This is a genomic window from Haladaptatus sp. SPP-AMP-3, assembly GCF_049568665.1.
Lineage (GTDB): Archaea > Halobacteriota > Halobacteria > Halobacteriales > Haladaptataceae > Haladaptatus > Haladaptatus paucihalophilus.
Map to the genome: position 1 here is coordinate 1 of NZ_CP145900.1, position 230686 is coordinate 230686.

Below are 230686 nucleotides of genomic sequence, written 5' to 3' on the forward strand. Positions count from 1 at the left end.
AGCACGTTGCGGAACATCTTATCGCGATTTTTTACGTTCCGGAGGATGATCCCAATCGAGTGGCTGGCAATCCAGATGTCTTCGGTTTCAGTGTCTTCCGGTGACTCTACATCTCGCAATTTGATGGCCGATTACTGGTCTTGCTGTGCTTCGAGTTCGTCTATTCGCTCGTCTTTCTCGGCGGCTTCTTCTTCGAGGTCGTCAACACGGTCGGTGAGCGATTGAACGTGCTTGGCGAGGTCGCTGATCGAGACAATCTCAGTACTGGACGCACCGGACGTGGTAGTGTCACTCATCGGCACTCACTTCCACTGTAGCCGCAGCATCGTCTCTTGGCGTGGAGAGTCGCGGCAAGTGGCCAATGGTAATGAGTGACTCGATACAATGGGTAGCCATGTCAGTGGCGGTGTGAGTGTACTCAGGAAAAGTTATAGAGGAATTGGGCTGACTGATATAGTGGGAAATGGCTTACCGCAGTTCGTTTTGTGCCGTCATGTGATGATCGGTGGAACGGTTAGGATGAACTGTGGTGCGTTCTGTGTTGGTGGGTTCGTCTTCCTGAACGTAAGAACCATCCGCGAAAATACGGCTGTCGTATGTTTGACTTCTTATTCATCTTCGTGTAGCTTTCGTCTCGAGCCTGTCTGGTGGTATATTCCTTTGTAGGCCATTACGACTGGTATGGTTCAACTCTCAAATTTAGCTCTTGTCGTCTCTCCACTTGATCAGCGACTACTCGATAATCGGGTGATTTATATACTGACAAAATGTTCAGCTAGCCTGATGGTAAGTCAACTGAAGAACAAAACCGCAATCGTTACCGGCGCAAGCAGCGGTATCGGACGAGTGTCGGCTAAACGCTTCGCTGAGGAGGGTGCAGACGTAGTGGTCGCTGACGTTGATTCCGATGGCGGACAAACCACGGTCGAACAAATCGAAGCAGCGGGCGGCAACGCAACATTCGTGAACGTCGATGTTACCGACGAAGAGGACATCAAACAGATGGTCGAAACCGCTTGCGATACCTACGGCGGACTCGATATCGCACACAACAACGCTGGAATCGAAGGTGACAATTCCCCGCTCACCGAGCAGACGAAAGCGAACTGGCACCAAGTCCTCGATATCAATCTGACCGGCGTGTGGCTCGCCATGAAATACGAACTTCCGGAACTCGTGAAGGGTGGGGAAGGTGCCATTATCAACACATCGTCGATTGCGGGCCTCTCGGCCGATGGAAGTGCACCGTATGTGGCGAGCAAACATGGCGTCGTTGGCCTTACAAAGACAGCAGCAGTCCAATACGCACAGGAGAATGTCCGTGTCAACGCGGTCTGTCCTGGCGTTGTTAGGACACCAATGGTGGAACGGTCGCTCGAGAAACATCCCGATGCGGTCGAGACGATAACTGGCGACCAACCACTCGGCAGAATGGCAGAGCCCGAAGAAATAGCCAGCACCGTCGCTTGGTTGGCATCCGATGACGCGTCGTTCGTAAATGGCCACGCGCTTCCGGTCGACGGTGGTATGCTCGCGTAACGTTTACTGCCCGAGACAGAAGAGCGATTTACTACATGGGCTTTTACGGAACGGCAGTTAGCTAGATGGCACCGATAATCGCATCAAAAAGTCAGCGAACTAGTTACTGTTGTGTCTCTCCTCCGTCGATAGGTAGCGCTTGTCCGGTAATGAATGACGCCTCATTCGAGCAGAGCCACACGATTGCGCTCGCTACTTCGCCCGGTTCCGCTGGCCGTCCCATCGGGACGTTCGAGGTGACTGCCTCTTGCTCCTCGTCAGTCATCGATCGGAGGGCGGGCGTTTCGACGATAGTTGGGCACACGGCGTTTACTCGGACGCCATCGCTGGCAAATTCGAGCGCAGTCGTGCGAGTTAATCCAATGACGCCGTGTTTGCTTGCACCGTAGGGTGTTCGCCCAGGACTGCCACGGATTCCTGCCATCGAAGCCACGTTGACGATTGCTCCACCACCTGATTCGAGCAGGACTGGAAGTTCGTGTTTCATTCCTGCCCAAACGCCCTTCTGATTGATGTCTATGATTCGGTCCCACTCTGTTTCTTCGATATCTGTTATTGGAGCAGGAGTATTTCCAGTTGCGGCGTTGTTGATCGCATAATCGAGTCGGCCGTACTCCTCGACGGTTGCTTCGACCATCGTGGCAATTGAGGATGGTTGTCCGGTGTCGACCTCGAGAAACGTCGCGGTTCCACCCGTTTCCTCGATTTGCTGTACCGTTTCCCGTCCACTGTCGATATCGATATCTGCGATTACGACGTTCGCGCCTTCATTTGCGAACCGTTTAGCAGTTGCTCGACCGATGCCGGAGCCGGCACCGGTAACGAGAGCTACGGTATCCGAGAGTTCGTACATCCTACCATTATATATTGAATATATGTTCAAATAGTTTCTGGCAACTGTATTTCAAACCCACTAGTAGCCCTCAAAACGAAGATTAACATCAGATCTATATCTATACACTTAAATAATAACTTACTATTCAACTAGTCACGGATGACTACTCAGCCGCCCTCCCGATTCAGGTGTCGTCTTTCGATCGAGTTCGACAGGGACAACCTACATTTCGATCGATGACAGTATCCGAATCTTCCACCTTCCCCGATCACGATTTGTCGTACTGTCATGATGCCGTTCAGGATGTCTCTCGAACATTCGCCCTCACGATTGACCTCCTTGAATCGCCACTCGCAGACCAGATCTGTGTGGGATATCTCCTTTGCCGAATCGCCGATACCATCGAAGACGCGGCCCATATCCCGTCCACAGTGCAAACAACGCTTCTCGGCTCGTACGACGCAGTGTTAGACCCCACTGATCGAACGACCGTACTGGATTTTCAGGCCGTCGTCGAACCGTGGCTTCCGAGGAACACCACTGACGAGATGTACTCAACTGCGGATTGGAGTGTTGTTGCTAACGCACCGATCGTCGTTGCTACTTTCGAAACTTTCGACCGTCGGATACAATCCGCTATGCTGCCGTCCGTCCGCGAGATGATCAGAGGGATGATCACCTTTATCGAACGGTATCGCGACCACGAGGGTCTCAGGATTGGGACTGAAACAGAACTCAAACGGTACTGTCACTATGTCGCCGGTACCGTCGGGACGCTCATCACAAACCTTCTTGTGCACCACGACGTCTCGACGACCCAGGAACGGATTTTGACGACGAATGCGGAACATTTCGGTCGGTTGTTGCAATTCGTGAATATCGCTAAAGACGTCCATGATGACTACATACACGAGAACAATGTCTATCTCCCACAGGCCTGGCTCACCGACGAAGGTGTGCCGCAGGATGCACTTCTTGCGGACGAGAATCGGCAGGCCACTGCTCGCGTTGTTACACGACTGACGCGTTGTGCGAAGTCTTATCAACCACCTACCAGAGCGTACATCGAGGCGATGCCGCTACAAGGTGGAAACACGATCGCTGCATGGGCTGTACCCTATCTCCTCGCAGTCGGTACCCTTCGTGAAATCGAACGAAATCCGATTGATACGCTGACAGACACACCGGTCAAACTCTCGCGGGAAGAAGTCGGTGCGATAGTTGCAACGGTCACCAATCGGGGGCACAAAGCGATTTCCGAACTCCAAAGGACGGTTTCCCAAACGCCGTATCGTCAGGCGATATCCCGGACCGAAGAGTAATCGCGATCGAGTATTTTCTCGGATAATTCCTTTGTACGAGTGGTGGACCGAGAACTGACTACGTTCGTGGCAGGCAATCGGTTCGAAGTTACTTCTCGTTCACCGAAATGCGGTCGATATGTGTCTGTATCGCTTGTCTGAGCGTGTGAATCGACTCGTCTGGATCGTATACGGTAAGTCGGCGTGCTCTCGTTCCGGTCAAAAGGGAGAGCAATAGCTCCGATTCGATGTCGGGATCGACGTCCTCGAATTCACCGGCTTCGACCCCACGGACGAGAATATCCTTAAGTAATTTTTTGAGTTCAGTATCGACATCGAGATATTGGTCTCGGCAGTCTGCATCGTGTGGGGCATTCACCCGCAATTCGAACATTGCGAGCTGGACCCGATACGGCTCCTCGTCGAGTGTCTCAGGGAGGAGGGCATCGATGAGTGTTTCTAGCTCTGTTCGTGGCGATTGCTCGCCCCTGGGAAGGGTAGCTAAGAACTGGTGGAGTACGTACTCGAGAAAATCGACCAATAGCTCGTCTTTTCCATCGTAATGATAGTAGAGCAGTGCCTTACTATTCTTAAACTCGTCAGCGATTCGTTGAATAGTGAGATTACCGTATCCGTGTTTGCTCAAGGCTTTATATGTCGCTTCCATGATTTCCCGTTCCCCGGGACTGAATTCGCGAAGCTTACTCTCGTGGTCCATCGATTCAGTCGTTTGGCTCCAACGGAAGTGTCCCTTTCGGATTATCCACCGTTTGTGGCTTGCTGTGTCCCTGTTATCAGTCTCATGAGTCGGTCTGAATAACTAACCGGCTGTTCACCGGTATTCTCTCACGGTTCCGAGTTAGTGCGTCGTCATCGGAACCGTTATGGGATTCTGAACAAAAATTCAATATATGAATACAACGACCCGCAAACGTCCGTGGTTCGCGGCATTGCTTTCTTCTTTGGTCGTGGGGCTCGGTCATTTTTACCTCCGCCGTTGGAAGCGCGCGCTCGCTTGGATCACGATTCTTGCAGGTGTCGTCCTTCTTAGCGATCCGCATGCGGTGACGACCTATCGCAACCTCAGCGACCCTCACGTCCTTACTCCACAAATTGATGGCACCGACAACCTCTGGGGTACAGTCCCCATCTTCGTGATATCCTTCCTCGCCGCTGTGGACGCTTACACAATCGCTTACGTCCAGAATCAGGAACTGGCTACTCCGGTCGAAACTGATGACCGTGATCAGTGTCCGTATTGCGGTCACGATATCGATCCTTCGCTCGAATTTTGTCACTGGTGCACCACTGAGCTCGAACAGATGAATGATACGGACGGAAGGGAAAATCGCCGGTGACTTGCCACCGCTACAGAAACTGAGCCATATAGTATTCCTCTTGGTGAATCTCTCGTTTTCTTCGTTAGTTCCTAGCTATACGGTCCTGCTAGAACGTGGCGAGTCCCCCGATCGAACCTTGGTCAGTGTAACACTTTTTCCTTGAAACTACGTCAGTAGTGGAGATATTATGTCTAGCTATATTTTCAGCTGTACAGACGAAATTATTTTCTGTCTCCTGTTCTCTACAGTACCTGAGTGCTCGGCCACTCGGCTTTGACCAGTACACTGGTTGATATCATATCGTAGGACACCGAGTTGCCTTGCGCTCTCGAAAAAGGAAGCTGGGACTGATAACTCTCCACGCTTCTCTTTCGCTCCTTCTTTGCCTAGCTAAGCGTCCGTTCCCATCGTCGGAAATGGGTCTCTAACGACACCAGCCTATTTCGTTCAGACAGCGGTACGCAACACCAGTCTTAGTGCTTCGGCTATCTGGGTACAAGAGTGTCGAAGTAGTTCTCTCACGACTCATCTTTAGTTCGTGCAGCAGCGAGTGTTGTCACCACTTGGGTGGCGTGAGAAACGCATTGAGCAGCTCCTTTCGAGTCATAGCGAAATCAGCCTCACATCGTTTTTCTAAAGAAAATGCAGAGAGAGTTCCACGGGTCACCCGACCCGTGGTACTTCACCGATAACACGTTTAGAGGAGGGATTTGGTACATACTTGTACCTCCATAGAAACAAAAATCACATCCTGTTGAAAACTTTAATCAGTGATGTGCTTCTGTGGTCGTGCTGAATATAGGGCGCGTATCTTGCACGGCGTCGTGTTCGCACCGGTAGAGTGGCGGATACTGGTAGTTGAGTAGATGCGTTGACCGTTCAGCACTGTGTTACCCATCAAGAGCTAAGGGCTGAATGTCGTTGCTGTACGATCTCGGTGGACAATGGTCTCTCGGCACGTGCATTGTGACGTTTGAACTCGTTTCCATCAACAGAATTCTTTTGTCTCCATGGGACTTCCTGAGTGTATGACTTCTTCCGCTATCTCACCAGCCAGGGTGCTGGAGGTTGTCGACACGCTCGAGCCTCCCGGTACGCCATTGACGACTCCGGAAGTTGCCGCTGAGTTCGACTGTACCGACCGGACGGTCTACAACAAACTAGAGGCGCTCGTCGCGGACGGGCCACTCAAGACGAAGAAGGTCGGCGCGCGCGGACGTGTGTGGTGGCGACCCGTCAGTAATGAAACGGAAGGGATTAGGAACTCGAATGGGCCGCGAGAACAAGTTCGCTCTCACCCCGTATTCGACTCCGAGATGGTCGGCGTCATCGTCTGGGGAAGCGACTTCACCATCAGGGACGCGAATGACGCTTTCCTAAAAATGGCCGGCATGGAATATGAAGAGGCGCTGGGCACATCGTGGCGCGACCTCACTCCCGAGGAGTTCTACCTGGATTCAGAACGCCACATTGAGCAAGTCGAGGAGACCGGTAGCGGCGTCCCCTACGAGAAGCAGTACTACCACAGCGACGGTTCATGCTGGTGGGGACTGTTCGAATCGCGATTGCTGAACGACAGCGAGAAGGTGGAGTTTGTCATCGACATCACCGACCGCAAGGAGAGTGAAGTAGCGCTCGAACGGCTCAACGACGCGTCGCGGAAGCTAATCGACACCAATACGGAGACCATCGCTGACCGCGTTGCCTCGCTCGCACTCGCGATACTCGATGTCGAGTACGCCGCACTCTGGCGGTACGACGATCAGAGGGGGACCTCGAAGAACACGCTGCCGACGCGGCCGGGGACGGAGACGCTGACGCGTTCTGTGTCCCGTCCGAGGTTTCCGACTGGGTCTGGCAGACATTCATCGGCACCGACGTCCACGTGGAGAACGATATCGACGGCCAGATGGGCGAGTCGTTGCCGTTGCGAAGCTGCGCGTTCGTTCCGCTGGGCCGACACGGCGTTGTGTCGTTCGGCTCGACGCAAGTCGACACCTTCGACGAGCGCACGGTCGAGATCGCAGAGACAATTGCCGCGACCGTCGAAACAGCGTGGAATCGGGCCCAAGGCGAACAACAGTTGAGCGAGCGCAACGAGGAACTTGAACGTCTTGACAGGCTGAACGCGCTCATTCGAGGTGTCCACCAGCACCTGGTGGACGCCGACAGTCGCGAGACCATCGAACAGGCCGTCGTGGGGCAACTCGCCGACTCTGCCCTTTACGAGTTCGCGTGGATTGGTACGCGTGACCCGGGAACGGGCACCGTCACACCCCGGGAGTGGGCCGGCGTCGACGACGGCTACCTCGACATGCTTTCGATTTCGACGGAGAGAACGGGTCCCAACGAGGATCCTATCGCCGCCGCCATACGAACGACCGACCTACAGGTTGTCGCGGACGTCGCCATCGACCCACGCACCGCCCCATGGCGCGAGGCCACGCTCGATCGCGGGGCGCGATCGTGTATTGCTATCCCGCTCCGATACAACAGATCGAGATACGGCGTGCTGGCGGTGTACACCTCTAGTCCTCAATCCGACGAGCGCGATCACGCCGTGCTCAAAGAGCTGGGAGAGACGATCGCTCACGCCATCGACGCCGTCGAGACCAAGCGGACGCTACTGTCTGATAGCGTCACCGAACTCATGTTCGAAATCCACGACGGGGACGACGTACTCACCGCGCTCGCCCGGGCGTCCGACTGCGAGATCACGTTCGACGGCCTCGTGCCCCAGCACGACGGCGCGGCCCGCCTGTTCTTCGCGACGGAGGACGTGAACGCCAAGGAGGTACTGGACGAGGCCCGACGCTTGCCGAGCATCGCTGAGGTAACGCTACTCCGTGAGACGGAGACCGAGAGCGTCTTCGAGGCGACGGTCACTGAATCAACAGTCGCGTCACACGTCATCGAGAATGGCGGCCTCGTCCGCTCGCTCACCGTCACCGCCGAGACGACTACCGTCGTCATCGACCAGCCCGCTGGTACGACCGTTCGGAAGTTCGTCGAGACGATACAGAGTGTGTATCCGAGTGCTGACCTCGTGGCTCGGCACTCGCACGACCGCCCGATCAGGACACGCGAGGATATGCGAGCGATCCTCTCGGAGCGACTCACGGCCCGGCAACGCGAAATCCTCGAAACAGCGTACCGGAGTGGGTACTTCGAGTCTCCGCGCGTCCAAACTGGCAGGGACCTCTCGGAAGCGCTCGATATCACACAGTCGACGTTTTCCCACCACCTCCGAGAGGGCGAGCGGCGGCTCTGTGAGCTGGTATTCGACTCGGCTTAACTATCTAGTTCGGCTATGAACAGGCCTGGAAACGCCGTTCCAATACTTTTAGTGACCGGCATCACTCAGGTGTCTTCTAGATAATACCCATCGAGTTACGACGCGACCGAAAAGGTTCGAATACACGCTTTCCCTCCCGTCGCTTCAATGGGCACCCATGGTTCACCGAAGCGGGGGATTCGTGAACGCTGAACGCCTCTCGTCAGAACTCTCACTGGACGACGTACTGGACGTGCTCGCGAACAGGTATCGACGTCGGCTCCTTTTTGCCTTGATTGACCAGAATGACCAGGACGACGATACACAGGGTCCCGGCGACGTCACTATCGAGGACGAGGAATTAAATCTCCCTAAGATCCAGATGATTCACACCCACTTACCGAAGCTCGAGGACATGGGGTTGATCGAATGGAACCGGGACAGCAATGAGGTGAAAAAAGGTCCCAAGTTTGAGGACATCCGGCCGCTGCTTGAGTCGATGAGCGACCATGATGACCTCCCCGACGACTGGTTCTGAGTCCTGTCACCGAGTTCGACTGGGACGTCGGATCGTGCTGCCACGTGGCTGCATCTGTGCCAGATCGACCCGCCAGTTCAGACATACCGAACAGGGAGAGGTGATGTCGCCGTCTGTACTGAATTCATTCCCTTCGTCTAGTACACCATTCCTCAACGATGATTGGACGGTGTCTTCCAACTGCTGACTGGTTACTTTGGAACACGTCGGCACGTTCTCACGCCGGTCGTTCTCGACTGTCGGTAGTGGGAGTCGTCGATTACAACGTTATAATAGAGGGGGATCGCGAACGCGATCCACTCACTTTCGCAGAAAATGACGCACTCCACCGTAACCAACCGATTACTACCACCATGTTTCACCGGCAACGCGGTGTGAATTTCGTGTGGTGGTTTGGTTCGAGAGGGTGTTCGACGAACCTCGTGATTACAACGCTATAATCAGAGTCCTCCGTTCTCTATTTCTGCGTTTGCTTCGTGGGCGCGCATCCACCCCGCCAGATTAGGATGGGCAAACGTGATCTCGATATGATAGCCACCGACACCCATGGCGTCGTCCACACACAGCGTCCGTGACTCTTTGTAGGTCACGCTGGGCACACGTTCGGCCATCTCTTCCATCACTCGGTATCCGTCGTTTTTGTATGCACAGCCATAGTGAGTCGCGACTTCCCGATATCCGAGTCGTGCAACCATCACGTCCTTCGTCTTGGCGACGTTCTTCGCGTGCTTGAGGACGTCAAAGTATTTGCCCTCGACTTGCTGGCTCTCAGCGCGTTTCTCGCGTTGACCTTGACTAGATGTGTATATGGGTACTTGCCACGGCTGTGGGAACAGAGTTATACATACCCACCTACAATCTAATAATGGGTATGTCCGAAATAGCTACTGATGAACGGGGTCGTATCACGATCCCGAAAAAAACACGCGAACGATTTGGCGAGCATTATCGCCTCGTCGAACTAGAGAACGGGATCAAACTCATTCCGATTGATGATGACCCAGTTGAAGGCCTTCGAGACGCTGTCGGGGATGCGTTTGCTGACAAAGACGCCGCCGAGCTGAAAGAAGCGGCTCGAACGTCTGCGACTCAACAGATCAACGAGCGGAATAGCGATCGTAGCAAGACAGAACACGAACAGAGTGAGGAATAGCTTGTGTACGTTGAGACCGATTTTCTCACCGCCTTGGTGAAAGACGACGACTGGCTGCAAGACTCGGCACTGGATGCCCTCAAAGAGTACGATGACATCCACACCTCCATTCTTTCGTACGCCGAGGTTCTGGTCCTCTTCTATGACCACATTGAGGCAGAGTATGAGATCGATGCGCCGCGAGCTATTACGAACTTGCTCGAACTCGTTCCTATCGTCCCAGAAATTCACGAAGATGCGATTCTCGCAGCTGCAACGTATATCGACGAGTATCATATGACGCCATTCGATGCTCTCCACGCTGGTCTCGTCGCGACGAAGGGCGAGCAGATACTTTCAACCGAACTAGATTATGATACTGTTGGTCTTGGTCGGGTACCGCTTGCTCCATCAGAAGTGGATGACTGATTCTACGGTTGGTTCTCGATTGATCGGTTGTTAGTATTAGATACTAACGCAGACGATCTATTGGAGACGAAAGCAGTGCTCGAGGAGAACGGGTGGCGGATTGTACATGGCATCGTCGATAGCGTGTGGGTGACGCCGATCGCAGGCGAGGAACAGATGTCGCTGTCTGCGCTTGTATCAGAGATTTCTGAAGAGGTGAAGATTCGGCTCGAACACGAAGCCCACTACGATTGGATTTCGTTCCGTTGCGTGATTTGGATGCTGGTGCCTTGACGAAGTACTTCGGGAAGGTCGCTGGCGAAGACGAGTACAAGTATCGAGGGATCGAGTGTCGTCAACGGAGTACGCCGTCGTATATCGACGAGGCACAGAAAGCGTTGATTCGAGCAGTGGATGCGTATCGTGATCCAGAGGCAGCTTGTGAGGAATTGCGGTCGTGGATCGATCGGCTTGAGCGGGGAGCGGTTGATCTGTGTGAGTTGGTGATCACGAATCGCGTTTCGAAAAAGCGGGAGGATTACACGCAATCGACGCGGAGTGTGGCGGCATTAGAGCGAGCGGCTGAGTTGGGGTTGACGCGTGCCCCTGGTCAGAGCGTGTCGTACGTGGTGGTGGACGATAACAAGCAGTCGCGAGAGCGGGTGCAGTTGGCAAGTGAGGAGTTGAGTGAGTACGATGTTGGGTTTTATCGGGAGCTGTTGATTCGTGCAGCCGCGAGTGTGGTATCGCCGCTTGGGTGGCGTGAGCAACGCATTGAGCAATTCTTCGCGAGTTATGTCGAAATTAGCCTCAAATCGTATCTCTAACGACCACAGGGTAGAGGCTGGATCAGTTGCACACCTTTACTTCTAACGAACCACAAATTACGGCTTCGCTGAAGATTTTCAATCGATAACCGATTTCGGCGGTCGTGCTGATTGCAGAACACGAATCAAGCCAGCCACGAGCGTACACAGGAGATGGGTAGGTTGTTCAGTACACAGAAAACAGGTTTCATATTAATACTGAATAGATTGTCAACTAGTTCTCACCGCTATTCTGTCTGAAATTTATGTTATTTTAGAGACAGTAATTTGTAGGAGTCCGTCGTATGGAGTGCGAGTCGGGTGGGCAGTGCTGTGGGCATCACGCGAGAGAACGAGAGACACCAACCATGAGCAACGAGACACACGACACGCCGGCTGACGCAGAATCGAATTCTAACCCGCTGCAGGCGACCCGCCGCACCGCGCTTCAAGGGGCAGGGCTCGCCGGGTTACTGGCGATGGGCGTCGGCAGCGCCAATGCTAGCCAAGACATTCCGTTCGCGAATGCCCAGCAGACGACAGACAATGACGAGTCAGTCCCAGTCACGTGGGAGAATTTCCCGCGCGCACAGTTGCATAGCGAGATGGAAAGTCAGGCCGAAAATGGTGCATTCGGCGAATTCTATCATTATCGAACGCTCTTACCCCTCGATGAGCAGATCGAAGCCCTGCCCAACCGAGACACCCTTTACTCGTTTGGGTTCTTCGACCTGACCGAACCAGTTACCATCACCAAACCGGATACTGGTGATCGCTACCAGTCGATGGTTGTCCTCAATGAAGATCAGTACGAAAAGATGTTCGAATACGAGCCTGGCAAGTACACTTTGACCCAGGATGCAATCGGGACGCGGTACGCCAGTGTTCTAGTCCGCACGTTCGTCGACCCGAACGATCCGGACGACGTAGCGACCGCCCATCAATTACAGGACGAACTCGCAGTGAGCCAAGACGCATCGATCACAACCTTCGAAATTCCCAACTGGGACCGCCAATCACGTAAAGAACTCTTTGACGCGCTCGTCACAGTCGGGAAAACGATGGACAACTTCGATGGCGCCTACGGCGACGTCGGTGAGGTCAACCCCGTGAAGTTCTTGCTCGCGAGCGTGTCAACGTTCGGGTTTCCAGAATCTGAAACGACCTTCCTTTCGAGGGTTCCTGACCAGAACGACGGCGAAACGCCACACACACTTACTGTCCAGGGCGTCCCTGTCGACGGATTCTGGTCGGTCACCGTCTATAACAGCGACTGGTATCTTGAGGAGAACAAATACGACGCGTACTCGGTCAACAATGTGACCGCAGAGCGGAACGACAACGGGAGTGTCACGGTGCACTTCGGTGGCAACCCCGACCAACCTAACTTCCTCTACACGCCAGAAAACTGGAACTACCTGGTTCGGCTCTACCAACCACGCAAGCCGATTCTCAATGGGAACTATCAGTTCCCCAAAGCCCAGCCGGTTGGATGAGGGACATAGGCGGATAGCAGCTGTGATTACTATTGGGGATTGGCTTGTTGCACTGTCGACTTGTTTTTCGTCTCATACTGGCGGTCGTGCTGAGCTCATCCTGTTTGCTTCGTGGGCTCGTCTCCACTGCCAAATTAGAATGAGCAAACTTGATCTCGATGTGATGGACAGCGACATCCATGGTGTCGTCCTCGGACAGCATCTCTAACTCCTTATAGCTCACACCAATCACATGCGCGGCTATCTCTTCCATCACCCGATAGCCCCCGTTTGTGTACGCACAGCCATAGTGAGTTGCAACCTCTCGGTAGCCTAACCCGTGCAATCATCATATCGTTCGTCTTGGCGACGTTCTTCGCGTGCTCAAGCACATCGAGATACTTGTCTTCGACGTGCTGACTCTCGGCACATTTCCCGCGGAAGTTGACGAGCTCAGTATACTGTTCTGAGTGTTGACTGTCTCGAAGAGCTGGCGGCCTGCAGTGGCTGCTCAATTGGAATTCGACTGCAGCAGTTGAATCCCACGTTCAACGATCGCATCGGTAGTGAAGAGACTCGTCTCCGTTTGAAGAGCCCGCATAAGCGACGTCGCTTCATCGCTGGATACTACATTCCGATGGTACGCAAGTGCAATCACGCCAATCGAACCCGAACTGTGTCAATTCGGGGCGTCCACATCTGCGATTGTGTGGGTTTTTGTTAGTGTCGTGTTACACCAATTAAGGGCATGGAATCGATATGAAAAAGGCGAATCCTATACAAGGATTCTCGTCTAGACAGTCACATATCGAGATGTCAGTCCGTACAAAGCGAATTTACGAACCTGCCGAGTCAGCGGACGGGACGCGCATATTGGTCGACCGCCTTTGGCCACGCGGTGTCTCAAAAGAAGATGCGGCTTTAGATCGTTGGATCAAAGGTATTGGCCCTTCCGACGAATTACGTCGGTGGTTCGATCATGATCCCGAGCGATGGGATGAATTCAATACCCGATACAAGGATGAATTAGCTCACCAGCAAGATGTCATCGATGAATTGCGTGAATTAGCGGAGGACGAGACTGTAACGCTGCTCTACGCTGCGAAAGATGTAGATCACAATAACGCAATTGTCCTAAAAGAAGTCCTCGAAGCAGGTCGATAATACCATCAGATGCGATGATGAAAATGAAGATCCTGTCCACCGATCATCAAGCAGACACCGGCCACACAGAACGCCAGGGAAAACGTTCTCAACGAAGACATCAACCTGCCCAGTTTGTACCTGAACGAAAAATTAGGAGCGCATATCGATGACAGCCACGACAGTTTCCCGATGGGCACGCCGATACGTCATTGTGAGTGCTCTATTCCTCGCTTTCTGGCAGAGTACCGCACTCATTGGCCTTCCACAACAGACAGAGGTTCTGCTTGGCATCTATGGATTCGTCCTGCACATGATTTTCGGGAAGGCGTATTCGCTGATCCCGTCGTATTTCAATCGGCAGCTAACGCCTGATCCCGCACCGATGATACAGTTTCCGCTCACTGTGGTCGGGACGAGTTGTCTCATTGGTGCGTCACTCACGGACGGCCCCGACTGGGTTGGAGCTGTCGGGGCAATTTTGTGGGGCGTCGGTGTCGCTGTGTTCCTCGGTGCGCTTCTGTGGACGATCCGTGATAACCTAACTGGACGAGAAACTGCAACGGGTCAATCAAATGTGGACCGACGACCGATCGATCGACTTGCGAACGGCTTCATTCCGGTCGCGCTTCTGTACTTGTTCGCCGGATCGTACGAAACCGTCGCGATCTATGGTGGTCTTCCGACACTCTTCGATGGGTATTTCCCTCAAGTAGCACACCTGCTCGCCGCGGGAACAGCGGCACTGCTGATATTTGCCCTTGGATTTCGTCTCCTCCCCCGATTTCTGGTTGCATCGCCACCCCGGTCACTCGTCACCGTCGTCTTACCAGCTGGCGCGTTTGGCCCGGTATTGCTTGCAAGTTATTTATATGACGGTCGCTGGTTCCAACTCGGTGCAATCATTGAAACGATTGCGGTCATTAGCTATGCGCTGACATATGGTATTCTGTTCATGCGCTCTGAACGTCGACGCGTCGGATTTTACGGCGTCCTTGCTGGAGCGGGAAGTGGTGTGCTTGGAGTGTTACTTGGAGTTTCATTTGCGTTTGGCCAGCCGACATCGTCCTTGGTGCGTGCGCACTTTCGCCTGAACGTGCTCGGCTTTCTCGGACTCACTATCATTGGTATCGCATATCAATTCTATCCACCCGCTATCGGAACGCTCCGGGGGGCATCTGACCGTACTGCACTTGTTTCGATCGTGACCATTGCTGGTGGTCTGCTGTTTCAAGTGATCGGTTTTATCGGGCAGCTATCATTCATAATCCAGACCGGCGAGTTACTGACATTCATCGGTGCACTAATGTACGCATACCTACTCATTGCCGTGTTTCAGACACGCTAATCGATGCGCGTGAATCATCTCAATCCACCCATCCAAATCCGATGGTACTTATCAAATCGTTACAAGAGCTGGATGGAGAATCGCATGCGCACGCGTTTCCCAATGAAGAACCGAAGACGATCCGATTGACCCTTTCTGAAGGCGAGCATGTCGAGCCACACAGCCACCCGAATCGTGATATCATCCTCTACCTCATCTCCGGCATCCTTGAACTTCGACTCGATGGAGAACCGCACCACATGATCCAGGGCGACGTGGTACACTTCGATGGGGCACGGGACATCTCTCCGGTCGCCAAATCGGATAGTACAGCGTTGCTCGTTCTTGCTTCGAAACTCGATAATTAGCGGGGAATGCATGAACTCTCAATAGACCCAATCTCGGCGGGAATCCGACGCTGATGACGAGACCAGACCACAGGAGCGACGACTTGAGAGAAAACGAGAGCGAGCACGTGCCAACGAACGTCAAGCCAAATCTGAAGCAGATTCTCTATCCGACGCCAAGGCAGTCCGTCTCCATGTTTTCCGGTACGATCCTGGTATCGAGTCCAAACAGAAACCGCGTTTCGATTCCCTTATTGGGTGCTCTTAATTGGGCTCGGGTGCGCGAAGCGCTAAGAGGACACCGATGAACGCGACCCCACCGGCGACGAGGAACGCTGGTCCGTAGCCGGCACGGTCGATAATGGTGCCGGCGGCGATGGGTGCAGCAAACGCGCCCAACAAGCCAACGCTCGTCAGCAACGAAACAGCTGTGGTTCCCACCGCCGGTGGGACGAGTTCGACGATGTACGAAAAGAGTAGTCCAGTAACGAGCTGGATGGCGAAGCCGACGACAACCACCGCACCGCCGATGAGCCAAAGCTGTGAGACAAACGCGAAGGCGACGACGGCGGGTGTGGCGAATACGAACGACGACACGGCAACGGGGCGACGTTCCCCGCCGAAAACTCGGTTGGAGACGACACCGCTGCTTGACCGTCCAATCGCTCCAATCGCCGGGAACATCGCGGTCAGTAGACCGCTCGCCGCTAGCGAGATACCGAATCTGTTGACAAGGTAGCTCGGTAACCACGTGTTGACAAAGAGATACAGCGAGTAGGCGAGAAAGCAGAGCACACAGACAATCCAGACCGCTTGGTTGGTGAACAATTTGCGCAGCGCTGTGCGGTCCGGCGCAGACGCATCAACGCCGGGAACGTGGCGACGGGTCGCAATCAAGAAAATAGTGACACCAACGACACCCATGGCGGCATACAGTGGAAGGATTGCAGGCCAACCGGCAACGGTTGCGATGAGGGGACTGCCGAACTGGCCGAGCGCGAATCCAACGGGTGCGCTTGCGGTAAACACGCCGACTACGGTTGCCCGATGGTGAGGTGCAACGGCGCTTCCGACGACGTTCGCCCCCGCGTTCCAGAAGATGACATACGCGACCCCGCCGAGCACGCGCGAGACGAGCAACCAGAGAAAGGTACCGGCGGTAGCCGCATACCAACCCCAGACACCCGCGACAATGAGTGCGACAGTGCCGAAAATGATCATCCGACGCACCGAAAAGCGGTCGATAGCGATACCAGCGGGGACGCTGGTGACGACCGCAGTCGCGTACATAATGCTGACAAGCCACCCTGCCGTGCTCGCCTTGAGCTTGAGTGATTCTTGAATCACCGGCAAGACGCTCGCGGGGGCGATCTCATAGGCTGCGGCGGCTGTCGAAAGCAAGAAAAAGCCGATGAGCAGACCGAGCGTCTCCCGTTGAGAACCATCTGTGGTTGGTCGATCATTCACAGTCTGTGTACCCGATTCTTGGAGCGCTGTCAAACCCTTTTTGTTTCTTCGTGAAGACAGAAATTCGAAGACCCGGGAGAGACAAAGACTATGAACTTGCGCCATCTGTTCACAACTGAACGTACTGGCGAATTGCTGTTGGGAGCACCATGTGGTGGATAAAGATTGCATCGAGCGAGGTCACATCCTCTCGAATTCCGCTTCTAGAACTCAACTGCTAACGAATATCCCGTTTTCAATCAAAAACAGTTTCCAGTCTCAAAAAGAGAACTCCATTTTTGGTCGATGGAGCCGTATGTGATCTATGGCTGGTATCATCACTATTTTTGGGACTGGTGAGGGACAGACGGCGAAAGTGTCCGAGCAAATCGACGCCGAACTTCGAGCTCGCGGCCACGAGACGACGACGGTGAACGTAAAGGATATCGACCCCGGTCTTGACATCGACGACTTTGACGCTGTACTTGTCGGGGCGTCAATCCACATGGGCAGACAGCAAAAGGCGGTCCGCAAGTTCGTCAAAGCCAACCAGGCCGTACTGGCGAGAAAGCCGAACGGCTTCTTCCAAGTCTCTGGGTCGTCCGGCGAGGGGACCGAGGAGGGTGCAGCGGAGGCAGCGCGGTACGTCGATGAGTTCATCGAGGCCACGAACTGGCACCCGGATAGAATCGGTCTCTTTGGGGGCGCGCTGCGGTTTTCAGAGTACGGGTTCCTGATGCGTGCGCTGGTTAAATTCGTCGCTCGAGTGGAGTCCTCGGAGGAGAATCCCCTAGCCGACGTTGAGTACACCGACTGGGAGGAGGTTGAGGCGTTTGCCAACGAGTTCGCGACGTTCGTCGAAGAACGGTTGGGCGAGATGGCTGAGGATTGAACAGTATTCATTCTGTACAACGGCGGGTTTACATCGGAGATCCCCGAGCAGATAGAGATCCGACTCGAAGACGAAGCGCACTACGACTTGATTACGTTTGTCTCGTTGCGTGATTCGAATGCTAGTACAATCACTCCGCCCCATCATCCAGCGCGAACGAGCCGTAATCGATCTCTCCTGCTCGGTCAAATCGGAGCATCTGAACTCCCGTACTTGACGTCTCGGCAGTCGTCAGCTCAAGGGCTGCTGGAATCGTTCCGTCCGCGAACAACCCCTTTCCGTCTCCCAAGACTAAGGGGAAGATCCAGAGCCAGAACTCGTCGACGAGATCGTGTGCAAGCAATGTCTGGATCAGATCGTGGCTCCCCTGCACTATGATCACGTCCCCACGTTCCTTCTTGAGGTCCTCGACGGCCTCGGCGACATCGCCCGAGAGGAGCGTCGAGTTGTTCCAGTCTACCGCATCGAGGGTTCTGGAGGCGACGTACTTGGGCATACTGTTCAGTTTCTCCGCCGCGGGGTCGTCTTCCGCATCGACATTGGGCCAGTGTGCAGCGAAGATCTCGTACGTTTTTCTGCCGAGCAGCAACGCGTCAGTCTCTGCGAACTGACCATCCATGACCTCGCCCATCTTCTCATCCCAGTAGTTGACCGACCACCCGCCGTGTTCGAAGCCACCGTCACGGTCCTCGTCCGGACCTCCTGGTGCCTGCATCACTCCATCGAGTGTCAAGAATGTTCCCACCACAAGTTTTCCCGTTGCTTCGTCGGTGTCTGTCTCGTTCGCCATAAGCTCCTAAATCGTTGAGTCTAGTAAAGACCGTTCTGGCTCATCAAGTCGATGTCTGTCCGGTGAATCAATCCTCCCTATCTGGCACACCCGTCCTAACAGATGACGGGGGACGATATCCAGATGCTGACTCGTCGGCTCAGGACACGTTGGCACGGTCTCACTCAGGTCGTCCTCGACTGTCGATAGTGGGCGTAGTTGATTTTACCGTTGTAATAGAGGGGGATCGCGAGAGCGACCCCCTCCATTTCGCAGAAATAGACGCACTCCACCGTAATCAACCGACTAGTACCACCATGTGTCACCGGCAGTGCGGTGTGCATCTCGTGTGGTGGCGTCGCCGAAGTGGGGATTCTGCGAACCCCCGTGATTACAACGCTATAATTAGCGCCCTCCGTTTCCTCCCGCGTTCGCTTCGTGGGCTCGCATCCACCCGGCGAGATCAGGATGGGCGAACGTGATCTCGATGTGATGGCCACCGACACCCATAGCGTCGTCTACACACAGCGTCCGTGACTCTTTGTAGGTCACGCTGGGCACGCGCTCGGCCATCTCTTCCATCACCCGATAGCCGTCGTTCTTGTACGCACAGCCGTAATGCGTCGCCACCTCTCGATAGCCCAACCGTGCGACCATCACGTCGTTCGTCTTGGCGACGTTCTTCGCGTGCTCGAGCACATAGAGGTACTTGTCCTCGACCTGCTGACTCTCTGCTCGCTTCTCACGGAAATTCACGAGTTCGGTGTTTTGTTCCGAACGCTGCACAGTCTCGAAGAGTTGGCGGCCTCACAGACGTACCTGCTGCTTGTTCATGCTCTGAAGAACTGTCTGTGTGGAAAGAAATCACTCTATGTCTGTATCATTTGTCTCTGTTAACGGATCAACACGAAACACATAGTCCGCATAGACGCCATCAAGATTCGTGGGACTTTCTTCAGCTGCATGCCTTTGACAAAGACGAGCCTCTGCCTCAACGGCCCCGTGACCCGTTTCTTCTTGGTAGCGTTCAAGAACGACAAATTTCGCTGGCTCGTCGCACCCACGACGGTGACACGTCGGAGGTGAGTCCGAATTTTCTTCTCTCTCGTCTCGAGATTCATCTGCTTCGTTCTGGTCGTCACGTGGTTCTGTTTCGTCCATACGTTCACGGGCTTGTTCAACTTCCCATGCTCGCTGGCGGTTCTCTTCGTCACGAGCTTGCTTGTTTCGGCTCTTTTTGTTGTCCGCCATATCATCTGTAGGTGAACGAAAGGGATAACGCTGTGGCCGGCACTCGGGACTTTTTCACCAGTGATTCTCGTGTTCTCATACGGACATTGTGAAACGGAAATTCGCCTACCGGAGTAGACTACTTCGCCTCTTTGAGATCCTCGAACGGTCACAGAACATCCGGACGGAATCTAGAAGATGAGATTCATTATGTTGGGTGTCTAATTATACCTGGCATGATGCTCCGTCTGCTCCTTTCAGCCATCGGTCTCACCGAACTGCTTTCACCAAACACACTAATCGATCGTGCTGAGCAGCTCGCACTCGAGAATCCCGATGACTGTGAATTGCGGTCGTGGGTTGTTCCCGGTGCGCGGATTGAAGGACTCCTCATCTTAGTTTCCATGTGGCGAAGCGATCGCTCGTATTCTTCATTGAAGCAATTTCTCGGCGTTATTGGACTTCTTGCGCTGGTGTTCCCACGTGCTTATGTTGACTATGGAAGCCAGCTTGCGTACACCGATACCAGCGACTGTCGATGGAAACCGTGGGTCTACGTCGGTACCCGGTTGGTCGGAGTATTGTACGTGATTATCGCTCTCGACGAACTACGGCACGACTAATCTGGATGTTGGTCATGTGCTGCTCTGTTCTTGGAACCACTGTGCCAGCTCCTGTTGAAACCGCTCAAACCACTGGAGGTCGTCTTGAAGGACGTCAAATACGACTTCCTGATCAACGTCACCGTAACGATGGGCGAGGATATTTTGAAACCCAACTGCTTCTTCCATCTTCACCTGTGTCTCACTCGTGATGATCTCTGCCTCACCAAGGGCCTGTATCTCTTGTTTTGCCGTTTCACTTGATGAGAGATCCTCAGTGGCATGGATGTGCTGGGCAAGATCGATACACGCTTGAATAAGATTCATCAGCGTCCGTTCGACTGCCCGCTGTCGAACCATGTCGTTCAGATACTGGTCTCGTGACTGTCCACGCATCTGCCGTAAATCGTCGGTGTACTGGTTGATGTACTGGAGCTTATCGACGAAAATCTCCTCGTCAACTATTTACACGTCACCGCTCGCAAGACGGTTGATGAATTCCTGACGTTCCCGCTTTCGCTCATCAGCGGTTGCATCGTACTCTTGTTCGATTTGCGTTCGGTAGTCGTCTACGGCTGCTTCATCGCCGACGAGGAGTATTCCATCACGGACTGCTGAATGAACGACGTTCAGTGGGAGCTGTTCAATGTCGCTTACGTCCACAAAGCCCTCTGCATATGCTTGGAGGTCAGCATCGATGCGATTTCGTCGTTGAAACCGCTCACGGGCATCAAGCTGGTCTCGAAAGTGGAGCGCAATATCGACATCGGATGTCGGTGTGGCCGTCCCACGTGCATGGGAGCCAAATAGGAGGGCGAACGTGACTTCAGTCTGCGAAAGATATGACTGGAGCCGAGTGACATCAATGCCGTCGATGTCCGTGTCGCTCGTCCGCTTCATGGGCTAGTGTTTGCGAGCGATGACTAATATACTTACGTTGGTTCGATCTCCGTTGAGTGCATGATACAGAACACGGGGAGATGGGTCTCTCCCAAGCAGAAGACGCGAACACTGTTGTCAGAGCCAAATTGCGCTCTCCTGACGGTGACTTCTCGGTCGATCTATCCTGCTGTCTGTTTAGGGGGTCGATTTGGTCATCGGAGGTTGTAGTCGACGAGGACGGAGCCGTCCTCGAAACGACGTGTCGTGTTGAGAGCGAGGTCGACCCGCGTTGCGTCGGGAAGGGCTCGGGTTCCCCCACCGACAATCGTCGGGACCAAGCGCAGTACATACCGGTCCACCAGACCTACGCGGATGGCCTCGGCAGCGAGATCGGGACCACCGATGGACAGGTCGTGGTCGGCTTGGTCTTTCATGGCCTGTACCACCTCGGGGTCGAACGTCTGTTCCAGGCGGGTCCGCGGTTCCGGCACGGTGTCCAGGGTGGTTGAGTAGACGACCTTGTCGGTATCCCGCCACGCCTCGGCGAACTCGCGTTCTACCGCGGAGAGGTCGTTGAGGAGAAAGGTGTCCCACACTCGCATCGTCTCATACATGCGACGGCCAATAAGGGAGGTGCCGACCGATCGTTGGTGGTCGTTGAAGAAGGCATGGGCGTCTTCGGATGGGTCTGACCAGTCGAAGTTGTCGTTCTCGTCGGCGATGTAGCCGTCGAGTGATGCGTTGATGAAGTAGATGAGGTTGGCCATGGTATCTTCTTGATCGTCGCGTCTATTCAATATAGACGACAAAAGGGCCGGAACCTGCAAGCTCCTCGATTATGTGATTTCATCGATCAAATCGAATCCGTTTTTAAATTCAATCTGTCCTTCAAATCCTCGAGCTTCGATTGCTCTCACCACACCTTTGCCCGCATCGGTGTCTGTCGTGACAACGGTGACAGACGCCGCGTTACTGCTATCGAGGAGCTGCATTGCAACGCCTGCAAGTGCCGTGTCTGCCTTCTCGATCTGATCCTCGCTTCGATTTGACGCCTGTGCAATGAACCGCCGAACGCTGTCCATCACCACTGCGACTGCACTATTTGTATAATCGAGTTCGTCAGCGACCGTCACCCACCCGGCGTCGATCGCACTGTTGATCGGTGTCTGACCTGGTGTACTTCGAGTAGGTGCTCCCCCGAGTTCAGCGTATACTCGTTGGGGAACCACGAACGAAATTCCGTTGCGTTGTGCAAACCGCCTGAGTGCGGTGTACTTGTTGTTTTGCTGTCGTCCACATGCGATGAACAATCCCGAATCTGCAACCCAGGCATCACTCTCGATATCCGAGCCAACATCACTCATTCTTTCCTCTCCTACGTCTCTGCGTCTGGTGGGTGGTCGTGTGCGTTTTGGATCCGATCAAAGTAGGGGTCGTGCGGTTGCATCTCAAGAATGACTTCCCTCAGTGCGTGAAGCACAGCGATCGCGAACGCAACCTGCAGATCAAGCTCTCGAGCAGCAATTCGCTCGGTCATTTCTCCATCAACGTATGGGACTGCGTACGTGAGTGCAGCAGCAAGCTTCCCAAGTCCATACCGCTCGAGTAGGAGGTCGAGGTCTTGATCCTGCGGAATCCGGCCGACTGCTTCGATGAGAGTGGGTGTGATCGTATATTCAGCTCCATCAAGATCTGCGGTCAGCGTAATCGGTGTCGCCGTGTAAGTGTGTGTTTTCTGTGCTTCATCACGAGATAGGACACCTAACTCTACGAGTGTCGCTGTATCCGAATAGGCGGTCGTTCGGGGCGTCTCTAATCCATCGACGATTTCGTCGATCGTCACCGCTTCATTTCGCAGGGTATAGGTATAGAGACGAGCCAGCCGTGGTTCGGATAGCAGCTGAGCAACCGAGAGGAAACCATCGATGACGCGTTCGGGATTGCCTTCGGCTTTTGCCATACAATTCATAATTCATGTGTTGTGTAATAAGACTTGCGTCGGTAATTGACCTATTCTCGTCTTGCTCCTCGAAGGATAGATTACAACATTGTAATAGAGGGGGACCGCGAGAGCGACCCCCTCCGTTTCGCAGAAATAGACGTACTCCACCGTACCCAACCGACTACTACCACCATGTGTCACCGGCAAAGCGGTGTGTATCTCGGGTGGTGGTGTGGTTCGAGCGGAGGTTCTGCGAACCCCCGTGATTACAACGCTATAATTAGCGTCCTCCGTTTCCTCCCGCATTGGCTTCGTGGGCTCGCATCCACCCAGCGAGGTCGGGATGCGCGAACGTGATCTCGATGTGGTGACCACCGACCGTGTTAGAACATCAGGCAGTTCACTCACAGACGCATTCGTGGCGGACTCGAACGAGATCCATAATGTAGCTGTGCGTGTGGGTTGCTAATTTGAGAAGCGCTGTTGCCCGTTCCTGTGTAGCTAGTCCGTCCTGGTAGTACGTTTGCGCTCGATTCATCCGCCACAGATCAACCAGTCGAGTAGCAATTTCGTCACTGATAAATCCAACTTCTGCGCTCCGCTTGATTGCAGTCGTATGTGATTGTGGTGGATTCGAAGGGTCGTGATGCCCTTCGTGAATCAGCCAAAAGAGAAGCGTCTTCTCGATCGATGTGAACGCTGCTTCAATGGTCAGCGTGTAGTATCCATCCGATAGAAGTCGGTCTGCACCTGAGATCGATCGACACGCTTTGCGGAGCTGGATGAGACCGGCATCAGAAATATCGAGCCCTTCTTCTGGTTGCTGTCCGCCCCACCGGAATGCTTCTTCGGCCTCAGTGAGCAAGGGCTCGATGTCGTCGAGTTCAATGGGCATCGATCAGACCTCCTCCGATTCATCAACATACACTGCCGCTCGAACTCGTTGAAAACCCTCTCTTTGATGCAATATGAGGCCTTCATCGAAGATCTCTCGGAGTTTTGCACCATACTGTGTTGCGCTTTCCGGCGTTTCGACAAGCACCTCGAACTCATATCGATCGCCATCAAAGGATTGGTCTTCGAGGCTCCGCGCTATCTGGTTTGCAATCCGTCGTCCGTAAGTGTGGTTCCCGTCGATAATAACGAGGAGGTCGATGTCACTACTTCGATCGGCGGTCCCGCGAGCAACACTGCCGAAAAGGATGACACCCACGAGCGTTTCAACATCGTCTGATTCTGCAACTTGCTGCTGTAACTCGGTGAGAAATGCTTCGATCGGTTTCCGGAACTCACTCTGGGAAACCGAAAGGAGTGGATCCGGTTTGTGAAGGTGGTCGTGATCGATCCGAATTTGAGCGGGTCGGCCAGCATCTTGTGTAACGACACCCAATTGTTCGAGCAGGTCGATTGACCGAGAAACCGTTGAAATATCCGTCTCTGTTACCTTTGCGAGTTCCTTTTGGGTGAAGTCTTGATGAGGCTCATTCACGAGATGGTGGAGAATGTCCTGCATCGCTTGATACCGGAACACTCGCTCATCCGGGAACGGAAAATCGAGGACTACTCCCGACTGTGTTTGCATACTCCACAAGTGTTTGCAGGATATGCAAAAACATTGTGGTCGAATTGTTCTTCGGATGGTTGTCCGAGAACGCTCCTGTTCAGCTACCCTGTCTCTGCATTTCTTGTTCGAGTGAAAGCCCTTCGGTCGCTCGGTGTTTCATACTTCCCGACCACAGACACGGTGGCCGGTACCAGCTCTCCCCCTCCCGCTGGTTTGTAGCCGATAGATGCCGATACAACTGCCGTACTCACGAGTAGCCGTACGGCGTCTGTCTCGAACTGTGTCAATTCGGGACGTCCACGACCGCGTTCGTGGTGGTGATCGTGTTAGAGTTGTGTCCCTCTCGGGCGTGTTTTCGTCCCAGCCACGCTACTCTCCGGCAACCCCGTCTGTGGTCGGATTACCGTCCGCGTTCTCTTTCGTTACCTCGCCGGGAAGCTCGACATCGTCTTTCAACACGAGACGCGTCTCTTGATAGCTCAATCCGTCTTTGGATCGCTGGCGTTTGATTTTCCCGAGCCGATTCTTCGAAAGTTCATGCATCGCGTCCATCGTCCGGCGGGCGAGTTCCTGTGAGTATTTTTTGCTCACGCCAGACTCCTTGAGTCGAATCCACTCGGCGAGGTCAGAGGCGTCTAAGTAGGCCCGAATCTCGCCACTGCCCTTGGACCAGAGTGAATACCGACTCGCATCGTCACGCTCACGCCACGCCTTCCCCGCGAGTTCGTCGGGTTTTCGATTGGTCACCGACGCAAGCATTTCGTCGTCATAGCGGGCTAATCGCTGGAGTGGGAGAAGATCAGCCGTCGAATGGGCAACGCTGCCACCGCGACCGAGCGCATCGTCCTCACCGGGGAGTCGGAAGTAGGTCTTGCCGTCGTCTTTGGTGATGCATTCGAGTTTACTCCCTTCGACACTGATTCGGTCTTCTTCGACGTTTCCTGCGAGCAAATGTGCGCCTTTCTCGAACTCGCGTGCTTGCAGTTCATCGACCCGCTCGTCGCAGGATTGTGTCTTGCGAGTAATCGCCTTCCTGTGCGCTTTCGCTTCGTCCGCCTCGGATTCTAGGTCTTTGATGCGTTGTGCAAGCTCCTCGATTCGGGTAACGCTCTGTTGAACGGTCATACGGAGCTCTGCGATTCGCTGGTTTTTCTGCGTAAGTTTTGCTTCAACCTCGTCGATCTGTTTGTCTTTCTCGGTGACTTGCTGTTCGAGGCCGTCGATGCGGTCGGTGAGCGACTGAACGTGGTTGGCGAGGTCGCTGACCGAGACATCGTTGTCATCGAGAACACTGGACACTCCGGACGTAGTGGTGTCACTCATTGGCAGCCACCTCCACTGCGGCCGCAGTGTCCTCTGTTGGCGTCGAGAGACGCGGCAGGTGGGCGATGGTAGTGAGCGAACCGATACAACGGGCAGTCGTGTCAGTGGCGGTGTGCGTGTACTCGAGAACAGTCATGGCAGAATCGGGCTGACTGGAACAGTGGTAGGTGGCTTGTTGAATGTCGTCCTGTGCAGTCGTGGTGATTGGTGGAGCCGTTAGGACGAGATACGGGCCGCAGTGTGTCGGTGGGTTCGTTGCTTTGACGGTGAGAATTGTCCGTGGCAACTCCGTGGTCGTGATGCGAACGCAATCACTCGGTTCGAGGTGTGCAACGAGTGCCTCGGCATCGCGTGGGTTCAACGGCGCGGGCGCATATCCCCTCACGCCTGTTCACCTCCGGTCGGATTGACGATGCACTCGACCGTGGCGTACGTGCGCAACCAGGCGTACTTGCCGGAGGGCGTTCGACCGTACCGATCGAGATCGGCCTCGGTGTGCTCGTACTCGTCGTAGTAGCGGTACTGCAGCCGGTACAGGTCGTTCGATGGCGTGGCGACGTACAGAACGTGCTCGCCGGGCTCAGGACCACGACAGGAGAGTGTGGGCTCCGAATGCTCACACTGATAGACGATACCCGTGAGCGTACGCTGTTGCGTGTGGATCTGAATCGGGTCTGTACACTCTAACGCGAGGACCGTTCGCTGGTCGGTCATTGGTCGACCTCCTGTTTTTCGCGAATGCGCTCACAGCGCTGGCAGGGTGCGAGGAAGTGGTCGTGGGCGTACTGGCGAGTACGCGTGCAGAACGACTGGCCGGCACCGAGTGAACAAAGCGGTGTGTTGTCGCTATCGGGTTCGTGGTAGGCGTACGTGTTGTACCGTTTGTGTTCACGGACGAGAACTGGATCGTCGTCAGGGAACGGGCTGGTCTCGATGCGGTGTGCGAGTTCCTCTCTGTTTACGCTGTGGAACTGTTTGGCTAGTTTGCAGGAGTGTGCGCCATTGCACTGCACGACGTACGTGCCACAATCGGGGCACTGCTCGAACGTGGCTTCGATCTCGGCTTCGGTGATTTCGTTGTCTGGTGACCACTCGCTGTGGTCGTCTCTAGTGGGAGTGCGCGGTGGCTCACGATTGTGGGCCATTATGCTCGCCTCCACTGGTAGAGATGCTTGTCGGGGATCGGGAGGGCTGTGTGTTCAGGGGTGTGGTCTGTCGGGAGTCGTCGTTGCTTGCTGGGGTTCCGTGGTGTGAGTTTCATGGGGTGGAACCAGGTGTGGCGTTGCCGGTGGCTGGTGCTCGTGGAGTACGGTACGGTATCGCCGCGTTTGGGCCGATAAGGATACGCCCGCTGGCGTTTCAGGCTCGTTTGCCTTGGTTGCAGGTTTTCGACTAGGGAGAAATAGTTTACGCACACACTGACCGATTCTGAGAGGGAATCGTTCTGACTCACGGACAGATCGTCGTGGGTTTGTGTGCCGACAGCTAGCGCTCTTTGGAAAGGGCGTTCGGTGGGGGACATCTACGCGTGCACCTCAGTTGCGGTGGTGTGGGTGGGGGCGTCGATGTCGTAGCATCGCTCGAGGATGTGCTGGTAGTGTGTGCGGGTTTCTGTGTGGGTTTCACCCGGTGGCGTCGAGGGGAGGTTCGGATTGCCCGTTTTGGTGGTGGCGACCGAGCGGTAGGTGTCGGTGTCCTCGGGAATCTGGAAGCCCTCCTCGCCGTAATCGATCGGGAGACGACGTTCGAAGAATTGCTGACAGTCCGACGTGGCGTAGATGCAGTACAAGTAGGGTTCTTTGTTGGTGGTCTTGGTTCGGGTTTGAAAGCCCACGCGGAGTTCGACGAGGTACGCACGAGTGATTGTCTCGTCGCTGGTGGGTGTGGGTTGGTCGGGGTCCTGGGCGGCGGTGTCGGGAGTGGGTTCGAGGCGCTTGACGGGGTGGAAGGTTTTCTCGCCGAATTGGGCCTTGAGGGAGAGCAGCCCGCCGTTGGGTTTCTCGTCGAAGGACGCCATTAGCTGAGTCCTCCGGAAACAGGTGGTTGGTAGTCGATGCGTTTTTCTACGAAAGGGGTATTGCTAGTCATGCTTCTGTGACCTCAGAAGCGCGGTCGGTGTTCCTGCACCGGCCTTTTGAGGCGAGACCGCACTTCCTACTCGGTAGTCTATCCGCATGCACCTTAACACTTGTTGTATAAGACAAGGTTGTCTCATGGGACAAATAATATGAAGGACCGTATCCAACAGGTTGTTATGATGAGTAGACCACTGTCCTCACATATGGCAACAGGTCGAGCACTAACTACCGAGAGTGAGCGCGAATACATTTCTGGAGAACACGGTGAGCAAAGACGGTATGAAGCCATCTCTCGCGTGAAATCTCGTATCAATCAGCCACTCATTGAAGACATACAACTCTTTAAAGAACATGCTCCAAAGCTATTTGATGAACTGCAAGAGGCTGTCTGTGAGGTTAATCAGGAATAATCTTGTCATCTTTACCGTTCGTATGCGTTTTCGAGACCCAATTTCCGCGGATATTGAGTAGAATATGTTCGTACCATAAGCAACCGCCCCACCCGACCTTTGAAGACAGCTCCGATTTTTGCCCAGTCATATCGGTTTGTTAGTGATTAACATAAAAATGGCAAATTGAAAGATTGTTTGGGAGTAAAGGTAGGTGTTTAGGTAAACAGAGGGGTGAAGCGAGGAATCTAAGAAATGTACTGAATATAGTCATCAAAGTGTCTTTTCGAATTTATTACTTTCTCATCAGTTATGAATTCTGGGTTAGTTGCATAATCCTCAAGCTGTGACTCTATTGACTCAGAATCTCTCCCCGAAAAAATTGATAGCTTGACATTATCTCTAAGATTATTTTCTAATGTTTCTATAAATTTTTCATCTTGCTCACGGACTGAGCAACCGATAAACACGACTTCATCTGACTTAGAAAGCATCTCTCCAGCGAATTTCCAGACTCGTTTGTAATCAGATATCTCCTCGAAATTTTTATTTTCTGCTAAGGGAGGTACGATAGCAATCTTGCTCATCGGATTGCTGTTGAGGAATTCTCTATAACTGGTACGTCTCAATCTATCTATTGAATATACCTCAACTGAGGTTTCGGGGTGTGTATACGAGATCCCTTTTAGATGACGTACTTTTATAGAATTCGAGAAACCCTTTTCAGGACGCATATCTGTCGGATTTATCCAATTGATTGAACCATGCACTTTTGCTACTGGAACATAGTCCTTTGGATAGTCTATATCTAATTTATCATGTATCCCTGTATAAATTGCTATCATATCTCTTTTTTGTGCAGCACATTCTAAGAGTACGTCATAATTCAGACTTATAAAATAAGCGTCTTCATTACGGGTTTTGCGTAGCAATTTCCGATAATTATTTCTTATTATTTTATCTGACGATGGATATCTTCTCAGCAGCTCATAAATAAAAAAGTATGTTTCACCAATCACAGAATCAAAAAGAAACAATTCTTCCTCAAGCTCATCACGTCCCTCAAGTATCCTCTCTGACACCAACCTATCGAATCTGTCACTAAATTCATCACGCCGTGAAAACGACCATCCTAAAAATTTCTCTATGTCAATTTTCAAGTCAGCCTCCGAAAGTTGTTCAAACGTTTCTGCATTCAAATTCTCTTTTTCATTAAGATACTTTACGACACCTTCACGAAGACTGGGAAAATTATCCTCTGTTAGAACGTTTTGTTCCCTCGCTTTTACTAAAAATTGCTCAGTTAATGGTGGACAGTCTTTCTCCTCAACATCGCTATTGTATCCATATGACGCACCGGCACCGAAAATATAACAAGTTGCCATCTAACAATACCTATGAATAAATGGTAAATAATTCTTTCTAAAAATATATTATTACTGAATGCTATCTCATAGATTTCTCTTGGAATAAACCCTGTGGGTATAGTCTTTCGAATAGCGTCATTTGAATAACTCATTGTTCTCAGTCCGGACCATAAATACTGAGGGAGATAGAATCTCTGAACTATTGAATTCAAAGCAGGGATTAAGTGGTGTGCGTCTGCGGAGTACTGTATGACTCGCGCTGCGAAGTCGGAGCTAATCGACATTTTCGAGCAGTTCTACCGCGACTATTATGCGGAGGAAATCAGAGAATTCGCTCAAAAGTATCCAACGGAGCCACGATCACTCTATATCGACTGGGCCGACCTCTACCAATACAACGCCGATCTCGCTACTGATCTCCTCGCCCAACCACACCAAGTGCAAGAATACGCCGAAGAAGCACTGCGATTGTATGATCTCCCGGTGGACGTTAGTCTCGATCTAGCGCATGTTCGGATTCACAACCTCGATGAGACAACCGATATCGGTGCTCTCGGTGCCCGACATGTCAATACCTTAGTCGCGGCCGAAGGGATCGTAGTATAGGCATCCGACGTCCAACCTCAAATGCAAGAAGGAGCGTTTGAATGCCAGCGATGTGGTACCCTGACGTATATCTCCCAAACAGGTACTAAAACTCAAGAACCACACGAATGCCAAGGATGCGAGCGACAGGGGCCGTTCCGAATCAACTTCGATCAGTCTGAATTAACCGACGCCCAAGATTTACTGTTGCATGAACTGCCGGGAGCGGCTGCCGGGGGTCTAACCGAACTCTCTGTCCATCTCGAAGACGATATCACAGGTCTCGTCACTGAACAAGAGCGGGTAACAGTGGTCGGCATACTGCGACTCAAACAAGAGGGAGACAGTTCCCGGTTCGATACCTACTTAGATGCTGTTTCTGTTTCAACACAAGACGCTACCAAGTGGGAACAATGGGATGAGTACTTAGACGCGGAACGTCCTGTTGAGCCATTAGAATCGGACACCCTGGAGACATTCGTTACTCGCACCCGGCAGATTCTAGATGAAGGACCAGCACTGGACGAGTTTGGAACACAGACCAAGATCATCACGCCGTTTCTCAACAAATTGGGTTGGAATGTGTACGCACCGGAAGTTCGGATGGAATATCCACGGGACGATGACACAATTGATGATCGAGCGGACTACGTCCTGTTTCGTGATGACAGTCCTGCGGTAACTGTGGAGGCGAAACGCGCTGGTCGCTCGTTGCGTGCTGGTCTCAAGCAGACGAAACGGTACATGCGGCTCATCGGTACGGATTGGGGGCTCGTCACGAATGGCGAACGGTACGTCCTGTTCCGTAGTGATCCAAACAGTGAGGAACCAGCAGAAGAGATTGTATTGGACGCCGAATTAGAGGAGCTACCAAGCCACCAGCATCAATTGGCTGATACCTCGAAGATACCGTCTACCAGTATCGACAATTAATAGACTAAGGCAACCGATACGAGGAATTCTAATGGCAGTGCGTTGGAAGAGAATTGTGCCTCAAGAATACCAACCCTAGAGACAGTTCCATATTCCGCTAGCAAAAGTGTGCTATCGTCGAGTTGATTCAGTTACTAAATTCCTTTATAGGGCCATTTATTTCCTCTTTCAATACTTCTGATCCCTCTCTATATTTATCCAGGATTTCGCGACGGGCGAAATCTGACGGGGCCATATTGCGTTCCTCATAGGCCTGATTAAAAATTGGATTAGCCTCATGAAATTTGTCGAGAGTTTCACTGAGTATCTGTTGCTGATCATTGGTTAGAAAGACACTCGCCTGATTTAGTTTCTGTTCAAACCTCTGCCAAACACTGATGACTTCGTCTACGTCTTCTTTGGTTACGGTTCCATAGCCTATTTTGAGACCCTTTTCAATATAGATCAACTTAGCATGTTCAAGAGCAGCATGTAAATCCATAAGCGATTCTACTTTCCGTTCAAGATAAAATTCAGCGTGCCACCGAATATTCTCCGATTGTTGTTGTAGGTGCGTTTGAAAGAGACTCGCAGCTGCGGTCACAACTGCACCGACGGTTCCGCCGATTGCGGCGGTTATGAGAATATCCGAAACCATATACCAAAGTTTTGCTACTGTGTTGAAAGACTACCGACTATGTGCCCTCTAATGGGTGAGTTCGTATAAACGGCACTGTCTAGATAAGGACGAGCAGGTCGAAGAGCTAGTTGTTCATGCTACTCTCAAACCTGCTCAGGGAGAGTTTAGATACGGCTAGGCTTGAATGTTGGGAGCGTGAGCGGACGGCGAACGCCCGTCAGGGCGTTCGCCGTCCGACTCCACGCGACCGGTTGTTCGCTCAGGGAAACAAAAGGTATTCTCGCGCTCCTCGGCGTAAAACGGTCGCATCAAGCGATTTTTCAATGGGTTCATCGGGTATCTGACAGCGTCTCCGACCCGCCGTCGGCGACGCCGACGTGGGTCGCGGTTGACGAAACCGCTGTCAAAATTAACGGCGAGTGGTCTTGGGTGTACGCTGCAATAGACACAGAAACAAAGTTACTGCTCGATGTCAAAGTGTTTGATCGGCATGGGACCGATCAAGCGGCTGCGTTTCTGTCTGAATTGGCCGAGAAACACGATCTCTCTGACACTGTGTTTCTCGTTGATGGCTATGGCTATCGGACTGCCCTCTTTCGAATTGGATTGAGCGGTCACCTTGATTATACTGAGCGAAACCTTATCGAAAAGTGGTTTCACACGCTCAAACAGCGGATCGACCGCTTTCATACTTCGTGGGTGGGCAGTCGGCCAAGCGTTCAGCAGTGGCTTGAACAATTTGTGCATTACTATAACCATCAGCGACCGCATCAATCGCTCAACAATCGAACACCTGTCGAGGAGGAGCTTAACTAGACAGTGCCAGACGTTATTAATTATTTGAACTACTTCACAAACTAATGGCTTTCGGTGGTGCGACAATCTAAATAGAACTTTGGATCATGCAATCCAGTCGTATTCGAGGATTGATATACGGGAGTTGGCAATTTTTCGCTGTCTAAAGGAACATGATCCCCCGGAAACATTCGGGGTAGTGGAAAATTCCGAGATCGGAGAAAGTGAGAATGAGACAATTCGTGAAGTTTCACAACGGTTAGTAGAGAATCTTATTGAGAATCTAACTGTAGGATAACCACGGAAAACACCGAAATATGATCGGGTAAAGCCCGCCCGAATTCATAAATTATATGTCAACTATGTTGTTGAACGTTAAAATACTTTCGTGACCGAGTCAGTATTAGCCGACCTACGGAATAGCACTGAGCTTGAAGAAAACGGGTCTGCTGTTGCCGACCAAATCTCCAGTGTCGTTAACTGGTCCGGCAGCCGGCTTCGGATGTTTCTATGGAAAATACGATCAATCCGAGTCTTACTTGGAGTAGACCTGATTCAACCTCCGACCACCCACAAAAATATCAGACCATATATTTCTCCCAAGTCATCGAGGAGTGTTGGTTAGGAGACCTCTGTGGATACAGGGACAATGTCCCAACCGATGACTGAATCGTCGTCGTTGAGATTCATGATAATTACACCCTTAGTGTTACGTCCCATCGAGGAGATCCCACTCACCGGCGTGTGGATGAGGTGGCCGTCGCTATTGAGCACAACCAGGTGTTCCTCTTCAGTGACGGTCTCAACGTCTACGAGAGAGCCGTTCCGTTCGTCGATCGCGATGTCTTTTAGTCCACGTCCACCTCGACTTTGGGGCCGGTAGTCGTCTGCATCGGTCCGTTTTCCGTATCCGTTTTTCGTCACAGACAGGATCTGGCTCTCCTCCTCAGGATCGATCACCGACATTCCTGTCACGCCGTCGCCAGACGTCAAATCGATTCCTTTGACACCCCTCGCAGTCCGGCCCATCGGTCGGACTTGGCTCTCGTCGAACCGGATGGTCTGGCCGCCTCGAGACCCGATAATGATGTCACTGTTCCCGTCCGTCCACTTCACGTCACGGAGTTCGTCGTCTTCGAGATCGATCGCGATGATCCCAGTGCTGAGGATATTGTCGAACTCTTCTGCCTTCGTCCGCTTAATATAACCCTTCCGAGTGACTATCGCGAGGAATTCGTGGTCGTCGTCGGTCATCGGAATTGCCACCTCTACCGACTCTCCTTCATCTAAGGGGATGATCTCCGTCAATGGAGTTCCCCCCTCTGAAGTGGTCATATGGGGAATTTCGCACCCATTCAGTTTGTAGACGTTTCCGTGGTCGGTGAATAACAGGACGTGATCGCGTGGGATCGCAACGAACATCGAAGTTGGTTCATCCCCCTCCCCGGCCGGCGTCACCCGTGTCCCCTTCCCGCCCCTGCCTTGAGTCTGAAACTCACTGAGCGACACTCGTTTCATCTTGTTAGATTCAGTAATGACGAACAGGTGTGGCGACCGTGGGACGATTCCGACTCCTTCGATCGCGGCCAACATCGCTTCCATTTCCCCCTTCTCGAAGGACTTGGGGGCCGTCTCTGAATCGTTGATCTCTTCGACTGCTCGACTCAACTTGAAGCGGATCGTCTCCGGGGACCGTTCGAACTTGTGGAACTCGGTGGGGATCGCGTCGAGAATTGCCCCCAGTTCCTCCGCGTCAAAATGGCCAGGATCTAAACCGTCTACTGTGACTTCGGGTACCTGTTCGCGGATCTCCGAACGGAGGTCCTCCATCTGCTCTTCGATTGTCTGAACCCTCGACTCACCAGTGCAGGACTTGCACGGGTCGAGCAGGTCCGGTTCCTGATTGCTCCTTCGGAATTCCAACCCTTTCAAATCGCGGTTACAGAACGTGGTGTGCAGGTCCTTGTATTTGTAGTGATACACTGGCGTCTCGAACCTTATGTACTCGACCTCCAACTGCTCACTCTGGCCCTCTGGGGTGGTATCTGTGTTGACGCTCTCTTCAGTATCTGAACCATCCTCGATCGCCTCTTCTGCAGGGACTGTGCTCGGCTCGGGACGCTGCGGCGTCTCCTCCTCTGGAAGGACATGATGCCAGTTGTCTCCCTGCCGGTCGGCCGATCGCACTTCGGCACCCGACGAGTAGTCGGACACTACTTGGCGACACCTGCCACAGGGGCTGAAGTCCCGATTGTCGGTCACGATGGCGACCTCTGTGACGGGTACCTCACGCTCTGAGTACGCTTTCCACACTGCGAGCTCGAGTGCGTGAATCTCGTGCGAACGCCCCTCTCGGATGGGGAATGCCGAGGAGATGTGTCCGTCTTCCGTACGTGCTGCGACACCGACCTCTCCGACCTCTGCTGCCGTCCTTGCCCACTCGTAGAGTTCTCCCCAGATGTCGATGTCGCTCTGCTCTTCGTCCTTGTCGTCTCCATCAATGGGGATCTCCAACTGCTCTGGAGTGAGTTGACGGACCTTCCCCGTCGTTCGAAGTGCGTTTCGGATGCCGATCGTCGTCTGTATCTGCTTACTCATATTTCTCGAAGGAATCGCGCGTAATTTCTGAGTCGCCGGTCCGGTACAGATGTGAGAACGCCTCGTCACCGAGGTTGTACCCAAATTCCTCGGTGAAGGTCTTTACGACGGTGAACGCCGACGGGTCGTCCACATTGAATCCGTAATCGCGGAGTAAGTAGGCGGCGAGCGATTCTACCGGCAACTTGGTATTACTACATAGTTCCAAACGCGCCAGTTTCCAGTGGTCGTCGATTAACCCCCACTCTGAGTTGTGCCCTCGTTTTTCAATCTCGGCGATCTCCAACAGAGGTGCCGTCGAACGGAGTGACGACGGTGCGTACGTTCCGGCGACGTTCTCGTTGAGCCAGAGCGACTCCAGCGAAGCGTTGGTCGCTTGGGTGAACGGCACAAAGTACGGCGTCTTCGCTCCCTCTGCTTTCACCCGAAGATAGTCGTCAAAGAACTCATTGTATGGGAACGCTAAGCCCGTCGTCTTCCCTTCCAATGCAGCCTGCTGGTGCAGACATAGGTACCCCGGGAACATACGGTGGACGGGCTCATCAATGAGCCGATGGAGGCAGTCTCGGACGACATCGGGTTTCAAGGTATAGGTGGTCATTTCGAGTAGGTTGTTAGCGACTGGTCTTGGTCGATGTTGGATGTGTCCAGGTCGGTCCCAAAGCCGTGGTACCCGAGGCTAAGTGCGACTTGGATCGTGGTGCCGGATCCCGCGAACGGATCGAAGACACGACCTCGCTCCAAGGTGGGCTCGTCGCAATCACACTCCGTCCAGCCAGCCGTTGTCCACTGGGGGAACGTGAACTCTCGGAAGTATCCGCCTAAGATGTCTTTGGCTTCTTTCGCGTACTTTTGGACGTCTTCATCGTTGTTTCCCGCTCCCGATTGGAACTCTTGGGCTTTCCCGACGTCCGAGATCCCAGTCGCCTGGATCGCTCTGATGTGATTGAGTGTAAGCTCGTCGCTCTCTTCGTATATCTCGAGTGCACGCCTTGCCTGTGGCCGATCGGTGTTGAGGTTGGTCAGACCGCGCTTTCGGATACGGCGGCGGGGCGAACCACAGTTCGTGCAGACCGTCGGAGGACAGGCGAGGGTGATTGCTCGCTGAACGAGGTCGCTGGGGAACGGTGCGAGGTGTCCACCCGTGTTCCGGTCGTGACTGATCCGCCAGACATCCCCCGGGTTCGACCCGTTCCCATACAGATTGGAGTACCCGTGTAAGTCGTAGTAGTACTCGTCTTTGTCTAAGACGAGATGGTAGATTGGTTCGTGTCGCGGGACAAGCCTGTCCTTCGCCGACGAGGGTATGCCATTGTCCTTTGCCCACGTGATCTCGTTCCTGATTGTCCAGCCTGCGTCTTGTGCCGCCTTCGCGAAACGACCAGGGATTCCGGTGAGGCTCTTGTTCTTGTAGGTATCCCCGATATTGAGGAAAATCGACCCGGTCGGACGAAGGAATGTCTTCCAGTGTTCCAGTGCGTCGATCAAATTCTCAATATACTCGTTGGGAGTCGACTCCTGTCCGAGTTGGTCTTGAGTGCCGTAGTCGCGTTTCTTCCAGTACGGAGGAGATGTGACAATCAAATCGACCGAGTTCGCTTCGAGATCGATTGCTCCCTCTTCCTCATCATCTGATTCCTCTTTGGGTCGAACGATGCTCGCGTCGGCCTGTTCAACCATCCAATTGGGGTCTGTATGTGGTGGGAACGGTCCTTGCTCGGTTTTGATTTCGTCCGTCGTCGGGAGGTCACCGTTCTCGAAGTAGGCTTCCAGTTCGCCGACGAGAGTGATCGCTTCATCTGGATGCTCATCAAAGTATCCAAAGAGATTGGTCTCGTCGAGTTCGTCGACGTAGTCGGCAAGCGACGTCTCGTTGTCGCCAGTAGAGACATACCGTTCGATGACCTCGATCGCTCCCCGGACTTCCGCGTCGAACTCCGTCATCTTATCTCGACTCCTGTCGCTGATAGCTTGCTGTCCGGACACACTTCTAAACACAAATCCACTTTCCCCATATTATACTTCCTAATATCCATTATACCAGTCGTCCGAGTGACATAGTTTCTGCTCATTATACTTCAGATTTGTAAATATCTTTGACCTCCAGCGTAAGCTCACTGAGGGGGTCGTCTTTGGGGCCGAATACACGGCCGTACAGTTCCTTGACCCCAGCGTTCGCGTATTCCTCTGCTATTTCGTAGACGAGACGCTGATCTCGTAGTACTTGCACGTCGCTCTCTTCGTTGACAGCGACAGCCTCTAAAACGGTCTGTTGTGACTCGGACAGCCGCGACCGACCGAAGAACGCGTGTTCTTCGTTCTCGGTGCTCTGCGGCATCGCCTTTTGCCGACCGTAGCCGACGGTGAACATGAACAGATCGTGATTTTCTGCCTGGTAGAATGGTGAGTCTTCGGAGTTTTGGAGCTGTTTGAACAAATCGTAGCGTTCACTATCGATGTGAACGTCACGCCGGGGATCGGTGTCTTCGTACACACGTTCGCGACCACTACTTCTCATTGCTCGACCACCTCCGTGATACCGTCATGATAGTCTAGATGGTATTCGTACGCGACCTCGTCGGTGATGAACGCACGCACGTCATCGCTGTACTCGACATCGGTCATTAAGAATGTCACTTGGGTGTCTTCGAGGTAGTTCGGGACGTTCTGAGCGATCAGTCTCTTTGGATCACTCGAAATTCGACCGAGCGGGGTGTCAATCACGATCGGAGCGCTGAACCCAGAAATCTTCGACAACGCCGCCATGAACGCCAACGCGAGCACTTGTCGTTCCCCCGCGGCGAGTGATCCGAGGTTCTTTCGTCCGTCCTGATTGTAGAGTTTTACCTCGTAATCTTCGGTTAGGGCCACTTCGTAGTCTTCGTCTTTCCAGATTAGGTCGTTGTAGTACCGCTCGAGTCGGTGCTCCGTCTGCGTGCGAACCTTGTCGAGGATGTCGTGTTTGATGTGCTCAAGGGTGTCTGAGGCGGACTCAACGAACACGCTCTTGTGTACCAGCCGCTCGTTTTTCCGCTGCTTTTTCATCGCCTTCCTCCACTCTTGCCTGCGCTCTTCAATCACACCGTTCTGTTGTTTTATCTCCCCGTTGAGTTCACCAATCTCCATGCTCATCTGATTCACTCGCCCGGAGAGTCGTTGACGCTGCTTCTCTAACTTGACAGCCTCCTCGTTGTCGATAGTATCTTCGTCTTCAAGTTTGAGCGAAATGCGTGACAGCTCGGCCTCCTTGTCGTCGATCCAGTTTCGAATCTCTTCGACTTTGCTCTTATCCGCAATCAGATCGTCGATCAGCGACTCGCCTTGCTTCAATGTCCGTGTCATCCGAAGTCTCCCATCGATCACTTGATGGCCATTCGAGGAGTTCTCTTTAAGGAGGTCTTCGATGTGACCGCGGGCGTCATCGACTTCTGAGAGGTTCGTGCCACAAAGACACTTGCCACGAGTCAGGATGCTGTCCAACAACTCCTCAGTCAGTCCTGGGAGGCCATCCTCTGTTGATTCGTACTCTTCGATGGCCGAGATGGCGTGCGTGAGCGCGTCCGCGTTGTAGGCGACCCCACCAGCCTGTGCAAGACTGGTTCCCACCTGAGCTCTTGCTTCAGTCAATTGGTTCTCTTTCTCGTCCAGCTTACCGTCGAGGAACTCTCTGCGCTGCTGCATGTCACGGACATCTTCGTCACCACTCGCGGAGAGATCGTCGTTAATCCCTTCAACCTTAGTTTTGGCTGTTTCGAGTTCAGAGGTGAGGTCATTCCGCTTCTTCTCGAGTCGACCTAATTCCTGTTCTGCCTTTTCTTTCCGCTTCTGTAGCTCAGCCACGTCGCCACCAATATCCGACGATTCTCGCTCGAAGTCTTGGCGAATGACGTTGAGGTGTTCAACGGCGTTGTTCAGCAACTCGACGTGGGAGACGTCGAGGACTGCCTTTTTTACTCTGGGCGCATAGCCTTCGGCGAAGAACTCGTCGAGCTGTTCCCCGTCGAAGAGGAAGTACTGGTGGACGTGTGTGGGAAGGATCTCCCGGAGAATATTTTCGGGTTGAGGGATGGGTTGCCAGTCATTTCCTCCGAATCGCTGTCTCAGTTTGAGCTCTCCCAGTGAATTGTTATACTGGGGCTCACCCGATTCGTCGTCGTCCGGCTTCCGAGCGGTGGTGAACGATCGACGGAACGCGTACTCCGGATCGTCCTTCCCTAATTTGATCTCGACAAATCCTTCCGCCGACTCTCCAGGTGAGAGACTGTCTAACCTCCGTATGTTCACGTACGGATCGGATTTTAACGAGTCACCACTATGGGCGTCGGTGTGAGCCTCTTCACCGTAGAAACACAGCGTAATCGCATTCAAAATATTTGACTTCCCTGCACCGTTCTGTCCAACGATGACGTTGATGTTCTCGTCATCGGTTGTTTCAAGTGGGATGATAGTCTCTCCTTCGTACTGCCGGTAGTCTTGGAGCTTCAACTCGAATATTTGTACGTTATCCATCATCGAACTCCTCGATCGATTCATCCTCGATGTAGTCTTCGACGAGCGATTTGTATTCATCCTTGTATTTCGCTCGATGCTCATCGAGAATCTTGCGCTCATGTCGAAGAATTGTCGTCAAGAACCGCTGGAGGTCGTCGTCCTCGACCTCCTCCAACCGATCTAAGATGAGGGAATGAACTTCAGAATCGTTCATATACTGGAATACTTATGGCCATGACATAATTAGTTTTCCTAAACTAGATCCCGTACTCTATTCGCACCTCTTCAAGACGGTTGCGTGCCGCGTGCTCATTCTCGGCTGTCGCAGCGAACTCTTCGAATCGACGGAGCTCCTTTTTCAGGATGTTTTCCTCGGATTTGGCGATGGCATCGTCAGGAGTCAAGGTTGGGACCACGACAATGTCGTAAATCGTCGCGAAGTCTTTCCCTTCGGATTGCCGGAGTACCCGTCCACGTCGTTGCACGAACTGCATTGGGTTGCCGCTATTCGACATCAACACTGCGGTCCTCGTCGCTGGGACATCGACGCCTTCGTCGAGACACTTCATCGCCACCAGAGCGTCCCATTCACCCTTTCCGAACCGGTCCAGTAGTTCTTCCCGCAGATTGTCGTCTTCCTTGTAGGTAAATTTGTGGTGGATGATGCCGTATTCGTTGAGAATCTCACCGACCTTCCCAATCTGTTGGGGGTTGGTGTACACCAGGAGGTGCTTTGGGTGCCCAAGTGAGTCGAGTATCTTCCGAAGTGCATCATATTTCCCGATTGCCCGCTTCACAATTGTTGCCCGCTGTGACTGGAGGACTTGCTGGGCTTCTTCATCGGTCTCATCGTCAGCGTAAGCAGCAGCGACCTTTCGAGTCATGATCCGATACTCTTCCAGTTCGTCTTCATCCATCTCAACGATGATAGGATGATATTCGTACGGAGTGAGATACTCTGGGATTGCATCCTCGAGGGTGAATTCGAATGTGACACCGCCGAAGTAATTGAGCAAAAAGTTCGTACCTTCCTCGTCGAAATATCTCTCGGGAGTCGCCGAAAGACCAATACGAGCAGTGTACCCCTCAAGGAGGCCCTCACGCTGATGACTGGAACCGAGTCCATGGACTTCGTCGGCAATAATGATGGCGTTTTTGTCAATATCACCAATCTTCTCCCGGAAATATTCATTCGAGAGTGTGGTATGTGTGGTTATCAGGCAGGTATATTCAGAGATACCGAGTCTGATGTTCGACACGATTCTGGACAGGTCTTGTTTCCAGTCGGGATTGGCCGAACCATAGATATACTTTGGTGTTTCTAAGCCAAAAATCTCCATTTCATTTGCCCATTGTCTAGCGAGATGTTTCTGTGGTACGGCGATCACACAGAGTACCGGACTATCAACCAAATCGATATATTCGCCAAGGGCGGCGAGTGCAGTAAATGTCTTTCCCGTTCCGGTTGCCATCTGAAACAGGCCCTGGCATTCATTTTCAAACCACGCGTCGACTGCCTCCCGCTGATAATCTCGGAGTGTGATCACTGACTTAGCTTCCTTAACCGATGCTGGGGAACTGTATGGTCGGCTGTTTACGTCTCGGAGCTCGGTGATCTCTTCTTTCAGACTTTCAGGTATCGTGTAGATTTCGACATTATTGTCAGCTCCGCTCCAGAGATGATCGAATCTTTTTTCTTGGTAATTAACTCCTTCCTCATCTCGGTTGCTTTCCCAATCGCAGTCGATCGTATACGCCTCGTAGTTTCTCAGGGCTTTCTCGCTGTCATTCTGTGACCCGTGGAAAGCGACTCGGTTCCCTTGGTGATCATACAGTACACCAAATTTGTCGTGAAAATCACCAGATAGATCCCGTGTCGGGACTGCCAACTTTATATCCAGAATTCCATCTGCGATCATCCAGGCGACTGCATTCCTAGTTTCGTACTCGAGATCATAGCGCAGATTGCTTACTGTCTTGCTGAGTGATTCTTTGAGAATGTCGTTTCGCTTTGCTTCATCTCCTCTCTTCAGGGTTTCCCAATCCTTTTTTGTGAGTTTTGGACTTACAATCCACTGCGCAGTCCCCCCACTCTCAGCAAGGTCGACTATCCCTCTGGCTGCCGATTTGACCCAGTTAGTCGTAAAGTAGCCTACACCCCGTTTATACGAAGTAGAACGTGAAAGGAGCGGCACGTAAAAATCCTCAATGAAGTCGTGGGAAGATGTATCGATAACACGGGGTAAGTTGAGGGTCGTGAATGAATCTTTCCCAGTCATTCTTACTGCGAAATGGGAGGTAAGGATATATAAATTTAAAGGACCGCGATAAATTGCCAGACGTAGTTTGATTTCATAGTTTCACAGTCTACCTCATATTATGAACCACACTCATCAGGACGAGCTTATAAAAATCACTACGTCGAAGACCGACGGATTGGCATCCTCCACGAATTCTGCGGGGTGATAATGTACGAGATGGGTGTCAACTACTTAGACTTCAGCGGTGGTTTCAAGGAACGCGGCGTACGAGAGCAGTGGGACGACATCAAGATACGGCTTAAGACCATCGGAGGGGTTGGCATCCCTGAAGCGCACAGCGAACCCGGTGCGCGGTTCTACGTTACTCTGCGAAACCTCCCCCGCCTACGACTCAGCTAATTATGGCGACTGAACGACTGTTGCCAGAGCCAAAATGGCGTAGAACCCGGCTGTAGTCCAGGTTAGGCGGGAAAGGCCGAGGCGTTTGGTTGTATCGTGGCGGTATCCAGAGCCTCGCAGGCTTGCTAGATAGAGCGCAACAAGGAGGAGGATTGCACCATACCACAGGGGATTTCCGAGATATCCCTCCGTAAATGCAGTGAGGCTACAGATCACTATCGTTAGCGGGTGAACTTTAAGAAGGCGCTCATAGTTCGTCTCGCTAATCTGGCGATCCGACGTAACCCCATTCCCGTCGAGACGTGTATCAGCGGGATCAGTATTCCATTCGGCATAGAGGACCATAAGTGCGGAGCCGACGAATGAAAGCCACGTGAGTGACGTGAGATTCATCTATAATAGTGTGAGTTGAATCGTCTCTTGCTTACGGTCGTTCTCCTCGAGTTGGAGGTTCTCGGGGTCAACAACTTTCCGTTCGATATCCGTGGTGATGGTCTCGATGCTAGCATCACCATTCCGATGGAGCTGTTCGTCGTAGATCGCAGTGAACTCGGAGGTGTAGCGTGTTGTTTCGATGTGGGGTTCGATTTCTTCGGCGACTGCCCATTGCATCTCCCGCATATGGCCAAACTCGAGTTGGTGGTCGTTCGGGGTGGATGTGAGTGAAATGTAGATACGGTGTGGCCGGTGATTCTCCACGACCGCTTGGCAGGTTAGTTCGCTGGTTACTGCACAGCGGACAGTATCGGCCTCGTTGAGTGTGCGTACGAATACGGAGACGCCATCCCAGAAACAGTAAGCCTCGCAATCCGCGGTAGTTTGCGCCTTGTGGATGGCTTTATCGATGAGACTACCGATTTGTTTCTGAACATTAACGATTGGGCTTGTCATTCTGCCACCTCCGTTTTCTGCGAGATGTCTGCTATTGTCTCTGCGGCTCGCTTGCTGAACGCTCCTTCAACGGTTTGTTCATATAGTGACGCCAGGTTAGTGCTGTGTACACCTGATATAAGGCCGAAAACACATTGGTTCCCATCACCGGTCGTGTTTGGTTCCCAGGTGAGCGTTTGTTGCTCTCCACCAACGCGGACGAACGTCACATCATTTGGCGGCTCTTCACGAAGGTTAGCCAGTTCGGTGACCGTCGGCGTACCCTCTTCATGATAGGTGATTGTTTGACTATGGCCGTCTAGCTGTTCGGTGGCATGGTCGAGAAATCCCCGGAGTGTTGTGTATCCCTGCCAGGTTGCGGCGGTTCGGTTATCGTAGAATTCGACCCGAATGGGCGCTGTCCCCGGACTCAGAATGCGGTCGAGTGGGGGAGAAAGCATTCGGTCGTAGATTCGAAGCAGTGAGTCGGAAATCTCGAGTTTTGTTTGTTCACTAGGGCGTTGTTGAAAGGTGATACGTCGCTCAAACCAATTAAAAAAGAAGGTTCGTGGGGTCGTGAGAGCGAGGCCGGATGCTTCGACACGTCCGCCGTATATTTTTGTCCCTTCTTCTGAGAGGATGTTTGTGACGTGGGTGCTTTCTTTGGCATTGTTCTGTCCTTCGGCGAGGAATTGGACCTTGTTAAGGACATTATCGGTGGGATAGTCACTGAATGCGATCCAGATTCGGTCATAGCGATCAACGAGGTCAGTTTCGAATTGGGTGTGAAAGCGCCCATCAAACTCTGGTTGGTTCTCTTTGGGGCCGCGGTAATGTTCGGAGGGATCTTGGAAGTCTTCTTTGAGTCGATGAAAGGCAGATGCGGCTTGATCGTCTTCGCGGACTCGGATCGTGAATACATTTGCGTTCGGTCTAAAGACAGCGATCGCTGCAATGTCGTTGTCTGTTCCTTGCTTTGTGAGGAAGATATAAAGATATGTATCGTCGTAGACGCTGGCGGCTAGTTCGAGGGGATGGTCGTGGAAGTTCCCGAGTTCGGTAGTGAAGACGTGTTTTCCGAGTGCTTGGAGATCGTGGTGGTTTGCGCGGGGGGGCTGGTAGTAATGGAGGCGGTTGAGATCATGGGCCAGATTTGTGGTGAGGATTTCGTTCCACTTGTCCCGGCTGAGTGTGAGTCTAGTTAAGTCAGGTCGGAGTTTGGTTTCGGACGTCGAACTTGGGGTTTTGAGCCGATTATATAGTGTATTACTTGGAGGAACGTAGGCGATAGGCTGCATATCTGCGTTGGGCATATCACTACACTCCCATAGGTGACATATAAATCCTTTCACGTGATTGATTGTGTTAGGATGTAGATATCTTGATAAAATTCTCCCAGGGACTTGGCCACCACAACGTCCGGCGGGCCACAGGTGGACTCTCCCAGTTCCACGACCTCTACTCCAAAGCTCTCATCCGCGAACGTGACTACGACCACAACGGCGTCAACACGCCGCTCGTTGACGCTATTGATGCACCGGACGGTGCAACCAACGCCGAGCGGACGGCGTTTGCCGCACTCCTGCTTGACAGGCTCGCATTTGTTCGATTGATGCGCGACCGTGATGTGTTGGAGATCAATCTGCACGAGGAGTGGCGACGAAGCAACGATGGACTGAACCGATTCCAGGGTTCTTTCTATAGTACGTGTCTCCAAGAGCTGTTCTATGATGTATTAGCAAAACCATGGTACGAGCGTGACGAATTGGATGCATTTGGCCGTCCGCCGCAGTTTGCTGGTGGCCTCTTCGAACCAATACTTGATTATGAATCTGAGTATGATGTCAATGACTCGGCGATGCAGGACGCATTGACTGCCTTGATCGAAGGCGAATCACGGACAGTAATCAACGAAGCAGCCCGTGGGTCGCTGGTCGAATCCTACCGACAGACGGATGATGTCGATCTCGCTGGCAGGATTGCCGAGTGGTATTCCGACTTGACGGGGGCGTACGAAGCCGAACGGCAATATGTTGAGGAGAATATCGAGCCCACACTGCGACGCTATTCAGCGTGACCGGCGACATAGTGAGCAATTTCTCGTTAGTATCATATTCTAACCATCACGGTTACTTTCAAGTCACATATCCAGAACCTTCTTCTACTGAGCTTTCATCTCTGCATCCATGATTTTCTCCGTGGACAAAGAGAAAGAAGAACTCACCCACGTCGAAGAAAAAGAGTACCGCGAATTAAACCTCTTCGAACGTCAAGACCTCCAGGAGTGGGCTATCGACGAACCGCGCATTCTCGGCGAGGACCTCTTGGTCATCACATCGGAGTACGCAAATTTCGAGGATACGCGAGATCGATTGGATATCCTCGCACTAGATCCACAAGGAAAGCTTGTTGTCGTCGAACTCAAGCGCGACCAAGCTGACGCAACGACCGACTTACAGGCAATCAAATACGCGAGCTACTGTGCAACGTTGACCGCCGAGGATGTCCAGAAAGACTACCGTGAGTTCTGGAACGACCGGCACGACGATTCACTGACAGCGGACGACGTCGGCGAAAAATTCGATAACTTCCTTACCGACAGCGCCACGATCACCGAGAGCGGATGGGCTGACTTCGACTTAGACGATAAGCCCCGAATTCTCCTCGCTGCGGGAAGCTATGGGACAGAAGTAACAGCACCAGTGATGTGGCTTATCGAAGAGTACGGTATGGACATCACCTGCGCTCGGATTCAAGCCTACGAACACGAGGGACGCGTTTTGCTGAATACCCAGCAAGTCATCCCAGTACCTGAAGCTGAAGAATACATGACGAGGCGTCGTGAGAAACAGGAGAAACAAGCGTCGTCAAGTCGACGTGCTCCAGCGATCAACGTCCTCCTTGATCGTAATGTACTCAGAAAGGGTGATGAGCTGTATTTCGATCCCAACCAAGTACCGGCAGACGCGGAACATCCATGGTCAGAAGAGGACAAGTTTTGGCGAGCGACCGTCACTGGTGATACTGGGCAAAGCGATAACGTTCGTTGGAACCACGATGGCAATGTATACTCGTTCACCGGCTTGACGAAAGAACTCCTTCACGAACTTGTCGAGCGTGATCGCAGTAAGGCGCTGAACGGATACAAATATTGGTGTCATCTTGAGTTCGAAGGTCGGACGTTGAGTGATCTCCGAAACAGCGAGACGCATGGTGAAGATCGAGAGCCGAATATTGAACACGATATTCTACAAAACTAACACCAATCTATCTTCCTGATGATCACCGCTCTACCTGCCATCCCAAGTCTGACTGTTGGGTTTTATGTCATGTCGCTGTGAATCACCAGCAATGGGAAAAAAGCGGGACTTGAGTAATCCAATCACGAGTGAACATAGCGGCATTCACGTCCAGAAATCCTTCCAGCCACAGAAATACCCGCTTCCCGCGATTCAATTCCAAATCCGATCGACTCGCAGTGAACCTGTCCAACTCTCTTTGACCGACTATCTCCCGACAGACTACCCACAAGACAAAGTTGCGTTTCATCCACAATTTGATCAAGAACAGTGGCGCGTCGATACTGGCCACTACGTCAATTATACCTGTCGTCTTACTCCGGGCGAGTCCGTCACTACACTGTATGGAATCACGGTCACTACCATCGAAGAAGCCCGTGAATTTTTAACGCAACCGGAACTCAAAATCACGCCTCTCGCTCAATCTAGCAACCACACAGCGACAACCTCACCCTGTGTCCCACAGATTATCGAGCATCTCGATGGTTATGAGTTCGAGCAGTTTATTGGCGATCTCTGGACCCAATGTGGTTGGACAACAACTGTGACGTCCGGGTCGAATGATCGAGGAGTCGATATCAGGGCTACACGGGACGACTACTACCCACGAAAGCAACTCATCCAAGTCAAATGCTACGATGCATCGAATCCGGTTAGTGGCCCCGATATCCAGCAGTATGCGAGTCTCAAGTTGCAAACCAACAATGTCGACGAAGTCCTAATCATTACTACAAGCAGATTCACCAAACCGGCAACAGAACTTGCGAGGGATCTCAACGTCAAGCTCATCGACGGACAAATCCTTGAACGGATTATCGCTGATCAGCAAGCACATGACATCGTGAACCGATTTCTCACACAAAATCAGAATCGAGCTCGGCAATTTAATTATATTTCTTGATATAGCGAGAACCGATATTTGTCCACAATTTGTTGGAAAATCAACCATATTATTGACGATCGTCGGATGACTACCGATCGGTTCTTTGGTGGGGTCGAGGGCCGACTTGAATATCTTCGCACGATGCTTCATTACGTCGACGAAGAGACGCCAACTCAATCGGAACCCTGGGGTGGCTTCGAGACAACACGAGTGCCGAAAAGGAGACCGTGAAATTCACTAACTGATCAGCGTAGACCCCTTCCGAGATGCAGTCACTATTACTAATCAAAAAATTTTGGTTAAGAAGTACTCAACGTCGGTCGTACTATGAGAATCGAGTTGCTGAAAATATTCGTTGAGTTCTGAAAGTTCATACTCTGTTGGTTTGAATTTTAGTGCTTCTTCTCGTTTGTTTCCATTCTCACAAGGATAGTAATCTTCGAGATCACCACTGAGTAATAGCACGTCCTCCTCTAATAGCTCTTCTACAAGATTCAATCGTTCTATTTCGACATGATCCGACGCCCACGTTTCTGTTGGTGTTCCTCGTTCACACTTTTCTAGTACTTTTTCCAACACAGAAGCAGATTCGGGATCAACTATTTCTCCATCGCTGATCTGCCTATGAATGACTTCTAATTGTAAAAACGCGTCATCCCAGGGCATGAACTCCGTAGACTTGTCTAGTTGATCTATACTGTACGTCTTTTCCTCGGCTACCTCCTCTACTTTTTGAGTTAGGTCATTATTTAGTTCTGAAACACGGTCCAATTTTACTATCTCCTCGACGGTATCATGAACGGCATCTAAGTCGATAATTGCGTACGGAGTAATCCCGAGGCTTTCTAAGAAATGCTTGAAGCGGGTAACATCTCCTTTTCCTCCTGCGTTCAGAATTGGGATACCCTGAAGTTCAAAATCCCAATCAGAATCAAGTCGGCGAGATAGTTTTCGGAAGACAATTTCATCACTCACTCCCTCAACCAAAACAACACAATCAGCAAAAATGTATGACGAGACACTATGTAAATCAGTCAATCGAGATTTTTCTGGTTCTGAGTGGTCTTTAAGAACTCTATTGAACTGTGTTACCGAAGTCCCTTCGACTTCGCCTTTTTGCACAATATTTATAGTATCGATTATATCGTGTTGGATTAGGATAGGGGAATGAGTTGAGAAAATAATTTGGGCACTACTATCCGTGAGCTGCTCAAAGGCAGTGAGTAGTTTTTTCTGAAGACCCGGATGGAGGAACAGCTCCGCTTCTTCAAAAAGAATGAGTAGCGGTCTGTGACTCTCTGCTACGTCTTTATCATCCGAGACTCTAATTCGTCCTTCCCTAATATCTGCCAGTGTCCGCAAAAGACTGAAAATCAACGTTCTTTTGACTCCTTCACCTACATTTTCCTTTGAAAGAGAATCGATATGATTCTCTTTTATTTTCAAATCTGCATTCCTAAACAAGTATTCTGTAGAAAATTTTGGGAAATTAAATTCAACAGATCTATTTTTGAACGTACTCCGGAGATGGTTGCTGATTTGATTTTCAATCTTCGTTATACTAGGATGATCCTGTGGTTGAAACCCATCCAGTTTGTCGTGAAGTTGTTCGTCGAGTTCGTCTTGAATTTCTGACGATATCTGATCAATGAGATTACCGAATTCACCCCCTCGCTTTGTTGTTGATTCTACCTCTTTCACAGCGGGGATCGAGATGACTCTAGGAAGAAGTTCATCCTGAATTGCGGATTTTGCCCCATCGTAATCCGTTGGTTGGAGGGAGAAGTCAATGTCTTCAGGTCTTGATTCGATATATTCTTGGTACTTCTCCATCCATACGTTCTTCTGTTTTTTCTTGCTTTGTGGCACTAAATCCGCAATTTTTGGGTATTTTTCCTCCATCGCATCTCTATAATCTGTTCCCGAAAACTCATCGAGCTCCGACTTTTTATCCCATAATTGATCTCTGAATTCTTGAACGTTATTTTTATCAAGATGGTCATTATCTGGGAGAAACTGGAGTAATCTGGATTTTGTATCAAATTCATCATCAAATGGAATTCGACGGCAAATCCCTAGAGTATTTTCGTACCCCTGTTCATTCAGCAGCTTTTTTCTTATTTCTTCTCTCTTGGTTTCACTCTTCACTCGTGGTATGTCTTCTTCGTTTATCTCAAAAAATCCCCGGACTTCAAGTAACTCATCACTTTCCTTTTTCCAGTATATTTCGTCATCTCTGTTTTTATCTTCTTTGCCAAGTAGGAATTTAATCGCTGATAGAATATTTGTCTTTCCTGCGTTATTTTTCCCCACAAGGCAGTCTAACCCGCCAAATTCTATTGACTGATCTTTTGATTGTTCCTTAATCGAACGGTATCTTTCCACTTCCAATTTGACGAGTTCCATACCTGCTAATTCTTCACAAATATCATTAATTTACCGAATCAGATTGAACTCTACTTTTCGTTATTTGCAACTCGATATCTCAAAACTAACCCCTTGATATTGTACTCTTCCTCCCATTCCAATCCCAGTTTTACCGTCTCAATCTTAGAATCACGGCTCTATTATATATTAAATAGTGACGATTATATTCGATAATATGGCCCTTCCTATCTAACAAAGCATTCGGCCAACTGTTCACCGTTCTCTCCGGGCAGTCCGTACAGCTCCCATACACTAAAGATGGTGAAGAAGTCACTCTCGAACCAGCCAATGGGAATGCTATCTCACAACCCCATGAATATCGAATCCCCGAGTCGTGGACGCTGTTTGCGACACTCAACACCTACGATAAGACGTCACTCTACGAGATGAGCTATGCATTCATGCGTCGCTTTGCCTTTATCCGCGTCCCTGAGCCAGATCTGACCGAACTCGAAACGACCGAACTGCGCTCTCTTCTCGAGAACTACGCGGATGCATGGAGTCTCACGACTGCTGATTTCTACGTTGATGACACCATCGACCCCCTACTGGACGTCGGCTCCGTTTGGAAGGCGGCAAACAGTGCGATCGACGACCGTGCAATCGGCCCAGCGGTCGTCAAGGACATCCTCGCCTACGTGATGCACGGGGCGTTCCCAGAGCGGGCATTCGCGAATGCGATCAAACCCGATGCGCTCGATGAGCGCTTCACCGAGTACGAACTCCTCTTGGATCTCCACTTCATTCTCTCGCCGGACGTCATCGACTTCGTCGAGCAACTCCCCCAACGCGTTCGCAACCTCCAGACCGATACCGAGTCGATCACTCGGACGAGACGCGGGACGATCGACGGGAAGATCAACTGGAGCGCCACCATCAAACAACGCTACACCCAGAATCCCGGTGATCGATCAGTCTTCGTCTGTGACAATCGAACCGAGGAATACGATACTGACGAGAATCTCGTGTTCAAGCGCCTCGCTGCCATCATCTATGAGACGCTGCGGGAAGCAGACGAATACCTGCAGAAAGAGTACGCATGGGTGAACGACCGCTGGGACGGGACGCTCGTCAACCATCTCCGTCGGATCGTCGAACAGAACGTCCACGTCCGTCGGATTCGCAAACCTAAGGCGTACGAACCGACCGATCGGATGGTCGATACCGCTGCCGAATCACGCCAGCCCATCTATCGTGATGCTGCAGCCCTGCTCGAACAGCGCCGCCGATTGTTCGAAGGCGACCGCGAACAACTCGAAAGACTGCTCACCGAGACGGCGATCACACCCGACGATGACGAAACGCTCCTCGAACTCTTCGTCCTCTTTCGGTTCATTGCAACCCTCGAAGAGCTCCACGAGACGAGTGCACAGTTCGAGACCATCAAAACCGGTCGTCAAGAAGTCGCCCAACTCACGAATGAGAGTGGCACTGAAATTGCGGTCTATCACGACAACTCGGCACGAGACCGAGATCTCTCCTTTCGAACGCGTCCAGATGGAGACCAGGACGTCCCCTCTCGAACGGAAAAAGTCCACATGACGGGTTTTGACATCGCGAATGACTACTTCCAAGACCGAGAATTTCAGAATCACACTGGACGCCCAGACATCATCGTCCTCGAAATCACACACCCTGATGGTGAGCATGATTATCTCATCACCGAAGTCAAAAACAGCGCGAACACGAAGACAATTCGGCAAGGAATCAAAGAGACGCTCGAGTATCTCGCCTTCCTCCAGCAGGATGACGAATTCATGTATGGTGATGCAGTCACTGAGGGGTATTTCGGCGATGGCTGGAATGGGCTCTTAGTCATCCAGGACCTCGTCGAAGAGACTGCGTCGCTCGAAGAGCAAGATAACGAGATCAAGATTTTGCAGGCCTCGGAAGTCGCCACAGCACTTGAGAAAGTTCTCAAACAGTTCTTCTAAGACCTGTTATAGTCTAAATCTCGAAGCCGATGAGGGAATACGGCATGGAATCGCTCACCGTATGCGAGCATCCAATCGAGATATTCTTCCCATCGATCCCGATCTTGGAGATCTCCTTCACAAACGACGCGAATGTTACTCCGCATATTTCCGCTGTGAGTTTCCCTTGGCTTTACCCAGATGAGATCTGCCTCCAATTTATTCTCGATCGATTCTTGCTCTGACTTCAATTCCCAAAAGGCCTCTTCGTTGTCTTCAATGATAAGTCCGAGTCGGAGTTGATTATCTTCTGTGTAACTCCGAATGAGATATGAAAACCGCTCTTCCCAATTGGATTGCTATAGTAATGAAGTGGTCTAGGTTTTCGTGGACGTAGTGGTGTGAATAACTCTTGGATACGATCTCGGAACTCGGTCCAGAATTCCTCTTGCAACTGCTCAGTTTCGGCTAACTTCCCCTCACTCCGCTTTGCCTTCTCTTTCCACTCACTGGGTTTTCCAACTGGATTGAGTCTGACTGCAGGTGGCGAGTCTCCGATCCGCCACACCTCAAGGCGAATGGCAATTTGGGTGTCGGATAACGTCGTCCCTTCTGTCGGTACCACCGCCTTCTTCGCCGACCGAAACGTCCGAATCCGCTTCAAAAGAGACCAGAATCTCCAACGTCCTGTGTCGATCAGGTTGATCGAGGATCAACTGAACACTCTACTGGGGCGTAGAAGCGAACGGGTGGTCGTGTCCCAACTTCCTGGTAGCGTTTTGTCTTGGCCGAGACTAACTGTGAACTGCGCGTCGCTTGTGGCGTGTATGGGTAATTGGGTGTGTCCGTTTTCTCGGGGTTACTCTAGACAAGTTTAGGACACGGCCAGGATGTTAGAGTTCTATTGGTTCAAATCAACATTTAAGTTGGGTGAATGAGCATAGTGCGGTATGGCTATTTACCTCGTACAATCAGATATCTTCACTAAACTCAATATCCATGACTGACGGGCAAACGAAGGAAATTCGCCGGCGTTTAGACGAGGACCTCTCCCTAGACGAATTTGAACGTGATTACCGATCCACCGGGGAGGCGGCAACCCAATTCTTCCAGGACCTCTTCGTTCAGGTACTCAACTTCGACGAAACGACGTCGCCTCTGGGTGACGCAACCTGGCAGGACATACCTGTCCACGAGTGGGCGAACACAGCTCGAGCGAACGTTGCCCGTCTCTTCGCCGAATCGGGGAACTTCCGCGTCATCTACGTCGAGCTGGAGAAGCTGACTCGGACAGCCGAACGGAACGCTATCAAGAACCTCACTCGGTCGGACCGAACGAGTGGCTGGGCCATCGACGGCTCCTTCCTGACTGTATTCCACGCGCCAGACGAGGACATCTGGCACCTCGTCACTCCCTACGAGGAAGGCACTGACGACATCACGATCGGTCGCCCCGTGCTTCGCAGGTACACGCTCGGCGAAGGCGAGACCCACCGCACCGTCGCCAATGCGCTGTCGAGTATGGACGCCAGTAAGGGACGGCTTGCCGAGCGCATCGACGAGGCATTCCGAGTCAAGCCCATTACCGAAGATTTCTACGAGAACTACAAGAGCGCCTTCGATACGCTTAGTAAGGAACTTCGCCGGAAAGGACTGGAGATCGAGGACGCTGACCGGTATGCGCATACGACGCTCAACCGGTTGATGTTCTTCTACTATCTCCAGAAGAAGGGCTGGATCGGTGACCGGAAAGACTTCGTCCGCTGGTTCCACAAACAGTACAAAGAGTCCGACAAGGAAGACGTGTTCCACGAGAAGTGGCTCTCAGCGCTGTTCTTCGACGGTATGAACAGCCCAGAAGGAGGTGAAATCAATGCTAATCTCCCTACTGAGGTCGAGCTCGCCGTTGCGGGACTCCCCTACATGAACGGTGGGCTCTTCCAGCCGACTGAGGAGGACGAACGCGACACGTTTCTATCTGACTCCGCGTTGAAATCGGTGATCGATGAGTTCCTCGAACAGTACAACTTTACAGTCACCGAAGAGAGCCCTTACGACATCGACGTCGCTGTCGATCCAGCGATGCTCGGGAAGATTTACGAGTCCCTGATTGCCGAGCAGGAACGCGGTGAGGCAGGTATCTTCTATACGCCGCGCACGGAGGTTGACATGATGTGCCGAGTGGCTGTCTACGAACAACTCGCCACTCGTTCCGCCGAATTTTCTTCCCTCAATGACCGTCAGCTTGTCGAGTTTGTGTTCACTGAACCACATGAATGGGATGCCACGACGGATACTGAGCGAGAAGAACTCTTGGACGCTATACGAGAACTGAATATCGTTGATCCCGCTTGTGGGAGCGGGGCATTCCTCGTAGGGATGAAGCAGGCCCTTACTGAACTATATCGAAAGTTGGGCGAAACGCCTGATTACGACCTAAAAGAGCGGATTATCAATGAAAATCTACATGGTGTCGACATCAAAAGCTGGGCAGTCCGCGTTGCTGAATTCCGTCTTTGGCTATCACTGATTCAAGCTGAAGACGAACTCCCTGACGAGAGGCCTGTCCTCCCGAACTTTTCGTTTAAATTGTATACCGGCGACAGCCTCATCCAGTCAGTGGGTTCCATCGAATTGCCATCGTTCGAGGAGATTCGAAGGGACGCAACTGAGGATGTCTTCAAGAAATTACAGGAACTTGAAGCGGCGAAAGATGGATTCTTCCAAGGAAACATCGAAGACCAGGCAATTATCGAAGAAAAACAGAGGGAGCTGCTAATTGCGTACATCGGCGACAGGGTTGAGTCACTGGAAGGGGCCGCAACGACACAAAGCACGCTGGGCGGAGGGGCGACGGAGTCGTCTCAGCAGTCCGCTGCGGAGGCCGAGGCACAGATCGAACAACTGGAGATGTTGCGCGAACGCATCTTGGCCGATGAGTTCACCGACTTCATCTGGGAACTGAACTATCCCGAAGTGCTGCTCGGCGGCGGATTCGATGTCGTAATCGGGAACCCGCCATATGTACGACAGGAGGATATTATCGATCAGGGGATCAACCCGGCCCGCCTGGAGGAGTTATCCTCAAATGAAGTCAGCGATCTCAAGTCTGACTATAAAGAGGACCTGCGTGAGTTCGTTGAGACCCGTTTTGATGTTAAGCCTTACAAGACCAGTGATCTGTATCTGTATTTCTACTTCAGATCGATGGACCTTCTCCGTGAAGGTGGGACACTGTCATTCGTAACATCGAATTCCTGGTTAGACGTCGACTACGGCATCCGGCTCCAAGAGTTCCTCCTCACACAGGGAGATATCAAGTACATTTTAGAGAACCGCTCACAGCGGACGTTCGAAGAGGCAGACGTTAACACAATCATCTCGATAATTAACAAAGAGTCGCCGGAACGACTTGTCGGCCGTCCTAGCTTCGTCTCAGTTTACGATCCGTACAGCCAATTTACAGACACCGAGACATTAAATAGCGTACTCGTTGGTGACGAGAAGGAATCAGAGACCCTATTATTCCAAGAAAACGAACTCGTCGTGCGAAATCGGGGTTCATGGCGGTCGATTGAACTGTCAGCCGCCGCTCTTTGGCGACTTGGGGCCGGTACAACTACCCTCACCAGTAATGGTGACGAAGAAGCAATTCCGCAAGGAAGGTACAGTTCCGGGAAGTGGGGGAAGTACACACGCGCACCGACGGTGTTCTTCGAGTTGGCTGGAAAAACCGACCGGTCGCTGTCTAGGCTCGGCGATGAGTGCACGATCAAGCGAGGGACTCGTACCGGCGCGAATCAGTTCTTCTATCTTCCGAGCAAGTACTACGACGCACATCGGGAGGGAGAAAATCTTGTTCTGCACTCGACAGGGGAATGGCCGGACGAGGAATACGAAACGGAGATGCACATCCCGCGGGAATACTGGATGCATCAAACTGACGACGGATGGGAACCGAACCTCGTGCTGAAGACCTCAAAATCGTTCGACACGACGATCTTCGGCCTCGATTCACTGGAACTTGGGAAAGGACTCCGGTACCTGCTCGTGATAGACGATCCAAAATCAGACCTCAAGGGAGACATTAACGAATATGTCGAATGGGGTGAGACGTACGATCCCAGTCAGGATGATCTGGGGAGAAAGCGGACTGGGTTCCCATCTTCTGTCTCGGGACGTGGTGTTGACTGGTACGACCTCACGGAGGACCTACAGCGGGGCGATGTCCTTCCGATGAAGAACATCAACACGCGTCACGTCTACTGGTTCCCCGAACAGCGGACGTGGATTGATGACCGCCTTCACGGGATCGAGGTCCCTGGCGAGGAGCGTAACCGGCGATTCCTTGCCGGCGTGTTAAACTCCACATATGGGACTCTCTCCTGTGAGGTAAACGGCCGCGTAAACCTAGGTCAAGGGGCGCTGGATATTGCAACCGACGATCACAAGGCCACACTCATCCCACCGCTTGAACAGGTCGATAGGGATTTGAAGGCTAAAATCGCCGAGCAGTTTGAAACGTTCGGAACGAGGTGCGTCTCGTCCATATTCGATGAACTCGGGGCGTCAACACCAGCAGAATTGTCGTTTGATTCTGTTGCAGATGATCGTCTGGAAATGGATCGACTTGTTATCCAGGACTTGTTCGGCTTCGACGAAGATACCCATCGACAGGTGTACGAAGGAACTCTTGAACTCGTCAGTCAGCGAATTTCAAAGGCTGACAGCGTCTAAAGCTAACATGCCCCCACAGTGTGATTTTTGACCCCGATGGAGACGGTTATACTCTGAGATCACCTTCGAGAAGCCGCCGTTTGAACTCGGCGGCGGTGATACTGTTCTCCCTGTCTGTGTTGATCCAGTTTGGTCCGCCCGCATCGGGGTTGATGTTGTTGATCTTGAACAATGTCATCTTGGAATCATCGCTAATCGCTTCTTTGTTCTGATAAGCGATCAGTGGGACGGAATCCGATCCGGTCGCACTCTTCATCTGCAATACGTAATTTCGCAGATCATCCTTGAATGGAGTCCATCCATCGAGATCGATATAGCTCCGTTTCAGTTCAATTAGATATTGCGGTTTCACGCCATCGGATGTGACAACAATATCGAGATCCTGCTTTTTGAACCGCTCAGGAAGATTGGCCCTACTCCAGTCGTGGAACCCGCCTGCCGTTCGTTTGTTCTTGGCTTTGCCAGTACCCATCTGATTATAATCGGTCCCGAAGTATTCTTGTAATCTTGACGCCGCACGATCTAGGTCTAGCCACTCCGGATTGACACGGAGTTCACCATCGGACTGCTCAGTTACCTGTCCCACTTCGAGTTTTCTAGAGTCAAATCGGCCTTTTCCGATCCACAGTAGGGGCACGTCGTTACCATGGGCGAACTTCTGCATCATCTGCAGTTCGTCGGTCTCGGTGAAATGTTCGTATTCACCCGGATAATTGTATGTGAATCCAAGCAGGGAGGCATCGTTCGATCCGGATGCTTCTCCCCACACGAGCATCGCCTTCTCATCCGTTGATATATAAACGCGTTCTTCTAAGGACAGGTACTTGTCGAAATTTGAACTCATCGTTAACATACCGGATAGGCTTTGACTTATATCCGTCGCTGAGATTTATCGCAGAAAGCAGCAGGCGAATCAGAGAACGCCAACCAAAACAATCATCTGCAATTATTGTGTTTGACCGGTGTATGGAGCTAGGGATTATCGACAATGATCAATATTCTCGCCTTGATGAGGTTCTGAAATCTGGGTTGGCGAGAGCTGATGTCGACCGAATCCGGATCGCTGTCGGCTATCTCTATATGAGCGGGCTAAAGCGCCTCCGTCCCGAGCTAGACCAGTTTCTAGATCGAGGTGGGACTCTCCAGATAATGATGGGGAACCCGAATCAGCAGGGACTGGATGAACTCGTGGAGGCCAATAAAAACCTCCGACTTGCTGGAACACAGTTCCAGCAGGCTAGCAACGTCAAGTGGAGTGAACGGCCGGAGGTGCGTGCTGAGACCGCGGAAAATTATTCAAAACAAGTTCTCTACGAGGATCCCTCAGTCGAAAATCAGGCGTTCTTCACAAAACTGATTGACTGGCTGGAACAAGGTCAGATCAAACCGCGGCTCTATCTCCAAGAGCGATTTCATGCGAAGGCATATCTCTTCGAAAAGGACGACGGTGACATCTTCTCCCCACAAGGAGTTGGTGTGATTGGATCGTCCAACTTGAGCCTAAGTGGCCTCCATAGTAACACCGAACTCAACGCGCCAGTTTACAATGAGAAGGTCCAGCAACTGCAGAACTGGTTCGATGCCCTCTGGGAAGAAGCGGTCGAATTTGACGAGGACCTACTGGACACGTTTGAGGACTCGTGGGTTTCAAACAATCCCGGACACGTCTCAACGGACGACGAACCGCCAGCACTTCCGGGGGATTCACTCCCGAACGACACGACTGAGACGCTCCGTGAGGTCAGCAGCGGTACTGGTCTCCCAGCGCCGTATCTGGTGTACACGAAGATCCTCTACGAGCTTTACAAGGAGACGCTGGAGACCGCTGAGGACTATCTCCAGTCGTTCGACGTGTATGATGACCTCTACGAGTTCCAGCAGTGGGCAGTGAATCGCGGTATTCGCATCGCCAATAAATACGATGGTGTCCTCGTCTCCGACGTTGTCGGGATGGGGAAGACGTTCGTCGGTCTCGGCCTCCTCGAACACTTCCACGCGCGGAACCGGCTCCGTGGCAACAAGGGGAAGATGTTGATCATTTCGCCGAAGCATCTGCAGCCGATGTGGGAGCGGATGGTCAACAAGCAGTACAACTTCAACGCGGAGGTGATCAGCCTAGGGATGGTATCGAAAGAAGACTTCCACGAGACGCTCTTGGAGGAGCACGATGACACAACGGTGTGTCTCGTCGACGAGGCCCATCACTTCCGGAACGACGATACGCATCGGTACGACAATTTGCAGTCGTTCCTTCCCACAGTCAATCAGACGATCCTCCTAACTGCGACGCCGTATACGAAGAGCGCGTGGGACGTCTACAATCAGATCAAGCTCTTCCACATCGAGGACATCACGCCGATTCCGATTACGCCGCCGAACCTCTACGAATTCACGAAGATGGCGGAGAACGACGAAACAGACCTCTCGAACCTTCTTAGCCACGTGATGGTCCGCAGGACTCGACAGGATATCATCGACCAATACGGCGACGAAGACGAGGATGGGCGGCTGTACCTTCAGATGGGTGGTGAACGGCGGTATCTCCCGGATCGTCACTTACAGACTGTTGATTACAATCTGCACGAGACGTACTCGACGGCAGACGGCGTCAATGACTCACTGTACGACGCGATTGTGGAGACACTGGAGGACCTCACGTTCGCTCGGTACTCGTTGGGGCAGGAAGAGTACCTGAAAACCGGATACGCGAATCAGGACCCATATCAGAACCTCTCCTCGATGGGGAAGAGCATTCGGGGGTTGATGAAGTCCAACCTTCTGAAACGGTTGGAAAGCAGTGTCCATGCCTTCTACACATCTCTTACTCGAATGCTTCAGAGTTATCGGATGTTTCGAAACCTCCTCGACGAAGGGACGGTCGCTGTCGGGAGCGACGTCTCCGAACTCATCAACAGTGGGGAGCAAATCGACTACATCCTTGAGGAGATCGACGAAATGGTTGAGGATGGGGAATACGCGGCGTATCAAACGGAAGCGTTCCATCTCAACGACCTGAAACGCGATCTCGAGACAGACATCCGGCTCCTTTCAGATCTGCAAACCACGTTGGAACCGTTCCATCAGGATATCCAAGACGACTACGCGATGGATGACAAGGTCGAACAACTCCGGCAACTCTGTGGAAATCTCCGTGTGGGGTCACATGGTCTTCTTCAGCGTGGTGACCGCTCTGAGAAGCTTATCGTGTTTACACAGTTTACAGACACGGTGAAGTATCTGGAAGCTGCGTTCGAACAGTTCCAAGACCGAGGGCTGCTCTCTGATGACGTTTGGTTTGCGAGTGCGACGAGCGACACCTCGAACGTGGAGGGAATCATCCAACACTTCGCCCCTGAAGCGAATGATGCGCGTGATAAAATCGACCCGAGTGAAGAGATTGATGTGTTGTTTGCCACTGACGTTGCTGGGGAGGGGGTCAATCTCCAGGATGCGAATTTGGTAATCAACTACGACTTGCATTGGAATCCACTGCGTCTAATTCAGCGGATCGGTCGTGTTGACCGCCTCGGGAGCGGGCACGACCACATCTATGCGCTCAATTTCCTACCGGAAACGGAACTCGAAGAAGAACTCGGAATCGTTGACCGAGTTGGGTCCCGTGTCCAAGAGATTAGTAACATCCTCGGCGAAGATGGGGAGATACTGAGTCCAGAAGATAACGTGAACCGGTCGTACATGGAGGACATTTACACCGAGGGGGACATCGAGAAGGTCGAAGACGACGTGAATGAGATCATCGGCAGTGACGATCTTATCGGTCCCACTAGTAGCCTCCAGGATCTCAAGCAGAAGTATCCAGACCTCCTCAGTTGGTTAGAAGACCGCGACGGGATTCGGAGTGCTATGGAGTGGGACCGAGAGTACGATGGAGTCGTCATTGTCTACCGGCAAGGGGACTACACGACTCCGTACCTCGTTACATTCTCGAACGAAGGCGGTCAAGACCTCGCATCACAGGAAAAAGACACCATCGTACAAACCATCTCCTGTCCCATTGACGAGCCGGTTGCGTCGGTTGATGCACAGACGTTCGACACCAGATACGAACGGGCGGTGCAGGTTGCGCGGGCGGAATTCGGAGATGACATGGGCAAGCGTCGGCAGTTCCAGCGAGAAGCTCGTCAAGGCGCGAGTATTGATCGGGAGTATGTCGTTGATGAGCTCGGAGAGGTGGCATCGTCCGTCGAAAACACCGACCAACAGCGGACACTGGCACAGTTCCAGGACATTGTTGAGACCGTGTCGGCAGATCAGATCCTCAACGAGTTCAGGGACCTGCGTAACGAGGAGGTCACGGGTGAAGAGCTGGTGACGGCTGTTCGGGAGATCATCTCTCGGTACAATCTACAAGAAAAATACGACGAGCAGCAGGAATGGGCGGAGGAGCAGGAAGAGCCTCCGCACGTCGTTGCTGGGATGTACTTGAAGGGACAGGAGTAACTGGGCCATAAGGCACTGTGGTTCAGATATTTTCATGCAGAATCCGGTAGTGTGACTCAGTTAGCGCAACTCCCAACGACCGATTCTGGGCATGTAGTAAAGCGACACGCAGTCGAATGGCTAAGTGGTCTGGATGAGCTATCTGAACATGAGAATCCTCGGTGAGAAACTGTTGGTCATCACGTCCGAGTACGCGAATTTCGAGGATACACGAGACGGATTAGATGAGATTCTTGAACGGCCTAGTTTAATGCCGACAGGTTGAGAAGGCCTGTAGCAATGGCAGCTTCACTCGCCGAACCGGTTGTTCTCGCTGCCGCGAAGGACACACTCTATCCCGATCTCAACAATAGCTCAAACCACTACGCTGTCACGGAAACCCAGTTCACGAAACCGTCGTGGGGCGATTGGGAGATTCCTGAGGATCTGCGTCGCCGCCTCGCGCCGTACAATACGATCCGTCTCAACGGCGGTGAACCTGATCTTTTGGGTATTGGAATGCCCGCTCTGGAAGTATTGAACGCCGATACAGCAACGACACCGGTTGCTGTGATCGAAGCGAAAGGCCACAACAGTGACCCGAGTGCTGCTGACGTCCGTCGTGGTATCAACCAGGCCCACAGTCATCTATCTGAAGTCAACCTCGGGTACGTTGCTGCGCCGATCCAGAGCATCACTGACCAGGCGCGTTCTCTCGCACGTGACCTCAATATCGGCGTTATCGGCGTCGAGACCCCTACCGAGGCGACGCTCGTTGAACCGGCGCGTGTCAGCGGTGTCGGTGACTTCTCGACGACCATCAACGCGATTCGATTCCAAGCAACAACCCATCAATTCACAGACGGGAGCTTCCCAGTAAACCACCCGAAGAACTACCTCGGCTACGCTCTCGCCGTAGCCGCGAACGGTGAAACACGAACCGTCTACTCCGAACACGTGATCAACAGCGTTTCAGGCGGCCGCCGCGGAGCCATCCTCCTCGGCCTTGTCGACAATCGTCCCGAAGGCGACGTACTCACACATCTTGGCGCAGAAGTCGTCCGGTTCGCCCGTGACCAGCACGAGAGCGTCGCTAACGCACTCGATGAGTTCGCATCGTGGAAACGCCGATCCACCCGATTCACCACTCTCGCTCCACGCTGGGCGCAACTCGCTCGCTCAGTCGCGATCCAATACGACCCCACGCAACTCATCGTCGAAGCACTCGAACGGCTCCACCAGCGTGGCATTGAAACCGCGACCATTGACGCTGTTGTCCGAGAAGCCTGCCACATCAATCAACCACTCGCCATCGAAGTGTTCATCACACAAAATCGGCGCGAAGACGTCCTCACCGCCGACGGTGACATCAACGAATCGATGCTGACTGACCCAACCGTGTACAAATCGGGTATCCACTTCCAATTCAAATACCATCTCTACCACGTCGGTCTGCTCACCAAAGGTGGAACCGACGACAAAGACGAGGTTCTCTCCAATAACTGGGCGTTAGAACATCCGGTCGGCTTTCGTCAGTCCAGCTAACTGGCTATCCAGCCTCATACCCACTCAAGCGTCGCGTTGTGCTGCGCTACGTACTTAGGATTCAAACTCTCATCCGGAACCGAGATCTGCTCGCCCGCCCGGTCAAGAATTGTCCGCTGCAATAGTTCACTGTTCGTCTCGAACGACGGATTCACTCGCAATCGGTATTCCCGATCGATTGTGAATAACTCTCGATCAAACGCCGTGTGATGTGTCTTACTTAACGGCAGTACGTTCGCCAAATCTGCTCTGTATTCTGGATACTCACTCCACGGTAGCACGTGCGCGACATCTAACAACCCCGGATGATCAACACCGGAAACTGGACACATCCGGTCGTGTCGAGCAATCACAGTCGCACGGAACTCCGGATCCACCGCTCGGGCATGTGTTGTAGTTTGGTACGTGCCAGCCGAGAATTCCGCGCCAGACGCTGTCGCAGTCCATTCCGCATCCGCCCACTCTTCAACTGCACCCGCAACGAACCCTCGCCCCTCGTCCGTCAACATATATTCCTCTCCGTGTTTCTCGACGAGTTCCATGCTCCGCAACCAGTTCGCCCTTTGCTTCGCCATATCCGTCTCGCCGCAACTCCACCCCAACTCTGGGTGCGTATCTAACTGTTGATCACTGACCTCCGCGATCGTCATTGGACCAACAGACAACGCATACAGCAGACTCCGAAGCCCAACGTTCTGTTCACACATGATTCGCAGTAACGTCGCCACATCGTGCTGCTGGACATACTCACGCCCAGTCTGTCCGAGTTCCCACTGCTCATTCTCCTGACGGAGAAACCCGGCCTTCTGAAGATAGCTGACCCGTCGCATAATCGAATTACGACTGGACACATTCCTAAACGTCCCACGATGCCACCCGACGAGTTCATCGGTTGTCGGTCCATGAGCTTCAACGAAGTCAAGAATTGAGTCCAGCGTCTCGACGTAGCGCGTTCCACCGCCAAACATCGGGACAATACTGCGGAGCCGATCCGGAGGCATGAACGAACAATGATATAGGCGGATCATGATTCTTTCTCCACCACATTCAGTTTCAATGAAGCGGGCGGAATTGAGTGATCGGTTATTTAGAGTACAGGTAGTGAGTGCTGTGACCAATAAGTGATTTCAATAGAGGCACAGGGAGCTACAGCCACGAGAGACCAGTGTTGAGTTCGTCGAGAAACGACGGCCGGATCTGAACGGTGGCTGGGAACGTCAGTTGCTCACCCGTTCGTTCGAGGATTGTCTCACGGAGGAACGGATGGGCAGGGTCGAATGACGGACTCGTTCGAATTCGGTAATCGCTGTCGATGGTGAACAGTGCGGCATCGAACGCCCGGTGGTGCAGTGAGTTCAACACGAGCACGTTCTCTGGGTGCTCAGCGAGGTCGGGGTGCTGACTTCTAGGAAGGATATGGGCCAGATCCAGGAGTTCGGCCTCTCGAATCCCGGTCATGGTGCACTCATATCCGTAGCGGTCGAACGTTTCTGCTCGAAATGCGTCGCTCACGACGGTTTCAGATGTTTCGTAGCGTCGAATCCGCCCACTCCGGTCGAGGGTCTCGCCGGTCGGCCACTGGGCAACCTCGCCGGTCTCGACCCAGTTCTTCCAGACATCCGGGGCACGACCATTGTCATTCATGCGGGCGCGATCATGCAGCCACGAGACGGGGACTGACTGGGTATTGAGGATCGAGAAGTGAAAGAGGTAGTTCGGAATCTGCGTACCGGCATCGTCCCGGTAGGAGCGTACTTCGAAGTGGTCCGGGACGCAGAGCCCACAGAATTCGACGACCCCGGACTCTGGTTTGCGGAACACGAGGACTGGTGTGACATCCTCGCGTCGTCCCGCCGCAGCTCGGTCGAACGCCGTCTTGATCTTCTGGTTATTCGCAGAGTCGTCGTACGGGTTGTCGGCTTTCGCATCGCCCCAGTAACTGATGTAGCCCGCATTGACTGCGAGCGTGTCTTCCCACGGATCGTCGTGCTGGGAAATGCCGCTGTCGTTCGACACAAGGACGAGCGCCGCAGGCATATCGGACCGATTCGCGCCAAGATGACGAATTCCGCCGGTGTTCTTGATACCGCTGTTGAGCGGGCCGCGAATCCATCGCAAGAACTGGTCGTCCGGGTTCCGAAAGCTGCCGGTGTCTCGGTATTGTTGACCCACACGAAATGAATATTGCATGATAACGCGGCATTGTATCCGTCATCCAATAAATGCCTGCGTAACACGCTTTCTGAGTCGTCTATTGTCGGCTGATGACCGAGGGAGTTAACGACATCATTGCCTATCACCGAAATGACTGCTCTCGATTGGGAACAGCGACGAGAGCACTTCTAGCCAGTGGCGAAAGCGGTTGCACTCCTCACGTCTCAGAGAGCGCCAATCGACGTAAGAACCAGCAAGACCACTAGCACGACCGAAACCGCGGTACCAGCCACGAGTGGTTTGTTCTCCATTGCCTTCTGCTGAATTGGCATCGCGTCGTACTCCTTGAGGAACAACTTCATGTTCTCCTCGTCGTAGAAGTACTTCGTCTTGAGCGCGAACCGTTCGGTCACTGCACAGCCCGTACAGATCGGTGTCCCTTCGACTCGCTCAGTCTTCGTGTGACTACTGCAGTTGATGCTGCCACAGTTCGCACAGTAAGTGAACGTCGACGCGTTCTCGTCGTCACATTGCACACAGCAATGAATGCCGTCTTCGATCGTTACGCGTGATGGTCCAGCGGTGTAGTACTCGTAGGGGTACGAATACTGCAGTAATTCCGTACGCTGGCGAACGTGCGGAAGATACATCGGTGTAATGGACTGCATCGAAACGTCCGATTGCTTCGGCTCACACGTCTTCTCGTAGTCAACGTTGTTATCGCCAGTGTAGTGGACCGTCGTCGTGTGCCGGGCTCGTATCTGGTCAATGGCCCAGTCTTTGTATTCGGTCTCAGTTTGACCATATCGCTTCACATCAAGGTCGTCGAACTCGTTGCGAAACGCATCTTCGTCGAGATCCACACTCTGGCGCAAATTAGTTGCAACGAGTTGGCCGACGTCGTCATCAAGAACCGTCGGTCGAGACTGGTCGGCGTGAACGGCAAACTTGTCCGTTTCGTTGATGCGGTGGATGACGCCGACCGTCGTTTCGAAGACAGCATTTGTCTTGGCAGTAATGACCGCAGTGGGTTCGAACGTCACATTGGTCGTGGGGTCTGGAAGATCTGCGGATTCGATGTTTTCGATGTCACGGAACGCCTCTCTTACAGGGGCCTCAACGGTACCAGTCGGATCGAACGGTCGCAGTGTCTCATTGCATAGAATCTCGATACGGCCGTTATAGAGATCAAGTCCGACATCGTCGGCAATATCGCGCAGTCGTTGCCCGTCGATGAGTTCGATTGGATACGGGTTGTTGTTCTGGTCCAGACGCGTCGCGTACTCTCGTGCTGGCTCAGTAAATCGGCCGGTTGTAACGACCATTCCTCGCTTGGGACCGTCGTACTCGAAGGTTGCAATCGCGGAGTGAAGTTTTTGGATAACGGGCCGGCCAACAGTTCCGGTGTGTTTGCACTCAACCACGATTCCACGTCGTGTGCCATCGACAACTTCTTCCATGAGAATATCCCGCCCTTCGTCAGCCGTCTTCACGGCTTGTCGGACATTCTCGTAGCCGAGATTCCGAAACACGTCTTCCATCACGTCTTCGAATTCGAAGCCAGACAGGTCGTCTAATACTGCCATCTATCTTCTGTTTGAAACTGACTTATAGATTATAAATATATTGGGACTTAAAAGTCATGTGCCGGTGGGATTGTGTCAACTTTATTTACATCTCGAAGATGCAGCTCAAGAAGATGCGGTATGTGAAGAACAAGACGGCTCGTAGTCCCTTCCGCTTGTATTGTGAATCTCGGGTGGTAGTGAACGAAGTCGGATTGCTGAAAGTGTTAGTCTTCGAGGTAGGCAACGTGCGCCGCAACAGCTGTGAGATGCTCGGCTGCCACACCTGTCTTCCGTTCGTCAACCCGCTCACGAGCGCTCTGGATGTACTCCCGAGCGTCGACGTGTGCGGATTCGTTCTCGCTCATATCACTAACTCGGGATTGAGGAACCATAACGATTGGGTCACAATCGGCTTGCGAAGACACGTTTGCCGTCATCGTTCTGCGTAAGCAACTCCGATGCCCCTGCTCGTTGGAGATAATCTGTCGCAAACTCCGTCCAGATGTGTTCATGCTCGTCAGCGTAGTACGCCCACGGAGCGGCAACATCGAGTGGATATGTCTCGAACGAGATGACAACATCGTTCTTTCTGCGAACGCCAGTAGCGCCTAACGACTGAAGAAACGAAAAGAGGGCTGCTTTCCGTCGGACCGTGAGGATTCGCTTCGATTCACGAATATACTCATTTGCCCATGTTGCCCAGTCATCCCCGTGGTTCGTCTGTGGAGCGTCGGAAAACGTGTAAAAGGTCCGAGTGTACAATTCAAAAAATGCGATTGACGTTCGATGATTCGCATTCGGAAGGCCGTGGGATCGAATGAGTTCCGAGATAAGACTTCCACCAACGGTTGGAATTGATTGCTTCCACGTCACTGCCTCAATGGCGTCTGCAATATGGGTTGGTTCGAGCGGCTTGTACCACGCAATCTCTTGGTCGTCACTGATCTCGTCGAAAAGACTGATGACAGTATCGACGATATTGCGTGTATCAGCACTGTAGTCTGATAGATCGGCACCTTCGATCTCTTCTTCTTGCGCTTCTGCAAACGTATAGACGCCATACACATCATCGTCAAGTTCGAGTAGTCGGATCACAGCAGGTTCGTCACGACTCTGAACATCTTCCTGCGCTTCCGATTCAGACGGGTGAACGTACGAGAGCGAATAGTAGTTCCCATCGATTTTGAGGTGATACGGAACGAGAGTCATTACTGACTAGTATACAGAGAAGCAGCTTAATATCCAGGGAGACATTTGTACCACGTTATGCCAGTGAACCGGTTGTTCTTTGGCTCAAGTACCATCATTCTTCTTCAGCCAGTTCTGCAAGTGAGACATTGATACCACGAAGCTCAGCGGAATCTGCTCTCGCGTAAATCCCTCATCACTTTCGAACGAAACGTACCCCTGCTCGCCTGATGTTAAATCCCACACGTCGTATTCTTCATCCACCAGTATCGTTTCACCCCACGCATCCGTCATCTGGCCAGTCAGTTGCAAGCGCACGTACGGGTCTTCGTGGTCCTCCCAGTTATCTTCATCCTCGAGAGTCCGATTGATATCCTTGCCAAGCAACTGAAGGTCTGTATACTCCATATCACCGATCTGCTTGAATGGTTCCACTGGAATGTGTATCTCAGCACCTGTCGGGAGATATGAACGGATGGAATCGACGGCGTTCACGAAAGAAGCGCTTGCTGCAATCTGTACGACGGTAAACTACGATATCGACACACAATTTGCCCTCCAAACCTCAGATGCGGGCTGGTATCCTGTGGAAAATCGGTGAACTGGATGACGATAACCCAGAACAAACGTCAAACGCGTTCCGGAAGGCGGAACTCGAAGCGATTGCAGCTGCACTGCACAACGAGTAACCACTAGCTATGGTGGGAGGAGAGTCGGTCGTCAAGGCAATCGCTACAGTCTATTGGAATTCCTTCCCATGCTGCTTTGACTGCTTTATATCCTGTCCAACCTTCGTTGTCAACCATTACTCTGCAAGCTCCGCATAACTCTTGTCGGCTGATGATTCCCCTGTCCATGACGAGTGATGCAAATGTAGCATCACACGTACCGTGTCTTATCCTCCGTCTATGTAACTCATTAACGACTCACTCTCGAAAATGTGCGTAGTCAATAGATATATTGCGTACTAACTCGTATTTCTGCGTATGAGCGATACAAACGAACGAGGACCACCAAAAACCGATTTTGCATCTGAGTTCGCCGACAGGCTAGAGAATGCCCCTGCCGACGAACGAGTCTACAGAATCACCCTCGAACTTACCGAACCAACCCGTGTTTCCGAGGTTGCTGACCGCGCAGACTGCTCTGCAAATGCAGCTCGACGCCATCTCAAACGACTCGCCGACATTGGTCTTTTGACCCGTATGACAGAGAACCCGGCGACGTACAAACGGAACGAAGCGTACTTCGAATGGCGACGGCTGAATCGCTTAGCAGAGTTGAGCGAACACGAGTACAAATCCCGACTTGGTGATTTGCTCGCCGAGAACGAAGAGTACAAACAGACCTTCGATGTCGAAAAACCCGATGATATCGATCCCTTAGAATATGCAGAGTACGGGGATCCAGAACAAGTCTGGTTAGATATCTCCAATTGGGAGGCGGTCAGACAGGAGATCTATGACCTCCGCCGTGTCAACCGCGATAGTGCGACGGATGAAGGGGTCGTGTGAGTGTGGTCAACGGCAAGAAAAAGCAAATCCCAAATCGTGCCTTACTTCGGGAAATCGCCTCGATTCTCGGATCTGAAGAGTGGATCGAGACAATTTCCGTCTTTCCAGCGAATCGGCCAGATTCGATCGTCATCTCACTTCGTGACAAACATTACCCAGAAGAGTACGTTAGCGAAGCATACATCGAGGTGCAATCATATGTCAACGGTGATTTCCATATTTCGTATGTCGAAGATCATTTCGGTGAGGAGTGGATGTGTTGTTGGGATCGCCATGAGAGTGAGGATTATTCAAAAGACCATTTTCACTCGCCACCAAACGCAACTCACGACGATGGGATGAATCGAGGGTATCCTCCGGAGTTGCCATCGGTGTTCTCTCGTGTCGTTGTCCCTTGGGTCTATGATCGAATGGGGGACATTTGGACTGAATATGAGTAAACGAGACTGCTAGTTGACTCCGTGATAACGTCTACCTCTCACGACGAAACAATTTTATAATTCGATTGAGACAATCGTCTCGTGTCAATTACTCGGTCGAAATCGATTAACACCATCTACGAAGAATGCAAGGATTTTGATCTTGTGCTCGTACCAGATGCGCCTCTCGCAAGTGCAATAAACCGACGACTTGATCGACCACAGTTCGGACCGTTCGCGATCACACCACGACGACTCGCAGCACAACGCCGTGAACGAGCCGAAGATCGTCGTGCCTTTCTCCAACTGATCTCCGAGACTGATCTTGAGTGGAAAGAGGCAGCCTACGCTGTCGAAGTTATCCTCGCGTGCTGGGAATTTCGTGGTCGGATCGATGCAATTCTCGACTACGATCGGTTCGCTACCGATACCATCCGAACAGCGATCGACGCCATTGCCGAGATGGACACAACTGTTCGACGACTCACGGAGTATTCTATCGACGAAGACACCTCGGTTGCAGTCGTCGGTGAAACACAGCTCACAGAACTCGAACGCTCGATCCTCCCGACAGAGTATACGACGATCGATCCGTTTGCGGACGACTCGTTCGACTACCCGTCATTCCACATCCACGACTCACCAGCTGCAATCATCGACACTGTCCTCGAGACAATCACAGCGGAGACTGCTGAGAACGTAGCAGTGGTCCACGACCGAACTAGTGAGTACGGATCGCTCATTCGGTCAGCCCTCGAAGCCGCAGATATACCGTATCACGGTGGAATTGACTTCACCGATGAGCCACACCACAGGGCATTCTTACAGCTTCTCCGAAGTGCGCATGCTGGTCGGGACACCCGTGTCGGTGATATCAAACCCTTACTCACCCAGATTGGGATTTCAATCGACGTAGAACACGACGAGAAGCGTCTCTCTCATTTCGACGATCCAGCAATAGACTGGGTCCTCGATTTTAGCAACTCGATTCATACCTACACATTCGAGGACGCAATCGAAGTGTATGAAGATGCGGCGGATAGCCAGCTCACCGTCTTCCGAGACGAACTTACACAGCTTGGCATCGAAGACGCCCCCGTTTCTGAAGCTGGACTCGATCGCTTAGAATTCTATCTGCAGTCCTACGACGTGCCAATTGAGCACGAAAACGACGGCGTACTACTTGCGGACGCGACGTCCGCCGCACACGTGGATCGACCATTGGTGTTCTATTTAGGACTCGATGAACGCTGGACTCACTCATCACCACGTCGTCCGTGGGTCGACCAGGAACAGGAATTCGAACGCAACATCCGACAATTCCAACTCCTTCTCCAAAATGGCCAAGATCAGTACTACCTCGTCCAAGACTCCACTGGTGGGACCCCTGTCACGCCCTGTCTGTACTTTGAAGAACTGCTCGATGAGGAGTTCGAACGATTCAGTGATCTTGATTCCGTTCCTCGCACTCGGGTATTCCAACCAACCCAGGACGGCTTCGAGAAAGAGCCCGTCAACGTCCCCACCAACGAGATCGAGACGATCAGCCAGTCGAGTTTGAATACCTACGTCAATAGCCCACGGGATTATTTCTACAGCCGCCTCGTCCAGACGCCCGACAAGGAGCATTTCAAAGAGGGCAATCTGTTTCACGATTTCGCCGAGTTCTACGTCAACCACCCAGACCAAATTACAGCAGACACACTCGACGAGATTGCGACGGTCATTCTCGACGAGATGAAACCATTCCTTCGGAGTGTCGACTACGACGTTCGACGCACGAAGTACCGGATCGGACTGGAGACCATTACCGACTACCTCGATACCAACCCACCACAAACGGACGCGTTTCTAACACCGGACGGTGGCTACGGTCAAAATCACTTTGCAGAATACTTCAACCAACCAGTCGACTCACCAACCACAGAGCAGTGGTTCGAAAACACTGACGTAGGAGTGAAAGGGAAGATCGACCTTGTTCACAGCCCGACCCAGCTTCTCGACTACAAAAGTGGGTCGAAGAAATCAGCCAAGGACGTCGTCAAAAACTCCGATATCCGGTCACCAACCGACAAACCGAATTTCCAGGCACTCCTCTATCTCACCCAGCAACGGAGCGAACACCCAGATCAACAGCTCCAGTTCACGTTCTTCCATTTCCTCGAGACGCTCGACGACGTCATTATAGGAGATTCGAACATCGACGACTGTCTCACGACGGTAACGTACTATCCGACAACTCACGCGGAATACATCGGGTCAGAAGCCATCTTCACTGAACTACAAGAAGAAGCATACGGCGACTGCAAGAAGATCTTCTCGAAGATAGATTACGAGACCTACCAGGCGTTCCTCGACGAACACGACTTCCCCACCACGAGGGACAAGAATGAACTCATCGAATCCGAGTTCGGCCACGCTCTCACGGATCGGATGGTGGACGCCGTTGGTAACTACAAGTACGTGAAGAATGGCTGCAAACAGGCGCTCAAATACCTGCTCGGCATCAGAAACCAGAATTACTTCGCCGAAGATCTCGATGCATTCGAGACATTCATCCAGGACCGCCTCACGGAACTCACCGATCGGCACAACGGTGAGGAACGCTTCCCCGTCGAAGGCCCTGGCGAGGAACCCAACTACCGATATGTGGACCATCGCGACTGCATTCTGGAGGAGGGATCCCGGTGACGGCACCAAACGACCAACAGCAAGACCTCATCGACAGCACAGCGGGAATTCACGTGGTCGATGCTGGTGCCGGCACTGGAAAGACGTTCACTGTTACACGACGGTATGCAGGCATCATCGATCAGGATGATGTCGGCCCAGAGGACGTCCTACTGGTGACGTTCACCAACAACGCTGCGACTGAGATGAAGGACCGGATCGTATCCCACTGTGAGTATGGAATGCGCGAACTCTCGGATGCACCCATCCAGACATTCCATAGCCTCTGTCACGATATCCTCATGGAACACGGGTTCGAGGCCCCGACATTGCTGGGAATCGATGACCGAATTACCCAATCGACACGCATCATCGAGGACGAGACCGTAGAGCAGGGGCTCTTTCGGGAGTTCATTCGTCGTTTCATCGACGACCATCCCGAACATGATGACTTCTTCCGTGCAATTACCGAACCAGTCGAACTCCTCGGGCTAATCAACCAGCTTGCAGCAAAAGGTGTGTTCCCAACTGCGGATGGTTGGTATCGGAATGGCGAACGGCATCTGGATGGTGACTTTGAGGCGTTTAAAAGCACGTTCGATGAGCTGAACAAGCCCCAGAATGACGGTAACAAGCAATCGCGACTCCGGTACAAACTCGGTCGATACGGACACGAGAAATGCTTCCTTCCGGACGCTCCCACAAAGGCCGAACTACGAGGGAGCCGTGGCACGAAACAAGTCACAGCAGACGTCGCACGAGAGGCCTTCAAGGAGAACCGCGAGGATCTCAAACAGTTCGTCCACGATGTCTACTACGAATATCTCTCGTTCGCTTTGGGCCGGAACTATCTGAACTTCGGATTCCTACAGCTGTTCGCCTTCGTCCTCCTCTGTGAGGATCACCAACTGCGAGAGACCATCGAATTCGAGTACGTGATGATCGACGAGTTCCAGGACTCCAGCGAGATCCAATTCAAACTTGCCCTCTTGCTCGCTGGAACACACAATCTCTGTGTGGTCGGTGATTGGAAACAGAGCATCTACTCGTTCCAATACGCGGCTGTCGAGAACATCACCCAGTTCGAATCGCGACTTGACCGATTCGTCGAGGAGTTGAACGCCGACTACGAGCGTGTCTCGTTTTCGACGAGCCCAATCACTGAAATTGAACTTGTAGAGAATTATCGCTCGACACAATCGATTCTCGACTTTTCCGAACACAGTCTCATCACACCTGCATCGAGCTCGGACCATGTGGATGTCGAGGTGGTTCAAGACCGAATCGTCTCCCTGTCTTCGAATGCGACACACGAAAACACCCAAATCGAGGCGATTCAGCACGAAGACGAGGAAGAGGCAGTCCTCACGAAGATCCAAGAAATCGTCGGCAACGAGGACTACCAGATCGAAGACGATGGTGAGCTTCGACCACCAGAGTTCAAGGACATCGCCGTTCTTACGCGGACACGAGACTTTGGTCGAGAGCTCCTCGCTGTTGCTGAACAGTACGACCTCCCGGTAGCCTACGAGGGTGGTATCGAGCTGTTCCGCTCGGATCAGGCGAAACTCCTCTTGGCGTGGCTTCGAATTCTCGAATCAGACTCGAAACGTGGCTGGGCAGCCGTCCTTGAGGAGGCTGGCTACTCGCTAGAGGAAGTTCGACACATTCTGGACCACGAAGCGTACCCCTCGAACATGCAGGCGTTCAGAGCGGAGCTGGAGGCACTGGAGACGATCGGTGGGATTCTCGAGCTTGTCTTCTCTCAGTATGGGTACGATGGCTCGTATGCCGACGTCCTTTTGACGACGATCCAGTCCGTCCACAACTCGACAATCCAGACCCGCGGGGACCTGATTCGGTTTATCGAGACTGGTATCGATGAGGGAAGCAGACACGATGTGTATGCGAGTGCTGGCGTGAATTCCGTGACTGTCCAGACGATTCATGCGGCAAAAGGACTCGAACATCCCATTGTCATCCTCGCGAATATGAACTCCCGTCGGTTCCCACCCGCTGGAGGAAATAGCAATGCGATCACGTTCGACGATCCGATCGGATTACGCCAACGAAAGCAGTACGGTGATGCCTACGGTTATCCCCACATCCACGATAATTGGCGGACTGATGTACTCCGCAAGTGTCTCCCACGTGAATACGATGAAGAACGACGGTTGCTCTATGTCGCAATGACTCGTGCGAAGAGCCATTTAGTCTGTTCAGCCGGTGAGAACCCGAACACGTTCATCGAAGAGCTCCCAGTGGATATAGAAGAATATCATCCGGACGTCCAGGAATTTCACGATGGTGAGACGACGCAATCCCACTTCGAGATTTCAATCCCGATGTCTGCGGGACCGGTTGGCCATTCTCCGCACTCGCTGATGAATGACGACGTGTTCGAGGAAGTGGAAGAGGGGAGGGGGCCAGAGTTCGGAACACAGACACACGAATTCGCAGAGCAGTATGTATTAGGGGACGCTGTGGAACCAGCGAACGACGATGAGCGTCACACCAAGCGCTTCATCGACTCGTTAGATGGTGAATTGCGTGTTGAAGAGGACGCGTATCTGCCATTGACGGTTGGTGGCGAGCGAGTTACCATCTATGGAATCATTGACCTCGTCCATCTTTGTCCCGGGACTGTGGAGATCATCGACTTCAAAACAGATCGTAGTCGGGTTGCTGAGTCCGAGTATCGCAAGCAGTTGAGCGTCTACTATCACGTGCTCGCAGAGTGCTTCCCAGAGCGAGACGTGGGTGCGAGTATTTTCTATACCGCTACTGGTGAGCAAGTCGATATTGACCCTCTATCGAAGAGTGAACTCAGTAGGCTTGTTGAACGAGTAAATGGATCTTCTATCGAATCGGCCTCTCTGCTTGAGTGAACAGCACGGGAAAGAAGATGCAATCACCGACGTCTCGCTGGACACTCTCGGAGACGAGACCGCCGTAAACTGAACAACAGTCATAACACTGCGGTGCGCAACTATCTGGTTAGAAATTAGTCACCGAAAGCTGTGCCATTCCATATTCTACACTCGTACTGCTCTCCTTCACTACGTCACCATTCTTCAGGATCTGAATTGTGAGCTTCCCTCCGCCATAATCCAGTGTGCGAATCACTCGTCGTACTAATCCTGGCACTATGACTTCCCTCGCTCATTTCACCAACCACTGAAAACCATCCTGAATTGCTTCTTTACCACCAGTTTCGATAATATCGCCATGGCCGGGAATCACGCGGTCGAAGTCCCAAGCAAGGATATTCCGCACTGACTGGTTGACTGTGTCCTTGTTTCTAATGGGGAGTTTGAATTCCGGGAACTGTCCGATTCGATTGTAAATGCCGCCGATCCGGGCAAAAAGTCGTATCTCTATAGAGCTGTTTTCGGTGATGTGAAAGCCCATATCTCCGAGAATGGCAGTTTTACTTGGCCGATGAAAGAACGCGAGTTCGGTGATCCACCAATTGCCCATAAGCGCGATCTGGTCAATGTCGGTACTCCAGCGAGGGTCCGGCGTACTCCCGAGGAGGCTGTCGAATCGGAGGTCAGGTCGTCGAGCGGGTAATCCAGGTGCAGCGAACAGTTCGACGTCAGGATAGGCCGCCCGATATTGCTCCATATACAAGTGACCGTGAAGTTTACACGTCGGTACGACGAACCGAACGTCACCATCGCGTTGCTGAGTAACTTCGAAAAGTCAGCTGCTGACCCACGGGTAGACAACTGGCTAGGACGAGATAGTGCGAGTGAGAAGATTCGACATGCTGGCCTCTGGAACGTCAATCATGTTGATGAGGCGTATGATCCAGGCTTTCTCGATACACTCGCCGAGTATATCGACCAGCTGTAGTAGGTTCGTACAACGGTGGGTCTGGTTTGCTCGTCTATTGTGAAGTAGACGTTTTCTAGCTTCGTGACGAGCATTATCCCAAGAGTGGAGATTTGTTATAGCTCACCTTGAAGAGGCGATACTGCATTTGTATGCTGCATTTGTATGCTACATCTGTATACAATATACGACTAACCATATCCTCATGGCTGAAAACAAATCTCAGATATACTCTACTCTAACCCTATCTGGACGAGTAGGTGTTTATCTTCCTCCCGTCGATCAAATCGACTCACAGGCAATCCCGTCGTCGTCAGCATCGAGCCGATACGGATCACTCGGATCTTGATCGAGAATGGCTTGTGCCTGCTCATGTGTGTCGAAATCGCTGCAATCGTAATCACCATCTGCTGGTGGTGGTGGAACGTTGACTCCATTCGCACTTGCGGGTGTTCCAACCGTCGACGTCGGCGTTACAGTAGCTCCTTCAAATTTCCACACCCCAACGTGGTTGCGTTGCGCTCGGGCTTCAGCACGCTCGAACGCACCCTTTTTCGAGAACGAACTGTCATACAACCGCGCGTACCCATCCGTCAACAGCTGTCGATTGAAGTTCGTACCATCCACGTAGACATAAACCAAGAGTCGGCCGAAACTCCCTCGACGATCTGCCTGAGGATCCGTCTCGATGCGAACTGTCTTCCCGTCCAATTTATTAGTCGCAAATTGACTCGCACGCTCGCCCCACTCGTAGAGGTGATCTCTACCAGCCGTCGAATCCGGAATCCCTTCGAATTCAGATGGGTTTACTCGACTAAGGGTCGTCTCGGGTGTATCAACTCCCAAAAGGCGTATCGTATCCGTTTCACCGTTCGGGAACTGGACCTCTATAGTATCTCCATCGATTACTCTCGTGACAGTAACTGTCCACTTGGTTCCGCTCGCTGGCCCACGGGCGGATCGCGTACGAGCAGGTCGCGTTGATAATTGAGCGGCAGTCGTTGTCATCACACTCGATGCTGTGTCCATCGTTTGAGTGTTCGTCATCTGCTCCGTTGCTGTCGTCACCTGTGTTGTTGCTGCCGATGTCGTGGTTGTTTCCATTGACGTTGTTGCAACCCCCTGGTCACTCGTCTTCCCTTGTTGTGGTCCCGTTGATTCGGCTTCTGGGAGCATCGCACCCGAGACGATTACCCCACTGAGCACGATGCCGATCACAACGAGAGTGGAAAAATCTCGCCCTGTGAGCGAGCTGACTTTTCGTCGAACGGGCGGGATTGCAAACAGTCCGACGACAATCATGAGAAGACCGCTACTAATCGATCGGAGTACATCCGACTCAGGAACGAGAGTCAAGCCTAGCCCACTGAGAATGAATAGGATTCCAAACGTCCACGGGATCACTGTGAGGTACCGTTTCCAGCGTCCCCCTTGCCTGTCACTCATAGCTGGTAGCTACACTAGTTAGATACAAAACATAATAAACTAGATGGGTGGTCATCTCTCCCCTGAAATACCCGAAAAGCTCGTAATCGCTACTAAGGTACGCATTGTTACTTGTTCTCTGAGAGCCACCAAATAACCACCCGTGGATTCAATTCCCCACGTTCTAGCTCACCAAGCCGTTGATGCACTACCCGCCTCATTGGAACCGTATCTACGCCCACCGAGCGGTGGCAGTGGGAGACGTTGGTAGTACATCAAGAATATCGCTGCCGTGTCATTCGCCAACATGAGACTTATTATTTTGAGCCTTTTGTAATGTACAAACAACAAAATTCTAAGTATGTATCTGTCGTAATTATTTCCGATGAATCAATGATACGTTCTGGAGTAGATATCGGTGGTACGTTCACAGACGTTATCATCTTCAACGACGAGACTGGAGAGATTGAAATAGCGAAAACCCCATCAACACCTGCAAATCCAGCAGAGGGAGTCATAGATGGCTTGACAAAGGTTGAAACAGGTATTGGAGAATTGGAATTTTTCTCCCATGGTTCAACGGTCGGTACCAATGCTCTCATCGAACGTGAACTCCCTCGAATCGGGTTGATCACGACTGAAGGTTTTCGTGACGTTCATGAAATTCGTGATGCGACGAAGGACGAGCTGTGGGATGCGTATAAGGACGTTGCTGATCCATATGTTCAGCGACGCGATCGGCTCGAGGTTTCCGAACGCATCGATACAGACGGAAACGTCGTTACTCCACTTGATGAGGAGACAGTTCGCGAAGTAACTCGTATCTTCAAGAAACGTGGTATCGACACTATCGCTGTATCGTTGATCAACGCCTACGTCAACGGTGAACACGAACAGCGGGTCGCTGAGATCGTCGAACAGGAATATCCCAGCGCGTTCGTCTGTACCTCCCATGAAATCCTCCCGGAGATGTTCGAACACGAGCGAACCAGCACGACAATCATCAATGCAGCGTTGGTTCCAGTTGTCCGTGAGTACTTAATCGATCTCTCGAAGAAACTCAGCGAGCGAGATTACAACGGTGACGTTCTTGCGATGCACTCTGGCGGTGGGGTAATGACAACAGAGGCGATCGCCTACTATGCTGCTCGTATCGCCAATTCAGGGCCGACTGCAGGCGCGATTGCGAGTCAGTACATTGCCGAACAATGTGGCTTCGAGAACGCAATCGGCTTCGACATGGGTGGAACCAGCGCTGACGTCTCGCTCACTTTTCAGGACAATATCGAGATGACCGATGAATGGTCTGTCGAATATGGCTATCCCATCATGTTCCCGTCGACAGATATCGAAACTATCGGCGCTGGTGGTGGCTCGATCGCCTGGATTGACGACGGTGGTTCCTTACGCGTGGGACCGAAGAGTCAAGGAGCAGATCCCGGCCCTGCATGCTATCTCCGAGGTGGGGATAAGCCCACTACGACCGATGCCAATGTCGTTCTGGGGTGGGCCAATCCAGACAAATTCCTTGGTGGTGATATGGATGCCACTGCTGATCCGGCTCGTGAGGTAATCGAACGTGACATCGCCGATCCGTTGGGACTGGATCTCATCGAAGCTGCCTCCTCTATTGAGCAAATCGCTGTCGCCAATATGTGTAACGCCGTTCGTCTGGTTTCAACGAGCAAGGGATACGATCCTCGTGATTTCGCCTTGGTTGCCTTCGGCGGTGCTGGTCCAATGCATGCCGCCCACGTTGCGAAGGAAATGAGCATTCCGAAGGTCATTGTCCCTCCGTATCCTGGAATCAACTCGGCACTCGGCTGTTTACTAGTCGATGTTGAACACGACCTCTCACAAACGTTCATCGCCAACGCGTCAGGGGGCGTCGTAGATGATATTGAGGATACCTTTGCAGAGATGGAGAGCGAGATTCACGGGCGTCTTGCAAAGGAAGGTATCGACGATGAACAAATGCGAATGGAATACGAGGTAAAGATGCGGTATGTCGGTCAGTGGCGTTCGTTGGAAGTGACCTGTTCACGACCAATCGATAGCATCGAATCAATCAGAGAACGGTTCCATCGCCAGCACGAACAGACCTACGCCTACTCCGATGAAGATCAACCCGTCGAGATATATGGCCTCCACGTCACTGGCAAAGGTGTTGTCGAGAAACCTTCGTTCCCAGAAATCGATCGAGGTGATTCTACTAATGCTCTTCAGAACACTCGTGAAGCGTACTTCACAGAAATCGGAGAATATGTAGATACGGCCGTCTATGACCGCACAGCGCTTGGTTCAGGTGCTACCTTCGATGGACCCGCGATTGTCGAACAGATGGATTCGACCGTCGTGATTCCACCTCAGATGACAGCCGAAGTCGACGAAACTGGAAACATCATCATTACCGTCTAACCATGTCCGATACACAACCACAACAGGATATAGACCTCGATCCAGTTACGTTCGAGGTACTCCGCAGCTCGTTCACGAATCTCGTTGACCGAATGGCCGAACAAATACAGCGAACTTGCTACTCGTTCGTCATTTACAACCGCGACTTCAGCAATTGCTTGAACGATGCAGAGGGCAATACAGTGATGCAAGGCTCACAAGACATCGCTGTTCACGTTGGTACCCTTCATTACACCTGCAAGGAAACCCTCGAGTACTTCGAGGGGGACATCAATCCCGGCGACGTCTACATTGTCAACGATCCGTATCTCGGTGGAACCCATATCAACGACGTCCGCATTATGCGCCCCGTATTCCACGACGGCGAACTCATCGCCGTTACCCAATCGAATGGTCACTGGGCTGACGTTGGTGGGCCGGCTCCCGGTTCGTTCAACATTAGTGCAAACGACCATTTTGCTGAAGGGCTGCGCATTCCACCACTGAAAATTTGGGACCGTGGAGAATTCCGAGACGATGTCGCGAACCTCCTCACGACCAATATGCGTCTTTCAGAGGATCGAATGGGCGATATGCGGGCACAAGCCGAAGCGACACGAATCGCTGAAGAACGCCTCCTCGAACTTGTTGAGAAGTATGGTGTTGAGACAGTGATGACTGCGTTCGATGAGTCGAAAGACTACGTTGAGCGCATGATGCGCAAGCAGATTGATGACTTACCCGATGGCACTTGGCACACCCAGGACTATATCGATGCAGACCCCAACAAAGGAGAGGGATTCGTCACAGTTGACGTCAAAATGACTATCGACGGAGACGAAGTTCATTACGATCTCTCAGGGTCGGACGAGTACATCGGTAACTTCTTGAATTCGACATTTGGTACGTCCTTTTCGGCAGTCATTGCTGGAACGAAGATGTTTTTCCCAGACGTGCCACTGAATTCGGGGATGTATCGAGTCGTTAGTGCTGAACTCCCGGAAGGAACAGTGGTAAATGCACCAGAGCCAGTTCCCGTCACAGGATCAGTCGCTGGTGCTTATGAGAAAGTAATGAATGCCATCTTCGAGTTGTGGTCAGAGGTCTTGCCTGAGCGGGCAATGGCTTGTGCATTCAACCTCGAGTATCTCCTTGCAGGTGGGCAAGATCAACGGCCGGGTCGAGACGGTAAAGAGTTCGCTTGGTACGATTGGATGGCCGGTGGGTGGGGAGGTCGTGATGGTAAAGACGGCGCTACTGCTACAGCGCCAGTGTTTGGTGCTGGCCTTGCCGTCCAATCTTTGGAAGGTCAAGAGCGCGACACACCGCTTTTGACGAGTGAACATTCCATTGTGACTGATTCTGCTGGACCAGGGGAGTACCGCGGTGGGTTCGGTGTTCGAAAAGGTGGTGATATCTTAGAATGTGAAAATAGTGTTATATCGTACTGCTCGGATCGTGCCCGGTCTATCACCTGGGGAATCAACGGTGGTCTTCCAGGAATCCCTCACGGTGTTACTCTCACAAAAGATGGGGAGTCCGAGGAGATGGGCACGGTCTTCTCTAGTGTTCCCATCGAAGAAGGCAACGAATTTGTCCGTCCCTCCTCAGGGGGTGGTGGATTTGGCGACCCCCTTGACCGAAACCCCCAGGATGTGTTGGTAGACGTCGAGGATGACTACGTGTCTGTCGAGCGTGCAGCCAAGGACTATGGTGTCGTCATTGAGGAAATTGACCCCGATCTGTGTGAATACGAAGTCAACCAAGAAGCAACGGAACAGAAGCGCGAGTATATCCGCGAAAATCGGAGAGCGTGGTTAGGCGAGGACCCCGAGATAGTTGCTAAGCGCTACAATGAAGGAGAACTTGATACGCTAGATCTTATCCGACGCTACGGCGTCATCCTCGAGTGGTCCAGCGGTGAACTGCTAGAGCAAACGACTGAAGATTTCCGAGAGATGCTTGGTGAACGCGCTGTTAGCGAGTGGTCGTAGCTTCCAGCCTGCGGCTCACTTACTGTTCGGTTTCGCATCCTGTCATCTGCTTCCGGAAGCGAGACTTACTCAATTCTGGACGCCAAAAGCCAATCCGATATGACTTCGGAGATGACTGCCTATACAATAGAAGAATATGGCAATCCAGATGTCTTTACGGAGACAACAGTCGAGATTCCCGATCCAGAACCAAACGAAATTCGCATCGCAACTGTCGCATCGAGTGTCAACCCGGTCGATTACAAGATTCGCCGCGGGGACCTCCCCGATTTTAGCCCTGATTTCCCAGCGATTCTTCATTGTGACGTTGCGGGGATCGTAGATTCCGTTGGCGCAAACGTAGAGCGATTCGAAGAGGGTGACGAGGTGTATGGGATGCCTGGTGGGGCCGGCCAGCAAGGAACCCTCGCTGACTACGTTACTGGCCACGTGGACACGTTTGCTCACGCGCCAGAGACGCTACCACTCGAGGAGGCAGCTTCCCTGCCAGTCGTCGCACTCACGGCGTGGGAGATGCTCGCAGACAAGACAACCGTCGACATCGACGACGAAGTGCTCGTCTATGGAGCGAGCGGTGGTGTCGGTCATATCGGTGTTCAGCTTGCACGCTGGTTCGGAGCAAACGTTACCGCGACTGGATCCTCGGAGGAAAAACGTGCTCTCGCGACTGAAATCGGGGCTGACGTGACAGTTGACTACACGACGACCGATGTCGAGGCATATGTGAACGACCATGCTAGCGAGGACGGATTTGACATCGTATTCGATCCTATCGGTGACGACCATCTCCAAACAGCATTCCAAGCGGTTCGTCCGTTCGGAACCGTTGTAACCACCGAATCGAGTTCAACACAGGATCTTTCGGCGATGCATGCAAATTCGCTCGAACTAGGAGTTGTATTAGTCATTCTCCCGGTATTGCTGGGCAAACATCAGAGCCGCATCGGTGAAGAACTCGAGACTATCGCGGCACTCGTCGATGACGGTGCCATCGAACCACATATTGATGAACGATTCACTTTCGAAGAAGTAGCGGCCGCACACCGTTTAGGAGAGAAGGGAGATTTCACTGGAAAACTACTGCTCGTTAACGAGTGAACCACTGAATCAGCTATTTTCTCGGCTGTGTCAATACGTCTGGAATGTAGACTAAGAGAAATCTAGGGCCTCAATCCGAGGTAGCTAGTCCGGTTTCTCCAGCAGTCTCGTCGTCGGTCCAGACCCCTGTAGAAAAGTCAATAGCATCGTTCCATTTTGCTGCAAGGGTGGCCACAGCGAGATCGCCAGTGACGTTATTCATCGTGGCTATTCGTCCCAAGATTGGGTCGACACCAGCGACAAATCCGACGACAGTTAGTGGAAGACCAACGGATTGGAGGACGACAGTCAGCATAATCAGGCCCGCTCCGGGTACACCTGCAGTCCCAATTGAAACGAGAACGACGGTAACAAGGAGAGTGACCTGATCACCGAGGCCGAGGTGGACCCCAAAGAGGTTCGCAGCGAAGACAGCAGTAATCGCCTGTCGAATCGCCGCACCATCCATATTGATAGTTGCGCCAAGCGGAAGTGAGAACCCATACAACGATTCATCGATCTTGAGGTCGTCTTCCGCGTTCTGCATAGTTACAGGAAGCGTACCAGTTGAGGACCGGATACTGAATGCAGTTACCATCGCATCTTTTGCACCCCGGAGAAACTTGATCGGATGTTGCCCGAGACCGAGCATCGTAATGAGACCGAGATAGGTAATCGAAATCTGAAGAAGAGTTCCAAGGGCAACCGCAGCAACCAGCATTGCAAGACTTTCGATGGCGCCGAGACCGTGTGTTGCCATCGAGGTCGCTAGAAGCGCAAATACGCCGATAACACCGTACTCCATAACTCCCCAAACGACAGTAAAAAGGCCCTCAACGATACCATCGACGATTTCAAAGAACGTCTTGATTCCATCATGGACATGCTCAGACTCGGTAGAGTCGCGGGCGATAGCAAGGCCGAGACCGAATACAAGTGTGAAAAAGACGATAGAAAGAACATCCCCGTTTCCAAATGCTGCGACAGGATTCGTGGGAACGATATTCAGAAAAACCTCCCCAAGTGATGGTGGCGATGCGGATTGAGCTTTCCCGCCAGTGAATTGGACACCTGTTCCCGGATTTAATATGTTTGCAACGACAAGACCAAGAGAACCAGCGATGGCGGTCGTTACAAGATACAGCCCAACGACACTCCCACCAATCCGGCCGAGTTTTGCAGGCGTTAGTTGTTTAACACCACTGAGGAGTGTGAAAACAATGAGGGGGACAACCAACATTTTCAGGAGTCGAAGAAATAACGCCCCCAATGGCTCGAGTGCGGCGGCGGGCTTTCCGACAATGAGACCGAGCAAGCCGCCAAGTATGAACCCGACAGCAATACGATAAACAAGTGGAACTGACCGGTATCGATTCCAAAGGGAATTACTCATCGCTCCTATCGCTAGAGGACGGAGTAAAGTACATTCACAGAATGCGGAGATTCGTGACGGAACCCTTGTCAGTAGTACTTCAACCATTTGTACCAACAACCGGGATATCTCTGGGCCGTTAACGCTCTGGCTGGACTACACTGTCGTCATAGATAGCGGCAATCGTCTATACATCGAGTTGTGAAGTCGATTGAAACGCAGATTCATGGAACGGACGATGTTTCCCGACGCTGTAGAAACGCGCACAATGAGAATCTCGATGTGGATCGCATTCTCTGCTGGTCGCCATCGAATTGCCGTATACGGTAGTAAAGGGTTCGCGCCGACAACGTCGTACTCGACTTGTTCTGAGGTGACATCCCTCATGCTCTCGCAGATTGGACAGAAGATCGCTGCTCATGAGGTGTTACAGATGATAACTGTTCTTCATCTGTGAATAACTGTTATCCTCTATCTTCGGTATACCACTGGCATGAACTCGTTTGATGCAGCTCGCGTTGAAACAGTCTTGGTGGACTCGTATAGCACACTCGTCGACATGCGTTCGTTAGAGGATGCACTCGCCGAGTATACTGATAAAGCACGAGAAGCTGCTACAATCTGGTTCCAACGATCGAAGATCTACGGGATTACTGCCACTCAGTTCGAGGAATTCCGCCCTTGCAGAGAGAAATACCGTCACTCGCTCAAGTATGCGCTTCAATCAGTGGGTGCATCTGTTTCTCCAACAGACCAAGAGGAAATCCTCACTGCCCTCGATCGACTGACTGTCTTTGATGACGTTCGCACTGGACTCAAACGTCTCACTGACGATGGCTATGATGTCTACGTGCTCTCGAATGGTGATCTGGACATGCTTGCGACGTTAGTTGATCACACCGAAATTGACGACATCATCTCGGGAACAATCAGTGCCTCGGAGATTGGACTCTACAAACCAGATCAACGATTGTATCGACATGCTGCTATCCGAACAGAGACTCCTATCACAGGACTTGCGCATGTGACTGCCTCGTGGAATGATGTGCATGGTGCGATGCAATCTGGAATGCAAGGAGTGTGGCTCAATCGAAGAGGAACAGAGTGGGAAGCGTTTTTGGATGAGCCGCATCTAACCGTCGAAAGCTTCCACGAGTTTGGTGACATTCTCGATGTGGAGTCTAATAATTAGGAATTTTGATTAGGGTGCCAATCGGTTCTTCCGCCCCTAATCCTGTTCGCATCCGTCGCTGAGGGTGGTGTCAAAACCATCGCTCCCGCTTCCACATCCACAAGATCAACCTCATCGAAGGCAACGTACCGCATTGATTGGACGTCGAAGCTAACGTGGCGATGGCGAGTAAGTTGAGCCATGCACGCCTGGCTCATCCCTTCAGCTGCAAACGTTGCAGAAGGGTGTTCGAACGGTCCATAGTGGCCGTATTGGAGCAAATGAGCGATGAGGGTCCGTTTCTTCTCCTCGATGGTTTCTCCGTCGACACTTGCCATCGTCTCTTTTGAGGGAGAGACCAGCGTTGAACTCACTCATGTAGTCGTTCCGTGCGCCACTGCAGATGAGTTCCTCCGGATTCTCGGTTGCTTCGAGTAATTGGACGTTCATACCAAAGAGAGGTGGGTACTCCATCAAAATACTGTGGCTTAGAATCCCAAAAGAAACAAGTTGTAGACGGGTCGGGTTGCATTCGAGCGAAGCGTCTATTCCTCGGAAATCCACCAGATAACCACCCACGAACTCAATTTCCCCCGTTCTAACGTACCTCTCTCGTGAAGCTCCTCGAGCCGCTGATGCACTGATTGACGTTTCATCCCGACCGTCTCCGCCACCCACCGGGCGGTCACGGCAGGAACCTCGGACGCACGAACCACTCGAAGAATCTTGTCATCACTCGTTTGCTCCGCAAATCGTCTCTGCTCGTCGCGCTTACTCTCGTTTGCAGTCATAGCCCATAACACTATTTTTGGGCCATTCGTCCACCCTAATTGATTCAGCGTTGATAACGAGGTTAGTATTTCATACTAACTCCGAACACCTTCCAAATCCCGGTAACTGTATCCGATATTAGCCCTCACGTGTTTCCCCGGCAAACGTCCCAATTACTTATCCGTATTGATGCCTGCTACACTACATAATGCAACCCCCAGATACTCAGCAATCACAGTCGGAAATCTCCGACAATCTCCCAGCTATCGATTGTAATGCGTGCCAATCTGCTCTCGACCCTGATAGCCAGCAAGCCGTGTCATTTCTCCTCCTGGATCAGCTTCGAATTCCTGTGCTCAGTTGTGATGACCATCTCGAACAGTTTACGTCGATCTGTGGACTCACCTCTGACGACACAGCGACGCTTCTCCACCATCGACCAGCCGGGGGTATCTCATGTCCTGGCTGTCGTTTCGCATCATATTCTGCAGCCCAATCCCTCGTCCCAGTCCAAGACGGGGCAATCGTACCCATTGCATGTCCAGAACATCAGTCAAAGATTATTCAGCGATTCCAGACAGGGCTTCAGACCCACCAACAGCTAACGTCTGGTCTCGGTACGACTACCGGCTCTTTACTGTGAATTCTAGTGAGGCCACCGAGACCAAGAATACAGTGATAATAGCGAATGGGTTATTCTTGCACTCCTAACCAAACTCACTCTGGAAAGTGAATATCAGCAGGCACACGAGTCAGCCCAAGCGTCGTGAAATCTCGGTCAAAGGCAAAGATATGGTCGATATCGTACTCATGAGCAAGTACCGCACTCGTGTGATCAACAAACGAAATCTGCTGGTCGTCATAGCGCTCGAACTCATCACACGCCGCCGCAAACACACCCTCCCCTACAGGGAGAATATTGAAACTCTCCGAACGCCGAATCGTCTAAAGCACATCCACCGCCGTCTTGTGGTTGACCCTCCGAGTGGTGAGCGTGGCTAACTCCGAGAGCACATACCGACTCGTGAACAACGGCTGATACGGAATCGCTTCACGACGAAGCGCATCGAATACGGATTGAGCAGTCTCGTGCCGCCCAGCACGGGTGTTCACCCACGCAAAGAACGCCCCCGTATCGATGAACAAGGGCTGTGGTTGTTCACTCATCGCCACCGTAGAGAATATCGTCGATCTCGTCTTCCTCGACTGGCTCACCAGCAGTTGGCTTCAGCGACCAAAATGGATCGTCTGCATTGATTCCGCTCGGGTCCGCTGTATCCTCGTCGATCCACCAAATGACTGCCCCCGCACCAACCTTCCGACGTTCGATCAGTCCCTGCTCATGCAGTTGAACGAGTTTCTGGCGGGCTGCTTCTGAGGAGCAATCCAGTCGCTCACTCAGTTCCTTTGCCGTGACGACCGGGTCACTGGCTTCACGCATCGCCCGAAGGACGGCGTCGAGGGTGAGTGTCTGGACGTACCGGCCAGTATCTCGGTTCCTTTCTCGGCTCATACTCACCCCTAGTATTTCGACCGGTGTAATCCTATTGGTGCGAAGCAAGAGGACAAGCTTTATTACCATTTGGTACGTAGCAATTGGTAAGGAAGAACGGTGCCCTCGGGCGTGTGTAGAAACGCGCACAGACCGAACAGTTTTCCTTCGACGTCGATGCCCCCGGACTCTCGGAGTCGCCAACGAGAGCCACGAGAACCCCGCAGAGCACCAGTACACTGTCTCCATCGACGACGTGACTCACGAACTGATGGCCTGCACGTGCCCGCACCACGTCCACCGGAACGCCTTCTGCACACACATGGCCGCCGTCGAAAACGCAACCGAAGAGAAAACGCTCGATGCATTCCCGTCTGAGGACGACGAAGACGAGCGTATTAGTGGCCCGTACACGGGCTACGACACGTACGGCACCGTCGATCACACCTACTGGACGTGTGAAGACTGTGGGGCGGAAGCCACTCGGAAAGACGCACTCACCGACTGTTGCTAACCCCGTCTTCTTTTTCATTTATGTCACGCCAATCAACTCTGTCCAATGTTGCCCAGCGAACGCTAACCGAGTGTGCAGATACGACCGAACGCGACAACACACCGACTAACCGCGATTTGCTTGACCGTGCCCAACAGCATACCGCGGACGTCGCCGACAGTGAGGGCGGATAATACGCTGTTGAAAAAACAGATCGGAATCAGTTTTCTTTTATAAACACTGTCCAGAACTGATCGGCTCTTGATCGTCACTGATAGTATTGGATTGGCTGTTGTTTGCAAGTGGGGTGAGCATAATGGCCACTATGGATCCGGCCTGTCTCAACCCCGTTCACCTGATACTACCACGGGGGGTTAGTATAGCCACCAATTGAGTCGGCCTTTTCGGTAGCCCAGTCAGTGGTAGGTGCTCCACCTAGTCCGAAATCACTCCGAATAAGTGGATCGAGCAGATTGCCCCCTGGTTCTCCTATAGCAAACGGACCCGGAGGGTTGAACCGGGGACTCCCGAAATCACTCTGAGCAAGTGGGTCGAGCAAATTACCCCCCGGGTCCCCTATAACATTTATATTCGGAGGACGGACACGAGGACGAATAAGTGGGTTACCGAACCCTTGAGATATGAAAGTGCCAGATGGAGACAGGAAATTATTTGGACTGAAGGTTAAAGTAGGGGCTGGGGAAGCGGGTGGATTGATAACTGGTGATGGGAAATTGGGTAGAGGGGTAGTTGTAGATGGGAATCCAGTTTGAGTAGTGGTTGTCTCGGGCGGCCCGGTGGTTGTCGGTTTCTCGGGCGGCTCGGTGGTTGTCCATGTGGTCTCGGGTTGTTCGGGGGTTGTGATGCAGGAGAGGTTGTAAGTTGGCGTATCACTAATCGTGTAATTGAGAGTGTAATTAGTAGACTCTCCAGTCGCCGAAGTACTCACCACAGAGATGCTTTCAAGAGCAGATTTCGTAGAAGAATCCGTTGTTTTACTAGCGGAGTCCACAACCTGATTAGAGTCATTTGTGAGGGTGTATGCTGCACCTGCATCTACTGCATTGGTGTCTTCGTATGGCGCTCCGACAAGAATTTCATCTTGGTCTAATGACATGGATACCCCAAAGGCAGTATATCGAGCTCCACCACTAGGTGTAAACGCATTTTCTGTATCTTTCACCCATTTTCCTTCCTCTCTTGATATCGCGTACACAACGTCGTCTTCTTTTAGGCTGGCACTAATAAGAGCTGTATCTCCTTTGAGCGCGATTGAGTGCCCAAATAAAGCGTTAGGGGCACAACTTTGCAGCTGAGCGGTTAATTTCCAATCTTTTTCAGACTGCGTGAATTCATAAACTTCAGCAGCAGTCTCAGAGGAGGCAGTAGCAGGAGCACCAACCAATAATCTTCCTCCAGAGATGCTCACTTCGGCACCAAATTTAGCCCAAGGTTTAGGATTTTCAGGTGTAAGCTCCGCACTTTGCTTCCAAGTGTCTCCTTGCTTCGTGAAGACATAGGCGGCGCCAGAAGAGGGCTCACTAGTGTTAGTAGCGGGTGCACCAACTACTGCAGTATTTTCGCTAATATCTACAGAAAATCCAAACTGACCAGTCTTACCTTCTGGAGCCAACTTCGCTTGTTGACTCCAATCTCCTCCCTGCTTGGTAAATATATATCCTGCGCCAGGGAGAGCCTTGTCCTCTCCAGCATCTGATTTAGTATTCGAAGATGTAGAAGTGACTGATGGGGCACCAATAACTGCCGTGTTATTCTCTACCGAAGTAGAATATCCAAAACCCTCGAGTTGGACACTATCTGTGGATGCTATCTTATTCGTCAGAGTGAATCCGGACTCTCCCTCTGCAAATTCATAAACGGCTCCAGAGAAATCACTTTCAGCACTAGCAAAGGGTGCTGAAATGAGGACTTGGTTATTATCTGATGAAACTGAATAACCAAAAAAGGAATAGTCTTGATTTTCTGGGTCAGTTAACTGCTGTGACCCCGCCCACCCACACTCTTCCTTCAGGTAGACATAGACCGCTCCAGAAAAGACATTTTCACTGCCAGCGGTAGGTCCTCCTACGAAGGCTCTATTTCCAACGAGTTCAGTTGCTTTCCCAAATTGCCATCCGTAACCTGCCACTGGAAGGATCTTTTGATCTGGTATCCACTGTTGCGCGCAGGCGGCTCCAATTCCCGTGAAACCTCCTACAGCAAGGGTTGATGCACCGATTGTTTTCAGCGCGCTTCGCCTGGTAAACTCCCCGGTCTGATTTTCGTGTTCGTCCATAGTTGAGCTCCGTGCCTCATTGCGTTTCTCTCGAAAGAGAGCGACCAGCTTGACAGACATAAAGAATGAGTTGCTGAAGTACCGGGGGAAGGCAGACTAACTCGTTATCTCAGTGCTAGTAGAATGTCTCGAAAGAAGTATCAGAGTTAATTTATTACTATGGTATGAAATACCCCCTGTCAGTCACCCACACACATTATTTTATAGATAATCTGTGAGGAAATGATGGATCTGCTTACCAACTCCTTCACCCAGCTCAAGTCTGAATCTGATAAATCCGGCAGGCGAATCGAAAGCACGGCTGCCGATTAAGCTATTGCATAGTCCCAGTCGAAAGTCTGGCTTACCGATAATGACTACCAGACGCCACTCTAATAGATCGAAGATATCTCAATAAGGCGACCCACTCACAGACTTTGTTATCCACGCCGTAGCCCGCTAAGATGACCTTGACTACCGCATCAGCGAGAGGACATAACTCGTTCTCGCTCTAGGACCGTCTCCCACGTCTGCTGGCAGGAGACTTCCCCGAAGACCCATGCGTCCTAGCGGAGGTCAAAGTCTTGGTTCAGTAGAGGGGGAATCTTCATCAAACACGTCTCAAAGATCAGTCCGAGACGTAGTGGGCTCGCTCATAGAGAAAGTCAGGTAACTTATTTTGGGCCTCGTGACGTACATCTGTCACCATGACTTCGATCCTCATCGCGTATGGAACCGGCGAGGGCCAAACAAAGAAAGTGGCCGAATACATCGACTCGATCCTCGTGGAGCAGGGATTCGACGTGACAACTACCCACGTGTCCGAGGCTTCCGACATCGCTGTAAGTGAGTTCGATGGGGTGTTAATCGGTGCCTCGGTTAATAACCGTACGCACCAACCGGAGGTACTAGCGTTCGTCGAGCGCTACAACCAAGCGCTGGCTGACCGCCCATCGGGATTCTTCCAGTTGTCGCTGGCGTCCGCCGCCTCGTTGGAGTGGGCTCGGGAAGGGGCGGCGGACTACGTCGAGAAGCTTGAAGGGACGACCGGCTGGCATCCCGATCGAGTAGGCCTGTTCGCAGGCGCCCTCAAGTACACGCAGTACGACTTCAAGATGCGCTGGCTCTTCAAATTGGCCGCGCTCGCATTTGGCCTTGGTACTGATACGTCGCGTGATTACGAGTACACAGACTGGGACGATGTCGAACGCTTCGCAACATCGTTTGGAGAATTCGTCGAGAGTGAACGGCCTCCGTCCCGCCATGGCAGGACGATCCAGAGCACCGTTCGAGACACCGTCGGACGTCGCGGTGTTGCCCTTTCCCTGGCGATTGGTCTCGCCGGAGCCATCTACCTCGTGTCCCGGCGACACCGGGAGACCGATCCGCGTCAATAAATCAGTATGCAAAACATGCTCGACAGGACTGAGGAAGTACTCTGGTCGCGCCATGCAAACCCAATGAGTGGATGGACCCGGGTCCCGACCGGAGCTGTCCTCGTCTACGCCGTTTATCAACGAGACTGGCGACTCCTCCTCGCGGGATTGCTTTGGGCCGCGATCAACCCGTTTCTCTTCTCGCCGCCGGAAACGGACGATGCGTGGATGACTCGAGGCGTTCTCGCCGAACGCTGGTGGGTACGCGAGGAGGAAAGAGGGACCATGGGAGTCACTTACCCCAATATCTGCAATACGGTCGGCGCAATGGTTTTCCTCTACGCGTTCGTCGCCGCGTGGAGACGACGGCCAACAGGTGCCGCTGTGGCTACGGTGGTAGCCAGCGGGCTGAAACTCTGGTGGATCAGCGTTCTCGTACGACGGTTCGATTCAGCCCAAAAACCGTAATCTACCGTCCAATTCGAAGAGCGGGGGCTCGTAAGGGAAGTCGCTCGACCTGCTGGCCTGCACGTGCCCGCACCACGTCCACCGGAACGCATTTTGCAAACACATGGCCGCCGTCGAGAACGCAACCGACGACGGAACACTCGATGCGTTCCCCTCCGAGGATGACAACGAGACCGAACCAGACGACTGTGACTGTGACGACCTCGGTGGCTTCCCGTGCTGGCCGTGCGTGCGAACGGGACGAAAAGAACTACCGAACTAACCACCGCGTCAGTCGTTCGTAGCTATCTTTTTGAGATTACTGATCCGATCCTCGATTGACGGATGTGTCTCGATGAGCGCTCGCAATCGACCATGCTTGGTTAGAAATGCCGATGTGACCACGTATCTACACACGAAGTGCCAGCTCCTCCTTTCAGCACTGACTGCAAGAACTTCACGACAGGACAGAGATTCGATACAGGTAGCCAGTCAGACAGAAGGACGTTTCTTTGGCGTGTACCCTGACCGTTGCAGCCAGTGAACTGTCTACGCAGACGGTGACCGACTGCGAGCGACTGTGCCATCGACTAACAGCGGCCGTGTCTGGAGCGCTACGAAGACGCATTTGGCGAAGCGTAGCCGTCAGAACGGACGTATCAGACGAAGATTGAATCGTTCACTCCATGGAAAACCGAGACTGGGTCACTGGGCGTCTCGCGCACTCTCCAGCGACGCGAAGAATCCGAAGTACGCGACGACACCTGCGAACAGTGACAAGTGGTACGCCCACGTCGGTGCCGGAAGCGCATCGAACAACGCCGAGACGACGGCAACCCAGATTACTGCGAACGCGAGATCAACGACCATCCCGGACCGATGCTCGCGGACATGGTCTAGAACGGTGCCGGTGAGCGACACGTTACTCGGCCTCCCGTTCGTCCACGACCAATACCGACCGATGGGTAGACCGGAGCACGCGCTCGGTGACGCTTCCGAGTAGCATTCGCTCGATGCCGCTACGGCCGTGACTTCCCATCACGATGAGGTCGACATCGTGGTCGCTCGCGACGTTCGCAATAACTCGGTGGGGTTGGCCGCCACGGAAGTGTTCTGCAACGTCGATACCGCGTTCGCGGCCTCGCTCGGCGACGTATCGGGTCGCGTCGCGGGCGCGTGCTTCGAGGTCGTCCATCTCGCCGAATCGACCGGCACGAATGCGGTCGACTTGCTCGGTTCCGAGGGTCACGTCCACAGCATCTGTATCCACGACGTACAGCGTCTCAACCGCGGCGTCGAATTTCTCCGCGATGGCGAGTGCTTCGTCGACCGCTCGTTCTGCCGTGTCGCTGCCGTCCGTGGGAATGAGGATGCGTTCGTACATTCAGTCGTCCCCCGAAACCGGACCGTTGGAGGCCAAAACCACGTCTTCGGCACTCTGTTGTTGCCCCATCGGTTCGGGGCTGTGACACTGCCGAACGATGCGTTTGATGCGTTCTGGTGGCTCGTCGGTCACCAGTGAGACCGCGATGGTGACGGCGAACACAATGGGCGTTCCAGCGAGCGCAGCACCGACCGCCGGGAAGACGTCGGCGTAGAGGGGCACGACTGGGCCCGCGTCGGTGGCGAAGATGAGTTCGTTGAACACCGCGGCAGTCCAGATGAGGAGTCCGGTCGTCATTCCGGCGAGCGCGCCCTGTCGATTGGCGTTCTCCCACCAGAGGCCGAGGAAGAACATCGGGAATAATACGAGTCCGGCGAGCGAGAACGCGAGTGCGACCAGTTCACCGACTAGTGCCGGTGGGTTGAGCGCCGTGACGGTCACGATAGCACCGAGAGCGATAATGGTGAGACGGCCAATGATGAGTTGTTGGCGCTGTGTCGCGTCGGGGTTGATGATGTTCGTGTAGATGTCGTGGGCGGCCGCCGACGAGGCGGCGATGAACAGGCCTGCGGTCGTCGCGATGGCGGCGGCGATACCGCCTGCGGCGACGAGACCGACGAACCACGTCGGGAGGTTCGCGAGTTGCGACGCGAGGACGACGATGACGTCGCCTTCCGCGCCGCTCATGCCGCTGGCGCCGTAGACGGGGCCAACCGACTTGGCGTAGAGGTCGGTGCCGAACGCCGCGAACGCGGGGGCGCTCAGATAGAGCAGGCAGATGAAGAACAGCCCCCATACGGTGGACCAGCGGGCCGTTCGCTCGCTCTCGACGGTGTAGAAGCGGACCAGCACGTGGGGTAGTCCACAGGTGCCGACGATGAGCGAGAACGCAGTCGCAATCCAGAGGTAGTAACTACCGCTGCTGAACGGTTCCGTGAACTCTGAGTTGAGCGAATTCAGCATCGCGCCGTACTCGATTTGCGGCAGGAACGTCGAGTAGCCCTGCGTGTAGCCAACGACGTAGAGGCCCGCGAGGAACGCGACGATGAGGATGACGTACTGGACGGCCATGTTCTTCGTCGCGCCGAGCATCCCCGACAGCGCGAGGTAGCCGACGGTGATACCCATCATCAAGACGACCATCGTGGTGTAGTCGCCGCCGAAGACGTAGATGCCGACGAGTCCCATACCGCGGGCTTGGCCGACCGAGTAGACGAAGCCGATGAGAATCGTCGTCAGCGCGCCGATGGCGCGCGCGGTGTCGGAGTTGAATCGGTCGCCGACGAAGTCCGGCGCGGTGTACTTTCCGAACCGGCGCATCTGGGCGGCCATGAAGATGAGCAAGACGAAGTAGCCCGTCGACCAGCCGATGACGAACGCGAGTCCGTAGTAGCCCGACAGCGCGATGAGTGCGGCCATCCCGAGGTATGACGCTGCGGACATCCAGTTGGCACCGATAGCCATGCCGTTCTCGACGTTCCCGATGGAGCGACCGGCGACCCAGAGGTCGTCGGTGTCGGTCACGCGGAAGGCGTATCCGATTCCGAGGAACAACAGCAACATCCCCGTGACCATGATGGCGGGGATGATTTTGAACGAGGCGTTCAGTGCGTCCGGGAGCAGGTTGAGCGGCGTCAGCATCATTGTTCGGTCCCTCCGTCGGAGGCGACTGCCTCGGCGTCGCTCGCAGTTTGGGTCGTCGAGTGTTCGATACCATACTTCTCGTCCAGTTGGTCACGCTTGCGCGCGTAGACGAACGAGAGGATGAGTGCACCGAGCGGGGACCCCGTCGCGGTCAGGAAGTAGTGTAACGGAAAGCCGAACACGGTGATGCTCGTCATGAGGTCTGGCGCGAGATACGTTGCCGTCACAGGGGCGAAGACAACGAGCACCCACGCTGCGAACATCGTCCACACGATCTTCAGGTGGTCCCGCATGAACGGGGTCGATGGCTTGAAGATGTTGACGCGGGCGTCGAGGTAGTCGGTGGTTCCTCGGTCGGTAGCGACACCGCCGTCTGTCTCTATTTCGGCACGTTGCTCGTCACGTCGTGAGGTTTCATCTGTCATGGTGTGGTCTCGTCTATCATCGTCGTGTTCTGAACGTCGTTTTCGTTCGAATCGTTTAGTCATCCGATACTGACGCCGCGATGTCCTCGACGACGTCGGGATTCCGCAGGGTCGAGGTGTCGCCCAGTTCATCGTTGTTGGCGATGTCCTCCAAGAGGCGGCGCATAATCTTCCCAGAACGAGTTTTGGGGAGTTCGGGCGTGAACACAACCGATTCGGGGCGTGCGATCGGCCCGATGGCGTCTTCGATGCCGCCAACGACGCGCAACCGGAGTCCGTCGCCTCCTTCGTATCCCTCTTCGGTGATGACGTAGGCGTAGACGACTTCGCCTTTCACCTCGTGGTCGCCGCCGACGACGGCGGCCTCCGCGACACCCTCGACGCCGACGATCGCCGACTCGATTTCCATCGTCCCGAGGCGGTGCCCGGAGACGTTGATAACGTCGTCCACGCGACCCAATACCGTGATGTAGCCGTCGTCGTCTATCTTCGCGCCGTCCTCTGGGAAGTACACCCAGTCTTCCATGTCGTCGCTATCGGTGTCGGAGTACTCGCGCCAGTATTCGTCGATGTAACGCTCGTCGTTCTTGTATAAGGTTCGCAGCATCCCCGGCCACGGCTTTTGCACCGTGAGGTAGCCCGCACGCCCTGCGTCGACCTGCGTACCGTCGGTGTCTACGATTTGTGCGTCTACACCGGGGAGCGGCGGCCCGGCGCTGCCGGGTTTCATCGTGCCGATGCCGGGAAGCGTCGTGACCATCATGCCGCCGGTTTCAGTCTGCCACCAAGTATCTACAATCGGACATGATTCGTCGCCGATATGTTTGTAGTACCACTTCCATGCCCGCGGGTTGATCGGCTCACCGACCGTCCCCAGCAGTCGGAGCGAGGAAAGGTCGTGTCGGTCGGGATACTCACTCCCCCACTTCATGAACGCTCGAATCGCTGTGGGAGCGGTATACAACTGGTTCGCCTCGTACTCCTCGACGATTTCCCAGAGGCGGTCGCGCTCGGGATAATCTGGCGTGCCCTCGTACATCATCGTCGTGGTGCCGAGTGCGAGCGGCCCGTAGACGATGTAGGAGTGACCCGTAATCCAGCCGATGTCTGCCGAACAGAAGTACGTGTCTTCTGGTTCGATATCCAGCACTGCTTGACTGGTCCACGCCGCCCACGACAGATACCCACCGGTCGTGTGCTTGACACCCTTCGGCTGCCCGGTGGTGCCCGACGTATACATCAGGAACAGCATGTCCTCGGCGTCCCGCTCAACTGGTTCGACCGTCTCGCCCGCTTGTTCGGCGACGAGGTCGGCGTACGTGCGTTGATCGTCTGCGAGGTCGTGGCCGAAGCCGTCGCCGTCGCGGAGGCGCTCTACGACCACAGCATCGGATACGAAGTGCTCGACGCCCGCGAGGCCGTCATTGGCTTTATTGAGGTGGTCGAGCGGGTCGCCGCGACGGTAGTAGCCGTCGCAGGTCACGAGGTACTCCGAGTCAGCTGCGTTCATCCGCGTCGCCAGTGCGTCTGCCGAGAACCCCGCGAACACCACGCTATGGGGTGCGCCGATTCTGGCGCAGGCGAGCATCGCTATCGGAAGTTCCGGAATCATCGGCATGTACATCGTCACGACGTCGTCCTCGCCGACGCCCATCTCCCGGAGCGCAGCCGCGAACTCGTTGACCTCCCGATGCAGGTCCTCGTAGGTGTACGTGCGGTTTCCTTCCTCGAGTGGTTCGCCGACCCACTCGATGGCGGCCTCGTCGCCGTGCTCATCGAGGTGGCGGTCCAAGCAGTTCTCCGAGGCGTTCAGCTTTCCGTCGGTGAACCACTCATAAAATGGCGGATTCGACGCATCTAAGACCTCGTCGTAGCTCTCCTCCCAGTCGAGCAGGTCCGCCGCTTGCTCCCAGCACTCTGGCCAGTTCTCTTCGAACTCCTCGTAGATCGACTTCTCGGAGACGTTCGCCTGTTCGACGAACTCCTCTGGTGGGTCGAACGCTTCTTGTTCTTCAAGTCTCGCTTCCAACTGTACGCCGTCTTCGTCGCTCATGTGCCAAGTTCACAACCCGCACCTTATTACATAAGTGATGGAGCTAACTATACCAATCCGCTCGAATCTTGCACTGAGAGCCCTGTACCGAAAGTTCCCACCAACAACTACCAGATCTAGCCGGAGTATGTTCGTCCGACAGAACCTGCAAGGCTAGACACTTAGTGTCACTCAGTCTCATCCAACGCGGGATCGGTCTCCTCAAAGACGCTGTCGAGGAGTTTCTGTTGTGCCTTCCGGAGGTGGTTATGCAGCGTTGGCGAGGAGACACCCATCGAACTCGCGAGTTCTTCTGCCGTACTCCCGCGCGGCCACTCGAAGTATCCCGCGAGATACGCAGCCCTCAACACCGTTCGTTGGCGCTCCGTCAAGCGGTCCTGCACCGACTGCTGGACACGGACACCACCCTGCGTCGGTACCTCGACCTCGCGCTTCGAACACAAGTCCGTCTCCGGAAACACATCCTCAACTGCTTCGACCACGCTCCGAACGTCGGCGTGTCGTGAGAAGACCCCCGACACGTCGAGCATGCCGGACTGCGCTGAAAGTTCACGGACGTTCCCACCGCGCTCAATCAAAATCGTCGCGAGCGATTCGCCAGAGACGGTGAACTCGAAGAGCGCATCCTCACCGTAGTCACGGATGAGCCGTGCATCTTCGACGGCTTCCGCATCGGTCACACGGTCGAGCACCTCGCTGACGGCAGCCCCACTGGCAGTCACGAAATACAGCAGCGAGTGCTCTTCGATGGGGACCACACCGTCGAGCGAGAATTGACAATCAAGTTCGGCAGACGCGGCGACGAGAAAGATGCTACTGTCCGTACTCCGCAACGAGAGCGCGACACCCGTATCTGTCAAGAGCAATCGCTTGCGCTCGATGGACGTCAATGTCAGTCCGATGCGCCGACCGGCGTCCGCGAGGAGCGTCCGGTCTGCCGACCGAAACGAGTCACCGGCCACACAAACAACACCGTGAACGGTCTCACTCGATTCCAGCGGCGCAACGGCGAAAGAACACCCAGAGAGCACGCCACCGATATCCGCAGCGACCGACGATGCATCCACGACCGTAACGGCACCTGATTCCGCTCCGTCGAGTGCGTCCGTCGCGTCGAGAATCGCACCCGGAACGTCGCTCTCGTCATCGTTATCGGTAGCACCGTCGGTGTCACGTTTGCTGTTGCCGTTTTCGGCGTGGTCGTCGGTAGTTCGCGGCGGCGTGACACTCGCCCGTGTAGCGCCTCGTTCGTCACAGAGCCAGACGCCACGGTACAGGTCCGCGAGCTGGTCACAGGCGGCGGCGCGTACGTCCTCATCGGTAGACGCTTCTGTGAGTGCTCGGCCGAGTGCTTCCATGCACGCGAGGCGGTCAGTGCGTCGCGATTCCGGTGCCGGAATCCGGGAGTCAGGACGACCGGGACGGCCGCGCCTGTGACCGCTCCGAGTCGGTGGTTGAGTGGTGAAGGCGTCGATAATCGTCGCCGTCGTCGGCGTGGGATAGTACTGTGTGAGGCTGTCGAGACGCTTCCAACCGCCGACGGACTGTACGACGCGTGGATCTACGTGCTCCTCAACGAGGTGACGCCACGCGAAATGCTTGCGTAAGTCGCGGCAAGTCACGTCGCAGGGATCATCGACTCGATCGGCGACGTCGCTGACGATCATCTGGACGCGACGCGGTGAGACGGCGATGAACGGGTCTCCTGTGTCGATATCGTTCGCAGCGCGGTACTTTTGGAGGTCGTGGGCGATTGCTCGCGGCACGTATGCCTCGCGAGTCTCGTCGTCGCCTTCGGGCACGGTGAGGAAGAAAAATCGGTCGCCGTCGTGGTCGTGGTCGCAGAGATCGGCCGGCCGAATCCGCGTCAGTTCGGAGGGCCGGAGACCGACGCGTCCGGCGAGCGCCACGATGAGGTCCTCGCGGTAGGTTTCGGTGGCGCGACGGAGACGTTCGTACTCGGTTGTCGTCAGAAACTCGCCGTCTCCATCGCGCGTCATTCTGTTTCGGGTTTTCTGAGACACATGAATAAATATTAGGAATCCATGGCGGCATTCTGTGCGGTCATCCGCTAACCGTATCGAACAGTGTGTGAACGACGGAGAGAATTATTTCGTGTTTATTCGAAAGCCCGAAATTGAGTGCTACTGGTCGAGGAGCGATTCGAGTTCGCCGACGATTTCCGGATTGCGGAGCGCACTCGTATCGCCGAGGTCCTCGCCGTTCGCGATTGCTTCGAGATACCGCCGCACAACCTTCCCCGACCGCGTCTTCGGAAGCGACGGCGCGAACGTGACCGTATGCGGGACCGCGATAGCGCCAATCGCCGACTCGACCGCTCTCTCGATTTGGTCTCTGAGTGCGTCGTCGCCTGCGACGTTCGACTCCGGACTGACGAATGCGTGGACTGCCATCCCTTTCACGGTGTCCGACCGACCGACGACGGCCGCCTCGGCCACACCTTCGACGCCGACGATCGCCGACTCGATTTCCGTACTGCTCAATCGGTGACCGGAGACGTTGAACACGTCGTCAGCCCGTCCGCGCAGATGGAGGTAGCCATCCCCGTCACGAACCGCTTTGTCGCCAGTCTCGTATTGCCAGTCGCCATCCGCGGTTCGCGTTCGGCGACCGCCCCAGTCGGTCTGCTCGCAGAGCGATTTCGCCATGCCCGGCCACGGCCGCGTCAGGACGAGCTCTCCGGGCAACCCCGAATCGACCGGCTTACCGAGTCCGTCCACGACTGCGGCCTCGACACCGGGGAGACTCCGACCGACCGCACCAGGATGCATCGAATCGACACCGGGGAGCGTCGAGAGGACAACCCCGCCGGTCTCGGTCTGCCACCACGTGTCCACAACCGGACACTCGCCACCGCCAACGTGTTCACGATACCACTGCCACGTCGTCTCGTCGATTGGTTCGCCGACACTGCCGAGCAGACGGAGCGACGAGAGGTCGTGTCTATCGGGGTACTCGCTGCCCCACTTCATGAACGCCCGTATCGAGGTCGGTGCCGTGTAGAAGACGTTGACATCGTTGCGGTCGATGACCTCCCAAAGGCGGTCTTTCTCCGGATGGTCCGGCGTCCCCTCGTACAGGACGGTCGTCGCGCCAATCGAAAGCGGGCCGTAGACCGTGTAGGAGTGGCCCGTAATCCACCCCACGTCAGCGGAACACCAGTGAACGTCATCCGGCGTGAGGTCGAACACGGCGTGACTCGTCCACGCCACGTGCGCGAGATACCCGCCGGTCGTATGCCGCACCAGCGTCGGTTCGCCGGTCGTGCCGGACGTATAGATAAGAAAGAGGAGGTCGTCTACGTCGCGCTCGACAGGGGCGATTTCGGTCCCCGCATGGTCGGCCACGAGATCGTCGAAGGCGTGGTGGTCGCCAGCCGGGATATCGTCGTGAAGACGGTTGACGATGACTCGCTCGACCGACTGTTCGACGGAGAGACAGGCGTTGTCGGCCATGTGCTTCAAGTCCAGTGCGGTGCCACGGCGATAGTAGCCGTCGCAGGTGACGAGATATTCCGAGTCCGCACCGCTCATGCGTGTAGCAAGTGCGTCCGCGGAGAACCCCGCGAACACAACACTGTGCGGTGCACCGATGCGCGCACATGCCAGCATCGCTATCGGGAGTTCCGGCACCATGGGTAGATAGATAGTGACGACGTCGTCTTCGCCGACACCCAGGTCACGCAGGGCGGCCGCGAACGCGTTCACTTCTGCGTAGAGTTCCCGGTAGGTGTAGGTGCGAGTCTCTTCGAGTTTGCCTTCCCAGATAATCGCGGTCTCGTCACCGCGATCGGCCGCTACGTGGCGGTCCACGCAGTTGGACGCCGCGTTGAGTCGCCCACCGGGAAACCAGCACGTCGTCCCGTCGTCATCCAACACGTCGTCGTATGGACGGTCCCACTCTAACAGGTCGGCGGCGGCCTCCCAGCACGCTGGCCAGCCAGCCTCGGGGAACGCGTCTGCGTCGCGCTCGGTGATGTTCGCCTCGGCGACGAACCCTGTTGGCGGCACCTCCCATTCGTCTTTGCGCCTCCCGTTCGCCATTCGCTTTGAGGTTCATCTAGACAGACAAAAATCTTCGTCTACCCAGGTCCGAAGGCCGCGATATCGGCTCCCACTGTCGCCAGTGCGTCGGCGGGGTTCGGGTCGCTGTCGGCTAGATGCGTGTACTGGTGTTCCGGGATGTTCGACAGTGCCACCGTGATGGCCTCGCTGTACGTCTCGACGCCCGGTTCCGTCGGGTCATCGCCGCCCCAGACGTCTCGGATGACCGTCATAGAATCGATGCGCACTTCCAGCCTGCGTGGCTCGTAGCGAACCAACAGTTCGGAGAGCCCGAGCTGGAGGGCGACGTACTCGGCGGTGTTGTTCCCCGTCTGGGAGCCGACGGGTCGGCCGAGACGGGCGAGTTGATCCTCCGCAGCGTCCATGATGACAGCACCCGCACCGGCAGGGCCGGGGTTGCCGCGTGAACTACCGTCGACGTAGAGGACGAGTGTGTCGCTCGTCGGCTCGGGGACGGGTGGCCGGGTGAGACCCGAGTCCAGCAGGCTTTCGAGCGCGCGACGCAACTCGGCCGGGGTGGTCGCGGGGTCGAAGAGACCGCCGTAGCCGGGCACAGCGTCGTTGATAGCGTCCGTGGCAGCCGCCACCTCGTAGCCGACGCCCGCAAGTACCTCGTCGACGAGCTCGGCGAGTGGCGAGAGGTATTCGGCCGGGAGGCGGTCGTCGGTCACGCCACTCTTCCCTTCGAGCTTCGGTTCCGGGCCCTTACACCCTCGCTCTCTGATGATCTCGTTGGCTGATCACACCACTGCATATCGGTCTTCGGTGGTCAAGCGGGATAATCTCTTCAGGTGGCACCGGTCTTCCGTAAACAATCCGCAGCCCTTGAAGCTGATGAGACGGCACAGAAACGCGCACAAGCCGAACAATTTCCCTTGACGCGATGCCCCGGACTCGTTGAAATCACCAACGAAAGCCACGAGAACTCCGCAAACCACCAGTGCATCGTCACCATCGATGACGCGACTGAGGAACTGACGGCCTGCACGTGCCCGCATCACGTCCACCGCAACGTATTCTGCAAGCACATGGTCGCCGTCGAAACCACAACTGACGACGGGACGCGCGACGCCTTCCCGTCGGAGGACGACGACGAGACCGACCCCGAAGACTGCGACTGCGATGGCCTCAACGGGTTCCCCTGCTGGCCGTGCGTAAGAACGGGACGAAAGGAACTGCCGAACTAACTACCCGCTTCAGTTCTTTGAATCAATGTCTTCGAAGGGATACAGACCTACAGCTCCAGCGATTACTGATTTTGCCGCCAATCTTTTAGCCCGGTTTTTTGGATAGTTTGGTGGATATATCAGGCACAGACGTTAACCATGTCGGCTTGCTCTGCGCTAGAGTATGTCACACCCTACTCGTCGAATCGAACGCGACGACGAGATGAAAAAGAATACCGAGAAACACAACCGTGCCCGAATCTGTTCCGAGTGTAACTCAAATACGGTAATTACAATCGCCGATGGAAGAGAACTCGTTTGTGAAACCTGTGGATTAGTTGTTGAGGAACACCCCATTGACCAAGGTCCAGAATGGCGAGCGTTCACCCATCAGGATCGCCAACGGAAGGCTCGTGTTGGCGCACCAACAACGCCCACAAAGCACGATAGGGGCCTAACGACGACGATAGACTGGAAAGATAAGGATGCATCTGGCCACACGTTATCGGCCGAGAAACGCAAACAGATGAACCGGCTACGGACGTGGCAAGAGCGCATCCGAACAAAAAACGCAAACGAGCGCAATCTCCAGTTCGCGCTCGGAGAAATCAACCGAATGGCAAGCGCACTGGGCATCCCGCATTCGGTTCGGGAAATTGCCTGCGTGCTCTATCGCCACGCACTGAATGAAGATCTGATTAAAGGTCGATCAATCGAAGGCGTTGCAACCAGTTGTTTATATGCAGCGTGTCGGAGTGAACAAATCCCTCGTAGTCTAGAAGAAGTATCGGCCGTGTCGCGTGTAGATCGAACGGAAATCGGACGAGCATATCGGTATATCGCATGGGAGCTTGGACTCGAAATTGAACCCACAGACCCACATCAGTATATTCCCCGTTTATGTTCAGAACTCAGCTGTTCTGACGAGATCGAAGAGAAAGCTAATGAAATCATAGACGTCGCAATCAATCAGGGACTACTTTCGGGTAGATCACCCGTTGGCGTTGCCGCAGCAGCAATCTATGGTGCTACGCTTCTTTATCAGGAAGAATACACCCAAGGTGAAATTGCCGATATCGCCAACGTTTCTCAAATGACCGTCCGTAAGCGGTATCAAGAGCAGATGGACGCACTCAATAGATCGAATTGATTATCAGTACAGTTGACTCCGTTTACAGAACTACAGCAAATGCTCGATACAATAGAAAGCCCGTGACTCCTGCACCAAAGAGCGTGAGCAGCCAAATTGCGACTGTATAAATTGTTTTTCGGACGGAGATACTTTCTGTCCCTTCAGTTAGGCCACTTCCAATGATACTCCAGAGGATAATATTGTTGAACGAGATCGGGTAGCCGAGAATTATCGCGGTTTGAGCGATGATAAACGCCGGAATCAGCGCTGCGATTGATCGTAGAACACCAAGCGACGAGTAATCACGTGCGACCGCTTGGAGAATTCGGGGTGACCCCATCCATGCTCCCAACAGAATCCCAATTGCTCCGATTGATAGCAAAATTGTCCCTGGAAGTTGCAGCTGTGATTCAAACAGAGGTTCCAATGGACCGGTCGCTAAGCCAACTTGACTGCCACCGCTCGAAAAGGCAACTAAACTCCCAAGACCAATCAAAAAAAGCCGAACGCCACGGTCGATAGAACGATTGAGTGATCGTCGAAGTAACCCGGCTATGAATAGACCCAGAATCAAACTCGTAGACGCCATCACAAAATTATACGCTCCAATTATCGGCGGGCCAGTCATCCCCAATGAGTGAGCGACGTAACTTGCGATGGTTCCTTGTGCAGTACCAGCGGTAGGAATCAGGGCCGATGGCATATTCGCAACGATGATACCAACGATCCCACCGAGGATCGGGAGCGTGATTTGTTCGGAAAGACTGGTGCGACGGAGCAAGTAGCCCGTTGTATAAGCAATCGTAATCGACATCACTGGTACTGCCGCCCAGAATGTTGCAATTTCACGATAGGTTCCATATGCAGGCTCCCCACCAAGGGCCAGACCCGCGCCAACGATCGACGCCGTCGTTGCAAACGCGGCTGGGATCGGATATCCTGTTCGAACTCCAAGTGCAATAAAGCCTGCTGCTGTCAGTAGACCTGCAATCGCCGCGAGCGGTGTTAATTGAGCGCCCGCTATCAGCCCTTCCCCCACCGTTTTCGAAATATTGCCACCTTGTGTGATCGCTCCTAAAGCAGCAAGTAGCCCTAGAAGAAATGCAGCGCGCATTGTCGAGAGGGCATTTGCACCGACTGCGGGTGCGAATGGGGGAGAATTACTACTCGCTCCTAATGCCCACGCCATCGCTAGACTTGTAGCGATCGCACCAGCTACGACAATAAATGATGTTAGGATAGCCATCTGCTCTTTGAACTGCGTACCCTATTCATCGTCAATAGCAATAGCCCCACTGCTTGAATGAGCGTCCTGAACAATTCATAGGAATTTCCGGATATATACTCCCGTAACATCCGATCAGAAGTTCGTGTACAGTCGTTTACACGGGTAGCAAATAGGCTTATTTCTTTGTGGGTGTTGTCCTGCTGTTCGCGGGTCCAATATCTGTCGAGTTGTCTCCTACTTAGCAATTACGTGGCGGAGTTTCTTGCCCATACAGTTGATAAACAGACCACGCGTCATCGGTCTTCTAAGAGAATCGCGATTGTCACCGGCGGGAAAGGATATGGAAAGACTACCAATGCGACGCTCGACGCCTTCCCGTCTGAGGACGACAACGATGCCGAACCAGACGACTGCGACTGTGACGGCCTCAATGGCTTCCCGTGATGGCCGTGCGTGAGAGCGGGGGAAAGAAATTATCGACTGAGCCCCAACGCGAACAAAGTGTGATGCTTCCACGTTGTTCAAACCGACCGGAACAGACAATGAACGGAATTGGCAAATTAACTCCTATTTGAACCGAATCTCTTTCTATCGCTGCGCCGATTACGGGGCTCCCCACTCGCAGAGTACAAAATATCAGCCGCCGCACCGATTTTCCAGTCAATTGGTCGGAGTCGATGGGCTCGAACGTGACTCCGGAACATCCTGTTCGAAGACGACCGGTGCTCGCGGTTGAACGTCAAATGCGGCACGTTCGCCACGCGATACCGGAGTGTCCCGGCCCTGTATGACGACGCGTACATCGGGAAGTGAGTCGGAATCAGCTTCGACGGTATAGTTGGTTTGGTCGCCCTGGAAGTAGCGTTCGACGATAGTTCCTTCAAGCATACCATCGGTATTCGCTATGGAGAAGTCCTCTGGGCGAATCGAAACAATCACCGAGCCATCAGAGATTTCCTCGTCGTATCGAAACGAAAAACTCCCATCTCCCAAGTCGATGGTCGTCGCCCCATTCTCGGTTCGCGCTCGCCCTTCGAACAGATTCGTGTCGCCAATAAAGTTCGCGACGAACGGACTCGCTGGGTTGCGATAGATGTCTTCCGGGGTTCCGATCTGTTCGATTCGTCCTTCGTTCATTACGGCCATTCTATCGGAAAGCGTCATGGCGACCTCCTGGTCGTGGGTGACGTAGAAGAACGCCCCCTGTGTCTTTTCGTGTATTTTCCGGAGCTCGACTTGCATCTGTTTACGCAACTTTCGGTCGAGGCTCGAAAGTGGTTCATCCAACAGGAGGACGCTCGGCTCGTTGACGAGTGCGCGTGCGAGCGCGACACGCTGCTGTTGACCTCCCGAAAGTTCGGCGGGATTGCGCTCTTTATACCCGCCGAGATCCACGAGTTCGAGGTAGCGAGTAACGCGTTCGTCGCGTTCGTTCGCGTCCACGCCCTCTTTTTTCAGTCCATACCCGACGTTCTCCCCAACAGTCATGTGCGGGAAGAGAGAGAGATGTTGGAAGACGAGATTGGTATCGCGGGCGTCCGGCGGCACACCGGTCATATCTACACCGTCGAGGAACACCGTCCCGTCGGTCGATGCCTCGAAACCGCTTATCATCCGGAGTGTCGTGGTTTTTCCACAGCCTGACGGCCCAACTAACGAGAAGAACTCCCCCCGTTCGATAGTGAAACTGACACCGTCGACTGCGGTCACGCTTTCGAACTCCTTGCGAACGTTTGAAAGGTCTATCAGCGCTTCCCCTTGCATCTCTGTCTGACTCTCTCCCCTCCCACCCATGTGGTTTGATACCGTACCGAGCTACAAAATAGTAGCTGTTATCAGATTTATCCACAGTCATAAATTAACTATTTACCTTAATGAAGGAGGAACTTTTGATGATGTGATATAATAAACATGCCATTACAATCCGTATTGGGTTAATAATCGCAATATACGAACTCCCAGTATTATAGCCGTTGGTCAACTCTCCACTATGTGGGATGATTCCAAATGACACATAGCACAGATGAGACAACGCGGCCGAACAGTTCCCGACGAAGATTCCTCGAGACGGTAGGTGCAACGAGTATCGCAAGCGTGCCCGTGGTTGGTACGGCAGCCGCACAGAAGCCGACGATCAACATCTTAACGTGGGAGGAGTACGCCGACCCAGCGATCAAGAACACCATCGAGAAGAAGGTCGGTGTGAAGCTCAACATCACGAAATCCACCTCGTCGGCGAAGATGTTCTCCAGCTGGAACGCAGGCCAGTACAGGCAGTACGACATCGCGATTCCGAACAACAACTACGTACCGAAGATGATGAGTGCTGACCTGCTGGCACCCGTGCCGAACGATGCTATCACGCATCAAAACTCCATCTATGACAAGTTCCAGCAGTTCCAGAAGAACCAGTTTACGCAGAACGGAAACCTCTACGGCGTTCCGATTCGGTTCGGCTGGTACGGCTATTCGTACGACTCTCGAAAACTCTCGCCCGACCACGAACAGTCGTACGATGTTCTGTTCAACAAGAAGTATGATGGGATGAATATGAAGGGAAAGATCGTCATGTACGATAACCACTTCAAGGCGATGAGCGCCACCGCGCTATATCTCGGTATGCGGAAGCCGTTCAACGGGCAAAAAGTCTCGCTCTCGGAAAAACAGTTACAGAAGGTCAAGCGGACGCTGATACAACAGAAGCCGCTACTCCAAGGCTATATTGCGGCCGATCCGACGTACATTAAATCATTCAAACAGGGGAATTTCATTGTCGGTCAGTCGGGCCGCAACGAAGTCGTCGAGATGCAAGCGAACGGGACCGAGTGGCCGAAGATGGCGACGCCGAAGGAAGGGTCACTCGCGTGGTTCGAATCTGCCGTCGTCTCCAAGGCTTCCAAAAACAAGCCGAAAGCATGGCAGGTCGTCAACCAGTACCTCTCGCCGAAGCAGGGGGCGAAGCTCGCACAGGTCGGCTACTCGCCGAGCGTCAATCCGAAGACCCAGCAGTTCCTGACCAAGCGGCAAAACGAGCTCTACGGCAAGATCAACCCCGACCGATTATCGGACTTCATCCCGTTCAAGGCCGTCGAGAACGAGCAGGCGTGGATCAAGGCGTGGGAAGAGGTCAAAGTCTCATAAACCATGTCCTCTCGGTCTTCTCGCCACAACGAGCCATCGGTCCGTGAACGATTCGTCGGCGCGTTCACGTCTCGGGAAAGTAAGCTCGGAATTACCGCCGGACCGGGACTGATTTGGCTGTTTTTGCTGTTGCTCGCACCGATGACGTTTATGGTCGCGGTCAGTTTCGTCAGCGTCGATTCACTGACCTACCAGATAGTCTGGGAACCAACGCTGGAAAACTATCGGAGCCTCTTCTCTGGAACTGGACCATTCTGGACGACGTCGTTTTTCCAGTCGTTGCTCCTGTCGTACCTCATTGCGGCAGTGACGACCGTCCTGTGTCTCGTGCTGGCATTTCCGCTCGCATACCTGCTCGCACGCCGAAGCGGACGGACGTTCAAGGTCGTCATCTTCCTCGTGTTGCTTCCGTTCTTCACGATGTATCTCGTCCGCGCCTACTCGTGGTATCTCATGTTCGGGCCGAGCGGTGTGATCAATCGGTCGCTGCTGAAGATCGGCCTCGTGAGTAGCCCCGTGTCGCTCTTCAACTTCGGCGTTCCAGCCATCGTCGTCGGTCTCACGCACGCCTACTTCCCGTACATGCTGTTGTCACTCTATGCGAGTCTGGAGGGCATCGACTTTACTCTCGTGGAGGCCGCTCGTGACCTCGGTGCGAGTCGATTCGGAACGCTCAGGGATGTCATCTTACCCTTGACCCTGCCTGGTATCATCAGTGGGAGCCTGTTCGTCTTCGTCCCCAGCCTCGGGGCGTTCATCACGCCACGCTTCCTCGGCCAGGGGAAGGTGTTGATGGTTGGACAACTCATCGAGGAGCGAATCAACTCGCTGTACGCCATTGGATTCGGGAGCGCGGCGTCGATGTTCATCGTCATCTCTATCGTCGTCGCCTTCGCGCTCGCGTTCCGCTACGTCAGCATCGAGGAGCTAGGGGGTGCCTGAGATGGGAACCGAGAACCGAACCGAATCAGGTACCGACGTCGAAACGGGTCAACTATCTGTCTTCGACCACCAACGTCGGTCCCAACTCCTGAAATATGGCCTCTACGCCATCGCGGCAGGTCTGCTCGTGTTCCTCTGGATTCCGTTAGCGGTGATGATGTTCCTCTCGTTTGCGGTCAATGCCAGTACATTCTTCCCGTTTCAGGGTTTTACCCTCGCCCACTACGTCGCGACGTTCGCTGATGCCGGATTGATGCTCTCGGTCTGGCACAGCGTCCAAATCGCAACGCTCGCAGCATCCATCGCAACGGCATTCGGAGTCCTCGCCAGCTTCGCGCTCGCACGATACGACTTCCCCCTGAAAGAGACGTACCGCTCGTTCGGGATTCTCCCGATGGTGGTTCCCGGCATCGTCCTCGGTATCGCCCTTCTCATCTACTTCCGGACGCTGTTGCCCCAGTTGTTCGGTGTCGTCATCGTTCCGGGGTTCTGGACCGTCGTCCTGACCCATAGCGTATACGGCTTCCCCTTCGTCGTACTGATGGTAACGGCTCGCCTCTACACCTTCGACGAATCGTTGGAAGAAGCGGCCCGTGACTTGGGGGCTGACCCGCTCACGACGTTCAAGGACATCACACTGCCTATCGTCGCACCCGCCATCGGCGCGGGATTCCTCTTCGCGTGGATTCGGTCGTTCGAGGACTTCATTCGTGTTTATTTCGTCAAGGGCACGCTCAACGTCCTGACCACGTCCATGTTCTCGATGATCAAGTATGGGACCGCGCCGAAGATGAACGCCATCTCGTCATTTATAGTCTTCGTTATCGCCGTCGCCCTGGCAATCGCCATGAATCTTGGGAACGTCACCGGCTATGTCGCAGGGACGGGAGGCGACGAAGAGTAGACTGTAGGTCTATCGGGGTCGTCTATCTATCTGCCTATCGACCGGTTACGCCGTGGAAAACGATGCCTTTCGCGAGTTATTCCCGATGGAACCCTAACAAACCACTCATCGGAACATTGGAGACGTAACTACGGTTCGTCGGGAACGTAGGGGACGACGACGCCGAACCCGACAACTGCAACTGTGACGGTCTCGGTGGCTTCCCCTGCTGGCCATGCGTGCGAACGGGACGAACAGAACTGCCGAACTATCAGTATAAGTTGACGCTGATTTTTCTCTTCATTAACTGGACGTAAGCCCACTAACTATCGGAGAACGGCCTTATTGGAGTTCACAATCGTTGATGGGTTTCAGTGGGGGTGTGAGATACAGGGCGCGTATTTTCCATGCCCCTTCGCGTCGACTTCCCACCTCATTCCCTTGTAGTGGCGTGGCGCACGGCGAACCGACCGAGTGAGGATTCGGTCCCAAACTGGTCGATCCAAACCTGCAGAGCGTTTATGAGGGAGAACTTCGTTTCGACGGGCATGGACGAGGTAGACCTCAACTCCCTGGTGTCGTCACTAACACCCCAAGAGGAGAACCAGTCGATCAAGTCGTACCAGAACACGGTTTCGGTGCCGTGCCCGGCATGTGACGAACCATTCGAGGACCTCGTCGTCTGCAAGCAGAACCCGACGAGCCTCAACCTCTCAATGCAACTCGACCTCTGCGTCGGCGTCGAAGACGATCGCGCATTGATCTTCACGCACAGACAGTAGTCGACTGCTGAATACGAATCCCATAAGAATTCGGGAGGAAGAACGGTATCCCCGGCTCATCAACGTCACTAACGAGACGCCTGATATAATATTTTTAGATATTATTATGTAAACTAATTCTTAGATCGGATACAATTACTCACATCATTCGACCATGTAGTTGGTAGCAGTTCGAATCCCACCTCAAACAGATTTCACGGCTCTCCGACTCGTCCCGAACTGTGGACTGACGAAGGCAAGACTGTTCGTCGACTCTCTCTGTTCCAGGACCTCTATTCTGAGGTGCTCGTCGGGGAAGGTGACTACGATTTCAACGGCACCTTATTGCTAGAACTCTAAGTCCGCCGCTACTCGATTGAAGGATAGCCAGTCGGGATTTCAGAATGCAAGAAACCGTTCACTGCTTTGCATACTTAAATTGAAGGGCGGCGTAAGCAATTGCTACAACGGCGACACCAAAGGAAAGTGTACCAAATAAAGAATTGGCTGGAACCGTTGATACCTGTGCAACGAGGAGGAAGCCCACGAGGATTACGAGGACGGCGATAAGCCGGTCAGTTTGACCTGACATGGTTTAATTATTTTTTGAATTGTTATTAATGGACTGGTTTTCGTTTCGGTCGAGGAATACATAACTTCTCACTGCCCAATAGGTATGTTGCATCTGTGGGTCAGCCTCCCGGCTATCGGTAACCCGATATGGATTATAGGAACCTCTATCTGTTCGAAGACTATCGAGCCACGTAGACACCGCTGTGACGTTCTCTGGTTTTGCATCAAGCGCAGTAAGTGTTGCAAGCGATAGATAGGTGGCGTAAACGTCGGGGACAGGGGCAAACTGTGATTTCTGCTGCATTCGGTAACCGCCACCGTCTCTTCCTGCCCGAAGCAGTGCAACAGTTTGGTCTCGATTCGGTATAGAGCTGTTCATCAATCGAAGTATCTTAACACCATGATACGTTGAGACAGTCAACCCACGTGACCCATAACTCCCGTCAGGATTGATGGTATTTTTGACGCGTTCAGTTATGTGTGCAGTCGGCATATCGTAACCATATTCTTGGCCAATAGCCACAGCAGCGTGGAGTTGGTTGAGAGACATTGCACCGAGATCACGCGCAAACACTGCATCGAGACTCCGCTCAACGATATCGGAAGGAATAGGTGGACTATCACTGCGTTTGGCAATTTTGGCGATAACAAAGAGAGTTTTCAGGTTCACCGGTTTTTCACTGTTGCTCATCGATTGATAAACAGATTGAAGTCTATCAGCGAGAGGACCACTGTACTGCGGATCAACATCAAGAACAGATAAGGTCGATACGGCGTAGTACGTCGTTTGGAGACTCTCAGTAGACTGTGACACTGGTGCGAACCCCCCACCAGGGAGTGCATGGTACGCGAAAAAGTTTGTGATATTTGAAGTATTAGTTCCCGACAGATGCTTTTTCTGGAGTATCTGTAGACCGAGAGCAGTCCCCATAGAATCTGACCGCTGATGGCTATAAACGCTAAATCCACCGTCACTGTTCTGTTCGCTGATGAGCAATTCATCGACACGATTACGGAACGAGGTGTCTTCAACACCCGTGATCTGTGCGATAGTTAAGTATGCATCGAGATAACCGAGATCGAGACTTTTATTCTCAAGGTCCATATTTAGCTGTGCTTGATGGTGAGCGAGTGCCTTCTGCAGATGATCCCCGTTCATTAGTGAACGATTTTTGGCTCCAAGGAGACGAAGGCTCATCGCAATTCGACTTCCAAGGCCGACCTCCTCAACTGTCTCAAACTGTTCGATTTTGTCCCACTCCGACGTGAGCCATTTAATGGTCTGTGTGCGTTGTTTATCCTTAAGGCCACCAACCGTATCTAGCGTTGATACGGCCCAATATGTCGCAAGGACACTTCCGTTAGATGATGTACAATCGCCGTTAGTGGTACGAGCTCTACAATAAGAGCCGTCTGGAAGCCTAAAACGATTAATATCTGCTCTGAGCCGTTCTATCGAACCGGTTTCGCCATTAAGCGTCTGTATCGTCTGTGCTACATAGTAGCGGTCTTCAAGAACAGCCAGAGTTGCATTCGAATGTGTTGCTGCCGACTGATACGATTCCATTCGAATCTCTGAGAGCCATTGAAGCGTCTCATTTCGATTTGTCATTGACCAGCCAGTTCGATTTATAGCAGTGACGAAGTAATATGTTGCATACAAACTCGGGTCATCAGTCTGGAGGAAGCGATAACTTCCCGTAGGTGTTGCTGAACGACGAACAAGCGAACTTGTTGTCGAGAAGTGTTCTGTACCTTGTGAAATTGTGTCAACACCAAGTGGATCAGGATGAGGTGGTGCCGGAGTAGACTGTTCGTTATGGGTAATTACCACTCCGACAGTGATACTTGCGAAGATGACGAGAATCGCTGCGAGTATGGCAACCGTTCGTTGGTTCATATTAAAAAAGTTTGATTGGCTTATGGGGCTGCGTTCATGTCCGTATCGAGTTCCACAGATCGCCAACTGTAATCGAGCTGGGCTGTGGTATCAATCGCAACTCCGGTTAGCGACCAACTGGACGAGGCCGTTAAGTCGACGTATTCGTGAGCGACACGGGGCTGGGAGAGTGTGTTCGTGTCCCATGTGCGATCAAACTTACCGACATTATTGCTAACGCCGAAGAAGCCTCCACCGGGATCGAGGTTCGGTTCGATACCATTTGCCGTCGCAGTTGAACTAAGAGTCACGGACTCGATATTCTCTCCAGTAGGCCAACTGAGGAAGTCCGTACCATCAGCGACATATTTGACCTTCCAACCGTTACTCCACGTCCCTCCAATATCAGAATCGAGATGAATGTAACCACTGTCTTCGTTTTTATACGCGTCGTCATTGTCGCTGACAAAAGCGGATGCTTGTGTTGTGACATCGCTCTGCGTAGCGATTCCGTCCCCCACAGAGAACTTATCGGCATAGGCATCTTGTAGCCGCATTGGTACAGTCCAGTTGAAGTCAGAACCAACTTCGACATTCACCGTGTCAGCGGATGTGTTCGCTGGAATCTCTGGTTGTGACTGGGTAGATGCCGTTGCCGCCGTGGCGGTACTGATTGTTACACTTGCTAGAAGACACATCCCCACGACCGCGAGGATGGAAATTCTGGTTCGATTTCTTTTTTCTTGGGTCATTTTGTACCCAATTTGTAAATGCATTATAGATTAATATTTGTATTCACTGAGAGGGTGTTTGTAAGATGACCGTTGGTGTACCATCTGACCGGCTGTTCAGTTGTTGCACACAAAAATGACAACACTTATTCATAAAATGAGAGCAGACAATCTATTCAATAAAATTTATAATGCACTAATATAGAATAATTATAATATTATGGATGGAAAAAGAGACGATATTGAAACCCTCATGTCCGTCGTCTCTCGATTAGAGCATTTGTTCGACCAACTTGTAGCAGGTGTATCCAAGAGATCTCAAATGAAAGAACAGCTTCCAGAGTCCAGGTCGACAATATACCGTGGTCTAGATACTCTAATAGAACATGGTTTCGCCTATGAACAAGACGGAAACTACGTGCCAACTACTTACGGCTACCTCGTCTTTCAGACATACAAACAACTGTGTTCTACTATTGAATCCGTTGCAGATGCTCGTCCACTTCTCGAATCGAACAGATGTGGCAACGAACTCAACTCTAGTATTCTTGTTGATGCAGATATACATATCTCAGAAGGTCACGCACCAAATGCCCCACTCCAGCAATTAACCTCCCTCTTAGCCGATACTGATACTATCCACCAGTACTTGTCGGTCGTCTCACCCTATATTATTGATCATTTCCATCGTCAACTTGTCAATCGGACTCTCCACGTCGAGATCGTCTCGGACACACTAGCAATTGATTACCTTACTGAACAATTCACTGAGAAACTATCGGACATCGAAATTGCTGGCACATTCGAATTGTACCAAGCGATGTCAGATCTTCCATTCGGTTTGATCATTGCTGATGGCTCACAGCCGTGGATGAGTGTTATGATGTATGGACAAGCTGGAAATTTACTCGGTGTTATCATCAACGATACACCCGAAAGTCTAGAATGGGCTGAAAAGACGTACGAATCTGTGGTAAACGAGAAAAAGTCGATACCGATCCGCAGCTGACGAAGAGGGAACCGAGTAGATACAGGACTATTCCGGGGCCGATTTGGAACCGACTACACCACTATCTGACGCTTTCATAGGTAGTTGGAGTCATGTTTATATTCTCCTTCGTCCCCTCACCATGAAGCTCTCCCTCGGTTTTCAGGACGAGACGAATCACCTTGTAACTCAAGCCGTCCTTTGATCGTTGACGTTTGATTTTCCCGAGTCGATTCTTCGAAAGTTTGTGCATCGCGTCCATCGTCTGGCGAGCGAGTTCCTGTGAGTATTTCTTGCTCACGCCGGATTCTTTCAGTCGAATCCACTCGGCGAGATCCGACGCATCGAGATAGGCACGAATCTCGCCACTCCCCTTCGACCAGAGTGAATAGCGACCCGCTTCATCACATTCGCGCCACACTTTCCCCGCGAGTTCGTCGGGCTTGCGGTTCGTGACGGAGGCGAGTATCTCGTCGTCATAGCGGGCGAGTCGTTGCAGTGGGAGCAGGTCTGCCGTCGAAAACGCAACCAACGACGGAACATTTGACGCCTTCTCTCCGAGGACGACGAAGACGAACCAAAGGACTGCGACTGTGAGGGCCTCAACGGGTTCCCGTGCTGGCCGTGCGTGAGAACGGAACGGACGGAACTGCCGAACTAACCACCGCTTCAGTAATTGCCTTTACCTACACGCTTTCTCCTGCCTGCTGGGACTCATCTACCGACTCCATACTAACCTAACAACTTCGAAACGACTATTAATTTCATAGGATATCATCAATGTAATGCGGTGGTCCCCTCTTGCACGAAAGGAATGTAGAACAATTATAACATCAAAAGGTGCGTGGCTTCTGGTTCCACTCATCATTTTGTGGGGTTTTCGTCCGACCTACGCAGGTTGGGGCGCTCTTCACCAGAACATCACCGTTGGATATGTCCAGATCGGTGCGAGTTTCCTTCTTCCCCTGGGTACGATGCTACTCGGATACCAGTCACTCGTTAGTGAACGCACCAGTGGAAGCATCAAATTCCTCCTTGCACTTCCGCTCACACGAACACACATCCTTCTCGGGAAAACCATCGGACGATTCGTAGGCGTTGGAGCGATTACACTCGTCTCGTTCCTCTTGCTCGCTGTCATCGGCATCATCGAACACGGCATTTTCTCCGTGCTTCTGTATCTTGGTGTCGTCATCGCTACCCTCATCCTCGTGGCTGATTTCATTGCAATAGCTGTCGCCATCTCTGCTGTTACGAAACGGACTGTCACAGCAGCCACTTCGATAGTCGGAGTTTTTCTTATCCTACTCGGATGGCAATCTATTGTTCGGAATCTCTATTCAGCATTCACGGGCGTTCAAATCAGCCCATACAATCCCCCTGCCGACGGTCCATTTTTCTTGCTTCTCCGACTGACTCCAGATGCCGCGTACAACGTCCTCACAAATTGGCTTCTTGGGGTCGGCAACTCTGCAGAATTGTTCCACTTTGTTTATATGCAAATTCAACCCTCATCCCAGATCAATGCGTATGTGGTCGATACGACGTTCCAACCTGGAACAGTACCGTGGTATCTCCATCCCGCACTGAGTATTGTGATCCTCTTAGCGTGGCTCATTTTACCGCTTAGTCTTGCTCGGGTACTGTTCAACCGGGGTGATGCACTATGAGCAATTCCCCATCCACAATCGAGACACAAGGGTTGACAAAGCGGTACGATGGTACCTTGGCAGTTGATGGGCTTGACTTACGCGTTGAGCAGGGGGAAATATATGGATTCCTTGGAGCGAACGGTGCGGGAAAATCCACAACGATTGGAATGCTCCTTGATTATCTTCGCCCAACAACAGGCACGGTTCGCGTTCTTGACCGAAACCCTCGTGAGGATGTCGTCGAAGTCCACGACCGAATCGGCGTCCTCCCTGACCGATTTGGTGTCTATGAGGGCGTGACTGGACGTCGACACATCAAGCTCGTCGCTGAGACGAAAGCCGTCAATGACGATCCGGAAACGCTCCTCGCACGGGTGGGGCTCAAAGATGCGGGCGATACGTCTGCTGAAAAATACTCACAAGGAATGCAACAGCGACTTGCCTTAGCGATGGCGCTCGTTGGTGAACCGGAATTACTCATCCTCGATGAACCATTCACCGGTCTCGATCCACATGGTGTCCGCCGAATGCGTGAAATAGTTCATGAGGAGAACGACCGCGGTGCAACTGTCTTCTTCTCCAGCCACGTTCTTGGACAGGTCGAATTGGTCTGTGACCGTGTTGGGATACTTCACGACGGTCAGTTAATCGCCGAAGGATCACTCTCTGAACTTCGAGATCGTAGTGGGAGCGACGATGACGCATCGATGGAAGACGTTTTCGTTTCACTCACTGATGCCCGTGTCGACATGAGAGGTGAAGTCCAATGAGAAGACGTGCATTCCTTGCTGCCACAAGTAGCACATCGTTAGCGGCCCTTGCTGGCTGTCTGGGAGATACCGAGTACACTGTCGCGGATACGAATGTCCAAGCATCCTCTGGCCCGCTATCGTTTTCTGCTTCAATCGTTGATGCAGCTGCGACAATCGAGGGTCCAGCCGCGCTCAAATTCACACTTACGAATACAACGAAGGAGACCCTCCGTATTCGGAACTACGGCATATGGCCGCTTGGCATTCTATCATTAGACGAATCCCTGTCCTCGAATCGGTCACCCTCAGTAAAGATGTACTCAAAAGCCTATTCGGAGAGCAATCGGGTAGAGATCAGTTCAGACAGGAGTTCTATGTCGGTTGAGGGTCGTCCACTCACCCGATCACTATCTGCTAGCGAATCTGTTAGTGCAACGTACCAGATTTATGGAAATGACCTTCCTGGCGCTGGTAGATACTATCTCACCGGATCATTTGATCAACCAGTATTAAGCTATACTCAAGGGACGAAAAAGTGGACTCGATATACCCTTCGAGTGGCTATTGATATCCAGAAAAAGAAGCGCCTTCCAATCTGATCCTGGTTGTCAGATGGTGACTTCCCGTGCTGGCCGTGTGTTCGTGTGGGTCGCGAAGAACTGCCGAACGAACCACCGCTTCAGCTCTTTTTATCCATGGTACGCCAACTGACGTTTTCGGATATCACCGACCAGCGAATGCTCACCGAAAGCGCGGATGCTGCGACCGACGATACACCCGAGACACCGACAGCCCTCTTCACCCTCGCGTTGTGATTCAGCTGCAGGTACGGCGCGGAATGATGCGCCTTTGGCCTGGTATCTAGAGTTCATCAAGGAGCGTCTGGGCTGCGGCACTGGAAGACTGAGGACCTCGCCCAGTCACAAGATCACCATCGACGCGAACGCTCACGTCTTGGTCAACTTCTGCATCCCAGTTACCGCCAGCAGCCTCAACTTCGTCTTCAACCCAATATGGAAGCTTCCTGCCGTCAGGAAGTCGATCGTTTTCGTCGACGAGGTCGGCTTCCCACTCATTCGGGAAGCCAGTAACATCACGTCCCTTGGCAAGTGGTTGTCCCTCGCTATCTCGCGCGAAGGCGAGGATGGCGAGCGTATGGCAGACCACGAGTGCTTTCCCACTTTCTCCTTCGATCGTTTCTCGAAGCAGTGAACGGGCATGGTGATCCTGATTGACGTCCCATTCAACCCCATGTCCGCCTGGATAGACGATCGTATCGTACTCTTCGGCAGTGGCTTCTGCGATCGGAATCGGATTATTGAGTCGGTCGTCAGTTTCGTGGACCTGCTCAACCCTTTCAGCAGTTTCAGAACCAACGAACGGATTGTCGGGATCAATCGACGTGTCGTCGATGACTGGCTTCGAACCGGATGGTGTCGTAACAGTGATGTCGAATCCAGCTTCGTCGAGCGTCGTAAGTGGCTCGACGCATTCTTCGCCCCAATATCCCTCTTCGCTTACAACGAATAGCGCAGATGCCATGTGCACTTTCTAGTGTTGTGCGTGATTCGGAAAAGACTGCTGGCACCCGAATCACTTATCAATCGAGTCAATGGACTCGCTCTGTTAGGATCTAATAGATATTGAGTCTGGACAATATTTCATACGTTTTGGATTACTACCCATCGGTTGCTTAGGCCGTCGGATGAGCGTTCACTATCCACTCCGTATCTGACGTATGTTTCTTATGTATATTTACTAGGTAACATGTTGTCGACTAACTATTCGATCATAGTCTGTTTGGAACATTGTGTTACTTGGTCAACACTCTTATGGGAACCACGTTCTAAGAGTAGATGAAACAATGAGTGTAACAGCTAGTTCACAGTCGTTGGACGGTCTGTGTGCCAATCGAGCGAGCGCTGTCGCTCTTGAGGTATTAGTACAATACGACGACATCGATCTCGACGAAACGGGCCTTCGACTGTACGATGTGGTTGACCCAGAGGCACTCGATAGCCTGTTTTACCATCAGGAAGAGTCTGCCCCTTCTGTAGAGTTCAAGGTTTGCGATGCTACGGTGCATGTATGGCAATCAGATGGCGAGATCCGAGCACGGGTCAATGATGAACGTGACTAGCTCACTGGGACTCACAGAGAAGAAAATCGAGAGCCTTGAAATTAAGCCCCGGTAGAGTTGTCACTCTCGTTAGCAACGCCTACGGCAAACATATGGCCGCCGTTGAGAATGCGACTGACGACGGAATCCTCGATGCATTCCCGTCGGAGGACGACGATACCGAACCAGAAGACTGCGACTGTGACGGTCTTAACAGGTCCTGACAACAATCACTTTCGCCGCACTCGGATTAGTTATTTTATGGCTAATAACATTGTTCCACTGGGAATCAAGATCGTATGAGCGAACAAATTGACGCCCTTCACCGGCTCTTTGAGGGAGTATGGAACGGAGAAGATCCGGATGTTGCAGACGAACTCGTCGGACCAGAGTACGTCATCCACGACCGCGACATCGCTGATGAACTGCGCGGGCCAGAACTGTACAAGACGTTGGCGAGCATAACGAAAGAAAGCTACTCGGACTTCGAGTTAACTATTGACGACGAGGTCGAAGAAGACAATAAAGTTGCCCTTCGGTGGACGATGACAGGTACCCACGAAAATGGGGAACAAGTGGAAATGGCCGCTATCGGAATCAATCGGTTCGAGGATGGACAGCTAGTCGAGTCCTGGACTCAGTCCGATACGCTCGGCCTTATGGAGCAGCTTGAAGCTGAGTAGGGTAAAGCCAGAGAACTGACCCAATTATTATGAACATTCGACAAGTTGGCAACTCGAGGATGATCTTGTCAAACTAGGTACTCGGCAGACTGACAATGGGAAGCGTGACCCGTACAATCACGTAATGTGATCCAATATGTTTGGGACGATGAGTTTCGTTGGGGATGTCAACTGTACGGGAACCAAAGTTGTTGCCCGTGCACCTCTACGTCGCCGACTATTGCTTCCATGGGCAGTTCACGAAATCAAGTCCAACACCAGTGTGGCTACGGCCAACAGGAGGAACATATGCTGCCCACTGACTGAGTAGTCGCCAACGCGTATGTGAGCGATGGTGGCACCGACAAAGTACACAACGAGGCCGACTGCGGCGGCCGTCCCGATCGATGGCATTGGTACGCCGATGCCGATCAGCAATCCGAGCACACCCGCTGCTTTCAGGGTGCCCAGCATAGGCAGCCATGATTCTTTCACGTCTACTTCAGCCATGGACTCGAGGATGGCCTCAGGGGGCCGAAAGAAGGCTGCCGCCGAGATGCCGACAGCGATGATAGTCAGGATACTGACTCCAATGTATGCGGTGGACATTGCGAGTGTCATGATCGGGAAATCAATCATCATGTTCTATCTGTATCTCTGACTGAACAATCGCACACAAATCGTCGGACTCGATTTCAAGCGGAATATTAACGAGGTTAGTGTAGTTTTGGAACGCATTTAGCCACGTGATTTCGACGATCTCTCGCTCGTTGAAATGTATGCGGAGTTCTTCAAATGTTGCGTCAGCGACGTTCTTCTGGCGTGTGACTTCTTCCGCATACGCCAGCGCCGCGCGCTCCCGATCAGAGAAGAGTGGACTCGTCTGATACTCTGCGAGCGCGTTAAACTTCTCCACCCCGAGGTTCTCGCGGACTGCCTCCGACCGCGCGAGATCCACACAAAAGCCGCACCCGTTGATCTCCGAAGTGAGCATCCCTACCATGAGCTTGAGTTCAGAATCAAGCTGAATCCTCTCACGGAATTTCTGGAGCTTGCGGTTAACTCCCAGAGACCCTGGTATGCGTGCGGTCACGACCTTCATCGGAGTCAGTGCCGCGCCGAACTCTTGTCGCATCATCTGGTAGGCGGACTGTATTTCGGGTTCATCGGGCTTCTCGATTGGCTCTAGTCTCGGGCCCATATCTCTACGTACGGGAGCACAGAGGATGGATATTCAGTGCAACATGTTCCAGCCAACAGCCAGCCACATGAGCACCGATCGAAGAACCCAATGTTCCAAGCCGGTCGGATTCGGAAGAATAGTCAGCGTACCTAAACATCGGATTTCGGTTGTGAGCCGTGGGTCGTCCATGTACAACTATTGGTCTATTCGATTGCCCCCGCGAAGAACTCCTTGACGACCGTCTCTTCGGCGTTGTGAAGCACCCTGCTCGCCGTCGATTTGCCGACATCAAGCCCGGCTGCAAGATCGGTGAGCGTACATTGGCGTGGGCTATCGTAGTATCCGCACTGAAGGGCCTCAAGCATGAACCGCCGTTGACGGTCGGTTAACAGATCGGTTGGCTGGGTCGATTGAGTGACTGATATGACCTCATACGTGAAGCTAGTGTCCTCGAACTCGGCTTTAAACTGCGACAGCCGCTCGTGTGAGGTCGTCAGTTCAAAATTTACCCATCCATTTTGGAGAGTGAGCGGAAATTGCAGTGTGATAAGGTTTCCAGAGTCTAAGATGGCACGAATTGGTGGCGGAATAAGCGGCATCTTATACTGGATTAGAACGGACTGATCGTCGGTGTGGAGTACGTCATAGGTAAGCCGAGCATCATCGAAAGAGCGAAAAACGGCCTGACGGTACTCCACTGGTGCCTTAAACGCGACACGGAGTCCATCACCCGTGGGGAAGACAGCGGGTATCTGAAACTCCTCGTCGGGGTGGTCAGTCGAGAACTCGACTAAGTCCACCGGAAGTCTGAATCGAAATTGAGCACGGGGCATATATCCCACCGTTCGATTACTGGCCACTTCTATTTTGACACGAGCAAGTGGTCGGTGTATTTAGATTCTGGCGTCAGTAGATGTGCATCCGTCATGCCAGCGGTTTGGGCGCAGTGGAACCCTCGCTCAACTCAAGGCCGCTCCGCGCAATGACAATTATGTCGATATTCGCTCAACTACAAAGAGCCAGCAGTTGATCAGCACCAAATATCTTTGAGACGACCGGTCGCTTCAGCAATCGGTGGTGCCAACATGGAGCGAAGAAAACACGGTCGCCTCGATCTTCCGAAGATGCTCACCAACTGTTGTCTCAGAGAGCCCTGTCACCGCCGCGATTTCGTTGTGAGTTGCCTCGCAAGGTTCTTGATAATACCCGAGACCAACCGCTGTCTGAAGCACCTCGCGCTGACGTTTGGTCAGCCGAGAGACAATGTGGCGCGGGCCGGGTGTGTATGAACCGGTTCGTTCGACTTCTAGCCTGACGCCCTCTCGCTGCTCGGAAAGCACATCGGTGAAGGCCGCCTCCGTTCCAATGTAAGTCACCCGGAGACCGCCGTCGTCGGTGTGTTCGACCGGCATGTCGATCAGGTATGACGACTCCCGCCGGTCTTTCATGAGCATCCGGGTCAAGTTGTCCGCAGCGTGCGGGTGTAGGAGAAGAATCCGTCCTTGTCGCCGGAGATCGAGAATTCGAAGACCTTCGACGACTCCGATAGGACCTGACGGAGCCCTTCGACATCGCCGCGTCCCTCAGCGAACATCGCGACGGTATCGTCGGCGAGTAGTTCCATACGGTGAATAGCCCGGTACTCTAAGCCAAGCTCGTTGACCCGCCGATCAAGTCGGTTGATTCCTTCCTCGCTAGGATAGGCCACGACAGTAACATAGCGCATGTACTAGCTATTAGAAGCCATCTAATAGCCCTTGACGATAAAGTTCCATGGATCGCCGGCAGCGTGTTCATGGTTCTTAGATGAGGAGAGGTAATGAATGGATTTCGTACAGACAATCGGGGGGACATCGAGCCGGGGTACCAACACTGGGGTCAGGCGAGCAATTCTTCTCAGTACTCATAGACAGGGCACCGACCGTGACTATTATTCCCTCACTGGGTGCACTCGCGAGGATATCGAAAATTTATCAGATGGTCACACCCATTTCTGCCATTTCGATATCCGCTATTGGTCTACGCACCACAATCGCTTTGATAGCCGTTCTCGGGAGGGCGTAATCTGTTACAGACAGTTGGCGTATTGCATACGTGAATATCAACGATCGTTGTGTTTCATTGCCGATCAGGTATCACTGAGAGTATGACTCCGCTAATTGACGAGGAGGTTATCGTCCTCACTGGCGCGAATCAGGGAATCGGCTATCACTTGCTGACTGCCTTAGCCAAGGACAATCGTCAGATTGCCGCACTCGATATCAACGGTGATAACGTTCTCGACGTCCAAGACGATGTTCCCGCCCGAGTCCGATACTACGAGTGCGATGTCACAGACACCGACGATGTGAACACAGTAGTGAACGATATCATCGAGCAGTGGGGTCGAATCGATATCCTCGTTAACAACGCCGGTGTGGCCCGAGTCGCTCCGTTCCAAGAGCAATCAATAGCCGATACACGCCGTGAATTTGAGGTCAATTTCTTCGGCTATCAACGACTAATTCGGGCGGTCCTCCCGCACATGCTCGACCAAGGGATCGGTATCATCCATAACATGTGCTCTGGAACTGCGGATACCGGACATCCTGGCATGTCCGGATATTCCGCGACCAAAGGTGCCATCAAGGCATTCGTTCGCTCGCTCCGACTCGAACTCCGAGACACCGATGTCTCTTGTACATTGATGGTTCCGCCGTCGGTGAACACAGGGATGACCGCTAACCTCGCGTACCCGGAGTGGATGACGGTTGGACCCGAGGAGATTGGCCACAAGCTGGCCGACAAGATTCATTCGACTCGGTCGGTGATCACGCCTGATCGGACGACGAGAATCGGCCTCTCGCTTACCCGACGTTTCCCGTCCCTCTGGCGAAGAATAACAGCCGGGGTCGTCGGCAGCCAGAAATAACGACACGAACGACCTGTTGTCGACCTCTTATCGACGTTCAACACCTCTGTAAACACCTCTGCCTACGGCATGCGTTACTCCTTGAACAAGAGAAGTTAGTGCCCGCAAATTCAGCTAAAGTCGTTTCCTATAAGCGTCCATGGATCGCCGGCAGCAGGCTCATCGCCCCCGAACGAGGAGACATAAACATCATGTCTGATCTCCCACCGGTAAGCGTCCTCCTACCGACCACGAGGTGGACCGATGCGTGTGCGGAGCTGGCCACTCAACTCGACGATGGCGACGAACTCTTAATTATCCACGACGAGGAGGACGACCCTGTCACCGAGCAAGCAGACCAGCCCGAGGGTGTCCGACTCATCGCCGCCAGTGAGCCGAAAGGCTGTTCAGGGAAGGCCAACGCCATCGCCGCCGGAATGGCGGCTGCGCACCATGACCGCCTCGTCTGGACCGACGACGACTTCTACCATCCGCCAGACTGGCTAACGGTCATTAACACGGACTACGAAGAATACGGGCCTGTGTCGGAGGTACCATACTTTGTCGGCCAAGACCCACTGTCGGTGCTACTCGAACCGCTGTACGCCTCGGCTGGCTCGCTGCCCCTCTATCTCGGTGATCAGATTTGGGGTGGCGCGGTCATATTCGAACGAGACGATATCGACGAAGTCGCCTTTCTCGATGAACTCCAGCGAACTGTCAGTGACGATGGGCTCCTCATGGAGTACCTCCAAGTGACGACAGTCGACCGGACGCGCATCGTTCCTATCGGGGGGACCATCCGCGAGGCAATTGAGCGTCCGGTTCGGTGGACGCAGATTCTCCGATGGCATTTTCCCGGTGCCATCGCCGGCACGTGGCTGGTTTTGCTGTTTGTCCTCGTCGGAGCGATCCTAGTTCCACTTCCAGCAGCGGCTGTCCTAACGGTGGTACATTTTGCCATCAATGAGATGTTGGGCGTTCGCAGGTGGACGGCCGTGCTGGCTTATCCGGCGCTTTTCGTGTTCGTACCCCTACTTTTGTATGCGTACGCCCGCCGGACGTTCGTTTGGGGCGGCCGGCGATACCGCTGGCGCGGGAAGTTCGACGTGACGGTCGTCAAGTAGGGACCCGTCTAGAAACAACCCACCAGTCTAAGAGAAAACCAGAGTTATACCTTCACCACGAAGATGCCACCCACTATGCGATCGTGGTCACCAATGTGAACAGGTTACACCGCCTGTACATGGATGTTCGTGTTCGCCGCAATGAGTTTCTATTGGGCTCTTGGCGGAACTACAGGTCTGAACACCGTCTCACTTGGTCAGGAAGTTGCAGGCGAATCGTGGTTCATCACGGCCCTCTGGCTCACTGGCATTTTAAAGGTCGGTGGTGGACTGCTCGCGCTTGCGCTGGTCCAGACATGGGGTCAGCAGATTCCGCGCTGGCTGTTGCTCATTGCTGCATGGGGTGTAGGTGCTGTACTGGTCATCCACGGGGGTGATTTCGTGATTCAGGGAGCACTCACAGAGACAGGACTAATCAATCTCTCCAGCCCTACGGCTTGGACATCGGATCACTGGCAGACATTCGTGTGGGGACCCTGGTGGCTCCTCGGTGGGTTTCTCTTCTGTACAGCGGCGTGGAACTGCCAACCGAGGTCACGTAATCAGCAGGTCAGGTGATGAGTAGTTGGTACCCCGTGTATGCCAAGAGCCAGATTAGTTCTATACAGAATATCCTGCTTGTTGTGACAAAAGTTGAGACAGATTTTCTTAATGCATGGAATGCGCTGATAGACGGAGCGGTATCTTGCATGTTGAGACTAACAGCACACTGAAATCAGATGTTATCTTGACGGCGCCTCTTTTTGTCCTGCTACACAACCGTTGGCTACAATCACTTCCGGTACGCTAGGATTGCCTATTTTACCGACAAACACATTGAGACCACGGAGGACAATAGCAACGATGAACCTGAACGTCAAAGCCGCAGACTTCGTTTTTCAGCCCGTTACGGACTTTAGTACGTCAGTTCCGTTCTACTGTGATACGCTCGGATTAGAGCTTGAGACAATCGATGAAGACAGTGGATGGGCAGAGTTTGCATTCCCACCAACCACGCTTGCACTTGGAGAAGCCAGCCCGCAGATGCCGTTTACCCCGGGAGAAAGTGGCAGTGGTGTCGCAATGGCCATAGATGATGTCGAAACAGCTACCGAAGAACTCAAAGATGACGGAGTAACGATTCTGATGGACCCGATCGACAGTGGTGTCTGCCGCATGTCCATAATTGCTGATCCGGATGGTAATCCGATTATCCTGCATAAGCGCAACGATGGCACTCACGGACGAGTTGACCCATTTCCCTGACTACCCCACAAATTAACCTCGAAGGCAACTAATTAGTGGTACATGTAGAACAATGGCACCAACGTTCTTTTCCTTGCCGGCAGAGTTCCGGGAGTGGCTCAAAGAAAACCACGACACAGCCGACGAGGTGTGGGTTGGATACTACAAGAAAGACGCCGATCAAACCGGCATTAGCTATGGTGAATCAGTGGAAGAAGCCATTTGTTACGGGTGGATCGATGGGCTGGTTAACGGCATTAACGACGAGACGTATAAACGCCGATTCACCCCCCGCAAACCAGATAGTAAGTGGTCGAAAACAAACAAAGAACGCGTCAGGCGGATGATCGATGCCGGGAAAATGACGCCTGCTGGAATGGAGCTGATCGAAGCCGCTAAAGAATCCGGAGAGTGGGATAATGCATACAGATTGGGTGAAGACCATACAATTCCACCGGAACTGAAGGACGCTTTGCAGGCGAACGAGACTGCATGGGAGAATTTCCAGACCGTTTCGAACACTGACCAGCATGCATTCATCGCTCTCGTTAACGATGCGAAGACAGCCGAGACGAAAGAAAAACGTATTGAACGCACTGTCGAGCTGGCGGAACAGAATCTCCGGGCATATGACGAGGACAACAACCATCGGCTTTGATTGTCGTTGATCGAGTGTGTCGTCACTTCCCTTTATGAGATTGTACAACTCCTTTCCTCTTGTTCCTCAATTCGAAAGTCACAACCCCTGCTCGTGACAAAAACACTAACAACGCAGTAAGGGATCTAGAGGTGTAGATTGCCACTCGATACATAGTGATGGGGCATATTTGTGTTGGAGGGTGCTTTCGGCGACGGCTTTCCTGCAATGGATAACGAGTATTACCCTCATTCAAGTGGGGAACCACATCTAATGAACCCTTATCTTGATCTCTTGGAATCGAATAAACACATCCGAGAGGTCGTAACCATCGACGACGGCGCGCTCAACGCATTCCCCTCGGAGGACAACGATGCCGAACTGGACAACTGCGACTGTGACAGTCTCAGTGACTTCCCGTGCTGGCCGTGCGTGCGAACGGGACGGACAGAACTGCCGAACGAACCACCGCTTCAACAACACGATGTCCTCTATCCGGGCAAATAGTTCGATACCATCTTTTGAGTTCCAGTAGATAAGAGTAGGGAAGTGTGCTTCCAGAGCCGTTGCGTAGTATACTAATAGACGAAAACAGTGAGCCAGAGCGCAGTGCTGACTCGTCCGTCCATCCACTATGTACATTTTCACCTTCCTCGAAATCTACAATATACACTTCCACGAAGGAACTGTATGGAACTCGGCCGAGTCGAGGGAATTCACATTGCCCCCGACAGTGGTGATCCGATGCAGGCACGAATGGACGTGGAAGCAGTTGCGGGACGAGGACTCCGTGGCGATCGGTACTTTGAGGAACGCGGGCTCTGGAACTTCCTTGACGAGGATCCGAATCGAGATGTGAAGGAGGCAAGTGACGTTACTTTCATTGAAGCCGAGGCACTAGCAGCGGTTGAACAGGAGGCAAGTATCGAAATCTCGCCAGGTGCGCATCGTCGAAACGTAACGACACGAAATGTCCCACTCAATCACCTCGTGGGCCAAACATTCACTGTCGGCGATGTTCTCTGTGAGGGTATCCAACTCTGTGAACCATGTGGTTATATGCAGTCGCTTGTCGGCGAAGAGGGACTTTCTGAGGCCCTTGTTCATCGTGGCGGACTCAATGCGTCCGTGATTGAATCCGGACAGTTTGGTGTCGGCGATGAGGTGCGGTGGTAACAGTGGTCGTTATTGATTTGGATGAATCCTTATCCGTTGAAATGACAATGGGGGCCTCGAAGCCATGCCGTTATACGGTTATCTATGAGGGAGAGGACGTTGCCCAGTATGAGACGAGTGCGGATCCGCGAACGGCTGGTGGGCGTGTCGGTCTTCGAAATGTCATCTGCAGACACGTGGCAGATTATGACAAGGCGATGGTTAATGAGCAGCTCTCGACGGAAATCTCAGAACACGCTGAGGCAGTAGCCAACGAATTTGGACCGAGATAACCTTCGTACATTTACTCGATTTCTTACCGTACTACGTCCACCGCAACGCCTACTGCAAACACATGGCCGCCGTCGAAAACCCAACCGACGACGGGACGCTCAACGCATTCCCCTCCGAGGACAATGATGCCGAGCCCAAAGACTGCGACTGTGACGGTCGCAATGGCTTCCCATGCTGGCCATACGTGCGAACGGGACGAAAAGACCTACCGAACGAACCACCGCTTCAGCTCTTTTCCTCCATGGCACGCCAAGTGACGGTCTCGGATATCACCAACCAGCGAAGGCTCACTGAGAGTACGAAACACTGTACTGTAACTACGATTCCTCTAGACTCTCGACGACTCGCGACTGTAGAACGGCATTTATCGGAATCAGAAGCAACCAAGTGAGGATGGCCCACGTCGGATCGAAGATCGCAACGAAAATCGAGAAGACAAACACCAGTGGAGACGCGAAAAATCGAGTTGCCTGAATTAACGCGGTGCGTGACGTAATACCCTCTTCGATGAGATCTTCGCGTGAGGCGTAGCTCCAGAAAAGTGCAAGACTGAACCCAGTGAGCGCCAGCACACCCGCATAGAACATGATACCGAACTGGCCGGAATAGGTGCTGAACAGGCTCGTGCCGAACGGGACAAATGCGACCATAAGTAAGAAAAGGAGATTGAGCCAGATTACCCCGCGAGTATGCTGTTCGACATGAATGAATATACGGCGATGAAGTATCCAGTACAGCCCGATTATCAAGAAGCTCAGCACATAGGCAAAGAATTCGTGCCACTCTTCGAGGAGTAGCTCGGGGAGTACCGAGACTGAACTGCCTGCGGGAACGGTCGGAACTGTAATCTCGAGTACTAACAATGTGATTGCGATTGCAATGACCCCATCACTTAGTGTTATGACCCGATCCGTCTCTTCCGCGGCTTGGCGAATGGTACGTCCCATAGCATACACTATGGCCTCGATCCAGAATCCCATTTCCCCTCAAAGTGTACTCTGCGACGGGCAGGCGTCACGAAGTACAACCCAACAACAGAAGCAATCACGATCGCGCTGACCTGGACAGCCGACGAGAAGCACGGCTGGGAGCAATTCAGTGCGACTGTCCGGCACGAACTCATTCACGCATGGCAGTACCACGAGTTCGGCGAGGCAGATCACGACGCAACGTTCGACCGGTGGACCGATGCCCTCGACACAACCCAGCACTGCGAGCGGTTCACTACGCCAAAGTGGTGGCTGGTGTGCGAGGACTGCGGCGGTCGGATTGCTCGGTATCGACGTTCGAAAACAGTTCGCAACCCCGAGCAGTACAGTTGTAGCAACTGCAGTGGGTCACTACACGTCGAGAAGGACGACAGTCACTGACCGAATTCTCGTTTAAGTAGTTCTCGCGATAAGCAGTAGATACGAGGAAGATTCTCACGGCGCACTGCTTTCTGCCTAAGTCCTTGCTATCGCTCCTAGTTCACAGAAGAGCCTGCGTTAGTAGCTTATACTAACTCTTCGTGGCTCCATCGCTGTAACACAACCAGAGCTAGCGTCCGAATTTCAATTGAGAAGACGGGATACTGGCCAGTTGATATTTCCGACAGGCACCCGTTAACAACCAGCGCATGTGTCTCGTGTATCGACTCATACTCCCCGCCGAGGAAGTCGCTCTCCTGTATCCTCGCTTGCAAGAATCAGACGTGATTCTCGAATTTGCCACCCTTGGAACTCCCGATACCGGGTTGCTTCCGCAATTCTGGGCGTATGGTACCGGCCGCGACCAACTCGCCGAGCAGCTCGATGCTACGCCAGCACTTCGTGCAATTTCGAAACAAACCGTCTGCCCCGATCGTGTGCGTTATGTGGTGCAGTGGAATACAGACACGAAGGCAGTTGCTGCTCTCGAACGGTTCAGAACCCGACTTCGTAACTCGGCAGTCTCTGTATTATTCGGGCGAATTACACCCGCTGAATGGGTCTGTGTACTACAAGTACCAAATCAACATGCAGCGATTCGTTGCTATACCGAGTGTGAGTATCCCGACTGCCGACTCGCTCAGGCCTCCGACCTTGACCCCACAAGCCACCGACCGCAATCCTGTTGAAGCAAAGATCCAATCTTCGTGAACGTCTTTGACTGCCCACTGTATCTCCTGTATCTCACTACTGGCCCCCAATAGTGTGTCCTATGAATCTACGTCAGCAACGGAAACCGTCCGGTCAGAATGAATCGTAACGTGATTCCCAATATACTCAAAGCTCACTTCTAGTGAGCCATGCTGATAGAGATCTTCGAGGGCATCGGGGTCAATCACCTCGTAGAGGGGCGTCGCAGGCTTCGTGCCATTCGCTTCAGTTACTGCTGTCACCACGGCAGCAGTGATCGACTCGGTGTCTGGACGTGTCGTTCGTATCGATGGCTCTGGCTGCGATGATGACGTGTTCTCCATACGCTCTGCTCAAGCAAGGTGTGCTAATAGTTTTTAGGGGTTACTTGGTAGCATATCGCACGCTTTTTGAACAATCTCACCGAGCCGAACACCCACCTCTTCCCGATAACCGCCCACGCTTACCACCAACCCACTAGCCCACCACCCCTACAATTTCTCGCACCTTGTGGACAGTCGGCTAGGCAGACACAGGGTGCCCACCCTGACGTCAACCACCCCGTTTTCAAGTGAAATTCAACAGCACAGTCAACCAGTACCGGCCAGGCTGACAGTCCACTAGTACCACACCGGATTTCCGGAGTAACTCAGCTATACACCACTGAAAGACGCTCTCTCCATCCATAATCACTTGCGCTCTCACAGACAGTCCCATAGACCCATACCAATGACAGTCCAGGGGCTGATTCACAGAGGACAGTCCATTAGCCACAACCAGTCCACGTCACAACTCGTCGCAGCACGTTTGACAGTCCCCCCGGTCGTCATCGGATATGACCATCACCCGCTGGTGCCGGGATGACAGTCCCACGGGCCGTAACACTCCCAACGTCTATTCTGCTGGTCGGGAATGGACAGTCCAGAGTCAATCTGTTTCACCTCAGGGTTGGCTGCGCTCATCTCCCGTGGACAGTCTCGTAGCGTGGATCAATACCGGTCACTGGTGCGTTCATTGAAAACCCGGTGTCTCTCCAGGTGGCACCCCCACATAGCATCCGTGTTGGCACCCAGATCTGCGTGAAGATAGTGGGCACCCCAACCAATGCATCCACTGGCAGCCCTCTCTCGTCGCTCATCGGGTTTTGTTGTCCTGTCCGTGGAGAGGACTGTCAGAACTCGTCGCGCTTGGTGACTGTCCTGTGCTGTCTCACACCCGTTGCGTCTCGCACTTCGCCACTTGGTTTCCGGTGTGAACCACTTCTCGAGGTCATCTCATCCTGGTGACTGTCGCCCTCTCGCAAAACTGCATGTCCTTGCTGTCGGTACTCCGGCTAGCTCCTCATCGCACTGCTCATCCCTTGTTTTCAGCCACCTTTCTCGCTCCCTCTCCACTGTCCGTGGCTGTCTCGTTCTCATTGACTGTCCACTGATCTCAGTCTAATCACCTCTCTACCTCGTGTTGTCGGTATGCCCTTCGGGAAGCTAGATCTGTCTCTATTTCTGTCTTCTATCCGCATTGTCGGAGTGTCCCATCTCACGGTATTCTCTATTCTATGGCTGCTGTTTCTACATCATGGGACTGTCCCTCTGTGCTCGCACTGGCCTCTCTCGTTGTCTCGTCGTGGTGGACTGTCGTCCAGTCCCTACACACCAGTCTGTAGAAATATTGTTTTTGGGGGGGACTGTCCACACACCACTTTTCATCTGTTCGCCATGCCTCATTCGGGCGCGGATTTTCATCTACTTCTCAGAAGTTTGACTGTCAGCATCTTTGTGTATTTCGTGACTGTCGGCCCTGTCTTTCGGCCTCATTGTCTCAGAAAATTTAGATTCATTCTGGGTGCCCACTCTATCTGTCTCGCATAGTGGGGGTGCCCTCCTCACTACGCTCATCTGGGGTGCCCATGTGTCGTTACTCAGTTCGTTATCAGTCTCTCTTCAGTCGTGGGTTTCGTTGGTCGCACTTCGGTTGCTTTTCCAGTGTGTTTCTGCAGGGGAGGTACCGCTGGTTTTCGTTCCCTCTTTTCTTACACGTTGTTTCTCTCGGTGGTTGGTCTGTCTGCTGTTGTTTGGGGTGTGTTTCAGCTATATGTGTCGGGCGGGGTTGATTATTCGCGTTTATGCTGGTAAACGCCAATAGAACTATTAGAGTTATTAGCGTTTATGTGCGTATGGAAACACCAGAATCTAGAGAAGAAGACGAGAGGATTCGAGGTCATCGTCGGACATTACTTGATGGACTTCGCTATCACGGTGGGTCAGCCAACACCAGTGAGCTTCGTACCTACGGGGACGTTCCACCGGGGAGTATCAGGCACCATCTCTCTGTATTAGAAGAGTGGGAGCTCATCGTGCAGGAGGGAACGGAGCGGCTTGATAATGGTGAAACAGCCTATAAATATCACCTTACCGACGCTGGTTCAGCCGCTGCCGAGGAGATTGCAGAGAGTGCGACCACAGCTGAAACTGTCGAGAGTTTAGAACAGAAGGTGAATCAGCAACAAGAGCAACTTGAAACGCTCCACGATGAAGTGAAGTTGCTTCGGGAGGAGGTGGATGAACTCAATGAGCTTCGAGCAGAGTTCAACCGGATGGCCGAAATCGTCGAAGACTTAGCAAGACAGGAACAATAAAGGATGTTCTAAAATCGGTTGAACGTGATTTCGCTTTCTCCGTCTCGTTTGTTGGTTTGTGTTTCGGTCGGTGATTGCCCTTCGCTGTCTGAGTTACTGTTGTGATCCTGCTTGTTCGTCACGAGATTAGTGAGAGGCGTTTGCTCGTCGTCTTGGTAGAGTCGGAGATCCATTGGTGTCGCCGTTTCTGGTGGGATTACAATCACATCCCACTCAACCTCGTGCAGATCTCCGTTCATCTCGTACTCTGGGATGATCGGTGGTTTCACGTTCCGGTTGCCACCCGTTGGATAGGCACTCGCGTCGGTGAAGATGTCCGCCGCGGATTCAAACCGAGCGTGAACAGTCCCATCCCCGTCTCGGAGCACGTACTTCCCTGTCTGTTCGTCGTGAATCCACACGTTCTCACGATTTCCTGGCCGAGTAACGGTCTCGCCCTCGATACTGAGCGTATTCGTTCCCGTGTAGAACCGTCGTTCGCCCTTGACGCCGTGGTTGCTCCGACAACAGAACGGCGCATGGGCCACTGTATTGTACACCTGCTTGGCGACCTCTTCACGCGCAAAGAACAAGCACCGGTTTCCGTCGTTGTGTGCCTGTGCGAGATTCTTCACCGTCTGTGATGGTTGCGTACTCCCCGTCGTGTGCTCGCTCTCGATATAGACGTCTTTCGTCCCCGCTAACCGATTCAAGAGGGCATGGTCCTCGCGGTAGCTGTTGACCGTGTCCGCCACCGTTTCCGGGCCGTCGTCTGGCCCAATTACTAGGACGTCATCCAGCCGGGCAAGACCGTCGGGCATGGCCTCCCCCGTCTGCTCGGGAATCTCGAAGATGAACCCTAGTTGTGTCATCGGCACGTAGGCGTCGGCCATCGGTGCCCAATGCTCTGCTTTCCCGTCGTTCTCCGAGTCACCGAGATTCAAAAACCCAGTATCAAGCGGCTTCACTTCCATCTCATCCTCGACCTCGCGATGATCAAGGTGCGTATCCGGCACACGTTGGAGAACTTTCCGCCATGCTTTCCCGGCGTCGGTCACGTCATCACCGGGAAGATACCGATTCAGTCGCTCAACACACGCCGCTATTTGCACCCAACCGCCCGGATCACCCTGGCGAATGCTCTCGTCGTAGACGGCTTTCAGCGTCTGATTGCGCAAGTGTTCGTCTGTCCCGACCGGGAGGTCTGCCGGATCGTCCGCCGTAGTGCCCTCGTTCAATTCACCATACGGCAGTTCGCGCTGAATTTCGGCGTCGGTAATCGGTGGACTGCCATACTGCTCCAGACTTCGGCGAATTACGTCCTCGGCATCCACTTCAGAGCGAAGCGGTGGATACGGCGCGAACGTGTGAATCTTGAGCGGGTCTGAGTACTGCATCCCGCCCTTGATGGGAATTCGCGTCCACACCTGGAAGTTCTCGGTTTCCATTAAATCCTCCTCAGAGTACCCTTTGAACAGCTTCGCAACGGGACGAGCGTCTTCGTCGTTCGGCAGGCGAAAGATCACCGGATTGTTGCAGTTGGCTTTGACGGCACTCAACACACCTGCTTCCTTTAGCTGCTCGGGATACTGGCAGGCAATCGTCACCGAGAGGCGCATCGACCGTGCCCGTGCAAGCATGTTTTTGACGTCTAAGTTCTGGCTCGCGATGGCGTCGAACTCGTCGAAAATCGCAAAGAAGGGTTCGTTCTCCCCATCCTCGAACGACCGATTCTGCACAGCACTCCAAATCGGACGCATCACCCCGAGCGTGATCATCTGCTTGACGTCCTGGTTCGACACCGGCGTTCGGACGATCACGATTTTGTTTTCGTCGATGATCTTCTGGAAGTCGATGGAGCTCTCGCGTTGGGCAATAATCCGGCGTATCACTCCATTCTCGACCCAGTTTTTCACCCGTGACAGGAGCGGGCGAACGGCGTCGTCGTCCATCTCAGCGATTTCGTTGACGAACTCCTTGATGTACGGGTCTTCGACCTCCTCGGCGAACTGCTCGCGACGCTCCTGATTCAGCAGCACGAAGTAGAAATCGATCACCGAGTAGTCTTTGTCCGATTTCATCATCGCCCGACCCATACTCTCAGTAATTGCCCGCATCCGCGGTCCCCAGTAGTCGTCATTATCGAGAATCGCTTTCAAGTTCTCAAGTCGGTCCTCGATTTCCCGCTCTTGTTCAACCTGGCTGTCCGTCTCGGGGATTTCGAGGAAGTTGATCCCCACATCTCGGTCGAAATCTTCGTCGCCCGGTTCGATCCAAATCACATCGTCGAGCCGGTCCTCAGGGAGCAGTTGGAGGAGTTCTTTTGAATCCCGTGCCTTGGGGTCGAAGTAGACGAAGCCGTGACCAGCGTATGCGAGTTGCACCATCCAGTTCAGGAGTTCCGTCGTCTTCCCTGCGCCCGTCGTTCCACAGACCCAGTTATGCTGAAAGAGCGAACCGAACTCAATCGGCACCTCACGGAATCCTTCCTGGGCACTGTCGTTGTAGCCCGTCCACAGTGGGCCTTCAGGGCGCGTCCGTGAGCCTTCGAGCAACCGACGTACCTTTGGCCCGGCGACAACGCCGTGTTCTTCCGTATGCGTAAGCACTTCAGCGCCGCCAATGCGGTCGTTTTTCGTCGGGGTTATCTGATACGGTTCGCCGGTTGGCGCTCGAAGCTCATCGGGAATATCGTCGGCGTGCTGCTCGTCGCGATCGGCGTCCGTAGGCTCATTGTCGGGCGTGTCGCTGTTACCAAATAGGTTATCAAACATCGTGGATCACCAAGGTCCGGTGCCGGGCTTGCACCGACGTGACGGCGTGAACCGTCCGGGAAGCGGGGAAAGTCACCCTTGTTACTCTTCTCGTTGACTGTCAGCCGGGACCTCGCCGCCGCGTTGAGAGTAACGCCAGTCGATTTTCGGCGTCTCGATCTCCTTGTTCGGGATATGTGCGGCACCGGCGAGTTCGCTTACCGAGAGAATCATCTCGTGGTCTTCCCACTCACGGGCATGCAGTTTTTCGATGAACGCTCCGCGGTCGCTGGCAGGAACAGGTTCGTCGGTAAACCCCTGCTCGGTCATCGTGTTGTAGTACCGGGTGAACATTCCCGAAACACCGCGAGCGCGTGATTCAGCTTCATACGGATCCGACGAAACAGCGAGAATTCGCATGTTAGTGTGAAAGCCGTACTGTCCCCGCTGCATTTCGACGACATCCGCCGCTTCACGGTCTTTCTTACTCGCGTCACGAGTGCGGGGATTGACCCACCCGACAACACGGTCGGATCGGAGCCCTTCGGCGACGTCGTCCACACTCTCTCCTCGGGAGAGGAGTCCACCATTCCCTTCCGTCCAATCATTTTTCGCAGGACGGAAGACGACTTGCACAACAACCCGTGTTTCTGGCGTCGAGAGCATTTCACTCGTCACTTCGCCGTACGGGTCCCGCTCAAAGCCGTCGCCCTGGTGGTTGCGAATCGGGTAGTAGTAGTGGCGGTTCAAGTCAAGTTCTGCACCCGCTACGTAGTCGTCAGCGTTGATCTGTGGGAATGCGTCGCCACCCTCCACTCGGAATACCTGCGTGTTCGAGTAGCTGTTTGCAACACGTCGCCGGAACTTGTTTGCGGCACTCTCGTCGGCAGCGTGCATGTAGAACTTCAGCTTCTCCTCGTCAAACCAGAGTTCGAACGTGTGGTGCTGGCTAATGTTTGTGTCTCGAATCCCTTTCGTCCGCACGTCGTGGAGCGATTGGAGCATCGCCGCACCGTCGATGATTCCCTGATTGTCTTTGTAGGGACGAATCCCGAGCAACACACCCGGCGTTTCGTCTACGGTTTGAGTGTACGTCTCGTTGAGTTGCGTCGCAGTGTAGCTCCCGTGCGTCTCGTCACTGCCGAACAGCCCCATCAGAGCTCACCCCATTCGTCGGTGATGTACTCCTCGAAGGGACCGTGTTCGCTGGCTTTGTAGCTATAGACGATATCCTCGAACGGTGATGCCCGAACTTGCGCGTGCATCCACCCCTCGACGTCCGCATAATCGACGAGGTAGTCGGTGTAGCCGAGTCCCTGCTCACCGCGTTTGGCATGCTGGGTGATGAACTGCAATTGCTCGTCGTTCATCCCAAAGCGCTCTTTTGCGTCTTGTTCTTCCAGCTTGTCCGTGTAGAAGAACTCTGTCGTCGGGATCTGCCCGAGGATGGCGCGTTTGTACTCTTGCATATCTGTGTCGTCGGCGCTCGCGAAATCGCCCGGTCTGTGGGAGAGGAACCACAGTCCGGCGTTGAAGTGTCGCCAGTGGCGCGCTGACTGTTGGAGCCACGCAAGGATTTCCTTTGACTGGAAGAGATAGTGCGCTTCGTCGACGACAAAGAGTGTCTCGCCGGGCGCCCGTTTGACCGCTTGATATACCTGCCCAAGCATTAACTGGAGCATCGTCGCTTTGTCCGCTGCAGCACCGAGCCCCTGAATCTGCTGCAGGTCGAGATACGACACCTGGCCCGGACGGATATGGGCTTCCGATTCACCGACGAGTGCGTCGTGTTCCCCGTCTTCTTTGAACCCACTCAGCCGTCGGAGAAGCGGACCAGCGTTCTCTTTGATCTGGGCCTTCTCTAGTTCCGAATCGACGTAGTCGCCCGGATTCTCGCCCATGTCGTTGACGATAGTCCGGAAATCGGCCATCGTCGGGCTGTTCTCTGGTTTGTGAGTACTGACGTCGTCCTTCAGAATTCCTGCCTGTTCGTAGGTAGCGTTCAGTGCATCGGAAACGAGCGGAGCAAAGTCGCCGTTGGCATCGCCGATCATGTCGAGGATGAAGTTGCGTGCTTCGGTGAATTTCATATCGTAGGGGTCGAGATTCCCTGACGCTCGGAGCACGTCCTCTGGCGTTTCCTCGATGTGAAGCGGGTTGATCGTCTGGGACCCATCGACTGTGATATGCTGGCCGTTCATGAGTTCGACGAGTCCACCGAACTCGCCCATCGTATCGCAGAGAATCAGTGTGCGGTCCTCACCCGATAGATACCACCGCGTGGCTTGCTTGCCGACGTGGTAGGATTTCCCGCTGCCGGAACTTCCGATCGTCAGTCGGTGGCCTGGTGCGACAGAGAACTGATTCTTGATGATCTCGCTGCCGTTCTGCACGTTCCGGCCCTGCTCGACACCATCTTCTTGGTCGATATACGCGGACACCGGCGGGAAGGCCGCAGCGATTGTCCCCGAGAGCGTCAGAGAATAGCGCTCGCGTGTGGAAACATCGGCGAACGCATCCTGTCCATTTGGCGAGCTTGATTCGAACAGTTCGGCTTGCCGTTGCTCCGGCGCGAGTACCGTTAGGTGAGCTGGCGCGCTTTCGAGCGTCCCTCTCACTTTCTCGCAGGCGTTTTCGAGTGCTCGGTGTTTCGCGATATCGAGTGTTAGTTCGTCTTCGTTCGCCAGACCTTCCTCGATACGCTCCTCGGCTTCATCGAGTGCTTGCCGCGTTCCAGCCCGAACCGTCACATAGCCGCTCAGGTCCCATGGTTGGGCTTGCGTGTGGTGGAGGAGTTTGTACATCTTCACGTACGGATCGAGGTCGTCTTCGACGAGAATCGCCGAGACGTCGCTTACGTCTTTGCGCTCGTCGATGTTCGCGTCGATCTCCCCGATTGTATCTTTTAATTCGAGTTCTGTTGCTCGCTTGTCCCGTGCCCGGACGTCTAAGCACACATCGACATCCACACCTCGCATGGTGTAGATTTCCTCGAGAAACTTCTCCCTGGGTTCGACCGGCCAATCGGCGATCCAGTAGGTCCGACAGTACTGCTGACCCGTGCGAACGTAGCCATCGCGTGCATCGAACGTTTGCGGAGCCAGCAGTTCTTGAACCCTATCGTGGGCCAGGCCGTTTGTCTCGCCTTCGTCGCTGGCGAGTGGAGCGAGAAGGCCTTCGCGGACACGTGCAAGGAATGACGCCTCTTCGTTGGCGTCCACGTCAGCGTGCGTGCTCGTTGCGACCGGTTGCGAGATGGTGCTGCCGTCGGTCGTGGCTTCGACTGTCGCGACGTCTGCTACTCCCGTCGATGGCGTGTCGGTCGCATCTACGGCTTCAGGACGCGGACTGTCGCCGTTCTCGGCGCTATGCGGCCACACCGCTGCATCGACGTCCTTCGTGACACTGTCGGCGTCGAAGGAGTGATCGGTGCCACTCCAGTACCGACCCAAAAGGAGCGCATGCTCAGCTGGACCGACTTGCGTGGTGTCACACCCATCGGTACTTCCGAATGCACGGGAGAGCTGCGAAAGTCGACTCTTCACTTCTCGTTGCATTCGTCGGCGCTTGGCATCCCACTGTTCGTCGTCGCTGCCGAACAACAGCGACCGAATCTCACCGTCGTCGGTCGTGTCCGAGACCACCACTTCGTCAGGGCGAACTTCGACGACAAGATAGTGCTGCCACTCCCGTGCATCGAATCGCGGAAAATCGGTGTTCTCGGTCCATTGAATAACGCTCCGAAGGAGCTCTCGCGCTAGCTTCCACTCCTCACCGGCGTACTCCGACGAGTAGAGTTTCACCCGATACTTCTCGGTGACATCGCGGGGGTCGACCTCCAACGCCGTGCTGAACAGCCGAAAGTTGAAATCACTCACGTGCTGATCGAGTTCGCCGCGAATCCGACCGATCATCTCGCGGGCGTCGCTCGTCTCTTGCATCGTCGTATTTCGACCAGAGATTCGCGCCATCGCGACGAGTCGCCCGTCGTCCATCTCGGCGGTGCCGTCAGCGTGGATCCGTTTCACGCCGTGTACTGTGGCGGCTTCGTCGCCTGACTTTGGGAACCCGCGTTTGGCCTTCGCGTAGGCGAGCGGAGTTTTGATGCGGTCGAGTCCTGTCGAGTACTCCCCCGAAGAGACGGCCAGACCGATACTACCGAGTCCGCCGAGCACGCCGACACCGGCACCCATCACGGAGGGTCCAAGCGGGGCACCGAATAGGGCGGCAAGTCCGCTGGCACCGACGATACCGGCGCCAGGCGTGCCGTAGAGCAGGTCGTTTACTTTGAACCCCTGATAATCGAGCCCGGAATCGACGTATGGCGGAACGAGTTGACTCGGGTCTTTTGGTGCGTCTGCGTTGTCTGTCATAGGTGAGTCCCGTCCCCGGCATTGCACCGGAGTGTCGGCGTGAACCGAAACGGAGGTTAGTCGTATCGCTGCAGTATCTCACGGCCCTGATTCAGCTCGTGGTCTGCGCGTTCCTGCTCTTCTCGTGCTTTTTGGGCATCGATACCACCGTCCGCGTTCAGCGCGTTGTTCACCGAACCGTAGTTCACGGTGTCCTCCCTTGCCGACGTACTGGTGCGAAACGTCGAATTGTCCGACTGGTCCCAACTGGAACCGCCGTCGCTCTGGTAATCTTGGTACTTCTCGTGAACATTATGCCCGACACGCTCGCCTGCTTTGCCGACGTATTTTCCTGCTTTGCGCTGGTTCGCTGCTAAGGTGCCGAGTGCAATCGAGGCAGCATCATTCGCGTGGGCTAGCATCTCCTTCGGGAGTACGAGCAAAGCAAAGACAAGCCCGCCAACGACGAGGATGAACGTTTCTAGCACGCCGAGTGCGCCTGACGTCCACGGTAAATCGGCGAGCAACCGAAGGACGAGTGCCTGAAAGAGCTTCGTGACGATTACGACGCCGAAGAGGTAGACGAAGGTGTCACCGATGCTCTTCAGAAAGCCCGAATACGCACGGCAGGCCCAGGAAAGCGGCCACAAGAACACGCACACGTAGATGAGGGCGCGTTCAAGGCCAAGGATAAGAAGCCCGATAGCGATTGTACCCGATTGAAGAAAGCCAAGGAGGACACCGAGGCCAAGGCCGACACCGAGTTTCGCGAGTTTGGCGTTCGTCTGAATGAACTCAGCGCCATTAGGGGCAACTGACATCGCGGTCTCGTTCGCCAAGTGGAGCAAGAGCGGCGGGATAATCCACGTCGTCGCAACCATAACGAGCGCGATGCCGACACGCTTCCACGCCTGACGTTTCTCGTAGGGATCCGATCGATAGAAGGACATCCCAAAAGCCGCCATCAACACGACGCTCGCGAGACCGGCCGTCCACGCCGAGGCTTTGTATACGCCGGGCCACAGGCCGTTTTGGGGATTAACCCACGTACTCGGCTTGTCCGGTTGGCCGGGTGCCGGCACGGCAGCGACGCCGTCACGAACCATATTCGGGATGCCCTTTCCGATACCGAGGAAAATCCCAGCGATGGCTTTGAGTTCTCCCTTTGCCATGTCAACCGGGTTAATCGATGGGATTAGTCCTCCAAAGTACCCATCTCCGCCACTACTGTTTCCAGCATTCGTCGAATTATTCGATGGTGCTGTCGTCCGAGAGGTATCAGGACTATCGCCCCAGTGGTTCTGGGCTGTCGTGGAGTTGTTTGTACTGGCTGGTTGTGCCGTGACCGGAACGGCAAGGGACGCAACACTCACGACGAGAAAGAGCGCCAGCAGCCAGCTACTGCGTCTGTTCTGTATCATAGTCGGAAGAGGAGTGCCTGAATGCACTCACATTATGTTCGCAAAATTCACGCACGAGAGCGTACTCACGCCAGCCTTGTCGAGGATGACAGCGAACAATGGGAAGAACCACGCCCCACAGAATGTGATCACTGCCCCACGAGCTGCATCACGGCCCTCTTTCTTCTTGTCCGAGCGAGCACTTCCCATCTTCAGCCAGGCCATTGCACCGCGAAAGGCGGCGAGCAGGAACATCCCCATCGTGATCATCCCGAATGCGAGCGTAATGACGGGACCAAGCCCAGACGAGCACATCACGTCGCCTGCCTCCTGGGTGGCTTGTGCCGCCACGGGGACCGAAAACGCCGCGGTTGTGGCGACGATACCGACGCTGCGACGAATGAATCGAGTGGGAATCGCTTCACACTTCTCGGTCATCAAGTCCGCCAGTGCGTGATATTGCTGGGTCGAACTGTTCGCCAATCGGTGAACTCGGTCAGAGATGTGTCTCTGGGCCGATTTCGGCTGTTGTTCATCCATTGTACTCACTCTCACATCTAGAGGGCTAGATAAATACCTTACGCACACACTGAGATGCCGTATACTACCGACGAGAGTCAGTGTGTGCGTAACCTATTTATGTCATACCCTAGGGATGTACTACATGCTCCCATGCAATTCCAATCGAACGGTCCCTCTCACCACTGTCGATAAGGAGATTCTCGAAATACTCCGAGGTGGGCGGGCAACACAATCGTACATCGTCGACGAGACTGGCCGCTCGCGCCAATACGTCCACAATCGGCTTGGAATACTCACTGCTGCCGGATACCTCGAGAACATTCATAGAAAAACAGCATTGTACGAGTTAGTCGATAATCCACTTGCTGACGAGGAAAATGGAGGGTAAGGCTATGCGAATCCCACCATTATCGATTGAAGCACCGAATGAAACCACACGGGATACGCTTTGCCGACACGTCGCGGTTCTCGTCGGGATTGGCAAGCTCATTCTCGTCGGGAGTCTCATTCAGATACTGGTTCTCGGGACGACCGGCGGTATCGCCCTGTACGTCCTCAACGTCTCGAATTATGTCGGTGGCTGGATGGTCATCTTCTCGTGGTTTCTTGCCGCGTATTTGATCAAACTCTATGGACGGCGTATTTTCCCAGTGAACGCCGACCAGTTCGCTCGGCTCTGAAACCTAGCCTTTATTTGCGACTGTTGAGGTAGCAGCGTCTGAACGCCGATACGCTGGCGGGCTGTCTACGTTAGTATTGTATACTAACCTCTGCGCGACCGATTGTAGACACACTCTCGATTGTCTCATTCGTTTCTTGGGGTACTACGACTCGTGAGACGCGTCCTTCGCGCCACGAACAGTTTCCTCGACGGCCTCGATACCAGCGTCATGAAGTACATCACCAACAACGACCGTGTCAGCCACTTCTGCCATCTCATAAGCCGAGTCGTAGTCGTGAATCCCGCCTCCATAGAAGAGTTGCGCTGTCGAGAGTGCATCTCGTGCGGCAGCCACAATAGTTTGATCACCGAGCATGCCAGAATACTCGAGGTAGACGATCTGCTGGCCGAGGATCTGTTCGGCGAGTTCAGCATAGGCAACGACGTCGTCAATATCGAGGTTACAGTCTGCCTGCGTGTACGTCGCGACCGTTGACGTTGGATTCAGAACAATATACGCTTCCGGGTGGACGTAGTCCCACTCAAGATCCGAAGAGCGAATCCATTCGTGGTGCGCTCCTGTGAGCCACATCGTGTTACCGGCATTCAGAACGACCGGCAGCAAATAGCCAGAGAGTCCCTCAGTATGAGACTGCATTGGATGGTAGGTCGGCTCGACGAAGATGGGAATCTCGGTAGAAGAGAGTGCATCGAGAATTGACTGAACGCTGGACTCAGTGACGTTCGTAGTACCACCGATGATGAGTGCGTCCGTCCCTGTGTCAGCAATGCCAGCGTAGGAATCTCCATCGTGGAGTGGTTTATCTGGGTCGATCTTCGTGACGTGATCCCACTGCGTCCATGGAGCCGCCATAGCTCACCGTAATGCAATCATATGCAAACCGCTTTCTCTCTGTTTGTGTCGAATTACAAGCTCGTCTCGTTCGGGCGAACGGAAAGATTCCGAGAACTCTCCCAACGATTAGACTGTTTTTGGTCTATCTTCCTGCAATAATTCTCTTCCTGAGAGAAGAAGTAGAGCCGTTCCAATGGCTATGAGCAACCAAGTTTTGGTTCCGCTCATGAATTCCATTCCGATATAGAACACGAAAAAGGCCATGAGAGCGTATCCCGATGCTTTTTTCGATTTCATATCTTGATCAAAGTCTCGCTGTGGTAAATAATCTCGGCGGCAATCTCCCATATATATAGATGGTTTCGTAGATTTGGTTACAAACCGGACTAGGGTCCATTGGTTCCACTGCCTCATGTTGCACTAAGCGGGTGTGGACACACCGGATCTCAAGTGAAGGACAGCAACTGAGAAATACCGTTACTAACTACAGAGCGTCTATCATTCAGGCTTGTCAGACGACGGAGTGTCAGATCCTATCACGGCCTCATAGCCAGCGTGGAGTTGTTGGCGGAAGACGTAGATGAGGATCGAGACGAGGGCAATGGCGATGACTGAGAGGCCGGGACCTAGGGCGAACAGAAGCGTTGCAAGGATGAGGCACAGGGTGAAGAGTGGCCAATCGTCAGCGCTGATCACGGTAGTCATAGTGTAAAATACTTCATAAGAGGATATAAGCTTTGTATCATGAGCTACGCATGCATTCGTACCACGGGAATCTCACAGATTAAGAACAGGGTATCATGGGGAGCTCTTGAGTAAACGAACTCCATGAAATTGGAGAGAGGGAAACCAGATTACGGAGTTCCCACGTATTTGTGGCGTTCATAGAGATACAGATAGGGAAGCACGAGTGTGAGCGGGGGGACGATCATCCAATAATACCAGCCAGACGGGTCCCAGTCAGAAACGGTGGTGACATATCGCTTATCGAAATACACAATGAGCGGGGACAAGAGCATTATAACACTACCTAGGAGGGCGAATGGAGCCGCGATCAACGACGAATAGACATCGGTTGGGAGAGCAACTGCAAGGAGAGCTAAAATCGGAAAGATCGCTGCAAGCACACCGATGAGCATCCACCACTTTTCAGTAGGTGTGTGTTCAGGTGTCGAGACAACTGTTTCGCTCATAGTATAGTAAACGATACCACTAATCATTAATTTATGCACAGTCACAAGTAGCAATCGGGGGTAGCGTCACCAAGGGTGGACACCTCAAGCGAAATCTTCCGTCGGTAGATCATATCGTCCGTTCTTGTAGTAGAGATGAAGTCATGAAATTCAATGAGAAATCTATCAAGAACAAAAATACGAATGAAAAATCTCTGTTTTTGAAATGATGAGGAGTTCAAACAGACGAAATATGCTTCCTCGAAGGCGGCGAGATCGCCATTTCCGCTTCTACTTATTTTGTGGAGAAGTGTAAAAGAGATATTTCACTGTACACGAAGCTTATTGTCTAATAGATGTATTCTCGTACATGAAACGCCGAACCACACTACTCAGCCTCTTCTCTCTCCTCTCGGTCTCTACTGGCTGTCTTGGAAACGCATCATCAGGTAACTCACCATTCCCAAAACGAGTTTCCGTACAACAGACCGATTCAGTTCCAGAACGGTATCCTGTTGACTTAACTCTCGACATCGTTCAGGCGGAACTCACCAAAACACAAACTGCTCATCTGAAAACGACAGCGAAAAACACAGGTGAAGCGACGAGGGAGTTCGAGCCAGCCTACTACAAAGGTGCAAGCTCACGGGCAGGCGATTCGGGTATCCTCCTGTATTCCCTCCGTGCTCCAGATAGCCCACCAGCTGATTATGCTCCTGACTGCATTGGGTCGGACGGCAAATCACAGGGGGAGCTACGTTGGTCAAATGAGTACTCCGGGACAGAAACCCTCGAACCGGGCGAATCATCAAGTGAAGAACTGATTGTCGTTGATGATCCCACTGTTCGCGGTTGTATCCCGACCGGGGAGTATAGATTTGAGGACCCGTACAACATCAGCGACGAAAGCGGGTATGATGAGACGTTCACGTGGGGATTCACGCTCCGAGTTGATGACGTAAGTACAGAGCAAACGCAATGATGAGTATATTCTCTCCACGAATTGTTGCAGGAATTAGTATCCTCTTGTTAATACTCGGTGTTTTTTCCTATCAAGTGACCTGCACGGCAGTAGATGCCCCTGGAACAACCAATGATGATTTCAAGATAACCAATATCTCACCATTTGAAATCAAATACACGAGTGATAATATAAACACATGCAGTATACCGATTACTATTGTTTTCCTTCCAATTGGGATTCTACTTTTCACTTTTAGTATCGGTTGGGGGCTATTCCAATATTCATTCCAAAATTACAATATTTGAGAACACCATTGCTTGAGGGGATACTATGAGAGCGGAAGCATCCACTGCCGCTTATACTGCTCACAGGAAGTCAATCGCCGAAATAGGCCAAATTCAAGAAATCGACCTCGCTGCCGCCGTACATTCTCCTTTAGTTATAGAATCAATCACGCATTTTGAAACATGCGGCACTGTCTAGATGAGGACGAACAGGTCGAAGAGTTAGTGATTGATGCTCCTCTCAGACCTACTCAAAGAGAGGTTAGACACAGACTACGCTTGAATGTTGGGAGCGTGATCGGATGGCGACGCCCGTCAGGGTGTTCGCCGTCCAGCTTCACACGACCGATTGTTCACTCAGAGAAACAAAAGTGCTTCTCGGTGTGAAACGATCGCATCAAGCGATCCTTCAATGGGCTCATCGAGTATCTGATAGAGTCTCCGACCCGCTGTCGGCGATGCCAACGCGGGTCGCGGTGGACGAAACCGCTGTCAAGACTAACGGCGAGTGGTCTTAGGTGTACGCTGTAATAGTCACCGAAACAAAGCTGTTGCTCGGTATCGACGTGTTTGATCAGCATGGCACTGGTTCAGCGGCTGCGTTTCTGTCCGAATTGACCGAGAAACACGATCTCTCGGATGCGGTGTTTCTCGTTGATGGCTACGGGTATCGGACTGCCCTCTTCCGAATTGGGCTGAGCAGTCGGCTCGACTACACGAAGCGAAACCTGAGCAAAACGTGGTTTCACACGCTCAAACAGCGGGTCGACCGCTTCCATACGTCATGGGTGGGCAGTCGGCCGAGCGTCTAACGATGGCTTGAACAATTTGTGCCTTACTATAACCATCAGCGACCGCACCAATCGCTCGACAACCGAACACTTGTCGAGGAGGAGCTAAACTAGACAGTGCCCATTAAATCAGCATGTGCCACATAGATCACATTCATGTTCAATAGTAAGATGATTTCCCACATTCCAGAAACGCATAAATTTGATATTTCCATCTACATAGTACTTGTCAGTGCCACCCGCGACATGTCCCTCTGCCCAATCATCACCGGAGGAGTCATTTGATTCATAGTAGTCAGGATTAATTCCGACTAGTCCCGTCATTTCGAACCGATATTCCCCATGGCCCTTTACTGTTATTTCGCCATTTGATGTTGGCGTGTCAAAAGAGTAATCTGGGTTAACAATCATATCGCCATGAACGGTTGTTTTGAGAACTGCCCCATCATACCAATAGGAGTCTTTTCCGTTCCTAACACCTCCACTGAAGACAGTACAATTTCCGTTTGAACCATAGCCTCGATTCACATTATCGTCATTTGGTTCGTATCCAGTACCATAAGTCCCGTTTGAGTCATGAACTACGATTCTATAATCACCACCTCCATTTTGACCGTTGACTATTATTCTGCTATCATCTACCAATGGTTCAACGCTTGGTTCAGCATTTACATTGGTGGTACCGTAAGCAAGTATTGTTCCAACTGATCCTATTTTTCCCACTTTTTTAAGAATTGCTCGTCGTGTATTACTCCTTCTTCTATCGTCTGCCGATTTATTCCTATCCTGTACTCTTGGGTTTATATCATTTTTTCCCATAGCAATTAATTAATATACAACTATAAATATTTTACTATAGGAAAATATAATATTTATTATTTTTCTATCAAAATATATAACCTACACGCATGAAATTATATGGGGGCTCCTCACACCCATTATACATAAAATAAGACATATATGATAACTGACGATGTGATAAAAGAGGACCCAATTAGTAAAATTTGCAGACCAGTATCATGATTATGTCTATACACGCGTTCATAAGATCCAATTAGAATAAGAACAACACCAAGTGATGCAGATATTAATGGTGATATGAAATATGAGAGTATCATCCCAACAGCTAAAGATACCGCTTCGATGATTCGAGATTGATAGCCTGTATATTCCCTCATGAGTAACAAGGAGTTCATTCTAGAGGCATATTTCCCTTTCGAACTATAATTGTCGGTAGTACACTTGACGGCATTTTGTCAAAGGGGTATATACACACGAGACAAGCTCTATTAGTGACGAAAACAGCTATTAACAGTAAAGTACAAGTGTGGGTACAGATTGGATTTATTTTATGAACTAAATATGACCATGATGAGAAACAATCCCCGTTGGTAGCGTCAATATTTTACAATTTCGTCTTATATCGACAATAGTGCGTTAAAACCGGTCTTTTTGAATGAAGAAAAGCTAAAGGGAGAGGAATAGCCGAGCTTGGGTTACTTTCTAAGGACTACAGGGTTCACTGTGTGTCAAAATGTAAGACTACAAGTTCTTTCGGGATTAACGTGGGTGAACTCATTGTCGGATAAGCTTAAGGGCTATGAGAATTCGATATCGGAAGCCAAATACGAATAGAGAAGGTCAAGGTCGATTACTCCATTGCTTAAGCTCACGACGAAAGAAAGTGGAGATATTCGTATCGTGAAAATAACCGATGCCAAATAAATCAACACCATTAATAACAGTCGTGGTGGTGGTTTTTGAGGTTTCTATATCCGCGCTGTGTTTACGGCTTCCATTTCTCCTCCCCTGGGGACGAATTCTTCAATATGTGTGAACCTACCTCTAAACTCTTTAGTCGTGGGCGCAGCGGCTTCGTGTAATGTGCGATTTCCTGCCCCATTAATTGTTGTGAACTTTGAATAAGTCCATTTATTCCAAGGTTGACCACTTGCCGTGAATTTGAAATCTTTCTTTTGGGCACTTCCGCGATCATTGCCTATGCTGATTCTCATCCCTTCATTAGTTCCAGGAGATTTTGCCCAGATACGTTGAATTTCAGGCCCACAGCAAGATCCGCTTGTCGAAACGACAGAAAATTCATCGTGGCCTCCATTTGCGACTGTACCCCAAATCCTACAGCTATGATCGTCAAGAGCAACAGTTCCATCCTGCGGTTCATGGTCATCATTACCAGAAAGGTCAATACGAGCATCATGAAAGTCAACTTCGTATTTCACATGCTCATCCCCACCCCCGAAGTGCGAGACAACGATATTTCGTTGATACGCTGCTTCTACCGGCATAGCGGTAAGTCCGAGAATTCCGGTTGCACTTACGATTCCAGCGGATTGTTTGATGAAACTTCTTCTTGTGTTTTCCATTCCGATATATACAATTGAATTTTTTATACCTTATAGATTTCCCTTATAATTATATATAAGAAATTAAATAATTATGAATATATAATCTGTGGTCGTAATAAAAGCTCCAAGGAGTTACAACTGTGGACGAATACAACCAAGGGGGCAACAGACAAGTTGGATCTTGAAACAAAGTATTTTGGAACCACAAGAGATTTATTTAATTACACAGGAAAGGGTATTGTCGAGTAGATCGCAAAGGCAGTTGCCTACTCGACATCTCGTGGGGACACTCGAAAGGCAACCCCCACGAATTTTCTGCGCTACATGGGCACTGTCTGAGTGATTCCTCCCGCGGCTGTCTACCATGGGGAGTAGCACAACCTTTACAGAGCCCACAGTTGCTGGTGAATGCTTGATAGAATAACCACAACGATTATTTCTGCCTTGCTCTATCTGCCTTTACTGGGGACCCGCGCCATCTAATACCCAACCAGTCAGAAGTAGGGTGTCTGATTCAAGGGTTGTATGCAACATGTGGCCGCTATTCGGTTTCTGTCCTCGTTGATGAGACATCCGTCAGATATTTTTATATAAGGTTTCCCATGCTATCTCATCAGTCAAGGAATAAGCGATTACCCCGCTCAGCCCAAATTCGAAATCGCTTCGTCGATATCGAAGTCTTGAGTGGTTTCGGACCCCTCCTCTGTACGATCGACCTTCTCTTGATCCTCCTTTATCTCCACTTCCAGTCCCTCTTTCTCGGTGAACTCCGTGTTTACTCCCCACGGCATGTTATTTCACCCTGGCTTGAGTGTACTTGGATTCTGGGTCCATTATGTGCTACTGAAGCCTTTGATTCTATTGAATCCACCGGTGGTGTGGTGATAGCGATGAGAGATACACCCCTATATTCAGCAGACTGTTTGTATCAGCCACTACGGGTCCCAAAGAGCATCCGCTCTACAAACGACCACTCGGATGGGAAATCTCCAGGATACCAAACTGTATTATCATGATTCAAAATAGTGGAATGGCTGTTTAATGTGCGGTCATCTCAGAGAGAACATTCATGCAATAAATACCACCGAGGATAAGGATAATCCCGATAACGCCTGCTAGATCAATGGATTCATTAAAAATGACGACTCCGACAGCTGCGGCCCCAACGATACCGAGAGAGTATCGCAATCAATTATTACGAGGTTCCACTGGAGAAACCATCGGGGAGTGTTATCACCGCCACCATGAACAGGAAGAGGTGTTCTACATCACTGCTGGAACTGCGACATTTGAAACTGAGCAAGGTGACGTAGTGGTGAAGGCTGGCGAGTTAATACGATTTGCACCAGGCGAATGGCAGCAAGGGGCGAACCGCGAGAATTCCCGACTCGAGGTGCTCGCATTTGGGTGCACCACGTGAAGAAGGACTGACGGATCTCCGTCGTGAATGTTCGGCCTGTGGCGAACGAACGCCGGCAGAGTCTGAGGCAACGGTTAACGAGCTTGTCTACTATTGTGGCGACTGTGGTGCAGAGACCGGTCGCTATTCATTCTGAGACGTCTCCGGCAAACGCATCGCGCTGAATGTTCTTCTAATCCGTTCTTAGGCAGGTGTAGACAACGAATAGCGTACTGATGGCTATGATGACAGACGGGAGAGGACGTGATATTCGTGGTCAATTCACAGAGGAAACGGCTGACGTCGATATTTTGACGGCAATCACGAGTCAGAGTTTTCGGCAGTAACGGCTCGGTGAGTCGCAGATACGATTGTAGTGGAGCGGCAGCCAGTGCATCAGTGGCTCAAGGAATTGCATGAGCGAGGTGCGTTGGAACGTTGGTAATTGAATCTACGGGTGGTTATTTGGTGGATTTCCGAAGGATAGGTACAATGGGTTCGCAGATGGATGTTGTCTGTCCCTTTTCTCTCTGTTTTGGCGGGTACACTCGATGAAGGAGAACTGGATTCGATAGTGCATGCCTTCAACAGCCCCATTTATGATCGTTTATCTCTCTGTATTATTTCCGAATGGTGCCGAAAAGTATTTATCAATCCTCACTGAGCGATTGATTGTGGCGTGGTTGCCGCTGACACCCTGAATGGGCTCCCACATGGGTCTGGCACCATCACTCCTGATCCATCCATACTATCCCCGCGCCCGCCACCCTTCCTTTCTGCTCGCACGCGTGCCGTGATACGTCACAAGTCATCCTCAATACAGACTAACAAGGCGGGGTTTGTCGCATGGTTTTTTTGAATTTCTGTCTTCACGATGAAACAGAAAGGGGTTTTGATAGTGCTCTGAGAACCGAGCACATAGACTGTGAGTGACCGACCAACTAAGGGTAGTTCTCAACGGGAGACGCTCGGTCTGCTCATCGGCTTTTTCTTGCTTTCGACAGCGGCCGCAGCCTATGAAATCACCCCGGCGAGCGTCTTGCCGGTGATTCAAGAATCACTCAAGCTCAAGGCGAGTACGGCAGGGTGGCTCGTCAGCATTATGTACGCGACTGCGGTCGTCACCAGCGTCCCTGCAGATATCGCCATCGACCGCTTTTCGGTGCGTCGGATGATCATTTTCGGCACCGTCGCACTCGTTGTCGCGGGTGTCTGGGGCTGGTACGCGGCCACCGTCGGCGCGTTTCTCTGGCTGCTCATCTCGCGCGTGCTCGGCGGGGTCGCGTATGTCATCTTCTGGAACGCAGGTGCGAACGTCGTTGCACCGCGCCACCGGGCGACCGCTGTCGGCGTGTTTACCGCAAGCGCACCCGTTGGATTCGCGCTCGGCCAGTTCGGCAGTCTTCTCATCGCAACCGTTGCTGGGTGGCCTGCAATCCTTCCACTGTATGCCGCCATGGGTGTCGGCGGTGTCACTATTTTCTTGATTGCGACCCGTTGCCACGTTCCCGGGGTTGATGCGTCTGCGCCGGACCGCACAGCACTGCGCAAATTGTTCACCAATCAAGCGGTCTGGATTGTCTGTGTGCTCTGCTTTCTGCCTACTCTCTGTATCCCCTTCTGACAGCAGTTGGTGGGGTTGATCTGGGGCTACCGGAAAGGTTTCGGTACGCGTGCTGAATGTCGAGTGTAGCTTCCCGGCCTCATAGCGGTGAAGCCGCCGACCGCTACATTCGCGTAGTTAACACGAGTTCGAACTTCCAGTTGTCGTAGATACGGGATTTGAAGGCAAGTCGATATAGAGAATGGATGGGCACTGTCTAGATAAGGACGAGCAGGTCGAAGAGTTAGTGATTGATGCTCCTCTCAAACCTGCTCAGAGAGAGTTTAGACACGGCTACGCTTGAATGTTGGGAGCGTGAGCGGACGGCAACGCCCGTCAGGGCGTTTGCCGTCCGGCTCCACGCGACCGGTTGCTCGCTTAGAGAAACACAAGCGATTCTTGCGCTCCTCGGCGTAAAACGGTCGCATCAAGCGATTTTTCAATGGGTTCATCGGATATCTGACAGCGTCTCCTACCCGCCGTCGGCATCGCCGACGCGGGTCGCGGTGGACGAAACCGCTGTCAAAATCAATGGTAAGTGGTCTTGGGTGTACGCTGCAATAGACACCGAGACAAAGCTGCTGCTCGGTATCGACGTGTTTGATCGGCATGGCACTGATCAAGCAGCTGTGTTTCTGTCTGGATTGGCCGAGAAACACGATTTCTCGGACGCCGTGTTTCTCGTTGATGGCTACGGCTATCGGACTGCCCTCTTTCGGATTGGGTTGAGCGGTCGGCTCGACTACACCGAGCGAAACCTGATCGAAAAGTGGTTTCACACGCTCAAACAGCGGATCGACCGCTTCCATACGTCATGGGTGGGCAGTCGGCCAAGCGTTCAGCGGTGGCTTGAACAATTTATGCACTACTATAACCATCAGCGACCGCATCAATCGCTTGAAAATCGAACACCTGTCGAGGAGGAGCTTAACTAGACAGTGCCAGACGAAGTGATCTGCCTCAATTCTGTCGTGTTGTCTCGTACGAATTCGATCATATGAGACAACTCATGGGCGAATAGAAAAAGGATTGCGGTGGACTTGATGGAAGCAACTATTGCTACTGTTTTTGCTGAAGTTTGATATTGCCTCGCATTGATTGTGGATGGTACTCGCAGTAGTATTGAACCATCTTTTTCGAAGCGGTGAAGGTTGTACTCACGGTCTTGCCTTTTTCTTCAGCGTCTTCGCTTTTAATCACCGGGTTGTCCTTCTTATTGACGATGTAGAGTTCGTGTTCTTTGCCGTCGAGATTCCCCCACGTGAGGGTGTACTTCTGTCCAGGTTGAAGCGTGAGTGTCGGGTTTTTCTTGCCTTTGATGGATTTGGGCGCGCGACCTTGCCACCCGCTTTGCTTTGCACCGAGGCGGATCTCTTTGCCTTTTTGCTTGTTTCCACTGTCGCTTTTCTCCTTTGACCCGCTCTTTTGTTTGCTCTCGCCACTGCCTGGTAAGCTGCCAGTACAGCCAGCGAGAGTCGTTGCTGTGAGTGCACTACCAGTGAGTTTGAGGGTGGTGCGTCGGCCGGTATAGGGGTGGTCTTTCATGGGCGAGACGGAAGCTACCAGCGGTGGCGTTAGATAGATTTTGGCCACAATGTGAAATTATGAAATGAAATTAACGAGTTAGCTTTGCTGGAGTATGTGGACAGCGGTGGTCGGCGTGATATAAATAGAAGAAGTGAGTAGGTTAGCAGCAGTCGGTGAGTGCGTCTTTCCGAGTGGCTACCCACCGGTACCGATTCCTCAGAGACGGTTGATGCAGAAGTCCGCCGACTATACGAACGATATCAGTCGGCAGAGAGCGATGAGGAGCGGCAGAAAATTGCCCTTGAGATGGGGAAACTCGATGGACGCCGTCACGCCGACATCTACGCGGCTCTTGAGGACGAGTAATTACAATTCTACAAGATTATTGTACGTCTACCAATTTGAGGAGCGCACTGCTAAGAGATGAAAACCATTTGCATTAGTATTTACTACTAACGGTCGGTCAATCGAGAACTGACAGCTCTCTATCGATGTGCGTTCAAGTACGACGGCTATCGGGTGATAGAGGAGATGGCCGAACGTGTACCCGGCGTGACCGACAAGGAATCTCGAACGCTGTCGACCGACGATGCAATGGGAGTCGGTGGCCATCACATCGAGATCACAGTCATTCACCCCGACGTAGCCAGGTGGATGCGAGCCCACGAAGCCAACACGGGAGGAAACGGAGGGCGCTGATTATAGTGTTGTACTTACAGAGATTCGTCGAACCCCCACTTCGGCAACCCCACCACACGAGATTCACACCGCATTGCCGATGACTCATGGTGGTACTAGTGTGTTGGTTACGGTGGAGTGCGTCATTTTCTGCGAAACGGAAGAGGTTGCGTTCGTGACCCCTCTATTACAACGATATAATTGATGACTCTCACTAATGACGGTTGAGTACAGCTTGATTTAGAATGTGACGACGTGTTTCGAGCTGACGAGCCAGTAGTTGAACGTCACTCACCAGTGACCTATTAGGAATGGCATGCCTGATAGAGAAGATGTAGCTAGCAAGCTCTCCTCGTTTGATTCCGTAATCTGAAACAGCCGCTAACTTGGCGTGGCGACCCAATCAACCCCAATGCAAAATACGGGATAATTTACAGAGAAATAACAATCGAATTCGCTTCATTCCTAAACGACGTTGATTGGCAGGTATCCTGCCTCTGTGTGTCAGTAGTGAGAGGAAAGGGGGTCCATCGGTCACCTTTCACCAGACTGTTGCACTTCATAGGTTAGAACCACAAAAATCTCCCCCTGGTTTTCCACGTTAGCTAGTTTCAGGGGCGGGTTGGTGATCCTGCGCGGCAAGAGTGGTGCACCGGAAGCAAGCGTCACGGGAGCAACGCTGAGAATAATCTCGTCGAGCAAACCGTAATCGTGAAACTGTCCGACGAGGTCACCGCCACCGACAAGTCAGACGTTATTGCCTTCTGCAGCCTTCACCATATCCGCGTGGACTGGCGCAACATTCCCCTGCACGAAGTGAATGTCTGCATCTTCAACCACGGGTAATTTCCGAGTGCGAACACCCACGCCGGAATCTCGTACGACCACTTTTCGGGGTCTCCAGGAGGTTCTCGTGTTCGAGTATCCATTCGTAAGTCGTCGAGCCCATGACCAAGGCACCGACCTTGTCTATGAACTGCGGGTAATCGTCCTGCACACCTTCGATCTCCCCGATCTCTCCGAACTGGAAGAGCCAGTCGAGCGAGTTATTCTCATCAGTAAGATACCCGTCGATGCTTGTCGCTGTGTAGTACTGAGTCTTCATCTTTTCAATCGATGTTTAGGAAGCGTTCTGGCGACATAAGGTTGCACACCATCACCTCGCCACCGCCTACTTCGACTAACGAGTGCTCCAGTAGTGGTCGCCCGCGGTCGTTAGCGATAGCTCTCCCACTCAGCTTGCTGAGTCACATCTCACGCCCGCATTGTCGTCTCTTGTGGCGGATACAAACACAGATTCTTGTATTTGCAGAACAATTCTTGGATAGATGGAAATCCCTGACAAACCACAGTGTCTTTTTAGCAGCGAAATTGAAGTAGAGGATGAGTCATACACGCTTACCGTGCCGGCCCGTGAGATTATAGATAGCGACATCCAACCAGATGCCGCATACCGCGTGGGAATTCTGAAACACCCGTCACCAGCGGATAGCACAGAACCTGAGATAGCACCATCGCCATCGACACACCAGGAGCAGAATCACGATCGACAGTCGAGCCATTCGGTAGCCCCAGTCGAAGAAGGTGACCACCGAACGGTCGATATTGAAGGCATCGGCGAGAAGGGCGATGGGATCGCCCGCACTGACAATGGTTACGTACTTATCGTGCCCGACACAAAGAAACACGACCGCGTCCCCGTCGAGATCATCAATGTTACGCCTAACGTCGCCTTCGCCGAGGTCGTCGAACATAAAGCCTACTACGAGTAATTCACCCGATTTTGTTCTCCAACGTTTCCATAATTGTTTGACCACACGATTTTCGTGCCACGCCGTTTCGGACGACCCGTGATCGTCCGTCACTGCAACAGATCTCCCACGGGCGTCCAGAGCACACACCAATTTAAAATCTTCGATAGCTGTAACCGATTTAATTTTGTTTGGTTGCTAGTTCTGGGGGTGTTTCTTCCGTGTTGTTGATAGGTTGTCGTCACTATACGCCGATTTCGTGCCCACCCCGAGACGGGTGTGAGAGAAACGTGAACGACGAGAACACGAGTGATTGTGATATCACTCATCTTTGGAGTGTGTTCCGACGGGGGGTGGTACCACGATCAGTCGATCGTGCTGAGTTGGACAGCAGGATTAGTGAAAAAGAATAGCGTGGAGAGTTATCAGTCCCAGCTTTCTTTTTCGAGAGCGCAGGGCAACTCGGTGTCCTACGATATGATATCAACCAGTGTACTGGTCAAAGCCGAGTGGCCGAGCACTCAGATACTATAGAGAACCAGAGATGGAAAACAATTTCGGCTGTACGGCTGAAAATATAGTTGGTCAGAATATCTCGACTACTGACTCGGTTTCAAGGAAAGAAGTGTTACACTGACTAAGGTTCGATCAGAGGATTCGCCATGTTCTAGCAGGACCGTATAGCTGGGAACTAACGAAGAAAACGAGAGATTCACCAAGAGGAATACTATATGGCTCATTTCTGTAGCGGTGGCAAGTCACCGGCGATTTTCCCTTCCGTCCGTATCATTCATCTGTTCGAGCTCGGTGGTGCACCAGTGACAAAATTCGAGCGAAGGATCGATATACCATCGTTCATCGGAGTGAACGACGAATTGGGGGAGCAGAATTTTCGTCCCACCCGGAATGGTATACTCACCAAGCTCTGTGTCCGCGATGGTCTCTCTGATTAAAACGCCTCACTTGGTCGAGTTCAGCTCTCCGAAAAAACGTTGTTGCCTGATCGAACGAATCGGTATGTAGTGAACTAAATTAGAGAGTGCAAACCACGTGACGACAATAAATAGCACCTGTGAATACTAGTCATCCAATTGAATCTACCGAATATCCTTGGCGGGGTCGTAGACGCCCGAAGTATTGCTCTGTCTTCCTGTGCTTCGTCGAACTAGATAGTTCCTTCCATAGTACTGAGCACAGCATCAAAATTCTCTAGAAGATGATCTGCGTGATATTTATCAAATACTAGGGGTGGGCGGATTTTTAAGACATTTTCATGTTTCCCCGTCGAACCAATGAGAACCTGACGCTGACGAAGACGGTTGACTACTTCTGTTGCCTCGCTAGTAGCTGGTGTCCATGTCTTTTGATCTTGTACAAGTTCAATACCGATCATCAGCCCGCTCCGACGGATCTCACCGATAAGATCGTATTTTGCAGCTAGCTGTCCTAAGCCATCCTGTAGATATCCGCCGACATCACTAGCATGGTCCACTAAATTTTCATTCTCAATAACATCAAGTACTGCGAGGGCAGCTACTGATGACACTGGATTTCCACCAAATGTACTGAATATTCCGGGGTGTTCCCTGAGTGTCGAAGCAATATCCGACCGTGTTACCACGGCTGCGACAGGATGCCCATTGCCCATCGGCTTACCCATCGTGACTATATCGGGGACGATATCCGCTGCCTCAAAACCCCACATATTCGATCCAGTACGACCGAACCCTGCCTGTACCTCGTCAGCAATGACTAATCCGTCTGCCTCGTGCACTTGATCAACCATCTGGCTTAATTTTTCTGTGTCTGGTGGGAGAATACCAGCACTAGCGAACAAGGGGTCGAATAGGAACGCAGCGAGCCCTGTTTCTCGGTTCTCAAGTGCTGCTAGCCCATCAGAGATTGTTTCCGATGAATTGGTACTAACAGACCCGTGATAGCGGGAGTTGTCAACTGGCGGTGAGACCGTTTCAACGTGGTTTGGATGGTGTCCGTCTATCCAGTCCTCAGGTGACAACGTCGTCGTTGCGTCAGTGATCCCATGATAAGCGTGATCAGTTACAATACCACCTTCCCGCCCTGTCGAGGCGGTTGCTAGACGCCAGGCGATATCATTAGCTTCGCTCCCCGAATTGACCAGCAAGACACTGTCTAGTTCGTCAGGCATTGTGTCTAAAATTCTCTCGGAAAGTGTGACGATAGATTCGTGCAAGTAGCGGGTATTGGTAGTTAACTTACGAGTTTGACTTTCGATGGCGGCAGCAACAGTATCGTTGGCATGACCCACCACTTGGACATTATTGTATGCGTCAAGATAACGGTTACCGGACTGGTCAAAGAGCCAAACACCATCACCAGCAACGAAATGGACGGGTTCGCGATATGAAAGCCGTGCCGACCCGAGAACCTGACGGCGACGAGAAATCAGTTCGGATGTTTCGATTTGGGGGTATGGAACATTGCTTTCCAGTGCAGCGATTCGCAGGAGTCGGATCATCACCTCTGAACCGGTTTCCTCTAGTGCCATCAGTGATTCCCACAGTTCGTTTGCGTTATCGGTATTGTGTGCGTATTTCTCGCTCTTCCACGCATGCATGATCCCTCTAACGACGAGTCGTGTCAACACTAGATCGGGCAACAGGCGGATTTCCTTCTCTTCTAACGGTGTAACACTGACGTATCCCCTGACTACTGACTGGGCTGCCGAAATCGGGTCTTTGTGACGATTCATCACGTTTGCAAGCACTACAGCGAGGTCACAAACGAGCGCTGTGTAAGTGAGATCACCAAAATCTGTGATCCCGCTCACCCTATTATTATCATTGAACAATACGTTATCCGGCCCAAGATCATTATGAACTACTTGTGCACGAAGAGAATCGAATTCAGGTTCTACATGTTCTTCGAATTGATCGAGAACTTTTTCAGCAGTATCGCGTCGCTGGTCATCGCTAACGCTTTCGAGCAACGAGCGGAAATCCGAAGCGTGTCGAAGATCCCATAAAATATCATACTGTGCTTCGGAATGGAAAAAGCCGCGTAAAGCTTGTCCCATCTTCGCTACGCTCTCACCATACGCGTACAACGTATCGTCATCCAGACCCTCGAACGAAACTTTCTGACCCGACACGAACGTAAACATCTGTACGAAATAACTCTTGCCGTTCTCTTCAATCGATGTCCAAGGATCTCCATCGACTGTTGGAACGATTTCCATCACCGGTAGATCGTGATTGGTACTCTGAATGTGCTGTATCGCCTGTGTACGAAAATCGAGTACCCCACGCTCGTCCGCACGGTTGAAGATTTTGAGAACGAACCTCTTCCCCTCGTCCGTATCAACACGAAAGTTCTGGTCTCGCTCTCCCCCTAGCTCCGATGCAGTTCCGTCTTTCCCAAAGTTGCTCTCAGCGATTTTCGAAACTCTCGATGTATCGACTGCCGGTGGATCAGTAACAATTGGTTCTGAACCTCGTAGATTGTCGTTCATCTTGTATTCTCCTTTTGACGAAATCTATACTCTGAGTTGCGAAGAGTGGGTGGTTAAAGGTTTGGTGAAGTGGGAAATCCTCCTCTCGAATACAATCAGTGGATACTGCCTGCGACAGACGTATGTGAAGTATCTCATCGACGTTCGTTGATCTCTCGAACGAACCATCGGCCAGGGTGAGATCGAATTCATACGCCATATAGATGCGATAGGACGCGATAGCAACAAGAATGGAGTACTTAGTAATCAGGATAACGTCTCTACTGCGAGGAAACAATTTCTGACACATACGACCGTGCAAACGCTTCATTAAGGTAGCCTACCGGAATCGTTCAGTTAAACCAGCGTCGGAAGTGAAGGGCTGTAGACGGATCAAGAACTTTTGTTCAGTAAGGGGAACGCGATATTGTGGGAACGTGTCTGGCCCACAGCTGCCGGATCCGATACCGCACTGTTTCGCATCCACCGTCACGGTAATCTCTTCGCGCTTCGGAAGCTCACTAGGGTGTGATGCTACTTCGAGATCGGAAATTGTGTATCGATGCGCACTGAAATTCAGGTAGTTGGTGCCAGTGGTGCACAAGCCGACGCCACCTTCGTCAGTGAACGTTACCCACCGGACATCCGTTCGGTTGCCGTTTTCCTGCGGTACAACGTACGGTGTCTGTAGTTCGTCAACGTCTCGAACGAACCGTCCGACGAGGTTCGCTCGCTTGCTATCAGGATAGCTTTCGCCGGGACCGCGTCCGTACCAGGTCGCCCGAGCGAGCTCGTTGTCGAGAGTGAATACGTACCCAACTCGGGGGAGAGTTTGAAGGTCGGAGAAGTCGCCTTCCGGTGTAAGTCGTGTATCGATGTCTATCACACCGCTCCCGTCAACGGTGTAGCATTGTTCAACGGCAAATCCGTGGTCGTACATCGGTGGGGCGAGACGACCAATTACGTCAATCTGTGTGGCTCCGTCATCCGCCACCTCGTGTGCAACCTCGTCAGTTCGGAATCGGAGGTCGTCAAGCCCGTATTCGTACCACAGGCGAGCAAGTGAAATCGACCACGAATTTTCCAGCGGTACCTCACCGTCGTTTGCGTCAAGTGTCTGCTCGATGTCCCGGACGAACGTCCGGCCGAGTTCCCGGTATCCGTCGTTGTCTGTTGGTGCTCGCCAAAGGTTGAGCTTCGGGCCGGATTCGAGGAGTTGTCGACCGTGGTAAGTTAGTGAATCGATTACGCCGGTTCGCTTGTTGAACTGAACTTCGAACTCCGGTCCTGAAATTACTAACCGATTGTCAGTCGTCATGCACTTGGTCACCTGTGTATTTGAAACAGTCTCACTGGGCCGGGATTCGGAATCGACCGGAAGTTCGAACTGGGCTGTCGCGACCTCGTGGCCGGCTTCGCCCCATACTGTTGCGCTGGCAAGCGTGAATTTGAGTGTCACGTAGTATTCGTCATCGCCCGTGAATTTGGTGGGTTCGACCGGAATCGCTGTCTCCACATTCTCCCCGGCTGGCACTGTTGGCATCGAAAGCGTTCCACTTTCGAGCACGACGCCGTCCCCCATCACGGACCAGCTTGCGTTTAGATGATCTAGTGTGCGGAAGTCGTATCGATTCCGGATTCGGATTGTGGCGGTATCCGAGTCGGTGAGTTCGGCTGCAACTGGCTCGAGCACCTTCTTGTATTCGCTGAGGGCAGGTGACGGCTCACGATTCGGAAACACGACCCCGTTAATGTTGAAGTTTCCATCGTTGGGCTCGTCACCGTAGTCGCCACCATAGGAGAAGCGTTCGCCGCTCTCGTCTGGAATGTCGTGTGTGAGTCCCTGATCTATCCAATCCCAGATGAAGCCACCCTGAACGCGTTCTTGTGACCGGAACATATCCCAATATTCGGTCAAGCCACCGGGACCGTTTCCCATCGCGTGGGCGTACTCACAAAGGATTACCGGATGGTCGGGGTGTTCTTCGGTAAGTTCGACCACACGGTCGGGTGAGGGATACATCGGCCCGACGATATCCGAAACCTCCTGTTCGGTGTCGGGTTCGTAGTGAATCGGTCGGGTTGGATCGATGTCACGGACGACGGTGGCCATTGTCTCGTGGTTCGATCCAAATCCGGATTCGTTTCCGAGTGACCAGACAATGACGCTTGGATGGTTCTTGTCTCGTTCGACCATCCGAACCGCCCGGTCGATATACGCGTCTTTCCACGCTGGATCATCGCTCAGGTGTGTGATGCGATCATTGCCTTCCATTCCATGGCACTCGAGATCCGTCTCATCAACGACATAGAGCCCGTAACGATCACAGAGGTCGTAAAATCGGGGATCGTTCGGGTAATGAGCTGTTCGAACGGCGTTGATATTGTGGCGCTTCATCAACTCGACGTCTTCGCGCATCGTCGTGAACGAGACTGCACGGCCTCGGTCTGGGTGGTGGTCGTGTCGATTGACTCCGCGAAGCATCACCGTTTCTCCGTTGATCTGCAGGCTACCGTCTTCAATCTCGACGGTTCGGAAACCGACCGTTTGTGTCAATACTTCAGTGGTTTCGCCATCGTCAGCAACCGTAATAAGCAACGTATACAGATTCGGCTTCTCTGCGGTCCACTTCACCGGGGCATCAACTGTGCCTTCGAAAGAAACAGTCGTTCGCTGGCTTCCCGGGAGCGTCACCTGTTCGGTACCAACCTCGGTGACAACAGTCGAACCATCGTTGTTGAGCAACTGAACAGAGACTTCGCGGGTAGCATACTCTGGCAGATTGTTCTCGACTTCGATGTCAACTGATAGCCGTCCGTGTCGATAGTCGTCGTCGAGGTCGGTTCGCAGGTCAATGTCGTCGGTGTGGACGCGCGGCGTTGCATATAGTGAAACGTCGCGAAAAATGCCGCTCAGCCACCACATATCTTGGTCCTCGAGATAGCTTCCATCCGACCATTGCACGACTTTGACAGCAATCGTGTTCATTCCAGATGAAATTTCGTCGGTCACACTGAACTCAGAAGGCAACCGACTTCCCTTGCTAAAACCGACATGTTCCCCATTAACCCACACCGAGAAGGCGGAATCAACCCCCTCGAACCGGAGGACTTTCTCACGGTTATCCCATGATTCAGGCACCTCGACGGTTCGGCGATATAGACCAGTCGGGTTCTCTGTTGGCACCTCTGGTGGATCAACTGGAAACGGGTAAGCAGTATCCGTATACTGAGGAGTTCCGTACCCTTCAAGTTGCCAATGCCGAGGAACTTCGATATCGTCCCAGCTATCATCCTCGAACGCCGGTAGATGAAAGTCGCCAGGTACGTTGTGGGGGTTCGTTTCATACCTGAACCGCCAATTTCCGTTCAAGAGTTTAAACCACGGGGATGCATCTCGATTGCTCAACAGAGCACTTGAACGGGAGGGATGTGGCAGCGCGTAGGCGTGATCACGTCGTCGGTTCCTGCCGGTAACGCCGGGATTTTTCCAATCCTCTACCATCGTTCTGGTTCATCCTCCCGGTCTAAATCAATCTTTTCTTCACGGCAGATGGAGTGTGGACTGAGGAAAAAACATTGGGGTATTGTGCTCTAATCAAGTTCCTACCAGAAGGTAGCATAATTCCTTACCAGACGGTACCATCTCCTATTGATGATACACGAAATCTTTGAAATCGAAGCCGTAGGATGATGTTGAATGTCTTTAAATTATGAAATTCATGGCGAGAAGTTTGTGTGCGGCGGAACATCCTACCATTCCTTCAGTGTGTAATTGGTGTTGTGGATCATTGTATTTCATACCTGGACAATATTGTATCAAATAATATTAATTTGGTAATTTGTAATATATGGGGTAAAATAATGTTATCTGACAACCGGAAACCTTTGTTTAATGTGGGCTCAGTCAACACGACCATGTCTGCCATCGACTCAATGGTGATAATGTGTCCAATAGCCAGAGATCTGTGGAAATTACTGTTTTTAAGAGATTGGACTTCCCGACGTTTTTGGCGGAGCGGTTACTGCGTGTTAGTATCGGTTATATATTTAATCTTATACTCCTGGTCATTGTCTTGTCATGGATGTGGGCCAATCACAATATTATACACTTCACACGGACTACTGACTTCCATCTGAATTACCCGTTCCGTGTTTATTCGTCCATATATTGGAAAATCCCGCTGGTCGAGTGTACGAATATCTGGAGAATGTTTATTACTCACCTATCCCTCTTTCAAGTGATGGACTCCCTTGTGGATTCATTCAGGAGCGTTGTACTACTACAAAGATACACAATTATTAAATAACAATGAGGGATGACAACTCATCTTCAACCGGCCGATCGTACAATCGGAGACAAATTCTTCAAACAACCGGACTTGCTGGGCTAGGGGTCGGTCTTAGCGAGACGACCCGCTCAAACCCCTCCCCCTACCCGGCAGAAAATGATTCCAACTTTATATCTGGACTAGCTAGCAACTATCCTTCGACACTCGATCATACCGGAGTTCCGGATACCGCCTTCTCTGATGCGGACATGGATATCACTCCATTTGCAGATCGAGGCGCGTGGCATGGATATGCACTACCAAGCAAGGACGACACTGAGTACTACGGAACATTTACCGGCCCGCTGTACATTGCTCAAGAGTACGCATGGTTCCTTAGCAAGGGATTTGTCAATATTTCGGTAAGTGATAAGAAAAGCGGAACCGAAATCCCCCTAAATGAGGCCGATGCAAAAATCGCGTCTTACCCTGGTTTCCTTCGTCAGACACTCTCTGTAGATGGGTTGACGGTCACGCTTGATCTTCGGTTCGTTACCGACCGAACTGCACTTGTGACTGCTACAATCAGAAATAACAGCGAGAATCAACGAACGCTGAGTATCGAGTGGAGTGGTAAACTACTCGGGAACCAGTACGATGCACCTTCACTAACCCCTCACAAGGATGGTATCCAGGTTCACTTTGATCGCGTTCGTGAGACATGGGCTTACATGACGAGTGGTGAAGAGTTGTTCCAGGTCAACCACAGTAAACCAACCACTACCGAGGTTGATGGTGGCAGTTACACGACTACACTTAACCCGGCGATTACCATTTCGCCAGGCGATGAAGAACGACTAGTTTGGACAGAGTCCTTTACGTTCACCGACGTGAGAGCGCAGAAAGAGCAAGAGCAAGCCAGAGAAATTCTCAAACGTCCCGATGAGTATATCAAGTCGGTTAGTTCCCGTTGGAATCAATACCTCAGTGCTATCGCAAAATCGAGCACGTCGGATTACAAGAAAGTGGGAATCAAATGCCTTGAGACACTGATCGGCAACTGGCGAAGTCCGGCCGGTGCAATTCAACACGACGGCATGACACCGTCGATTTCGTATAAGTGGTTCGCTGGTGGATTCTGGGCATGGGATACCTGGAAACAAGCCGTCGGGACGACGCAATTTGCCCCGGAGTTAGCAAAGCAGCTTATCCGATCGATGTTTGACTATCAAGTGACCCATTCTTCGGATACTCGACCACAGGATGCAGGGATGATTCCCGACCTTATCGCCTACAACACTCCCGACAATGGTGGTGGCAATTGGAACGAAAGAAATTCGAAACCCCCGCTTGCGGCATGGGCAGTGTGGGAGATATACAGACATACCTCTGATTCCGATTTCCTCGAAGAGTTGTATCCGCTGCTCGTTGCGTACCACGACTGGTGGTATCGAACACGTGACCATGACGATAACGGTATCGCAGAATATGGTGCGACGGTTCATTCAACCAATGATTCGGACGAGGCTATCGTCACGGCTGCAGCGTGGGAAAGCGGAATGGACAATGCACCTCGATTCGATGACTCATCCGTCTTAAAGAACTGCTACGACGGTAACATAGTGGGATACTCTTTGAATCAGGAATCTGTCGATCTTAATTCTTATCTATACGCTGAAAAGAAGTATCTTGCAAAGATGGCGAATGAGATCGGAAAAGAAGATGATGAAAAGCGCTATCTTTGTGAAGCAGAATCTGTTGGCGAGTATATTCGAACACATATGTTCCACGAAGAGACTGGCTTCTTCTACGATATCGACACCGAACAAAGACCGCTCATCGAGGCGCGCGGTGTTGGACGAGCAATTCACGGTGTTATTCCGTTATGGACAGGTATCGCAACACAGGCACAAGCGGATTCCGTTGTCAAAACACTCACCAAGGAATCGGAGTTTAACACGTACCTGCCTCTTCCAACGGTTTCTCGGTCTGCTCCCGACTTCGATCCAGAATCGTACTGGCGGGGCAATGTATGGCTTGACCAAGCGAAGTTTGCTATCGAAGGACTGGCTCGGTATGGATACGATACGACAGCAACGAAGTTCAGCAAAAAGCTGTTCCAACATGGTGATGGTATTATGGGCAATACTCCGATTCACGAGAACTATAATCCGCTCACTGGTGAACGGTTGAATGCACCGAACTTCAGTTGGTCTGCGGCATCATTACTGACGCTGTATCAGGATTTCTTGTAGAATTTCTATCTTTTGTTCGCTGTCGTGAAATAAGAGATGCGCATGGCAAGTCGGTAGCCCCAACTCATCCGATTATTATATACTATCGATGTGGGCTTTATCTGTATGATTTGTGGTTAATAAAGTATAGTATGCTGGCTTGTTAGTCTGAAACTGTAGAGCAATGGTTGAGAGCAGAAGGCGGGTAGTCAACGGCACAGCCCTCCCCTTAGCGCGACAACTCCTTCGCAACGAGAAATCCGAGCTTCAGAGTGAGATCAAAGCTTTTGAGAACTTTTCCGATCGCCTCAGCCAGATTCCGCCACAACCATGTCGAACTGATGGTAGAACACTAACCAGTACTTTCCAATCCCAGCCTTCAACTGCACAGTCGCCACAAGAAGCTGTTCGAACTACCTATCGCGACATGGTGTTATCTGTTGACCACTGGAAAAGCACTTATGGGGCTGAGACTGCAATCGATAGTATCGCACAGGAATTCGGATCTGATATAGCAATGTACCTTAGCGGTAGCTCGAGTATCTGGTCGCCCTTAGTCTGGAATCAGCTCCGCATTGCGAGTGAGGAGGTAGTCGGAAATCGCCAACAAACCGTCCGAAAAATCATACAAGATCTATCACAACTTGATGATCTACAGAATTCGCTTCTGGAAATTGGTGACGAGTTAGCTGCAATTGAGCGAGGTCACTTCTCGTTCACTGACCGAACAGATGGCCTTCGTACACTGCAGCGAGAACTCGATCAGTTGGTAGACGACCAACAAGAGTATCTCCATCAACGTGAGTATACGAATGGAGATATCTTCTCATCGTTTATCTATTCGGATCTCGACACAGATCTTCCAGGTCTCTCGGCCCTCGCGACGACCCACAGGAAACTCGAACGAATCGAACTTCGCCACTGGTGTGGCCTGCTCTGACGTTCACTTTAATAGTTAATCCTATCCGTGATATCCTCACGCAGAACCACCGAGAAACCACACAGGGATGAAAATGGGTCGATTGGCTGTTGGTACGATGAGAATCAACATTCTTTGGTATGAAACGGTTCATCGTATTCCAACGGATATTCTATATTTCGGCACGGAAATTACCGCTACCAAATAACTACGGAAGCACAATCCAATTATGTTACTAGACTATTAAGAAAAATTTATTCTTAGTTTGGGTAATAGACGTAACGTACCATGGCAGAAAACGGTACGCAGTTCGATAGACGATCGTTTCTCAAACTAACTGGTTCGGTTGGTGCTACGGCCGCAGTTTCGGGTATTACGGCTGCAACGCCCGGACGTGAACCTGGTTCTAAAGAAAACGAACTCCTCGTCGGTGTTTCACCTGCTGGTGGATCGCCGACTGACGTCGTGCAGTCGCATCTACCTACAACGGCACAGATTGTCCATTCAAACGACGTACTCGGCTACGTTGCTGTGCAGATCCCCGACAATGATTCGGTGAAACAACGGTTTTCCGACGTGATTTCGAAAAACAAGTATGTCAAGTACGTCGAAGAAAATGTGACCTATTCGACGTCACTAACCCCTAATGACCCCAAATACAGTACGGAGCAGTACGCCCCCCAGATGGTCAACGCCGACACTGCGTGGGACACCACGACTGGTTCATCATCGGTGACCATCGCGGTGATTGATACGGGTGTCCAGTACAATCACCCTGATCTGCAGTCAAATTTCGGATCGAATCCCGGCAAGGACTTCGTCGATGATGATTCTGATCCGTATCCCGATCGCCCGAGCGACGAAAACCACGGTACTCACGTCTCTGGTATCGCAGCGGCGGAGACTAACAACGGAACCGGCGTCGCTGGAATCAGTGAATCGAAGATTATCAACGGAAGAGCTCTTGACGAGACTGGCTTCGGTTCCGTCGCGGATATTGCTGACGCTGTTCAGTGGGCAACAGACCAGGGAGCAGACGTTATAAACATGTCGCTTGGCGGGAGTAATCCGTCGGATACGATGCGAAACGCCGTGTCATACGCATACAACCGCGGAGTTTTCATTTCGGCGGCCGCTGGCAATTCGTCTAAGGGATCCGTTGACTACCCTGCCGGGTATGATGAATGCCTGGCCGTCTCCGCATTGGACTCTGATGGCTCGTTCGCCCAGTATTCGAATTATGGACCGAAGGTAGAACTCACTGCGCCAGGAACGTGGGTGTATTCGACGACGACTGCGAGCCGTGGCAACTACGAAACGCTCTCGGGAACGTCGATGGCAACACCGGTTGTCTCGGGAGTTGCAGGTCTCGCGCTTGCACAGTGGAATGCCACCAACCGCGAACTCCGAGCACACCTCAAAAACACTGCTGTCGACATCGGTCTACCATCGAGCCAGCAAGGAAGTGGTCGCGTCGATGCTCAGAATGTCGTTACTAGTCAACCGCCAAACTTTAGCCGCACCGCTGACCGGACGAAATACAGTGGACCGTTAACCGATTACCTCGATAGCGCTTGTCACAGCCACACGTGGAAGCAGTCCAATCCGTCGCAAGTGATCGTGGAACTGCTCATTTCAAAAGATTCAGCCGATTTCGATCTCTACGTTAACGAGGGACGAACAACATGCCCAACCACGAACAGCTATGATCATCGTTCGAAGTCGCTGGGTAGCATCGAATCCGTCACGATCGATGATCCCGACACGTCGACAGATCTTCACACCATGGCTGATTCGTGGCGTGGAGGTGGCAGTTACGAAATCGTCGTCACCGAATACACGGCCTGAAGATATCTATGCAAGTCACACACAGGAATTGAGTACGTGGGCAGTTGATCGGCTGGTCAGAAATTCAGCCCACGGTGGATAACAGGAGTCGAAGCAATCGACCGAACTTTTTCATCGTCGTCAACCGTCGATGGATTGTCACACGAAGACTGATATCGACCACTGCCAATCAGCTTTCCGTGAGGGTGGGCACGAACTGAATCTTGTATGATCGGTAGTTTCGCAGTTGTCGGGACTGACACGGGTGTCGGAAAGACTGACGTAACTGCAGGTCTGGTGAGAATGCTCAGAGCAGATGGTATCGAGGCGAAGGCCATTTAACCCTGTCAAACGGCTATCCGGAAGACAACGACGCGAAGTTTGTTGCTGAAGCCTGTGGGGCAAACGTTGCCTCGACCTGACTTCGACGACTGAAACCACCAGTAGCACCTCAGGTGGCCAGTGACCAAGAAGAGATCCACCTCACCGATAGGAAACATTGGAGACTGTAGACAAGCACTGGCCGGGTCGAAATTGGGTACCGTTGAAGGTATCGGCGGTCGGGTTCCACTTGCTAAAAATCGGGAAGTCATCAATCACGTAATGGATCCCGATCTACTTACCGTAGTCGTTACTAGTTGGGATTAGAGACTTTGAATCATGCGGTGTTAACTGTCGAAACACTTCGTCGTCGCGAGATTCCGATTCATGGTATCGTTCTTAATGAGTACAAGGACACGACTACTGCCGAATGAATTAATCCGGCGGTGATAGAGAACATGACTGGACTTCCGTTTTGGACGCTCCCACGGTTGGATCTGGACAACCCGAAAACAGCGGTTGAGCACCTTACACAGTCACTTTTCGATAACACGGAGTAGCCAGCGGATTTGAAAACCTCACCAATTCAGGTTGGCTGCCGAGATTGGAGGGGGGGAAAGGAGAAGTACTTGCAAGTTACTTCTCCCCGGCTAGTACTCGACAATGTGTCGCGGAACATGCGGTGTGGCAGGTCCGTTGATGGCTCCGAGGAAAGCTGGCAACCGAATTAATTTCTCGGCGTTCCAGCGACACCCAACTACTCTGAATAAAAGATACATTATCATTTTACACATAATTAATATATTGTGGGCTAAGTTCTAATAAGCACTCTATGGAATATCTGTTCTTTTAATCATATCTGAAAAAATGGTGTTGGCGAGAAATAAAATAACATTGACTAGAATGATCCAGCCCAAGACTGATAATTCGAGGGAATCGAGTATCTCGTCCGGAAATAAAAATCCGTGAAACCCAACCAACTATCTTTTAATGCGAAAGAAGGTTTTGGGAAGCTATCGTTGATCTTGTAAAACTTCTAGTTGACCACGATCTCGAACTGTTACCCTGGGTGTGAGAGTTACTGGTGTAGTTGTCTCATACCGCTGTGTCCCGTCACCAGAGTACTTGTAGGCGTTTGCGGTCGCGGTCTGTGACGGGAGTGTTATGACTTTCTCAGCACCGGTCGTGACTGAAGTTTGTTTGTTTTCAACCGAGACACCCGATACTCTATCCCTGATGTTGAGGCGTAGCTCGGGAACTCGAACTGAATCAGTCAAAGATAGAGTTTTAGTGGTTCGGAAGTCCGATGCAAGACGAAGTGACGGAAAGCTAGTTGATTTTCCTCCTACCAAAGCCCGCTCAGTAACGTGATCTTGCTCAACCACAGCCCGTGATTTTTGTCGGAAGGTATTCATGACCTCTTCTGAGGCGATAGATGGAACGAGGAGCTGTTGCTTTTCTTCGTTCACGATGTACCTTGGTGGTTCATCGTTTGCTACTTGCTGGAGAGTGACGTTCGGGTCTACGGCCTCAACGTCAAACTTGATACCGGATTCGACAAGTCGGATAGTATCTCCAGCGGGTGTTGCTGCAACTGCACCAGTTCCAAAAATACCCATGCTTACAGCCGCCGCAGAAGTAGATTTAAGGACGGTTCGTCGTTTCATGCTATCGGTACTCTTATCGTTGGTGTTGTTCGTCATTATGGATCCTTTCGTTAGGCTGCGTCCGAGGTTGCTTTGATTCCGTCTCGTTCACACGTGTTCAGCGTTTCAGTCCACGTCGATGCCGAGTAAGAAGACGAGCAGGTGCCACTTTGTTGGGAACTCGGATACCCTGCCGCCATCGGTGTCGAGGCATAGTTGGAGTACACAGACCCGAGGTCGTGCTCATTGTTGCTTGGAATCATGCTCTGGACGGTTGGGTTCGCTTCATTGATATACGTGTGGAACACCTCCTGCACAGAGAGGCTTTTGTAGTAATCAGCACTTCCCCAACCGAGAATCGCGTCTTGAGACCAATTCCATGCACCACCATCATTAGGGCTTTCAGCACGGCCACCGATATTTTGAGAACCAACACAAAGGTGGCAACCCCGAGTGTTCTCTTTGTTGTTTGGTCCGCTATAATTAAGCCACTGGTTATACATCGTGAGGTTATCGCTGTCGTTCAGACGAGGATGTTCGTAACTGATCCAAACCTCGTATTTGTAGCAGGTGTTATCATCTAGGAGTTGTTCTCCAACGTCCGTATGTGCGCTATTGAGGTCATTAGCACAAATACTGTCTTCGGACGCTGTGTTCGGGTATAGGACGACGATGTACTCTTCGGTGCTGCTGTTACCGGATCGCTCATTGCTTTGCAATAGCTGATATGCCATGCAATAGCATTATATATTCCATAGGTATTAAATTTATTTTCTAAATATTGTTATTATAGTTCTATAGGAGAAATCAACATATTATTTCGAGTTCTATGACTACATAACAAATAAATTGGTGAGTTTTAGATTCTTGTTCCTAACAAAGGAACATTTTCATACTGGAAGTAGAATATAAAACAGTCGATTTCGCCTATAAGCCACAAAAGTCAAACCATGTCACCCAACATTACACAACTATAAGTGTAATGCTCCGATTTATAATGCTCTATCTATATTATTTATAATATTTGCGAGTGTTCCGTCCTACAGAACGGGTGGATGTATATTCTCGTCGCCAAATCAATCTCTGAAAATTATGGATCGGGTATCACAACACTTGCTCACTCATGAAATAGGTATAGTTGATTGGATATTTCGGTGCGTACAAACTTGACAGTATCAAACGCAATCAAAATCTAGTTACTATAGAGACTATTCATGAGAAATTAAGGTATTGCAAGTATGGTAAAGTATACTACTTCTGTTCCCCTATAAGGAACAAAGTTTATGGAGATTTTTACACCATCTGCAACTCAGGAGAAACAAGCGAATTTACAGATTCGAGCTGTAGAAAGGGCTAAAACGATCATGAAATCACCGTCCGAAAAGTTCGACCCTACTGAGTAAACCTAGTCATCAGAATGGAACCAGAGGATGACCGACGGTGAGCTTGGGATCTTATACAATAATGTGTAAGCTTTGATGCTATACAATTTTTGCAGCCCAATGTTTTAGAGCAAATATTGTCTATTGAGTCTCCAGAAATTTTATGAATCTGTGTCCCGGTACAAGTTTGACAGTGGATATAGAACCAAAGTATTTCGGCTTCGGACGAAAGTAGAGCCTAATGAACTATTAATCACTGAGGGATCCCCCATGCCAGGGACTCCATCACGATGACCAACCCATCTAACAACAGCCACGAGTCAAAATCCAGTCTCTCACCAGAGACCACTTTCGAACTGCTAGCTAATGAATAACGACGTGCTGTCCTACAGTGGTTCACAGACGAAAATATAGATGTAGTTAAATTTACCAATCTAGCCAATCACGTTCATAAGGAAATAGATACGGTCGACACGCCGCATCAGGCACAAATTACCCTCACCCACTACCACCTTCCGAAACTTGCAAACCATGATGTCATTGAGTTTAACCCGGACGGCGGATTAGTTCACTACCAATATTTTTCACATCTGGAGGCGATACTAATTATCACCAATCAGTATGAGTATCCCAGGTTAGTGCTCAAGAACCATCCAAAATCAACCGAAATTATATCGGGATTAAGTAAGCGAGCAATTGACATCTAACAGTTTGGCGGGTACCAAACCGATGCATCGCTCCCCCACAAAGAGATGGGGCTCACAACCCGTTTCTCCCATGTGTTACCGTTCTTTTTGCGTATTAGCTCGATTTACAGTCACCTCTCCCGCACTGTCGACAATAATCTCACAACCTGCATACTCAAACTCCACTAACCCATCGGATCTCGCATCACCTTCATGAGTCGGGGCAAAGAGGTTGTCCAATGCATCAGGGTCGATAACCTCATAGAGCGGAATGAGTTCCTGATACGAACGGTTGACTTCGTCAGCTACTCTCATAATAACCTGTTTTGCAAGCGGTTTTGAGCGGTTACTCACTGGTTCATGTGATCTGGTTCGACCAGTGGTTGGCGATAGTGTACTGTTGTGCTTAATCATACTGACTCTCCGATGTTATACCGGGAATTTCGTGTGTCACATGTCCGTATGACACGTGCAACCTCCTGTTATGGATTGCACCGACTTGGGTGTCAGTATCATCCACAATAAATAGTTCGGTTGTTTATTCATCGAGATAGTTCTAGGGAGAAAAAAGACAATTCTTTAATTTTGAACCTTGCTGAGGACGGGTGTAAAAGCGACCATGGGCATAGTTACGGTAAAATATTGGTGGGAATAATCCCACAGACTCCATTCGAAGGGAAGATACCTGTCAATGCTGAATGGAGTTGGGGTGGCTTTCTTAGTTGGAGTCAGCATACTGTGACTGATTGGTGCTGATCCGAAACACCGTAGGAAGTCGTGTTTCGACGGTAAGAGTTAACTCGAATAGATTTCTAGCGATAGCTGAGTATGTTACGCCGCGTTGAGAAGAGAATAAATATGGCCCAACGACATTTGGAGGTTTTTCAAACAATCCTTGAGAAAGAGCCGATAGGAATCATGAAAATATCGAAATTAATTGACTACCTATCGCACAAGGTGCATTATTCATTACAGAAGCTTGAAGAGGAAAATTGGGTCATACCCACCACACAAGGGGTTACTACTGACCAGATTGAGCCTTTTATCGCTGACTTTGATGAGAGGGTGGATGGGGTACAGAAAAAGCTGACTAAAATTGAATTCAGTTAATAGAAGAAGTAGATGGCTTTAGAATATTCTAAGAGCCCTGTAATTAAATAAGAACTGTAGTCATCAATGGAAATGTGCTCACAGTTTTGAATTGCTGAAAACGCTATTTCATGGGTTCCGATTAGTAGCAAACTGTTGCTCATAGTTTAGTTCGGTTTTATAGCCAGCTTGTACTAAGGAATTTTGTGCAGATTTGAAACTCTCCGTGTCGCAAACGCAGTCGCTCAAATCAGAAGTAGCCGAAACAGCCGTTGGATCAAGATAAAACGTGACCGTACTTGCAGGAGTCAGCTCAACTGAGCGGTCTCCATCACGAATCATTGTCTCTTTCAATTTACCCTGAGCCACTTCGACAGGTAGCCTACTTGCTTCTGTGGTAACTATCTCAAGCAGCTCAGTCATCTCGTCAATAATTCGTGGAGTAAGACCCCAAGATCCGAGTAAACCATTTCGCTCTGCAGCACGAGCGATTCCGGCAGCTATCTCTTCGTGTGTTAGCTCACCATCACTCCCATAGCCAAACACACCAAGACAAGAATCAGTGTTGAGTTGCGAGAGTGCTGAGAGCATGACCGCATCAGTTAAGGGACTTTTTATCCCCGATTCATCACCGGCAGCTAGAACGTCCCCGCCAGCATCAGTTCCAACGACGAGATCAATTCCAAGTACGTCGCATGCATCATCGAGGCCAGCCGCAACACCACACGCACCACCGTCAATATCAATGAGTATGACATCCTCCTCATGATGGCATGCAACATGTGTCTCGGCGAATTCAATTCCATCTACTGTGCGTGTTTCACCAGTGGCGAGTGCAATAGTATCATTAAGGAGCTCTATGCTCTCGATTTCTTCGAAATGCCGAGGGCCAGGCTTCGGATCAACAACAACTCGTTCCCAAGCGACGCCACCAAGAATGACGTCTACTCCGTGCGCTTCAAGGAATCGAGCTGTAGGTATGGTACTGACAACATCTCCGCATCCACCAACACCGAATACAAGGGCCTTTTTGTGCCTAACTACTTCTTCAAGTGTCTCCATACACAGCCCATCTATACAAGCAAATATAATAGTTCCACCCATCGATTCGACTACCAAATGATTGTCAGTGAAAATTTCCTCATCTACTTGAGATAACCACTATTATTCTGATTCAGTTCGTTTCTTAGCTATATTTTGATTTTATTGGGCTAATGATTGGCATGAGCCGGTCAATCTCTGAGAGTACATTAACAACAGTATTTGTAGACGTATTTAACTGATATTCAAAATAACTACCTTCTCGGTATCCATCGTTATGCTCCTTAAGTTCTAGCACACTACAGAGCGATAACTCCCGTAGGTGGTCACGGATTCGACGTTCCACAAGCGGATTAAGATCAATTGCCTTCGCCATTCGGTGATATTCGGGATAGATTTCACGAGTTCGTGCTGGTGTATCATTTTGCATCTCCATTATTGTAACTGCAGATAGAACCACATGACCGTGTGTAGTGAGGTTCCGCATTCCTCGCTCTATTTGCTTTCGTCGAAGTATTGCTTCTGCTTCACGAACGTGGCATTCATTCACGCGTTTGTCTCCACATTCTAGTGCAACTTCACCAGCTTTGTATAGAAGCCGGATGGCTTGCCGGGCACTACCGGTATCCTGTGCAGCAAATGCTGCACAGAGTGGAATGGTGTCACACGCCAACACATCTGGTTGAAAGGCAAACTGAGCGCGTTGATCAAGAATCGTCTGCAGTTCATTGGCATTATACGGAGAGAACTCAATTTCATCATCACATAATGTATCTTTTACCTTTGGGGACAGATTATCTCTGAATTCAAAGTCATTACTGATACCGACCACACCTAATTTTACATTTTCGACGTATCCGTTTGCCCGAGCACGAGGTAGTTCATAAAGAATATCATCGTCAGTTCCTATATTGTCGATTTCATCGAGAACGATGATCACAGTCCCTCCAATTCGCTCAAGCTCATCCCAGAGGAAGTTAAAAACAGTTTGTTGGGGATATCCTGTAGTCGAGATCGGTCTCTCTGATGGTCGCAGTTCGTTGACGAGATGGGTTGCAACTTGATAGCTTGAATTAAGAGAATTGCACTGAAGCGTAACAGATGTCACGTCCAAATCATCGAAACGGTCGGCATCACTCTCCAGCTGTTCAAGCAATAGCTCCGTTGCGACAGTTTTCCCAACGCCTGTTTTCCCATATATAAATATGTTTTTTGGAGGAGCACCTCGGATTACCGGACTTAGAGCGGAGTGATAAGCGTCGAGCTCGTTTTCTCGTTCCAGAAGTTCATTTGGCTGCCACTCATCTCTCAGTGCTTCCTCATTCTCGAAAATTTCTGCCGGACGGTCGAAAGACTTCATCAGCTGGTTGTTGGTTAACGGTTGCTCGCCGAATGGTAATAAAAACCACGGTGTCCGGAGTGTCCTGAACAAACCTCGGCATCCTGAGCAAAACAACTATTTAACACACACCCACCCCACACTGTCCTGAGCACCCACATTCTAGCAGGGTGGTGGCCAATATCTAATGAATTAACTTAATGCCCGTGATGAGACTTCTGTACCACGGATGTGGTTTCCCCTCGGCTATTATAAATCTTCCTGATTACAGACAGGGATTGTTGATGGCTTAGTACCCTGAACCGAGTGCTCGGGACAAAGTGGGGTGTGTGTGTGGATTTTGCTCCGGACGGAACAAGGTAAACTGGCCACATTATTTGTTCCTTAGCAAGGAACGACACTCTCGGGAGAGAATTCAACCACGGTATATTTTATGAATGAAGATTAAAAAATACAATTTATTTATCTAGTGGAAATATGCCCGGAGTCTTCTTCCTCTCATTTTTCTGGGCTTGTATAAGAGGATGAACTGATTCTCTCATAGCTAAGGTTATCCATTACAAATATAGTCCTGTAATGACTTGGAACGGATCCTCTTTACAAATATAGCTCTGTAATGACTCTCGTTCTATCCGCTTTGGCGCATGTGTTCCTGATAGCGGAACAGGTCTATATGCACATTGGTCTGGAAGTAGCATCGAATATATCTTAAACAGAACTCCCCAATATCCTGTTCGGTATTCGGGAACAGTGATGCCTGTAGAAAGTACCCCGACTGTATTGGACTTAGAATTTCTCCCGAATATGAAGGCAAAATCTAAAATTTAATCCAACGGTCGCCAAGTTCGTGGAGAATCATTCAACCGGTGGCATCCATCGGGGGTTACGACAACTAGATCCTCAATCCGAATCCCCCATTGATCTTTGAGATAGGCTCCTGGTTCAATACTAAACACCATTCCAGGTTGAAGTTCAGTCTCATTTCCGTTCACAATATACGGTGGTTCGTGAATATCGAGACCAACACCATGACCAGTCCGATGGACGAACTTCTCTGCGAACCCATGTTGCTCGAAGATATCACGAACCGCTTTGTCGACTTGGCCAGCAGTCACGCCCGGTTTAACCGTCTGAAAACCGGCATCAAGTGCAGCTCGAACGACATCATATACCTCGATAAATCCTATCGGTGGTTCACCAGAAAATACGACTGTCCGCGTTTGATCACTCGAATAACCATTAATGGTGACTCCAAAGTCGAGTACGACGGGGTCACCGGCCTCGATAACGCGATCGCTTACTCGATGATGTGGGTGGGCACCATTTTCTCCCGATCCAACAATCGTCTGAAATCCCAGCTCTTCTCCCTCTTCTGCAAGAAGATCTTTTCTAATTCGCTTTGCAAGCTCTCGTTCAGTGAGTCCCACAGCATCAGACCCAAGTGAACGAATTTCCTCGCTCACCTGATCTGCGATATTCGATGCGTGTTGGAGGTGTTTCAGCTCTGTTTCGTCTTTTTGCATGCGTAGTGGTGAAAAAATATGCTCCGCGCGCGCGAAGGACGTATTTGGAAGATACTTTTGAAGGTCTAAGACAAACCGAGCCTGCATGGTATCATCGAGTAGCACACTGCCTCCATCCAGCGAGAGTTCTTCAATTGTACTTTCAAGAATGGTAGTAGGCCCGGTATCGTCTGACCAAGTTCGAATGTCTTCGACCCATGATTCAGTTTGAATCTGGTTTTCGTACATCTCGGGTACGACATACACTGGGTCTCCGTCACTGGGTACGAAACAGAGAAGATGACGTTCCATTGGTTCGTCGGTAAAACCAGTCAAGAAATGGAGGTTGGAACTCATCGATAGAATTACTGCGTCAGCATCTTGCTTTACGAGTTGTTCTTGGCAACGCTGTGTTCGCTCTTCTAATTGAGCTTCCATACTGGTTGGTTACTCACCCCTCCATCTTGAATCCCGCTATATCACAGAAGGACTCTATCGTTTTAAATAGGACAATATTTTAAGAATTAGAAGGGGAAAGTTTCAGCCATACGTGACATTTATTTCCACGACGTTCGCAGCTTGGAGGACAAGTTCCGGAATCACTTCTTCAAAGCGCTCTCCTCTCATTCTTGTCGTTGGTGCGGCTACACTAATTGCTCCAAGTACCTCTTGATTCCTTCCGAGTACTGGTGCTGCGACGCACTGGAGTCCCTCAACTCGCTCCTGCCCACAGTATGCGATTCCAGAATCACGTATGCTTGCAAGTTCTTCGAAGAGCATCTCACGGTCAGTGATTGTATTCTTCGTTGCTGCTGGGAGTCCATGCGTATCCAAGATCTCGTGTACTCGCTTCTCGGGGAGATGTGCGAGGATTGCTTTCCCAAGTGCAGTATTATGGAGATATCGGCGCTTTCCAGTGTGCGTATCAAGTGTCACTGCATTTTCTCCTTGTGCACGAAAGAGATAGACGCCTCGTCCGTGTTCTTCAACCATTAGATTCGCGAGCTCGCCAGTTTCTTCCGCTAAATTCTGTACTTCGGGCCGACCAACCTCGTATATCTTCCGCCGCTTTCGTGCATATTCACCAATCTCGAAGAAGCCAAGCCCGACAACGTAAGTTTCTCCAACCTTCGTCACATAATCGTGGCGTCGTAACGTTGTGAGGTGGTCATGAATGGTGCTTTTCGACATCGTTAAGTGATTCGACAGCTCTGTCACACCAGCTCCATCAAGTTCTTTAAGTGCCTCCACAATCCGAATCGTGTTTTCGGTGGTTCGAAGGTACTCTTTTCGTGCCTGTTCCATGGTTATCATGATGTTTCGTTTGAGGACATATATAGATTGTTCCGGTATGCCGAACAATATAGGTGAAAGAACGTATGATTTTCTCCCAGATATTTATCGGAGGAAAAACCCCTTGCCAAATGGATCTGCTGGATCAATGAAAAACTCGTGTTGGCCTGTTATATACGCATCTCCACGAACCCGTGGGTAGATCGCTGAATAGTCTTCGTAATCAGTTGTCTTTGTATACGATCCAACGAATTTAGAACCGACAATACTCTCGACTTCGAAAGTCTCACCGGGCGAAAGGGCTCCCGTTCTCGCTTGAAGTGCGATGCGGGCACTTACACCTGTGCCAGTCGGGCAGCGATCAACCTCACCGTTTGCAAATACACAGACGTTTCGACTGTCTGCATTCTCATCTTGTGGATCTCCCGTAAGTATTGTTCCGTAAAGAAACCCGAGCTCGTCCGACTTAGGGTGCTCAACCTCAATCTCTTTGGCGATTGCTTCTTTTACTGCATGTCCTATCTCTACAATCTCCCCAAAATGATCCGTATTCAACTTCACACCAAACTGTTCGGCATCACAGAACGCATAGAATGCTCCACCAAATGCAATGTCGAATCGTATCGTCCCCCAGGGTGGAACATGGATTGTTTGGTCTCGAGTGTAGACAAATGACGGAACATTTGTGAACTCAACTGATTCTACTACTCCCTTATGTCGATAAACTACCGCCGTTACGCGTCCAGCCGGTGTATCTATAACAATCTCACTATGGTCAAGGGTAACTCCCAGTAAATCAGTATCTGCGGCTATCTTCGCAAGTGCAATGATGCCATGTCCGCACATCGTACTATACCCTTCATTGTGCAGAAACAATACTCCAAAGTCTGCACCATTATCGTTGGGTTCGGTAATGACCGCCCCATACATATCTGCGTGTCCTCGCGGCTCCCACATTAGTGCCCGTCGGTATCCATCCAGATCTTGTTCCATATATCGCCGCTTCTCTCGGACAGTGGTGCCTTCTATCGGGGGCAATCCATTGGTAATGACTCGAAGAGGCTCACCACCCGTATGAGCATCGACGGTTTCAATTGCGATCCACTCCTTCGGCGGTTGCCAAGTCGGGTCGGTAGCATTCATAATCGATCTCTCTCGTTCGAGGGTTCGTTGAAACGGATTCGACACGTTGCTCGAAATCAAACTACCTCGCTAACTACTTATAGCTATAGGTGACTGTGGGTCATCATCCGGTTCCTCGAACCACACAATTATGTGTATCGAACTGGAATCCACCACTCATGCGGGTGATTATCATTGGCGGAGGCATTATCGGATTGGCATCGGCGTATTACCTCAGACAACGTGGAATCGACGTCACCGTGCTCGAGAAATCGACGATTGGATCCGGAAGTACCGATCGGGCTAATGGCGGTATCCGAGCTCAGTTCTCATCACCGGTGAGTGCAGCACTCTCAAAGGAGAGCATCAAGGTCTGGGAGACGTTTGATGAGGAATTTAACACCGATATTAGCTATCGTCGCCCGGGCTATCTCTTCCTTGCTCGGACGGAATCGACAGTTGAACGTTTTCATGAGAATGTGCGACAACAGAACAAACTCGGTGTCGAGAGTGAGTTTGTTACTCCCGATGAAGCTGAACAACTGTGTCCGAAACTGAAATCGAACCAGTTTCTCGGAGGGACGTACTGTCCTACTGACGGCTTCGCAGATCCCCATCTCGGGCTGCAGGGATTCTCTATCGCTGCAAATGAGGCTGGTGCAGATATCCGAACAAACGTCGAGGTGACGGATGTGCTCCAGAGGGATTCAAATGGCAAGGTCACGGGAGTTCAGACGGATTCTGAGAAATTCGACGCTGACTACGTGGTAAATGCGACGGGTGCGTGGGCAAATGAAATCGGAGAAATGGTCGGACTCGATATTCCAATTTCACCGTGCCGCCGTCAACTCATGGTCGTCGATCCGGAGGTGCCAATTGACGATTCAGTTCCGTTCACGATTGACCTTGATCGAAGCGCTCACTTCAGACCCGAACGCGACGGCGCGGCTGTTGTCGGTGGCCATTTTTCCGATGTTGATCCAGAGATGGATCCTGATGCCTACAAGGAGAAAATGGATTTGGACTGGGCTGCTGAAACAATTGAGGAGGCGTCGAAGTGTGCAGAGTATTTCGGCCCGGAGTCCCGTGTGAAGCGAGGTTGGGCAGGGCTGTACGCTGTGACTCCTGACCACCATCCAATTATTGAGGAGTCCATTCCTGGATTTGTGAACGCTGTTGGATTCTCGGGACATGGATTTATGCAAGCCCCAGCAACGGGACAGATCGTGGCGGAACTCATCGCTGATGGCGACGCCTCACTGATCGACATTTCACAGCTAACTGCCGAACGGTTTTCCCGCGGTGTGCATCTCGAAGAGGGAACCGTGATCAATTGAGTAGCGATAACGAATCCTGACGGCAGGAAGGGTGCCAGCCATCTGAAACCCCGAAAATATCTCATCCATCCTAATCTATTTATACACCTCTGCTCCCAAAAGACATGGGGACAGCTCAAGTAGATTCAGTCGAACCCACCCTCTCTTGGTTGCCCCCTTTGGATCGTTGAAAACGGGAATTTCTATGCACTGATGGCATCTATTAGAAATCAATCAAATAATAGATTTATACCTCTGGACTGAACAAGCTCTATATGGTCAATTTAGACCACTCTGCCAGCAGGATGGATCGTATTCCCTTCTCTGGAATACGGAAAATTTTCGAAGAATGCGACCAGCTTGAGCAATCTGGAACTGATGTTGTACACTTGGAAATCGGTCGTCCCGATTTCGATACACCAAGTGAAATAAAGCAAGCTGGAAGTCAGGCACTTTCCGATGGACATGTTCACTACACTTCCAATTACGGGATTACTCCGCTTCGATCAGCCCTCTCTGATAAGCTTTCTGCTGAGAACGGAATCAATTATGATCCAGAGAACGAGATCGTCGTGACGACCGGCGCAACTGAGGCAGTCTTTGTAACAATGCTCGCCTTGGTTGAGGAGGGCGACGAGGTACTGATTCCAGACCCCTGTTGGACGTACGCTTCTAGTATTCGGATGGCTGGCGGTCACCCAGTCACCTACGAGCTAAACCCGAAGACCGGTTTTAAACCAGATCTCGATTCGCTTACGGAAGCAGTTTCAGAGCGAACTAAATTGTTAGTTCTGAATAGCCCCCACAATCCAACTGGTGGTGTTGTAGACCGAGATACGTTGAACGCCATCGAGGACTTCGTGGTCGATAACGACTTGCTGCTGCTCTCAGATGAGATATACGAGAAAATTCGGTACGACGGGTCCGAACACTTGAGTCCAGCCGCTAAAAATACCTTATTCGACCGGACGATAACGGTTAACGGGTTTTCCAAAGCGTATTCGATGACTGGGTGGCGACTTGGTTATCTCGCAGCACCAGCCGAACTCATCGACCCAATCGTTCGTGTTCGGCAGTATACGACAACATGTGCGCCGTCAATTTCGCAACATGCTGGCGTCCGTGCACTCCAAAGCGGTCTCCATGAACCGATGGTCAATGCGTTTGCTCGTCGGCGTGAACGTATCATGGAGCGAATCGAAAACATTCCCGGGATGTCGTGTCCAACACCGTCGGGCGCCTTTTATGCCTTCCCGACAACACCTGAAGGATATCCTGATGAAGAGGAGTTCGTTTGGTCACTCCTTCGAGAGGAAGGCGTTGCATTTGTCCCAGGGTCCGTCTTTGGTGAGTCTGGACACGGTCGATTCCGAATTGCCTATTCCAATTCAGTCGAGCGAATTGACGAAGCATTTGATCGTCTTGAGGATTGGCTCTGAGTGAAATCTGGCGTGTGACCAGGAACTGTTAGTAGTTCCGCTTCCGAAAGGCGATGAATTCACGTCTTCTCCACCATATTTTATCTATGTCACAAGCTACCATCCATCATTAACTATTTGTATGAACAAGTTATAGTGCCGACTGGAGTAATGAAAGCATGGTACAAGCAGGCATAAACACAGTTTTTGGTTTAACTGTATATTTGATAGTAGTTGCGATAATAGGATATTGGGGATCAAAAAAGGTCGAATCGGAAGAAGACTTCTTTTTAGGTGGAGAGAAACTCCCAGGCTGGGCACTAGCACTCTCAGAGCGAAGTTCGGGGATGTCCGGATGGCTCCTCTTAGGAATGCCAGGATTGGCATGGGCGACGGGACTTTCCTCTATTTGGGTTCTTGTTGGCGCATCAGGTGGTGCGATCATTCAATGGGTGATCTACTCAAAGCCGTTTATGACCGGGCGAAAGGAAACGGGGGCGATTACACCAATTGGACTTATTGCGGAGAAACTGCCAGGTGATTCGCCGATAATACGGCTGCTTCCCGCCCTTGTGACGTTCGTATTCTACATGGGATACGTCGGGTCGCAGTTCCTCGCTGGTGGGAAGATTCTCCAGCAGATTTTCGGAATCACGCCTCTCACGGGACTGCTTATCGTCGCGGTCATGATTATCGCTTACTCCCTTGCTGGTGGCTTCCTGGCCGTTGTTTGGACCGACGCACTGCAAGCATTGTTGATGGTCTTTACTCTCATCGTTTTGCCCGCGATACTACTTGTGAGCGTCGTTAGTGATCCCTCGCTTTCAGTCATGGGTAGCTTGAAAGCAGCTGGTGAGGGACAAGCGTCGTTGTTTGGGGGTAAGACCGGAGCATCTGCACTGCTCCTCCTTGGAGCAAATCTAAGTTGGATTTTTGCTGACCTCGGTGGTTACCCTCACCTGGATGTCAGATTGATGGCGATGCCCAACAACGAGGAGCGAAAAACGGCGGTCATCATCGCAACCCTCTGGGGAATACTCACTTCCATTGGAGCAGTGCTCCTTGGTCTCCTAACTCGGACCCTCCACGGCGCACCCCAAGCAATTCAGGCCGACCGTGAGATGGTTCTACCATTCATGGTTCTCGAACATACTCCAGGTCTCCTCGGAGGAATAATGCTCGCTGGTGCACTCGCAGCGATGATGTCAACGGCTGACTCACAACTCGTTGTCGCAAGTTCCGCTGCGGCACAAGACGTCTACAACAAAGTGGTTACAAAAGAACGCAAGTTCAGTGAGGGAACCCGACTTCGCATCTCGCGGGCAGCAACGTTGATTGTTGGACTTGTCGGCCTTACCATTGCACTCTCCGTTGAAGATCTCGTTTATACCCTGGTAAGCTACTCTGCAACGGGGCTATTCTCGGCTTTCGGGCCAGCGTTTACCCTCCTGTTCTTCTGGCAGGACAATCTCTCAAAAGCGGGTGTTGTTGCAGCGTTCCTTGTCGGGCCTGCAGTTACTATCCTGTGGACTGCGTTAGGGTTCACATCAATCGTTACGGTTCGACTTGTCGCTCCTCCGATTGGCTTTGCGGCCGCTATCTTCGCGTCGCTGATTTGGCCGCGTCAGGAGGTGGCTGAGACGTCGTCTCCCGAAACACCGATGGTGCAAGACTAATCGCCGCCGTATACTTCTCACCTCCGCTACGCTCTCACAAGCCAGAAGCGGCCCAGTTGCTACTATTTCTACATTAACCACGAGCAGAATGATTTCCATTGGTGCTGGCTCTTCTATCAATTGGCCTTGCTCGACTCACAGGTGTGTGAACAAAATCGTAACTTGCTCAGTCGGAATACGGAGTAGATAGAAGTGTTCATATTTTATTCTCAGCAAATTAACTTAATTAACTATTGTAATCCGTTATCCTCCAGAGGTTAGATGTGCTGATTCAAATTGCCTCTTTGACACGAATTCAGTCCGGCATCTTTATGAAGAGTTAGGGGAAAATATGAGTCGATGAAGTCTGGTACCTTTGAGAACGAGTTAACTGTACAAACACACCAGCAAAAAGGAACCACAGAGGAATTCCATCAAGCGTACGAAGCTGCTGTTGAAACCGTTCGTGATGAGCTTGGCGGGGAGTATCCACTTTGGATTTCCGGCCAACCGGTTGAAACCGATGATACGTTCACGGTTACCAATCCTGGTGACTTCGATCAAGTGATCGGGGAATTTTCCTCGGGTGAACCAACTCACGTTGATCAAGCCGTTGAGGCTGCTTCCGGGGCATTCGATGACTGGCGAAACACTTCGTGGGAGAAACGAGCCGAAATCTTCCAACAAGCAGCCGACAATATTCGTGACCGAAAGTACGAACTCACCGCGACGATGGCTCTTGAAAACGGAAAAAACCGAGGTGAAGCAATCGCCGAAGTTGACGAGGCCATCGACTTCCTCCAATTCTACAGCCAGGAACTTGAACGGAACAACGGTTACACGTTCGATAGAGGCGAACCAACACCGAACCAGCACTGTACAAATGAACTTCTTCCATATGGAGTCTTCGGGGTTGTAACGCCATTCAACTTCCCGTTGGCAATTTTGGCTGGAATGACGACCGGTGCAGTAATCACTGGAAACACTGCTGTCGTGAAACCGGCAAGCACAACTCCCTTGATTGCGCATAAATTCATCGAGATACTAAACGAGGCAGGGATCCCGGATGGTGTTGTTAATCTCGTCACCGGTGGAGGCAGCTCGGTTGGACAACCACTGATCGAGCATGAAGACGTCGTTGGTTTTGCCTTTACGGGATCCCGAAGGGTCGGTCTTACCATCCAGGAGACCTTCCAGGAGATGGGAAAACGAGGGCCAGTTGTTGCCGAATTGGGTGGCAAAAATCCGGTTATTGTCTCTGATACGGCTGACCTGTCAAAGGCGGTATCGGGAGTCAAGCTTGGTGCATTTTCCTTTAGCGGTCAAAAGTGTTCAGCGACATCTCGCGTCTATGTTCACGAAGATGTAATCGATTCGTTCACCGAGCGGTTGGTCGAAGAAACTACGGAGTTGCCGATTGGCGTACCAGAAAACGAAGACACCGTAGTTTCACCGCTCATCGACGATAGTGCATTGGACCGGTATCACAAAATCTGCGACTTGGCACGTCAAGACGGCAAAGTTCATACTGGTGGTGAGCAGCTTACTGACCCAGAATTGCCAGAGGGTAGATACGTGCAACCGACTGTCGTAACGGATGTACCGCACGACCATGAGCTCGCAACGGAGGAACACTTCCTTCCGTTTGTGACCATCCATCCCGTCTCAAGTCTTGACGAAGCGATTACCAAAGCCAACGATAGTGACTACGCACTTTGTGCTGGTCTCTTCTCCGAGAATCAGGAGGAAATCGACGTCTGGTTCGACCGAATCGAATCTGGAATGTGTTACGTGAACCGCTCACAAAGTGCCACAACCGGAGCGCTAGTCCATGCACAACCCTTCGGTGGCTGGAAGTTCTCCGGAACGACTGGTAAATTCGCTGGTGGCTACTGGTATCTTCCCCAATTTATGCGCCAACAGAGTCGAACAGTTGTCGGCGACGTTGGAAACCAATAATCGTCACACCAGTATCGTAATTAAATTTGAACGGTCGAACCGTCCACGTCTTCTCTTCAACACCTGAAAACAGGTTGAAGAATTCGACATCTCCCAGAGCCTGCGTATCGGTGTATACCTCAGATGGATTCCCGCAACCGAACTACTAAATAGTGAGAGAACACCATTCCAACTGCTATGAGCCTTGGAATAGAAGACAATGTGGCATTAGTGACAGCATCGAGCAGTGGCCTTGGGAAAGCGTCGGCCCGAGTGCTTGCTAAAGAAGACGCGAACGTCGTACTCAACGGCCGAAACAAGACCGACATCAACGAAGCAGTTAGCACCCTCGATGAACTGGGGGATGGCAACGTTATCGGTGTCCAAGGCGACCTCACGGAAAAAGAGGATATCAAGAATCTTGTTCAAACAACGGTCAATGAATTTGGCCGGTTGGATCATCTCGTCACCAGCGCTGGCGGTCCACCAAGTGGGCCATTCACAGAAACGACGGACGATGATTGGTATCACGCATTCGATTTGCTAGTCATGAGTGTGGTTCGCCTCGTCCGCGAATCGATTCCTCATCTTGAAGATGGTCAGGGCGGAACAATTGTCAATATCACATCTCGAAGTGTGAAAGAGGCTATTGACTCACTTGTACTTTCGAACTCGGTACGAATGGGCGTTATTGGTCTCGAAAAAACGCTCTCGAAAGAACTCGCGCCTGAAATCCGAGCAAATGCTGTGCTACCTGGCCCACACGAAACAAGCCGGATTCAGGAACTCGTTGAACAATCCGTCGAACGGGGCGAGTACGATTCCTACGAAGATGGACTACAAGCACGTGGTGAAGGAATTCCACTAAAACGAATTGGAGATCCGAACGAACTCGGAGAAGTCGTTGCATTCCTTTCTTCACCCCGGTCGAGCTACTTAAATGGGGTCGCGATTCCGATTGATGGCGGAGCAGGTGCTGCAAACCTCTGACCTGCTTTTCTGCCATCTGATGTAATGCGGTTAGATGGGAATAGAGTATACCTTAGTGGAGGACACAGCCTCTCCACAATATTAAAATAGCATGTACCCCATCTAATAGACGAAACAGATGAAGTCTGTAAGCTTTAGTAACGCGGATAAGTACGAACCTGACGATGGATGGCAGCGGGTCTCACTTGCCGGTAGTGACCAATTCACATTTGAGTGGTTTGAGAAACCGCCGGGTCATTCGTCCCCAATGCACGACCATGAGAACGAGCAGGTTTGCATCGTTCTCCAAGGTGAACTCACTATCCACACAGAAGATGACAAAACCACCCTCGAACGGTTCGACTCTGCTTGGCTAGATGCGTGGGAATCTCACCGCGTCGAAAATAGCGGGGATGACCGCGCCGTCGCGATTGATGTCTTCGCACCCGGACGAGGCTTCGAATTCTGGACCGACCGAGAAGACTAGTACCGCATAATCCACTTAGAAGAATACATCACTACTATTATTCGAACTGACTGATTAGCGACGGCACGACTTCGAAAAGGTCGTCGACAATACCATAATCCGCAATATCAAAGATAGGAGCATTCGGATCAGTATTGATTGCAATGATGGTGTCTGAACCCTTCATGCCTGCGACGTGCTGGACTGCTCCGGAGATTCCAATGGCAAGATAAACGTCCGGGGTTACAATTTTCCCCGACTGCCCAACTTGTCTGCTATCTGGTAGCCACCCATTATCAACTATCGGCCGAGATGCTGATAGAGTCGCGTCCATCACTTCCGCAAGTTCCTGAATAAGAGAGAGATTTTCTTCTTCCGCAATACCTCGTCCGATGCTAATGAGTATGTCTGCTTGTGAAATGTCGATATCCCCATCCATGACATCTACGAATTTTTCGACAGTTACTGTGGATGTCTCGATATCGACAGGAAACTCACGCACAGTGGCAGAGTCTGACGAATTTGCCTTTACCCACTCAGTACTTCGAATGGTTACAACCGGGACTCCGTCTGTTACTACAATATCTGTTTCAACCTTCGATCCATATCGCTCACGTGTTAAAACGACCCCATCATTGGTTGCGATACCAGTGACGTCTGTAACGATCGGTGTATCGAGTGTGCTTGCAACGGCAGGTGCGTAGTCTAGGCCGTTGACACTGTGTGGAATCACAATACCAACCAAATCTCGTTCGCTAGCAAGCGAAACAATACTTCGATGATAGATATCGTGGTTGAAATTCTCCCCTTCAGGGACCCAGTAAACTGTATCTACATCGTTACAATTCAGTTCATTCGCAAACCCCTTTGAATCCTTTCCAATGGCTACGACAGCGAGAGAGGCACCGAGACCGCTGGCAAGTTCCTGACCTGCGGTTATTGCTTCAAAACTAACGTCACGGAGTTCACCTCCACGGTGTTCTGCGACTACCAGAACTTCACTCATTATGCATCCACCCCCCTTTGCCGGAGGATTTCGACAAGTTCCGATGCTACTTCGTCTGTATCTCCCTTGAAGCGAACCATGTCGCTTTCACTCTCCGGTTTAACAAGGGATCGTCGCTCTAACTGTTGTGCGAAGTCCCCCGGTTCAAGATCTAGATCCGCGAGGTCCATTTCCTCAATTTCTTTCCTCTTTGCCTGTCGAATGCCCCGAAGGCTTGCGTATCGTGGGTCGTTTATTCCTGTTTGGATGGTTAGAACTGCTGGAAGCGGGATAGACGTTACCTCTTCAACGCCACCTTCAAGCTCCCGCCGAACACAAGCCGTGTCGTCGGTGAGTTCGAGATGATTAACCACAGCCGCCCATTGGAATCCGATCCGCTCTGCAAGCATAACACCGGTTACGCCGAAACCATCGTCGTCTGCCTGAACGCCAGTTAGAATCAGATCTGGCCTCTCGCGATCGACGATGGCTTCAAGCACGGTTGCACGTACACGCGCATCAACGATATCTTGGCTGAAAAAATCGTCCCAGAATCGAATGGCCCGGTCAACATCTTTTGCTAACGCGAGACGGATTGTTTCCTCACAAGTTTCTGGACCGATAGTGGCGCTAACGATTTCAACTTCTTCTGACCGTTCTTCACTGATGCGGACAGCCGTCTCGATTGCATACTCGTCCCACTCGTTCAGCACATGCTCCTTGTAACGCTCCTTGATCACTAGGTCGCTGATTTCGAAATCTTCAGCTAGCTCTGCAACCTCTTTGACCAGTACTAACACCTTCATCTGTGGTCTTACTAAAGACAGCACTATGACCACAAAAATATATTGTTAGCGCCAGAACTGGCTTCAATATCTGGGATATATTAATGATGGATGAACATCTTCGATTAGGAATAAGCTAGCTTATTCTGCTCAATATGAGATGATGTTACTCTCCAAATCTCTTGGGTAGTAGGTAATCGACTCGATACCGGATTCTGTAACAATGATGGTGTCAGAGTGCCGGTAGCCGGCAACATCTGGAACGAACAGAGCGGGTTCAATCGTGTAGGCATGTCCAGGCTGGATAACCTCGTCGCTTCCTCTGTCAAGGAATCCTCGTTCGTGGACACCGAGGCCGATATTGTGTCCCGTATGGTGCTGAGTGTATTCGAGAAGACCTTGCTCCTCACAATAATCGTGAACGGCTTGGTCAACGTCAGCCACAGGAACACCAGGACCACACGCTTCGATCGCGAGTGTCTGCATCTCAAGCATATGCTCGAAGTAATGTCGATGTTCGTCACTCACTTCTCCGATGAACATCGTTCGTTCGAGTTCGCTGATGTAGCCATCAACGTTTGCGGTCGCACCTGTGATAATAACGTCTCCATGTTCTAAGCGGCGGTTTTCTGTTAACCCATGGGGAAGTGCAGTATTTGGCCCAGAGAGGAAACCACATGATGCCGGGAAACCGCCTCGAAGACGTGATTGGTACCTCTCTCCAAGGGTGTCGAGCATTTCCATTGATGCATCGAGGCTCGCCTTCTTTGCCACCCAAAGTTCATGTTTTCCTGGCTCGGCATAATCCTCAAGTTTTCGATGAGCAAGGTTCCCCCACTTTGCTGATTCCCGCATCAGGCTCTGCTCGGTGGGTGATTTAGCTTTCCGATACTCTTTGATCCATTCCACCGTTTCAACAGTGACATCGGCGAACTCGTCGAGTGCTGGGCCGGAGTATCCCCAGTATCCAGGTGCACCGTTCATATCCGCGACAATGTGCTCGACATCGAGGTCAGAAAGCATCTCTGCAATGATTTCTTCCGGGGTTGCAGATGGATGTTTATAGTAGGTCGCACCCGTCCCAGATCCCCCTGGGTAATCGTAGTACCAATAAATTTCATCGAGAACAGGGAATTCATCGCCATCGGTTCGGTCTAACTCCAACCGTGGAACCGTAAGGCCTACCTGGTCTTGTGTGACGGCAAGACAAACTGGACGCTCCGTCTGCAAGTGATGGAACCCACTCAACCAACCGATATCCACTGCCGAAAATAGGCAAAGGGCGTCGGCATTATTAGCCGCGAGATCGTCTCGAACGCGCGAGATGCGACTGTTGTACTCTGCTGTTGGAACTCTCGTTGGAGCCATACAGAAAGGCTATCAGGTAATATAATAAATGTTGGCCACTTTATTCCGGTTCTAAATATCTATTATTGCACATAAAGGTTATATCTACAGAGTTTGTCATCGCCTAACATGGCTAGTAAGCCACCGCGTAACAAGCGGATAGACCGACGGAAATACCTATCAGCTCTTGGGATGGTTGGTGCAGGAGTTGCTACGGCAGGTTGCAGTTCGAACAACGAATCGAAGGATGATACGAACGGATCAAACGGAAACACGCTCATTGTTGGTCAGAATACGAAGATGTCCGGCGATGAACCACTCGACCCGCACCGTGCTACGCGCATTGGTACACAGGAAGTGTTGTTCGCTATCAACGAGCCACTCTTTCGTGTCAACCCAGACTTGAAACCAGTCCCTCACTTAGCAAAGAAATACTCGATGAACGACGATGCAACCGAATATACTCTTACCCTTGAGGAAGGCATCAAGTTCCATAATGGTGAGAAACTAACTGCAGAAGTTGCAAAATGGAATCTGGATCGGTTCGTCAATGAATCTCCAATGGGATATCTCGCAGGAAACGTCTCCAAAACAGAGGTCACAGGGGATTACGAAATCACCGTCAAGTACGATAATTCGTTCCCATTGCTTCCGAGAGGCCTTTCATCATGGAATTCTGCTCTCGTCTCAAAGAAAGCAGTTAAGAAAGCAGGCGATAAATACGGCCAGAACGTTATCGTTGGAACCGGTCCCTATAAGTTCAAAAACTGGTCTCGTGGTGCCTTCATCGAAACGGAACGGTTTGATGAATATGATTGGGGACCAAATTGGGTTCAGAATACGGGTCCCGGGAAAGTAAAGAAATTCCGATTCGAATCGCATCCCGAACCGACGACCCTTCTCAATGAACTTACTGATGGCGATGTCCATCTTTCGAAATCTGTACTTCTTTCTGACGCTAAAAAAGTGGAGCAGAACTCTAATACGGGGCTCAAGCGCAAAAAGTTCACCCGGCAGGCATACCTCTGCCCGAATACACAGAAGGAACCAATGAATGATGTGCGCGTTCGGAAAGCAGTTACATACGCGATAAAGAAAGATGCAGTTATTGAAGCGGCACTTGGTGGTGAAGGATACGATATTTGGGCGCTTATGCCACCGATGGCGAAAAATGCGTTAAGTACGGATCGCGCAAAGGAGACTGGACAACAGTTCAATCCTGAGAAAGCCCGTAGCCTTCTCGAGCAAGCCGGATGGACGAACTCGGAACAGGGTCAAGTCAGGTCGAAAGGCGGGAAGAAACTCCAAATTGATTTCCTCACATTTACGATCTCACGTGAGAAGAAAATTGGAACAACGATACAACCGATGTTGGATGAGGTAGGCTTCAAAACGAATCTGAAAATACTCGAAGCGGGGACTCTCTACAAGAAACTCGAAGCTGGTGAACATGATCTGGTAGTAATGGGGTATGGCGGTCAATATGCTCTTGAGACCCTTTCAGCAACTCTCACGAGCGATCAGAGTGCTAAGAAGGGCGGAACGAATTTCTCACTCTGGGAGAACAAGAAGTTCGACAATTTGCTTCAAAAAGCGCGGACGTTCACGAGCGATGAAAAGCGTAATCAAGCCATCGTCGATGCCCAACTCATCGTCCAAGAACAAGCACCTGTCGTACCAGTTCTGGCTTATAACAAGATTCTCGGCTACAAAAATTCGGTTAGTGGTGTCGATACGATGACGAACGATCACCCATGGTGGCCAGTTAAAGAATATCTTCGCCATCTCGAACTCGAGCTCTGAAATCCGACAATGTATAAGTACATCATTAGACGACTCCTCGTCACTATCCCCGTCATCATTGGAGTCACGATCGTTATTTCTTCGATTGTGTACATGGCCCCAGGGAACCCGGCGCGGATTGCACTTGGTACGAACGCAGACGCGAAGGCAGTTTCAAATCTCGAACAGAAAATGGGATTGAATGAACCCCCTCACATTCGCTATCTTGACTGGATGTGGGGTGTCGTGCAAGGTGACCTTGGCGAGTCAATTCGTGGAGGTCGTGAAGTGACGGATATGATATCTGAACGAATAGTTCCAACATTAGAGTTAGCTCTGGTTGCAATGGTGATCACCTTTATTATCGCACTTCCGCTTGGTGTCATCAGTGCAGTCAAACAGTACAGTTGGGCCGATAATTTATCGATGCTATTCGCTATCTTCTGGATATCAATGCCGTCATTCTGGCTCGGGTTACTACTTATCTTGGTCTTCTCAGTCAGACTGGATCTATTCCCAATTTCCGGTCGAACCGGAGCGATATTTACACTAACTTGGTTGTCTTCCCTTGCACTGCCCGCTATCGCGACAGGAACCCGTCGTGCTGGCCTCCTCACACGAATGACCCGATCGTCAATGTTGGAAGTTCTCAATGAGGATTATATTAGAACTGCTCGTGGGAAAGGAATCGGAGAAAGAAGCGTTATCTATACGCACGCTATGAAAAACGCGATGATTCCGATTATCACCCTTATTGGGCTTCAAATCCCACTAATTTTCTCCGGTACCGTCATTATCGAGACGGTTTTTTCGTGGCCTGGAATGGGCCGACTACTCGTTGATGCAGTCCTTTCAAGGAATTACCCCGTGATTCAGGGAACTGTCCTCATATATTCGATTATCGTCATCCTCTCGAATCTCTTCGTCGATATAACCTATAGTTATTTCGATCCCCGGATTACCTACGACTAACTCATATTCATTATGTATAAAATTTGAACAACGTCTGTGGTTATAGCTTTGCGCGTTCGAGAGATTCGTCGACGCCGTAGTCTGAGTGGACAATACTGGATACGGCACGCGTCATTGCTTCTGGATCTTCGTGCTGGAAAATACTTCTCCCCATGGAAACGCCTGCCGCGCCAGCGTCCATTGCCCCACGAACGTTCTCAAGCATGTCACGGTCGCTTTGTGGATTTCCTCCGGCCATAATAACTGGAAGTGCTGTCGAATCCACTACTTTCTTGAAACTTTGTGCACTACCTGTGTACCCGGTCTTTGCAACATCTGCCCCAACCTCTTCTGCTAACCGAACGGCATGGCCAGCCTGGTCAGCATTGGCCTCATCGACACCAGGGCCACGAGCGTACGTCATTGCGAGTACTGGCATCCCGTATTCTGCAGCATCACGTGAGATCCCAGCGAGTTGCTCTATCTGTTTTGGCTCAGAGTCACTCCCAACGTTCATATGGAGTGAAACAGCGTCAGCACCGAGTCGTATCGCTTCTTCGACGGTACCAGTAAGTCGCTTATCATTCGTATCCGGGCCAAGTGTGGTTGATGCATTCAGATGAATAATGTAGCCTTTTCCGTTCTTATTCGGGTGGACACGACGTGCAAGTCCTTTCTGGGTGAGAACGCTGTCGGCTCCCCCACGTGTAACTGCATCAATTGTGTCTTCAATCCGTTTCAGTCCCGTAGTTGCACCGATAGTAATCCCGTGATCCATTGGGACGTTAAGGATTCGACCATCAGTTCCAATGCGTGCGAGCCGTGCGCCGATTCCGGTTGACATCACTATACACACAGTGGCTTTCCGTATAAGAAGTTCCGACTTGGGTAGGAGTTGCCAATCACACTCGGGATTTCTCATGAGTGACTCCACAAACCTATGCGGAAGCTTAACAAGGGGAAACTGTGATAGTAGGAGTGATGGCACAGAAGCAGGGAACGCAGAGCGATATAGCCCAGCAGCGGGTAGATACAAGCTTCCGTTCACGGTCGAAGCTTGTCGCTCGACGACTTAGCCGAAGTACATTCGCCCTATTCGGACTCGGTATTGTGATGGTACTTCTCCTTACGGCAGCATTCGCACCATTCATTGCACCATTCGAACCAACAAACCAGCACTACGATGCCCTCAAACAACCACCGTCTCTCGAACATCCATTCGGAACGGATACCTATGGGCGTGATATTTTCTCGCGCATAGTTTTTGGGGCCCGATATACGGTCTTTCTTGGTATCGTTATTGTCGGGATTCAAATGATAATCGGCGTCTCACTTGGATTGATTGCAGGGTATTACGGCGGTTGGATGGAATCAGCAATAATGCGACTAGTGGATATTAGTCTCTCAATCCCCGCAATCGTGCTTGCTCTTGCGATTGCAGGGATGCTCGGTGGAGGCTTAATTCCACTTGTCGTCGCTGTAAGTCTTGTCGGTTGGCGAGGATTTGCTCGTCTAGTACGAGGTGATGTTAAATCAGTAATGGAAGAAGAGTACATCGAGTCCGCACGAGCGGCCGGTGCGACGGATCTCCGAATCCTCGCGCGCCATATCTTGCCAAACGCCGCATCCAGTATCATCGTCTACACAACGCTCACTATCCCAACCGTGATTCTTTGGAGTGCAGCACTGTCGTTCCTTGGAATGGGTGTCCAACCGCCAAAACCCGAATGGGGAGCGCTCATTGCTGCTGGACGCGGTGAAATCGCTGACGCTTGGTGGATCGCAACATTTCCTGGTCTTGCGATTATGTTGATCGTCATCGGATTCAACGCGCTCGGGGATGGTCTTAGAGATGCATTGGACCCAAAACAATCACAATAACATGACACAACCACTACTCAAAATCGACGATTTGCACGTTCACTTTCACACTGAAGAAGGAACAGTTGAAGCACTTGATGGTGTCAACCTGGAGATCTATGAAGACGAAGTTCTCGGTATTATCGGTGAGAGCGGTTGCGGAAAGAGCGTTACCGCACTATCTACAATAGGCCTCCTTCAGTCTCCTCCTGCAGAGGTTGTAAGCGGGAGCATAGAATACGCTGGACAGGACATTCTCAGACTTTCCCAACGCGAACTTAACAACATTCGTGGAAACGACGTTACAATGGTTTACCAAGATCCGATGACCTCACTCAATCCAGTGCTCACTATCGGAAAGCAGGTAACCGAACCGTTACGAACACATAGTGACGTTTCTGCGTCAGCAGCCCGCCAGCAAGCGATCGAAATGCTCGAGGCCTGCGGACTTGCTGATGCTGATCGGATTATGGATCAGTATCCCAATGAGCTCAGTGGAGGTATGCGACAACGGGTTGTTATTGCGATGGCACTGATAACCGAACCAAAGCTACTACTCGCAGATGAACCTACAACTGCACTCGATGTCACTATCCAAGCACAGATTATGGATTTACTGAAAGAACTGCAGGAAGAATTTGGTATGAGTATTCTCTTTATTTCCCACGATCTTGGGGTGATAAGCGAGATCGCAGACCGAATTGCCGTTATGTATGCAGGCAATATCGTAGAGAACTGTACGATGAGGGAACTCTTCGATGAGCCGCTACATCCATACACACGCGCGCTTTCAAAGAGTATTCCATCACTTTCGGACGACCCAGATCGCCTTCCGGTAATTGAAGGCGTTGTACCGGATCTCCGCAATCCGCCGTCTGGTTGCCGGTTTGCGTCCCGTTGTCCACAGTATATTGGCGACGTCTGTGACGCCGTCGACCCTGCTCTTGCCGCGGCTGATGGCAGTGAGAAGCATGAGGTCGCCTGCCATCTTTACACGGATATTGTCGATGAGACACCGCCAGCTGATTGGGAGCATCTTTCAGCACCGAGTACGGGTGCATCCTCTCGTACTGAATCAGGTGAATCACAATGAGTTCACAGTCACAACAACACAAAGACAGTGCCGATGAACAGCAAAGTAGTAGCTTCACATCACATGACGGTGAGGAACCAATACTCACACTCGAACAACTGAGAAAGTACTACCCAGTGAAAGGCGGCATCCTAAATCGAACCGTCAGTCAGGTCAAAGCAGTTGATGGAGTAACCCTTGACATCGAGCGTGGTGAAACGTTGGGTCTCGTTGGCGAATCCGGTTGTGGTAAATCCACGCTTGGTAAGACAGTACTGCGTCTTATCGAGCCGACAGCTGGAAAAATCTGGTTCGATGGCTCCGACATCACCGGTGCATCACGATCTGAACTCCGGGATATTAGGCAGGATCTTCAGTTTATCTTCCAGGATCCTGCATCCTCTCTCAACCCTCGAATGAGCGTCGCAGAGCTCATCCAAGAGCCAATGAAATGTCTAACCGACTGGCCCGCTGAGAAACGCGAAAATCGAACTTTAGAATTGATTCGGGAGGTTGGACTCAATGATAGTCACCTATCTAGAGCACCACATGCTTTCAGTGGTGGTCAGCAACAACGGATCGCCATCGCTCGAGCACTCGCCGTCAATCCGAAGCTAATAATCGCCGATGAACCCACTAGTGCACTCGACGTAAGTGTCCAAGCAAAGATCCTCAACTTGCTCGATGATCTCCAGGATGAATATGATCTCACCTATCTATTCATCAGTCACGATTTGAGTGTCGTTAAGCACATCTGTGACCGGGTCGCGGTCATGTACTTAGGCGAGCTCGCTGAGCTTGCATCAACAAGCGATCTCTTCGAGGATCCAAAGCACCCATACACTAAAGCACTACTCTCAGCAGTCCCTGAGGCATCTGAACGATCAAAATCTGACCGAATCCTTCTCGAAGGCGATGTACCGAGTCCCCAGAATCCACCAACTGGGTGTCGATATCACACTCGATGTCAGGAGTACATTGGATCTGTGTGTGAGGAAATTGACCCTCAACTCAAGGAGATAGATGGAGCCAATCAATGTGCGTGTCACCATTACACAGATACCTCCGAAGCGCCGAATTTACCGGGTGAAAGATAGTACGTCCGGCAAACTTCTCCGATCGAATTGTGCAATTTTATAAAGGCGGCAGCGCCTCTATCGAAGTAATGATTCCACCAATAGCAGATCGATTTGTAGCTGGTGAGTCAGCGGAGTCTGCACTCGAGCATGCGCGGAGTGCCAATAAACAGGGCATCTCTTGCATACTCAACCAACTCGGTGAACACTACGGCGACTCAACGAATGCAGAGGCAGATACGCACGCCTATCTCGACTTATTAGAAGCACTCGATAACTCAGATGTGAGCGCGTGCGTCTCGATAAAGCCATCACAGATCGGTTTAGACATTGCGGAGACAGAGTTTCGTGAGAACTTGGCAAGAATCGTTCAACGTGCACACAATTGTGACAACTTCGTTTGGGTTGACATGGAAGACCACCAAACAACGGATGCTACTCTTCATGCATTCGAGTCACTCTCTACGAAATACGATGGAACGGTCGGTGTCTGTATCCAATCCAATCTCAAGCGCACCAGAAATGATTTGAAACATCTGGCGGATCTTCCTGGAAAGGTTCGACTCGTAAAAGGCGCGTATGACGAACCGTCTGCTGTTGCACTGCAGGAGAAATCTGCTGTGGATGAAGCTTACCGTGCTCATTTGGAATTCATGTTTGAAGAGTTCGATAACGGAATCGCAGTAGGAAGTCATGACCCTGCGATGATTTCACATGCTAAATCGCTCTATGAGGAATATCGAACGCCGTTCGAAATTCAAATGCTCATGGGAGTTCGAGAGGATACTCAAAGAGAGCTCGCGACAGAGTATGAGGTTTGGCAGTATGTACCCTATGGTTCGAAATGGCCCTCGTATTTCTACCGTCGTGTGCGAGAACGGAAAGAGAACTTGTTATTCGCGCTGCGCGCCATCATGACTAAATAAATTCATCTGCGACCGCATTCTATTCGAATTAGTCAGATCCATGTGGGGGTACGTATCCACACTCTTTGCATGACCAAGTCCCATGACTCTGAACAACACTGTTCGAGCCACAATGATTACACTTGTAATACATCAACCCTACCTACAGCATCGTCAATCATAAAATTACTCTTCGACAGATGTCGATCTGATTCACACGAGTAGCTGAAGTCTGATATCATGTGAAATCATTCACCAATACATTCTTCTCCCCAGATTACCCTTATCAGAGCATGTCTCGAGGCGAGCAGCCAACACCAAACTATCAGTATATTATATCCGAACTTGAGAAACAGAATGCCGATGCATACGTCCATATCGGCGACAAAGCTGATCAAATGCTTTGGTATTTCACGCGTTTTTACGGCCCAGACCGGGACTACGCTTTCGTGTATGTGGACGAGAGGGCAACATTATGCGCACCTGCGTTATTCTATGAACAAGCAAAGCGTGAGTTTCCAGGTGCCGAGGTAACGAAAACACAGAATAGCAATCGATCATCGGCAGCCATGCGTGCAGTTAACGTTCTTCGAGATTCATCATCGGTATCGCGCATATTGGTTCCAGCATCGATACCCCATTGGGCTCATTTCGAATTAGAGCAAGCAGATTATGAAGTCGTTACGACAGATTCCATCAGAAATGCTCGCGTATATAAATCAACTCATGAGATAGAATGTATTCGGGAAACAATGGCAATTGCACAAGAAGCGATGCGACATGCCGAGTCGATACTTGCAGCATCAACGACAGCCGGTAATGAACTGATTTGGAACTCGGCACCACTTACAACAGAACGCCTCCGTCGGGAAATCAATGCAGTGTTTGCAAAAGCAGGTGGCAACGATTTCGGAAACACGGTTGTCGGTGCAGGGGTAAGCTGCGCAGATCTCCATTTCAATGGGGATGATGATATTGTACCCGGAGAAACAGTTCTTATCGATTTAGGGCCGCGTGGGCCAAGCGGATACTTTGGTGATATCACACGGACATTTGTCCCTGGCAAGGTTCACTCTTGGGAACAAAACGTATATGAGGTCGTCTCTGAAGCACTTGAGGCTGGTTTAAAGCAATTAAACGACGTACCTGGTATCTCTGGTGGAGATGTTCATGAGACAATCGCGAGTGTCATCGAAGCAAATGGATTCGAGACCGGCGATGTAGATGTTGGACTGTATCACGGAACGGGGCATGGTGTTGGAACTTCACTCCATGAACCACCATTCTTCTCTGAGCGAACTGAACTAGAATCAGGACAGGTGATTACGGTTGAACCAGGAATATATGATCCCTATCGTGGGGGAGTAAGGTTGGAAGATCTCGTATTGATAACTGACGATGGTATCGAGAATTTTGTTACTCTCCCATATTCGATTGAGCCTCAAGAATAAAATGAACTAAATTTAGAACAATATAAATCATCAGTGACTTTGTTTTGAGAAATACCTTGGACATTTGTCCAATCATGCGGAGAATATAGCCGTAGAATGTTGTTTATGGATGTATATGTGGGTAAAAACAATAGTTTTAAATATCTCCAGTCATGAGATAGAATCGTCCTTGGGAAACAGGGACACAATGTACAGTCCGGCACAAGCAGACGTGACTTGTAGCTCAGTGTCTGTCCCTATCAAAGCCTCAATTGACCTCGCCTGACTGTCATCGCCATACGGCCTCCCACGCCATTTTTGTAATAACTGTAGGCACTGTGCCGTAGCCTTTCTCATCTATTATCACACAATAAATTAATATAATTGTCATTTTGTGACTGGATACTGCCATCCCCCCCAACGATGATAATTTGGCTATAACCATTCCGCAAGGGGGAACACCACCTTTGAGTATCTGTGACCAGGTCCTGCACACCATTCTTTTCATGCGGACTATAATCGTCTTGTACAGTCGAATAGAAACCATCCCTGCAGTGGAACCTAAGCATTGGTGGAGATCTACTATTTTGCTAAGCGACTTACCTTCATAACCCCGGAATATCTGTTCCTCGTGGCGGAACAATATCAATGACGACCCTGAAGTTTGATTTTGATAGATGGGTCTCCGGTTCTACTACTTTTCCCCACTTTTCACACCCTGGTCACCAGAGTTACTCCCAACAGCGTAAGGTTCCATTACAGACCTATATGTGTAATCGTAGCATTACAGTACTATTTATGTAATGGATGCCATTTCGGCGATGACGATGCAAGGATGACTGATGGCGAACCGTTCTACTCTGTTCCTTATGAAGGAACAATCTTTCATCAGACAAAATACCTCCCTCGTATCCAGCTTCAATATATTAGCCTTTAATGGGCATATTTATCATTATTTTTAATTTTGTACTCATGAATATCATTGAATGAGGAGTGGAACGTGTGTTCTGGGGTGCGGAACATAATTTTCTCTAAGAAAATTCGATGCCTCTATCCATACCAATAGGTTGGGTAAATACTGCTGCAAGATGTCGGAATACGGCAAACGTGGGAGCAATAATTGGGACCTGAGTATTTATGAACCCTCCCGTAGAAATAGTTATTTGTGATTAGTTAGAAAGATATAAATATGTTGGTTCTACATTGTGAAACGATGCCATTGGACAAGAGTAGCGTCAGAAGACGGTCGATTATGCGCACATTTGCGGCAGCAGGTACTCTCGGTCTTGCTGGCTGTAGTTTTCAGCAAGATTCTCAAGACGGTACTGATTCACAAACCAAGGAAACGCAGAAACAAGCTGCCTCTAAGCCCGTTGGCGGAACGTGGGTTGAAGGAACGACTGCAGATGCTAGTCATCTCGTGCCATATCTTGCTAGTGACCAATCGACACAGGATGCAATCGGTCTTTTGATGGACTGGGGCGGAGTTATCAACGATGATCTCGAAATTGAACCGATGCTTTTCGAGAGCTGGGAATTGAGTGATAGCAATGACGTCCTCACAGTTAAACTCCGTGAGAATCTTCGGTACAGCGACCCCTATGGAAAGCTGACCGCGGAGGACTACATATACCAGTTAAATACAATCAATCAGAATGATAAGGACTCGTGGCATGGCTATCCATATGTTAACTCCTTTTTCATCGATGGGGAACCGATCAAATATGAAAAAGAAGGAAAATATACTCTCCGTGCGGAGTTGCCAGAGAAACGCCCGTACTGGCTATTTACGGATCCCACTAAGTGGATGAAACCGCTGCCGAAGAAACTCTTGAAACCCTATGTGAAAAACAAGGATCTAGAAGGGTTGAAAAAGGCGGATGAGATTGTCAATGCAACTTGGACAGGGAATTTAGGCCCGTTCAACCTCAAAAAGTGGCAACGGCAGTCGAAAATGGAATACACGAAAAATGACGACTACTATCTTGCAGAAACGAAGGAGTATAAGAACGCGCCCTACGTCAAAAAATACACTAGGCAGATATTTAACGAATCAAGTACTACACTGTCTGCTCTCAAGAGCGGTGATGTGACGCATGCCGGATTGAGCGTGTTCAAGGCAAGTCAGTTTAAACAGAATCCAAATGTAAACGTACTCAGTAGCAAATTTGGTTCATCTATTGACTTTATTGCCATGAATCAGCGGGAAAACGGATGGAAACCGTTTCGGAAAAAAGCAGTTCGCCAAGCTTTTGCAATGGCGATTGACAAGAATGTGATTATCGAAAAAGTTCAACGAGGCTACGGAACAAAAGTTCACACATGGTCTCCAAAATGGGGACCGTTCTACGACCAAGAAGATGTTTGGGTTCCAAACGGCCCGAAGATCAAAAAAGCTAAACAGAAGATCGATGCCGCCCTCCCGAACTACTCCTATCGAAATGGTCGGCTTATTGACTCAAGCAGTAATCAAGTCGAACTAAAATTAGTGTATGTTACCGGATGGAAAAGTACTCGGATTCTTAAAGACTACCTTGCCCAACAGTACGACAAGCTCGGAATCAAGATCAATGCGCAGGGAACGTCCCTCACGAATCTGTATGGAAACTACGCTCAAAACTCAGCGAAAAATCCCAAATGGAACGCTGGTTCGTGGAATGGTGGCCCGCGGAGCAATTCGACGAGCAAGAAGTCCTGGGACCTAATACCAAGTGGCTTCGACCACGCTGCGTACACTCCGTGGGACGTGATGTCTATGCTGTTCCCGAAAAAAGGTAGTTTCAATTGGTGGGGATATGTTCCATCCCGGGACGACTTGATGCAGCAGGTCAACTCCGCTGCGAAAGCGTCGACAAAGAAAGAAGCGCAGAAAATCGTTTCTAAACTTCTATCTTTTATCAGCAAAGAACAGCCAGTCGTATTTACCGACTGTGGTGCCGTTGTAGAGGGATATCGTAAAAAGGTTGCAGGCCTCAAACAGCCGGAAAATCAGTACACCAGCAACGATGCTGCTCGTGACCTCTACTTCAACGATCGGTAGCCTAGGTGAGTATACAAAATGAAAATATATATCGCAAAACGTTTAGCCTGGACCTTGGTTGCGACCTTTTTCGCCTTATCCATCGTGTTCGGCATTCTCACGTTATCACCGAATACCGGACAAATGGAAGCCTCATTTCACGCGGTGCAGAAAGGTGGCAATCCCGATGAAGCGATGGAAGCGTATCGCGAACGCAAAGGTCTGAACGAGCCAGCTAGTGAACGGTACATCAACTACATGACCAATGTTGCGACGCTAAACTGGGGATGGTCGACGACGCGCAATCAACCCGTAACAACAGCCCTCGCGACTGCATGGCCCTACTCCGCTCAAATTATGATTCCTGCGATACTACTTGCGGTTACCATAGGTTTCGGTCTCGGGTTGTATTCAGCAATGCACCAGTACACCTCTATCGATTATTTCGCAACATTCATCGCGTTCTTTGGAATTAGTATTCCAAACTTTTGGTTCGCAATCGTACTCATACTGGTCGTTTCGGTATGGATGAAAGATTTGGTCGTCTTAGGTATCCCGCTAGAGCCTTACGTTCCACCAGTCTACTATCATACCGGGGTTGAATTCATCAGTTTGAAAAACATCCAACAGATAATCCTTCCCATAATCGTTACATCGACAGCGGCTGTTGCCGGACAAATGCGTTATTCGCGCAGTCAGGCGCTCGAATATGCCGAATCACAGTTCGTCAAAGCGGCCCGAGCAAAAGGTGCAGGTGAATGGCATCTTCTTATCAAGCATATTTTACGAGTCGCACTGATTCCGCTCTCAACAATCCTTGTGAGCGACGCCCTAGCACTGCTCTGGGCAGGTGCAACCTTAGTAGAGATTGTCTTCCAAATTCCCGGGATTGGGTTGCTCGGCTACAAAGCGATTATCAATCAAGATACCGCTCTCATCATGGGTGTTACCCTTATTCCAGTTTTTCTCGCACTGATTGGTAACTTACTCCAAGATTTAGCATACGTCTGGCTAGATCCACGGATCGACTATGGTGATCGAACATGAGCTCGGACAAGAGATCAGTGAGCCCGCCAGTTGATTTCACATTTGATCAGGTTGATTGGTCCAAATATCAACAGAGTCGATTCGATCTTCCGAAAACTGTTCGGGCACAGCTAGCAATTTTGGGGATCTACGCTTTTGCATTGTTGTACGACTCATTCGTCATTCCCTCGAAACAGCCAACGGTAACGACGCCGTTCATCTGGGACGTAAGTGGAATCGATTGGTTATTTATACTATCGTTAGTTCTCTTATTTTTCAATGTAGTTGTGCCACTCTACGAAAATAAACGGATGTCAAAGTATTACTGGTTACAATTCCGGAAGAACAAGCTAGCAGTATACTCGTTAGTTTATCTCTGTGGATTAGTCGTAGTGGGAATCATCGGCCCCCTCGTAGTCCCGGAGCCAAAATTGACGTTCTCAGATTCGTTGTTGCCGCCAATTGGTATGACCGCTGCGCCGCAGGGTCAAGTCGTCACCGGAACGTGGGAACACCCTCTCGGAACGAACCAACGAGGAATGGATATTCTCAGACTTATGGTGTACGGTGCACGGGTGAGTCTCGAAGTTGGGTTAATCGGTATGCTCGTTATGATTACTATCGGTACAACTGTTGGTACTGTGGCTGCGTATTTCGGTGGAACTGTTGATGAAATTCTAATGCGTTACGTCGACCTTCAAATGACGTTCCCCGCGTTCATGCTTCTCTTATTGACCGTTTATCTGTTCGGAAATAGTTTATTTATTGTTATTTTACTATATGGGTTCTTGAGCTGGGAAGGTACCGCTCGACTCGTTCGAAGTGAAGCGCTCCAGCGGCGAGAAGAACCATATATCGAAGCAGCAGAGAGCTTTGGAGCAAGTGAAAGATGGATAATAACGCACCATCTCGTTCCGAACGTCTCAAGCACAGTTATCACTGCAGCAACACTAACGATTCCAGGATTTATTCTCGGCGAAGCAGCGCTGTCATTTATCGGGCTTGGCGACCCCGATGTGTTCTCGTGGGGTCAGGTTATTGCCAGTGGTAGATCTCAACTGGCATCTGCTCCATGGATCGCCACCATCCCCGGATTTTTCCTCTTTTTCACTGTGCTTGCGTTTAATTTCGTTGGAGATGCCGCTCGTGACGCAATTGACCCCCGTTCAGGTGAGTAACAATGGATGATTCATTACTTTCGGTGAACAACCTTCACACACGGTTCAACACGGACAGTGGTACCGTTTTCGCTGTTGATGGCATCGACTTCGATGTCAAACGAGGAGAGACAGTCTGCATCGTTGGCGAATCCGGCTCCGGAAAGTCGGTAACAGGAGAGTCGATTACACGGCTGTTTCCGACACCACCTGGTGAAATCACCGCTGGAGAAATTTCGTTCGATGGTCGAGACGTGACTGAGATGTCCGACAGAGAACTCCACGATATTCGTGGGGGTCGAATCGGATATGTCTTCCAGAACCCTCAAGGGGCTCTGAATCCGGTCTATACTGTCGGCACTCAGATAGTAGAGGCAGTAATGCTTCATCGTGATGTGGAGAAATCCGTCGCTCGTAGTCATGCAATTGATTTGCTCGATCAGGTTGGAATCCCGGAAGCAACAAAGCGTGTTGATGACTATCCCCACGAATTCTCTGGGGGAATGAAACAACGTGTTGTAATCGCAATGGCGCTCGCCTGTCAACCGGATTTATTGATTGCAGATGAGCCGACGACGGCACTCGATGTTACCATCCAATCGCAAATTTTGACCCTTCTTCAAGATCTACAGGCTAAATTCGATATGAGTATTCTGCTTGTCACGCATGATCTCGGAGTCGTCGCACAGGTCGCAGACCGAGTCGTGGTTATGTATGCTGGAAAAGTTATGGAGAAAGGAGATGTTCACGATGTTCTACAATCGCCAGCCCACCCGTACACGCGTGCGATGTTACGATGTCTCCCTGGCCGAGGGGAGGAAATGCAGGCAATAGAGGGATCTCTTCCAAGTCCCTATAATCCGCCAGCAGGGTGCCGGTTCCACGACCGTTGCCTGAAAGCCGTCGACGACTGTGCATCCGGGTCGCAACCGACACTCGTTACAGTCTCTGAGAATCACGTTGCCTCATGCATCTATTATCAGAATAACGAACTAGAGCTGGACGATTCTACCGCTCCAAGTGGTACAGACAATTCCGAACGCTCCTGTAGTGGAGGTAATACACAATGAGTGACCAACCGCTCCTCGAAGTAAGTGGACTTAAACAGCACTATCCGATCACACAAGGTCTGTTGAATCGACAAGTAGGAACTGTCAAAGCTGTTGATGGAATTGATATCCAGGTAAGAGCAGGTGAAACGGTCGGCATTGTCGGTGAATCCGGATGCGGAAAATCCACGACAGTACGAAGTATCTTACAACTGGAAGAGCCAACTGACGGGACGGTGCTTTTCAAGGGTGAGCCGGTGACCTCGTTTGAGCAAGAAAAGTTGAAGAAATTCCGACGGAGCGTGCAGTTGATATTCCAAGACCCGGATTCGTCGTTTGACCCTCGGATGACTATCGGTGAGTCCATCGCAGAACCGCTCATAATCCACGGAATGAGAAATACTGACAAACATCGTTCAATTGCGATGAATCTCCTTGATCGAGTTGGGTTGAGCACTAACGACGTCGACCGCTATCCACACGAGTTTTCCGGTGGGCAAAAACAACGAATTGCACTTGCACGAGCACTCGCAACGAATCCAAGTCTTATCGTTGCGGACGAGCCGGTTTCAGCACTCGATGTGTCTATCCAAGCGAATGTCCTTTCGTTATTGGAGGATTTGCAAGCGGAGTTCGGTATCGGTATACTCATAATCAGTCACAATATGGGTGTAATTCGGGAAGTTTGTGATCGTGTGAATGTGATGTATCTTGGAGAAATAGTCGAATCTGGGCCTGTTGAACGTATATTTGAATCTCCGGCCCATCCCTATACTACTGCTCTGCTTGACTCCGTTCCAAGTCCCGATCCGGATACGAAAACAGGTTCGGTGCAACTTAGTGGTGAAGTTCCAGATCCGTCTGATCCACCAACTGGATGTCGGTTTCACACACGTTGTCCCGCCGTCATACAACCAGATGATTACGATTTCGAACAATCTGCATGGCGGGCAGTACTAGATTTACGGATACACCTTCGCAAACACGGAATCAATCGCGAAGCGGTACTAGAGTTCGTCGGGGAAAGCGGAAATTCATTGGATGGGATGAATACCACCAAAATAAAGAACGCAATTCGAAATGAGTTTGGTATCCCCGAACGGATAGGTGACTCAACGGCTGAACAAATCCTTGACCAAGCACTCGAGTCGATTATAGCTGGTAATCAAGAGAGTGCACAAAAGCAACTTCGCAATGAGTTTTCGACTGTCTGCGAACAGAAACATCCCTCGCTCTCTACAGTAGAAACAGACAGGAATGTAGCCTGTTTACTTCACGACGGTCAACAGGTTACAAAGCTAGCGCAAAAACAAGAAACAATTGCTCGTCGGGTTGTTCGAAACGCTGGCGGTGTTAAGGGTGAAGATAGCTTCTCACAGTGAAAAGCACGGTAGAGTATAGTGTAGATCACAGCTAATCCAGTCACTTACCTACATATAATAGATTATATATCTATAAATATTAAATAATAGATACCAGAAGTAAGATTTAACATTTTATATTATTATACTATAATTGTAATGCAGAGTGATAAACTTGCCAAGGCAAGGCGAGATGTATTGAAATCGGCTGGAGCGGCAACTGGTAGCTTAGCTGTTACCGGAATCGCGACGGCAAAACAAAATGACCTCGTTCGAGTCAATATCGGCTATAAGGATACCGAAGGCCGAAAGTTTGCACTCGACGCATCGAAGTCAGTTCATCAGGACTTCTCCTTTGACGCACTTTCGGTTGAACTCCCAAAACAGGCTCTAGACCGCCTTCGAAGTCGTAGCGAACTCCGCTACGTCGAAGAGGATAGAAAAATGTACGCACTTGCGGAAAGCCTACCGTGGGGCGTTGATCGAATCGATGCTGAACAAGCACAACTTAGTGGATACAACGGGAGCGGTGCAGATATCGCTATCCTTGATACGGGTATCGATCCCAATCATCCAGATCTCTACTCTAGCCTCGGGAGTGGTGCCTACTTTACCGGCACCAGTTGGTACGATTACAACGGCCACGGCACTCACTGCGCTGGCATTGCGGCAGGCGTGAATAACTCCCAAGGCGTCGTTGGAGTCGCTCCGGGAGCAACGCTGCATTCTGTGAAGGTTCTTAGCGATAGTGGGAGTGGCTATAATTCCGATATCGCTGGTGGTATCGAGTACGTTGCCGATCAAGGTTGGGACGTCGGTAGTATGAGCCTTGGTGGCCCGTACTCATCCGTCGTAAAGGATGCTTGTACCTACGCCTACAACCGAGGTGTCTTCCTCCCCGCGGCTACTGGTAACGACGGCTGCTATGACTGTGTCGGATATCCCGCCGCGAACTCCGAGTGTGTTGCAGTAGGATCGACAGACAGCTACGATAACCTCTCTAGCTTCTCGAATACGGGGCCTGAGGTCGAACTCGTAGCCCCTGGCAGCAACATCTACTCGACGTACTACAACGACACGTACACCACTATGTCGGGGACATCGATGGCCACACCACACGTGGCCGGTGCAGCCGGTGTTCTTATGGGGGAACTCGGTTATTCGAACGTAGATGCTCGTAGTACGCTCAATAGTACTGCTGAGGATCTTGGCATGCCAAGCTATCAACAGGGACATGGCCTCCTTGACGCTGCTACTGCAGTTGGTGTCAACTCAGGCAATAATTGAGTCCGTGGAGTATTCGTACGTGTCGGGCTTAAATAATATTTCGAACTATTTTAATACTTGTAGGTTATTGTTCTGGGTTCCACACACTACCATCAAATATAAGATGGCCCATCTAAAGCATCTACTGACGAGAGATTCGTTGACAATCCCATTAACGGGAGCAAATGAGAGCTATGAGTGTATCATTATCTGACATTCAAGAAGCCCGTGATCGAATTAGTGACAAAACCGTTGTTCGACAAACTCCAATCGAAACGAGTCGCGCATTAGAAGAAGAAACCGGTGCTGAAATTCGGCTCAAGATGGAACACCTGCAAAAAACTGGCTCATTCAAGACGAGGGGCGCATACAATAAGCTCAAACGAATTACCGACTCCGGCTGTGAGGCGACGGAAGCAATAGCGGCAAGTGCTGGCAACCACGCCCAGGGTGTTGCACTCGCAGCAACGAAGACGGGGCTGGATTCGACGATTGTAATGCCAAAGAATGCACCACAAGCTAAAATAGATGCAACTGCAGGTTATGGTGCAGACGTCAAACTTCATGGATATAACTTCCAAGAGGCGATGAATCATGCACAATCGATTGCGGGTAGTGACGCCGTCTTCGTCCATGCCTACGACGATGAAGACATTGTTGCAGGACAGGGCACCGTCGGCTTAGAAATCCTGGATCAAGTCCCCAAGATAGACACGGTGATCGTCCCAGTAGGTGGAGGCGGACTAATCGGTGGTATCGCCACAGCAATTGGTGAACTTTCCCCTGAAACGCGAATTGTCGGTGTGCAAGCGCACGGCGCAGCCACGGTGCCAGAAAGCCTACAAAAAGGAAAACCGTGTGCTATTGATGAAGTTCGAACGATAGCTGACGGAATCGCTACCGGTGGCATTTCGCGTCTTACCTACGAACTCATTGATGAGTATGTCGATGAGGTTGTTACTGTTTCCGATACTGAGATATCTGAAAGCCTTCTCTTCTTACTCGAACGAACGAAGCAGATGGTTGAGGGTGCAGGTGCGACGACTGTTGCAGCAGTTCGTAGTGAACAACTTGATGTACGTGACGAAACGGTGGTTCCACTACTTTCTGGCGGCAATCTGAGTATGACTGACCTTCAAACGGTTCTGACCCATGGGCTCACTTATCGAGGTCAGCTCATCCGCCTGAGAGTACATATTGTCGATGAACCTGGAAAGATGGCTCAAATATCAGAGATGATCGCCCACCACGATGCGAATATCCGGGATGTTCGCCATGAACGCTCAGTTAAAGATCTCAATGTTGGAGAGGCATATCTGCACTTTCGAATCGAAACAAGTGGAACTGCCCACTCTGATCGGATTGTAGATTCAATACGTAATCTGGGGTATTCAGTCACTCGCGTTAGCTAAATCGCTCACGAGAACTTTCACAGTAAAGTCACTTTTTCACAGAGAAAATTATTTATTCAGCCACCTGAATGAATGAGATGTGTCATCACATAAGCCACCTCTCTATCAAGTACACCAAGATTCGGGAGCGGATTTCACCAACTTTGGTGGTTGGGAAATGCCTGTTACATTTGATGGTATTCGAACAGAACATTCGGCAGTAAGAGACTCCGTCGGGATATTTGATGTTAGTCATATGAGTGAGGTAACGGTAAGTGGCCCAGATGCCACCGAACTCATGAATCGCTTGACCACAAACGATATCCGGGAGTTGAACCCTGGAGATGCCCACTATTCGTGTATTCTTAACGACGATGGTGTGATTTTGGATGATACAGTGGTATACCAGTACCCAGATCAAGATGGCTACGTGTTCGTTCCTAACGCTGGCAACGGAGAGAAAATGGTCAACCGGTGGTCGAAGTTTGCGTGGGAGTATGGGTTAACAGTGAGCGTTGAGGACAAAACCAACAAAACCGGGTTAGTAGCAGTGCAAGGTCCGGATGCTGAAGCAAAGGTTGATTCTGTCACAGCAGATTCTGTTACAAGTGTGTCCCGGTTCTCATGTGTACACAATGAGATAGCCGGTATAGAATGTCTCGTTGCGAGAACGGGCTATACTGGCGAAGACGGGTTCGAAATATTCTTCCCCGCCAATGATTCAGCAGAGGTTTGGAATGCCTTCGAGGACATCCAACCATGTGGTCTTGGTGCACGAGACACGCTCCGCCTTGAGGCGGGTTTGTTGCTCTCGGGGCAAGACTTTGACCCGGAAGACGAACCACGAACACCGCTCGAAGCGGGTCTTAGCTTTATTGTTGACTTCTCGAAACCGGACTTTATTGGTCGGCGGGCTTTGCAAGATCTCAAAGAAGAAGGCGTTGATACACAAATGGTCGGACTCAAAATCGAAGACCGTGCAATTGCTCGCCATGGATATCCTATTGTCAATGATGGAATTGAGATTGGACGGGTAACGAGTGGTACTCTAAGTCCGATATTCGATGTGCCGCTAGCACTGGGCTATGTCCAGTCAGAATATGCTGAGAGGGGTCTGGAAGTTGCAGTCGAGATTCGGGACCGAGCTGTTGATGCAACGATAGTTAACCAGCGATTCATAAAGTCAATTAATACTAACTAGAGATAGAAATAATGTCATTCAAAGTCCCAGATAACCTCCGTTACACTGAATCGCACGAGTGGGTAGAGAAACGAGATGAAATCATTCAAGTTGGTATTACTGACTTCGCTCAAGACGAATTAGGAGATATTGTTTTCGTAGAATTGCCCAAAAAAGGAATGATGGTCAAAGAGGGTGAAGAAATTGGTGTGATAGAAAGCATCAAGGCTGTTTCGGATATATACGCCCCTGTATCCGGAAAAGTCGTTGCTGTGAATGAAACTGTCCTCAATAAGCCAGAGTACATCAATGATGAACCATACCAACGTGGATGGATGATTGAAATGGTGACGGATGACGACCTAGAACATCTCTCCACTCCGGAAGAATATCGTAAATAAACCCGAATAAACATGACCAACCAATTCGATAGATCTGACATTGAAGAGGTAAATAACTGCAATGGGAGTCCATTTACGCCCCATACCGAAGCGGATGTTCGGGAGATGCTAGATGCAATCGGTTCCGAAAATGTTGAAGAATTATTTGATATCCCTGAGTCGATCCGCTTCGACAGTCGACTAAATATTACCTCCGCGTCGGAGCAGCAGATCACAGCGCAGTTAGCACAGACGCTAACGCAGAATTCAGTTCAAACAGAGTTCCTTGGCCGGGGATATTACTCACATTATGTCCCTTCAATTGTCGATCACATATCGCTCCGCTCTGAATTCATCACCTCATACACTCAGTACCAACCAGAAATCACGCAAGGATTCCTTCAGGCTCTTTTTGAATACCAATCGTTGCTTGTCGAACTCACTGGCTTGAACGTCGCAAACTGCTCTATGTACGATGCTGCAACGGCACTTGGGGAAGCAGCTACACTCGCTGCCCGCGTTCGTCAAGTTAGTGGATCACGGATTCTCGTTCCGGATTACTTACGCGCTGAACGGCGTGCTGTGCTAGAGAACTACGTAATCGGAACTAATCTCACAGTTGAAGCGTTTGAAACCAAAAATGGACAAACTACCCCGGAGGTACTTGACCGTGCTCTTGATAACGACGTTGTGATGGTATACATCGAAAACCCGACAACTGAAGGCGTTATCGAGGAGCATCTTGATGAAATTGGGTCACTAATCGATAAGCAGGATTCACTGTTCTGCCTTGGTTCGGACTTAGTGGCACTATCGTTATTACAATCTCCCGCTTCCGTCGGTGCTGACGTAGTCGTCGGTGATGCGAGCGTCCTCGGACTTCCAACCGCATACGGCATGGGACTTGGCATATTTGCTTGTCGAGACGACTATATTCGTCAAGTTCCTGGACGGTTAGTTGGTGCGTCGGAAGATGCCCATGGAGAGCGGACATTTACGCTAACACTCCAAACACGTGAACAGCATATTCGTCGGGAGCGAGCGACGAGTAATATCTGCACAAACCAAGCTTGGGTCGCCCTTCGGACAGCAATTCACGCTGCATACCTCGGCCCGTCTGGTCTCATTTCGTTGGCTAAGAAATGTCATCAACTCCCTGAGAAAGTCGCTACAGTGCTTGATGAAATCGACGGCATCTCTGCGCCGGTTCGTGACTGCCATCATTTTCGGGAGTTTAGGGCATTCGTTGAGCCCGATGCACATCTGCTAGCGGACGAATTGATGGCAGACGGTTTTGCGATTCATGCACTTGATACCGATGTGATTCAAATTTGCGTGACTGAGGCAAATGAACGTCACGTGGATGATTTGGTGCAATCAATCACGGAGGTGCTCGAATAATGCAACTCTTCAATCAGGCGATATGGAACAATAGTGAGTCCGACGGATACGAGCCACTACTCTCGGAAAAAGGACTGGTAAATGTCGAAGTTGGTGAAACAGACCTTCCCGATAATCTTACGCGAGATACTCTTGAACTACCTAAACTCTCGGAACCAGAACTCGCGCGGCACTATACCCGGCTCTCACAGATGAATTATGGCATCGATAATGGCCCGTATCCACTCGGTTCCTGTACTATGAAGTACAATCCAAAATTCACCGAGGACATCGCTGCATTTCCTGCGACTGCAGTCCATCCGGATCGAGATTCTGAGAGTGTGCAAGGAACTCTCGAAGTGTATTTGAAATTGCAAGAGAATCTTGGACAGATCGGCGGAATGGATGCAGTAACACTGCAGCCACCAGCAGGTGCTGCGGGTGAGTTCACAGGAATTCTTATTGCAAAAGCATTTCACGAATCGAATGATGAGTCAAAGCAACGAAACGAGGTTATCATCCCCTCCAGTGCACACGGCACTAATTTTGCAAGTGCGGCGATGGCTGGATACGAAGTTGTTGAATTGCCAGCTGATTCTGATGGACGAGTCGATCTTGATGCGCTCTCAGCTGCTGTGGGTGACTCAACTGCTGCACTCATGCTTACGAATCCAAACACTCTCGGACTATTTGAACGAAACATCCAGGAAATTGCGGATATCGTCCACAAGGCTGGCGGGCTGCTCTACTACGACGGTGCAAATTTAAATGCACTCCTTGGACGTGCCCGCCCAGGAGATATGGGATTCGATATTATGCACTATAACGTGCATAAGACGTTTGCTACTCCACACGGCGGCGGTGGTCCCGGCGCGGGACCGATCGGTGTGAAGCAAGAATTGAAACAGTTCCTCCCCACGCCGCAGGTACGTGAAACCGATAACGGATACGAACTGTTTGAACCTGACCAGACCATCGGAAAAGTTCACGGGGCAATGGGGAACTGGTTAGTACTGCTCAAAGCCTACGCTTATATTAGTAGGTTGGGTAACGAAGGGCTTCGAGATACAAGCGCTAAAGCAGTACTTAACGCTAATTATCTCGCCTCACAGCTTGATCTTGAAATTCCGTTTCGGCCTTTCCATCATGAATTCGTTGCAAGTGCGGGCGAGCAGGATGCTGCCGACTTTGCGAAGCGAATGTTAGATTACGGTGTACACCCACCGACGACGAAGTGGCCGGAAACCGTCCGGGAAGCACTTATGACCGAACCGACTGAGGCAGAGAGTAAGAAAACTCTTGAACAGTTGGCAACTGCATTTAACGCGGTCAGCAACGAGAACTTCGAGGCGTTGGAACAAGCGCCAAATAGAACCACTGCCTGGCGAATTGATCAGACTAGTGCCGCTCGAAATCCTCGACTTTCGTGGCAGCACTTGGACAAGTGACTACCTGAACTATTGAATAATGAGAAAATTGACCGGCGCTTAATGTACATCAAGCGGAATGAGCAATGCTATCGTAATTTCACCCCTCGGAACTGCAATTCCTTTGTGGGCGAGAGACGCCTAGCTACGTTTAGAGAGTTGATCCGAATCGTCCCGAGAGATACTAGTAATCGTTGGAAGTCGCCAATCTTGGTAAATCGCGGTTACCCGAAGCGAGAGAACGGTCGCAATGCAAATCAGTGCGCCAAAGCTGCTGAGTTGTTCGGTTACAGAAACAATCCAATATGCCGTTCCTCCGATAAGCGCGCATGTTGCATAGATATCTTCAACAAGGACAAACGGAGTCTGGTCGAGAAGGACATCTGCAAGTACGCCTCCCCCCACAGCATTTACAAGCGCGAGTCCTGCAACACCGAACACAGAAAGTCCGGCTTCAGTCGCTACAATCGCACCCGTCGTAGCAAACGCAGCGAGACCTAGTGCATCAGCGAGTAGAACGATTGGATGGCTATCAGCTTTGTTAACGAAATTAGCAGCATAAATCGCGAGCCCAACACCTAACAAGGAGACAGTTACGTCTCCCGCAGATTGAAGCGAAATTGGAACCCGATTCACAAGGACATCACGAGTCGTCCCACCACCCAGCGCGGTCATTATTCCAACCACGGAAACACCGAATGGATCGAATCCTTTTTGAATGGCCTTCGTTCCACCAACAAAAGCAAATGCGACCAATCCGAGTACATTCACAACAACGAATGGATTAATCGATATCATACTACGGTAATCTCCTGCTCCTTCTCTTCGTCTGCTAATCTGTATTTCCGCCTACGAGCATCTCCGAGAACATAGACTTGTTCGACGACGCCAAGTGAACGAAGACCTTGAGTTGCATATCGAACTGTGCGCTCACTTAATAACGTCTTTTCTGCTAATTCCGTCGTATCTGCCTCTTCCTCCTGAATGATGGTCAGATAAACTAGCTTCTCGCTGGGTGAGCAATCAATAACTAGTTCCTCTTTCGGCCACTCCATTTCTATACCCCTCTGTCCTCAATAACCCTTGCTCTCGCTCTCAGGTAGTCAATTTCAATGACAACCTTGTTTTGAACGAAACGAACCAGTCCGCCGAAGGCCGTCCCATACAGAAACGGTGACTTCCAATTACTAGCGTCGATGCCACTGAACTCTGTCAAGAATATGTCGCACGTGAATATACTACCTACTATCATATTAGTCACATCGCGCCTGTGTGTATTGTTTCCAGCACCAATAACCCAGACATCTCTAGTAATTGATCCACTATCACCGCTGCGTACTCTTTTAACTTCGATAATTTGATGGCACATCCTGTTTTTCCCTATTTTTGTCTGATTCGGCGGTATTGACTATAGAAGCCATCGTGGAAATGTCGGTGCTCTGTATTCTTCCCATTTGTGTGTGGCCTGTTATCAGAGGAGAGTGCTTTCGGGTATTTATATCTTGGTGTAGTGATTATGGCCATTACTTGCATTTTTCTTCAAAACTGGGGAGAGGTGTCAATATAGAGCTTACGAATGTGATTCTTTTTGAGTGCGAACGATAGCTACGAATTGTGACCAATTGGTAATATAATAACAGTTATCTCTAAATTTCAGTCATGTGTTCATATTGTTCACTGAGGGCCGCGGCGTCCTCCGGCAATAGAGCAGTAATAAGAAAACCGGCATACTCACTGAAATATTCGACAAGTACCGCAATCCGGTCTGAATCGATCGCCTCGAGCAAATCTGACAAAACAAATGGAACTGTATCATACACATCGTGCACAAGGTAGCCAGACAATGCAAAGATGAGACCCGTGACTTCTCGCTCACTCTCGCTGAGGTGGTTGATTGTATCCTCGTAGGTGGTTCTTGAATCAGTACTTCGGATCACATGTAGATTGAAGACGCTTATCCAACATCTCTTCATTGAATTGAACGATCGTCTGAAGCTCAGATATCTCCGATTCCAAAATTTGGGTATGCATTGGATATACATGTTATAGCTTGCTTAGCTATTTTCCCTATGGTTAACCCTAACACAGAATAGAGATAAATTTACGGTGTACTGTGTTTTGTCTCTCTTATGGATCGGCTACGCGTTCCAAATGAAGAGTATCGAGAACGAGCAGAAACCCTGATTTCACGTGCGCACGAAGACGGGTATGACGGCGTAGTGCTGTTTGGTGCGCTAAATATTCACTATGTGACTGGGATGTACCATCTTCCGACCGAGCGTCCGTGCGCCGTTGGATTGACCGATGAGCGTATCGATATCGTCGTTCCACGACTAGAACGGGAACACGCCGAGTGTTCGGACTTCAATATCGATAATGTTCACGTCTACTTCGATTTTCCACAGGGTAATCCAATGAAACTGGTCGCTGAAATGTGCGAAAATCTTGGTATTGCAGGGAAGTCAGTGGCTGTTGATAACGATGGAAGTCTACGTCGAAATGGCTATACCGGACCATCGCTCTCTAGCCTCATTCCCGGTTCTGTTGGTGTTGAGGACTACGTGACGACGATGCGTGAACGGAAGAGTGAGGCTGAAATCGATCTAATTCGCGAGGCGAGCACGTGGGCACACCTTGGGCATCGACTACTCCAAGAAAAACTAGCGGTAGGGAAACGACCTATTTCGATTAGTGCCGAGGTCGAAGCTGAAGGAACCAGTGCGATACTTGATACCCTTGGTGAACGATATGAGATGACGAGTTGGTCGCGTCCAATGCAATGTAACTTCACGACTGGCTCAGTTACTTCGCTACCTCATAGCGTTGACCAGACGACGCGTATTCGAGAGGGAGACAACATCGTTACAATCGTTAAGCCCACCATCGGTGGGTATACGACTGAACTCGAGCGGACTTTGGTTGTTGGTGACCCATCGGATGAGCAGCGAGGTTACTTCGAGATAATGTGCGAGTCACAAGAAATCGCGATCGACACAATTGAACCGGGTGTCGAATACGCAGCCGTCGAAGAAGCAGTTATGAATTATTATAAAGAACAAGGCGTACATGAATACGTTCAACACCACATCGGACACAATATCGGAATGGAGGGACACGAGCGTCCGTTTCTCGATCGGGGGTACGACGGCACGATTTCATCCGGGGAACTGTATACCGTTGAACCAGGATTTTATGTCCCTGGAGTCGGTGGATTTCGGCATTCTGATACGATACTCGTCACCGAGACAGGGACAGACACTCTGACATACTATCCTCGAGATATCGACCAACTCATAGTTTAACTATCAGACATCACTGGAGAAAGTAATGAGTGCGAACGCGGATGGCTCATTTTCCGCGGGTTCGGGAAACTTGAGGAGTGTCTATGTTAATACGCAGATGACACCTTCTTGTTGGTAGGAAATGAGATGGATAACTACTTTATCAAGATAACCAAAGGACTCAACGATGGTATCACACAAAGCGTACGAGCGCGCTGAGAAATTTCTCCCGAAGAACATTGAATCACTTGTCTTGAACGACAATATCGACATTCATTGGATTGGTGACAGCGATCGATTCTGGTATCGTCGAGAGTGCCGTAACGGAAAAGAATTCATCCAAATCGATCCGGATGAGAACACCCGCACGCCAGCATTTGAACACGAGCGACTTGAGGAAGCGATTGCAAGAGAGACGGGCATTCTCCACGATCAATGGAGTCTCCCGTTCGATGAGTTTGAATATACTGACGACGAGTCGGCTATCCTCTTTTCTGTGCAAGAGACACAATATAAGTGTGACCTCTCGACCTATACTTGCGAAACAATCCCACAGGAGGAAGAGCATCCCGGTGAGTCACCTGATGGGCGTTGGATAGCATTCATTGAGGATCATAATTTGTACGTACGCGATACGGAGAATCAAGAAGTTATCCAGTTGACATCAGACGGTGAGGAACAATATGGCTATGCAACGCCCTACCCCTCGCCAGTAGATATGGTTGATCAAAATACGCAAGACATTGACCACTCGATCGAAGTAAAGTGGTCACCCGATTCAAATCGTTTGGTGACATATCAATTGGACCAGCGCTCAGCTAGACAGTTTGCTCTTGTCCAATCATCACCCGACGACCAAATGCGTCCAAGACACTACACATACACGTATCCGCTTCCTGGTGAAAATGGATTACCTCTCGCAGAACCAGTCGTTTTTAATGTCAAGCGGCGTTCTAGAGTCGAATTAGACGTCGATCCGATTCCAGTTCTATACTTTGGCGGTGAACCACTGCTTGACTGGTATGGGGATAGTGAACGCTTGCACTACATTCGTCGGTCTCGTGGCTTTGGGTCGGCGAAGTTCTTCGAAGTTGATTCGATCACTGGATCGTCTCGGATGCTAATCGAAGAGGAATCGGACACCTTAGTTGACCCACGAATGTCTCATGCACGGGTCATCAACGATGGAGAGGAAATCCTTTGGACATCAGAACGAAGCGGATGGCACCATATCTACCTCATCGACGGCAAAACGGGTGATGAGAAACACCAAATTACGGATGGTGAGTGGGTCGTGCGTGACATAAAGCACGTCGACGAGAACAACAGACAAATTTACTTTACCGCCAGTGGTCGGGAAGCGAATCGTGATCCCTACCTTCGTCATCTCTATCGGGTCAATTTCGACGGATCAAATCTTACACTCCTTACGCCCGAATTGGCAGATCATACCGTCACTATTTCACCATCGGGAGATTTTGTCGTTGATATCCACTCTCGAGTTGACACACCGCCCAGTACGGTACTTCGACAAAGTGCGAGTGGAGATGTAATACAAGAGTTAGAAAAAGCAGAGGTCGGACAGCTGCGTAGTACTGGTTGGATGCCCCCAAAATCCTTTGAAGTCACTGCAGCAGACGGTGAGACCGATATCTATGGAGTTATGTGGCGCCCTTCGGATTTTGATCCTACAAAACAGTATCCTGTAATTGAACACATATACACGGGGCCACACAACTATTTTGTGCCGAAGGGATTCGACGCATATCGATCCAACGCACAATCAATCGCTGAACTCGGATTCGTCGTTGTCATGGTTGATGGTCGTGGAACTGGACGGCGTTCAAAGGCGTTCCGAGACTGTTCTTACAAGAACCTGAGCCGAGACGGAATTGAGGACCACAAAGCGGCACTTTGCCAATTAGCAGAGGAGCACTCGTATATGGATCTCTCACGAGTAGGGATATATGGCCACTCTGCTGGCGGATATGATTCAGCTCGTGCACTTCTCCAACATCCAGACTTTTACAATGTTGCAGTCTCGTCAAGCGGGAACCACGACCATCGATTGGATAAGGCCTCGTGGAACGAGATGTGGATGGACTATCCGGTAGACGATCATTATAGCGAACAGTCAAACATCACTCTTGCCGACCAACTTGAAGGGAAACTGCTGTTGGTACACGGTGAGCTTGATCAGAATGTCCATCCGGCTGCGACGCTCCGGTTCGCAAATGCCCTTATGAAAGCCAACAATGACTTTGACATGCTTATTATTCCCAATGTTCATCACTCACTTGATGGTCACCCGTATTTTATCCGCGCTCGGTGGGATTACTTCGTTAAATACCTCCACAATATTGATCCTCCGAATGAGTATGAGATAAAATCTTACCAGTAGTCGGTCTTCGTAGTTACCAATTCAAGATCTGTTGTCCAGACTGTGATGATTTGACTGCAGAAATCCTTCGACACTAACCATTGAAACCCTTGTCCAAAATGGTGCCATCCTACTCCACGCGACCGAATGTTCGCTCAGAGAAACAAAAGAAATTCTTCGACTATTCGACGTAAAACGTTCCTATCAAACTATTTTTCGGATACCAAACCGACTCTATGATATTTTTCCAGACCCGCCGATGCTGGAGTCGTTGCGGGTCGCGGTCAACGAAACTGCTATCAAGATTAACATAGCATGGTCTTGGGTGTACGCCGCAATAGACACCAAAACAAAACTGCTACTCGATGTCAAAATGTTTGATCAGCATGGTAGCAATCAAGCGGCTGTGTTTCTCGTTGAGACACTCGCGGATGTAATAAAGCCGACAGATAGTCAGAGTACCTTTGCACTGTACGAATACGTGAACCCAGATACTCTCGAAGACATCATCGAAGTATGTGCATCCAAAAAGAGTGACGTTGAGGTGCGATTCACAGTTGAGGGCTATCTTGTCTCCGTTCGTAGCGACAATACCATCCCCATCTACGAACCGCCCGGAGCACACTGCGATACTAGTGAAAACCCATGCCCGGTTAGTTGATCAGGCTCGGTAGAGTGGAGAGAATTCAGTCTCGTGTTTGCTCGACAGTTGTCCGGACGGCATGTTCAAAGAAATCGCGGTCAGTTCACGTGAAAAGACGATCATTCCGGTCGAGGAGTTCGAAGAGTTTCGCGATCATCGTAACCGACGAGGGAAGGATTCGCTATTCAGCCTCGTAATCAGTGAGTCGGAGCTTTCCCTCGACTTCGTAAAGATGGCCCTTATTGTGCAGCCGTTCGACGATATCATCGGCAGCGGGCCGCCTAAGATCTTCCTCTTTCTTCAAAATCGCATACGTTTGCTCGTACGTGAGCTCTCCTTCATTTGGGAGCGCACTCGCGAGCGCATCAAGTGCTTCTTGCGCAAGTGGAGTGAGCGGCGACGTTCCGTTCGAGACCATTCGTATGACCAAATTCGAGTACGGGATAAGTAAACCCTTGGACAGAGTCTACTCGTGACACTACCTAGCTCATTGTGACAAGGAAACGGACAAACGACGTGGAAAGCACTGTCTAGATAAGGACGAGCAGGTCGAAGAGTTAGTGATTGATGCTACTCTCAAACCTGCTCAAAAAGAGTTTAGACACGGCTATGCTTGAATGTTGGGAGCGTGAGCGGACGGCGACGTTAACGAGACGCTACGCGTCTCGTTCGCACACCAGAAATCAGAGATTTCTGGGGACGCCCGTCAGGGCGTTCGCCGTCCGGCTCCACGCGACCGGCTGTTCACTCAGAGAAACAAAAGCGATTCTTGCGCTCCTCGGCGTCAAACGGTCGCATCAAGCAATTTTTCAATGGGTTCATCGGCTCGCTGACAGCGTTTCCGACCCGCCGTCGGCATCGCCGACGCGGGTCGCGGTGGACGAAACCGCTGTCAAAATCAACGGCGAATGGTCTTGGGTGTACGCTGCAATAGACACAGAAACAAAACTGCTGCTCGATGTCAAAGTATTTGATCGGCATGGGACCGATCAAGCGGCTACGTTTCTCGGCCAACTAGCCGAGAAACACGATCTCTCGGACACCGTGTTTCTCGTTGATGGCTACGGCTATCGGACTGCCCTCTTTCGAGTTGGGTTGAGCGGTCGGCTCAACTACACAGAGCGAAACCTGATCGAAAAGTGGTTTCACACGCTCAAACAGCGGATCGACCGCTTCCATACGTCGTGGGTGGGCAGTCGGCCCAGCGTCCAGCAGTGTCTTGAACAGTTTGTGCATTACTATAACCATCAGCGACCGCATCAATCGCTCAACAACCGAACACCTGTCGAAGAGGAGCTAAACTAGACAGTGCCAAACACGGCGAAATCCCAGAACACAGACTACTTCTCCTACGATCTAGATTATCATCTGATATACGACCGCAGATTTTATGTCACTGATCGTGCGATGACAGGGCTCCATGAAGAATGGTTGCCCATCTCAAATCAGCCATGTAATTCGCCGGTCGAATCCCTGATCCGAGTTATTCGGCCGTCTTGAACCCCTCACACGGTGATCGGTTTCAGACAACGAGCGAGGAGTACCGACTGATAGTGACCATCTACTAGATCACAGCTTCAGTACACCCGTACATTGATTACGTCAGCACACCAAGTACAGCGTATGCCCGTACGCATCGAGGAGTTCGAAGCTGGGGACCTTCCAAGCGGCCCAAGCGTGCCCCAACAGGTACTTGTCTATCTCTATACAAACCGGGACAAAGCGTTCACCCGGTCGGAAATCGCGACCAGTCTCGACGAGGACCCGAACACAGTTGGGACAGCCCTCTCGCGGTTGAAACAGCGTGAACTCGTCCGACACAGAGGAGAGTACTGGGCGATAACGAACGATCTTGATCGAGTTGCAGACGCGTATGCTCTCCACACGATCACGGAACGGCTCAATCAAGACGAAGGAGCGATCGAACCTGACGAGTGGGACGCAGTTGCTCCGGACGAACCGCATCCAAGCGAGCGAGACGAATAAATGCAACCGGAACGTGGCGATGTGGTTCGAAGTTCAGACCCGTTCAAACTGGGCGAAGATAGCCAACGACCGTGGCTCATCGTCAACAACGAATCGCATCCGTTCGGCGACGAGCAGTACGTGGCTGTCGCCATCTCGACGAAAGAGTACGGGGATTCGATTCCTCTGGAGTCAGCTGTTTGGAAAACAGGTGGTGTACCGTACGAATCGTTCATCTCTCCCTGGGCAGTCCACTCCCCTCGTATCGAAGATCTGGTGGCGTGGCAGGGCCGAGTCACGAGGGAATTCGTCGATCACGTCGTTGAGTCTCTTGAGACGTATCTTCGATGACGGTCCACTGTGCACACAGATTTCATTGAGAGTACCGGAGTGTGTTTACTTCCGCTTATCAAATTAACCGGAAAAGTTCGACTATATGCTGATTAGAGAGCGTACATTTTGCTCTCAATCGGATTAGCTATCAGCTATAAACTGGGCCACACCATCCCGGAAAGACCAGTCTTCTTCACGATTCTCGGTGATGACGATCATCACATTTTCTGAGGAGATCCCTGGATCCTGTTCTAGCAAGTCAGTCACACGAGCGTAAAACGCCTGTTTGTCTTCGCGATCCTGGCCAGCACGCATTGTCAACTCAAGCACGGCTCGATCCCCGTCCCGATCTTGTAACTCGAGTTCCTGCGGAGGGAGTTCTCGGATGAGTTGATAGCGGTCACCTGGTGGGAAGTCAAGCGTATCGAGGACAGCCGTGTTGACCGCGTCAGCAACTGTATTTCGATACTCGTCGGACTTGCCTGTCAGAACTGAAATTGTAACTAACGGCATACGGAATCACTCTCCGTCCCGCTCGATCACAGCTTTTGCAAGTGTGTCTTTGTGACCCTCATTTGGACCGCCAGCTATCGTCAGGAGTTTCGCATCACGAAGGTAGCGCTCAACGTGATATTCGGTTGTGTATCCGAGACCCCCGTGGAGTTGAACCGCTCTGTTCGCATTGTCGACCGCGGCCTGCGTTGCGTTGATCTTCGCCATGGCAAACTCGCGGGTTACATCGTGGCCGCGATCAGCGCGATCAGCTGCTCGAAGTGTGAGCAATCGAGCGGTGTCGACACGTTCTGCCATCTCGCCGAGCTCCCATCGCACGCCCTGGAAGTCACTGATATGCTGGCTGTATTGCTCTCTTGAACTCGTGTACGATACTGTGTCTTCAAGAGCAGCACGAGCGATACCAACACCTCGAGCAGAAACGTTCACACCGGTATGAATTTCGCCACGCTCGACATAACCCTCTCCTTGCTCGCCAACGAGGCGATCAGCAGGAACGTAGACGTCCGAAAGCGAAATGCGCGGTGATTTGACGCTGTTCGCACCTAACGTATCCCAGTCGTTCTCTCTATCGAACTCTTCGGTTGGCACGAGAAACGCGCTAATGTTGTGCGGTGCGGCCTCATCAGGACTGGTTTTCGCGTACGTGAGAACGTAATCCGCGTCGTAGAAGTTCGTCACCCATTGTTTGTGCCCGTTGAGTACCCATCCGTCCCCCTGCCGTTCGGCCGCTGTTTCCATCTCCAATTTGTTGCTACCGGCGTTGGCTTCGCTTTGCCCGAGCACACCGACTGTCTCGAATGTCGCCATCTCGGGAAGGAGTGCGTCACGTTGCTCATCGGAGCCGAAGCGCTCGATGACTGCCGCGACGCCGATATGCAGTCCGAGGGCACTCACTACGGACATACACGCAGCTGAAAGTTCTTCGATCATCAGCGCGAGTTCGACGAGACCTTCACCGCGTCCGTTGTATTCTTCAGACAGCGTTAATCCCGCGAGGCGACGATTACCGAGTTCGTCAAGAATTTGGCTGGGATACTCGCCTTGTTGATCTAACCGTTTCACTTCGGGTCGAATTTCGGTTTCTGCAAACTCCCGAACATCGTCTCGAAGCGACCGTTGGGTCTCTGTTAGTTCGAATTCCATAGATGGGTACGGTACTGGCGAACCATTAAACCAGGAGCCGGACATAGCAGGTCTTCTGCGATTGAGAGCCATACTTCCATCTGAAGTTAATCCGAACCTCGAAGAATAGCCCCTACGAGAGCCGTGTGAGTCCGTTTTGTCCCAACAACTTCGCTTCAACTTTATGGAGATGTTCGTGCAGGGTAGACGTAGAAATGTTCAGTTCCTCCGCTAGCTCGCGGGCCGATGTTTCTTTCGGGTGTTCGTAGTATCCCTTTTTGCGGGCGAGTTGCAGTACTTCGAGCTGGCGTTTCGTGAGGTGATCCAGAGGAAGCGCATTTGTCGCGGGCTGACGACTTCTTTGTTCCATGCTACGAATGTTGATCTCCGCATTCATCTCTTCACGGACTTGTTCAAATCTCGTCTGAACCGTCTCCCGGTCACGGTTTGTCGCAAGTGACCAATATTCTCGTCCGTCCCGGATATCGATCGGACCAGTACAGACGAACCCTCGAGACGTCAGGGGTTGGCTGATCTGCTTGCGTCCGTCGTGATTAACGAGGAGTTCCCGCACTACGTTCCCTGGTTTCGGCACGGTTGTTCGCTGGAAGCCAGGGGCCATCTCGGATACTGAGTGGACATGTTCTGATGCGTTCGTAGCTTCGATGCCCTCTGCAATTGTCTCCTGATCATCTGCGTAGATCGTAAAGAGTGTCGCAACATCATTCCCAGTCGAATATATTCCGTATCCAAGAAACCCAACCGCAACTTGCTTCGTAACCTCGATCTCCCAGCAGTCGGGATACCAGAGATCAATCGACACATGGAGTGTTTCCTCACCGTTCTCGGAACCAGTCATGGTAGGAGATTATTCACGATGGCTAGTAGAGATTGTCATCAACGAGTGGCCTTTCGAATTGGAACTTCGTCACCGAGAGATTTGCATCACCAACTGCGCACAGATCGATGTGGGGGTCCCGGGGTGGTGTTACTTCCGCTTATGGATTTAGTGGGTAATCACAATCAAAGGCCTTAAACATATGAAAATAAAGCGAACATTATCCGAGAGGCATTAAACAATTTTGACTATTCTATTTTCAATATCCTGTTGAGAAGCACCGAAAGAGTCGCCGTTCAATACGACTGGATGAAGATATTCAATTACCTGACGCATGGTGCTCATCTAAAGGCATGTCACGGACTAACGAACCGATCGACTGAGGGGTACTTGACCAGCTAAAAAATGCCCTACGTCTGCAACAGCAGATACAAAATACGAGGGTATGAGACCGCTGTCCCCCGCGATTAAACCAGTTCATACTGAGTGTACATTCGCAGGGGTTAGAAACGGCAAATATCGAATGGTGAGCGCGTGAGTGAACGGCGATGTTAACGACATGTGTCGAGTTTCGTTGTATGCCGGAACGCAAAACGTTCTGTGGTTGCCCATCAGGCCATTTGCTGTCCGCTTTCACGCGACCGAATGCCAATCAGAGGTCCGAGAACGATTCTCCGTCTCTTCGGCGTACGAAAATTATATCAATGACTAGTCATTAGAATAGACGGTTGTTTGGTATAAATTTGGCCCGCAGTCGATATCGCCGACGGAGCCCTCGTAGACGTAATTGTCGCAAACCAATGGCGAGTAGTCTTGAATAGATAATACAACACCACCGGAACAATCATCGCGTGATATCCAATCGTTTGGTCGGCGTCCCACCGATTTGGCAGTTGCGTTTTTGCACGAGCTAGCGAGGAGTATAACTTCAAAAAAAGGCATGTTTCAGCGAAGAATACAGGTTTCGGTTCATTTCTTTCTGATTTGGTCGAGAATTCGGCTCGACTCTACCGAGCAGAACTTGATCAAAATGGTTTGATGCATACGGACTACGTTTCGATTGCTTCCAGAAGTCGTGAGTAGACAGTTGTCCTTGCGGTGATTAATGTCTTGAATGTATTCTGCATTACTATGGCCGTCAGAGACGTCCCGACCGTTCGACAATTGAATTCCTACCGAGGAGGAGAGAATCTAGCCCATGCCATCCCGTATCATGAAAAATATTTTTCATATATGCTGATTAGTATGGAAGAGATCTCCATCGATCCCGTCTCGTTCGATGAGTTGGGTTTCTGTCCGTCGGGGTCTTCGACGAATACATAGCGTGAACGTTCGACTCGCGTATGGATCCGCCTCGAATCCGAGAATCCACGAGTCTCCGGTTCCTACTTCGAGCTAATCTGCTCCATGTGGTGGCACGTATCCACAACTTTCACACGACCAGGTTTCGTAGTCCCGAACGATGCCGTTTGAACCACAGCGGCTACATTTGTAACGCATCGATTCGTACTATAGTATCGTCAATCATAAAATTGTCTATCGACAATTGTCGAAAAACCAGTCAATTAAGCCCTCAATATGACCGAAACGAATGGCTATCGATACAGCCACCCGGGCATTCAGTTCTGGAATGATCGTCCTCGTTGAACAGTACGGATAGAAAAACGGACGGCAGAAAGGATAGATATAAATACTGTCTCGGAAAGGCAGTGAATGTCCTTGGATGACAGGGACTCAATGAACAGTCTGGCAGGAAACAGATGCGACTCGTAGCTCAGTGTTTGTCCCCAAATTGCCGCTAATTGCCCCCGCTCGACTGTCATCGCGGCCCTTTCACATTTTTTCGGCTCACGATAGACGATGATATTCGATCGTCTTTCTCGTTCTTCCTGAGTTCTACGTCTCACACGCTGCCGAAGGACTGTTAATCGATGTCTCGGTTGATGTCGAACTGCGTCGCATCGTCACGAGAGAATCGCGCGGGCCGCGAACAGTAGGTTCTCCTTGCGCTCCATGACTCGGCGATAGAAGTACTGAGCCCACTTTCCCCCGTAGGGGACGTATTGAACCACACGCACCCCGTCATCCGCGAGGTCGACCTGCGCGTCGTCGCGGACACCCATGAGCATTTGGATCTCAAAGGGAGTACCATACTCGTCGTGAAGGTTTCGGGCAAGCGAGATCATCCGTGGGTCGTGGCTGCCGACAGAAACGCGCTCGGATTCGCGGAAGAGGTAGTCGAGGTGCTTCTCATAGGCTTCGTTCACCCGTGATTTGTCCACATACGCAATCGAGGCAGGTTCATCGTACGCTCCCTTGACGAGACGAACGGTCGCATCGCTCTCGGCGAGTCGCTCGAGGTCGTCGTCGGTCCGCTTGAGGTTCGCCTGGATAGCGACACCCACATCAGCCCCGTCGCGTTCGGCGTTCTTGACGACGGCGTCGAGTGTCGCGTCGGTCGTCGTGTGGTCCTCCATGTCGACCCAGACAAAAACATCGTGGTCAATGGCGCGGTCGACGATGTTTTCGAGGTTTTCGACAAAGACGTCTTTGCTGACGTTGAGACCGACTTGACTGGGCTTGACGCTGATGGACGCATCGAGGTTGCGGTCATCGATCTCCGCGGCCAGATGGCGATACTCTGCTGCATCCTCGAACGCGGGGGAGCGCTCGTGATAGTGTTCGCCGAGGAGGTTGAGAATGGCGCTGATATCTCGGTCGTTGAGCTCGGCGGCGTACTCCAATGCTCCTTCGGTCGACTCGTCGGCGACGAAGTTGTTTGCGATCGGTGGAATCACGAATATCACTCGACGTTCGGGTGGCAAAAATGATTCTATTTTTCCGAATAGCGGTGGACAACTGCTACGAAACCCGCGTGCGGGTATTATTCACAATAGTAGAACCAGTTGGTGATTGTACATATGGAAGATGGTACCCCTCACCATGATGTGGTACGTTCCGACGGTAGCGAGGGTGGCGGATCCATCAATGTGTAAATCCTTTCGAATAGTGTGAAGTAGCATAGCGGATGGTCGGGACCGACCAGTACTTGTCTCCTCTCACAGCGCACTCCGGGAAGACAGCGGGACAAGGATTACAGAAGTAGTTCTGTAACGGACATGGGTGGGTGTCACGGCTGGTCTTCGACCATGGCGGTGTAATCTCGGAGGTTGGCGATCGGTTCGAATAGTGTGAACCACGCGCTAATTTACCGATGTGATTGCGGTTTCCCGGGCGAGAGTGGCCACCAGCACGCGGTTCCCATAATGCGAACGCTTTTGGGTCGGGGTTGTGTGATGTCATACTATGACAGACGGAAGCCGGACGTTCACTACGACGGAAACGTCGTTCGCAGTAGTTCACGCCATCGAGAACGCGGATGGAGCGACGTTTTCGGAGCTCAAGTCGCAGCTTGAGCTCTCCAAGAGTACGCTGTACTATCATCTGACCACTCTCGAGAAGCTCGGGTACGTGGTGAAAGAACGCGGGGTATACCAGCTGGGTCTGCGGTTCCTCTCGCACGCCCAGCATGCTAAGAACAAGGAGCCCGCGTTTGACGTTGTACGTTCGAAAGCGCGAGATCTCGCCGACCGGATACCCGAAGAAATCTCCTTCGCCACCGAGGAGAACGGTCGTCTCGTCGTGGTCTACCACAACATCGGTGGCTCCGCGATGACCGACTTCAAGATTGGTCAGTACCTTCACATGCACGTTACTGCAAGCGGAAAGATGTTGCTCGCGGAGATGCCCGAAGAACGTGTCGACGAGATCATCGACCGCTGGGGGCTCCCAAAATTCACGGAGAACACGATCACGGATCGGGATGCACTGAAGGCGGAACTAGATTTAGTCCGTGAACGAGAGTACGCGATCAACGACGAGGAACAGCGTGAGGGGCTCCGAAGCGTTGGTGCGAAGATAACGAAGCCTAACGGGTACGTCCTTGGCGGCCTCGCCGTAGACGGTGCGACCTACCGAATGACCGACGAC

Annotated in this window: 205 protein-coding genes and 11 pseudogenes (1 of these 216 cut by a window edge); 106 read left to right on the plus strand and 110 right to left on the minus strand. The window is 51.5% G+C overall.

Annotation, left to right across the window (positions count from 1 at the left end; translation table 11 throughout):
- Positions 1-131: 131 nt before the first annotated feature.
- Complete coding sequence (locus tag V5735_RS18875) at positions 132-296, minus strand: hypothetical protein (protein ID WP_423746588.1); 165 nt, start codon at positions 294-296, stop codon at positions 132-134.
- A gap of 487 nt (positions 297-783) precedes the next feature.
- Between V5735_RS18875 and V5735_RS18880 the strand changes: the two genes are divergently transcribed.
- On the plus strand, positions 784-1539 hold the full coding sequence (locus V5735_RS18880) for a glucose 1-dehydrogenase (protein WP_423746714.1): 756 nt from the start codon (positions 784-786) through the stop codon (positions 1537-1539).
- Positions 1540-1642: 103 nt separating this feature from the next.
- Here the strand turns inward: V5735_RS18880 and V5735_RS18885 are convergent, their stop codons facing one another.
- Entirely contained in the window at positions 1643-2392 is a 750-nt protein-coding gene (locus tag V5735_RS18885) for an SDR family NAD(P)-dependent oxidoreductase (RefSeq protein WP_423746589.1), read from the minus strand.
- A 218-nt stretch (positions 2393-2610) separates the two neighbouring features.
- Between V5735_RS18885 and V5735_RS18890 the strand changes: the two genes are divergently transcribed.
- A complete protein-coding gene (locus V5735_RS18890) occupies positions 2611-3696 on the plus strand; it encodes a phytoene/squalene synthase family protein (RefSeq protein WP_423746590.1) in 1086 nt (361 codons plus the stop codon).
- 88 nt (positions 3697-3784) lie between these two features.
- On the opposite strand, the gene V5735_RS18895 is transcribed toward V5735_RS18890, so the two are convergent.
- Positions 3785-4393: a TetR/AcrR family transcriptional regulator gene (locus V5735_RS18895; RefSeq protein WP_423746591.1), complete on the minus strand. Its 609-nt coding sequence runs from the start codon at positions 4391-4393 to the stop codon at positions 3785-3787.
- A gap of 193 nt (positions 4394-4586) precedes the next feature.
- Here V5735_RS18895 and V5735_RS18900 point away from each other — a divergent pair, with 193 nt between their 5' ends.
- From V5735_RS18900 to V5735_RS18915, 4 genes are all read left to right on the plus strand, one after another.
- Complete coding sequence (locus V5735_RS18900) at positions 4587-5033, plus strand: DUF7575 domain-containing protein (protein WP_423746592.1); 447 nt, start codon at positions 4587-4589, stop codon at positions 5031-5033.
- 1010 nt (positions 5034-6043) lie between these two features.
- The gene (locus V5735_RS18905) at positions 6044-7102 is read left to right on the plus strand and encodes a PAS domain-containing protein (RefSeq protein WP_423746593.1); all 1059 of its coding nucleotides are present in this window, start codon (positions 6044-6046) and stop codon (positions 7100-7102) included.
- Positions 6985-8310 carry a bacterio-opsin activator domain-containing protein gene (locus V5735_RS18910; RefSeq protein ID WP_423746594.1) on the plus strand — a complete coding sequence of 442 codons (1326 nt, stop codon included), beginning with the start codon at positions 6985-6987 and terminating at the stop codon, positions 8308-8310. The genes V5735_RS18905 and V5735_RS18910 overlap by 118 nt, the downstream gene beginning before the upstream one ends.
- Before the next feature lie 157 nt (positions 8311-8467).
- Positions 8468-8827, plus strand: a complete 360-nt coding sequence (locus V5735_RS18915) for an ArsR family transcriptional regulator (protein WP_423746595.1) — start codon at positions 8468-8470, stop codon at positions 8825-8827.
- A 440-nt stretch (positions 8828-9267) separates the two neighbouring features.
- Here the strand turns inward: V5735_RS18915 and V5735_RS18920 are convergent, their stop codons facing one another.
- A complete protein-coding gene (locus tag V5735_RS18920; protein ID WP_423746596.1) occupies positions 9268-9522 on the minus strand; it encodes a hypothetical protein in 255 nt (84 codons plus the stop codon).
- A gap of 170 nt (positions 9523-9692) precedes the next feature.
- Between V5735_RS18920 and V5735_RS18925 the strand changes: the two genes are divergently transcribed.
- From V5735_RS18925 to V5735_RS18955, 7 genes are all read left to right on the plus strand, one after another.
- A complete protein-coding gene (locus V5735_RS18925; protein ID WP_423746597.1) occupies positions 9693-9980 on the plus strand; it encodes an AbrB/MazE/SpoVT family DNA-binding domain-containing protein in 288 nt (95 codons plus the stop codon).
- Between the two features lie 3 nt (positions 9981-9983).
- Positions 9984-10388 carry a PIN domain-containing protein gene (locus V5735_RS18930; RefSeq protein ID WP_423746598.1) on the plus strand — a complete coding sequence of 135 codons (405 nt, stop codon included), beginning with the start codon at positions 9984-9986 and terminating at the stop codon, positions 10386-10388.
- Between the two features lie 230 nt (positions 10389-10618).
- A complete protein-coding gene (locus tag V5735_RS18935; RefSeq protein ID WP_423746599.1) occupies positions 10619-11194 on the plus strand; it encodes a DNA polymerase domain-containing protein in 576 nt (191 codons plus the stop codon).
- 347 nt (positions 11195-11541) lie between these two features.
- Complete coding sequence (locus V5735_RS18940; RefSeq protein WP_423746600.1) at positions 11542-12669, plus strand: DUF1214 domain-containing protein; 1128 nt, start codon at positions 11542-11544, stop codon at positions 12667-12669.
- Between the two features lie 792 nt (positions 12670-13461).
- A complete protein-coding gene (locus tag V5735_RS18945; protein WP_423746601.1) occupies positions 13462-13812 on the plus strand; it encodes a DUF488 domain-containing protein in 351 nt (116 codons plus the stop codon).
- A gap of 148 nt (positions 13813-13960) precedes the next feature.
- Positions 13961-15139, plus strand: a complete 1179-nt coding sequence (locus tag V5735_RS18950) for a hypothetical protein (protein ID WP_423746602.1) — start codon at positions 13961-13963, stop codon at positions 15137-15139.
- A gap of 41 nt (positions 15140-15180) precedes the next feature.
- On the plus strand, positions 15181-15486 hold the full coding sequence (locus tag V5735_RS18955) for a cupin domain-containing protein (RefSeq protein ID WP_423746603.1): 306 nt from the start codon (positions 15181-15183) through the stop codon (positions 15484-15486).
- A 243-nt stretch (positions 15487-15729) separates the two neighbouring features.
- Here V5735_RS18955 and V5735_RS18960 read toward each other — a convergent pair whose 3' ends face one another.
- Entirely contained in the window at positions 15730-17037 is a 1308-nt protein-coding gene (locus V5735_RS18960) for an MFS transporter (RefSeq protein ID WP_423746604.1), read from the minus strand.
- Positions 17038-17236: 199 nt separating this feature from the next.
- On the opposite strand from V5735_RS18960, the gene V5735_RS18965 reads away from it, so the two are divergent.
- Positions 17237-17803 (plus strand): flavodoxin domain-containing protein, encoded by a 567-nt coding sequence (locus V5735_RS18965; RefSeq protein ID WP_423746605.1) that lies wholly within the window; start codon positions 17237-17239, stop codon positions 17801-17803.
- Between the two features lie 130 nt (positions 17804-17933).
- On the opposite strand, the gene V5735_RS18970 is transcribed toward V5735_RS18965, so the two are convergent.
- The 14 genes from V5735_RS18970 to V5735_RS19035 all read right to left on the minus strand — a co-directional run bounded on the left by V5735_RS18970 (position 17934) and on the right by V5735_RS19035 (position 28132).
- On the minus strand, positions 17934-18593 hold the full coding sequence (locus V5735_RS18970) for a dihydrofolate reductase family protein (RefSeq protein ID WP_423746606.1): 660 nt from the start codon (positions 18591-18593) through the stop codon (positions 17934-17936).
- 384 nt (positions 18594-18977) lie between these two features.
- Entirely contained in the window at positions 18978-19328 is a 351-nt protein-coding gene (locus tag V5735_RS18975) for a hypothetical protein (protein ID WP_423746607.1), read from the minus strand.
- Positions 19329-19436: 108 nt separating this feature from the next.
- Positions 19437-19823: a hypothetical protein gene (locus V5735_RS18980; RefSeq protein ID WP_423746608.1), complete on the minus strand. Its 387-nt coding sequence runs from the start codon at positions 19821-19823 to the stop codon at positions 19437-19439.
- A gap of 614 nt (positions 19824-20437) precedes the next feature.
- Complete coding sequence (gene hepT, locus V5735_RS18985) at positions 20438-20869, minus strand: type VII toxin-antitoxin system HepT family RNase toxin (protein WP_423746715.1); 432 nt, start codon at positions 20867-20869, stop codon at positions 20438-20440.
- The gene (mntA, locus tag V5735_RS18990; protein WP_423746609.1) at positions 20870-21304 is read right to left on the minus strand and encodes a type VII toxin-antitoxin system MntA family adenylyltransferase antitoxin; all 435 of its coding nucleotides are present in this window, start codon (positions 21302-21304) and stop codon (positions 20870-20872) included.
- 194 nt (positions 21305-21498) lie between these two features.
- On the minus strand, positions 21499-22053 hold the full coding sequence (locus tag V5735_RS18995) for a dihydrofolate reductase family protein (RefSeq protein ID WP_423746610.1): 555 nt from the start codon (positions 22051-22053) through the stop codon (positions 21499-21501).
- 69 nt (positions 22054-22122) lie between these two features.
- Positions 22123-22650: a hypothetical protein gene (locus tag V5735_RS19000; protein ID WP_423746611.1), complete on the minus strand. Its 528-nt coding sequence runs from the start codon at positions 22648-22650 to the stop codon at positions 22123-22125.
- Between the two features lie 11 nt (positions 22651-22661).
- On the minus strand, positions 22662-23246 hold the full coding sequence (locus tag V5735_RS19005; RefSeq protein WP_423746612.1) for a DUF7437 domain-containing protein: 585 nt from the start codon (positions 23244-23246) through the stop codon (positions 22662-22664).
- A 382-nt stretch (positions 23247-23628) separates the two neighbouring features.
- On the minus strand, positions 23629-24123 hold the full coding sequence (locus tag V5735_RS19010) for a hypothetical protein (RefSeq protein ID WP_423746613.1): 495 nt from the start codon (positions 24121-24123) through the stop codon (positions 23629-23631).
- Between the two features lie 3 nt (positions 24124-24126).
- Positions 24127-24810, minus strand: coding sequence for a nucleotidyltransferase domain-containing protein (locus tag V5735_RS19015; protein WP_423746614.1), 684 nt, complete (start codon positions 24808-24810; stop codon positions 24127-24129).
- A 351-nt stretch (positions 24811-25161) separates the two neighbouring features.
- Positions 25162-26115 (minus strand): hypothetical protein, encoded by a 954-nt coding sequence (locus V5735_RS19020; RefSeq protein ID WP_423746615.1) that lies wholly within the window; start codon positions 26113-26115, stop codon positions 25162-25164.
- 381 nt (positions 26116-26496) lie between these two features.
- Positions 26497-26829, minus strand: a complete 333-nt coding sequence (locus V5735_RS19025; RefSeq protein ID WP_423746616.1) for a hypothetical protein — start codon at positions 26827-26829, stop codon at positions 26497-26499.
- Positions 26826-27260, minus strand: a complete 435-nt coding sequence (locus V5735_RS19030; protein ID WP_423746617.1) for a hypothetical protein — start codon at positions 27258-27260, stop codon at positions 26826-26828. Before V5735_RS19030 ends, V5735_RS19025 begins: the two co-directional genes overlap by 4 nt.
- A 377-nt stretch (positions 27261-27637) precedes the next feature.
- On the minus strand, positions 27638-28132 hold the full coding sequence (locus tag V5735_RS19035; protein ID WP_423746618.1) for a hypothetical protein: 495 nt from the start codon (positions 28130-28132) through the stop codon (positions 27638-27640).
- Between the two features lie 210 nt (positions 28133-28342).
- Here V5735_RS19035 and V5735_RS19040 point away from each other — a divergent pair, with 210 nt between their 5' ends.
- Positions 28343-28603 carry a hypothetical protein gene (locus tag V5735_RS19040; RefSeq protein ID WP_423746619.1) on the plus strand — a complete coding sequence of 87 codons (261 nt, stop codon included), beginning with the start codon at positions 28343-28345 and terminating at the stop codon, positions 28601-28603.
- 227 nt (positions 28604-28830) lie between these two features.
- Here the strand turns inward: V5735_RS19040 and V5735_RS19045 are convergent, their stop codons facing one another.
- On the minus strand, positions 28831-29967 hold the full coding sequence (locus V5735_RS19045) for a hypothetical protein (RefSeq protein WP_423746620.1): 1137 nt from the start codon (positions 29965-29967) through the stop codon (positions 28831-28833).
- Positions 29968-30198: 231 nt separating this feature from the next.
- Here V5735_RS19045 and V5735_RS19050 point away from each other — a divergent pair, with 231 nt between their 5' ends.
- From V5735_RS19050 to V5735_RS19060, 3 genes and pseudogenes are all read left to right on the plus strand, one after another.
- A complete protein-coding gene (locus V5735_RS19050) occupies positions 30199-30555 on the plus strand; it encodes a hypothetical protein (RefSeq protein ID WP_423746621.1) in 357 nt (118 codons plus the stop codon).
- Between the two features lie 12 nt (positions 30556-30567).
- Positions 30568-30852 (plus strand): annotated as a pseudogene (locus V5735_RS19055) (AAA family ATPase); the annotation flags it as partial.
- Positions 30853-31137: 285 nt separating this feature from the next.
- Positions 31138-31467: a type I restriction enzyme HsdR N-terminal domain-containing protein gene (locus V5735_RS19060; RefSeq protein WP_423746716.1), complete on the plus strand. Its 330-nt coding sequence runs from the start codon at positions 31138-31140 to the stop codon at positions 31465-31467.
- Between the two features lie 127 nt (positions 31468-31594).
- Here the strand turns inward: V5735_RS19060 and V5735_RS19065 are convergent, their stop codons facing one another.
- The gene (locus V5735_RS19065) at positions 31595-32104 is read right to left on the minus strand and encodes a hypothetical protein (protein ID WP_423746622.1); all 510 of its coding nucleotides are present in this window, start codon (positions 32102-32104) and stop codon (positions 31595-31597) included.
- Positions 32105-32220: 116 nt separating this feature from the next.
- On the opposite strand from V5735_RS19065, the pseudogene V5735_RS19070 reads away from it, so the two are divergent.
- A pseudogene (locus V5735_RS19070) lies at positions 32221-32902 on the plus strand (IS6 family transposase).
- 600 nt (positions 32903-33502) lie between these two features.
- Here V5735_RS19070 and V5735_RS19075 read toward each other — a convergent pair.
- The 7 genes from V5735_RS19075 to V5735_RS19105 all read right to left on the minus strand — a co-directional run bounded on the left by V5735_RS19075 (position 33503) and on the right by V5735_RS19105 (position 42249).
- Positions 33503-35479 carry a DNA gyrase C-terminal beta-propeller domain-containing protein gene (locus V5735_RS19075; protein ID WP_423746623.1) on the minus strand — a complete coding sequence of 659 codons (1977 nt, stop codon included), beginning with the start codon at positions 35477-35479 and terminating at the stop codon, positions 33503-33505.
- A complete protein-coding gene (locus V5735_RS19080; protein WP_423746624.1) occupies positions 35472-36080 on the minus strand; it encodes a hypothetical protein in 609 nt (202 codons plus the stop codon). The genes V5735_RS19075 and V5735_RS19080 overlap by 8 nt, the downstream gene beginning before the upstream one ends.
- The gene (locus tag V5735_RS19085; RefSeq protein ID WP_423746625.1) at positions 36077-37423 is read right to left on the minus strand and encodes a DNA methyltransferase; all 1347 of its coding nucleotides are present in this window, start codon (positions 37421-37423) and stop codon (positions 36077-36079) included. The genes V5735_RS19080 and V5735_RS19085 overlap by 4 nt, the downstream gene beginning before the upstream one ends.
- Before the next feature lie 127 nt (positions 37424-37550).
- A complete protein-coding gene (locus V5735_RS19090) occupies positions 37551-37973 on the minus strand; it encodes a hypothetical protein (protein WP_423746626.1) in 423 nt (140 codons plus the stop codon).
- Positions 37974-37993: 20 nt separating this feature from the next.
- Positions 37994-39991, minus strand: a complete 1998-nt coding sequence (locus V5735_RS19095) for an AAA family ATPase (protein WP_423746627.1) — start codon at positions 39989-39991, stop codon at positions 37994-37996.
- Positions 39981-40184, minus strand: a complete 204-nt coding sequence (locus V5735_RS19100; RefSeq protein WP_423746628.1) for a hypothetical protein — start codon at positions 40182-40184, stop codon at positions 39981-39983. Before V5735_RS19100 ends, V5735_RS19095 begins: the two co-directional genes overlap by 11 nt.
- Before the next feature lie 43 nt (positions 40185-40227).
- A complete protein-coding gene (locus V5735_RS19105) occupies positions 40228-42249 on the minus strand; it encodes a DEAD/DEAH box helicase family protein (RefSeq protein ID WP_423746629.1) in 2022 nt (673 codons plus the stop codon).
- A gap of 189 nt (positions 42250-42438) precedes the next feature.
- Between V5735_RS19105 and V5735_RS19110 the strand changes: the two genes are divergently transcribed.
- Positions 42439-42630 (plus strand): hypothetical protein, encoded by a 192-nt coding sequence (locus V5735_RS19110; RefSeq protein WP_423746630.1) that lies wholly within the window; start codon positions 42439-42441, stop codon positions 42628-42630.
- A gap of 393 nt (positions 42631-43023) precedes the next feature.
- Here the strand turns inward: V5735_RS19110 and V5735_RS19115 are convergent, their stop codons facing one another.
- The gene (locus tag V5735_RS19115; protein ID WP_423746631.1) at positions 43024-43521 is read right to left on the minus strand and encodes a hypothetical protein; all 498 of its coding nucleotides are present in this window, start codon (positions 43519-43521) and stop codon (positions 43024-43026) included.
- A complete protein-coding gene (locus tag V5735_RS19120) occupies positions 43518-44813 on the minus strand; it encodes a hypothetical protein (RefSeq protein WP_423746632.1) in 1296 nt (431 codons plus the stop codon). The genes V5735_RS19115 and V5735_RS19120 overlap by 4 nt, the downstream gene beginning before the upstream one ends.
- Before the next feature lie 68 nt (positions 44814-44881).
- On the opposite strand from V5735_RS19120, the gene V5735_RS19125 reads away from it, so the two are divergent.
- From V5735_RS19125 to V5735_RS19135, 3 genes are all read left to right on the plus strand, one after another.
- Complete coding sequence (locus V5735_RS19125) at positions 44882-45577, plus strand: hypothetical protein (protein WP_423746633.1); 696 nt, start codon at positions 44882-44884, stop codon at positions 45575-45577.
- 109 nt (positions 45578-45686) lie between these two features.
- Positions 45687-46760 (plus strand): DUF91 domain-containing protein, encoded by a 1074-nt coding sequence (locus tag V5735_RS19130; protein ID WP_423746634.1) that lies wholly within the window; start codon positions 45687-45689, stop codon positions 46758-46760.
- A 91-nt stretch (positions 46761-46851) separates the two neighbouring features.
- Entirely contained in the window at positions 46852-47700 is an 849-nt protein-coding gene (locus V5735_RS19135) for a restriction endonuclease (RefSeq protein ID WP_423746635.1), read from the plus strand.
- A gap of 267 nt (positions 47701-47967) precedes the next feature.
- On the opposite strand, the gene V5735_RS19140 is transcribed toward V5735_RS19135, so the two are convergent.
- Positions 47968-50088, minus strand: a complete 2121-nt coding sequence (locus tag V5735_RS19140; protein WP_423746636.1) for an AAA family ATPase — start codon at positions 50086-50088, stop codon at positions 47968-47970.
- Between the two features lie 662 nt (positions 50089-50750).
- Between V5735_RS19140 and V5735_RS19145 the strand changes: the two genes are divergently transcribed.
- Positions 50751-52043, plus strand: coding sequence for a hypothetical protein (locus V5735_RS19145; RefSeq protein WP_423746717.1), 1293 nt, complete (start codon positions 50751-50753; stop codon positions 52041-52043).
- Here the strand turns inward: V5735_RS19145 and V5735_RS19150 are convergent.
- Both V5735_RS19150 and V5735_RS19155 read right to left on the minus strand, forming a co-directional pair.
- Positions 52040-52273, minus strand: a complete 234-nt coding sequence (locus V5735_RS19150; protein WP_423746637.1) for a DUF4268 domain-containing protein — start codon at positions 52271-52273, stop codon at positions 52040-52042. The two genes, V5735_RS19145 and V5735_RS19150, sit on opposite strands and share 4 nt — an antisense overlap.
- Positions 52270-52647 carry a DUF4268 domain-containing protein gene (locus V5735_RS19155; protein ID WP_423746638.1) on the minus strand — a complete coding sequence of 126 codons (378 nt, stop codon included), beginning with the start codon at positions 52645-52647 and terminating at the stop codon, positions 52270-52272. The genes V5735_RS19150 and V5735_RS19155 overlap by 4 nt, the downstream gene beginning before the upstream one ends.
- A 374-nt stretch (positions 52648-53021) precedes the next feature.
- On the opposite strand from V5735_RS19155, the gene V5735_RS19160 reads away from it, so the two are divergent.
- Entirely contained in the window at positions 53022-56759 is a 3738-nt protein-coding gene (locus V5735_RS19160; RefSeq protein WP_423746639.1) for an Eco57I restriction-modification methylase domain-containing protein, read from the plus strand.
- A gap of 46 nt (positions 56760-56805) precedes the next feature.
- Here the strand turns inward: V5735_RS19160 and V5735_RS19165 are convergent, their stop codons facing one another.
- Positions 56806-57603 carry a hypothetical protein gene (locus tag V5735_RS19165; RefSeq protein ID WP_423746640.1) on the minus strand — a complete coding sequence of 266 codons (798 nt, stop codon included), beginning with the start codon at positions 57601-57603 and terminating at the stop codon, positions 56806-56808.
- Between the two features lie 122 nt (positions 57604-57725).
- Between V5735_RS19165 and V5735_RS19170 the strand changes: the two genes are divergently transcribed.
- Together V5735_RS19170 and V5735_RS19175 are read left to right on the plus strand one after the other, a co-directional pair.
- Complete coding sequence (locus V5735_RS19170) at positions 57726-61220, plus strand: helicase-related protein (protein WP_423746641.1); 3495 nt, start codon at positions 57726-57728, stop codon at positions 61218-61220.
- Between the two features lie 279 nt (positions 61221-61499).
- Entirely contained in the window at positions 61500-62744 is a 1245-nt protein-coding gene (locus V5735_RS19175; protein WP_423746642.1) for a hypothetical protein, read from the plus strand.
- A gap of 14 nt (positions 62745-62758) precedes the next feature.
- Here the strand turns inward: V5735_RS19175 and V5735_RS19180 are convergent, their stop codons facing one another.
- From V5735_RS19180 to V5735_RS19205, 6 genes are all read right to left on the minus strand, one after another.
- The gene (locus tag V5735_RS19180) at positions 62759-63712 is read right to left on the minus strand and encodes an HNH endonuclease (protein ID WP_423746718.1); all 954 of its coding nucleotides are present in this window, start codon (positions 63710-63712) and stop codon (positions 62759-62761) included.
- 178 nt (positions 63713-63890) lie between these two features.
- Entirely contained in the window at positions 63891-64916 is a 1026-nt protein-coding gene (locus V5735_RS19185) for an HNH endonuclease (RefSeq protein WP_423746643.1), read from the minus strand.
- Between the two features lie 206 nt (positions 64917-65122).
- Positions 65123-66484: a restriction endonuclease gene (locus V5735_RS19190; protein ID WP_423746644.1), complete on the minus strand. Its 1362-nt coding sequence runs from the start codon at positions 66482-66484 to the stop codon at positions 65123-65125.
- A gap of 206 nt (positions 66485-66690) precedes the next feature.
- The gene (locus V5735_RS19195) at positions 66691-66831 is read right to left on the minus strand and encodes a hypothetical protein (RefSeq protein ID WP_423746645.1); all 141 of its coding nucleotides are present in this window, start codon (positions 66829-66831) and stop codon (positions 66691-66693) included.
- A 37-nt stretch (positions 66832-66868) separates the two neighbouring features.
- Positions 66869-67675, minus strand: a complete 807-nt coding sequence (locus tag V5735_RS19200) for a hypothetical protein (protein ID WP_423746646.1) — start codon at positions 67673-67675, stop codon at positions 66869-66871.
- 84 nt (positions 67676-67759) lie between these two features.
- Complete coding sequence (locus tag V5735_RS19205) at positions 67760-68149, minus strand: hypothetical protein (RefSeq protein ID WP_423746730.1); 390 nt, start codon at positions 68147-68149, stop codon at positions 67760-67762.
- Between V5735_RS19205 and V5735_RS19210 the strand changes: the two are divergent.
- The 5 genes and pseudogenes from V5735_RS19210 (at position 68094) to V5735_RS19230 (ending at position 75145) form a co-directional block, all read left to right on the plus strand.
- Positions 68094-68343, plus strand: a pseudogene (locus tag V5735_RS19210) (hypothetical protein). The gene V5735_RS19205 and the pseudogene V5735_RS19210 overlap by 56 nt on opposite strands.
- Positions 68344-68640: 297 nt before the next feature.
- Positions 68641-69168 carry a DUF7342 family protein gene (locus V5735_RS19215; protein ID WP_423746647.1) on the plus strand — a complete coding sequence of 176 codons (528 nt, stop codon included), beginning with the start codon at positions 68641-68643 and terminating at the stop codon, positions 69166-69168.
- Between the two features lie 2 nt (positions 69169-69170).
- Positions 69171-69608: a hypothetical protein gene (locus V5735_RS19220; protein WP_423746648.1), complete on the plus strand. Its 438-nt coding sequence runs from the start codon at positions 69171-69173 to the stop codon at positions 69606-69608.
- Between the two features lie 81 nt (positions 69609-69689).
- Entirely contained in the window at positions 69690-72278 is a 2589-nt protein-coding gene (locus V5735_RS19225; RefSeq protein ID WP_423746649.1) for a PD-(D/E)XK nuclease family protein, read from the plus strand.
- Positions 72275-75145: a UvrD-helicase domain-containing protein gene (locus V5735_RS19230; RefSeq protein ID WP_423746650.1), complete on the plus strand. Its 2871-nt coding sequence runs from the start codon at positions 72275-72277 to the stop codon at positions 75143-75145. Before V5735_RS19225 ends, V5735_RS19230 begins: the two co-directional genes overlap by 4 nt.
- Positions 75146-75419: 274 nt before the next feature.
- Here V5735_RS19230 and V5735_RS19235 read toward each other — a convergent pair whose 3' ends face one another.
- The gene (locus V5735_RS19235) at positions 75420-75884 is read right to left on the minus strand and encodes a hypothetical protein (RefSeq protein ID WP_423746651.1); all 465 of its coding nucleotides are present in this window, start codon (positions 75882-75884) and stop codon (positions 75420-75422) included.
- Between the two features lie 492 nt (positions 75885-76376).
- Positions 76377-77396, minus strand: coding sequence for a thermonuclease family protein (locus V5735_RS19240; protein WP_423746652.1), 1020 nt, complete (start codon positions 77394-77396; stop codon positions 76377-76379).
- A gap of 516 nt (positions 77397-77912) precedes the next feature.
- On the opposite strand from V5735_RS19240, the gene V5735_RS19245 reads away from it, so the two are divergent.
- From V5735_RS19245 to V5735_RS19255, 3 genes are all read left to right on the plus strand, one after another.
- Positions 77913-79937 carry a hydantoinase/oxoprolinase family protein gene (locus V5735_RS19245; RefSeq protein ID WP_423746719.1) on the plus strand — a complete coding sequence of 675 codons (2025 nt, stop codon included), beginning with the start codon at positions 77913-77915 and terminating at the stop codon, positions 79935-79937.
- 2 nt (positions 79938-79939) lie between these two features.
- Positions 79940-81910 carry a hydantoinase B/oxoprolinase family protein gene (locus tag V5735_RS19250; protein ID WP_423746653.1) on the plus strand — a complete coding sequence of 657 codons (1971 nt, stop codon included), beginning with the start codon at positions 79940-79942 and terminating at the stop codon, positions 81908-81910.
- A 99-nt stretch (positions 81911-82009) separates the two neighbouring features.
- The gene (locus tag V5735_RS19255) at positions 82010-83008 is read left to right on the plus strand and encodes a zinc-binding dehydrogenase (protein WP_423746654.1); all 999 of its coding nucleotides are present in this window, start codon (positions 82010-82012) and stop codon (positions 83006-83008) included.
- A 70-nt stretch (positions 83009-83078) separates the two neighbouring features.
- Here the strand turns inward: V5735_RS19255 and V5735_RS19260 are convergent, their stop codons facing one another.
- A complete protein-coding gene (locus V5735_RS19260; RefSeq protein WP_423746655.1) occupies positions 83079-84380 on the minus strand; it encodes a dicarboxylate/amino acid:cation symporter in 1302 nt (433 codons plus the stop codon).
- A gap of 472 nt (positions 84381-84852) precedes the next feature.
- Between V5735_RS19260 and V5735_RS19265 the strand changes: the two genes are divergently transcribed.
- Complete coding sequence (locus V5735_RS19265) at positions 84853-85551, plus strand: haloacid dehalogenase type II (RefSeq protein WP_423746656.1); 699 nt, start codon at positions 84853-84855, stop codon at positions 85549-85551.
- Positions 85552-85589: 38 nt separating this feature from the next.
- Here the strand turns inward: V5735_RS19265 and thyX are convergent.
- From thyX to V5735_RS19280, 3 genes and pseudogenes are all read right to left on the minus strand, one after another.
- Positions 85590-85980: pseudogene (gene thyX, locus V5735_RS19270) on the minus strand (FAD-dependent thymidylate synthase); the annotation flags it as partial.
- Between the two features lie 1038 nt (positions 85981-87018).
- A complete protein-coding gene (locus V5735_RS19275; RefSeq protein ID WP_423746720.1) occupies positions 87019-87243 on the minus strand; it encodes a type II toxin-antitoxin system VapC family toxin in 225 nt (74 codons plus the stop codon).
- Between the two features lie 217 nt (positions 87244-87460).
- Positions 87461-87814 carry an HTH domain-containing protein gene (locus tag V5735_RS19280; protein ID WP_423746657.1) on the minus strand — a complete coding sequence of 118 codons (354 nt, stop codon included), beginning with the start codon at positions 87812-87814 and terminating at the stop codon, positions 87461-87463.
- Between the two features lie 250 nt (positions 87815-88064).
- Here V5735_RS19280 and V5735_RS19285 point away from each other — a divergent pair, with 250 nt between their 5' ends.
- Positions 88065-88307: a hypothetical protein gene (locus tag V5735_RS19285; RefSeq protein WP_423746658.1), complete on the plus strand. Its 243-nt coding sequence runs from the start codon at positions 88065-88067 to the stop codon at positions 88305-88307.
- A gap of 340 nt (positions 88308-88647) precedes the next feature.
- On the opposite strand, the gene V5735_RS19290 is transcribed toward V5735_RS19285, so the two are convergent.
- Positions 88648-90582: a hypothetical protein gene (locus V5735_RS19290; protein WP_423746659.1), complete on the minus strand. Its 1935-nt coding sequence runs from the start codon at positions 90580-90582 to the stop codon at positions 88648-88650.
- A 686-nt stretch (positions 90583-91268) separates the two neighbouring features.
- Between V5735_RS19290 and V5735_RS19295 the strand changes: the two genes are divergently transcribed.
- From V5735_RS19295 to V5735_RS19305, 3 genes are read left to right on the plus strand one after another with little or no spacing between them, the layout of a single operon-like run.
- Positions 91269-91958: a flavodoxin domain-containing protein gene (locus V5735_RS19295; protein WP_423746660.1), complete on the plus strand. Its 690-nt coding sequence runs from the start codon at positions 91269-91271 to the stop codon at positions 91956-91958.
- Between the two features lie 6 nt (positions 91959-91964).
- Positions 91965-92405 carry a DUF6653 family protein gene (locus tag V5735_RS19300; protein WP_423746661.1) on the plus strand — a complete coding sequence of 147 codons (441 nt, stop codon included), beginning with the start codon at positions 91965-91967 and terminating at the stop codon, positions 92403-92405.
- Positions 92406-92457: 52 nt separating this feature from the next.
- On the plus strand, positions 92458-92667 hold the full coding sequence (locus V5735_RS19305) for an SWIM zinc finger family protein (RefSeq protein WP_423746721.1): 210 nt from the start codon (positions 92458-92460) through the stop codon (positions 92665-92667).
- Positions 92668-93089: 422 nt separating this feature from the next.
- On the opposite strand, the gene V5735_RS19310 is transcribed toward V5735_RS19305, so the two are convergent.
- The 8 genes from V5735_RS19310 to V5735_RS19345 all read right to left on the minus strand — a co-directional run bounded on the left by V5735_RS19310 (position 93090) and on the right by V5735_RS19345 (position 102646).
- Positions 93090-93305 carry a hypothetical protein gene (locus V5735_RS19310; protein ID WP_026178006.1) on the minus strand — a complete coding sequence of 72 codons (216 nt, stop codon included), beginning with the start codon at positions 93303-93305 and terminating at the stop codon, positions 93090-93092.
- Position 93306: 1 nt separating this feature from the next.
- Positions 93307-93768, minus strand: coding sequence for a universal stress protein (locus V5735_RS19315; protein ID WP_007981514.1), 462 nt, complete (start codon positions 93766-93768; stop codon positions 93307-93309).
- A complete protein-coding gene (locus tag V5735_RS19320; protein WP_423746663.1) occupies positions 93769-95412 on the minus strand; it encodes a VC_2705 family sodium/solute symporter in 1644 nt (547 codons plus the stop codon).
- Positions 95409-95837, minus strand: a complete 429-nt coding sequence (locus V5735_RS19325) for a DUF4212 domain-containing protein (protein WP_423746664.1) — start codon at positions 95835-95837, stop codon at positions 95409-95411. The genes V5735_RS19320 and V5735_RS19325 overlap by 4 nt, the downstream gene beginning before the upstream one ends.
- 55 nt (positions 95838-95892) lie before the next feature.
- Positions 95893-97890: an acetate--CoA ligase gene (acs, locus tag V5735_RS19330; protein ID WP_423746665.1), complete on the minus strand. Its 1998-nt coding sequence runs from the start codon at positions 97888-97890 to the stop codon at positions 95893-95895.
- Positions 97891-98057: 167 nt separating this feature from the next.
- Positions 98058-99890, minus strand: coding sequence for a bacterio-opsin activator domain-containing protein (locus V5735_RS19335; protein ID WP_423746666.1), 1833 nt, complete (start codon positions 99888-99890; stop codon positions 98058-98060).
- A 144-nt stretch (positions 99891-100034) separates the two neighbouring features.
- A complete protein-coding gene (gene acs, locus V5735_RS19340; RefSeq protein ID WP_423746667.1) occupies positions 100035-101954 on the minus strand; it encodes an acetate--CoA ligase in 1920 nt (639 codons plus the stop codon).
- Between the two features lie 38 nt (positions 101955-101992).
- Positions 101993-102646 carry a ribonuclease HI family protein gene (locus V5735_RS19345; RefSeq protein WP_423746668.1) on the minus strand — a complete coding sequence of 218 codons (654 nt, stop codon included), beginning with the start codon at positions 102644-102646 and terminating at the stop codon, positions 101993-101995.
- Between the two features lie 204 nt (positions 102647-102850).
- On the opposite strand from V5735_RS19345, the gene V5735_RS19350 reads away from it, so the two are divergent.
- Positions 102851-103162, plus strand: a complete 312-nt coding sequence (locus V5735_RS19350) for an SWIM zinc finger family protein (protein ID WP_423746669.1) — start codon at positions 102851-102853, stop codon at positions 103160-103162.
- 163 nt (positions 103163-103325) lie between these two features.
- Positions 103326-104291 (plus strand): transcription initiation factor IIB, encoded by a 966-nt coding sequence (locus V5735_RS19355; RefSeq protein ID WP_423746670.1) that lies wholly within the window; start codon positions 103326-103328, stop codon positions 104289-104291.
- Between the two features lie 22 nt (positions 104292-104313).
- On the opposite strand, the gene V5735_RS19360 is transcribed toward V5735_RS19355, so the two are convergent.
- Entirely contained in the window at positions 104314-105519 is a 1206-nt protein-coding gene (locus tag V5735_RS19360; protein WP_423746671.1) for an anion permease, read from the minus strand.
- Positions 105520-106161: 642 nt separating this feature from the next.
- On the minus strand, positions 106162-107265 hold the full coding sequence (locus V5735_RS19365) for an ABC transporter ATP-binding protein (protein WP_423746722.1): 1104 nt from the start codon (positions 107263-107265) through the stop codon (positions 106162-106164).
- 330 nt (positions 107266-107595) lie between these two features.
- Here V5735_RS19365 and V5735_RS19370 point away from each other — a divergent pair, with 330 nt between their 5' ends.
- The 4 genes from V5735_RS19370 (at position 107596) to V5735_RS19385 (ending at position 111249) form a co-directional block, all read left to right on the plus strand.
- Positions 107596-108642, plus strand: coding sequence for an ABC transporter substrate-binding protein (locus V5735_RS19370; protein WP_423746672.1), 1047 nt, complete (start codon positions 107596-107598; stop codon positions 108640-108642).
- A 3-nt stretch (positions 108643-108645) separates the two neighbouring features.
- Positions 108646-109584: an ABC transporter permease gene (locus V5735_RS19375; protein WP_423746673.1), complete on the plus strand. Its 939-nt coding sequence runs from the start codon at positions 108646-108648 to the stop codon at positions 109582-109584.
- 1 nt (position 109585) lies between these two features.
- A complete protein-coding gene (locus tag V5735_RS19380; RefSeq protein WP_423746674.1) occupies positions 109586-110488 on the plus strand; it encodes an ABC transporter permease in 903 nt (300 codons plus the stop codon).
- 527 nt (positions 110489-111015) lie between these two features.
- On the plus strand, positions 111016-111249 hold the full coding sequence (locus tag V5735_RS19385; RefSeq protein ID WP_423746675.1) for a DUF7385 family protein: 234 nt from the start codon (positions 111016-111018) through the stop codon (positions 111247-111249).
- A gap of 397 nt (positions 111250-111646) precedes the next feature.
- Here the strand turns inward: V5735_RS19385 and V5735_RS19390 are convergent, their stop codons facing one another.
- Genes V5735_RS19390 through V5735_RS19400 form a run of 3 tightly spaced genes read right to left on the minus strand, consistent with a single transcriptional unit; the run spans position 111647 to position 114432 of the window.
- Entirely contained in the window at positions 111647-111820 is a 174-nt protein-coding gene (locus V5735_RS19390) for a hypothetical protein (protein ID WP_423746676.1), read from the minus strand.
- Positions 111821-111823: 3 nt separating this feature from the next.
- Entirely contained in the window at positions 111824-113701 is a 1878-nt protein-coding gene (locus V5735_RS19395; RefSeq protein ID WP_423746677.1) for a prenyltransferase/squalene oxidase repeat-containing protein, read from the minus strand.
- A 20-nt stretch (positions 113702-113721) separates the two neighbouring features.
- Positions 113722-114432 carry a hypothetical protein gene (locus tag V5735_RS19400; RefSeq protein ID WP_423746678.1) on the minus strand — a complete coding sequence of 237 codons (711 nt, stop codon included), beginning with the start codon at positions 114430-114432 and terminating at the stop codon, positions 113722-113724.
- 199 nt (positions 114433-114631) lie between these two features.
- Between V5735_RS19400 and V5735_RS19405 the strand changes: the two genes are divergently transcribed.
- A complete protein-coding gene (locus tag V5735_RS19405) occupies positions 114632-115420 on the plus strand; it encodes a helix-turn-helix transcriptional regulator (RefSeq protein WP_423746679.1) in 789 nt (262 codons plus the stop codon).
- A gap of 61 nt (positions 115421-115481) precedes the next feature.
- Here V5735_RS19405 and V5735_RS19410 read toward each other — a convergent pair whose 3' ends face one another.
- Positions 115482-115931, minus strand: a complete 450-nt coding sequence (locus V5735_RS19410) for a hypothetical protein (RefSeq protein WP_423746680.1) — start codon at positions 115929-115931, stop codon at positions 115482-115484.
- Between the two features lie 253 nt (positions 115932-116184).
- Between V5735_RS19410 and V5735_RS19415 the strand changes: the two genes are divergently transcribed.
- Both V5735_RS19415 and V5735_RS19420 read left to right on the plus strand, forming a co-directional pair.
- On the plus strand, positions 116185-117069 hold the full coding sequence (locus tag V5735_RS19415; RefSeq protein WP_423746681.1) for an ABC transporter permease: 885 nt from the start codon (positions 116185-116187) through the stop codon (positions 117067-117069).
- Positions 117066-117821 carry an ABC transporter ATP-binding protein gene (locus tag V5735_RS19420; protein WP_423746682.1) on the plus strand — a complete coding sequence of 252 codons (756 nt, stop codon included), beginning with the start codon at positions 117066-117068 and terminating at the stop codon, positions 117819-117821. Before V5735_RS19415 ends, V5735_RS19420 begins: the two co-directional genes overlap by 4 nt.
- Positions 117822-118664: 843 nt before the next feature.
- On the opposite strand, the gene V5735_RS19425 is transcribed toward V5735_RS19420, so the two are convergent.
- Complete coding sequence (locus tag V5735_RS19425) at positions 118665-119345, minus strand: type 1 glutamine amidotransferase domain-containing protein (protein ID WP_423746683.1); 681 nt, start codon at positions 119343-119345, stop codon at positions 118665-118667.
- A 322-nt stretch (positions 119346-119667) separates the two neighbouring features.
- On the opposite strand from V5735_RS19425, the gene V5735_RS19430 reads away from it, so the two are divergent.
- Together V5735_RS19430 and V5735_RS19435 are read left to right on the plus strand one after the other, a co-directional pair.
- Positions 119668-119943, plus strand: coding sequence for a HalOD1 output domain-containing protein (locus V5735_RS19430; RefSeq protein ID WP_423746684.1), 276 nt, complete (start codon positions 119668-119670; stop codon positions 119941-119943).
- Positions 119944-120221: 278 nt separating this feature from the next.
- Positions 120222-120605, plus strand: coding sequence for an ester cyclase (locus V5735_RS19435; RefSeq protein WP_423746686.1), 384 nt, complete (start codon positions 120222-120224; stop codon positions 120603-120605).
- A gap of 237 nt (positions 120606-120842) precedes the next feature.
- Here V5735_RS19435 and V5735_RS19440 read toward each other — a convergent pair whose 3' ends face one another.
- The 5 genes and pseudogenes from V5735_RS19440 to V5735_RS19460 all read right to left on the minus strand — a co-directional run.
- Positions 120843-121223 carry a DoxX family protein gene (locus tag V5735_RS19440; RefSeq protein ID WP_423746687.1) on the minus strand — a complete coding sequence of 127 codons (381 nt, stop codon included), beginning with the start codon at positions 121221-121223 and terminating at the stop codon, positions 120843-120845.
- Positions 121216-121785: a carboxymuconolactone decarboxylase family protein gene (locus V5735_RS19445; RefSeq protein ID WP_423746688.1), complete on the minus strand. Its 570-nt coding sequence runs from the start codon at positions 121783-121785 to the stop codon at positions 121216-121218. Before V5735_RS19445 ends, V5735_RS19440 begins: the two co-directional genes overlap by 8 nt.
- 185 nt (positions 121786-121970) lie before the next feature.
- Positions 121971-122567 (minus strand): helix-turn-helix domain-containing protein, encoded by a 597-nt coding sequence (locus tag V5735_RS19450; protein WP_423746689.1) that lies wholly within the window; start codon positions 122565-122567, stop codon positions 121971-121973.
- 264 nt (positions 122568-122831) lie between these two features.
- The gene (locus tag V5735_RS19455) at positions 122832-123107 is read right to left on the minus strand and encodes a helix-turn-helix domain-containing protein (RefSeq protein WP_423746723.1); all 276 of its coding nucleotides are present in this window, start codon (positions 123105-123107) and stop codon (positions 122832-122834) included.
- Positions 123108-123110: 3 nt separating this feature from the next.
- A pseudogene (locus V5735_RS19460) lies at positions 123111-123493 on the minus strand (DNA-binding protein); the annotation flags it as partial.
- Between the two features lie 420 nt (positions 123494-123913).
- Between V5735_RS19460 and V5735_RS19465 the strand changes: the two are divergent.
- The 7 genes from V5735_RS19465 (at position 123914) to V5735_RS19495 (ending at position 128821) form a co-directional block, all read left to right on the plus strand.
- A complete protein-coding gene (locus V5735_RS19465; protein ID WP_423746690.1) occupies positions 123914-124678 on the plus strand; it encodes an SDR family NAD(P)-dependent oxidoreductase in 765 nt (254 codons plus the stop codon).
- A 191-nt stretch (positions 124679-124869) separates the two neighbouring features.
- Complete coding sequence (locus V5735_RS19470) at positions 124870-125784, plus strand: glycosyltransferase (protein WP_423746691.1); 915 nt, start codon at positions 124870-124872, stop codon at positions 125782-125784.
- Positions 125785-125907: 123 nt separating this feature from the next.
- Positions 125908-126342, plus strand: a complete 435-nt coding sequence (locus V5735_RS19475) for a DUF3995 domain-containing protein (protein WP_423746692.1) — start codon at positions 125908-125910, stop codon at positions 126340-126342.
- Positions 126343-126627: 285 nt separating this feature from the next.
- Positions 126628-127029, plus strand: a complete 402-nt coding sequence (locus tag V5735_RS19480) for a VOC family protein (protein ID WP_423746693.1) — start codon at positions 126628-126630, stop codon at positions 127027-127029.
- 52 nt (positions 127030-127081) lie between these two features.
- Positions 127082-127666 (plus strand): YdeI/OmpD-associated family protein, encoded by a 585-nt coding sequence (locus V5735_RS19485; protein WP_423746694.1) that lies wholly within the window; start codon positions 127082-127084, stop codon positions 127664-127666.
- A 273-nt stretch (positions 127667-127939) separates the two neighbouring features.
- Complete coding sequence (locus tag V5735_RS19490) at positions 127940-128152, plus strand: hypothetical protein (RefSeq protein WP_423746695.1); 213 nt, start codon at positions 127940-127942, stop codon at positions 128150-128152.
- Positions 128153-128389: 237 nt separating this feature from the next.
- Positions 128390-128821 carry an MOSC domain-containing protein gene (locus tag V5735_RS19495; RefSeq protein WP_423746724.1) on the plus strand — a complete coding sequence of 144 codons (432 nt, stop codon included), beginning with the start codon at positions 128390-128392 and terminating at the stop codon, positions 128819-128821.
- Positions 128822-129411: 590 nt separating this feature from the next.
- Here the strand turns inward: V5735_RS19495 and V5735_RS19500 are convergent.
- Positions 129412-130074: a TMEM175 family protein gene (locus V5735_RS19500; protein WP_423746696.1), complete on the minus strand. Its 663-nt coding sequence runs from the start codon at positions 130072-130074 to the stop codon at positions 129412-129414.
- Between V5735_RS19500 and V5735_RS19505 the strand changes: the two genes are divergently transcribed.
- On the plus strand, positions 130021-130464 hold the full coding sequence (locus V5735_RS19505) for a SprT-like domain-containing protein (protein WP_423746697.1): 444 nt from the start codon (positions 130021-130023) through the stop codon (positions 130462-130464). The two genes, V5735_RS19500 and V5735_RS19505, sit on opposite strands and share 54 nt — an antisense overlap.
- A gap of 809 nt (positions 130465-131273) precedes the next feature.
- Here V5735_RS19505 and V5735_RS19510 read toward each other — a convergent pair.
- The gene (locus V5735_RS19510; protein WP_423746698.1) at positions 131274-131537 is read right to left on the minus strand and encodes a HalOD1 output domain-containing protein; all 264 of its coding nucleotides are present in this window, start codon (positions 131535-131537) and stop codon (positions 131274-131276) included.
- Positions 131538-133366: 1829 nt separating this feature from the next.
- Here V5735_RS19510 and V5735_RS19515 point away from each other — a divergent pair.
- Entirely contained in the window at positions 133367-133828 is a 462-nt protein-coding gene (locus V5735_RS19515; protein ID WP_423746699.1) for a hypothetical protein, read from the plus strand.
- A gap of 8 nt (positions 133829-133836) precedes the next feature.
- Here the strand turns inward: V5735_RS19515 and V5735_RS19520 are convergent, their stop codons facing one another.
- From V5735_RS19520 to V5735_RS19540, 5 genes are all read right to left on the minus strand, one after another.
- Positions 133837-136581: a type IV secretory system conjugative DNA transfer family protein gene (locus V5735_RS19520; protein ID WP_423746700.1), complete on the minus strand. Its 2745-nt coding sequence runs from the start codon at positions 136579-136581 to the stop codon at positions 133837-133839.
- Positions 136582-136662: 81 nt separating this feature from the next.
- The gene (locus V5735_RS19525) at positions 136663-137715 is read right to left on the minus strand and encodes a hypothetical protein (protein WP_423746701.1); all 1053 of its coding nucleotides are present in this window, start codon (positions 137713-137715) and stop codon (positions 136663-136665) included.
- Complete coding sequence (locus V5735_RS19530; protein WP_423746702.1) at positions 137715-140933, minus strand: VirB4 family type IV secretion system protein; 3219 nt, start codon at positions 140931-140933, stop codon at positions 137715-137717. Before V5735_RS19530 ends, V5735_RS19525 begins: the two co-directional genes overlap by 1 nt.
- 56 nt (positions 140934-140989) lie before the next feature.
- On the minus strand, positions 140990-142084 hold the full coding sequence (locus tag V5735_RS19535) for a hypothetical protein (RefSeq protein WP_423746703.1): 1095 nt from the start codon (positions 142082-142084) through the stop codon (positions 140990-140992).
- Between the two features lie 276 nt (positions 142085-142360).
- Positions 142361-142852 carry a hypothetical protein gene (locus V5735_RS19540; protein WP_423746704.1) on the minus strand — a complete coding sequence of 164 codons (492 nt, stop codon included), beginning with the start codon at positions 142850-142852 and terminating at the stop codon, positions 142361-142363.
- Between the two features lie 124 nt (positions 142853-142976).
- Here V5735_RS19540 and V5735_RS19545 point away from each other — a divergent pair, with 124 nt between their 5' ends.
- The gene (locus V5735_RS19545; RefSeq protein WP_423746705.1) at positions 142977-143222 is read left to right on the plus strand and encodes a helix-turn-helix transcriptional regulator; all 246 of its coding nucleotides are present in this window, start codon (positions 142977-142979) and stop codon (positions 143220-143222) included.
- A gap of 4 nt (positions 143223-143226) precedes the next feature.
- On the plus strand, positions 143227-143514 hold the full coding sequence (locus tag V5735_RS19550) for a hypothetical protein (RefSeq protein WP_423746706.1): 288 nt from the start codon (positions 143227-143229) through the stop codon (positions 143512-143514).
- A 144-nt stretch (positions 143515-143658) separates the two neighbouring features.
- On the opposite strand, the gene V5735_RS19555 is transcribed toward V5735_RS19550, so the two are convergent.
- From V5735_RS19555 to V5735_RS19570, 4 genes are all read right to left on the minus strand, one after another.
- The gene (locus V5735_RS19555) at positions 143659-144369 is read right to left on the minus strand and encodes a phosphoglycerol geranylgeranyltransferase (protein ID WP_423746707.1); all 711 of its coding nucleotides are present in this window, start codon (positions 144367-144369) and stop codon (positions 143659-143661) included.
- Between the two features lie 108 nt (positions 144370-144477).
- Entirely contained in the window at positions 144478-144648 is a 171-nt protein-coding gene (locus V5735_RS19560) for a hypothetical protein (RefSeq protein ID WP_423746708.1), read from the minus strand.
- Between the two features lie 201 nt (positions 144649-144849).
- Complete coding sequence (locus V5735_RS19565; RefSeq protein WP_423746709.1) at positions 144850-145056, minus strand: hypothetical protein; 207 nt, start codon at positions 145054-145056, stop codon at positions 144850-144852.
- A 149-nt stretch (positions 145057-145205) separates the two neighbouring features.
- The gene (locus V5735_RS19570) at positions 145206-145544 is read right to left on the minus strand and encodes a hypothetical protein (protein WP_423746710.1); all 339 of its coding nucleotides are present in this window, start codon (positions 145542-145544) and stop codon (positions 145206-145208) included.
- Between the two features lie 349 nt (positions 145545-145893).
- On the opposite strand from V5735_RS19570, the gene V5735_RS19575 reads away from it, so the two are divergent.
- Entirely contained in the window at positions 145894-146505 is a 612-nt protein-coding gene (locus V5735_RS19575; RefSeq protein WP_423746711.1) for a hypothetical protein, read from the plus strand.
- 498 nt (positions 146506-147003) lie between these two features.
- A pseudogene (locus V5735_RS19580) lies at positions 147004-147676 on the plus strand (IS6 family transposase).
- Positions 147677-147691: 15 nt separating this feature from the next.
- Here the strand turns inward: V5735_RS19580 and V5735_RS19585 are convergent.
- From V5735_RS19585 to V5735_RS19600, 4 genes and pseudogenes are all read right to left on the minus strand, one after another.
- Positions 147692-148381, minus strand: a complete 690-nt coding sequence (locus V5735_RS19585; protein WP_423746712.1) for a hypothetical protein — start codon at positions 148379-148381, stop codon at positions 147692-147694.
- A gap of 950 nt (positions 148382-149331) precedes the next feature.
- Positions 149332-149946 carry a hypothetical protein gene (locus tag V5735_RS19590; protein WP_423746713.1) on the minus strand — a complete coding sequence of 205 codons (615 nt, stop codon included), beginning with the start codon at positions 149944-149946 and terminating at the stop codon, positions 149332-149334.
- A 623-nt stretch (positions 149947-150569) separates the two neighbouring features.
- Positions 150570-150719: a hypothetical protein gene (locus V5735_RS19595; protein ID WP_423746467.1), complete on the minus strand. Its 150-nt coding sequence runs from the start codon at positions 150717-150719 to the stop codon at positions 150570-150572.
- A gap of 247 nt (positions 150720-150966) precedes the next feature.
- Positions 150967-151107: pseudogene (locus tag V5735_RS19600) on the minus strand (QacE family quaternary ammonium compound efflux SMR transporter); the annotation flags it as partial.
- Here V5735_RS19600 and V5735_RS19605 point away from each other — a divergent pair.
- The 3 genes and pseudogenes from V5735_RS19605 to V5735_RS19615 all read left to right on the plus strand — a co-directional run bounded on the left by V5735_RS19605 (position 151067) and on the right by V5735_RS19615 (position 153865).
- Complete coding sequence (locus V5735_RS19605) at positions 151067-151348, plus strand: cupin domain-containing protein (RefSeq protein ID WP_423746468.1); 282 nt, start codon at positions 151067-151069, stop codon at positions 151346-151348. The pseudogene V5735_RS19600 and the gene V5735_RS19605 overlap by 41 nt on opposite strands.
- Positions 151349-152252: 904 nt before the next feature.
- A pseudogene (locus V5735_RS19610) lies at positions 152253-152927 on the plus strand (MFS transporter); the annotation flags it as partial.
- Between the two features lie 257 nt (positions 152928-153184).
- Positions 153185-153865, plus strand: a complete 681-nt coding sequence (locus V5735_RS19615; protein ID WP_423744855.1) for an IS6 family transposase — start codon at positions 153185-153187, stop codon at positions 153863-153865.
- A gap of 124 nt (positions 153866-153989) precedes the next feature.
- On the opposite strand, the gene V5735_RS19620 is transcribed toward V5735_RS19615, so the two are convergent.
- Complete coding sequence (locus V5735_RS19620) at positions 153990-154475, minus strand: cupredoxin domain-containing protein (RefSeq protein WP_423746469.1); 486 nt, start codon at positions 154473-154475, stop codon at positions 153990-153992.
- 159 nt (positions 154476-154634) lie between these two features.
- On the opposite strand from V5735_RS19620, the gene V5735_RS19625 reads away from it, so the two are divergent.
- On the plus strand, positions 154635-154823 hold the full coding sequence (locus V5735_RS19625; RefSeq protein ID WP_423746470.1) for a hypothetical protein: 189 nt from the start codon (positions 154635-154637) through the stop codon (positions 154821-154823).
- An 846-nt stretch (positions 154824-155669) separates the two neighbouring features.
- Here the strand turns inward: V5735_RS19625 and V5735_RS19630 are convergent.
- The gene (locus V5735_RS19630; RefSeq protein ID WP_423746471.1) at positions 155670-155837 is read right to left on the minus strand and encodes a hypothetical protein; all 168 of its coding nucleotides are present in this window, start codon (positions 155835-155837) and stop codon (positions 155670-155672) included.
- A 130-nt stretch (positions 155838-155967) separates the two neighbouring features.
- Positions 155968-156240: a hypothetical protein gene (locus tag V5735_RS19635; RefSeq protein ID WP_423746472.1), complete on the minus strand. Its 273-nt coding sequence runs from the start codon at positions 156238-156240 to the stop codon at positions 155968-155970.
- A gap of 223 nt (positions 156241-156463) precedes the next feature.
- Here V5735_RS19635 and V5735_RS19640 point away from each other — a divergent pair, with 223 nt between their 5' ends.
- Positions 156464-156907, plus strand: coding sequence for a TRAM domain-containing protein (locus V5735_RS19640; RefSeq protein ID WP_423746473.1), 444 nt, complete (start codon positions 156464-156466; stop codon positions 156905-156907).
- 737 nt (positions 156908-157644) lie between these two features.
- On the opposite strand, the gene V5735_RS19645 is transcribed toward V5735_RS19640, so the two are convergent.
- The 3 genes from V5735_RS19645 to V5735_RS19655 form a co-directional block, all read right to left on the minus strand.
- Complete coding sequence (locus tag V5735_RS19645; protein WP_423746725.1) at positions 157645-157836, minus strand: DUF7575 domain-containing protein; 192 nt, start codon at positions 157834-157836, stop codon at positions 157645-157647.
- A 215-nt stretch (positions 157837-158051) separates the two neighbouring features.
- Positions 158052-160376 carry an aminotransferase class III-fold pyridoxal phosphate-dependent enzyme gene (locus V5735_RS19650; RefSeq protein WP_423746474.1) on the minus strand — a complete coding sequence of 775 codons (2325 nt, stop codon included), beginning with the start codon at positions 160374-160376 and terminating at the stop codon, positions 158052-158054.
- A 319-nt stretch (positions 160377-160695) separates the two neighbouring features.
- The gene (locus V5735_RS19655) at positions 160696-163860 is read right to left on the minus strand and encodes a glycoside hydrolase family 2 TIM barrel-domain containing protein (RefSeq protein ID WP_423746475.1); all 3165 of its coding nucleotides are present in this window, start codon (positions 163858-163860) and stop codon (positions 160696-160698) included.
- An 807-nt stretch (positions 163861-164667) separates the two neighbouring features.
- Here V5735_RS19655 and V5735_RS19660 point away from each other — a divergent pair.
- The 4 genes from V5735_RS19660 (at position 164668) to V5735_RS19675 (ending at position 170361) form a co-directional block, all read left to right on the plus strand.
- Positions 164668-166881, plus strand: coding sequence for an MGH1-like glycoside hydrolase domain-containing protein (locus tag V5735_RS19660; protein WP_423746476.1), 2214 nt, complete (start codon positions 164668-164670; stop codon positions 166879-166881).
- A gap of 163 nt (positions 166882-167044) precedes the next feature.
- Entirely contained in the window at positions 167045-167800 is a 756-nt protein-coding gene (locus V5735_RS19665) for a DUF7260 family protein (RefSeq protein ID WP_423746477.1), read from the plus strand.
- A 267-nt stretch (positions 167801-168067) separates the two neighbouring features.
- Entirely contained in the window at positions 168068-169627 is a 1560-nt protein-coding gene (locus V5735_RS19670; RefSeq protein WP_423746478.1) for a S8 family serine peptidase, read from the plus strand.
- A gap of 644 nt (positions 169628-170271) precedes the next feature.
- On the plus strand, positions 170272-170361 hold the full coding sequence (locus tag V5735_RS19675; protein WP_423746479.1) for a hypothetical protein: 90 nt from the start codon (positions 170272-170274) through the stop codon (positions 170359-170361).
- Positions 170362-170940: 579 nt separating this feature from the next.
- Here V5735_RS19675 and V5735_RS19680 read toward each other — a convergent pair.
- Positions 170941-171630: a hypothetical protein gene (locus tag V5735_RS19680; RefSeq protein ID WP_423746480.1), complete on the minus strand. Its 690-nt coding sequence runs from the start codon at positions 171628-171630 to the stop codon at positions 170941-170943.
- Positions 171631-171644: 14 nt separating this feature from the next.
- Positions 171645-172307 (minus strand): hypothetical protein, encoded by a 663-nt coding sequence (locus tag V5735_RS19685; RefSeq protein ID WP_423746481.1) that lies wholly within the window; start codon positions 172305-172307, stop codon positions 171645-171647.
- Positions 172308-173341: 1034 nt separating this feature from the next.
- On the opposite strand from V5735_RS19685, the pseudogene V5735_RS19690 reads away from it, so the two are divergent.
- Positions 173342-173662 (plus strand): annotated as a pseudogene (locus tag V5735_RS19690) (DUF7344 domain-containing protein); the annotation flags it as partial.
- A 75-nt stretch (positions 173663-173737) separates the two neighbouring features.
- Here V5735_RS19690 and V5735_RS19695 read toward each other — a convergent pair.
- Positions 173738-174055, minus strand: coding sequence for a HalOD1 output domain-containing protein (locus V5735_RS19695; RefSeq protein ID WP_423746482.1), 318 nt, complete (start codon positions 174053-174055; stop codon positions 173738-173740).
- A 414-nt stretch (positions 174056-174469) separates the two neighbouring features.
- Between V5735_RS19695 and V5735_RS19700 the strand changes: the two genes are divergently transcribed.
- The gene (locus V5735_RS19700) at positions 174470-174751 is read left to right on the plus strand and encodes a hypothetical protein (protein ID WP_423746483.1); all 282 of its coding nucleotides are present in this window, start codon (positions 174470-174472) and stop codon (positions 174749-174751) included.
- 108 nt (positions 174752-174859) lie between these two features.
- Here the strand turns inward: V5735_RS19700 and V5735_RS19705 are convergent, their stop codons facing one another.
- The 5 genes from V5735_RS19705 to V5735_RS19725 all read right to left on the minus strand — a co-directional run bounded on the left by V5735_RS19705 (position 174860) and on the right by V5735_RS19725 (position 181048).
- Positions 174860-175792, minus strand: a complete 933-nt coding sequence (locus V5735_RS19705; RefSeq protein WP_423746484.1) for a DUF1152 domain-containing protein — start codon at positions 175790-175792, stop codon at positions 174860-174862.
- A gap of 124 nt (positions 175793-175916) precedes the next feature.
- Positions 175917-177131, minus strand: coding sequence for an orc1/cdc6 family replication initiation protein (locus V5735_RS19710; protein WP_423746485.1), 1215 nt, complete (start codon positions 177129-177131; stop codon positions 175917-175919).
- Positions 177132-177934: 803 nt separating this feature from the next.
- Positions 177935-179050, minus strand: coding sequence for a M24 family metallopeptidase (locus V5735_RS19715; RefSeq protein WP_423746486.1), 1116 nt, complete (start codon positions 179048-179050; stop codon positions 177935-177937).
- 102 nt (positions 179051-179152) lie between these two features.
- A complete protein-coding gene (locus V5735_RS19720; protein ID WP_423746487.1) occupies positions 179153-179917 on the minus strand; it encodes an IclR family transcriptional regulator in 765 nt (254 codons plus the stop codon).
- Positions 179918-180010: 93 nt separating this feature from the next.
- The gene (locus tag V5735_RS19725) at positions 180011-181048 is read right to left on the minus strand and encodes a proline racemase family protein (protein WP_423746488.1); all 1038 of its coding nucleotides are present in this window, start codon (positions 181046-181048) and stop codon (positions 180011-180013) included.
- Positions 181049-181206: 158 nt separating this feature from the next.
- Between V5735_RS19725 and V5735_RS19730 the strand changes: the two genes are divergently transcribed.
- The 6 genes from V5735_RS19730 (at position 181207) to V5735_RS19755 (ending at position 188810) form a co-directional block, all read left to right on the plus strand.
- Positions 181207-182364 (plus strand): NAD(P)/FAD-dependent oxidoreductase, encoded by a 1158-nt coding sequence (locus V5735_RS19730; protein ID WP_423746489.1) that lies wholly within the window; start codon positions 181207-181209, stop codon positions 182362-182364.
- A 254-nt stretch (positions 182365-182618) separates the two neighbouring features.
- Positions 182619-183782, plus strand: coding sequence for a pyridoxal phosphate-dependent aminotransferase (locus V5735_RS19735; RefSeq protein WP_423746490.1), 1164 nt, complete (start codon positions 182619-182621; stop codon positions 183780-183782).
- A gap of 158 nt (positions 183783-183940) precedes the next feature.
- The gene (locus tag V5735_RS19740) at positions 183941-185437 is read left to right on the plus strand and encodes a sodium/proline symporter (protein WP_423746491.1); all 1497 of its coding nucleotides are present in this window, start codon (positions 183941-183943) and stop codon (positions 185435-185437) included.
- Between the two features lie 339 nt (positions 185438-185776).
- Positions 185777-187375: an aldehyde dehydrogenase family protein gene (locus V5735_RS19745; protein WP_423746492.1), complete on the plus strand. Its 1599-nt coding sequence runs from the start codon at positions 185777-185779 to the stop codon at positions 187373-187375.
- 177 nt (positions 187376-187552) lie between these two features.
- A complete protein-coding gene (locus V5735_RS19750; RefSeq protein ID WP_423746493.1) occupies positions 187553-188344 on the plus strand; it encodes an SDR family oxidoreductase in 792 nt (263 codons plus the stop codon).
- A gap of 118 nt (positions 188345-188462) precedes the next feature.
- Positions 188463-188810, plus strand: a complete 348-nt coding sequence (locus tag V5735_RS19755; protein WP_423746494.1) for a cupin domain-containing protein — start codon at positions 188463-188465, stop codon at positions 188808-188810.
- A gap of 37 nt (positions 188811-188847) precedes the next feature.
- On the opposite strand, the gene V5735_RS19760 is transcribed toward V5735_RS19755, so the two are convergent.
- The 3 genes from V5735_RS19760 to V5735_RS19770 all read right to left on the minus strand — a co-directional run bounded on the left by V5735_RS19760 (position 188848) and on the right by V5735_RS19770 (position 191927).
- Positions 188848-189795 (minus strand): electron transfer flavoprotein subunit alpha/FixB family protein, encoded by a 948-nt coding sequence (locus V5735_RS19760; RefSeq protein WP_423746495.1) that lies wholly within the window; start codon positions 189793-189795, stop codon positions 188848-188850.
- Positions 189795-190580: an electron transfer flavoprotein subunit beta/FixA family protein gene (locus V5735_RS19765; protein WP_423746496.1), complete on the minus strand. Its 786-nt coding sequence runs from the start codon at positions 190578-190580 to the stop codon at positions 189795-189797. Before V5735_RS19765 ends, V5735_RS19760 begins: the two co-directional genes overlap by 1 nt.
- A gap of 129 nt (positions 190581-190709) precedes the next feature.
- Positions 190710-191927, minus strand: coding sequence for a M24 family metallopeptidase (locus V5735_RS19770; protein ID WP_423746497.1), 1218 nt, complete (start codon positions 191925-191927; stop codon positions 190710-190712).
- Positions 191928-192035: 108 nt separating this feature from the next.
- Here V5735_RS19770 and V5735_RS19775 point away from each other — a divergent pair, with 108 nt between their 5' ends.
- Together V5735_RS19775 and V5735_RS19780 are read left to right on the plus strand one after the other, a co-directional pair.
- Complete coding sequence (locus V5735_RS19775) at positions 192036-193709, plus strand: ABC transporter substrate-binding protein (protein ID WP_423746498.1); 1674 nt, start codon at positions 192036-192038, stop codon at positions 193707-193709.
- Between the two features lie 9 nt (positions 193710-193718).
- The gene (locus tag V5735_RS19780) at positions 193719-194660 is read left to right on the plus strand and encodes an ABC transporter permease (RefSeq protein WP_423746499.1); all 942 of its coding nucleotides are present in this window, start codon (positions 193719-193721) and stop codon (positions 194658-194660) included.
- Positions 194661-194700: 40 nt separating this feature from the next.
- Here V5735_RS19780 and V5735_RS19785 read toward each other — a convergent pair whose 3' ends face one another.
- Entirely contained in the window at positions 194701-195483 is a 783-nt protein-coding gene (locus V5735_RS19785; RefSeq protein ID WP_423746500.1) for a 2-amino-3,7-dideoxy-D-threo-hept-6-ulosonate synthase, read from the minus strand.
- A 167-nt stretch (positions 195484-195650) separates the two neighbouring features.
- On the opposite strand from V5735_RS19785, the gene V5735_RS19790 reads away from it, so the two are divergent.
- From V5735_RS19790 to V5735_RS19805, 4 genes are all read left to right on the plus strand, one after another.
- Entirely contained in the window at positions 195651-196520 is an 870-nt protein-coding gene (locus tag V5735_RS19790; protein WP_423746726.1) for an ABC transporter permease, read from the plus strand.
- A 1-nt stretch (position 196521) separates the two neighbouring features.
- Positions 196522-197592 (plus strand): ABC transporter ATP-binding protein, encoded by a 1071-nt coding sequence (locus tag V5735_RS19795; RefSeq protein ID WP_423746501.1) that lies wholly within the window; start codon positions 196522-196524, stop codon positions 197590-197592.
- Positions 197589-198668, plus strand: coding sequence for an ABC transporter ATP-binding protein (locus V5735_RS19800; RefSeq protein WP_423746502.1), 1080 nt, complete (start codon positions 197589-197591; stop codon positions 198666-198668). The genes V5735_RS19795 and V5735_RS19800 overlap by 4 nt, the downstream gene beginning before the upstream one ends.
- 68 nt (positions 198669-198736) lie before the next feature.
- On the plus strand, positions 198737-199573 hold the full coding sequence (locus tag V5735_RS19805) for a proline dehydrogenase family protein (RefSeq protein WP_423746503.1): 837 nt from the start codon (positions 198737-198739) through the stop codon (positions 199571-199573).
- Between the two features lie 28 nt (positions 199574-199601).
- On the opposite strand, the gene V5735_RS19810 is transcribed toward V5735_RS19805, so the two are convergent.
- The gene (locus tag V5735_RS19810; RefSeq protein ID WP_423746504.1) at positions 199602-199706 is read right to left on the minus strand and encodes a hypothetical protein; all 105 of its coding nucleotides are present in this window, start codon (positions 199704-199706) and stop codon (positions 199602-199604) included.
- Positions 199707-199845: 139 nt separating this feature from the next.
- On the opposite strand from V5735_RS19810, the gene V5735_RS19815 reads away from it, so the two are divergent.
- The 12 genes from V5735_RS19815 to gcvPB all read left to right on the plus strand — a co-directional run bounded on the left by V5735_RS19815 (position 199846) and on the right by gcvPB (position 215639).
- On the plus strand, positions 199846-201003 hold the full coding sequence (locus V5735_RS19815; protein WP_423746505.1) for a M24 family metallopeptidase: 1158 nt from the start codon (positions 199846-199848) through the stop codon (positions 201001-201003).
- A gap of 1192 nt (positions 201004-202195) precedes the next feature.
- Positions 202196-204022 (plus strand): ABC transporter substrate-binding protein, encoded by a 1827-nt coding sequence (locus V5735_RS19820; protein WP_423746506.1) that lies wholly within the window; start codon positions 202196-202198, stop codon positions 204020-204022.
- A gap of 18 nt (positions 204023-204040) precedes the next feature.
- On the plus strand, positions 204041-205048 hold the full coding sequence (locus tag V5735_RS19825; RefSeq protein WP_423746507.1) for an ABC transporter permease: 1008 nt from the start codon (positions 204041-204043) through the stop codon (positions 205046-205048).
- The gene (locus V5735_RS19830; protein WP_423746508.1) at positions 205045-206205 is read left to right on the plus strand and encodes an ABC transporter permease; all 1161 of its coding nucleotides are present in this window, start codon (positions 205045-205047) and stop codon (positions 206203-206205) included. Before V5735_RS19825 ends, V5735_RS19830 begins: the two co-directional genes overlap by 4 nt.
- Before the next feature lie 2 nt (positions 206206-206207).
- Positions 206208-207254: an ABC transporter ATP-binding protein gene (locus V5735_RS19835; RefSeq protein ID WP_423746509.1), complete on the plus strand. Its 1047-nt coding sequence runs from the start codon at positions 206208-206210 to the stop codon at positions 207252-207254.
- Positions 207251-208615, plus strand: a complete 1365-nt coding sequence (locus V5735_RS19840; RefSeq protein ID WP_423746510.1) for an ABC transporter ATP-binding protein — start codon at positions 207251-207253, stop codon at positions 208613-208615. The genes V5735_RS19835 and V5735_RS19840 overlap by 4 nt, the downstream gene beginning before the upstream one ends.
- 138 nt (positions 208616-208753) lie before the next feature.
- A complete protein-coding gene (locus V5735_RS19845; RefSeq protein WP_423746511.1) occupies positions 208754-209881 on the plus strand; it encodes a S8 family peptidase in 1128 nt (375 codons plus the stop codon).
- 173 nt (positions 209882-210054) lie between these two features.
- The gene (ilvA, locus tag V5735_RS19850; protein ID WP_423746512.1) at positions 210055-211272 is read left to right on the plus strand and encodes a threonine ammonia-lyase; all 1218 of its coding nucleotides are present in this window, start codon (positions 210055-210057) and stop codon (positions 211270-211272) included.
- Between the two features lie 79 nt (positions 211273-211351).
- Positions 211352-212452, plus strand: coding sequence for a glycine cleavage system aminomethyltransferase GcvT (gene gcvT, locus V5735_RS19855; protein WP_423746513.1), 1101 nt, complete (start codon positions 211352-211354; stop codon positions 212450-212452).
- Between the two features lie 11 nt (positions 212453-212463).
- Positions 212464-212832, plus strand: a complete 369-nt coding sequence (gene gcvH, locus V5735_RS19860; RefSeq protein WP_423746514.1) for a glycine cleavage system protein GcvH — start codon at positions 212464-212466, stop codon at positions 212830-212832.
- A 12-nt stretch (positions 212833-212844) separates the two neighbouring features.
- Positions 212845-214212 carry an aminomethyl-transferring glycine dehydrogenase subunit GcvPA gene (gene gcvPA / locus V5735_RS19865; RefSeq protein ID WP_423746515.1) on the plus strand — a complete coding sequence of 456 codons (1368 nt, stop codon included), beginning with the start codon at positions 212845-212847 and terminating at the stop codon, positions 214210-214212.
- On the plus strand, positions 214212-215639 hold the full coding sequence (gcvPB, locus tag V5735_RS19870) for an aminomethyl-transferring glycine dehydrogenase subunit GcvPB (RefSeq protein ID WP_423746516.1): 1428 nt from the start codon (positions 214212-214214) through the stop codon (positions 215637-215639). Before gcvPA ends, gcvPB begins: the two co-directional genes overlap by 1 nt.
- Positions 215640-215759: 120 nt before the next feature.
- On the opposite strand, the gene V5735_RS19875 is transcribed toward gcvPB, so the two are convergent.
- The 3 genes and pseudogenes from V5735_RS19875 to V5735_RS19885 form a co-directional block, all read right to left on the minus strand.
- Positions 215760-216416 (minus strand): trimeric intracellular cation channel family protein, encoded by a 657-nt coding sequence (locus V5735_RS19875; protein ID WP_423746517.1) that lies wholly within the window; start codon positions 216414-216416, stop codon positions 215760-215762.
- On the minus strand, positions 216413-216673 hold the full coding sequence (locus V5735_RS19880) for an ArsR family transcriptional regulator (RefSeq protein ID WP_423746518.1): 261 nt from the start codon (positions 216671-216673) through the stop codon (positions 216413-216415). The genes V5735_RS19875 and V5735_RS19880 overlap by 4 nt, the downstream gene beginning before the upstream one ends.
- Before the next feature lie 591 nt (positions 216674-217264).
- Positions 217265-217573 (minus strand): annotated as a pseudogene (locus V5735_RS19885) (archaea-specific SMC-related protein); the annotation flags it as partial.
- A 174-nt stretch (positions 217574-217747) separates the two neighbouring features.
- Here V5735_RS19885 and V5735_RS19890 point away from each other — a divergent pair.
- The 3 genes and pseudogenes from V5735_RS19890 to V5735_RS19900 all read left to right on the plus strand — a co-directional run.
- Complete coding sequence (locus tag V5735_RS19890; protein WP_423746519.1) at positions 217748-218920, plus strand: M24 family metallopeptidase; 1173 nt, start codon at positions 217748-217750, stop codon at positions 218918-218920.
- 166 nt (positions 218921-219086) lie between these two features.
- Positions 219087-221300: a DPP IV N-terminal domain-containing protein gene (locus V5735_RS19895; RefSeq protein ID WP_423746520.1), complete on the plus strand. Its 2214-nt coding sequence runs from the start codon at positions 219087-219089 to the stop codon at positions 221298-221300.
- A gap of 85 nt (positions 221301-221385) precedes the next feature.
- Positions 221386-221940 (plus strand): annotated as a pseudogene (locus V5735_RS19900) (HalOD1 output domain-containing protein); the annotation flags it as partial.
- A gap of 163 nt (positions 221941-222103) precedes the next feature.
- Here V5735_RS19900 and V5735_RS19905 read toward each other — a convergent pair.
- Entirely contained in the window at positions 222104-222340 is a 237-nt protein-coding gene (locus V5735_RS19905; RefSeq protein WP_423746521.1) for a hypothetical protein, read from the minus strand.
- A 149-nt stretch (positions 222341-222489) separates the two neighbouring features.
- Here V5735_RS19905 and V5735_RS19910 point away from each other — a divergent pair, with 149 nt between their 5' ends.
- The 3 genes from V5735_RS19910 to V5735_RS19920 all read left to right on the plus strand — a co-directional run bounded on the left by V5735_RS19910 (position 222490) and on the right by V5735_RS19920 (position 224238).
- Entirely contained in the window at positions 222490-223227 is a 738-nt protein-coding gene (locus V5735_RS19910) for an IS6 family transposase (protein WP_423746522.1), read from the plus strand.
- Between the two features lie 318 nt (positions 223228-223545).
- A complete protein-coding gene (locus tag V5735_RS19915; protein ID WP_423746523.1) occupies positions 223546-223908 on the plus strand; it encodes a hypothetical protein in 363 nt (120 codons plus the stop codon).
- Positions 223909-224238: a hypothetical protein gene (locus V5735_RS19920; protein WP_423746524.1), complete on the plus strand. Its 330-nt coding sequence runs from the start codon at positions 223909-223911 to the stop codon at positions 224236-224238. It abuts the gene before it with no gap.
- Positions 224239-224361: 123 nt separating this feature from the next.
- On the opposite strand, the gene V5735_RS19925 is transcribed toward V5735_RS19920, so the two are convergent.
- From V5735_RS19925 to V5735_RS19945, 5 genes are all read right to left on the minus strand, one after another.
- Positions 224362-224733 carry a tautomerase family protein gene (locus tag V5735_RS19925; RefSeq protein WP_423746525.1) on the minus strand — a complete coding sequence of 124 codons (372 nt, stop codon included), beginning with the start codon at positions 224731-224733 and terminating at the stop codon, positions 224362-224364.
- Positions 224734-224739: 6 nt separating this feature from the next.
- A complete protein-coding gene (locus V5735_RS19930) occupies positions 224740-225879 on the minus strand; it encodes an acyl-CoA dehydrogenase family protein (protein WP_423746526.1) in 1140 nt (379 codons plus the stop codon).
- A 112-nt stretch (positions 225880-225991) separates the two neighbouring features.
- Positions 225992-226717: a helix-turn-helix domain-containing protein gene (locus tag V5735_RS19935; RefSeq protein ID WP_423746527.1), complete on the minus strand. Its 726-nt coding sequence runs from the start codon at positions 226715-226717 to the stop codon at positions 225992-225994.
- Between the two features lie 1374 nt (positions 226718-228091).
- Entirely contained in the window at positions 228092-228196 is a 105-nt protein-coding gene (locus tag V5735_RS19940) for a hypothetical protein (RefSeq protein ID WP_423746528.1), read from the minus strand.
- Between the two features lie 464 nt (positions 228197-228660).
- Entirely contained in the window at positions 228661-229494 is an 834-nt protein-coding gene (locus V5735_RS19945) for a proline dehydrogenase family protein (protein ID WP_423746529.1), read from the minus strand.
- A gap of 508 nt (positions 229495-230002) precedes the next feature.
- Here V5735_RS19945 and V5735_RS19950 point away from each other — a divergent pair.
- Positions 230003-230686 carry the 5' portion of an IclR family transcriptional regulator gene (locus V5735_RS19950; protein ID WP_423746530.1) on the plus strand. The gene runs 69 nt beyond the window's last position, so only the first 684 of its 753 coding nucleotides appear in the window; its start codon is at positions 230003-230005; the stop codon falls past the right edge of the window.

Coding starts and splice junctions, on each gene's coding strand:
- V5735_RS18875 (WP_423746588.1), bottom strand. CDS start 296: ATGAGTGACACTACCACGTCCGGTGCGTCCAGTACTGAGATTGTCTCG.
- V5735_RS18880 (WP_423746714.1), top strand. CDS start 784: ATGGTAAGTCAACTGAAGAACAAAACCGCAATCGTTACCGGCGCAAGC.
- V5735_RS18885 (WP_423746589.1), bottom strand. CDS start 2,392: ATGTACGAACTCTCGGATACCGTAGCTCTCGTTACCGGTGCCGGCTCC.
- V5735_RS18890 (WP_423746590.1), top strand. CDS start 2,611: ATGACAGTATCCGAATCTTCCACCTTCCCCGATCACGATTTGTCGTAC.
- V5735_RS18895 (WP_423746591.1), bottom strand. CDS start 4,393: ATGGACCACGAGAGTAAGCTTCGCGAATTCAGTCCCGGGGAACGGGAA.
- V5735_RS18900 (WP_423746592.1), top strand. CDS start 4,587: ATGAATACAACGACCCGCAAACGTCCGTGGTTCGCGGCATTGCTTTCT.
- V5735_RS18905 (WP_423746593.1), top strand. CDS start 6,044: ATGACTTCTTCCGCTATCTCACCAGCCAGGGTGCTGGAGGTTGTCGAC.
- V5735_RS18915 (WP_423746595.1), top strand. CDS start 8,468: ATGGTTCACCGAAGCGGGGGATTCGTGAACGCTGAACGCCTCTCGTCA.
- V5735_RS18920 (WP_423746596.1), bottom strand. CDS start 9,522: ATGGTTGCACGACTCGGATATCGGGAAGTCGCGACTCACTATGGCTGT.
- V5735_RS18925 (WP_423746597.1), top strand. CDS start 9,693: ATGGGTATGTCCGAAATAGCTACTGATGAACGGGGTCGTATCACGATC.
- V5735_RS18940 (WP_423746600.1), top strand. CDS start 11,542: ATGAGCAACGAGACACACGACACGCCGGCTGACGCAGAATCGAATTCT.
- V5735_RS18945 (WP_423746601.1), top strand. CDS start 13,462: ATGTCAGTCCGTACAAAGCGAATTTACGAACCTGCCGAGTCAGCGGAC.
- V5735_RS18950 (WP_423746602.1), top strand. CDS start 13,961: ATGACAGCCACGACAGTTTCCCGATGGGCACGCCGATACGTCATTGTG.
- V5735_RS18955 (WP_423746603.1), top strand. CDS start 15,181: ATGGTACTTATCAAATCGTTACAAGAGCTGGATGGAGAATCGCATGCG.
- V5735_RS18960 (WP_423746604.1), bottom strand. CDS start 17,037: ATGGCGCAAGTTCATAGTCTTTGTCTCTCCCGGGTCTTCGAATTTCTG.
- V5735_RS18965 (WP_423746605.1), top strand. CDS start 17,237: ATGGCTGGTATCATCACTATTTTTGGGACTGGTGAGGGACAGACGGCG.
- V5735_RS18970 (WP_423746606.1), bottom strand. CDS start 18,593: ATGGCGAACGAGACAGACACCGACGAAGCAACGGGAAAACTTGTGGTG.
- V5735_RS18980 (WP_423746608.1), bottom strand. CDS start 19,823: ATGGCGGACAACAAAAAGAGCCGAAACAAGCAAGCTCGTGACGAAGAG.
- mntA (WP_423746609.1), bottom strand. CDS start 21,304: ATGAAGCGGACGAGCGACACGGACATCGACGGCATTGATGTCACTCGG.
- V5735_RS18995 (WP_423746610.1), bottom strand. CDS start 22,053: ATGGCCAACCTCATCTACTTCATCAACGCATCACTCGACGGCTACATC.
- V5735_RS19000 (WP_423746611.1), bottom strand. CDS start 22,650: ATGAGTGATGTTGGCTCGGATATCGAGAGTGATGCCTGGGTTGCAGAT.
- V5735_RS19005 (WP_423746612.1), bottom strand. CDS start 23,246: ATGGCAAAAGCCGAAGGCAATCCCGAACGCGTCATCGATGGTTTCCTC.
- V5735_RS19010 (WP_423746613.1), bottom strand. CDS start 24,123: ATGCCCATTGAACTCGACGACATCGAGCCCTTGCTCACTGAGGCCGAA.
- V5735_RS19015 (WP_423746614.1), bottom strand. CDS start 24,810: ATGCAAACACAGTCGGGAGTAGTCCTCGATTTTCCGTTCCCGGATGAG.
- V5735_RS19020 (WP_423746615.1), bottom strand. CDS start 26,115: ATGAGTGACACCACTACGTCCGGAGTGTCCAGTGTTCTCGATGACAAC.
- V5735_RS19025 (WP_423746616.1), bottom strand. CDS start 26,829: ATGACCGACCAGCGAACGGTCCTCGCGTTAGAGTGTACAGACCCGATT.
- V5735_RS19030 (WP_423746617.1), bottom strand. CDS start 27,260: ATGGCCCACAATCGTGAGCCACCGCGCACTCCCACTAGAGACGACCAC.
- V5735_RS19035 (WP_423746618.1), bottom strand. CDS start 28,132: ATGGCGTCCTTCGACGAGAAACCCAACGGCGGGCTGCTCTCCCTCAAG.
- V5735_RS19040 (WP_423746619.1), top strand. CDS start 28,343: ATGAAGGACCGTATCCAACAGGTTGTTATGATGAGTAGACCACTGTCC.
- V5735_RS19045 (WP_423746620.1), bottom strand. CDS start 29,967: ATGGCAACTTGTTATATTTTCGGTGCCGGTGCGTCATATGGATACAAT.
- V5735_RS19050 (WP_423746621.1), top strand. CDS start 30,199: ATGACTCGCGCTGCGAAGTCGGAGCTAATCGACATTTTCGAGCAGTTC.
- V5735_RS19060 (WP_423746716.1), top strand. CDS start 31,138: ATGGAATATCCACGGGACGATGACACAATTGATGATCGAGCGGACTAC.
- V5735_RS19065 (WP_423746622.1), bottom strand. CDS start 32,104: ATGGTTTCGGATATTCTCATAACCGCCGCAATCGGCGGAACCGTCGGT.
- V5735_RS19075 (WP_423746623.1), bottom strand. CDS start 35,479: ATGAGTAAGCAGATACAGACGACGATCGGCATCCGAAACGCACTTCGA.
- V5735_RS19080 (WP_423746624.1), bottom strand. CDS start 36,080: ATGACCACCTATACCTTGAAACCCGATGTCGTCCGAGACTGCCTCCAT.
- V5735_RS19085 (WP_423746625.1), bottom strand. CDS start 37,423: ATGACGGAGTTCGACGCGGAAGTCCGGGGAGCGATCGAGGTCATCGAA.
- V5735_RS19095 (WP_423746627.1), bottom strand. CDS start 39,991: ATGATGGATAACGTACAAATATTCGAGTTGAAGCTCCAAGACTACCGG.
- V5735_RS19100 (WP_423746628.1), bottom strand. CDS start 40,184: ATGAACGATTCTGAAGTTCATTCCCTCATCTTAGATCGGTTGGAGGAG.
- V5735_RS19105 (WP_423746629.1), bottom strand. CDS start 42,249: ATGACTGGGAAAGATTCATTCACGACCCTCAACTTACCCCGTGTTATC.
- V5735_RS19110 (WP_423746630.1), top strand. CDS start 42,439: ATGTACGAGATGGGTGTCAACTACTTAGACTTCAGCGGTGGTTTCAAG.
- V5735_RS19115 (WP_423746631.1), bottom strand. CDS start 43,521: ATGACAAGCCCAATCGTTAATGTTCAGAAACAAATCGGTAGTCTCATC.
- V5735_RS19120 (WP_423746632.1), bottom strand. CDS start 44,813: ATGCCCAACGCAGATATGCAGCCTATCGCCTACGTTCCTCCAAGTAAT.
- V5735_RS19130 (WP_423746634.1), top strand. CDS start 45,687: ATGATTTTCTCCGTGGACAAAGAGAAAGAAGAACTCACCCACGTCGAA.
- V5735_RS19135 (WP_423746635.1), top strand. CDS start 46,852: ATGGGAAAAAAGCGGGACTTGAGTAATCCAATCACGAGTGAACATAGC.
- V5735_RS19140 (WP_423746636.1), bottom strand. CDS start 50,088: ATGGAACTCGTCAAATTGGAAGTGGAAAGATACCGTTCGATTAAGGAA.
- V5735_RS19145 (WP_423746717.1), top strand. CDS start 50,751: ATGCACGGGGCGTTCCCAGAGCGGGCATTCGCGAATGCGATCAAACCC.
- V5735_RS19160 (WP_423746639.1), top strand. CDS start 53,022: ATGACTGACGGGCAAACGAAGGAAATTCGCCGGCGTTTAGACGAGGAC.
- V5735_RS19165 (WP_423746640.1), bottom strand. CDS start 57,603: ATGAGTTCAAATTTCGACAAGTACCTGTCCTTAGAAGAACGCGTTTAT.
- V5735_RS19170 (WP_423746641.1), top strand. CDS start 57,726: ATGGAGCTAGGGATTATCGACAATGATCAATATTCTCGCCTTGATGAG.
- V5735_RS19175 (WP_423746642.1), top strand. CDS start 61,500: ATGGCAGCTTCACTCGCCGAACCGGTTGTTCTCGCTGCCGCGAAGGAC.
- V5735_RS19180 (WP_423746718.1), bottom strand. CDS start 63,712: ATGTTTGGCGGTGGAACGCGCTACGTCGAGACGCTGGACTCAATTCTT.
- V5735_RS19190 (WP_423746644.1), bottom strand. CDS start 66,484: ATGGCAGTATTAGACGACCTGTCTGGCTTCGAATTCGAAGACGTGATG.
- V5735_RS19195 (WP_423746645.1), bottom strand. CDS start 66,831: ATGAGCGAGAACGAATCCGCACACGTCGACGCTCGGGAGTACATCCAG.
- V5735_RS19200 (WP_423746646.1), bottom strand. CDS start 67,675: ATGACTCTCGTTCCGTATCACCTCAAAATCGATGGGAACTACTATTCG.
- V5735_RS19215 (WP_423746647.1), top strand. CDS start 68,641: ATGAGCGATACAAACGAACGAGGACCACCAAAAACCGATTTTGCATCT.
- V5735_RS19235 (WP_423746651.1), bottom strand. CDS start 75,884: ATGGAGCAATATCGGGCGGCCTATCCTGACGTCGAACTGTTCGCTGCA.
- V5735_RS19240 (WP_423746652.1), bottom strand. CDS start 77,396: ATGATTGTCGTCGGACTGTTTGCAATCCCGCCCGTTCGACGAAAAGTC.
- V5735_RS19245 (WP_423746719.1), top strand. CDS start 77,913: ATGATACGTTCTGGAGTAGATATCGGTGGTACGTTCACAGACGTTATC.
- V5735_RS19250 (WP_423746653.1), top strand. CDS start 79,940: ATGTCCGATACACAACCACAACAGGATATAGACCTCGATCCAGTTACG.
- V5735_RS19255 (WP_423746654.1), top strand. CDS start 82,010: ATGACTTCGGAGATGACTGCCTATACAATAGAAGAATATGGCAATCCA.
- V5735_RS19260 (WP_423746655.1), bottom strand. CDS start 84,380: ATGAGTAATTCCCTTTGGAATCGATACCGGTCAGTTCCACTTGTTTAT.
- V5735_RS19265 (WP_423746656.1), top strand. CDS start 84,853: ATGAACTCGTTTGATGCAGCTCGCGTTGAAACAGTCTTGGTGGACTCG.
- V5735_RS19280 (WP_423746657.1), bottom strand. CDS start 87,814: ATGAGCCGAGAAAGGAACCGAGATACTGGCCGGTACGTCCAGACACTC.
- V5735_RS19285 (WP_423746658.1), top strand. CDS start 88,065: ATGGCCTGCACGTGCCCGCACCACGTCCACCGGAACGCCTTCTGCACA.
- V5735_RS19290 (WP_423746659.1), bottom strand. CDS start 90,582: ATGGACGAACACGAAAATCAGACCGGGGAGTTTACCAGGCGAAGCGCG.
- V5735_RS19295 (WP_423746660.1), top strand. CDS start 91,269: ATGACTTCGATCCTCATCGCGTATGGAACCGGCGAGGGCCAAACAAAG.
- V5735_RS19300 (WP_423746661.1), top strand. CDS start 91,965: ATGCAAAACATGCTCGACAGGACTGAGGAAGTACTCTGGTCGCGCCAT.
- V5735_RS19315 (WP_007981514.1), bottom strand. CDS start 93,768: ATGTACGAACGCATCCTCATTCCCACGGACGGCAGCGACACGGCAGAA.
- V5735_RS19320 (WP_423746663.1), bottom strand. CDS start 95,412: ATGATGCTGACGCCGCTCAACCTGCTCCCGGACGCACTGAACGCCTCG.
- V5735_RS19325 (WP_423746664.1), bottom strand. CDS start 95,837: ATGACAGATGAAACCTCACGACGTGACGAGCAACGTGCCGAAATAGAG.
- acs (WP_423746665.1), bottom strand. CDS start 97,890: ATGAGCGACGAAGACGGCGTACAGTTGGAAGCGAGACTTGAAGAACAA.
- V5735_RS19335 (WP_423746666.1), bottom strand. CDS start 99,890: ATGACGCGCGATGGAGACGGCGAGTTTCTGACGACAACCGAGTACGAA.
- acs (WP_423746667.1), bottom strand. CDS start 101,954: ATGGCGAACGGGAGGCGCAAAGACGAATGGGAGGTGCCGCCAACAGGG.
- V5735_RS19355 (WP_423746670.1), top strand. CDS start 103,326: ATGTCACACCCTACTCGTCGAATCGAACGCGACGACGAGATGAAAAAG.
- V5735_RS19360 (WP_423746671.1), bottom strand. CDS start 105,519: ATGGCTATCCTAACATCATTTATTGTCGTAGCTGGTGCGATCGCTACA.
- V5735_RS19365 (WP_423746722.1), bottom strand. CDS start 107,265: ATGCAAGGGGAAGCGCTGATAGACCTTTCAAACGTTCGCAAGGAGTTC.
- V5735_RS19375 (WP_423746673.1), top strand. CDS start 108,646: ATGTCCTCTCGGTCTTCTCGCCACAACGAGCCATCGGTCCGTGAACGA.
- V5735_RS19380 (WP_423746674.1), top strand. CDS start 109,586: ATGGGAACCGAGAACCGAACCGAATCAGGTACCGACGTCGAAACGGGT.
- V5735_RS19385 (WP_423746675.1), top strand. CDS start 111,016: ATGGACGAGGTAGACCTCAACTCCCTGGTGTCGTCACTAACACCCCAA.
- V5735_RS19390 (WP_423746676.1), bottom strand. CDS start 111,820: ATGTCAGGTCAAACTGACCGGCTTATCGCCGTCCTCGTAATCCTCGTG.
- V5735_RS19395 (WP_423746677.1), bottom strand. CDS start 113,701: ATGAACCAACGAACGGTTGCCATACTCGCAGCGATTCTCGTCATCTTC.
- V5735_RS19400 (WP_423746678.1), bottom strand. CDS start 114,432: ATGACCCAAGAAAAAAGAAATCGAACCAGAATTTCCATCCTCGCGGTC.
- V5735_RS19405 (WP_423746679.1), top strand. CDS start 114,632: ATGGATGGAAAAAGAGACGATATTGAAACCCTCATGTCCGTCGTCTCT.
- V5735_RS19415 (WP_423746681.1), top strand. CDS start 116,185: ATGCGGTGGTCCCCTCTTGCACGAAAGGAATGTAGAACAATTATAACA.
- V5735_RS19420 (WP_423746682.1), top strand. CDS start 117,066: ATGAGCAATTCCCCATCCACAATCGAGACACAAGGGTTGACAAAGCGG.
- V5735_RS19425 (WP_423746683.1), bottom strand. CDS start 119,345: ATGGCATCTGCGCTATTCGTTGTAAGCGAAGAGGGATATTGGGGCGAA.
- V5735_RS19430 (WP_423746684.1), top strand. CDS start 119,668: ATGAGTGTAACAGCTAGTTCACAGTCGTTGGACGGTCTGTGTGCCAAT.
- V5735_RS19435 (WP_423746686.1), top strand. CDS start 120,222: ATGAGCGAACAAATTGACGCCCTTCACCGGCTCTTTGAGGGAGTATGG.
- V5735_RS19440 (WP_423746687.1), bottom strand. CDS start 121,223: ATGATTGATTTCCCGATCATGACACTCGCAATGTCCACCGCATACATT.
- V5735_RS19445 (WP_423746688.1), bottom strand. CDS start 121,785: ATGGGCCCGAGACTAGAGCCAATCGAGAAGCCCGATGAACCCGAAATA.
- V5735_RS19465 (WP_423746690.1), top strand. CDS start 123,914: ATGACTCCGCTAATTGACGAGGAGGTTATCGTCCTCACTGGCGCGAAT.
- V5735_RS19470 (WP_423746691.1), top strand. CDS start 124,870: ATGTCTGATCTCCCACCGGTAAGCGTCCTCCTACCGACCACGAGGTGG.
- V5735_RS19475 (WP_423746692.1), top strand. CDS start 125,908: ATGTTCGTGTTCGCCGCAATGAGTTTCTATTGGGCTCTTGGCGGAACT.
- V5735_RS19480 (WP_423746693.1), top strand. CDS start 126,628: ATGAACCTGAACGTCAAAGCCGCAGACTTCGTTTTTCAGCCCGTTACG.
- V5735_RS19485 (WP_423746694.1), top strand. CDS start 127,082: ATGGCACCAACGTTCTTTTCCTTGCCGGCAGAGTTCCGGGAGTGGCTC.
- V5735_RS19495 (WP_423746724.1), top strand. CDS start 128,390: ATGCAGGCACGAATGGACGTGGAAGCAGTTGCGGGACGAGGACTCCGT.
- V5735_RS19500 (WP_423746696.1), bottom strand. CDS start 130,074: ATGGGATTCTGGATCGAGGCCATAGTGTATGCTATGGGACGTACCATT.
- V5735_RS19510 (WP_423746698.1), bottom strand. CDS start 131,537: ATGGAGAACACGTCATCATCGCAGCCAGAGCCATCGATACGAACGACA.
- V5735_RS19515 (WP_423746699.1), top strand. CDS start 133,367: ATGGAAACACCAGAATCTAGAGAAGAAGACGAGAGGATTCGAGGTCAT.
- V5735_RS19520 (WP_423746700.1), bottom strand. CDS start 136,581: ATGTTTGATAACCTATTTGGTAACAGCGACACGCCCGACAATGAGCCT.
- V5735_RS19525 (WP_423746701.1), bottom strand. CDS start 137,715: ATGGGGCTGTTCGGCAGTGACGAGACGCACGGGAGCTACACTGCGACG.
- V5735_RS19530 (WP_423746702.1), bottom strand. CDS start 140,933: ATGACAGACAACGCAGACGCACCAAAAGACCCGAGTCAACTCGTTCCG.
- V5735_RS19535 (WP_423746703.1), bottom strand. CDS start 142,084: ATGGCAAAGGGAGAACTCAAAGCCATCGCTGGGATTTTCCTCGGTATC.
- V5735_RS19540 (WP_423746704.1), bottom strand. CDS start 142,852: ATGGATGAACAACAGCCGAAATCGGCCCAGAGACACATCTCTGACCGA.
- V5735_RS19545 (WP_423746705.1), top strand. CDS start 142,977: ATGCTCCCATGCAATTCCAATCGAACGGTCCCTCTCACCACTGTCGAT.
- V5735_RS19550 (WP_423746706.1), top strand. CDS start 143,227: ATGCGAATCCCACCATTATCGATTGAAGCACCGAATGAAACCACACGG.
- V5735_RS19555 (WP_423746707.1), bottom strand. CDS start 144,369: ATGGCGGCTCCATGGACGCAGTGGGATCACGTCACGAAGATCGACCCA.
- V5735_RS19560 (WP_423746708.1), bottom strand. CDS start 144,648: ATGAAATCGAAAAAAGCATCGGGATACGCTCTCATGGCCTTTTTCGTG.
- V5735_RS19565 (WP_423746709.1), bottom strand. CDS start 145,056: ATGACTACCGTGATCAGCGCTGACGATTGGCCACTCTTCACCCTGTGC.
- V5735_RS19570 (WP_423746710.1), bottom strand. CDS start 145,544: ATGAGCGAAACAGTTGTCTCGACACCTGAACACACACCTACTGAAAAG.
- V5735_RS19575 (WP_423746711.1), top strand. CDS start 145,894: ATGAAACGCCGAACCACACTACTCAGCCTCTTCTCTCTCCTCTCGGTC.
- V5735_RS19585 (WP_423746712.1), bottom strand. CDS start 148,381: ATGGGAAAAAATGATATAAACCCAAGAGTACAGGATAGGAATAAATCG.
- V5735_RS19590 (WP_423746713.1), bottom strand. CDS start 149,946: ATGGAAAACACAAGAAGAAGTTTCATCAAACAATCCGCTGGAATCGTA.
- V5735_RS19595 (WP_423746467.1), bottom strand. CDS start 150,719: ATGCCGTGGGGAGTAAACACGGAGTTCACCGAGAAAGAGGGACTGGAA.
- V5735_RS19605 (WP_423746468.1), top strand. CDS start 151,067: ATGACGACTCCGACAGCTGCGGCCCCAACGATACCGAGAGAGTATCGC.
- V5735_RS19615 (WP_423744855.1), top strand. CDS start 153,185: ATGCTCCTCTCAAACCTGCTCAGAGAGAGTTTAGACACGGCTACGCTT.
- V5735_RS19620 (WP_423746469.1), bottom strand. CDS start 154,475: ATGAAAGACCACCCCTATACCGGCCGACGCACCACCCTCAAACTCACT.
- V5735_RS19635 (WP_423746472.1), bottom strand. CDS start 156,240: ATGAAGACTCAGTACTACACAGCGACAAGCATCGACGGGTATCTTACT.
- V5735_RS19640 (WP_423746473.1), top strand. CDS start 156,464: ATGGAAATCCCTGACAAACCACAGTGTCTTTTTAGCAGCGAAATTGAA.
- V5735_RS19650 (WP_423746474.1), bottom strand. CDS start 160,376: ATGAACGACAATCTACGAGGTTCAGAACCAATTGTTACTGATCCACCG.
- V5735_RS19655 (WP_423746475.1), bottom strand. CDS start 163,860: ATGGTAGAGGATTGGAAAAATCCCGGCGTTACCGGCAGGAACCGACGA.
- V5735_RS19660 (WP_423746476.1), top strand. CDS start 164,668: ATGAGGGATGACAACTCATCTTCAACCGGCCGATCGTACAATCGGAGA.
- V5735_RS19665 (WP_423746477.1), top strand. CDS start 167,045: ATGGTTGAGAGCAGAAGGCGGGTAGTCAACGGCACAGCCCTCCCCTTA.
- V5735_RS19670 (WP_423746478.1), top strand. CDS start 168,068: ATGGCAGAAAACGGTACGCAGTTCGATAGACGATCGTTTCTCAAACTA.
- V5735_RS19680 (WP_423746480.1), bottom strand. CDS start 171,630: ATGACGAACAACACCAACGATAAGAGTACCGATAGCATGAAACGACGA.
- V5735_RS19685 (WP_423746481.1), bottom strand. CDS start 172,307: ATGGCATATCAGCTATTGCAAAGCAATGAGCGATCCGGTAACAGCAGC.
- V5735_RS19695 (WP_423746482.1), bottom strand. CDS start 174,055: ATGATTAAGCACAACAGTACACTATCGCCAACCACTGGTCGAACCAGA.
- V5735_RS19700 (WP_423746483.1), top strand. CDS start 174,470: ATGTTACGCCGCGTTGAGAAGAGAATAAATATGGCCCAACGACATTTG.
- V5735_RS19705 (WP_423746484.1), bottom strand. CDS start 175,792: ATGGAGACACTTGAAGAAGTAGTTAGGCACAAAAAGGCCCTTGTATTC.
- V5735_RS19710 (WP_423746485.1), bottom strand. CDS start 177,131: ATGAAGTCTTTCGACCGTCCGGCAGAAATTTTCGAGAATGAGGAAGCA.
- V5735_RS19715 (WP_423746486.1), bottom strand. CDS start 179,050: ATGGAAGCTCAATTAGAAGAGCGAACACAGCGTTGCCAAGAACAACTC.
- V5735_RS19720 (WP_423746487.1), bottom strand. CDS start 179,917: ATGGAACAGGCACGAAAAGAGTACCTTCGAACCACCGAAAACACGATT.
- V5735_RS19725 (WP_423746488.1), bottom strand. CDS start 181,048: ATGAATGCTACCGACCCGACTTGGCAACCGCCGAAGGAGTGGATCGCA.
- V5735_RS19730 (WP_423746489.1), top strand. CDS start 181,207: ATGCGGGTGATTATCATTGGCGGAGGCATTATCGGATTGGCATCGGCG.
- V5735_RS19735 (WP_423746490.1), top strand. CDS start 182,619: ATGGTCAATTTAGACCACTCTGCCAGCAGGATGGATCGTATTCCCTTC.
- V5735_RS19740 (WP_423746491.1), top strand. CDS start 183,941: ATGGTACAAGCAGGCATAAACACAGTTTTTGGTTTAACTGTATATTTG.
- V5735_RS19745 (WP_423746492.1), top strand. CDS start 185,777: ATGAAGTCTGGTACCTTTGAGAACGAGTTAACTGTACAAACACACCAG.
- V5735_RS19750 (WP_423746493.1), top strand. CDS start 187,553: ATGAGCCTTGGAATAGAAGACAATGTGGCATTAGTGACAGCATCGAGC.
- V5735_RS19755 (WP_423746494.1), top strand. CDS start 188,463: ATGAAGTCTGTAAGCTTTAGTAACGCGGATAAGTACGAACCTGACGAT.
- V5735_RS19760 (WP_423746495.1), bottom strand. CDS start 189,795: ATGAGTGAAGTTCTGGTAGTCGCAGAACACCGTGGAGGTGAACTCCGT.
- V5735_RS19765 (WP_423746496.1), bottom strand. CDS start 190,580: ATGAAGGTGTTAGTACTGGTCAAAGAGGTTGCAGAGCTAGCTGAAGAT.
- V5735_RS19770 (WP_423746497.1), bottom strand. CDS start 191,927: ATGGCTCCAACGAGAGTTCCAACAGCAGAGTACAACAGTCGCATCTCG.
- V5735_RS19775 (WP_423746498.1), top strand. CDS start 192,036: ATGGCTAGTAAGCCACCGCGTAACAAGCGGATAGACCGACGGAAATAC.
- V5735_RS19780 (WP_423746499.1), top strand. CDS start 193,719: ATGTATAAGTACATCATTAGACGACTCCTCGTCACTATCCCCGTCATC.
- V5735_RS19785 (WP_423746500.1), bottom strand. CDS start 195,483: ATGTCAACCGGAATCGGCGCACGGCTCGCACGCATTGGAACTGATGGT.
- V5735_RS19795 (WP_423746501.1), top strand. CDS start 196,522: ATGACACAACCACTACTCAAAATCGACGATTTGCACGTTCACTTTCAC.
- V5735_RS19800 (WP_423746502.1), top strand. CDS start 197,589: ATGAGTTCACAGTCACAACAACACAAAGACAGTGCCGATGAACAGCAA.
- V5735_RS19805 (WP_423746503.1), top strand. CDS start 198,737: ATGATTCCACCAATAGCAGATCGATTTGTAGCTGGTGAGTCAGCGGAG.
- V5735_RS19810 (WP_423746504.1), bottom strand. CDS start 199,706: ATGTATTACAAGTGTAATCATTGTGGCTCGAACAGTGTTGTTCAGAGT.
- V5735_RS19815 (WP_423746505.1), top strand. CDS start 199,846: ATGTCTCGAGGCGAGCAGCCAACACCAAACTATCAGTATATTATATCC.
- V5735_RS19820 (WP_423746506.1), top strand. CDS start 202,196: ATGCCATTGGACAAGAGTAGCGTCAGAAGACGGTCGATTATGCGCACA.
- V5735_RS19825 (WP_423746507.1), top strand. CDS start 204,041: ATGAAAATATATATCGCAAAACGTTTAGCCTGGACCTTGGTTGCGACC.
- V5735_RS19830 (WP_423746508.1), top strand. CDS start 205,045: ATGAGCTCGGACAAGAGATCAGTGAGCCCGCCAGTTGATTTCACATTT.
- V5735_RS19835 (WP_423746509.1), top strand. CDS start 206,208: ATGGATGATTCATTACTTTCGGTGAACAACCTTCACACACGGTTCAAC.
- V5735_RS19840 (WP_423746510.1), top strand. CDS start 207,251: ATGAGTGACCAACCGCTCCTCGAAGTAAGTGGACTTAAACAGCACTAT.
- V5735_RS19845 (WP_423746511.1), top strand. CDS start 208,754: ATGCAGAGTGATAAACTTGCCAAGGCAAGGCGAGATGTATTGAAATCG.
- ilvA (WP_423746512.1), top strand. CDS start 210,055: ATGAGTGTATCATTATCTGACATTCAAGAAGCCCGTGATCGAATTAGT.
- gcvH (WP_423746514.1), top strand. CDS start 212,464: ATGTCATTCAAAGTCCCAGATAACCTCCGTTACACTGAATCGCACGAG.
- gcvPA (WP_423746515.1), top strand. CDS start 212,845: ATGACCAACCAATTCGATAGATCTGACATTGAAGAGGTAAATAACTGC.
- gcvPB (WP_423746516.1), top strand. CDS start 214,212: ATGCAACTCTTCAATCAGGCGATATGGAACAATAGTGAGTCCGACGGA.
- V5735_RS19875 (WP_423746517.1), bottom strand. CDS start 216,416: ATGATATCGATTAATCCATTCGTTGTTGTGAATGTACTCGGATTGGTC.
- V5735_RS19880 (WP_423746518.1), bottom strand. CDS start 216,673: ATGGAGTGGCCGAAAGAGGAACTAGTTATTGATTGCTCACCCAGCGAG.
- V5735_RS19890 (WP_423746519.1), top strand. CDS start 217,748: ATGGATCGGCTACGCGTTCCAAATGAAGAGTATCGAGAACGAGCAGAA.
- V5735_RS19895 (WP_423746520.1), top strand. CDS start 219,087: ATGGTATCACACAAAGCGTACGAGCGCGCTGAGAAATTTCTCCCGAAG.
- V5735_RS19905 (WP_423746521.1), bottom strand. CDS start 222,340: ATGGTCTCGAACGGAACGTCGCCGCTCACTCCACTTGCGCAAGAAGCA.
- V5735_RS19910 (WP_423746522.1), top strand. CDS start 222,490: ATGCTACTCTCAAACCTGCTCAAAAAGAGTTTAGACACGGCTATGCTT.
- V5735_RS19915 (WP_423746523.1), top strand. CDS start 223,546: ATGCCCGTACGCATCGAGGAGTTCGAAGCTGGGGACCTTCCAAGCGGC.
- V5735_RS19920 (WP_423746524.1), top strand. CDS start 223,909: ATGCAACCGGAACGTGGCGATGTGGTTCGAAGTTCAGACCCGTTCAAA.
- V5735_RS19925 (WP_423746525.1), bottom strand. CDS start 224,733: ATGCCGTTAGTTACAATTTCAGTTCTGACAGGCAAGTCCGACGAGTAT.
- V5735_RS19930 (WP_423746526.1), bottom strand. CDS start 225,879: ATGGAATTCGAACTAACAGAGACCCAACGGTCGCTTCGAGACGATGTT.
- V5735_RS19935 (WP_423746527.1), bottom strand. CDS start 226,717: ATGACTGGTTCCGAGAACGGTGAGGAAACACTCCATGTGTCGATTGAT.
- V5735_RS19940 (WP_423746528.1), bottom strand. CDS start 228,196: ATGCGTTACAAATGTAGCCGCTGTGGTTCAAACGGCATCGTTCGGGAC.